A 223,394-nucleotide genomic window follows, 5' to 3' on the forward strand; every position below is an offset into this window, starting at 1 on the left:
GAGACAGAAAAGGTCGCGGCGCTCGACCGGTAGGTGCGCGACCAGGCATCGGCCACCAGTGCTAGCGACACCTCGTCCATGCCCGGCTCGAGGCGGATGCCGAACTCTTCGCGGTTCCAGAAGGCCATCCTGTTGGCAAGTACCGTAGTCGCGAACGGACGCGTAAGCTTGAACGCACTGCTTGCATGCCGCGCATTCCATCCCGCTAGGCCGAGATCACTCGCGACCGCTTCCGCCTTGGCTCGACCGGCGATTGCCTCGATCAGCGTCAGCATCATCGGCATCGACGCCGTGATGCCGGTCGTGGTTGTGACGCTGCCGTCAGATACCATGCGCCGGTCGGGCACATATTCGATCGTCGGGCTGCGCTTGAGCATCTCGCGGAGATAGTACCAATGCGTCGTCGCACGCTTGTCGTCGAGAAGGCCGGCCGCTCCGACGACCTTGGCGCCGGCGCAGATGCCGATGATCCTCGCGCCCTTCTCCGCCTGGCTTTTGAGCCAGGCGAGCGCCGCCGGATCGTCGTCGCGGCTCATGGCGGGGACGATGACGTAGTCGGCTCCATCAGGATGCGCGGCGTCGAACTGTACGATGGTCGCGTCCGGCTCGACGTTGAGCGCGGGATAGAGCTGCACCGGTCCCGGTCCGGTCGCCAGCATCACCACGTCGGCAACGTCGGCTCGCCGCAGGATGCCGGTCGGCATGAGATAATCGGTGGTCTCCGTGGCGTCGTTGATACCGATGATCGCGACGAGCGGACGCTCGCGCACTGCAGGCTTGAGCGCAGTCAGCATGGCCGCAGTCTCCTCCTGCGGAACGGGCGGCGCCTCTACGGCCGCCATCGTCGATGGCAGGCTGAACATCCAGCCGCCAAAACCCGCCAGGGAAAGGACGATGAGGGCCAAACCACCCCAGACGAAGATGGATTTCGACATCACTGCGTTTCTCCAGAAGAACGAACAGAAGCGGCTCCAGGCGACCGGCCGCGTTCCGGCGCTTCCATCTACCGGTCAAACCTAGCAGTGGAGGCCCTTGGCAGAAAGGACAAATATGCGGTAATTTCTGCCAATGCACCACGTCGCCCTCATCGTCTATCCCGGGTTCGAGTTGCTCGACATGTCGGGACCCGCATCGGTTTTCAACGGTGCCAATCGCGCCTTGAGCCAGCAAGGCAAGCCAGCCCTGTACAAGGTCTTGCTCGTATCGACGCAAGGCGGCGCTATCGAGAGCAGCAGCGGCGTCGCGGTGGAGACCCGTCCGATCACCGAGATTCGGCCGGGGGAAGTCCACACCGTGCTGGTTGTGGGGGCGGAGCGGGAGCAACTCCTGTCGGCAGTGGCGGATCCGATGCTGCGGGCAGCAATTCCAGGATTGGCGGTGAAGGCGGAACGTTTTGGTTCAGTCTGCACGGGAGGATTCTTGCTCGCCGCGCTCCGGCTGCTCGATGGTCGTCGCATCGCCACCCACTGGGACTCGTGCAAGCCATTTACCGAGAAATTCCCGTCGGTCACGGTCGATCCGGACGCGCTTTACGTGGTCGACGGACGGCTCTGGACGTCCGCCGGGGTTACCACCGGCATCGACATGGCGCTGGCGATGGTCGCGCATGATCTCGACGCGGCGATCGCTGGCGAGGTCGCGAAACGGCTGATCCTCTATGCTCGTCGCCCCGGCTACCAGTCCCAGTTCAGCCCGCTCCTGCAGGCTCAGGTGAAGGGCGACAGCCCGTTCGCCGACCTGATCGGCTGGATTCAGGCGAACCTCGACGCGCAGCTTGACGTGCCCTCGCTGGCTGCGCGCGCCGGCCTGACCGAACGAACCTTCCATCGCAAGTTTGTGGCGGCGACGGAGGAAACGCCGGCTCGCTTCGTCGAGATCGCCAGGCTCGATGCCGCGCGCATGCTGTTGTCGCGCGGGCTTTCGCTGAAGTCGGTTGCGGTACAGGTCGGCCTGTTCCCGCCTGCTCGCCTTGCGGACGCCTTCGAGCGCCGTTTCGGCGTCGCGCCGAGGCTTTTCCGCGACATGCATGCCGAGCTGTGAGAACTGGTTCCTGCCCGCCGTCACACGCGGGAACGGCTCTCGAAGCCGGCAAGGCGCGCATAGCCGCGTACGACAGCTTCCCGCTCGTCACGAGACGCGATTGCTTCGATGTCGTCAAACCCGTCCGGCGCGCGCGATTCCACCATGTCGATGACGCCCTCGGGACCGCCCCCGCGATTGGCAAGTACGATGGCCGATGTCGCCGGCCTGCGTTCCGCGTCATAAGCCGCAAGTGCGGCCTCGACCGACGTCTCGGCGACCAGATTCTCGGCGAGGCTGCGCGCATCGAGAATCGCCTGGCTCGCTCCGTTGGAACCGACCGGGTACATGGGATGGGCGGCGTCGCCCAGCAGCGTCACGCGTCCGAACGCCCATCGGTCAAGTGGGTTGCGGTCGCAATTGGGGTATTCGTAAAACGTCGGCGTCGACCGGATGATCTCGGCCGGATCGACGAAATCCAACCGGAAGCGCTCGCGCACGAAAGGCAGTACGTCCGCCAGAACCCCCGGCCGGCTCCAGTCCTCCCTGCGGAGCGGCACGGTGCCGGAAATTCCTGTCCGCGCCATCACCGCCCAATTCGTCAGGCGGGCGCCCGGCTGCGAGCCATCGGCGGCGATCGGATAAAACACGAATTTCGCGAAGTTGCCGCCGGCGATCGCCATCGCCCGGCCGTCGCGCCAGGTCGGCCAGCTTGTGCAGCCGCGCCACAGCATGACGCCGTTCCAGATGGGTGGCCCCTCTTGGGGAAAGAGACGGGCCCGTACCGTGGAGTGTATGCCGTCCGCGCCGATCAAGAGGTCGCCGGATGAGTGGGTGCGCTCGCCGTCGCGGCTGGAGAGCTCGACCACAACGCCGCCTCCCGATTGGCGAAAGCCGTCGACTTGCCAGCCGGTGCGGATAATTTCGCGGCCCAACCGTTCAATTACCGCCTTGTGGATCAGCCCGAGCAACTTGCCGCGATGTATGCTGTACTGCGGATGAAGATGCCCTGCACCGATGCCGCGCAGTTCCTGCCAAACCACTTGGCCGAATCGGTTGGCGTATATGAGCTCGCGCGTGCGAATGCCCTGAGCGTCCAGGTCCGCCTGAAGTCCGAGAGCCGCCAGTTCCTTCACGGCATGCGGCAAGATGTTGATGCCCACGCCGAGCTCGCGAATATCGCCGGCCCGCTCGAATATCTCGGCATCGATGCCGATCCTGTGCAGGAACAGGGCCGAGGTCAGCCCGCCGATGCCGCCACCGGCGATCAGCGCCTTCATGATGCCGCCTCTCTTCTTCGTCTGTCCAAGGCAGCCTATCGGCGTGGTGACGTAGCTGAAATGACATAAAGCGCGGGATATCTGCCACCTCCGGTCTTACCCGCCACGGAAGAACGACGCGTCCCCGCCCGCAGCGGGCAATTGCAATGACAGTGCCATTCGTCGTAGCCATTCCGACCGCTTGATTTTGGAGGAGACGCAGCATGAACCGATTCACCGGCGGTTGCCTGTGCGGCAACGTGCGAATTGTGGCGTCGGGACTCCCATACCGGGTCGGCCTTTGTCATTGCCTCGACTGCCGCAAGCATCATGGGGCCCTGTTTTATGCTGCCGCGGTGTTCCCTCAGGATGCGGTGACGATCGACGGCGAAACACGCGACTACGCCGGGCGGTTTTTCTGTCCCCGCTGCGGCTCGTCCGTTTTCGCACGCAACGCAGACGAAATCGAAGTGCACCTGGGGTCCCTGGATGCCCCTGACCAGCTGATGCCAACCTACGAAAGCTGGATCGTCCGTCGCGAGTCCTGGTTGCCGCCGTTTCCGCTCAAGCGGCGATACGAGCGCGATCGTGACGCTACGGGTCGCTTTGAGGAGTAGGTCGCACGTAACGGCGCGAAGGCGCCGTTACGAAGTGACAGCGACGCATGCCACGATCGACATCTCGAACCAGATGCTCGAGGACGGCGCCCTTCGATCACGCCCCCGCGTCACTCCGGAAGACCGGCCTTGCGGAAGCCGTCAATGAAATGCTCAAGCGTCGCAGGGTCGCGGAATGGCTCCGTCGTGGCCCAGTGGCAGGTTGTGAAATGGGGGTTGCCGACGAGGAACAGTTCGACCTCCGCGCGCGCCTCGTCGAGCCGGCCGAGCTGGGCAAGGCTTGCCGCCAGGAAACGGCGTGAGCTTGTCCGATAAGTCTCGTCCCCGCGCAGCGTCTCGACAGCGGCTTCGTAATCGCGCGCCGCATATTGCGCCTGGCCGAGCGTCAGATAGTACCAACTTGCCGGAAACGGGTTCAGCCGGAACGCCTTGCGAATGTGCTCAAGGCCCTCCTCGATCCGCCCGGCCAGGACCGTGATATCGGACAATGCCGCCCAGGCATCGGCCTCGTTCGGGTCGAGTTCGATCGCCTTGGCGAATTCCGCATCCGCCTCGGCGAAGCTGCGCTCATAGGCAAGCAGGTAAGCCAGCACCCAGCGGCAGCCCGCATCGTTGGGATCGATCGCCACGGCCTTGCGCGCCAGTTCCAAGGCAAGGCTACGGGAAGATTCAGTTGGTCCGCCGGAATGCACCCATCCCATCCAATGGTTCATGGCAAGCCACCGATAGGGCTCGGCGTATTCCGGGTCGAGCGAAACGGCGCGCGTGAGCATCAGATGCGCTTCCCGCGCCGTCTGCGGCTGATCATCCATCAGCTTGCGCGCCCGCACGCAGAGATCGTAAGCCTCGAGATTTTTGGGCCGATTGCGCGGCGGCGGCGGTGCGCGCAGCCGGCCGAGCAACGCCTCCACGATCTTGCCGGTGACCTCGTCCTGAACGGCAAAGATATCGTCCAGGCTGCGATCGAAGCGTTCCGCCCACAGATGATCGCCACTCACCGCGTCGACCAGTTGGGCGTTGACGCGCACGCGCCCCGCGGCGCGTCGTGCGCTCCCCTCCAGCAGGTAGCGCACGCCAAGGTCCTCGGCGATCTCGCGCACGTCCATCGCCTTTCCCTTGTAGGCAAAGGCCGAGTTGCGTGCGATGACGAACAGGCCGGAGATCCTGGACAGGTCGGTGATCAGGTCTTCGGCCAACCCATCCGCGAAGGATTCCTGCTCGGGGTCGTTGCTGACATTGACGAAGGGCAGCACGGCTATCGACGGTTTGCCGGGCAGCGGCAAAGGGTTTCGCTTCGCGCCACCGAGCTGTTCGATAGCCCCTGTGAAGCGGTAGCCGACGCGTGGGACCGTGGCGATCCATTGAACACCGTCGGTGGCCGGGCCAAGCAGCTTCCGCAGCAGCGCGATCTGGACGGTGAGGTTGCCTTCCTCGACGGCCGTGCCCGGCCACGCCGCGTCCATCAACTCGGCCTTGCCCAAGATCTCGCCGGGCCGTCCAACGAGCGCCGCAAGCAGCTTCAGCCCGCGGTAGCCAATGGCGACGGGGAGATCGTTCCGAAGGAGCGTTCCCGCACCCGGATCAAGCACGAACGGACCAAAGGCAAAGCGCGACCCCTGCATACGGCACATCTTTAGCCCGTTTGGAAGTTTTGAGAACTATTTGGGAGAGCTTAATTACGACGCTGTTCGCATCCTGCAGAATTCAACCTCTTTCAGGTCGAGGGTCCCCGGACCCTTCAAACCATATGGAGGTTGCCATGAACGATACCCTTACGGCCCCGCATCAGGCGAAGCGGCCGGGAACGCGCATAGGGCCGGCGGAAGTGTCGCGTCGGCACCTGACGACCCTGCCAAGCATTATCGCGACCTGGCGCCGGCGGATACGCTTTCGCTGGGAACTTGAGCAGATGTCGAGGGCCAATCCCCATTTGATCGACGATATCGGTCTGACGAGACGGCAGGTCGAGGAAGAAATCGCCAAGCGCTTCTGGCAACGATAAGGCTGCAATGGCACCGGATCGCGGCGCTCCGCGTCGCCGACTGCGACTGCGACGGCAAGGGAACCTTCGAGAGGGGTCGAAGCGTTATCCCGTACGCGGCACGCCGCATCATTGCTGGAGACGTAACCGATGCACATCGTTGTTGGCGGCACGGGCCATGTTGGCTCCGCCGTGGCGAAGACGCTGCTCGACGAGGGCGAAGCCGTCACTATCGTTACGCGAAGCCCTGAGAAGGCCAGCCCATGGCGACAGCGGGGCGCGGAGGTCGTCCTCGCCGACGTTCAAGACGTGACCTCGATGCACGAGGTGTTCCGGCGCGGGACGCGAGCCTTCCTGTTGAATCCGCCCGCTGACATTTCGAGCGAGACGGACCGGGAGGAACGCCGGACCGTGCGCTGCCTGCTCGAAGCGCTCGAAGGATCCGGGCTGGAGAAAGTGGTGGCGGAATCAACCATGGGCGCGCAGCCGGGCGAAGAATGCGGCGATCTCAACGTCCTTTACGAACTGGAAGTGGGCCTAAGGGACCAGCCGATCCCTGCCAGCATCATCCGCGCAGCCTACTACTACAGCAATTGGGATACGATGGTAGGGCCCGTCACGAAGGATGGGGTTCTGTCGACCATGCTCCCTGCCGACCTCAAGCTCCCCATGGTCGCGCCAGACGACCTGGGACGGGTCGCCGCGCGACTCCTGCGAGAGCCGGTCAGGCAGACAGGCATGCATCCTGTCGAGGGGCCGGAACGGTACTCCCCGAATGATGTGGCCGCGTCCTTCGCCGCCGCCCTTGGCCGGGCCGTTCGCGTCAACGTGATCCCACGCGAAACCTGGGAAGACGCATTCCGCGGTTTAGGCTTCTCCGACGCTGCGGCTCACTCATATGCGAGGATGACGGCGGCGACAATCGATGGCCCCGAATATCCCGAAGACCCAATTCGAGGATCGATCTCGCTCGAGAGCTACATCGCGCAGCGCGTTCGCGGTTCACCCTGACGCTTCCAGCGCCGATCGCCGCCTTACCGCGCTTTCTTGCCCTCGGATTATTTCCCACTTTTCGCTCGGGCGTAGTCCGGCGACAATCTTCGGTGTTGGCGTAACGGACCTGGTAAATTTGGCGCGCCCGAAGAGATTCGAACTCCTGACCCCCAGATTCGTAGTCTGGTGCTCTATCCAGCTGAGCTACGGGCGCGCAACAGGCCATACTTTGCATGGCCAGCGATCCAATCCTTAACGACCGGCCGCGATGTGACGTGTTCCCTAGCGACTGAATTTCCGAAAAGCAAGCCGATCCGCAAAAGTTTTGCTGTTCGTGTCTTGGCGAGGATCAGAAGGGGGCGAGGATCAGAAGGGGACCAAGCCAAGGCGGGCGCGGGCCCATCAGGCCGGGCGGCGCAGGCCGTTGCGAGCCTGGTCGAGCCGGACCGGCTCATCGGGGATGGTGACCGCGAATGTGGTGCGGCCACCTCTGCTTTCGACAAGCTCCACCGTGCCGCCATGGGCGCGGATCAATTCGTAGGCGATCGCCAGGCCAAGGCCGGTGCCGCCGCTGCGGGCCGAGCCGCGGAACGCCGCGAACAGGTTCTCGCGCGCCTTCGGCGGCAGGCCGGGGCCAGTGTCGGTGACTGTGATGCGGCTGACGCTGCCCAAGCGCTCGGCCGACACCGCCAACCGACGCACCACTGCACTCTCCGCGTCCGCCGCCATCGCCTGCACGGCGTTGCGGCAAAGATTGGTGAGCACGCGAAAGAGCTGATCGGAATCGGCATCCACCTCGAAGGCCAGATCGACGGCGTTGACGAATTCGATGCCGCCTTCGGTGTCGAGCAGGCCGTGGACGTCGTCGACCAGTTGGCGCAGCCTGAGCCTGCGGCGCGACGGCGGCGGCTCCTGGGTACGGCCATAGGAGAGCACGCCTTCCGAATAGGACACGGCACGATCGAGTGCGCGCAACAGTTTTGGCGCAAAGGCCTGCACGGTCGGGTCCTGGACCTGACGCAGGCGGTCCGACATCAACTGCGCCGACGCCAGGATGTTGCGCATGTCGTGATTGATCTTCGACACGGCGAGGCCAAGGTTGGCGAGGTGTTTCTGTTCGGCGAGCATCTTTTGCAGCCGCTCCTGCATCTGCGACAGCTCGCGCTCGGCGACGCCGATCTCGTCGGCGCGGGCGGCGGGCCGGATGATCCGCCCCGGGTCGTCCGGTGCCTCTGAGAAGGCCAGCATCGAGCGCGTCATCGTCCGGATCGGACCGATCATGATCAGGTCTATGGCGGCGTAGACCAGCATGGCGGTGAACAGCGAGATCAGCAGCGAGACGAAGGCGACGTTGCGCGAATAGATGAGCATGGCATTGCGCAGGCTGTGATCGGGCATGATCAGCTCGAATTCCTTGTCGCTGTCGCCGACCGGCCCGAAAACGCGCAGCATCCGCTCGCCGCCGAAAAACAGAGTGTCCAAAGCACTGGTCATGCCCTCGACCAGTCCGACATTGGCGATGTCGATATGCTCGTCGACCTGCGGCGGCATTTCAGCCACGACCAGAAGGCGCGAGACGCCGCCGTCGCGCACGGCGATCGCCTTGGCGCCGATCGCCGTCAACACGTCGTTCTGGGCGGCGCGGGAGAGCGAGGTGGGCTCTCCCTGCACCAGCACGATCGAGACGGCCGCGGCGGTGCTCAGCCTCTCCTTCAGCCAGCTCAGCTGGTAGCTGGCGATCCAGGGCAGAAAGATAAGGACCTCGGCCAGCAGCACGAAGACGATGGTGAGCAGCAGGAGCTTTGTCGATAGCCCACGCGACAAAGGCACCGTCCGGGCGTTGGCCGGCGCCCGATCGATCCTTTCTTTGGCGGATGGAACTTCAACCATGCTGTTTTGTCTTCACGATCACTTGATCAGCCAAGATTAGGCCATTGCGGCTTTTTTGCCAATTTCGTCCTTCGTCCCAACTGGGGTAAGGCCGCCAAGAGTTCCGCCATCGGCCCGACGGCCGAATGCCGGCGCCGGATTGACTTCCAAAACCCTTCTTTCTATAAGCCCGCTCACGCTCGGGCCATTCGTCCCGGCGCGGTTTCGATCGCGCCAAAACCGGCCTGGCAAAGCTCCTGTTACAGAGTGACAGAATCAAGAAGGGCCGCACCCCGCGGTATTAAAACAAATGAAGCGTACCTACCAACCGTCCAAACTCGTCCGCAAACGCCGGCACGGTTTCCGTGCCCGCATGGCCACCAAGGGTGGTCGTGGCGTCGTCGCAGCCCGCCGCAACCGCGGCCGCAAGCGGCTCAGCGCCTGAACGGAAGACGAGATCGTTGCCCGCAACCGGCAAGCCAGTGGGAGCACATCCCAAGCGGCTTCTGAAACGCGCGGAATTCCTGGCCGTCCGGCGTGGCGAAAAGCGCCGCGGGCGGCTTTTTCTCGTCGAGGTTCTTGACCGCAGCGACAGCGGCGCGCCTCGCGTCGGCTATACGGTCACCAAGAAGGTCGGCAACGCAGTCGTCCGCAACCGCATCCGGCGGCGGCTGAAGGAAGCCGTGCGCACGCAGGCAGCGGGTGACATGGCGCCTGGCAATGACTATGTCATCGTCGGGCGCGAAGATGTGCTCACCATTCCATTCGGCCAGTTGAAGGCCGAACTCTCCCGCCGACTGCGCGGAATACGATAGGCCAAGGCTTTCGATGGAAAACAACCGGAACTTCTTCATCACCATCGCGCTGTCGGTGCTGATCCTGTCGCTTTGGCAGTATTTCTACGTGCTGCCGCGCAGCGAGGCGCAACGCGAGGCGGCCCGTATCGAAGAGCAGCGGCTAGCGGAGCAGAAGAAGGCGGCCGAAAGCGCCAGTCCGGGCAGCAGTGAAACGCCGGTGCCGCAGCAAGGCGCCATTCCCAATGCACCGGGGGCCAATGCACCGGGAACCGACGGCACGACGCCGGCCAGCCGCGAGCAGGCGCTGGCGTCGACGCAGCGCATCAAGATCGACACGCCGAGCCTGGAAGGCTCGATCAACCTCACCGGCGCCCGTCTCGACGACCTCAAGCTCAAGCACTACACGCTGACGGTCGACAAGAACTCGCCCGAGATCGAACTGCTCAACCCGGCGGCGCTGCCCACTGGCTACTATGCCGAGATCGGTTTTGTCGGCAGCGACAAGATCGGCACGCTGCCAGGGCCGGCAACGGTGTGGACCGTCGAGGGCAATGCGACGCTGACGCCGGCGACCCCGGTCACGCTGACCTTCACCAACGACAAGGGCCTGACCTTCAAGCGCACCTTCTCCGTCGACAGCGACTACATGTTCACGGTCTCGGACACGGTGCAGAATTCGGGTTCGGTCGCCGTCACCCTGTCGAACTACGGCCGTGTCACCCGCTTCGACAAGCCTGCCGTTGCCAGCATCTATGTGCTGCATGAAGGGCTGATCGGCGTCACCGGCACCGAAGGCCTGCAGGAACACAAATACGCGGCCGTCGAGGAGGACAAGCAGTACACGCCGGGCAAGTCGACCGATGGCTGGCTGGGCATTACCGACAAATACTGGGCGGTGACGCTGGTGCCGACCGAGAAGCAGCCGTTCCAGCCGCATTACGCCTATTTCGACAACGGCCGCCCGCGCTACCAGGCCGACTTCCTCACCGACCCGATCACCGTTAATGCCGGCCAGTCGGCGACGGTCGAGACCGAAATCTTCGCCGGCGCCAAGGAAGTCGCCAAGGTCAACGCCTATGCGCAGGACCGCAACATCAGGCTGTTCGACCGTTTGATCGACTGGGGATGGTTCATCTGGATCACCAAGCCGATGTTCTATCTGATCGACACGATGTACAAATTCTTCGGCAATTTCGGCCTTGCCATCCTCGCCACTACCGTCGTCGTCAAGGCCGTCTTCTTTCCGCTCGCCAACAAGTCCTACGCGTCGATGGCGAACATGAAGAAGGTGCAGCCCAAGATGCTGGAGATCCGCGAGAAATACGCGGACGACAAGATGAAGCAGCAACAGGCGATGATGGAGCTCTACAAGACCGAAAAGATCAATCCGCTCGCCGGCTGCTGGCCGGTGGCGCTGCAGATCCCGGTCTTCTTTGCGCTCTACAAGGTGCTCTACATCACCATCGAGATGCGGCATGCACCGTTCTTCGGCTGGATCCAGGATCTCGCGGCGCCCGACCCGACTTCGCTCTTCAACCTGTTCGGCCTCATACCGATCGCTCTGCCGGACATGTTGATGATCGGCGTTTGGCCGTTGATCATGGGCGTGACCATGTTCCTGCAAATGCGCATGAACCCGACGCCGCCAGACCCGACGCAGGCCATGATCTTCACCTGGATGCCGGTGGTCTTCACGTTCATGATGGCGGGCTTTCCGGCCGGCCTCGTCATCTACTGGGCCTGGAACAATCTGCTTTCGATCATCCAGCAAGGCGTCATCATGAAGCGCCAGGGCGCCAAGATCGAGTTGTGGGACAATCTGGTCGCGCTCTTCCGGAAGAAACCGTCGCCGGCGGAATAGCCGGCGCTCCCCTTTTTGCGAATGCAGGAAAGCCCCGGCCCGACCGGGGCTTCTTAGCACAAGCCGAGCCACCAGCGAACGGCGAACCAGCCGACCTGGCGGTAGACGCCGCCGCGACACATCCCTATAAGCTCGCTCTCGTTTCAGGAGCGCTCCGTCGATGAGCAGGTAAGGATGATCCGCTCCGCACGCGGTTGGTGCTGCCGGTGGGATCGCGCTATTTTGACCTTGCCTGTTATTCGCCGATGGAGCCAAGACCATGATCGGACCCAACCCCAACATCAAACACCCGATCCCGATGCATACGCGCGTCGGTTTCCTGAAGGGATTGGTCACGGCGCCCAACATTGAGATCGGCGACTTCACCTATTATGACGATCCGGATGGGCCGGACAAATTCGCCGAGCGATGCGTGCTGCATCATTATCCGTTCATCGGCGACCGGCTGATCATTGGCAAGTTCTGCGCCATCGCCGAGGGCGCGCGCTTCATCATGAACGGCGCCAATCATGCCATGTCCGGCTTTTCGACCTATCCGTTCAACATCTTCGGTCATGGCTGGGAAGAGGGTTTCGACCCGGCGACCTGGTCGAAGGAATTGCGCGGCGACACAGTGGTCGGCAATGATGTATGGATCGGCATGGAAGCGGTGATCCTGCCCGGCGTAACGATCGGCCATGGCGCCATCGTTGCGGCAAAATCGGTGGTGACGCATGACGTGCCACCCTATGCGATCGTCGCCGGCAATGCGGCCAAGGTGGTGAAGATGCGCTTCGACGACAGGACCATCTGGCGGCTTTTGGCGGTGTCGTGGTGGGATTGGCCGGTGGAAAAGATCAGCCGCAGCCTCAATGCCATTCGTGGCGCCGATATTTCTCTTCTGGAGGCAGCGGTTTGAACGCGTTGAACAAGACCGTGATCGGCACCGAGCTGTTCACACGGCCGTGGGTCTTCATCCGCGGTGTGCCGGCGATGAAGTTCCTGCCGCCGGAAGGGCCACCGGAAATCGCCTTTGCCGGCCGCTCGAACGTCGGCAAATCGTCGCTGATCAACGCCCTGGTCAATCAGAAGGGGCTGGCGCGCACGTCCAACACGCCAGGGCGGACGCAGGAACTCAACTATTTCGTTCCGGATGGATTTTCCGGCGAAGGCGCCGATCTGCCGCCGATGGCGCTGGTCGACATGCCGGGGTATGGCTACGCCACCGCGCCCAAGGAAAAGGTCGACGACTGGACGAAACTCGTGTTCGACTATCTCAAGGGCCGCGTCACGCTGAAGCGCGTCTACGTGCTGATCGACGCCCGCCATGGCATCAAGGCCAAGGATGACGAAGTGCTGTCGCTGCTCGACAAGGCGGCGGTCTCCTATCAGATCGTGCTGACCAAGACCGACAAGATCAAGGCGGCCGGTGTGCCGCGGCTGATCGAAGAAACGCTTGCGAAGATCAAGAAGCGGCCGGCCGCGTTTCCGTTCGTTCTCGCCACGTCTTCGGAAAAGACCGAGGGCCTCGAGGAATTGCGCTCGGCGATCGTGCTGGCGGCCAATGGCGGCTAAAGCGCGTCGCGTTTGACCGGCCTCATTGACGCGCTTTAGGTTGTTGCTTTTATGCATGTCGTTATCGCAAAAACCGCTGCACACTTTTGCGCGACATGCATTAGGATTTCGCCTCCAGTGCAATTGTCTGTGTGCCTTCCTCCGTGGCAAGCCTTTCGGTGCCGTAAGCCTTCAGGAACATGCCGACGCCAGACCTGACGATGTGGTCGATTTCATCCTGGCTCGGGGCTTTGGTGCGGTAAGCGAATATGCACTGACGGAAAAGGCCTGCCAGGCACAGTTCGGTAAACTGATAAGCGGCAAGATCGACATCGTCGATCCGCAGCAGGCCGCGCTCGATGGCGGCATTGAGAAAGGCCACCATCCTGTCGTGGCCACGTTTCGGGCCGCGTTCGTAAAAACGCGCGCCCATGTCGGGAATCCTGTCGGACGCGCCGATCACCGTACGCTGCGCCTGGATGACTTTGGCCGACGTGATCTTGAGGGACAGCACCTTGCCGAACTTCACCAGCGTCTCGCGAAGGTCGTCGGCGCGGTCGAGCATATCGTACATGTTCTTGAAAATCGTGCCGCGCTCTTCCTCGATCAGCGCCTCGAACAGCTCTTCCTTGTTGGCGAAGTAGACATAGATCGTACCCTTGGAGACGCCGGCCTCGCGGGTGATGTCATTCATCGATGCCGCTTCGAAGCCCTTGTCGATGAAGACACGTCGCGCGCCGTCGATGATCTGGCTGCGCTTGACCGGATCCTGTCCCGCTGCCGGGCGGCCGCGACGCAGGCTGTCCAGCAAATCGCACGGGTCCTTGCCAGAGTCAGACAGTGGGCCAGAGTCAGGCGATGGGCCAGCGTCAGGGTCGGTCATAAGGTCACACCTTGAAAAATATTCGAACCGATCGGTTCGATCACCCTTGATATGGGCCTCTCTCCGCGCTAAGTCAATGTTCACATCGAACCGAACGGTTCAGTCTGACTGCTCCAGAGATGTTCCCAGAGAGATCCCAATGTCCTCGAACGCGCCTGTCACCGCCGAAGTCCGTCCATTCCCCAATGCCAAGGTTGCGCCAGCTACCGAGGCGCCGAACGCACCGACTGTGCCCGCTATCAGCCCTGCGGCTGAGGCGCCGGCCAAAAAGAAACGTACGGCTCGCTCCTTTCTGTTGCCGATCATCGCGCTTGGCCTGCTGGGCGCAGGCGCCTGGTATGGCTACGACTACTGGACCGACGGGCGCTTCATGATCTCAACGGACGACGCCTATGTCCAGGCCGACATGGCGTTCATTTCGCCGAAAATCTCCGGCTATGTCGATCAGGTCAAGGTGACCGACAACCAGCAGGTGAAAGCCGGCGACCCGTTGCTGGTCGTCGACAACGGCGACTACAAAATAGCGGTTGCGCAGGCAGAGGCGCAGATCGCCACGCTGACCAAGACGCTCGACCGCATCGACGCGCAGACCAAGGCAGCGGAGGCTTCGCTGCAGCAGGCGCAGGCGCAAAAGACCGCCGACGAGGCTGCCGCGAACAATGCCGCGCGCGCCCAGCAGCGCGCCGCGCAACTGCTCAAGACGCATGTCGGCACACAGGCGCAGCTCGACGACGCCCAGACCGCCCTCGATCAGGCCAAGGCAGCGCTTGTCGGCGCGGACGCGCGGATCGCGGCGGCCCAGGCCAATATCGGCGTGCTGCAGGCCCAGCGCGCGGAGACGGCAAGCACGCTGGCGTCGTTGCAGCTCAGCCGCGACAAGGCCGCTCGCGACCTATCCTTCACCGTGCTACGCGCGCCCTATGACGGTGTGGTGGGCAACCGCTCCGTCGAGCAGGGCGACCTGATCAGCCCCGGACAGAAGCTCGCCGTCATCGTGCCGACGGACAAGCTCTATATCGTCGCCAATTTCAAGGAGACCCAGCTTGCCCGGCTGGTGCCTGGCGAAAAGGTCAGGATTTCGGTCGACGCGATCGACGGTGAGGATTTCGAAGGCACCGTCTCGTCGCTGGCGCCGGCCTCCGGCGCGGTGTTCTCGCTGCTGCCGCCGGAAAACGCCACCGGCAATTTCACCAAGGTCGTGCAGCGCGTCCCGGTTCGCATCGATGTGCCGGCAGACGTGTTGAAGACAGGCAAGCTGCGCGCGGGCTTGAGCGTCGTCGTCGCCGTCGACAGCCGCACCGCACCTTCGGCGTCGAAGTAAGCGGCTCGGAGCAGCGTCATGGCGACCGCAACCCTGACCGCGGGATCGGCGCCGGTCAAGCCGGTCAATCACATCGAGCCGCGCCGCGTCATCGCGTTCCTGGCGATGGTGTTCGGCATGTTCATGGCGATCCTGGACATCCAGATCGTTTCGGCCTCCTTGTCCGAGATCCAGGCGGGCTTGAGCGCCAGCTCCGACGAAATCCCCTGGGTGCAGACTGCCTATCTGATTGCCGAAGTCATCATGATCCCGCTGTCCGGTTTTCTCAGCCGGATGCTGTCGACGCGTGTGCTGTTCACCGTCTCCGCGGCCGGCTTTACCGCCGCGAGCGCACTTGCGGCGACCGCCACGAATATCGACCAGATGATCGTCTACCGCGCCATCCAGGGCTTCATCGGCGGCGGCATGATTCCGAGCGTGTTCGCTGCCGCCTTCACCATCTTCCCGCCGTCACGCCGGGCCATGGTGTCGCCGATGATCGGGCTGGTGGCGACGCTGGCGCCGACCATCGGCCCGACCGTCGGCGGCTATATCAGTCATGCGATGTCCTGGCACTGGCTGTTCCTGATCAATGTGGTGCCCGGCATCCTGGTGACCGCCGCGGCGTGGTCGCTGATCGATTTCGACAAGCCCGATCTCAGCCTGTTCCGCAAGTTCGACTGGTGGGGCCTTGCCGGCATGGCGGCCTTCCTCGGTTCGCTGGAATATGTGCTTGAGGAAGGCCCGAACAACGACTGGCTTCAGGACCAGGCGGTCTTTATCTGCGCCATCCTGATGACGGCCGGCGCGGTGCTGTTCTTCTGGCGCGCCTTCACCGCCGAGGAACCGATCGTCGACCTAAAGGCTTTCACCAACGTCAACTTCGCCTTCGGCTCGCTGTTCTCCTTCGTCATCGGCGTCGGTCTCTACGGCCTGACGTATCTCTATCCGGTATACCTCGGGCGAATCCGCGGCTACGATTCCCTGATGATCGGCGAGGCGCTGTTCGTCAGCGGCCTCGCCATGTTCGCCACCGCGCCCATTTCCGGCATCCTGTCGCGCAAGATGGATCCGCGGCTGATGATGATGATCGGCTTTTTCGGCTTCGCTGCCGGCACCTGGCGCATGACCAATCTAACCGCCGACTGGGATTTCTGGGAGCTTTTGGTGCCGCAGATCCTGCGTGGCGCCTCGATGATGCTGTGCATGGTGCCGATCAATAACATCGCGCTGGGAACGCTGCCGCCCGACCGGCTTAAGAATGCATCAGGCCTGTTCAATCTCACCCGCAATCTCGGCGGCGCCGTCGGCCTTGCCGTCATCAACACCGTGCTGATCGACCGCAACGCCTTTCACTACGCAAGGCTGGCCGAGCATGTGCAATGGGGCAGTGCCGAGGCGCAGACCAAACTGCAGAACATGACGCTCGACTTCCAGCAGAATGCCGGCCTGGACGCCTCCAAGGCGGCGATTTCCAAACTGTCCGCCATGGTCCAGCAGCAGGCGTCGCTGCTGTCCTTCATGGACGTGTTCTACCTCTTGACGGCGCTGTTCGCCACGCTGGCGATCTTCGTCTTGTTCATCAGCAAGCCGGCGGAACCGGGCGGCGGAGGCGGCGGACACTGATTGGTGGATTGAATATCATCGCTCGGTGCGGACGTCTGCTGCATGGCGTTGCCGGAAGCCGATAGGCGCCATCCTACCTGGTTTCGGCTAGAGTTTCGGCCTGATTCTCGGCGCGACCGGCTTCATCGGTTCCGCCGTTACAAGAAAACTCGTGGACGAAGACCATCAGGTCACGGGGCTTGGGCGTGATCCCGCGCGTGCCGCGCTGAAGATGCCGCATGTTCGCTGGCTGGCTGCTGATCTTGCCGGCATGACGCAGAGTGACAATTGGAAGCAAGTGTTGGATGGCCAGCACATTGTCGTCAATTGCGCCGGCGCGCTGCAGGATGGGCTTTTCGACGATCTGTATGCCACTCAGGAAAGGGCGATGGGCGCTCTACGAGACAGCGCGGGATCGGGAACTGCTGATCGTCCAGATATCGGCGGAAACAGAAAACCCTGGCCGTGACATCGCCGTCCTTGGCACCAAGCGGCAGGCAGACGCTGCTCTCGCCGCAAGCGGCATACCTTATGTCATCCTTCGTCCGGCGCTTGTCCTCGGCCGCAATGCGCATGGTGGCTCCGCGTTGCTAAGGGCTCTCGCAGCCTTTCCATTGGCGATCCCGCTGGCTTATGCCAACAGCCGCGTCACGACAGTTGCCCTTGACGATGTTGCGAGCGCCGTCAGCGCGGCCATTCAGGGCACCTTGCCACCCGGATCCCGATGTTGCTCTCGGCAGCGATGAAAGCCTCACGCTGAAGGAACTGATCCGCTTGCGCGACATGGCAAGGTACGCAACCGCCGAGGCGACAACCCTGCCGCCCGGCTTCTATTGCATCTGGTTTGTTTTCGGCTTCCAGCCTTTTTCGCGGTAATCGCGATCTTTTGGCTGATGTTGACCAAACCCACCATCACCCTGTTCAGCCTCGACTAGGGCTAAGGTCAGGAGACAGCCTGGATGCGTCAGGCGGCGGCTGGCTTGAAGGTCAGGGCGACGCCGTTGATGCAATGGCGCAAGCCGGTCGGCGGCGGGCCGTCGTCGAAGACATGGCCGAGATGGCCGCCGCAACGGCGGCAGTGGACCTCGGTTCGGGTCATCCCGAGAGACCTGTCCACGGTCTCGCCGACAGCATCGGGAATCTCCTGCCAGAAGCTCGGCCAGCCGGTGCCGGAATCGAACTTGGTCTCGGAGGAGTAGAGCGGCAGGTCGCAGCCGGCGCAGGCGAAGATGCCCTTGCGGTGTTCGTTGAGCAGCGGGCTGGTGCCCGGATATTCGGTGCCTTCCTTGCGCAGCACGTTGAAAGCCGCGTCTGACAGGATGGCGCGCCACTCGGCCTCGGTCTTGGTAACCTCGAAGGTTTCGGCCGCGCGTGCATCCTGCGGTCCGCCCATCCGCCAGAGCGCGGTGCTGCCTGTAACGACACCAATGGCGGCCGCGCCGCATAAAAGGAGATCGCGACGATTCATGACCATTCCTCCTGTTATTTCTATGCCAGTTTCGACCGCCATACGGAAATCAAAAGCCGGTGACGATCAGCATCGCCGAAACACTCCGCGCCGATCCACATTTGGTGTGAACGGCGCGAAGTGTGCGCGGAGAGGCTTGGCCATATCTTCGCTAGCAGCGGGCCCTTCGTTACATCTTCGGCAGGAGAACCTTGTCGATGACGTGGATAACGCCGTTCGACTGCTCGACATCGGCGACCGTCACTTTGGCGACATTGCCGTTCTCGTCGGTCGCGTTGACCTTGCCGCCATCGGCCTTGAGCGTCAGTTCGCAGCCGCCAACCGTCTTGACCTTGTGCGCGCCACCATCGTCCATGGCCATCTTTGCGACATCCGCGGCCATCGCCTTGGCACCGATGACGTGGCAGGTCAGGATCTTGACCAGCTTGTCCTTGTTTTCGGGCCTGAGCAGCATGTCGACGGTGCCGGTCGGAAGTGCTGCAAAGGCTTCGTTGGTCGGCGCGAACACAGTGAAGGGGCCGGCACTCTGCAGCGTCTCGACCAGGCCGCCGGCCTTGACGGCAGCGACCAGCGTCGTGTGGTCCTTCGAGTTGACGGCGTTCTCGACGATGGTCTTGGTGGCATACATGGCGGCGCCGCCGACCATCGGGTTTTCGGCATAGGCGGCGGTGGCGAGCGCGGTGGCCACGACCGGGCCGGCAAGCAAAAGGGTGGCGAGTTTACGCATTATCTCAATCTCCTCAGTTCATCTCTCCCCTTTTTTGGGGGCGCAGGAGATACGCGAGATAAATGCGTGAGTTTCGTCGTTTAGGAAATTTTTTCAGTGTCAAACAGCGTTCTCCCCACCACTCAGTGACTTCACCTGGATACTTCCTGGTTTCGCTCCACTGCGGGAGATCAATTATAGGATCTGCTTGAAAAAGTTTGGGGGCGGTCAGATTCCCTTCAGACCGCCCGCAGCGACCACAGGGCCGGTCGGCTGGCCGGTCGGCGAACCACCGGCCGGCTCGAGGCTGACGGCAAGCATGGCGCCCCGCGCAAGTTTCTCCTGCACGGCTGGCGCGATCGTCATACGCGCGGTCTGACCGGCCGGGATGACGCCCATCGAGACCGGCGCATTCTTGCCTTCGATCATCCACAGTTCGAAATCCTTGCCGGCGGCACGCTCGCCGGAGACATGCGACAAGCCGACCTCGCGATCGGCGGCGTCGTAGATGACAAGGTATCTGACGTCGCTGCCGTCGGCAGCCAGCGAGGCGACGAGCCGCGGTTGCTCGACCGGCGGGCTGAGGTAAGGCAGGGCGACAGTGATCGCCAGCGCCGCAACGGAAGCGGCGGCAAGACCGCGCCAGAAGGCAAGGCTCGACCAGAGGCCAGCGCGAGGCTCCGCCACGAATAGCCGGCTATCTATTGCCTCCTTGACCCTGATCGGAGGCTCTGTCTCCGGACAGGCGACGATCATCGGCGAAAGATGCACCTCCCAGGCATCGACAAGGCGCGCGAAAGCGGCGTCCGCGTCGATGCGGCGTGAGGCGATCTCGCGTTCGTCCGCGTCCAGCACACCGAGAACGTATTCGGCGGCGAACAGGTCGTCGCCCCCAGGTTCCGGTTCGTTATCGTCTGCCGGCGTCATCTTTCCAGACACTCTCTGAGCTTCAACAGGCTGCGCCGCAGCCAGGTTCGCATCGTGTTCAGCGGCACGCCGTGGCGTGCGGCGAGATCGGCATAGCTTTCTCCGTCCAGATAGGCGCCCCGGACGGCCGCCGCCCGGTCCTTTTCCAATTCATCGAGACAACGGTAGACGCGTTCGGATTCGCCGCCTGCCGCCACCGTAGCCTCCGGTCCCGGCGCCGGATCGGCTACGTCGAGCGCGGCATCGATATAGGCAGCGGGCTCGCGCCGCGCCCTTATCCGATCGATCGCATGATTGCGCGCAATGGCCACCAGCCAGGAGATCGGGCTTAGATCCGAGACGGCGAAACGGTCCGCCTTCGTCCATATCTTGACGAAGACCTCTTGCAGCGCCTCTTCTGCCTCTCCCCGGTCCTTCAATACACGGAGGCAGACGCCAAAAAGTTTCGCGCTGGTCTGCCGGTAGAGCAGATCGAACGCAGCTCGGTCCTTCATCGAAGTCCGAACGATCAGGTTGCTGATGTCCCGCGGCGTCATTTCGGCAAATTAGGCAATCGCGATATATTTGCAACGGCGGAAGTCGTTTGCCCCCAAACGCTCTGCGCAGCAGTCACCCAATTCAGACGTCGACTGCCAGCGAAAATCAGCTGCCGCTGGCGGTAATCGTCGCAGGCTGAATGGGCAATGGGCGCCGATTGAAAGCGGTGGCGTTTATAGCTGACCGGCGATCGGGGAACCTGAAATCACCGAAGTCGCCGTCGATGTGCCGGAATGCTCCCGCAACCTCCGAAATCCGCCATTCCGCTTGATTTCCCACCGATCATCACACATTATTGCGCCGCACTATCCGAGTAGGTTGATTGTCTCAGCCGCGACCTTAAGACTGCAGATAGCGGCTGGCACAGGCACGGTGTTCGCGAAAAGTGTCCGGCTTCAGCCGGTTGAAGTTGATCGCGTTTTGACGTCGGATCGACCAAGTCCGATGTTTTGCAAGGATCGCATATGTTTCGCGATATGTCCGCATACAAGAAACTCTTGATGCTTGGCATTGTCGGGCTGGTATTCGTAGGCATCTTCGATGCCCTCAGCAACCTGCCCGTCATTTCGGACTGCGGGTTCTACGGCAATTGTGCGATCGATGGCCCAGCCGAACCGCCGACCGATCTCGGCCTGGACCCGGTGGGGTAATGAAGCCGTCCGGGAAAACGGCGCTCATCGTCTACGACGGCGATTGCATCTTCTGTCAGAACTATGTCCGCTTTGCCCGGCTGCGCGCCGCCGTCGGTCCCGTCGAGTTGCTCGACGCGCGCTCGGGCGACCCGCGCGTCGCCGGGTTCCAGCGCCAGGGCTTCGACTTGAACGAGGGCATGCTCTTTGTCTTCGACGATCGCGTCTACCATGGCGAGGAAGCTATCAATCTCCTGGCGATCCTCAGCTCTTCTTCTTCGCTCTTTGGCTGGCTCAACCGCAAGATCCTCTCAAACAGGATGGCCGCTCGGCTGATCTATCCGGCGCTCAAGCTGGGGCGTCGGGCCACCCTGTGGCTTCGCGGCCGCTCGCTCATCCCTGCCGATCTAGACCGCCGCTAGAGCATTTCCCGGCGAAGTGGATTCGGAAGTCCGGAAATGCCCGAGGACAAACCCTGGTGGGTGAGCATTTGAGCGATTCGACGAGAAAGCAGAAAGAGCCCTGGAACATGCGCCGGGCTTCCTCCAGAATATCGGGCGGGATTGACCAGCGGCCTGGATCGGTCGAACATTCCGGCAGCCCGCGGGGCAGTTGTCAGTGGGTGCAGACCTTCGGTCGCGAGAAATCCACAAGCTTGAAAACCAGGAACTTGCGCTCGAGGACGTTGGGCATGTCGTCCGCAAAGGTCGCCGCCTTCGCGCGGGTGACCGTCTCGCCGTCCTTCACATAGGTTACCCAGGCCTCGGGATTCCAGCGGAGACGTCTCTTCAGGTCGAGCAGGATGTGGTAATTGCCCGCCCGCGACTGCCGGACGAGAGAGGGCTCCGAGGAATCGACGATCTTCACCACCTCGTTCTGATAGCTGAACAGGTATGGCGGCTTGGTGAAGAGCAGATGGTTGGTCTGGCCGCCTTCCGTATGCAGATTGCTGAACATGTTGATCGAGCTCTCTGTCTTTAGCCCGACATAGGGCGATAGACAGGAGAGAAAGAACATGCCCGGCACCAAATAGACCCACAGTGGCCGGCGCGGCGCGGAAACATTCTGGCAAGGCAGGTTCTGCAGGGCCACATAGGCCAGCACGATCATCGCCACGCCGCCCACTGCCGCCCAAATGAGGATCCAGACGGAGTGGACCATCATGTCGAAAGAGCCCCTGGGATAAGCGTAATGGAGGAGCATGACGACGGTGACCGTGAACAGCAAAACCGCTCCGCCCGGCACCAAGATCCCGATCCGCCCGAACGTTACGCGTAACGGATTGGCCGCTCCCAGCAAGATGCGATAGAGCGCCTCGCTGGCGGGCGCGGGGATGCTCAGCACATATAGCGCGAACACCAGGCTGGAAAAGTCCATGTACCAGGAATAGGCCGAGATCGGTATCACGTAGTGGAAGACGAGCGCGAGGATGAACCCGACGGCGAAATAGCGCTTCCAGTAAAGCGAGACGATGGCAATGGCCTCGATGACGAAGGTGACGTAGATCGCCAGATACCGGCCAAAGAGATTGTCCTCGAGCCCGAACGGACGCGCGAGTGGCGTGTAGAGACCGACGGCGCAACTCACGGAAGGGTCGAGGAAGTCTGTGTTGATCTTGTGGAAGATGCCGTAGAAATACATGATTGCGAGCAGCGACCGGGCGACGACGCGGATCTGTTCATAAAGCGCCATGCGGTCTATGGAGCTGCCGCGGCCCGCCCGCAGATAGAGAACCGCTACGCTGAGCAGGATAGCCCCATCCATTACCGCAGCGATCGTCTTGTTGTTGGAGGCGACCGGCATTCGCAGGGCATAGAGCGTAAGCGAAACTAACACGAGCCCGATCAGAAGGTCCGTCCGTCGCGGATGGAGTAAGAGAAGCAGGCTGAACAGGACCACGCCCCAGCTCAGAACGGCATAGAGAAGTCCTTTGTAGCCTATCAGGCCATAGGTATCGCCGGCGATGCTGAAGATGGCCGCCCCCGCCCAGAAGGGAGTGAAGGCAGTCAGACCGTCATATGCGTGGTCGAGATATTTTACGTTCGCGATCTTTCCGCGACCAAAATTCCACAAAGGTATCGCGCTTGTCGTCATCACGAATTCCGCCGCCTTGCCAGAAACACTGGATCGCTACGCGGAAACATTTCCGAGTTGTAAATAACAGTCAACTCGAAGCTAATTGCTATCAGTGTCAGCAGTTCGGGTAACCAAGATGGCGCTACATAACCGCCTTTCAGCGACGCGACCAGGATGTATAGCTCGTCCCAATACTCGAATTGATGATGTCAGCTTAAGCCTGTGAGGACAAAGCCTGGTGGATGCCGGACTTCAGGCAACAACACCGGTGACGGATTCCTGATTCGCCGGATGTGGGTTGCAAGGGCGTCGCATCTGAATCCGAGACGGCACCACGAGATTGAGGACCGCGGAGAAGCTGAGAGGAGCCGTTATAGGTTTCTCGATGTTAGAAATGTTTGCATCACACGCTTCCGTTTTCGCAGCGGCAGATGCGAGTTCTCCGCTCGATTGTTTAATCCTTTGTGAGATCGCCGCGCAAATGGAAGGATTTCGGGTTGGTTTTGCTGCAGGCGCCGCTGCGGAGGCAGGCATAAAGACGCACCGATTTGATCATTGTGACAGCAAAGCTGTTTGCGGCCTGCCGTAATTCCCGCTAAGACGCCGCCGTTCATGCCAAGCTGGGAAACATGCCGATGACGGACCTCGCCGCCACCGCCGAAATGCAGGCCGCGCTGCTTTCGAGGGCGCTGCCCTATATGCAGCGCTACGAGAACAAGACGGTCGTGGTGAAATATGGCGGCCACGCCATGGGCGACAATGCGCTCGGCAAGGCCTTCGCCCGCGACATCGCGCTGCTGAAACAATCCGGCGTCAACCCGATCGTCGTGCATGGCGGCGGGCCGCAGATCGGCGCCATGCTGGCCAAGATGGGCATCGAATCGAAGTTCGAGGGCGGCCTGCGCGTCACCGACCAGAAGACGGTCGAGATCGTCGAGATGGTGCTGGCCGGCTCGATCAACAAGGAGATCGTCGCGCTGATCAATGCCGAGGGCGAATGGGCGATCGGCCTGTGCGGCAAGGACGGTAACATGGTTTTCGCCGAAAAGGCGCGCAAGACCATGATCGATCCGGATTCCAACATTGAGCGCGTGCTCGATCTCGGCTTCGTCGGCGAGCCGATCGAGGTCGACCGCACGCTGCTCGACCTTCTTGCGCGGTCCGAAATGATCCCGGTGCTGGCGCCGGTGGCGCCCGGCCGCGACGGCCACACCTACAACATCAATGCCGACACCTTCGCCGGCGCCATTGCCGGCGCCTGCCAGGCGACGCGCCTGTTGTTCCTGACCGATGTGCCCGGCGTGCTCGACAAGGGCAAGAAGCTCATCGACGAGCTGACCGTGGCCGAGGCAAGGGCCTTGATCAAGGACGGCACGGTGTCGGGCGGCATGATCCCGAAGGTCGAGACCTGCATCGAGGCGATCGAGCGCGGCGTCGAAGGCGTCGTCATCCTGAACGGCAAGACGCCGCATTCGGTGCTGCTCGAGCTGTTTACCGAACACGGCGCCGGCACGCTGATCGTGCCGTGAGCGAAGGCTGACGGGTGTTTCGTAGCCGGAGATCCAGGGCTCAGGCGTCCGGCAGGCTCATCGCCTGAGATGCCCAAGCGGGACGTGGCCCGGCCCCTTGATGTTCTGCAGCACAAGCTGCGTGTGGACGTCACGCACGCCATCGAGCCGCATCAGCCGGTGCATGACGAAGGCATTGAGGTCGTCGACCGACGGCACCATCACATGCAGCAGGAAATCGTGGTCGCCGGTCATCGTCCAGCATGACGAGACCTCGTCCATGCGCTGCACGGCGGCAATGAAGGTTTCGGGCGAGCCGTCGCTGTGGCTCACCAGGCGCACCTGGATGAACACCTCGACCATCAGGCCGACGGCGCGGCGGCTGAGCACGGCGGCAAAACCCTTGATGACGCCGGCGTCCTGAAGGGCCTCGAAGCGGCGCGCGCACGGTGTCGTCGACAGGCCGATCTCCTGCGCCAGTTCGGACACCGGCTTGCGTCCGTCGCGCTGCAGGATATCGAGCATCTTGATCTCGAAATCGTCGAACTGAGGCATTTTCACCTCTCCAATAGCATTACGGTGACGACTTTTACCTCAAATACTGCATTCGGACCATCATCAAAGCTGATTTGCCTCGCCGCATTCGGCTATCTCTTACGAAATTCGCCGGTCATGAGTTGCGAGGAGAAGAGCCATGACGATAAGCGTTGCCGACTACGCAAGGGAATGCGCGGCGCAAGGCCTTCGCGGCGACTATTCGGTCTGCCGTGCCGACTTCACCGTAGCGCAGCACTACAACTACAGCGCTGACGAGCAGGCCGTATGGCGCAGGCTGTGCGACCGCCAGACGAAGCTGACGCAGAAGCTGGCGCATCAGTCCTACCTCGACGGCGTCGCCGCGCTTGGTCTGCTCGACAAGATTCCGGATTTCGGAGAGGTCAGTGAAAAGCTGCGCAATCTCACCGGCTGGGAGATCGTCGCCGTGCCGGGCCTCATCCCCGCCGCGCCGTTCTTCGTCCATCTCGCCAGTCGCCGCTTTCCGGTCACCAACTGGCTGCGGACACGGCAGGAGCTCGACTATATCGTCGAGCCGGACATGTTCCACGATTTTTTCGGCCATGTGCCGGCGCTGACCCAGCCGGTCTTTGCCGACTTCATGCAGATGTATGGTGAGAAGGCCGAGCATCTGATCGCGCTCGGCGGCGACGAGATGATCAGCCGCCTCTACTGGTACACTGTCGAATACGGGCTGATCCAGGAAGCAGGTCAATCGGTGAAGGCTTTCGGCGCCGGACTGATGTCATCGTTTGCGGAACTTCAGTTCGCGATCGAAAGCAAGGACGCGCACCATGTCCCCTTCGATCCGGAAACGGTGATGCGCACCAGCTATGAGATCGACAAGTTCCAGCGCGCCTATTTTGTACTGCCGTCCTTCGACGTCTTGCGCGATGCCTTCCAGGACGTCGCCGGCCTGGCAGCGATCGTCGGACGCCACAAGGCCAAGCCGGCGCTCGACCCTGCGGAACTTTAGAACGACCGACGCTCTACTTTTGAGCATCGGATTGCTCGTTGCCGCTGGCCGGCTATGTGCCGATGACCTTGCGGAGGTGGTGGCCCAGCCGGGATGCCAATGCTGTGATCGTCGTCGTCGGATTGCATTCGCCGGACGTGCAAAATACCGAGGAGCCGCCGACATAGAGATTGTCCATGCCGTGTACCTTTGAGTTGGCGTCCACCACGCTCTTGGTCACATCCGTGCCCATGCGCGTACCGCCCATGTGGTGGTGGCCGGCCAATTCCTCGTTCGTCGGATAATCCCCACCATTGGTGAGCCAGTCGGCGATGCGCACTCGGCCGAGATCCTTCTGGACAAGCGTCGTGCCGAACAGCCTCAGGCCCTTCAGGAGCGTGCGGCGCTCCAAGTCCGACTTCTTCCAGTGCAGTTCGATGCGTGGCACGCCGGCGTGGTCGACATCGGTTTTCGACAATAGGATCCGGTTCGAGGCCAGCGGTGCCTGTTCCCAGGTGACATAGAGCTGGGCGGCGCAGCGCAGGTTCTGGCTGAGCTGATAGGATACCCATTCGGCCATCTCAGGCGCCGTGCAGGCGAGGTCGGCAATGATGCTTTTGATGCCGGGATACGGCGTCTCGATCAGCCTGATGCCGAAATTCATGATCTCAAGGCGCTCCATGGCCGCCAGCGTCGGCGAGAAGAAGGCCTCGTTGGTGGCGTCGACTTCAAACTCGCTATAATCGGCAAGGATGGCATTGCCGCCTTCGAAGGTCGGATGCTCCATCCAGTAGCGGCCGAGTGCCGCTGCATTCGGCACCACACCGCCATTCGAGCGCTGGTTCGACCATAGGAGCAACCGTGAGTTTTCCAAGCCACCGGTGCAGACGACGAAATAATCGGCGTTGAAGGAACCGGCATCCTTGCCGTTCGACCACAGTTTGGCGCCGGTCACTCTCTTGCCGTCACCAGCCAGTTCGGTGGCATAGGTGTTGAGCACCACGGCGACGTTCATCCTCGTGTCGAGTTCGTCGGCAAATTTTTCACCGAAACGCACGGCCGGGCTCTTGATCAGTTGCACCCAGCGAATGTCGTCCGAGACCGGCACATCCGGCCGGAAATCGGGAAGTTCGAGGATTTCGTGGACTTCGGGCAGATAGGGCTCGATGTCGGCGCGGCTGATTGGCCAGCCGGTGTCCGGCGCCCAGGCCTTCGGCTCGAAATCTTGGCTGTCGAGCACGCGGCACCAGCCGGCCCAGTGATTGGAGCTACCGCCCATGAAGCGCAGCCGGGTGATGTCGAGATCGAAATAGGGGTCGCCGACCGTGACGCCACGGTAGAAATCCTGTGAGCCATCGCTGAACTCGCGGGAGCCGGCCTCCAGCACCACAACCGGAATGCCGGCCGCGCCAAGCTTCCTGGCGATCGTGGTGCCGGCCGGCCCGGAACCGAGGATGCAGACCTTGGCGGTGAAATTCACCGCTCGAAATGCCTCGTAGCTGTCGAAGATCACGTGAGATCGCCGCGCTTGAGGATCCAACCATTGACCTCGACGATCGCGTCCGGATCGGCATCAGGCAGCTTGCGAAACAGCGACAGGGCCGGTAGCGCGATCAGCGCCTGCATGATCATGCGGCGCGATATCTTCCTGGTGAAGAAACTCATGACACGTCTCTCGATGGGGCTTCGATCCACGCATGGCGTTTCCTGAACGGCACATGCTCGCCAAGAGAAGCCAGTTCCGTGCCAAGCCTAGCGGCACACCTGCTTAAGCAGTGTAAACGGTCCGGCTGAGTGCAAGCAACGTTAGGATTTTCTTGACGGGCGAGACCGCTCAGGCCGCTTCGGAAACGTCCCGGTCCAGGATGGTCCGATTGCGGCCGCTGCGCTTGGCCTTGTAAAGGCGCTGGTCGGCGGCACGCATCAGATCCGATACGGCGGCATCTTCGCCGCAGGTGACGCCGCCGATGCTGACGGTGAGAGGAATGGTCCGCTCATCGACGGGGCGGAAGCGGATCAGCTCGACTTCACGGCGGATGCGCTCGGCGACGCGTTTGGCTTCCTGTTCGGCGGCGCCGACCAGAAACGCGCCGAATTCCTCGCCGCCAATGCGCCCGATCACGTCGCCGATGCGCACGCCGCGCTCGATCGCGTTTGCGATGAGGAGCAGCGCGTCGTCGCCGGTCAGATGACCGTAGCTGTCGTTGATGATCTTGAAATGGTCGGCATCGATGATCAGCAACGTACCGCGATCGGATTTACGCCGGGAGGCGTCGAGCGCCGCAAAGAAGCTCTCGCGGTTGAGCATGCCGGTCATGTCGTCGCGGCTCGCCTTTTCGGAAAGACGCCGATGCGCGGCGGCGAGTTGCGCATGAGCGCGGGCGAGCTCGCGATGGGCGCTCTTCAGCCTTTCGCCCTGCCAGAACGTGTGGCCGCTGGCGATCCAGGCGAGCGCGAGCGGGCAGACCGTGGATGTCAGCCACATCGTGCGGTTGAACGGAAAGCCCATCGCCGGAACGACGATCAGCGTCAACAGAAGCGAGACCGCGAGGGAGGTGAAAGCGACGGCGGCGGACTTCAGAAATATGCGGCTCATCGCTTGCTCCCCACTGGACTGCCTCTGTGCCAGCAAGCCCTGAATGCCACCTTTCGGCGATGCCTAAAATTTGAATCGTTGCGCCACTTTGCCCCCTCGTAACGCGCATAAGTTGTGGATAAAGCCTCTGCCAAAAGCACCGTTTCGTGCCATAAGGACTGCATGACCACGTTCCCGGACCCCGCCCGCTTTGCCCATGTCACCGACTGGGTGTTCGACCTCGACAACACCCTCTATCCGCACCATTCGAACCTGTTCTCGCAGATCGACTTGAAGATGACCGCCTATATCGGGGAACTGCTGACGCTGCCGCGCGACGATGCCCGCAAGCTGCAGAAGGAACTGTACCGGGAATACGGCACGACGCTGAACGGCCTGATGACGCGCCACGGCATCGATCCCGACGACTTTCTCGAGAAGGTCCATGACATCGACTATTCCTGGCTGGTGCCCGATCCCGTTCTCGGCACCGCCATCCGCCAGCTTCCGGGCCGCAAGTTCATCTTTACCAATGGCGACCGCAGGCACGCCGAACGCACCGCGCGCCAACTCGGCATCCTCGACCATTTCGACGACATCTTCGATATCGTCGCCGCCGGGCTGAATCCCAAGCCGGCACGCCGGACCTACGAGAAGTTTGCGGAACTCCACGCCATCACCGGCCACAATGCGGTGATGTTCGAGGATCTTGCACGCAACCTGTCCGTGCCGAAATCGCTGGGCATGACCACGGTGCTGGTCGTGCCGCGCAACTTCGAGCCCACCTTCTCCGAAATCTGGGAACGTGACCCTGCCAAGGAAGACGACGTGGATTTCGTCACCGACGATCTTGCCGAATTCCTCACCGCGATCGTCGAGATTCCAGCCTGAAGCCGCCTACCGTCTGATCGGCGCATTGTTTCATCGGGAAGCCTGACGACGCCGGGGCAATTGCTTCAAACAAGAAAGCTAGCCCGGTCGGCCACACGACCGGCAGCCCTTAGAGCTCATAAAAGCGGCTGATAATCCCCCAGGCCTCGTCGGCGGTGTCAACCAGATCGATGATGTCCTGGTCGCCGGGGGTGATCGTGCCTTGCTCGGCGAGGAAGTCGAGGTCGATCGCCTTTTTCCAGAAAGCCTTGCCGAACAGGATCACCGGCACGCGTTCCATGCGGCCGGTCTGTATCAGGGTCAGCGTCTCGAAAAACTCGTCCATCGTGCCGAAGCCGCCCGGAAACACCGCGACAGCCTTGGCGCGCATGACGAAATGCATCTTTCGGACCGCGAAATAGTGGAAATTGAAGCAGAGTTCGGGCGTCACATAGGCATTCGGCGCCTGTTCGTGCGGCAAAACAATGTTGAGGCCGATCGACGGTGCGCCGACGTCGTCGGCGCCGCGATTGCCTGCTTCCATGACGCCGGGTCCGCCGCCAGTCACCACGACGAATTCGCGATAATAGGAGGCGGCCGACTGCTGCGAGCAGAGACGGGCGAACCTGCGCGCCTCCTCGTAATATTTGCTGTTTTCCTCGAGGTTCTTCTTCTGCGTCTCGTTCTTGGCCGCCCAGGCTTCACCGCCCGGCTCGGGGATGCGCGCCCCGCCGAACAGGATGACGGTCGAATGGATGCCACGTTCGGCCAGGATCATCTCCGGCTTCAGGAGTTCGAGCTGCAGCCGCACCGCTCGCAATTCGCGCCGTGTCATGAAATCGGGATCGTTCCAGGCTAGCCGATAGGTCTCGGCGCGCGTCTGCGGCGTGTCCGGCACGCTTTTGGACCGCTCCAGATCCTCGTCCGAATGCGGCAGCGGCGTCCACCCCGCCTTTTCCATGGGGTTCATATTACCTACCCGTCCAAATCATTCACTTGCGCCGTCCCGTGACGCAGCCGCGATTGACCCCTACTCGACCTTCACATAGGGTCCGCGCGACTTTCAAACAGGTTAAGGCGCGGCCCCTTAACAGCTTGGTAATGGAGCGAATTCATGTCGAAGCCCGATCTGGCGAGCCTCGAAAACACCATCGAAAAGGCCTTCGAGGAACGCGACGCCATTTCGACGGCAACCCGCGGCGCGACCCGCGACGCCATCCAGTCGGCGCTCGACTTGCTCGACCGCGGCGTCGTTAGGGTCGCCGAGCGCCAGGCCGACGGTGCATGGCATGTCAACCAGTGGCTGAAGAAAGCGGTGCTGTTGTCGTTCCGGCTCAATCCGATGGAGATCATCGGGGGCGGTCCCGGCCAGGCCGTGTGGTGGGACAAGGTGCCGTCGAAATTCGACGGCTGGAGTGCCGTCGATTTCGAGAAGGCAGGCTTCCGCGCCGTGCCATCGTCGATCGTGCGGCGTTCAGCCTATGTCGCGCCGGGCGCCGTGCTGATGCCGTCCTTCGTCAATGTCGGCGCCTATGTCGACAGCGGCACCATGGTCGACACGTGGGCCTCGGTCGGCTCCTGCGCCCAGATCGGCAAGAACGTGCACCTGTCGGGCGGCGTCGGCATCGGCGGCGTGCTGGAGCCGATGCAGGCCGGCCCTACCATCATCGAGGACAATTGTTTCATAGGTGCACGCTCCGAAGTGGTCGAAGGCTGCATCGTGCGGGAGGGCTCGGTGCTCGGCATGGGCGTCTTCATCGGCCAATCGACCAGGATCGTCGACCGCGCCACCGGCGAGGTCTTCTACGGCGAAGTGCCGGCCAATTCGGTCGTCGTCGCCGGCTCGCTGCCCGCCAAGCCATTGCCCAATGGCGAGCCCGGTCCGAGCCTCTACTGCGCCGTCATCGTCAAGCGGGTCGATGCCAGGACCCGTTCCAAAACCTCGATCAATGAACTGCTTCGCGACTGATCCTTGAAGAAACGGACGCACCCAATTGCCCGACAGACCGCGATTTCTATGGCTTTTCTTCAGCCTTTCCGGGCGAGTGAATCCCAGTGCCTATTTTTTGGCTGGTCTTTTGCCCCTTCTCGTTCAACTTTTCCTGCTCTACCAGTTCTCGCGAACGCCCCTCGGCACCGCCGCAAGTCAGTACTGGGCGCTCGCCTGGTGGATCGCCGTGGTTGTCTCAACATGGTCGACCTTTGCCCTGACGGCGAAACGGTTCCATGATTTCGGCAAGCCTACCTACTACGCATTGATCTCTCTCATCGTCGGCGCCATTCTCCTTGTCATCCTGGCCTTTTTCAAAAGCGATCCGGGACCCAATCGCTATGGCAAACGCACCAATGCACCGGCCGAATCCTGAGCCTCGACCGGGTATCCCGCCATGCGCTACCGCACGCTTGATTCGAAACTGATCATCGAGACCGCCGTGCGACTGGAAAAACGCGTCGCCGACCGTTTTCCCGATGCAGGCTTGCGTGGCGTCGCCATCGAGCTTGTGTCGCTGTCGCGCGATCTGGCCAAGGCGGCGAAGGCGCTGGAAGCGCCGATCTGGTGGTTACGCGGCATCATCATCTCCGCCATTGCTGCCGGCGCGCTGATGTTCCTGTTCGTCGGCACCATCCTGCCGCTCGGCCGTATCTCGGGAAGTCACGACGCTATCCAGTCGGTGCAAGGCATCGAATCCTCGATCAACGTGGTCATCCTCGCAGTACTCGGCTTCCTGGCCTTGATCCGAACCGAGGAACGTATCAAGCGCAGGCGGGTATTTCGCAAACTTCACGGCTTGCGATCGCTGATCCACGTCATCGACATGCATCAACTGACCAAGGATCCGGCAGTGCTTTCAGCCGATTTCAAGCCGGCATCGCATTCACCGGCACGCATAACCGACCGTGCCGACCTCGCCCGCTACCTCGACTATTGCTCCGAAATGCTATCGATCACCGGCAAGATCGCCGCGTTGTTCGCCCAGTCGGTCAACGACAATGTGGTCGTCGATGGCGTCAACGATATCGAGACTCTCGCCTCCAACCTGTCGCGGAAGATCTGGCAGAAGATCACGCTGATCGACGGTCCCTCGCGGGCGGCACGTCCCGATACCTAGAGATGCGGACTTTCAAATCGAAGCGTACCGCCGATCTATCCTCTTGTTTGAGCATCGGATTTTCCCAAAACCGGTACCCAGCTCTGGGTCCGATGCTCTAGAGTTGAAGCTGAGTCGAGTAGGGATTCCCAGAGTTCTCCTCACCTGTTCCGATCACACGCTCTACGAAGCCAAGCGCACCGGCAAGGGCCGTTACCGCGCACATGTGCGGGCCGCGAACACGATCCCACCGATCATTGGGAGCCGCCCGCCGCCGTAATCGCCTCGGGTGTCAGGCCGGGCGATCCACGCCCTTCCTGCTCTGCCTTGCGCACCAGCGTCGTGATCCGCTCTATCAGTGGCGCCGGCGTGCCCGCTCTGTCCGCCAGGCGCAGGATGGCGCCTTGCAAATCGTCGATCTCGGTCGGTCGGCCGCGCTGTAGATCATCCCACATCGATGAGCGCGCTTTGGGATCGATCGCGAGCATACGCCGCGCCAGGACCTTGAACAGCCAGTCGGGCAGGCGCAGCACTTTCGGCAACAGCGCCGGACGCAGGCCGGCGATCCGTGCCGGCTCGATGCCTGAGGCCCGCATTGCAGCCAACGCCTCGTCGATCTGACCGGCCAGGATCAACCGCCAGGGGCGGTCGGCCAATTGTGCTGCCAGCGGCAGGCCGCAAAGCGCCACCAGCGCGTTGTTCAGATTGAGCAGCAGCTTGCCCCACAGCACCGCTGTCATGTCGCCACGCGCGCTGACGGCAAATCCATCGACATCGAGGAGACCGACGAGGTCAGGTACCCCGTCTTCGATCATCACCTTGCCTGCGCTGGCGCGATGCACGCCAAGCGGCAATTCGCCGCTCGGCGACTGGACCACGTTGAACGGCACCATGCCGGCGACTACAAGCCGCGGGCCAAGCCCGGCCCGCAGCCTGTCGGCATTGTCGACGCCGTTCTGCAGGCTGAGCACCACCGCGGCGGGGCGGGCATGGGCGGCAATGAGCGCCGCCATCTCTTGCGTCGCGCCGCTCTTGACCGTCACCAGGACGATATCGGCGCCGGACAAGGCAGTCGCCGGGTCGGCGGTGACGTTGAGTGATTCCGGCGCCATGCGACGGTCGCGGCCATCGAGGTCGCTGACCCGCAATCCATCCTTGCGCAACACCTCCTCGATGTGCGGCCTCGCCAGAAGAATCGCCTTGCGCCCGGCGAGCGCGAGACAGCCACCCACATAGCAGCCGATACTGCCGGCGCCGGCAATGGCGATCGTTTTTTCTTCCCTGGCCATGCGATAAGCTCACCTTGGCCTGCGACTATACGACCTGAGAACCATAATGTCGGCGGTATGGCTAGCCTTTATGTCTGACCGTGACAGGCCCTGCTCTTTCGACTATCGCTTTGCCCATGACCTTGCCGACCGACCCCGCCGCAAATCTGGCCGCCCTGATCCGCTGCGCCTCCGTCACGCCTGCCGAAGGTGGAGCCCTGGGCGCGCTGGAGACAATGCTGAAGCCACTCGGCTTTTCCGTCGAGCGCCCGGTGTTTTCCGAAGGAGGCACGCCCGATATCGAAAACCTCTATGCGCGCCGCTCCGGCAACGGGCCGCATTTGATGTTCGCCGGGCACACAGACGTGGTGCCGGTCGGTGACGAGGCCTCGTGGACGCATCCGCCTTTCGCCGCCGAGGTCGCAAAGGGCGAGATGTTCGGTCGCGGCGCCGTCGACATGAAGGGCGGCATCGCCTGTTTCATCGCCGCGGTGGCGCGTCATGTCGAGTCGAAAGGCGGCCCGAAGGGCTCGATCTCGCTGCTGATCACAGGCGACGAAGAAGGACCGGCCATCAACGGCACGATAAAGCTGCTCGAATGGGCGGCTGCCAGGGGCGAGAAATGGGACGCCTCGATTGTCGGCGAGCCAACCAACCCCGACGCGCTCGGCGACATGATCAAGATCGGCCGGCGCGGCTCTTTGTCCGGCAGCATCATCGTCAATGGGCGGCAGGGTCACGCCGCCTATCCGCAGCTTGCCGACAACCCGGTGCGCGGGCTGATGACGCTGGCCGACGCCTTGTTGCATCCCGTCTTCGACAAAGGCACAAAGGATTTTCAGGCGACCAACCTGGAAGTGACCTCGATCGATGTCGGCAATCCGGCCACCAACGTCATTCCGGCGAAGGCGACCGCTACCTTCAACATCCGCTTCAACGACACATGGACCGCCGAGACCATCCAGGCGGAAATCCACAACCGTCTCGACAAGGCGGCGAAGCGCAAGAAATACCGGACCGGCAAAACAACGCCTGTCGACTACGAGCTCGTCTGGCGCGACCGGCCGAGCCACGTCTTCCTCACCCGCGACGACCGGCTGATCGAAGCGCTCAGTGGTTCGGTCAAGGCGGTGACCGGCGGGAAACCGGCGCTTTCCACCTCCGGCGGCACCTCCGATGCGCGCTTCATCAAGGACTATTGTCCGGTGGTCGAGTTCGGGCTGGTCGGTAAGACCATGCACATGGTCGATGAACGCGTCGCGCTTACCGACCTGGAGACGCTGACACAGATCTATCGCCGCTTCATCGAAGACTGGTTCGAGCGAGGCGTATCGTAGTCATGCTTTCGTCAGATGAAACCTATGCTTCGCTGACCGGCGCCTGGCGACTGATGCTCGGCAAGCCGGACGGACTGCGCCTGCTCGATCTTTCGGCCGACGGTTTCTGGAATTCCTTCTTCGCCATCGTCGTCGCAGCACCGGCGCTGATTGTCGGTTGGGTCGGCCTTGCCAACGAGATCGGCGATCCGAATGCGTTCGCGGGGCGCTTCACCATGCTGATCCGTCTGGCGACGGTCGACATCAGCACCTGGGTGTTGCCGCTTGTCGGCCTTGCCCTTGTCGCACCGCGCGCGGGGATCGGCGGGCGCTTCGTCCACTATGTCGTCGCCAGCAACTGGGCGTCGGCGATCATTGCCTGGATGATGCTGCCTGCGGCGTTGATCAGGCTTTTCCTGCCGTCCACCAATGAGTTCGCCGTACTGGCAGCGCTGCTTTTGTTTGCGCTGTCGATGATCCTGACCTGGCGGATGACGAACGTCGCCATCGGCAGGGGCGCCGCCGTCGGCACCGCTGTCTTCGCCGGCATGTTCGTGGCGTCGCTGGCGGTTTGGTTCGGCATGGAGGCGCTGCTCGGTATCGGTGCACCAAATCAACCGACCGTCGGATAGTCCACACCGACAAGAAAAAGTCCATCGGGCGGCGCCACCTGGCCACAGGTTGCGCGGTCGCGCGCATCGAGCGCCGCCTTCAGGTCGGCAATCGTCCAGCCACCTTCGCCGACGCGCTTCAGCGAGCCGACCATGGAGCGCACCTGATTGTGCAGGAACGAGCGCGCCGAGGCTCGCACTTCGATCACGTCACCCAGACGACTGACGTCCAGCCGGTCGAGCGTGCGAACCGGGCTGTCGGCCTGGCATTGGGTCGAGCGGAACGTGGTGAAATCATGCCGCCCCAGCAGCACTTTTGCCGCCTCGTGCATGGCTTCGGCGTCGAGACGCTTCGGCACCCACCAGATCTTGCCCTTGTCGAGCGCCGCCGGCGCGCGCCGGTTGACGATGCGGTAGAGATAGTGGCGGCCAGTCGCCGAGAAACGCGCGTCAAAGCCATCCGGCACGACGGCCGCCTTGAGAATGGCAATGCGCGCCTTGGCCGTTTGCAGATGGGCGTTGACGGCATCGCGCACCTTGTCATCAGGCCACGCCTTGACGAGATCGACATGCGCCACCTGGCCGGTCGCGTGGACGCCGGCATCGGTGCGGCCGGCGCCGCGCAGCGAGACCTGTTCGCCGCAGAATTTCTCGATCGCCTGCTCGATCGCCTGCTGCACCGAAGGCTGGTCTGCCTGACGCTGCCAGCCGGCATAGAGGCTGCCGTCATATTCGATGTCGAGGCGAAACCGCGGCATTCCTGAAGCAGGATGAGGTTAGGCGGCGAGCGCTGAGCCAAAGGCCGAAGCGTAGACCAGCCTGCCGGTCTCTGGCGCTTCGCCCCAGGCCAGCGCCTGAAGCGCTTCGCCCTGGTATTCGCTTTCGAACCTTTCGGCGCGCGCATGGCTGTAGCCAAAACGGCCGTAATAGGCGGGGTCGCCAAGCACCACGGCCAGCATCTCGCCGGCGTCCTTCAGGCGGATATGCGCCTCACGGACCAGCGCGCCGCCGATGCCGGTGCCGTGGAACGACGGCTCGACCGCCAGAGGCGCCAGCGCCACCGCTGTAAAGCTCTTGCCGCCATTCCGCACGAAAAGCCGCGAAAACAGGATGTGACCCACCACCTGCCCGTCTTCGTCCGCCACCAGTTCGACGACGGCATCGCCGCCGGTGACCAGCGCGTCGACCAGTCCGGCCTCCGCCTGCTGGCCGAATGCATGTTCCTCGACGAGGCGGATCGCCTCGCGATCCCGCGGCGTCGCCGCGCGTATCGACATCATGCTCATGAGAATTTCATTCCTTTTTCGAGCTTGGCCCCGCGCAAAAACTCCTGCGAGGTAATGGGCCTTCCGCCCGCACGTTGAACTTCGACCAGCCTGATCGCGCCTGAACCGCAGGCGACCGTCAGCCGGTCGTCGAGAATTCCTCCCGGCTCGCCGGCGCCATCTGAAAGCGTCGAGCGAAGCAGTTTCAGCCGTTCCAAGCGGCCGCCAATTTCGGTTTCGCACCATGCGCCGGGAAAGGGCGACAGGCCGCGAATATGATCGTGGACTTCGCCAGCAGGCCGCGTCCAGTCCACGCGCGTCTCCGCTTTATCGATCTTTTTGGCGTAGGTCACCCCCGCCGTCGCCTGTGTGGTAAATGTCAGGGCATCTCTTTCCAGCCGGGCCAGTGCTTCCACCATGAGCGCGGCATCAACGATCATCAACCGGTCGTGCAGGTCGCCGGCCGTCATATCGGGGCCGATGGCGCATTTTTCAACCATCGCCACCGGGCCGGTGTCCAAACCTTCCTCCATCCGCATCACCATCATGCCGGTCTCGGTGTCACCGGCCATGACGGCGCGCTGGATGGGTGCGGCGCCGCGCCAGCGCGGCAGCAGCGAGGCGTGGCCATTGAGGCAGCCAAACCGCGGCGCCTCGAGAATGGCTTTGGGCAACAGCAATCCATAGGCGACGACGACGGCGACATCGGCCCGCAAGGCGCGGAACGCCTGCTGCTCGGCATCGTTCTTCAGCGACACCGGCGTTCGCACCGTGATGCCCAGCCGCTCCGCCTCGCGCTGCACCGGCGACGGCGTCAGTTCCAGCCCGCGGCGACCGGCGGCGCGCGGCGGCTGGGTGTAGACGGCTTCTATCTCATGCCCGGCTTCGGCGATCGCCCGCAGCGTCGGCGCCGAGAATTTAGGCGTACCCATGAAGATGACGCGCAGGGGCATTTTTTGAGCCTTATCCCACCAGCCTGCCCGGCGCCTTGTTGCCCGACACCTTGTCTCTGGCGAGTTTCTTGAACTTCTTCACCACCATGTCGCGCTTGAGCTTCGAGATATGGTCGATGAACAGCACGCCGTTGAGATGGTCGATTTCGTGCTGCAGGCAGGTCGCCGTCAGCCCTTCGGCCTCGATCTCCCGCAGCTTGCCGTCGCGATCGAGATATTTCACGCGCACGGCGGCGGGGCGCTCGACCTCGGCATAGTAGTCCGGGATCGACAGGCAGCCCTCCTCGTAGACCGAGCGCTGATCGGCGCTCTCGAGGACCTCGGGATTGATGAAGACATGCGGCGCCGGCGTCTCGCCCTCCTTGGCGAGGTCGATGACCAGCATGCGCAGCGGTTCGCCGACCTGGATCGCCGCCAGACCGATGCCGGGCGCATCATACATCGTCTCCAGCATGTCGTCGGCGAGCTTGCGCAAAGCACCGTCGACGCGCTCGACCGGTTTCGAAACCTGGCGCAGGACGGGATCGGGAAGGATGATGAGAGGCTTGATCGACATGGCGTCTCACCTAAGACCTCGCGCGAAAAGCGTCAACCGGGGGTTTGAAAGCGCCGTTCACGTTTTGATCTGTGCCATCGGGACGAATCATCTATGCTGTCCCATATGAACGACCTGACATCAATCCTGTCCGAACCTGTCGCCCGGCTTGGCGCCACGACGATCACGCTCGGCCACGCACTGGCATTCGGCGCGATCCTGTTCCTGGGCCTGTTCATGGCGGTCGTCGGCGCGCTCTGGCGGTCGGCCAGGGCGCGTGCGGTGGCGGCCGCGGAAGCCGCAGACCATGCCCGCGACGCCGAGGCGCGGATGGCCGGCATCCTGGCAAGCCAGGCCGAAATGCAGGGCCGCATGGGCGCCATAGCCGAAGTGTTCGGCGCACGGCAGGCCGAACTCACGCAGTCGATCGGCCAACGCCTCGACGCAATGACTGGCCGTCTCGGCCAGACCATGACCGAGCAGACGAAATCGACGCATGAGAGCCTCGCCAAACTGCAAGAACGGCTGGCGGTCATCGATATGGCGCAAGGCAATATCCAGTCGCTCGCCGGCCAGGTCGTACAGCTTCAGGCGATCCTCTCCAACAAGCAGACGCGCGGAGCCTTCGGCCAGTCGCGCATGGAGGCGATCGTCGCCGACGGCCTGCCGCACGGCGCCTATGAATTCCAGGCGACCTTGTCGAACGGCAGCCGGCCCGATTGCCTGGTGAAGATGCCGAACGGCGCACCGGCGCTTGCCATCGACGCAAAGTTTCCGTTGGAAGCCTGGAACGCCATCCGTGCCGCCGAAGGCGCCGATTCGCAGAAGGTCGCCGCACAGTCGTTTCGGCGCGACATCGAGGTGCATGTCCGCGATATATCCGAAAAATACCTGATTCAGGGCGAGACGCAGGACACCGCCTTCATGTTCGTGCCGTCGGAATCGGTGTTCGCCGAGATCCACGAGAATTTCGAGGCGATTGTCCATAAAGCCCACCGCGCCCGGATCGTCATCGTCTCGCCGTCGCTGCTGATGCTGTCGATCCAGGTCATACAGGCGATTCTCAAGGATGCCCGCATGCGCGAGCAGGCGCATCTGATCCAGGGCGAGGTCATCCGGCTGATGGAGGACGTCTCGCGCCTCGACGATCGGGTGCGCAAGCTGCAGACCCATTTCGGCCAGTCCGCCAAGGACATCGACGATATCCTGGTCTCGACATCGAAAGTGACCAAGCGCGGCCAGAAGATCGAGGCGCTGGAGTTCGGCGTTCAGCCGGCAGAGGGCGGTGCGGGAATTGGCGAGACCACGCATGGGGGCGCAATGGCCGAAGCGGGTGCGCGCATCGCCGACTCCAAAACCGGTCAGCTGCGACTAAGGGTCGTCGAAGGCGACGACTGAGATATTGAGCCGAAGGTTGGGCGCGGAAGCTTGGGGTAGGATCTGGCGCTACTGCTCCTCGACGATCGTCGTGCCTTCGAATTCCGGCAGCCAGTGCAGCGCCGAGCGGTGCCACAGCTGTCGCCTCGGCACCAGTTCATCGCGCTGCCGCGCCGTGCCTACCCTGATGCCGTAGACTTTCGGCCCGTCGCCGACCGACGTGGCATAGAGATGCGAACCGCACTCGCCGCAAAAGGCCTGAGCGCGCCTGGCGCCGCTCGATGCGGTCTTGATGTAGACCTTCGGCGTGCCCTTGGTGATCCGGTAGTGATCCTCCGGGGCCGGCACGGTCACGCGAAAGGCTGTGCCGGTCAGCTGCTGGCAATCGGTGCAGTGACAAATATTGGTCTTTTCCGGATCGACCTCCGCCTCGTAAGTGATGGCGCCGCAATGGCAGCCGCCGTCGATTTTCATCTTCGTTCCTCCCTTCAGCTACGCCTTGATACGCTCGCAGCTTAACGGCGCACACCCCGCCGAAGCTCCACAAGCAATCACAACGCGCGAACCATCCGGTGGTTCAAGACTGCTGCGCCGACGCCTGTTCGACTACCTCCTCGGTCCAGACTCTGAAACCGGCCAGCGTGCCCGGTCCGAAGATATGGGTCAGCGGCACATCGGCTGCGTCGCGGCCGGAGGCGATCAGGATGCGGCCGATGCGCGGCGCATTGTTCCGCGGATCGAAGGCATGCCAGCGTCCGCCGAGATAGACCTCCATCCAGGCGCAGAAATCCATGCTCGCCCACGGCTTCGGCAGGCCGATGTCGCTGATGTAGCCGGTGCAATAGCGCGTCGGGATGTTCAAGGCGCGGCAGAAGGCGACGGCGAGATGGGCGAAGTCGCGGCAGACGCCGCTTTGTTCGCCGTAGGCTTCAGCCGCCGTGCGCGTCGGCCGCGCGTTGCCGTAATTGAAGATGATATGGTTGTGGACGAAATCGCAGACCGCACGCACGCGCGGGATGCCGAGCGGAGTGTGGCCGAACAGCCGCCACGCCTCGTTCGCCAGCACGTCACTCTCGCAATAGCGGCTCGGCAGCAGAAACAGCAGCGTGTCGGGCGGCAGGTCGCGCACTTCATGCTGCCATGCCATCAGGTCGCCCATCTCGAAGGTTCCGACGTCGCGGATCACCGCGTCCGTGCCGAAGCTGAAGCGACCCGGCGGCGCGACGAGACGGTTGCACCAATTGCCGAAACTGTCGCGGTAGCTCTCGATCGGCACCGGCGGGTTCGAGGTCAGGAAATCCGGCCGCTCGAGATCGGACGCGCGGGAATAGTGGACGTTGAGCATCGCAATCAGCGGCGTTTCCTGCGGAAAGTCGAAGCTCATCTCGCAGCCGATATGGATTCGCATTGTCGTCCTGACCGGCCTGCCGGACCGTCGCCCGGCGAAGGCACGGGCCGATGCTGCATTGCAAAAGGGATCATCGCACGGACCGGCGCGATTTACGAGCGAATTAGCAACCGACTGACAGTGGCCGGCTGGCGCCGGCGCCAGATTATGCCACTTGCGGTCGGGCGTTTCTCTTGGTTCATTTCGTTTGCCACAATCGGAGGAACGAATCATGGCTAAAGGTGCGATGAAGGCGGGCAAAGAGGCCCGCAAGCCGAAGAAGGACGCGAAGAAACCCGCCGCTGCCCCGGCCCTGAAGGCACCGCCCGTCAAGGCGATCAAGCTCAAGGACAGGTAAGCTTCGGCGTTTTCGGCGCAAGGTCATGACCGGCGGCATTTCAGGACCAATCGATAGTCAGCGATTGGTCCTGAAGTGCGGCTGGTGCTGCTGTTGATCGGGCGCGCGAAATTTCTACATTCATGCAGCGAAGAAGGCTTCGCGCTCTCTCCGAAATCGGCCGGGACGACCCGCAATCGAATGGAGCGTTCCGATGTCGTGGATTCTTCTCTTCTTCGCCGGTCTGTTCGAGATCGGCTGGGCGATCGGCCTCAAATACACCGACGGCTTTTCGAAGCCGCTGCCGACCGTCCTGACCGCTGCCTCGATGGTCGTCAGTCTCGCCTTGCTCGGGCTGGCGCTGAAGGCGCTGCCGGTCGGCACGGCCTATGCGGTGTGGACCGGCATCGGCACCGTCGGCACGGCGCTGCTTGGCATCTGGCTGCTCGGCGAGCCAGCGACCGCGATCAGGCTTGCCTGCATCGCACTCATCGTCTGCGGCATCATTGGATTGAAGCTTGCGGGCTAAGCAGGCATTCGTGAGCTGGCCCGCGAATGCCTGCTCAGATTCTTTTGTTCGTCGCAGGTTCTTGTCGCAAAACCGTGGGACACTTTTGCGGAACCTGCTTTAGTTTGCTGCAAGGCCGCAGCACAAACGCCTTAAGGGCCGCTGCTAGGCGGCCCTGAGGGCGATTTGCAAATCGCGCTGTAGGAGCGCTAGCGAGCGGAAAAGCCCGGAGGCGTCCGGCCGGTCCGCTGCTTGCGCGCCGCATAACGCGCGTCGCGCTTGGCCTTGCGCTCGGCCTCGTCGGCGAGCAAACGAGCGATGCGCTCGTTCTCTTCGGCTTCCCGGATCTTCGCTTCCGCTTGGGCCGCTTCTTCCGCAGCGATGCGCGCTGCTTCGGCAGCAGCTTCGCGCTCGGCCTTTTCGGCCGCCTCGCGCGCCAGCTTTTCCTGCTTCAGCCTGGCCTTTTCGGCCTCGCGTATCGCGCGTGCTTCGAGGATCGCCTTGCGTTCGGCCTGCCGTGCCAGCACCGCTGGATCGTCTGCTGCCGGTTTTGACTTGAAGCGCTCCAGGAGCGCCTTCCTTGCCTCGTTTGCGGCATTGCGCCGCTCAAAAATGTCTTTTTCCCTGTAGATAGCCAAGTCCACTTCCCTGAAGTCAATTCGCGACGCTTACATACGCGTGAAAACCGAGAGTTCAAGCGCCAAAACGGTATGCCAGGCATGAAATTCTGGTCTGTTGCAGCCGGGAGACGCCATTTCGGCTGAATTCGGTTGAAACCGACATGCACTGTTCACCATCCGCCCCTCTGGCGACGCGACAGACGGATCGCTACCTCTAGCGGGAAAACGCAACGCCAGGATGACACATGATGGAACTCGGTCTCTACACCTTCGCTGACGTCAGCCCGGAACCCGGCCCTGGTGCCATCGGTGCACATCAACGACTGCGCAACCTGATCGATGAGATTGAGCTGGCCGACCAGGTCGGCCTCGACGTGTTTGGGCTGGGCGAGCATCACCGCCCTGATTATGCCGCTTCCGCGCCGGTCGTGGCCCTGGCCGCGGCGGCCGAACGGACCAGGCGCATAAAGCTGACCAGCGCGGTCACCGTGCTGTCCTCCGACGATCCGGTTCGCGTCTTCCAGCAGTTTGCGACGCTTGACCTTCTGTCCGGCGGCCGGGCCGAGATCATGGCCGGGCGCGGCTCATTCATCGAATCCTTTCCGCTGTTCGGCTATGACCTCGAAGACTATGACGAGCTCTTTGCCGAAAAGCTCGATCTACTGCTTGCCATCCGCGATCATGTCAAGGTGACCTGGTCGGGCAGGCTGCGCGCTGCAATCAATGATCGCGGCGTCCATCCCCGTCCCTTCCAGGACAAATTGCCGATCTGGATCGCGATTGGCGGTACGCCGCAATCGGCCGCGCGGGCCGGCGCGCTCGGCCTGCCGCTGGCGCTGGCCATCATCGGCGGCGAGCCGGCGCGGTTCGCGCCGCTGTTCGATATCTACCGGGAGGCAGCCAAACGGGCCGGCAACGATCCGTCTGGTCTGGCCACCAGCCTCAACGTCCACGGCTTCATCGCCGAGACCACCGACCAGGCGGCCGACGATTTTTATGGGCCGCAGGCCGAGGTGATGAACCGCATCGGCCGCGAGCGCGGTTGGGGTCCGACGTCGAGGGTACATTTCGACCAGTCGCGCGCCCCGAACGGCGCGCTGTTCGTCGGCAATCCCGAACAGGTGGCCGAGAAGATCGTTGCCCAGCACAGGATATTCGGCAACGATCGCTTCCTGCTGCAGATGGCGATCGGCATCATGCCGCACGCCAAGATCATGAAGGCGATCGAGCTCTACGGCACCAAGGTTGCGCCGATCGTGCGTAGGGAAACGGCGACGGCCATCCCGGCCGCGGCCGCGCCGGCCGCCTGATTCGTCGGCAAGATCGCAGGAGGGCTAAGGTTATCGTCAACGCCGGCTAACGGAACTTTGAAGCCGCAAAGGCGTTTTCGCCAGCAGCGCACACCAGTCGCGATGTGCCGCCGAGGGCCAGAATGAAAGCCGAACCCGCTGCTTTGGCCGCAGGTGCTGCCGAGAACACAGATTCGCGCGTCGAGGCGCGTAACGACACGCATCTGATGCGTTCGCTGCTTGTCGGCATCTTCATCCTGATGGCGATCTACGCGCTCTACTTCGCCAAAGCCTTCTTCATGCCGGTCATTCTGGCTTTCCTGCTGGCGCTGACGCTGACGCCGATCGTCCGCTTCCTGCGCAAGCACGGCATGCCCGATGTGATATCGGCGACTCTTCTGGTGGTGCTGTCGGTCAGCGTCCTCGCGGTGGCCGGCTATCTGCTCAGCGGCCCGGTCATAGACCTCATCAACAACACTTCCTCGATTGGCCAGCAGCTTACAGAGCGTCTGGCGCAACTGCGCCGTCCTTTCGAAAGGATCGTGGAGATTTCGCGTCAGATAGAGGGCCTGACGCAGACATCCCAGGAGCCGGGTGTTCAGAGGATAGCCATGGCGCAATCCGGCCTTCTCTCGCAAGCCGCCAGCAACTTGCTATCGGCGGGCACCAGCGTGCTCATCGTCTTCGTCCTGTCGCTGTTCCTGCTCGCTTCCGGCACTATGTTCTATGAGAAGATCGTGCAGTCCTTCCCTAGTCTCAGCGAGAAAAAGCGGGCACTGCGCGTCGTCTATGACGTCGAACGCGAAATCTCGCACTACCTGCTTACCGTCGCCGTTATCAATACATGCCTGGGCGTGGTCATCGGGCTCGGCCTCTGGGCGCTCGGCGTGCCCAACCCACAGGTCTGGGGCGCCGCGGCGGCTCTGCTCAATTTCCTGCCCTATATCGGGGCGGCGATTACGATCACGCTTGTCGCGATCATGGCGCTGATCAGCTTCGACAGCATCTCCTACGCGCTGCTGGCGCCGGCCTTCGTGATTCTGTGCGATACCGTCGAAGGTCAGTTCGTGACGCCGACGGTGGTCGGCCGGCGACTGGAGATCAACGCCGTGGCGATCCTCATCGCCATTGCCTTCTGGTCTTGGCTGTGGGGTTTCGTCGGTGCGCTGATGGCGGTGCCGCTGCTGGTCGTCATCAAGGTGTTCTGCGACCACTTCGACGGCCTCAGCTATGTCGGCAATTTCCTGGCGGCGCAGCATACGGGAGTCGAGGACGAAGAGATTTCCGATGCCGAGAAAGCGGCGGACGCATGATCCGGAAACCGGAATAAGTTCCGAGGAATGCTCAAGCCAAAAGAAAATGCCGGAGCGTCCTTCGCGCCTTCCTGGACACGCTGCGTCTGTTCAATTTTTTGAATTTGCGGCCGTGGCGGTCGCTTCCTACATCCTTCCCGTCCGCAGGATCCCCGCCCATGACCGCTCTTTCCGTTCTCGACCTGTCGCCGATCGCCGAAGGCAGCAACGCGTCGCAATCGCTCACCAATTCGCTCGATCTCGCCCGCCATGCCGAGCGGCTGGGATACAAGCGCTACTGGCTGGCCGAGCATCACAATATGCCGGGCATCGCCAGCGCCGCCACCTCCGTCGTCATCGCCCACGTCGCCGGCGGCACCAGGACGATACGCGTCGGCGCCGGCGGCATCATGCTGCCCAACCATTCGCCGCTGGTCATTGCCGAGCAATTCGGCACGCTTAACGCATTGCATCCCGGCCGCATCGACCTCGGCCTCGGCCGGGCGCCGGGCACCGACATGGGCACGGCGCGCGCACTGCGCCGCAACCTCGAGGCCGGCGCCGACAGTTTCCCGCAGGATGTCGTCGAGCTGATGGGCTATTTCCAGCCGGCCGAAGACGGCCAGCGCATCCGCGCCGTGCCGGGCGAGGGCGAAAAGGTGCCGATCTGGATCCTGGGCTCAAGCCTCTATGGCGCGCAGCTCGCCGCCATGCTCGGCCTGCCCTATGCGTTCGCCTCGCATTTCGCGCCGGCCGAACTCGACCACGCGCTGGAGATATATCGCGCGCGATTCCAGCCGTCGGAACAGCTCGACAGGCCCTATGTGATGCTCGGCCTCAACGTGTTCGCCGCGCCCTCCGACGCCGAGGCGCGGCTGCTGTTCACCTCGCTGCAGCAGGCCTTCGTCAATCTGCGCACCGGCCGGCCCGGCCGATTGCCGCCGCCGGTCGAGGGATATGAGTGCGATCTCGATCCGGTGGCAAAAACCATGCTTGGCCAGGCGCTGTCCTGCGCGGTCGTCGGCACCCCGGAGACTGTCCGGCAAGGCATCGAGGCGTTCGTGCGCCGCACCGGCGCCGACGAGTTGATGGTCACCGCACAGATTTTCGACCACGCAGCGCGGGTGCGATCGTTCGAAATCTTGGCAGAAGTCCACAAATCGTTGTCGGAAGCGGCCTGATGGTCTTTTCCGAGACCTGCGAAGGTGCGTTACGCTCTGACGCTTTGTGCGATGCGATCGCATCAGGCGTCCCTTGAGCGCCAGCTTGCCCGGCGGCGCGTCCCCGTTCCCGGCGAGCCGGTCGAGGAGATTGGCCGCCTGCTCGCCGATCGCCTTGACCGGTTGGCAACCGTGGTCAGTTGCGGCTGGACCGACCAAGGCAGCACTCACGTCAGCTTGGCCAAAAGCCTCATGAAGGTGGCAACCTCCTTGGCGGACAGCGGCGCGAGCGTTTCCTCCGTGATGTCGCGGGCGATCGGGATCAGCCGCTCGATGGCATCGCGGCCCTCGGCGGTCAGGTTGACCAGCAGGCGCCTTTTGTCGACCTCATGTTTGGAAAGCTCTACCAGGCCGCGCGCCTTGAGCCGATCGATCACACCTTTCACCGTCGCTGCGTCCATTGCAATCAGGCTGCCAAGCTGGTTCTGCGAGGTCTCGCCGACGTCGTGCAATTTGGCCAGGGCGGCGAATTGCGGCGGCGTCAGATCGGCGATATGCGCCGCGAAGATCGAGACATGACGCTGGTGCGCCTTGCGCAGGATGAAGCCGACCTGCTCCTGCAAGCGGTAGTCGTTTTCGTCAGGCTCCTCGGCCTCGAGCTTGAGCAGATTGTCCTTGCCGCTCACCGCAGCCCGTCCCAAGCCTTGATGTCTTTTGCCGCGAGGCCACCCATGCGGTCATGCACGCGCGGGCCGCAGGACATGGCGAGGCAGAACAGGATCTCGTCGGGACGAGGCCCGTCGCTCATGCCGACCTCCATGGCATCGAAATGGCTGCGCACATAGGCGGCGTTGATGTGGCCGAGCGGCACGTCGAGCCGCGAGCCGAAGGCGCCGACCTTCTTTGCCGACGGCACGATCGCCTTGGCGTCGCCGAGCCGCTCGCGCATGGCATAGCCGCCAGGCACATGCCACAGCGCACCATGCTCCAGCTCGCCCGCTGTGCCGACGATGGCGCCCTTGCCGTAGCCGTCGATCTGCTTCACGTCGCCGCCCAACGCGGCGATGAGCTTGTCGGAGAGCAGCAGGCCCAGCGGCTTCAGATCGTCCATGGCGCCCTGCAGCGCTTCCACATAACGCCCGGCGAACGGGTTCTTCACCACCGCCATGGCGGCAGCGCGGCGACGCGGCACCTTCGCCACCGGCCCGCCCTCGTGAAAGATCTCTTCGGTCAGAACCGCAATCTTGCGGATCGCGAACTCAGGCATGGGCAATTTCCTTCCTTGATTTCTCGTTGGGCGCGGCAAGCGCCATGGGGCCGGCGATCCGTGCCTGACCGGCAAGGAAAAGCGCTGAGGCGGCAATCAGGCCATGTCGCCGAAAATCTTCAGCGACGGCGTGCCCGCTGTCCAGCGCGGTGGCGATTTCGCCAGAGGAAAGCGCGCCGACGCCCCGGACAACCAAGTGATCGCCAAGGTCGCTGTCGGGCGCCAGATCGCGCGCCGGCACGCGCTCGATGGCAGGGTGACCGGGCAGGTCAATGGCGTTGGCGATCAGGGTCGCGGCAGCATCGGCCTTTGCGCCTGTCCGCGCCAGGACGGTGACGGCGTCGGCGATGCCCAGCGAAAAGGAACGGCCGCGCCAGCCGCTTGTCGCGACCCCGCGAATCCCATCCCCAGCGCGGACCGTGATGCGGTCCGCCAGTGTATGACCCGTCCCGGCTATGGCGAGGGTCATGGACTGGCCGGCGCCGAGATGGATTGCGCTGTCGCCGCCATTGTTGACATAGGCGCGATCAAGCCGGCGCCCGGCCAGCATAGCTGCCAGAATTTCGTCGGCTACCGAACCGGCAACGGCCGCCATCGGCGTGATGAATTGTCTCGCCAGGGGAACAACCGCTGCTTCCATGCGGCGCGCCGTCGGCCCAGCGAAAGCACGTGGCCGCAACGAAGCCGGGCGGCGCAGCTCTGGCAGTTCGTCGACGAGTTCCGGCAGGATCGTCTGAAATCGCGCCACCGCCTGGCCGTAGGCGGCGCCACATTCGCTCGCATCGCCGAATGCCTCGATGATCAGGTCGATCGGGCCATGATTGAGATGCAGCCGTCTGCCGTCCTCAAGCCAATGCGCCTGCGGGCCGCTCATCACCCGACCCCATTGCCCGCTGCGCGCCGCAACTGCGCCAGCGGCGGCCACGGGTTGCTGGCTGGCGCGCCCATGCCAAGACGCGGATTGAGGTATTCACCGCCCTTGGCAAGGATGTCCTCAACGCTGCGGATCTCGGCTTCGTAGCCGCCGAGCCTGACATAGTCGTCGCGGCGCAGCGTGAATTCGATCGGCGCCACCAACGCCGGCGTCGGCACATAGCCGAAGGCGTTTTCCGGCACGCGGGTGACGTCGACCATCAGCGTGATGCCGCCGCCCGGCCAGACATAGACCGGCGCGCCGCCGACCGTGACATAAGTCGTCAGGCCCTGTACCGAGCGGGTCAGATTGACCGGGTTCTCGGTGACGCCGGCGCGCAGCGAGCCGCCGGCACCGCCGACGAACAGAACGGTGCACAGCGCCGGCTCGCAATTGTCCTCGATCAGGCCCACGGACTTCTGCAGCCGCTGCGGGAACGGTTTCTGCACCGGCTTCAACTCGTCGTCGAGCTCGTAATAGGCGAACTGCTCGCCGGTGGTCGAGACCATCAGCAGCGACAGGCCCGGCCGCGCGCCTTTCTTCGCATTCCATTCGCCAAGTATCGACAGCGGGTCGGAAATGTTGGTGCCACCCCAGCCGAGGCCGGGCTCCGACACCTTGAAATAGCGGCCCGGCGTCGAACGGCGGCCGATGATCTTGATGCCGGTATCCTGCCAGCCCAGCACCTTGCCTGCCTGATGCTCCGAAACGACGCCGGTGATGTGATCGTCGACCACCACCACCTCGTCGACCAGGCCGCGCCACTGGGTGGCGAACATGCCGATGGTGGCCGAGCCGCAGCCGACGCGCATGCGATGTTCGACCTTGCCATCGATGACCGGCGGCTTGCCGGCTTCGACGATGACCGCAGCACCGCCGTCGATGGTGAGTCCGACCGGTTTGCGGTTGCATAGGTTAAGCAGCGCATCGCAGGTGGCACGACCTTCGGCTTTCGAGCCGCCGGTCAAGTGATGCACGCCACCCAGCGACAGCATCTGCGAGCCATACTCGCCTGTCGTGACATGGCCGATCGCCTCACCCGCGGCGCGGACCGTCGCCGTTTCGGGACCGATATGACGGTCGGTGTCGATCTTTACCTTGACGCCGCAGTAGGAGAAGATGCCCTCGGTGACCACGGTGACGAGGTCGACGCCCTCGACCTCCTGGCTGACGATGAAAGGCGCCGGCTTGTAGTCGGGGTAAGTGGTGCCGGCGCCAATCGCGGTGACGAAGCGGCGGCCGGTGTTGAACAGTTCGCCATCCCAGGCCTCGCCTTCGGCGACAAAGGGGACGACCGCAGCGCCGGTTTCGGCCGCGTGATCGAGGATGGTCAACGGATCCATCCGCACGATCCTGCCGCCGACATTGCCGTAGCGGTCACAGGCGCCGGTGCGGCCATCTGCTATATAGCACATGACCGGACAGGCATCGCAGCGGATCTTTTCCGCTACCTGCTTCTCGCCGGGATCATGCGTCTCGAAGCGTTCGGCAAGCTCGCTCATCGGCGTGCCTCCTTGTCGCGTATCGCAGCGCGGATGCGGGTCGGCGTCGCCGGAATTTTGGTAACCAGGACGCCGGCGGCATGACGGATGGCATTGAGGATCGCGGGCGCCGTCGGGATCAGCACATGCTCGCCCAGACCCTTGGCGCCAAAGGGTCCTTCCGGATCCGGAACTTCGATCAGGATGGTCTCGATCGGCGGCACGTCGCCGATGGTCGGGATGAGGTAATCGTGCAGATTCTCGGTGCGGCCGGGGATGTATTCCTCCATCAGCGCCATGCCGATGCCTTGGGCGATGCCGCCCTCGATCTGGCCTTCGGCGAGCAGCGGATTGATCGCCTTGCCGACATCGTGCGCGGCGGTAATCTTGATCAGCTTCACCGTGCCGAGCTTGAGGTCGACCTCCAGTTCTGCGATCTGCGCGCCGTAGCCATAGACTGCATAGGGCTTGCCCTGGCCCTTGGCGTCGAGCGGCAGCGTCGGCGGATCATAGCTTTCCTCGGCGCGGAAGACGAAACCATCGGCATCGGCCTTCAGCGCAGACAGATCGATGTGCCGTGTCGCTTCGCCCTCGCGGATGATCAGGCTTGTGCCATCCAGAGCTATCGCTGCCTTTCCGGAGACATTGGCGAAGCGCAGCATGGTCTCGCGCAAGGCGCTTCCAGCCTTCTCGGCGGCCTTGCCGGTCACGAAGGTCTGGCGCGAAGCGGATGTCTTGCCGGCGTCCGGCGTGATTGCCGTGTCGGCGCTTTTCAGACGGAATTTTTCGAGCGGCACGCCAAGCGCGTCGGCGCAGATCTGGGCGATGACCGTGTTCGAGCCTTGCCCGATGTCGACGGCGCCCTGATGCAGGACGATATCGCCAGAAGCGGAGATGCCGACCTTGATGGTCGAGGGATTGGGCAGCGAGGTGTTGCCGCAGCCATACCAGCAGGAGGCGACACCGACGCCGCGTTTCCTGTCGTCGTTTGCAGCATTGAATGTCTCCGCATCGGCAAGCGCACGCGCCCAATGCGGTCGCAGCGCTTCAAGACACTGGGCGATGCCGACGCCCGATTCCAGCCTCTGGCCGGTGACCGTTTCGGAACCGTTCCGAAGGCAGTTCTTCAAGCGAAAATCGAGTCGGTCCAGCCCAAGCTTTTCGGCCAACTCGTCGTAAAGCGTTTCCTGCATGATCGTCGCCTGCGGCACGCCGAAACCGCGGAAGGCACCGGAGATCGGCCCATTCGTGTGGATGGCGCGGCCTTCGGCTCGATAGTTCGGCGTCGCATAGGGGCCGGACGCGTGCACCGGCACGCGGTTGGCGACGGTCGGTCCCCAGCTCGCATAAGCGCCGGTGTTGAAATCGCCTGCGAAGACCATGCCAGTGACGCGTCCATCGGCATCGGCGCCGATGGCCGCCTTCATCTCGGCGGGATGACGCTTGGTGGTCGATGTCATCGATTCGTTGCGGGTATAGGCGAGTGCCGCCGGTCGCCCGGTCTTCATCGCGACCAGGCCGATCAGCGGCTGCAACGAAACGTCGAGCTTGGAGCCGAAGCCGCCACCTGTGGCGGTCGGTACGATACGCACCTTGTCGACGGCAAGGCCAAGCACCTTTGCCACGTCGTCGCGGTCCATGTAAGGCGCCTGCGTGCAGGCGACGACGACGAGCGTGTCGCCGTCCATATAGGCATAGCCGGCCTCCGGCTCGACATAGGCATGCTCGACATAGGATGTGTCCACGGCGCCGGAAACGATGAAGGCGGCGCCGGCAAGGGCGGCCTCCGGGTCACCGCGCTCGACAAAGCCTGATGTGAGCAGGTTTTCCGGCCGGTTGTCGTGGATCAGTTGCGCACCGCCGGCTTGCGCCTCGAAAGGCTGCAGGACATGCGGCAACTCTGTCCAACGAACAGGAAAATCCGAAAGGTCGAGATCGAGGATGGCCTCGCGCTCGCCGGCAACCAGCGCCACCGCCTCGCCGCGAAAGCGCGAAAAACCTTCGGCCAGCGCCGGCTGGTCGGCAAAAGGCGCAATGACGCCGAAGCTGTTCTCTCCCGGAATGTCGGCAGCGGTGAAGGCGCCAACGATGCCGGGATGGGTTTTCACCCAAGCGTCGAGATCGCCGAACGCGAAGCGGGCGTGATGATGCGGTGAGCGGACCACCAACACCGCCAGTGCATCGGCCGGGAAGGAATCACCGCCGAATTTTTCGCCGCCGGTGACCTTCGGCAGGCCGTCGAGCCTGATCGGGGACGAACCAACGGCGTGGCCCGAGGTAGGCATTCTGCGATCAAGAGTGCGGTCGAGCTGGTCAGGCTGGCGCTGCCCCTCACCCTTACCCTCTCCCCGTGAAGAACGGGGAGAGGGGGTCGCCAGCGCTGGAGCCTGTCCCTTCCCCCCGTCACTATATGGGGAGAAGGTGCCGGCAGGCGGATGAGGGGCAGCGCTGCCACTCGCGAACCGTCCAGCATCCATCACTGCCGCGACGATCTTCCGGTAGCCGGTGCAGCGGCAGAGGACGCCGCCCAGCGCATCCTGGGTTTCAGCCTCGGTTGGATTGGGTTTGCGGTCCAGCAGCGCGGTTGCCGCGATTAGCAGGCCCGGCGTGCAGATGCCGCATTGCGCCGCGCCGTGGTCGAGGAACGAGGCTTGCAGCGCCGACAGCCTGCCGTTGGCGAGCCCTTCGACGGTGGTCACCATTGTGCCGGCGGCAGAAGCCGCTGACATCAGGCAGGCGCAGACGGGTTCGCCGTCGACAAGCACCGTGCAGGCGCCGCAGTCGCCGGCGTCGCAGCCGACTTTGGTGCCGGTCAGGCGCAATTCGTCGCGCAGCACCGAGGAGAGACGACGAACCGGCGGCACGCAGACGGAAACGGCAGCGCCGTTGACCTCGAAGGCAATGTCGGCGCGTTCCATGCCAGACTGAGCCTTGCTCGTGTCGGGCTGAGCTTTGCTCATGCCGCCGCCACCTTGTCATCCGACGCGTGGCCCGCCGCACCGAACACGGCGCGGGCGACGATCTCGCGCGCGGCGTCCAGCCGGTACTCGGCGCTGCCGCGCACATCGCCGATCGGCGAAAGCTCGTCCATCGGTGCGGACTGGATCGCAGTGGCGAGAGCGTGGCCGACCGGAACGCCGCGCAACGCTGCTTCGACCCCTGAAAGACGCTTGGCGACAACCGAACAGGAGCCGACGGCGACCGCGACCTTGCCGACGATGCCGTCCTCAATGCTCAAGCGGGCGGCCACCATGGCTATGGAAATGACGAGATAGCGACGCGCGCCGAGCTTCACGAAAGCCGACGTGCCGGCGGTTGCGTTTTTCGGCACGCGGATGGCGGTGACCATTTCGCCCGACTGCAGTTCCGTGCGGCGGTTTCCCAGGATGAAATCTTCCAGCGGCAGGCGGCGAGCCATCGCCATCGAGCGCAGTTCGACCTCGGCGTCGAGAACGAGCAGCGCCGGCACGCCATCGGCGGCCGGAGAGGCATTGCAGAGATTGCCCGCGACGGAGGCGACGTTCTGGATCTGCACGGAGCCCACCTCCCGCGCCGCCTGCTTCAGCGCATCGAAGGCCGCCGGCAGCGGATGACGGACAAGATCGGTCCAGGTCGTGCGCGCGCCGATGACCCAATGGTCCTCGGTTTCGGCGATACCGCGCAGCGCTGCCAGACCGTTGATGTCCAAGACATTTTCGCGGAAAGGCTTGGCTCCTTGCGCCGGATAGAAATCGGTGCCGCCGGCAAGGATACGCCACGGGCCCTCGCCCAGCAAAGCGAGCGCCTCGTCGACCGTGGTGGGTTTCGCGTAACGGATCACGCTTTGCCTTCCCGAAAAGGGGTCTTCCGGTGGGATCCTGCCGACGTCCGAACCGGTCAAATTCATTCGTATGCAAATGATATCAAGCCGGCTGGAATTGTCAAAGCCAGAGTTTGCCCCGGCCGTCCGCATCGGCGCGGCGGCACGCATTTGTATGCCGTTGGAGGTTGACGCAGCCGGACATCTGGTCAAGTTTCTGCATCCGTTGTGTCAGCGGCATTTTCCACGTTTCGGCAGACCATCCGTTCCGGTCATGCTTCCGGGACAAACAAGAGGGAGGCTCCATGGCCGACGAAGCGCTTGTAATCATCGACCTGCAGAACGATTTCTGCCCGGGCGGCGCGCTGGCGGTGGCCGGCGGCGACGAGATCGTGCCACTGGTCAACGACCTGATCCGGCGGACCGAACATGTCGTGCTGACGCAGGACTGGCATCCCGCCGGCCATTCGAGCTTTGCCTCCAGCCATCCGGGCAAGCAGCCTTTTGAGTCGATCGATCTGCCTTATGGCCAGCAGACCCTGTGGCCGGACCACTGCATCCAGGGCAGCCTGGGCTCGGATTTCCATTCCGGCCTTGCCTGGACCAAGGCCGAACTGGTGATCCGCAAGGGCTACCACCCCGAGATCGATAGCTATTCGGCTTTCTTCGAGAACGACCGGACGACACCGACCGGCCTTGCCGGCTATCTCCGGGAGCGCGGGATCGACACGCTGACTCTGGTCGGCCTGGCGACCGACTTCTGCGTCGCGTTTTCGGCGCTCGATGCGGTCAAGCACGGCTTTCACACAACAGTGCGGCTCGACGCCTGCCGCGGCATCAACCTCAATGGCTCCCTCGAGACTATGCTGAACCGAATGCGCGATGCCGGCGTGGCGCTGGCTTGAACATTCCCAATCGCATCAGACAGAATTCCAAAGGGGGCTTCATGCGGTTTGCGGCGGCTTTGGCGGCGGGCGCTGTGGTGGCGGTCGCAACCCTGTTTCCCGGAGTAGCCCTCGCAGCCGAGGCCCACGAACTGCCGGGCGAGACAATGTCGCTGTGGTGGGCGCTGCCCTTTGCGGGCCTGCTTCTGTCGATCGCCACCGGACCACTGCTCTTCCACCGTGTCTGGGAGCATCATTACGGCAAGATCACCGCCTTCTGGGCGGCCCTTGTGGTCGTACCGCTGGCGGTTGCGTTCGGCATGCCTTCGGCCGCGGAGGCGGTGCTGCATGCGCTGCTCACCGAATACATGTCGTTCATCATCCTTCTGTTCGCGTTGTTCACCATTTCGGGCGGCATCCTCGTCGCCGGCAACATCCACGGCACGCCGCTGATGAATGCCGGACTGCTGCTGATCGGGGCGTTGCTCGCCTCGGTCATCGGGACGACTGGCGCCTCGATGATCCTGATCCGCCCGATCCTGCGCGCCAACGACAACCGGCCGTTCAACGCCCATGTCGTCATCTTCTTCATTTTCCTGGTGTCCAACATCGGCGGCTCGCTGACGCCGCTCGGCGACCCGCCGCTGTTCGTCGGCTTCCTGCGCGGCGTCGATTTTTTCTGGACCACTGCGAACCTTTATCAGGAGACACTGTTCGTCGGCGGCCTGGTGCTGGCTGTCTTCCTGGCCATGGACATGATCCTGCATCGCCGCGAGGCTGGCGCGCCCAAGATCAAGGATCCGACACCGGACTCCAAGGTACGCATCCGCGGCCTGGCCAACCTCCCGCTGCTGGCCGGGGTGATCGGCGCGATCCTGCTTTCCGCGACCTGGAGGCCTGGCGTGACGTTCTCCGTGCAAGGCGTGGGCCTCGAATTGCAGGACCTCGTGCGCGACGCCATCATCCTGGCGCTTGCCTTCCTTTCGCTCGTCGTCTCGCGCAAGAGCCACAGGCAGGCGAACAACTTCCACTGGGAGCCGATCGCCGAGGTGGCGAAACTGTTCGCCGGCATCTTCATCTGCATCGTGCCGGTCGTCGCCATTCTCAGGGCCGGCCTCGACGGCACGCTGGCGCCGCTGGTCTCGCTGGTCAGCTCGCCCACGGGCGAGCCGAACGACCTTGCCTATTTCTGGCTGACCGGGGCGCTGTCGTCCTTCCTCGACAATGCGCCGACCTATCTGGTGTTCTTCGAACTCGCCGGCGGCGATCCGCAGCACCTGATGACGACCTTCGCATCGACGCTGGCGGCGATCTCGGCCGGGGCGGTGTTCATGGGCGCCAACACCTATATCGGCAATGCGCCGAACTTCATGGTCTATGCCATCGCCAGACATCGCGGCGTCAAGATGCCGGGCTTCTTCGGCTACATGGCATGGTCGGGCGCGGTGCTGATCCCGATATTCCTGATCGCGGGTTTTCTGTTCCTTGGCTGATCAACCCACACCGACATAGCGCCGAACCGCCGACGGATCGGCGCGGAGCGCCTCGACATCGACGGTCTCGCGGTTGCGGCCGTTCTCAATGAACGAGACCCGGTCGGCGACTGACAGCACGGCATCGACCCGCTGCTCGACCAGGATTGTCGAGACGCCAAGGTCGCGCAGCTTCGACACCGTTTCACGGATCCTGGCGATCATCGACGGCATCAGCCCTTCGGTCGGCTCGTCGAGCAAAAGCACCTGCGGTTCGAGACACAGTGCGCGCGCCATGGCCAGCATCTGCTGCTCGCCGCCCGACAGCGTGCCGGAGCGCTGCCTGAGCCGCTGGCGCAACAGCGGGAAGAGGTCGAGCACGTTTTCGCGTGTCGCCTTGCCCTTGCCGCGGGCCATCAGGCCGATCTCGATGTTTTCGGCCACCGTCATCTCGGCGAACAGCCGCCGGCCCTGCGGCACATAGGCGACGCCGGCCTTCGGCACGTCGTGCGCCGGCAGGCCGGTCAGCTCCTTGCCGTCGAGCCTGATCGAGCCGGCGCGTGAGGGAACGAGGCCCATGATCGCCTTCAGCGTCGTCGTCTTGCCGGCGCCGTTGCGGCCGAACAGGCACAGCACCTCGCCCTTGTTCAGCATGAGGTCGAGGCCGTAGAGCACCTGGACCTCGCCGTAGAAGCAGTCGAGCCCGGAGATGGTCAGCGCTTCGGTCTGTGTTTCGGTCATGCGTGTTTCAGTCATGCCGGTCCGCTCCGAGATAAGCGTCCTGCACCTCGGCATTGGCGCGGACCTCCTCGGGCGTGCCTTCGGCCAGGATCTTGCCCGCGTTGAAAACGGTGATGCGGTCGGCCAGATGCATGACCACCGGCATGTTGTGCTCGATCAGAAGCACGGTGGCGCTTTTGGCGATCTCGCGCACCAGCCCGATGAAATTATCGATCTCGCTGTCGGCCAGCCCCTGCGTCGGCTCATCGAGGATCAGCAGGCGCGGCTTCAGCGCTAGCCCCATGGCCACTTCGAGCAGGCGCTGATGGCCATAGGACAATTGCCCGGCCGGCATGTGGGCGCGGTCGGCAAGGCCGGTGCGCTCCAGCGCCGCCATGACGCCGGCATGCACGGCGCCTTTCGAGCGGCCATCGGTCAGCGTGCGCTGCACCGGCAGCGCGACATTGTCGTAGGCCGTGAGATTGGCAAAGACGCTGGTGATCTGGAAGGTGTAGGCGACGCCGAGGCGGACCCTGGCGTAGGCCGGCAGGTTGGTGATGTCGGCGCCGTCGAAGACGATCATGCCCGATGAGGGCTGGATGCGGCCGCTGACCAGGCTGACGAAGGTGGTCTTGCCGGCGCCGTTGGGGCCGATGACGGCGCGGATCTCGCCCGGCATGAGCGTGAAGTCGACGCCGTCGACGGCGCGCAGGCCACCGAAATTGCGGGACAGGCCTTTGGTGGTCAGCAGCGGCGTCATGGCAGCCACCCGAGCCAGCGCTGGCGGATGGTGCCGAGAATGCCCTTGGGGAAGAACAGCACCAGCAGGATGAGGGCGATGCCGACGATCAGCAGATAGGCCGAGGTGTAGCCGCTGGTGATGTCGACGACATAGTACATGAACAGCGTGCCGATCAGCGGACCGAGCGTGGTGGCAGCACCGCCGAGCAGCACCCAGAGCAGAGGCAGGATCGAATATTGCACCGAGGCGAAAGTCGAGCCGACATAGCCGAACAGCAGCGCGTAAGCGGCGCCCGAAGCCGCGCAGATGATGCCGGAGACGACGACCGCGACGAGTTTATTGGAAAGCGTGTCGTAGCCGAGCATTTTGGTCCGCTCCTCGTTCTCACGGATGGCAACCAGCACACGGCCATACCTGGACCGGACGATGACGAGCGTCACCAGCAGCACGATCGAGAACAGGGCGAGTGCGCTCATGTAGCGCACGGTCGGTTCGGTGAGGCCGAGCGACGCGCTGCCAACGACGAGGACACGCGCCGACTGCGGCACCACCAGGCCCTGGTCGCCGCCGGTCCAGGGCGCGAAATAGAGGATTATGAGATAGAAGACCTGCGCGAACATCATGGTAACGATCATGAAGGCGACGCCGGTGGTGCGCAGCGCAAGCAGACCGATCACCAGCGCGAGAAGCGCGCCGCAGGCAAGCCCGGCGACGAAGGCGGACGGCACGCTCCAGCCGAGATGGATGACGGCAAGGCCTGCACCGTAGAGCCCGGCCGAAAAAAACATGGCGTGGCCGAGGCTGAGCAGTCCGACATAGCCGAACAGCATGTTGTAGCCCATGGCGAAGACCGCCAGCACCATGATGCGGGCGAGCAGGCCGTGATGATACTCCGGCAGGACGAAGCTCAGGGCGAAAAGCAGGGCGATGACGCCCAAATGCAACGCATAGGCCTTTGCCGGTGAAGCCTCCTTCATCGCGATGCCGTCCCGAACAGCCCCTGCGGCCGGAACACCAGCACCATGGCAACCAGCAAGGTGGCGATGATCTTGGCCAGCGTCGGCGAGAAGAACACCGATATGATGCCGTCCGATAGGCCGATAAGCACGGCGGCGACGACGGTGCCGCGCAGCGAGCCGAGCCCACCGATGATAACGACGATGAAGGACAGCAGCAGCGGGTCCTGACCCATCAGATAATGCGCCTGGCTGATCGGCACGATCAGCACCGCGGCCACTGCCGCCAGCATGGCGCCGAGCGCGAAGACGCCGGCATAAACCCGGTCGACCGGAATGCCGAAGGCCTGCGCCGTCTCGCTGTCATATTGCGTGGCGCGCATGACGAGGCCGATCCTGGTGCGCGTCAGCACGAACCATGTCGCGACCAGCAGAAGCGCGGACGCGGCGATGATCGACAGCTTGTAGCCGGAGTAGCCGAACCACGGCAGAAGGATGCGGTAGCTGAAGGGCGGCTCCACCGGCCGTGCCTCCGGACCGTAGAAGGTCAGCGCCAGTTGCTGGATGATATAGAGCATGCCGATGGTGGCAACGATGGTGGCTTCCGGATTGTAATTCAGCCGGCGCAGCACCAACCGCTCGGCGACGAGCGCGATCAGGCCGACGATCAGCGGCGCCAGCACCAGGGCAGCCAGAAAGCCGAGCGCTGCATGGCCCGATATCGCCGTGGAGATCGCCCAGGCAAGCACCGCGCCCAGCATGAAGAACTCGCCATGGGCGACATTGACGACGCGCATGACGCCGAACACCAGCGACAGGCCGAGCGCCGTCAGCGCCAGCACGGCGGCGGTGACGAGGCCTTCAAGGGCGGCGAGGAGGAGATGGGGTCCAAAATGCATCGGCTACACACTGGCTGGCGCCAAGTGCACCCCCCTCAGGCCTGCCGGCCATCTCCCCCTCAAGGGGGGAGAATCGCTGTCATGACTGCCTTCGCCAATCGCCAAAGCCAGTGAGTAATCACCGACGCAGAAGATGCCGATCTCCCCCCTTGAGGGGGAGATGTCCGGTTGGACAGAGGGGGGCAGCTTGACGCTCACGGTTGCTGAAATAGCGAAGCTCACAGCGGCTGGGTCGTGTAGTCCCCTTCCGGCTCGTAGAGGCCGTCCTCGATCTTGGTCTTGTGGACGACGTTCAGGCGGCCGCCTTCGACCTTGGAGATGTTCTGGATGCCGAAACACTGGTGGATCTTGCCGTTGAAGGTCTTCGGCCCTTGCGGATGCTCGGGGCCCTCGGCGAACTCGGTCAAGGCCTCGGTCGCCTCGACCAGCTTGGCGCGGTCTTCCGGTCCCTTGTAGCCGGCATCCTCCATCGCCTTCTTGACGACATAGAGCGTTTCCCAGCAGCCGAACATGTGCGCGGCGGTGGAAACGTCCTTCGGATCGCCGACGGCAGCGCCGTTGTCGTCGATGCCGACGGCGGCGCGATAAGCCTTCTGCGCGGCGGAATCATCGGGCTGCGCGTAGCGCGGCGAGCCTTCCCAGAAATGGCTGCCGTCGAGAAATTCGAGGCCGGGGCTGTTGATGTCGGTGGCTTCAAGCGAATCGATGAAGCCGAACAGCTGCGGCCGGTTGGAGCCGTAGAACTCGCCGAGCTCCTTGACGAAGGTGAGCACCGCCGGGCCGACCATGACGTGGTAGATCACCTCGGTCTCGGCCGGGATCTGCGGGAAATATTTGGTAAAGGACGATTCCGTCGGCGGGATAGCGATCTGGGCGATGACCTCGGCGCCCTGCGCCTTCAGCGCCGGCGGCAGGTAGTCGCGATGGTCGTAGCCGAACGCGAAATCAGGAAAAATCTGCGTCACCTTCTTGCCGGCGTTCGCCGCGATCCACGGCGCCATCGCCTGGATCTGGCTCTTCACGTCGGTGATACCGGGTTGGAAGACGTAGCGGTTGAGCTTGGTCGAGGCGACGTGGTGACCTTCGCTGACGACAAAATAGGGCATCTTGGCCTCACCGGCGGCCGGCGCCGAGCCGATGACGACATGCGAAAACAACGTGCCGTAGACGATGTCGGTCTTGTGCTGGGTGGCAAATTTGCCGACCACTTCGGCGCCTCGGCCGGGATCGGTGCCGTCATCCTCGATGATCACCTCGACCGGCCGGCCGTTGATGCCGCCGGCGTCGTTGATCGCCTTGACCGCGGCGGCGGTGGTCCTCTCATACCAGCGGCCATAGGCGGCGCCGATGCCGGTGCGATGCGATTGGAAGCCGATCTTTATCGGCGCCGAGCTTTGCGCCTGACTGTAACGCACGAACCCGGGCGCGACGGCAAGGCCGGCGCCCGCTGCCAATCCCTTGAGCGCCGTGCGGCGGGTGAGACCGGTTTTGGAAAGATCGAAAAACCCATTCTTGTCAGTCACGGCAGTTCCCCTTGTTTTTTGATTTTGACCAATGGCTGTAGGAGCAAAAATTGCATGTGTACAAACTAAATCACCAAAGCCCTGATGTGGCAAGCGGGCTTTCCCCTGAGGCATCGAAACTGACTTTTTCTCATCCGGCCGCCGGCGTGGCAAGCAACCAGAGGCCGAAGATCGTGTAGGCGATCATAAGCATGGCCAGCGGAAATTGGCTGAGCGCGGCGCGAGCGGGAATCGGGTGCAATCGCCAGGCGAGGCTGTGCGCGACGAGCACGGCGAGCATGTGGCCTGCGATGATGACGCCGGCCTGGACATTCCACAGCCACCATGCCGAACCGGCGCCGGCAACGACGCCGGCTTCGATCTGCATGTCGGCGGTGCCGAACAGGTTCCAACCCAGCGCGAACGGGTCGGAAAGCGCAGCCACCGCATATTGGCCGTCGACGAGCAGCGCCGTCAGATAGTGCGCGACATGATAGGCGAGCGCGATCGGCACGATCGACCAGACCAGCAGTCCCGCCGCCTGACCGAGGGACTGCGGACTGCCGACAAGACGCTGGCCGAGGACAGTTGCGAGGATGAACGCGGCTGCGAGCAGGACGAACACCAGCACAAGCCCGAGGCTGCCGATGCCGATCACCGCCGTGCGTCCCGGAAATTCCAGCGGATTGAGGCCGAACAGGCCGAACCAGAAGAAGGTTTTCGACAGACCGTCGAAGGACACCGACGACAGCGCAAGCAACAGGAAAGCGGTGCCGCTGAGCGACAGCGGTGCGGCATCGATGAGCTTGGCGCCTGGCCAGCGGAGATTGAGCCGGCCGTCTTCGTTGCGCTCGATAACGGCGAACCGCGCCACCATGGTGAAGAAGACCGTCAGGAATTCACCGCTGCGGCTCCAGTCGCGATAGCCGAAAACCAGCATGGCGGCGAAACTCAACAGCCAATAGAGGCCGCCAGCCCAGGCGAGTCGCGCCGGATCGTCGGGCGCCGGGTCGATCAGCTCGAACCAGGCGAAGGCGAGGAACAGCACGAAAGCCGGCCAGTAGCCGAGCCATGCGGGCAGGCGCCTTATTTTCCGCAGTCCGAACACCCGGGAAACCAGACGCCAAGGTCCGTACCAGGGGTTCAGCCATGACCAGAGATTGCCGAAGAGCCCCTGCAGCAAAACCAGTCCAACCCAGAGCAGCGTCCAGATCGCCAGGGGCAGCGGGTTGGAAAGCGGGTCGCGGCTGCCGAACAGGCCTGCGGCAATGACCATTGCAAAGCCGGCAAAGGATGTCAGGCTGGCGATCGCCCGTGCGCCGTCGCCGAATGCGAAAAGCGGCAGGCGCCGCCGCCAGAAGCGGTCGAGAAAGCCTGGCGGCAGCAGTGCCAGGACAAGGAAGCTGGCCCCAACCGCAAGCGCGCCGCCGGCGACGTAGTAGCCGGTTGGCAGGAGCAGCACGTGGCCACGATCGGAGGCGTGGGCTAAGGCGGGGGTGGATGGGAGTGTAAGTGCGAGAACCAGAAAGAAACGGGGAAGCAACTGAGCTATCGGGTTACGGTCGCGCTCTACGGCGAAGGAACTCATGCTATCCAAGAATTCCTTCTTGCCGGCATCACCATCACACCTTGACCAGCTGCTCCACACGATCCTTTTCGCCGAATATCCGCAGATAGCGCTCGATCTCTTTCTCATCGCCGGTGGCCTTGGCCGGATTGTCGGAGAGCTTCACCGCTGGCCGGCCATTGGCTTCGGTGACCTTGCAGACCAGCGAGATGGCGTCGAGCCGGTTGGTGTCGGTCGGCGCGCAGCCCTCGAAATCGTTGGTCAGGTTGGTGCCCCAGCCGAAGGACATGCGCACCTTGCCGCGGAAATGGCGGTAGGTTTCCTCGATCGTCTCGACCTCGAGCCCGTCGGAGAAGATGAGCAGCTTCTGCTTCGGGTCCTTGCCCTTTTCCCGCCACCAGGAAAGGATCTTCTCGCCGCCTTCGATCGGCGGCGCGCTGTCGGGGCGAAAACCGGTCCAGTCGGCGACCCAGTCCGGCACGTCACGCAGGAATGCCGCGGTGCCGAAAGTGTCCGGCAGCACGATCAGCAAATTGCCGCCGTAGTAGCGCTGCCAGTCCTGCAGCACCTTGTAGGGCGACTCTCTCAATTCCTTTTCCGAATTGGCCAGTGCTGCAAACACCATCGGCAGTTCATGGGCGTTGGTGCCCAGCGCCTCAAGGTCGTTGTCCATGGCAAGCAGCACGTTTGAGGTACCAGTGAAGGCCTCGCCGATGCCTTCCTTCAGCGCTTCGACGCACCAGCGCTGCCACAGGAACGAATGGCGGCGGCGGGTGCCGAAATCCGAAATGCGGATATCGGGCAGCGCTTTCAGCCGCTCGGTCTTGGCCCACATCTTGGCCTTGGCGCGGGCATAGAGCACGTCGAGCGCGAAGGGTCCGAACGCCCGCATCGCGGCGCGCGAGCGCATTTCGTTGATGATGGCGAGCGCCGGGATCTCCCACAACGTGGTATACATCCACGGGCCGCTGAAGCTCAATTCGTACTGGCCATTGCGCCGGGAAAGCTCGTACTCCGGCAGCTGGAGATTTTCGAGCCAGGCGAGGAATTCCGGTTCGAAAATCTGTTTGCGGCCATAGAAGGTGTTGCCGCCAAGCCAGATCATCTCCTTCTTGGAGAAGCGCAAGGTGCGGGCATGGTCGAGCTGATCACGCAGCTCCGTTTCATCGATCTCCTCGGCAAGGCGAACCGAGGTGGTGCGGTTGATCAGCGTGAAAGTGGCATCGACCTTGGGGTACATGCCCCAGATCATCTGCAGCATCAACAGCTTGTAGAAATCGGTGTCGAGCAGGCTGCGGACGATCGGGTCGAGCTTCCAGGTGTGGTTGTAGACGCGCCGCGCTATATCGGTCTTAGTCATGTTTCGATACCGCCTTCACTGCTCGCTCCCCGCGGAATGCCTCTTAGCATTGAATTCCTGAAAGCGCCCCCGCTTTGCGGGCTGGCCCGACAAAAAGAAAACCCCGCGGCATGCGCGCGATTCCACAGCTCAGGCCGCAGTTCTGGCGCGCTTCCGGCGGAAGTTCTCGGAAGCCGATGACTTTCTCCCGTTAGAAAACACTCTAACAATATCAATTGATTTTTCGATGCGGCTACCCGACACTTTGCCCGAAAACAGCATCTCGACGTCAATCCGCAGACAGCCGGCGACCGGCCGGACGACGGTCGCCGGCATCACTGGCGGCCCTGCTGCTGCAGCCTTGGAGAACCGACATGGATTACGATCGCGGCAAGCTCGAAGCGTTGCGCCGCAAATATGGCGAAAGCCATGGCGGCGAAATGTTCGATCCGAAATTCCGGCGCGTCGCCGAGAATATCTTCTCCAAGAGCGGCACGCGGCTGGCGCCCTATTCCGGCGTCCCGACTTTTCTCGCCGCGCCCTATCGGCAAATTGCCGCCGACAATCCGGATTTCGGTGATCTGCAGGTGGCGATGATAGGCGTGCCAATGGATCTCGGCGTCACCAACCGGCCCGGCGCCCGCTTCGGGCCAAGGGCGCTGCGCGCCATCGAGCGCATCGGCCCCTACAACCATGTGCTGGAATGCGCGCCGACGCATGAACTGAGGGTGGCCGATATCGGCGACGTGCCGTTCCAGAGCCGCTACCGGCTGGAGACTAGCCATGACGACATCGAGCGCCGCACGAACCAGATCGTCGATGCCGGCGTCATTCCGCTTTCGGTTGGCGGCGATCATTCGATAAGTCACCCGATCCTGAAGGCTGTCGGCAAAAAAACGCCTGTCGGCATGATCCATATCGACGCCCACTGCGACACCGGCGGCCTGTTCGACATGACCAAGTTCCACCATGGCGGGCCGTTCCGCAATGCAGTGCTGGACGGCGTGCTCGACCCGTCGCGCACCATTCAGATCGGCATTCGCGGCTCGGCCGAATATTTGTGGGAGTTCACCTACGAATCCGGCATGACCGTCGTGCATGCCGAGGAGGTGACCGGCCTCGGCATCCCTGCCATCATCGAGAAGGCGCGCCAGATCGTCGGGGACGGCCCGACCTATGTGTCCTTCGACATCGACAGCGTCGATCCGGCCTTCGCGCCCGGCACCGGCACGCCGGAAGTCGGCGGGCTGACCACGCGGGAAGTGCTCGAACTTCTGCGCGGCCTGAAGGGCCTCAACATCGTCGGCGGCGACGTCGTCGAGGTGGCACCGCAATATGACGCGACGACCAACACCGCGCATGCCGGCGCTCAGGTGCTGTTCGAGATCCTCAGCCTGATGGTCTTCAGCCCGGCCATCCGAGGCAAACGAGCCTGAGGCATGGCCGCCAGGCAACCGGGCAGCCGCTCGTTTCAATGCCCAAAGGAGAGCGGCGGCGCGATCCGATCCCGCCGCAGCCAGCGCGCCAGAAGCAGCGCCGCCACCACCGCCAGCCCCAACGACAGGCCGATCCAAATGCCGACGCCGTTGAGGCCGGAATAGAAGGCGAGCAGCACGCCGAGCGGCAGGCCGATGCCCCAGTAGCCGATCGCGGCATAGATCATCGGCACCTTGGTGTCGTGCAGTCCGCGCAGCATGCCAGCGGCAACCGCTTGCGCGCCATCGAAAATCTGGAACAGCGCGGCAAAGGCCAGGAACGACACGGCAAGCCCGATCACCGTGGCATTGGCCGGGTCGCCGAGGTCGATGAAGGCGCTGATCAGCAGATGCGGCCACAGGATCATCACCAGCCCCATCAGCGCCATGAAGGACACGCCGATGACGAAAGCGGTCCAGCCGGCGCGGGAAACCCCTTCCGGGTTGCCGGCGCCATGGGCAAGCCCGACACGCACCGTCGCCGCCTGGTTGAGACCGAGCGGCACCATGAAGCTGATCGAGGCGATCTGGATGGCGATGGCATGCGCCGCGAGCGAGGCCGCGTCGATCAGGCCCATGAGAAGGGCCGCGGCGTTGAAGATCGTCACCTCGAAGGCGAGAAGACCGGCGATCGGCAGGCCGAGCCGCAGCAGCCCCTTGAAGCGCGGCCAGTCGGCACGCCAGAAGCGCCCGAACAGATGGTAACGCCGGAATTTCTTCTCCAACATCACCACCGCCGCCATGCCGGCGAACATCAGTGTGCTGGACAGCGTGGTGGCGAGGCCCGAGCCGGCGATGCCCATCGAGGGGGCGCCGAGATTGCCGAACATGAACACCCAGTTGAAGAAGACGTTGCAGGCGACGGCGACGAAGACGATGACCAGCGCCCAGCCCGGCCGTTCCAGCGCCGAAATGAACGACCGCAGCACGATATAGCCGTAGAAGGGCAGTACCGCCCATTCGAGCCAGCGCAGGTAGATGCCGGCCTGACGCGCCAGCGCCGGCTCCTGCCCCATGGCGAGCAAAATTGCCTCGCCGTACCAAAGCACGATCCAGATCGGGATGCAGATGAGGATCGCCAGCCACAGGCCTTGCCGCACGGTGCGGCGCAGATCGCGCACGGAATGGCGACGGCGGCCGAGTTCGGTCGCCATCATCGGCGAGGTCGCCAGCATCAGGCCAAGCCCGAAGATCAGCGGCATGAAATAGAGGTTGGCGCCAAGCGCGCCGCTGGCCAGCGTGTCCGGCCCCAGCCGTCCCATCATCATGACGTCGGTAGCCGTCATCGCGGTCTGGCCGAGATTGGTCAGCACCATCGGCCAGGCGAGCGCCAGCGTCGCCTTGATTTCCTGACGCCAAAGATTTTCCGGCGCGCGAGCGCCGGCTTCGATCGCAGACATTTTTTTCGCCTATCCGATTGCGGCGCGTCGGCAGTACGCCGGAAGCCGCGTCTCAGCGCGGAAAATGGCCGTGATCGGCCCGGATTCCGCATCAACGGCTTGTCTACGAAATGGGCAGCCATGGCAAGAGGCTGACTCAGGGAAGGGTTAAGCCAGCACTGAGCGACGAAACCTCGCCATTTGGCCCTGCTATTTGGAGAGCCTGCAGAAGCCGCTATGATTTGCACCGTTGGACGATCTGGCAAGGCAGCAAGAAGGCATGCGGATGAGCGCGTTTCCCGAAATCTACCTGGTTCGGCACGGAGAGACGGAATGGAGCGCATCCGGAAAGCATACCGGACGGACCGACATACCGTTGACGCCTGCCGGCGAGGAGGCCGCGCGGGGGGTCGCCGAACGGTTGCGGGGCCTTTCATTCCAGGCTGTCTGGTCGAGCCCATCGCAACGCGCCTTCAAGACCTGCGCGCTGGCGGGCTTCGGTTCGGCCGGCCTGAAGACGTCTGACCTGGCGGAGTGGGACTACGGCGCTTACGAGGGACTGACCACGAAGCAGATCCTCGCCGAGCGTCCTGGCTGGCGTCTCTTTCGCGACGGCTGTCCGGGCGGCGAGATGGCGCAGGATGTCGGCGCGAGGGCGGACCGGATCGTCAGCCAGCTGCGTGCCGTCAACGCCAATGTCCTGGTATTTTCAAGCGCTCATTTCCTGCGGGTGCTGGCCGCGCGCTGGCTCGGCCTTCCGCCTCATGACGGCGCCCTGCTCGCCCTGGATACGGCCAGCATAAGCGTGCTCGGCTACGAGCACGATCTTGGCGAACCAATTGTCCGGCGCTGGAATCAGAGATAGCGGCCGCCCATTGGCCGTCTGATACCGTGCAGCACCATGGCCTTGCCGGCGCTTCACGCTCCTTCCGACAGAAGGAACGGCTTTCGCCCACCGAGAATGTAGGCGATGGATTCAAGGATTATGCCGTTGGTATTTACGTCGGTGACCTTGATCAATTTGCCGGTCCGCTCGGAAACGCCGGCCGAAAAGCCCAAGCCGGGCATTTTGGCTTGCTCCCGAACCAGGGCGATGAGCTTCTCCGAATAATCGCCGGGGCGGGCGGCGTACCAGAGATACGCGCCCTTGGTGCTGACCAGACGCAGCTTATCCGCCATCTTGTCCGCTCGGGCTTGCGACGAGGTTTTCAGCGTGTCGACCACGAACTGGCCGCCCTGGTCCGTCAACTGATAGCCTTGGTAGGTGAAGTATGGCGGCCCCGCCATGGCACATTCCGAGGCGCAAGTCAGAGTGCCTGTCTCGCGGTAGCGTTTGATCTGTGCAGCGTAAAGGATGTCGGCCATGAGACGGCCATGCTGCGAACCGCCCAATTCGATTTCCTCGGTCACATGAGGCTCGGTTGCAATCCGCCCCCGCCGCTGGATCTCTGCGAGGGAGGCAATCGCAGCGTCCATGCTGCGACCAGGATCCTCAGCGTCAAAGACCGGCTTGATCGATTCTCCCCAAAGTCTGTAACCGCGCCCTGCGTAGCCTGCATAGCTGTTTGCATGCAGGGACGAGACCCTGCCATTCTTGCTGACCATATGCATTTTGCCGCCGTTGAGGACAGGCTTGAAGGACCAGCCGGAAACGAGGTCGAAAATCGGGAAGGCGCCGGCCGTATGCTGGTCAAGAATTTTGAGCGCAATCAGCAATCGTCCGGTATCGGCGCTATCGAACCCTTCGCGCTGCCCACCTCGCGATTCCAGAGGTCGCTCGGTGTGCGGCAGCTTTCCACCGGCGTATCGGAAATTCGATTCCTTGAGGAACGCAACGATCCGCATAATGATCGTCTCGAACCTGGGCTGATCGATGATTCCCAGACGCTGAGCGGACAGAGTGGCGAGGATCTGCGTGCCGACATCCCACATCGTCGCGAAGGGGTAGCCCGCCTGCGTGCCGGATTCGATCCAGGACGTCGCCGGCACCATGCCGTTGAAATTCTTCGAGCCCCAGTCGAAATAGTGCCAGGCCAATTCGGCATCCGCCTTCAGGATACTGTCATCCAATGGATATTGATCCGGCTTTTTCCAATCGCGAACAGATACGTCTGCCCGCGCGCTTCTGATCCGCTCGACGTTTAGCATGGCTGGACTGACCGCCGCATAATATTCGGCAAAGTTTACCAGTTTGGTTCCTCGCTGGGCGGATAAATCTGCGAGCGTGTCGAGTATCAATGCTTTCTTTTCGGGCGAATTGGCCGTTCGGGGATGGATGCAAAAGACAGCGTCATTGTCCGTCCCAATAAGATCGAACACCTGGTTCTTCGTGCGGTACGGAATGTCGTCGTTCCACGATTTTTCGAACTTGACGGTGTTCGAGACGTGAAGAATACCTCGCTCGTCCATGCCGCCGAACCGGCGCAGGTCATTTTTGTCGGCGCTGAACAGAGGCGTTCCAGTGGCGGTCAGCGCATCCAGCGTGTTTTCGTCGAAGGCATCATTGGGTGGGATGTAGGAGACGGGGAACCTGCCGGTCGACCGATAGACCTCGCTGATGCCGCCTCTGATCAGGTCGAAATCCTTTCGGAGCGAATTTCCCAAAAGCTCCGACGGCGTGTGGTTCCAGCCATGGGCTGCGATATCGTAGCGGCGATCCTCCGACATGGCGCGCAGATATGCCTTGCTCACCTCGTCCCTGGATAGCAGGCCCGCCCGTGGGGCGGGAATGATCCCATCGGTGACCGGGTAGCCGGCTTCGATCAGTTTGTAAACGAACGCGATGTGGCTCGGGTCCCAATCGGGATCAACCCTGAAATCGTCGACGCGAACGACGACCAGCCGATTGCCCGTATCCTTGCTCTGAACATACAACTTTTGCGGAAGGATCGCACGGACGCTGCCAGACGCGACGGCAGCAAGCACGCTCTGCGCGACTTGCGCTCCATAGTCGGCAAGATCGCCGTCACCGAGGCCGGTGAGCGTCCCGAACGGAATGTCGACAATGATCGGATTGTCGGTCGCGCTCAATGTGGCGATGTTCGAGGCAAGCATTGCCGGCGCCATCAGCCCGCCGCCGGCCGTGACCGGCCTCGTCGAACTCAATGGAGACGCAAATGTGTTGACCAGGCCGGTTTCGGTCGTCCAGTAGCCACCCTCGGCCGGCTGTAGCCTGATTGTGTCCTCGATGCCGCCCGAAAGTCGGATGACCGAACGGATGCCGGCTGCACGCAGGGAGGCACCATCCTGATGGGAACGCAGCGGCGAGTTGGTGGTCAGGCTCGAAGCCGTTATCACGGCTTGAGACTGATATCTCTGATACTCGTTGATCAGATGGGAAAACGCGGCCTGGATATCGCTGCCCTGGCGAAGCTGGAGATAGGGGTCTCCGGACATGAGCGTGTCGGCGTGGATGCCAAGTTCGATGCCGTCTGGATTGAGCGCGATTGCCTGGCGAAGCCAGCCGGCCAGTTCGGAATGGTAATCCAGTGCCTGCCCTGCTGCATCGACCGGCGCGACAGTCAGCGTGACGGGCACCTTGCGGGTCAGGAACGAGGCGACAAGCCCTGCGAGCCTGCCCGGTTGTGCGCTGGCCCCTACATTGCTGATCGTGACGATGATCGGGTTGGGCAAGGGTTCGCTGGCCGCAGCCTTCGTGTGGCCCTTGTTTGCGACCGCCAGCAGCGGCATGCTCAGTGCACCAAGAAGAGCGGAGCGTCGCGTCATGTTCATTTTTACCTCCCGATGGAAACGATTCCTGCATAGCGCTCCGGACTGATCCAGCGGCCATCCGACTTGGCCGAAAACGACTTGAACAACGCCCGCAGGAAAAGCGCCGCATCGAGAATCCTAATTATCGGAAACGCGACGCCATAGATGAGCAAACTCGGTCGACATTCGATGATCGCGACGGCAACGGTGAGCGTGTAGTCGACGGCGAGAAACAGGACCAGCAGACCGAGCGGCGACACGGGACGCATCGCGAGTTCACCGAGCGAGACTGCCGGCATCTCGATACCGGTCATCAGATAGAGGACCGCCGCAAACGGCAGGCTCAGAGCGACTATGGAAATGACGAGCAGCTCCGCCAGCAGGCCACCCAGGGACAACCAAAAGCGGCTGGGCCAAAATCCGTGGCGCCATACGGTCTGCCAGAAACCGAGATACCAGCGTTGAACCTGCTTGCGATAGTCGGTCAGGTTGAACGGGTCCTCCGACCAGCATCGCGCCTTGGGCGAATAGGCAACGCGACCCAGCCGCTTATGCTGGACCTCGAACGTCATGTTGAAATCTTCGATGACGAGGCCAGGAGCGGTGATGTCGATCTGGCGCAAGGCGCTGGTCCGATAGATGCTGGCGAAACCGGGCGCGATATAGCTCACGTTTGTCCATTTCCACGATTGTCCGTACTGGAACGCTGTCTGCAGGATCCGGTAGAGACGCGTCCTGTACGCCGCATAGAGCATGTCCATGCCGAGCCTGCGCTGGTCACGCCAGCGCGACAGGACGTGACCTGCGACGACGACCACCTTCGGGTCGTTGAGCAGCGGCAATGCGTGCTCGAAATAGTGCTGGTCGATCTCTGAATCCGCGTCCTGGATCAGCACCGTCTTGTAGCGATCGCAGAGACGATAGTTGCGGATCGCCTTGTCGATCGCCTTGGCCTTGCCTGCATTGGGCTGAATGTCGAGTGCCCTGCAGCCATGTGCGCGTGCGATGGCAACGGTGCGGTCGCGCGATCCGTCGCTGGCGACATAGATCTGTCTTGCCGGAATGACGGCCGTCAGCGCCTTTATGCATTTGGGAAGGGCAATTTCCTCGTTGTGTGCCGGGATGACCACGGCGACATCGGAGATGCCGATTGCCGACCGGCCGCCGATGTTCGGGGGCGAGCCGATTTCGCTGATAAACCTGATCGCGCCGACCATGCACCAGAATACGATGTTGACTCCCAGCGAAGCGCTGAGGAGCACCATCGTGAGGTTCACGGCAACGGTTTCCGTCATGGCGAAACAGGTCGTGTGCGATGGCGATCGGCGGCGAGAGACTGGCGATGTCCAGCAAAGGCAAGGCGATCGAGGGAGCCGCCATTCATCCCGATGTGACAAGCCTCGGTTGCGGCCAGGAAATCCCGGTAGCTCCGGCGGACACCGTCAGCGAGCGAAATCCGCTGACGCCAGCCCAACGCCTGTATCTTGACGGTGTCGGGCCAGCGGCCGTGATGGTCCGCTGTGAAATGCTTCTCGAAAACGGCGCTGCCACTAAGTCCGGTTACCGCCCTCACCAGTTCGAACAGTTCGCAAATTGTGATCTGGTCGGCGCCGCCGATGTTGTAGACCTCGGCGCTCACGCCCCTTTCCATCACCGTCAACAGGCCGTCGACAAGATCGTCGACATGCAGGAACGTGCGGGTTTGGGCGCCGTCCCCATAAATCGGCACCGGCTGCTGGGCGATGAGGTGCGAAAACATCTGCGGGATGACGCGCTGGTCTTCCGGCGACATTCCAGGGCCATAGGTGTTGAAAATGCGCACGATACGAACGTCGAGATCGTACTTGCGACCCCAGAAGCAGGTAAGCGCCTCGCCGAAGCGCTTGCCCTCCTCATAGGGGCTGCGCGGGCCGACCGGATCAACCTTTCCGACATAGGTCTCCGGTTGAGGAAATATCTCCGGGTCGCCATACGCTTCCGCCGTGCTGGCGAAAAGATATCTGGCGTTCGATCGACGCGCCACCTTCAGAAGATTCAGCGATCCAAGGGACGAGGTCATCAACATCTCCTCGCCGAGCAGCGCGATGTTGGGAACGCCCGTCGGGCAGGCCAGATTGTAGATGTGGCTGTAGCGGCGACGCAGCAGCCGGTTGCAGGAACTGGAATCGGCGATGTCGAGCTTCGTGAACCGAAAATTCGGGTATCGGGCAAGGTCCGCGACATTGGTTTTTCGACCGGTCGAGAAATTGTCGACGCAATCTACAGATATGCCCTGTTCCAGAAGGCGGCGCGCAAGATTAGTTCCCAAAAACCCTGCCCCGCCCGCGATCAGACACCTGATCTCTTTGGCTTCATATGTATTCATGCGAATCACCGACCCCAGCATTGAGCACGAAGGAGATCGCACTCAGTCGTTGCGTGCTTTTCGAATGAGAAGAACATTTCCACAGGCAACGCAACTAATCGTTAACGATGTAGTCAACGACCGTGGTTAATTATCGTATTGTAATTATTGCATTTTTTGGACACTCGCCTTTTACATGAGCCATCTTGCAACAAACATGTTCGGAAATGGCACATGTTGAGAGCTTGACAAAGCTGGGGCGTCATCGCAGCCGAAATTGTGATTTTCCACCTCTTGAGCCTTTGCGCCGAGGAAGCTGCGTTCAAGAATTGAATTGGCATAGAGTTTGCGATCTGCCCTGCAGGCACGAAGCGCGATGCCGAACAGCTTGCTGGATTGGCAGATCCTCTGTCGCGACTCGTAAAACGTAAGAATACAGCATCGAAAGACCTTCGACTGTATAGGGTGGGAGACGCAAAAAAATGACCATTCTGGCCGATCACAGTCGGGGGGCGACCCTTCTTTCAAAATTGGAGGCCCGGACGGCCACGATCGGCATCGTCGGGCTTGGCTATGTCGGCCTGCCGCTGGCGGCCGCGACTGCCCGCGCTGGGTTCAGGGTCATCGGTTTCGACGCGGATCATACCAAGGTTGAAAAGCTGAAAACCGGCCGGTCCTACATCGGCGCGGTAACCGACAAAGCACTTCAGGCCATGATGGCAGGTGGAGCCTTCAGGCCGACATTTGATTTCGCGGACTTCGCGCAATGCGACGTCCTGGCGATCTGTGTTCCGACGCCGCTCACCAAGCAGCGTGAGCCTGACCTTTCCTTTGTCGAAAGCACGACGCGCGCCATCGCCGGTCATTTGCGCAAAGATCAGCTGATCGTGCTCGAATCCACGACTTATCCGGGCACGACCGACGAGGTGATGAAGCCGATCCTCGAGGCGAGCGGATACAGGTCCGGTCGCGACTTTTTCCTCGGATACTCGCCCGAGCGGGAAGATCCGGGCAGCACCGGCTTCGAGACCGCCACCATTCCGAAGGTCGTGGCAGGAGACGGCCCGGCCGCGGCCAGGCTGGTGGCGCAATTCTACGGCACGATCATCGACAAGGTTGTGCCGGTTTCAAGCATCAAGGTCGCAGAGGTGGTGAAGCTGACGGAAAACATTTTCCGGGCGGTCAATATCGCTCTGGTCAACGAATTGAAGGTTATCTACGGCGCCATGGGGATCGACATCTGGGAGGTGATCGAGGCCGCGAAGACCAAGCCGTTCGGTTACATGCCCTTCTATCCCGGGCCTGGGCTTGGTGGTCACTGCATACCGATCGATCCATTTTATCTGACCTGGAAATCGCGCGAATTCGAAGTCTCGACAAAGTTCATCGAGCTCGCCGGCGAGATCAACGTGTCGATGCCGCATTATGTCATGTCAAAGCTGACTGAAGCGCTGGATACGCGGCTGGGCCTGCCTCTGAGCCAGGCGGCCATCCTGATCGTCGGTGTCGCCTACAAGAAAAATGTCTCCGACGTTCGTGAAAGCCCGGCATTGAAGCTGATCGAACTGCTGGAATCGCGCACGGCCGACATCGCCTATCACGACCCGCATGTCGCCCGCCTTCCGAAGACGCGCAAACACCCGCGGCTGGCTGGAAAAGACTGCATCCGGCTCAGTCGCGATTCCATCGGCGCCTATGATGCCGTTGTGATCGTCACCGACCATGACGGCATCGATTACGGGCTTCTCGCGAACCATTCGCGGCTGATAATCGACACGCGCAATGCGATGCAACGCAATGGCATCGTCTGCGACCGCGTCGTGAAGGCTTAGGTCGGTGCGAAAGCCGACCGGCGGGGCACGACCTATGTGATCCCGTCCAGCACTTGCCTTTGCCGGTGCATCTCGAGGAACACCCGGTAGTCGCGGTCGAACCGGCCGTTGGCAGCCGGGTTCGACGTCCGCCTCCTGCCGCCCTGCTGCATGGCGACGCAAGCGGCGTTCAAGTCGGGGAAAAGCCCGGCGGCGGTCGCGGCGACCATGCCGGTGCCGAGCAGCACCGCCTCGTCGGCCAGCGGCTCGACCACCGTGCAGCCGGTGGCGTCGGCGTAGAGCTCCATCAACAGCGGGTTCTTGGTGTGGCCGCCGGTGACATGCAGCGTGTCGATCAGATAGCCGTTCTCGTTCAGTGCTTCCAGCACATGGCGCACGCCCAGCGCGATGCTTACCGCGGTCCGCCAGTAAAGCTTGCACAGGCTGTCGAAGGAGGAATCCAGCGTCAATCCGCTGATGACGCCGACGGCATGCGGATCGGCGAGCGGTGAGCGGTTGCCGTGAAAATCCGGTAGCACGTGCAGCCTTCCGGCAAGATTTTCGCCCTCGATGGCGCGAAGTTCGGCGACGCGCCGGGCGATCCTGGCGTGCATGGCGGCGTCCGGCTCACCGCCGGCGCCATGCCAGCGGATGATGTGGTCGAGCAACGCGCCGGTGGCCGACTGACCGCCTTCCGACAGCCAAAGCCTGGGAAGAGCGGCACCATAATACGGGCCCCAGACGCCGGCAAAAGGTTGCGGATCGGGCGACATCGCCATGACGCAGCTCGACGTGCCGGCGATCAGCGCCAGATGCCGGCCGATGTTGGTTTCGTCGCCGGCAAAGCCACCAAGCACGCCGAGCGCGCCGGCATAGGCGTCGATGACACCGGCGCCGACCCGGCATTCTTCCTTGAGGCCGAGCTCAGCCGCGGCTTGCGCGCTCAACCGGCCGATATCGGTGCCGACCGGGCTGGCCTTGCCAGGCAGACTGCCATGCTCGAAAAGGTCGCCGAGGCCGACGGTTTCGAAGAAATCGCGCCGCCAGCCGGTTTCCTCATGCGCCAGATAGGTCCATTTGGCGGTCAGCGTGCATTGCGAACGGGCCAGCGAGCCGGTCGCCTTCCAGGTCAGGAAGTCGGTGAGATCGAATAGATAGCCGGCTTCATTCCATGTCCGCGGCAGATTGCGCCTCAGCCACATCAGCTTCGGCGTCGCCATTTCCGGCGACATCACGCCGCCGATATAGTCGAGCACGGCATGGCCGCTTTCGGTGCATTCATCGGCCTCGGCAATGGCGCGGTGGTCGAGCCAGACGATGGTGTCCCAGCGCCTTTCGCCCAACTCCGATACGCTGAGCTGGCCACCATCCCTGCCCCGCACCACCAGCGAGCAGGTGGCGTCGAAGGAGATGCCGGCAATATCGTCCGCTGCCACGCCTGCCTTTTCGCGGGCGGCGCGCACGGCAACGCAGACCGCCGACCAGATATCCTGCGAATCGTGTTCGGCGTGATCGGCCTTCGGCCGGTTCATGGCGATCGGGTGCTCGGCGCGGCCAAGCAAGGTGCCTCTCGTGTCGAGAATGCCCGCACGGGCGCTCCCGGTGCCGACATCGACCGCGCAAACAAAACTTTTCGTCAAGGTGTTCCTGCTCTCGCTCCCAGGCCTGCAATCAAATCGGGCAATTGCAGCATGTCCGCGAATATAAAGTCCGGTTCACTTGACGCAAGCCGCGCTTTCAATGCCGGGTTGCCGGCATGCGAACCGCCGGTGAAGGCAAGGACGCGCATGCCCGCCGCCCGTGCCGCCGCGACGCCAGCCGGGCTGTCCTCGACGACGAGACAATTTTGCGGGACAGCGCCCATTTTGGCGGCTGCGTGGAGAAAGAGATCCGGCGCCGGCTTGCCCCGTTCGACCATTGCCGCGCTGAACAGATGCGGCTCCAGCAGCCCGAGCAGACCGGTAACGTCGAGCGCATAGCGGATGCGCTCCAGCGTGCCGGAGGAGGCGACGCAGCATGGCATGACCAGCCTCGGCAGAACCTGCCCTATGCCGGGGATCGGTTTCAGCTCCTCGCGAAATTTGCGCATCAGCTCGGCGCGCATCTCTCTCAGATGCTGGTCGGTGATATCAAGCCCGAAGTCGCGGCCGAGGATTTCGCGGACGCTCTTCATGCTCTTCCCGAGGAAATGCTCATAGGCGGTCTCCTCGCTGATCGTGCCGCCGGCGATCGTGATCATGCCGAGCAGCGCCGCGACGGACAGCGCCTCGCTGTCGACCAGCACGCCGTCGCAGTCGAAAATGACCAGGTCAGGCGTCATTGCCGGGCTTCATCGAGTGAAATTCAGAATTGGCCGGCGAGATAGCGCGTCAGCGTCGCACGCGCGCCGTCCGCCCAGAGCGCCTTGAGCGCATGGGCGAAGGCTTCGGCAAACGGAGCCGAGCGGCCGACATCGCCATAGATGTCCTCCATCGCAAGCCAGACGGCAGGCGCTTCCTTCGCCGCTTTTGCCGTCGTCTGCAGCCGGTCCCAGTTCGGATCGTTGGGCTCGATGACGGCGCCGCTGTCGGTCGTGCCGAAGCAGTAGCGGCACCAAAATGCCGATTCCAGCGCCAGGCCGGCGATGCTTTTGCCGGCCTTCAGCCGGTCGGCGATGGTCGGGACGATGAATTTCGGCTGCCGGTTGGAGCCGTCGAGGCAAAGCCTGCGGATCGTGTCGCCGATCTTCGGATTGGAGAAGCGGTGCTCGATGAGCTGGTAATAATCCTCCAGCACGGTGTCCGGCACCGGCGGGACGGTCGGGATGATCTCGTCATGCTCCAGCTTGGCGAGAAAGCCGCGCACCAGCGGTTCCTGCATCGCCTCGTGGACGAAATGGATGTCCATCAGTCCCGCGGGATAGGCGATGGTCGCATGGCCGCCGTTGAGGATGCGGATCTTCATGACCTCGTAGGGCGCGACGTCTTTGACGAACTGCACGCCGACCTTTTCCAGCGGCGGCCGGCCGTCGGTGAAATGATCCTCCAGCACCCATTGCCTGAACGGCTCGCAGAACACCGGCCAATTGTCGTCGAGGCCGAATTCGCTCGACAGAATGCCGCGCTCCCGGTCGGTGGTAGCGGGCGTGATGCGGTCGACCATGCCGTTCGGAAAGGCGACGTTCTCGCTTACCCACGTCGCCAGATCCTCGTCGATCAGCCGGGCGAGACCGATGACGCCGTCCGAGGTGACATGGCCGTTGTGGGGGATGTTGTCGCAGGACATGATCGTGAACGGCACGATGCCGTCTTCGCGTCGGCGCATCAGCCCGGCGAGGATGATGCCGAAGACGGTCTTCGGCGTTGCTCCCGGCTCGGCGTCGGCGACGATGTCGGGATGCGTCGGATTGAACCGTCCCGACGCGGGATCGATGAAGTAGCCCCCCTCGGTGATGGTCAGCGAAACGATCCTTATCGCCGGATCGGCAAGCCGTTCGATGATCGCCGCGGCATCGCCCGGCATCAGGAAATCGATCATGACGCCGGTGACGCGGGCGCTCATATGGCCGGTGTCCTGCTCGACCACGGTGGTCAGCCAGTCCTGTTCCTGCAGCTTGCCGCGGCCGATCTTCTCGCCCTCGAAGACGCCGGCGCCGACAAGTGCCCAGTCGTGGCCGACGCCAGAATTGAACAGATCGTCGAGATAGACCGCCTGGTGCGAGCGGTGGAAATTGCCGACGCCGAAATGCACGATGCCGGCCTTGAGCGCGGCGCGATCGTATTTCGGGCCGGTGACCCTGGGGGGCAGGTTGGCGAGGATTGAAGAAGAGAGTTTCACTGTCATCTGCTTTACCTTTGGCGGGACGGCTCTTCTCCCCGTGGAGGGGACGGGGAGAAGAGCGCCTTCGCCCCCTCAACTCATCCACTGGCCGCCATCGACATTGTAGGTCTGGGCGACGATGTATTCGGCGTCCTCACTGGCCAGGAACACCGCCATGCCGGTGAGGTCTTGCGCCGTGCCCATACGACCATAGGGCACTGCTTCGCCGACCAGTCTCTTCTTCTCGCCCTTCGGCCGGTTCTCATATTTGGCGAACAGCGAATCGACATGGTCCCAATGCTCGCCGTCGACGACGCCCGGCGCGATGGCATTGACGTTGATGCGGTGCTTGATCAGGTCGAGCCCGGCCGACTGGGTGAGCGAGATGACGGCCGCCTTGGTGGCGCAATAGACGCCGACCAGCGCCTCGCCGCGGCGGCCGGCCTGGCTCGCCATGTTGATGATCTTGCCGCCCTTGCCCCGGGCGATCATCGAACGGGCGGCCGCCTGCAGCGTGAACAGCGTGCCGGCGACATTGACGGAGAACAATCTGTCGTAGCTTGCCTTCGATATGTCGACGATCGGCGCCAGGTCGAACAAAGCGGCGTTGTTGATCAGAATGTCCAGTCCGCCGGTCCTTGTCTCGACCGCCTTGACCGCCACCTCGATCGAAGCGAGGTCGGTGACGTCCAGTTTCACGGCGTAAGCTTTGCCACCGATCTCAGAAGCCGTCTTTTCCGCGGCTTCGAGATTGATGTCGCCGATCGCAACCGTGGCGCCCTCGCGCATATAGGCCTCGGCGAACGCCCTGCCGATGCCGCGAGCCGATCCGGTGATCAGCGCCGATTTACCCTTTAGCCTCACTGCACCATCGCCTTCCCGCCGGCATCGAAGCGATGCAGCTTGGCCTTGTCGGGCGTCAGGTAGATCGTGTCGCCGTGATTGACGGCCAGTTCGCCGTCGGCGCGCACCGTCAGCGGCCCGACGCCGTCAGCCTGCACGTGCAAGAACGTGTCGGAGCCGAGATGCTCGGCGACACCGACGGTGGCCTTCCATTCGCCTGAGGTCGTCGAGATGTTCATATGCTCGGGGCGAATGCCGACGGTCCGGGCGCCGTATTTGGCCGCCGGCGCGCCTTCGAACAGGTTCATCTTCGGCGAGCCGATGAAGCCGGCGACGAACAGGTTCTTCGGCGTCTTGTAGAGCTCCATCGGCGAACCGACCTGTTCGACGTTGCCGGCATTGAGCACGACGATCTTGTCGGCCATGGTCATGGCCTCGACCTGGTCGTGGGTGACGTAGATCATGGTCGTCTTGAGCTGATGATGCAGTTCGCTGATCTCGAGCCGCATGGTGCCGCGCAGTGCCGCGTCGAGGTTGGACAGCGGCTCGTCGAACAGGAACGCCGATGGCTGGCGCACGATGGCGCGGCCGATGGCGACGCGCTGGCGCTGGCCGCCGGAGAGCTGGCCGGGACGGCGATCGAGATAGTCGGTGAGATTCAGGACGCGCGCCGCGTCCTTCACCTTCCTGTCGATGGTCGCCTGGTCCTCCCCCGCCATCTTCAGCGGGAAGGCGATGTTCTTGGCCACCGTCATGTGCGGGTAGAGCGCATAGGACTGGAACACCATGGCCAGCTTGCGCTTGGCCGGCGCCTCGCCGGTCACGTCGCGGCCGTCGATGTTGATGGTGCCGGCGCTGGTATCCTCCAGCCCGGCGATCAGCCTGAGCAACGTGGACTTGCCGCAGCCCGACGGGCCGACGAAAACGACGAACTCGCCGTTCTCGATGACCAGATCGATGTTTGGAATGATCGTCGTCGCCCCGAAGGATTTGGAGACGTTCTTGAGCGTGATGTTTCCCATGGTTTCCTCCCCGAGGGGTTATTATCAGTCGTTCGTCGCCTGCGGCGGTATCACTTCACGGCGCCAAAGGTCAGGCCGCGGACCAGCTGCTTCTGGCTGAACCAGCCCATGATCAGGATCGGCGCGATCGCCAGCGTCGAGGCCGCCGACAGCTTGGCCCAGAACAGGCCTTGCGGGCTGGAGAACGAACTGATGAAGGCTGTGAGCGGGGCGGCCTCGGTGGTGGTCAGCCGGATCGTCCAGAATGCCTCGTTCCATGCCAGGATGATGTTGAGCAGCATCGTCGAGGCAATGCCTGGCACAGCCATCGGCGTCAGCACGTAGACGATCTCCTTCCAGAGCGATGCGCCGTCCATGCGCGCCGCTTCCAGGATCTCGCCCGGGATCTCGCGAAAGTAGGTGTAGAGCATCCACACCACGATCGGTAGGTTTATCAGCATCAGCATGATCATCAGGCCGATGCGGCTGTCGAGCAATCCGGTATCGCGGAAGATCAGGTAGATCGGGAACAGCACGGCAACCGCCGGCATCATCTTGGTGGAAAGCATCCACATCAGGATGTCCTTGGTCCACTTGCCCGGCGAGAAAGCCATCGACCATGCCGCCGGAATGGCGACTAGCAAAGCCAGGATGGTGGAACCGACCGCCAGAAACACCGAATTGAGGAAGAACTTGAAGTAGCCGTTCTGCGCCTCGACCTGGGAATAGCTTTCCATAGTCCCCGACGGAAACAAGTTGAAACCCTGAATGGCCTCCTGCTCCGATTTGAACGAGGTGATGACCGTATAGAGGATCGGGAAGAAGACCAGCAGGGCGACGATCCAGGCGGCCGCGGTCGCAATCGTCTTGTGCCGGGTGGTGACTGCACGTGCCATCTTATCCTCCCTATTTATCCAGGTTCTTGCCGACCGCGCGCATGGCGAAGAAGGCGACGATGTTGGCGAGAATTACGGCGATGATGCCGCCGGCGGACGCCTGGCCGATTTTGAACTCCAGCAATGCCTTCTGGTAGACGAGGAAGGGCAGGTTGGTGGAGGCGTAACCCGGGCCGCCATTGGTGGTGACGAGGATCTCGGCATAGACAGACAGAAGGAAGATCGTCTGGATCAGGATGACGACGGTGATGGCGCGCGACATGTGCGGCAGCGTCAAATAGATGAAACGGCTGACGAAGCCGGCCCCGTCCATCTCGGCCGCCTCCTTCTGCTCGCCGTCGAGCGACTGCAGCGAGGTCAACAGGATCAGCGTCGCGAACGGCAGCCACTGCCAGGCGACGATGATGATGATCGCGGTGAGCGGATACTGCCCGAACCAGTCGATCGGCTGTCCGCCGAAGAAGCGCGCGATATCGGCGAAGACGCCGTATTGCGGATGCATGATCATGTTCTTCCAGACCAGTGCGGCCACCGGCGGCATGACGAAGAACGGCGAGATGACGAGGATGCGGACGATGCCCTGTCCCCATATCGGCTGATCGATCAGGAGGGCCAGCGCGATGCCGCCGACCACGGTGATCAAAAGCACGCTGCCGACGATGGCGAGCGTGTTCAGGATCGACTGCAGGAATGCCGGGTTGGAATAGAATAGGGCGTAGTTCGAGAAGCCGATGAACCCGTCGCGGATCGGGTTGAGCGGGTTGTACTGCTGGAAGGAGAACCACAGGGTGAATGCCAGCGGAACAATCATCCAAACCAGCAGCAGCACCACGGATGGCGCCATCATGAAGCGGGCAAGCGAACGGGTCTGCTGAGTAGCCATGACGGTCACCCTTCAAAGGTCAGCCAAAATTCTTGAGGTGTGAAGGCGGCCGCCCGAACTGGGATTCGGGCGGCCCCTGCCAGCCGGCCATGATGGGCAACCGGCGTTCGGGCACCGGGAGGAGCCTTACTGGATATAACCGCCCTCGGTCATCGTCGCGGTGGCAGCGTCCTGGGCCTGTTTCAAGGCGTCGTCGACGCTCGTCTGGCCGGCGAGTGCCGCCGAGAAGAGCTGGCCGACAGTGGTGCCAAGGCCCTGGAACTCGGGAATGGCGACGAACTGGACGCCGACATAGGGAACCGGCTTGACTGTCGGATGCGTCGGATCGGCGGCATTGATCGAGTCCAGCGTCATTTTGGCGAAGGGCGCCGCCTTCTGGTACTCCGGATTGGCGTAGAGCGAAGAGCGTGTTCCGGGCGGAACATTGGCCCAGCCTTCCTTCGAGGCAACGAGTTCGGCGTAAGCCTTGCTGGTCGCCCAGGAAACGAACTTCTGTGCCGAATCCGCTTTTTGCGTGCCCGCGGGAATAGCCAGCGACCAGGCCCACAGCCAGTTGCCGCGCTTGCCCAAGCCATTGTCCGGCGCCAGCGCATAGCCGACCTTGTCGGCGACCGTTGAATTCTTCGGGTCGGAGACGAAGGAGGCCGCGACGGTGGCATCGATCCACATGCCGCACTTGCCCTGCTGGAACAGCGCCAGGTTCTCATTGAAGCCGTTGGAAGACGCGCCCTCGGGGCCGTTGGCCTTCATCAGGTCGACGTAGAACTGCAGCGTGTTCTTCCATTCGGGCTGGTCGAACTGCGGCTTCCAGGCCTCATCGAACCAGCGCGCGCCGAAGGAGTTCGACATGGCGGTCAGGAAGGCCATGTTCTCGCCCCAGCCGGCCTTGCCGCGCAGGCAGACGCCGTTCACGCCGTTGGCGCGATCGGTCATCTTGTCGGCGGCCTGCTTGATGAAGTCCCAGGTCGGTGCGTCGGGCATGGTCAGCCCGGCCTTCTCCATCAGGTCCTTGCGGTACATGACGAAGGAGCTTTCACCGTAGAACGGTGCCGCATAAAGCGTGCCGTCGACCGACAGGCCGCCGGCAATGGCCGGAATGATGTCCTTGACGTCATAGTCGTCGCCGAGCTTGTCGAGCGGCAGCAGCCAGCTCTGCTTGGCCCAGATCGGAACCTCGTAGGTGCCGATGGTCATCACGTCGTACTGGCCGCCCTTGGTGGCGATGTCGGTGGTGACGCGCTCGCGCAGCACGTTTTCCTCGAGCGTGACCCACTGGAGCTGGATGTCGGGGTTCTTGGCGGTGAAGTCGTCGGTCAGCTTCTGCATGCGGACCATATCGCCGTTGTTGACGGTGGCGATGGTGATGGATTCGGCATGCGCGGCGAACGCGAGGGCGCTGGCCGACAACAGAGCCAGGGTGAGCGTGCGAAGTTTCATCAATTCCTCCCATAGACCAAGCTGAGCATTTGCCTTGGCTGTGGGCAATTACTCACTCTGCGTGAATTATGTCAAGGCGGATTCGTTGCTGCAGTGCAGCACGCAGGCTCGCGCCGAATGCCGTTCCAGACGCTTCCCTGGAATATTTGAAAACTGCTGGGACGGGTCTCGGCGCGCGGAATGTCGGATTAGCGACCGGCGATCTCAGCCAGAATCCATTCGCGAAAAGCGCGGATCTTCGGCACGTTGCGCCGTGCCTGGGGATAGACCAGCCAATAGGCTTGACCGTCGTCGCCGACCAGGTCGAAAGGCTGAATCAGGCGGCCGTCGGCAAGTTCGGCACTGAACAGCGCCCTGGTCACGATCGCCACGCCCTGTCCGGCAATCGCGGCATTGGCCTCGTAGGCCTGCGCCCCCATACTGGTGCCGGGTCGCTGGGCCAATTCCTCGACCGGCAGGCCGGCGGCGACAAACCAGTCTCGCCACCAGATGTCGCTGGGATCAAGGATCGGCAAACGCAGCAGGTCGGCCGGCTCCCTGACTCCGCCGATGCTGGCCGCGAGCTGCGGGCTCAGAACCGGTGTGAAATCCGCATTGAAGAGCTTGTGAACCTCGACGCCCGGCCAGGTGCCACCGCCGGAGCGGATGGCGATGTCGATATCCTCGCGGGCGAAATCGACAAGGCGGTTCGAGGTGTCGAGGCGCACTGCCAGCGACGGATGCGCGACCTGGAACGAGCCGAGATGGCGGGCCAGCCAGTTGGAGGCAAACGTCAGCAGCGTCGAAACGCACAGCACGCCGTCGGCGCCGCTGCGCGCGGCGGCATAGGCTCCACTCAGCAAGGCGAAGGCCTCGCTGACCGCGGGAGCCAGACGCTGCCCGGCCTCGGTCAGCACGATCTGCTTGGGACGGCGCAGGAACAGAGGCGCGCCGACGCGCTCCTCCAGAAGCTTGATCTGATAGCTCGCCGCCGCCTGCGTCATGCCGAGCTCGCCGGCGGCCCTGGTGAAGGAAAGATGCCTCGCCACCGCCTCGAACACCCGGATCGCCTGAAGCGGCGGGAGCTGAGAGATCTGCCGTGACTTGAGTTCAGGCATAAGCCCTCCTTATGGGCGGTGATCGACGTTTGATTGGCAGCAACGGCCGATCCTGCCGATATCTGAGCTGGACGATCGCATGCCCTAGACATAGCGGAGGCCGATGATCATGACCACGGTACAGGAAAAGCTGCTCTTGACTCCAGGCCAAAGCTGGCTTTCGTGGCTGGTGCGTGGACTGGCACGGCGCGGGGCCAGGAAACGGGCCTATCTCGACCTGATGGCCTTACCGCCGCATCTGCAGCGCGACATGGGTTTTCTGGACGGCAACGATCCTCGCGGCCGCCGCCAATAGTCTCACCGAACCTAGCCGGAATTTATCGAGATCAACCCGCCGCCAGCAGGGCGGCGGCGGTCCGCTCATCGGTGATGAGGCCGTTGACCAGCCGCCGGTTCACAGCCGCAAGGATGCCTGGCAGCTTCCGCTCGCCCATGGCCGAGGCGATCACCAGCGACTTTTCACGCGACGGCAGCGCAGCCGACGATACGCGGTCGTTGGTTATGCCTTCGATCATGCGGCCTTCGCGATCGAACACCCAGCCAACGATCTCGGCGACGCCGCCCGCCTTTTGCAGCGCTTTCAATTCACTCTCCGAAATGAAGCCGTCCTCGTAAAGCGGCGCCTTGGGGCCGAGATCGCCGATGCCGACGAACGTGACGTCGGCCTCCGCCGCCAGCGCCAATGTCGGCCGGATCATCGGCTGGTTGTGCAGCATCTCGCGCTCCTCCGGCGAGGAGGCGATGACCGGCAGCGGCATCGGGAAGGATCGCGCCTTGACCCTGTCGGCCATGGTGAAGATGACGTTGTAGAAAGCGGCCGAGCCGTCGGGCGAGATGTTGCCGGTCAGCGACACGACCTTGTGCTGCGGACATTCCATCGGCGGCAATTGCTCGATCGCCGCCTTCAGCGTACGGCCGGTGCCAATCGCCATGACGATCGGCGTCGGCGACCGCAACCGCCTCTCGATCTCGGCAGCCGCCGCCTCGGCGACGCCGATGATGGTGGAGGAGGAAGCGGGATCGCTCGGCACCACCTCGACCAGATCGAGCGCGAAGCGCAATTTCAGCCGCGCCGCGAGGTCGAGGCAATTGGCGATCGGATGGTCGACACGCACCTTGATCAGCCCTTCCGACACCGCCAGCGACACCAATCGCTGCGCCGTCTGCCGCGAAATGCCGAGCGTCGAGGCGATCTGGTCCTGCGTATTGCCGGCAACATAATAGAGCCAGCCGGCGCGTGCCGCGTCGTCCAATCTGCTGCTGCCGCTGTCCTGCCGCGATTTCAAGCCTTTCCCTCCAGCCCGCCAACCATTTTAAACCGGGACCATAGTCTTGCAGGGAATGCGCTTGCGCGCAATTGCCGTTCATCAGAGCAATTGCTTGCATGTTTCTGCAAGAACGAACGGGGATTCGGCTAAGTCGGCACCGCTGACGGCGGCTCGAAGGTTTATCTCCTATCACAAACGCTTTAAGGGGGTCGAAGAAGGGATTCTTGCATGACGCCGAAAGCGGTTTTCTGGGATATGGACGGCACACTGGTCGACAGCGAGCCGTTGCACGAGGCCGCGCTGGTGGCGGCGCTGCATAGCGTCGGCATCGCAGCGCCGGCCAACCTGCATGAGCGGGTGCTCGGCATCGCCGCATGGCCGGTCTACGAGATGCTGCGCGACGAGTTCGGTCTCGACCTGCCCTTCGACGACTGGATCGTACGCAAATACGACCACTATCTGCCGATGGCCGAGACGCTGAAGCCACGCCTCGGCGCGATCGAGATTTTCAACGAACTGCGCGCGCTTGGCGTGGCTCAAGCGGTAGTGTCCAATTCCGACCGGCTGATCGTCGATGCCAATCTGCGTGCGGTCGGGCTCGTCTATCCCGGCATGAAGACGGTCAGCCGCAATGACGTGTATGAAGGCAAGCCGCACGCCGAACCCTTCCTGCGCGCTGCCTGGCTGGCCGGTGTCGATCCAGCCGATGCCGTGGCCGTCGACGACAGCGTGACCGGCGTTACGGCCGGGCTGGCGGCGGGGATGAGGACGATCTTCTGGCCGGAAGTGCCCATGAATGGGCCGCCCGGCGCTGTCGTCATCAATAGCGCCGACGAATTGCGGGCTGAGCTGGGGCTTCCAGCTTGAGGAAGGTGGGGGCCGCAACCTAGACGCTCTTCCTGCAACGTCGATGATTTGATTAATGGCGAAACCGGCAATGAGAGCGTCCTTCTCCCCGTCACTATACGGGGAGAAGTGCCCGGCAGGGCGATGAGGGGCGGCACCGAGATTGACAATGAAAGCGCTTTTCCAGGGCGCTTGAGATCACCGTCAGGCCGAGTTTTGAGTTCGTCCACACTTTCGGGCGCTTGCGCCGCCCCTCATCCGCCTGCCGGCACCTTCTCCCCGTATAGTGACAGGGAGAAAGGGGCTCAATTCCGGTAGACCGGCTCCTGCTCGTCGAGGATCGCCTTCAGTTCGGACAAGTGCCGTTCGGCCTGGTCGGGATAATCTTCCTGTTCCCTTGCCGCCTTTTCGGCGATCTCGTCCGACAGGACCCGCAGCGGACGGCCGGTCCACAGCGCCTTGATGTAGGTCTCGGCGGCGCGTTCGAAATAGAACATGCGGTTGAAGGTGTCGGCGACGCTGTCGCCGATGACCAGCACGCCATGGTTGCCCATGACCATCACCTTGACCTTCGGGTCGGTAAGCAGCTGCGAGCAGCGTTCGCCCTCCTCCTCGAAGGCGAGCCCGCCATAATGGCCGTCGACGACGTGGCGGTTGAAGAAGATCGCCGAGTTCTGGTCGATCGGCGGCAAGGTCGAGTCGGCGAGCGAAGCGAGCACCGTGGCGTGGATCGAATGCACATGCATGACGCAGCGCGCATGACGCACGTTGCGATGGATGGCGCCATGCAAGCCCCATGCCGTCGGATCGGGTGCATTCGGGCCGGAGAGCGTGCCGGGGTCGTTGGCGTCGATCAAAAGCAGATCACTCGCCTTGATGCGTGAGAAATGCACCTGGTTGGGGTTCATCAGGAATTGCGAACCGTCATCGTTGACGGCCAGCGAGAAATGATTGGCCACGGCCTCGTGCATGTTGAGCCGCGCCGTCCAGCGGAAGGCGCAAGCCAGATCGACGCGCTCCTCGTGGAAGGGCAGGTTGGTCAGCATTTCCTTCTGCAGGCGGGCGATGCTCATCGAAAACCTCCGTGAAAGACGCAAGGATGCCGCGCGCCGGAGGGGCGCGCAACCGGTTTCGTTTGGCACAGACGAGCGGCGTTGCCTTACGCAGCCGTGCTCGTGGAGGCGCGAACCCTGAGCCCGCCTTGCTCGACGATGAAATCGATCACCTCCTGCAGGCCCTTGCCGCGCGACAGGTCGGTGAAGCCGAAGGGCCGCTTGCCGCGCATGCGGGCGGCATCGCTCTCCATGATTTCGAGATTGACGTTCACATAGGGTGCGAGATCGCTCTTGTTGATGACCAGGAAGTCGGAACGGGTAATCGCCGGGCCGCCCTTGCGCGGGATCTCCTCGCCCTGGCAGACCGAGATGACATAGAGCGTCAGGTCGGCAAGGTCGGGGGAAAAGGTTGCGGCAAGGTTGTCGCCACCCGACTCGATGAAGACGATGTCGAGATCCGGAAATTTTTTGGTCATCTCGGCGATCGCCTGCAGATTGATCGAGGCGTCCTCGCGGATGGCGGTGTGCGGGCAACCACCGGTTTCGACACCCATGATACGGTCCTCGGACAGCGCCTGAAGCCGGGCAAGCATCATGGCGTCTTCCCTGGTGTAGATGTCGTTGGTGACGACGGCGATGGAGAACTCGTCGCGCAGTGCCTTGCAGAGCTTTTCGGTGAGCGTCGTCTTGCCGGAGCCGACGGGGCCGCCGATGCCGATGCGAAGAGGACCGTTGGCTTGTGTCATGCGGAAAACTCCGTGATGGCAAGAATGGCGAAGCCGAGCCCTACAACCAAGCAGAGCGGCGAATAATAGCTGACATCGAACCGCGCGAAAGGCTGTTCCGGCGTCAGCCGGCGCCACCAGGGCGTGAAGCCGGCAATGCCGCGCGCCAGGAAGACCAGCGCGATCAGCAGCGCCGTGGCGACAAGCCCGGCCTTTGGAAAGGGCGTGGCAACGACGCCTTCGAGCGCCATCGGCCACAGTGTCGCCAGGCCGAGGCACGCGGCAACGGCGAAGCTGGCGAAGGGAGCCGGCATTTCGTCGACGCCGCGAAAGCCGACCACCGCGCGGGCGCAGGAGGCAGCGTCCCTGCCCGGCCAGATGCCGCCAATGCCCCAATAGACATGCAGCGTGGTGATCAGCAGCAGGACGAACGAGAGCGTGAAGGCGAGAATGATCATGAGCGGAACAACCGTGAATATTGCGTTTCGTGCTTCATCGCCATGACATCCGAGACGAAGGCGCAGCCGCCGAGATCGTCCAGCGTCGAGCCGGCGGCACGAGCGGCGACGCTGAGCGCCAGCGGCTCGAAACCGGCGAGCAGCGCGGTGGCACCCGTCTGGCCAACGACGCCGAGCCTGATCGCGGCCTGGACGAGGTTGGAGAAGAAGGCCTGAAGGAAGGCGGAGAGCGCGTCTTGCAGCGCAATGCCATTGCCACCGGCCACCGCGCCGACAGCGACGCAATAAGGGCATTCGCGCGGCAGACGTTCCAGCACCTGGCAGGGCCAGGCCGAGGCCGCCTTCAGGAAGGCCGCCCCTTGCAGCATGGTTTCAGTGTGGCGCTCGCGCGAGCCGGCCAAGGCCTCGGCAAGTGCCGCGATCCCGTCGAGATCGCCGCCCTCGCGGGCGCGCCGCCAGCTTTCGGCAAACAGCACCGCGTCGTTCCAGCCCGAGCCCATCTCGATCAGCGTCTCCAGCCATGCGGCGAGGTCTTTGCTGTCGGCAACCAGCCCGGCATGCACGGCTTGTTCGAGGCCGTGGCTGTAGGAAAAGCCGCCGACCGGAAAGGAAGGCGACAGCCACGCCATCAGCCGCAACAGAGCGACGTTGGAAGGCTGGTCAGTCATGGCTATGGCTGTCGTGGTCGTGCGAATGGCTGTGCGAGTGGGAATGTGTGTCGCTCTGGGCATGAGAATGCGCCTCGGCATGGCTGTGCGCATGCGTTTTGGCATGGGCATGACCGTGATCGTGGCCATGGCCGGAATAGGCGCCGCGCACCGGCATGAACGGTTTAGAAACGTCGCTCACGGTTGCACCCAGGCCTTCCAGCATCGCCTTGATGACATGATCGCGCAGGATGAGGATGCGTTGCGCCTCGATGGCGGCCGCAAGATGCCGGTTGCCGATATGCCAGGCGAGCTCGGCCAGGTGAACGGCGCTCTCGGCACGGATGTCATAGAGCGGCTCCTCAGCCGCGACGATCTCGACATGACGGCCATCCTCCAGCACCAGCCGGTCGCGATCGCCCAAGATAATTGGTTCGGGCAGATCGACCAGCACCCTGTCTCCGCCGGCGGTTTCGATGACCCGGCGGCGCAGATGCCGCTCGTCATGGGCAAGCACGGCACGATCATAGGGCGTGACCGCTCCCGCTTCGCCGGCGGTGAGCACCGAGACGGCGCGCGGGAATTTGGTGAAGTCGGTGCGGATGTCGAGCTTCATTGAAACCTGCCTTTCCCGTAACCCTAACCCATCGCGAACATCGGCCCAATGGCGGTGCATGAGCCCGAAATCGTATTCGATTTAGGAAAGGATTCATGCGCCAAATCAAGTTTCTACAACGTCCTTCGCGTGTCCGAAAGGACGCGCGGCGCTGTAGTCAGGCGATCGTGTCGAAGAGCCGCAGGATGAAGGACATCTGGTAGACCAACGTGCCGGCGACGAAGGCGACGTGAAAGCGGCGGTCGCGAACAAGTATCGCGACGACGCAAAGCGCGACGAAAATCGGCGTGCGGATCAAATATTCAACGCCGAAATGGGCGAAATGCTCCGGCCCTTTCAGCAGCGTGTCGATCACATCGAGCAGATAAGTCGTCGCCAGCAGGCCGAAGAACCAGGCACGGCGCGAATAGAAAAAATCCTCGTAGCTGGTGTAGTCGAGCATCGAGTCCGGAAACAGCAACGCGCACAGCATGAACAGGATGACGGCGTAGAAGATGATGAACAGGTACTTGCCGAAGGTCCAGGTCTCGAGGGTGTAGAGGCCGAATTCCCACCACCAGAAATGGACCAGCAACAACAGCATGGAGCCAACCCAGGCCAGATGCACGGGATAGAGCCGGTATTGGCCGGGATGCTGGACGATGCGGGCGAGCCCTGACAGAAGGCGCGTGACGCCGAGGCCAATCACCATGCCCATGACGATGCGGATATGCGGGAAGATGTCATGGGCAGAGACGAACTGCTGTTCCATGGATTTATCGCAGCCTGTTCTGCATCAGGCCTTCTAGCGCTATGGCGCTAGAACAGAAAGTACCTTTGCGTCATCGGCAGCACGGTTGCCGGCTCGCAGGTTAGCAATTCACCGTCGGCACGGACCTCGTAGGTTTCGGGATCGACCTCGACATGCGGGGTGGCGTCGTTGAGCACCATCGAATGCTTGCCGATGCCGCCGCGGGTGTTCTCGACGGCGACCATCTGCTTGTCGACGCCGAGCCTGCCGCGCAGGCCGGCATCGAGCGCGGCCCTGGAGACGAAGGTCACCGACGAGTTGGTCATCGCCTTGCCGTAGGCGCCGAACATCGGCCGGTAATGCATCGGCTGCGGCGTCGGGATCGAGGCGTTGGGATCGCCCATCGGGGCGGCGGCGATCATGCCGCCGATCAGCACCATGTCGGGCTTGACGCCGAAAAAGGCCGGGTTCCACAGCACCAGGTCGGCGCGCTTGCCGACCGCCACCGAGCCGATCTCGTTCGACAGGCCATGCGCGATGGCCGGATTGATCGTGTATTTGGCAATGTAGCGGCGGACGCGGAAATTGTCGTTGTCGCCGGTCTCCTGCGGCAGCGAACCGCGCTGGCGCTTCATCTTGTCGGCGGTCTGCCAGGTGCGGATCGCCACTTCGCCGACGCGGCCCATGGCCTGGCTGTCCGACGAGATGATCGAGAAGGCGCCGATGTCGTGCAGAATGTCCTCGGCGGCGATGGTTTCCTTGCGGATGCGGCTTTCGGCAAAGGCGATGTCTTCGGGGATCGACGGCGACAGATGATGGCAGACCATCAGCATGTCGAGATGCTCGGCCAGCGTGTTGACCGTGTAGGGCCGGGTCGGATTGGTCGAGGATGGGATGACGTTGGGCAGGCCGCAAACCTTGATGATGTCAGGCGCATGGCCGCCGCCGGCGCCCTCGGTATGGAAGGCGTGGATGGTGCGGCCCTTGATCGCGGCGACCGTGTTCTCGACAAAGCCGGACTCGTTCAGCGTGTCGGTGTGGATCATCACCTGCACGTCGTAATCGTCGGCGACCGACAGGCAGCAGTCGATCGCCGCGGGCGTCGTGCCCCAGTCCTCGTGCAGCTTCAGCGAGCAGGCGCCGCCCAGCACCATTTCTTCAAGTGCTGCCGGCAGCGAGGCATTGCCCTTGCCCGACAGGCCTATGTTCATCGGGAAGGCGTCGAAGGACTGGATCATGCGCGCCATATGCCACGGCCCAGGCGTGCAGGTGGTCGCCAGCGTGCCATGCGCCGGTCCGGTGCCGCCGCCGAGCATGGTGGTGATGCCGGACATCAGCGCTTCCTCGATCTGCTGCGGGCAGATGAAATGGATATGCGCGTCGAAGCCGCCGGCGGTGAGTATCTTGCCTTCGCCAGCGATGATCTCGGTACCGGGGCCGATGATGATGGTGACGCCGTTTTGCGTATCCGGATTGCCGGCCTTGCCGATGGCGGCGATGCGTCCGTCCTTGAGGCCGATATCGGCCTTGAAGATGCCGGCTGACGCATCGACGACCAGCGCATTGGTGATGACGGTGTCGACGGCGCCTTGCGCGCGCGACACCTGGCTCTGGCCCATGCCGTCGCGGATGACCTTGCCGCCGCCGAATTTCACCTCTTCGCCATGAAGCGTGAAATCCTTTTCGACCTCGATGAACAATTCGGTATCGGCAAGCCGCACCTTGTCGCCGACGGTCGGGCCGTACATCTGGGCATAGGCGGCGCGGGTGATTCTAGCCATCAGCAATTGCTCCCGAAATACGGCCCAAGATCCAGCCTGTCGAAACCGGTCCCCACATTGTCGCCACCTTATGGTCACGCAATGACCCGCTGGGCGACACTTTCCGATCCCATTTAACGTTTGAGGTGGCAGGGTCACCCCAAAACGACCGTTTGCCAATCGATGGAAAGGAAGATCCATGCGCAAAACGATACGTCTTGCAGCCGCCGCCACCCTCCTGCTCGCGACCGCTGCCAGCGCTCAGCAACAGCCTGCGCCGCAACCCGGCGAACCGCCGGCTTCGCCCGCTCCGGCGGCACCTGGCGCTCAACCGCAAGCGCCGGCGATTCAGACCGTCAACGTCGTCGACATCGAAGAACTGCCCAAGGAAACGCAGACCAAGGTCAACGAAGTGATGGCCAAGCGCGGCGAGGACGGCCTGCAGAAATTGCGCAGCTCGATCGACGCGACGCCCCAGGTCAAGTCCGCGCTCGAAGCCAAGGGACTCACCTCGGCGCAAGTGATCGCCGCCAGCATGGACACGAATGGCGCGCTGACCTTGATCACCAAGAAAGCGAGCTGACGATGCGCTATGGCGGGCCGGCGCAAGGTCGGCCCGCCGCACCGGGGAGGGAACCTTCGCAAGGCAGATTACGTTTCGATTGTTTGGCGTAGCAACGGTTCTCGAAAGGGCCCCTGAGAGCGAGCGATGGCGATCACCACCTTCCCCGATACCAGATGGCTGCATATGATTGCCGCAACTGCGTTTCTCGCGGCGAGCCTTCCCCAGGCCGCGCTGAATGCACAGGGCCTTGAAGGCCCGGACACCGTCAACAAGATCATCGGCTCGGAGGTCGGGCAGGAAGAGACCAACACGGCTGTGGAAGCAGGCAAAGTCACCTCGGCGATCGACCGGACGCGTGAAAATATCGGCACGGTTCGCAAGACATCCAAGCTCGACAAGGTCGACATCGTGTTCCTTACCGACGCCGCGCGCACGGAAGGCGGCCTGCCGCCGGCGATAGAGACCAAGGTCGAGCAGCATCAGGACGACATTGCGGAACTGCGCGAAGAGATCGAGGCGAACGCATTGCTGTTCAACGCCATCGAGTCGCGACGTGTGCTGACCGAAGACGTTCTCGCCGTGGAATTCGACGATCCTGGAAAGGTCGTCATCTACGCGGCGGCCAAGCCACCCAGTTGAGCCGAAATTGCTAGACGCCTTGGATCTCACAGCGCGGGATTTCACAGCGCGCCCATGATCTTCTGCTGAAACCCGTAGACCTCGCGCTTGCCGCCAAGCGGCACCAAGGTGACGTCGCGTTCCTGGCCGGGCTCGAAGCGCATCGCCGTGCCGGCGGCGATGTCGAGGCGCATGCCCCGCGCCTTGTCGCGATCGAATTTCAACCCCTCATTGGTCTCGAAGAAGTGATAGTGGCTGCCGACCTGGATCGGCCGGTCGCCGCTATTGGCCACTTTCATGGTGACGGTCGGCTGGCCCTTGTTCAGTTCGATCTCGTCGCCTGCCGTGATGATTTCACCCGGGATCATCGCCAGCCTCACAAGACGCCGAAGGCAAGGCCGGCGCCGACGGCCGCACAGGCACCGCCAGCGGCGCGGGCGAGGCCGGGGAACCTGACGCCAGAGCCAAGGCCGGCAGCAATGCCGACGGCATGGAGCAGCGCGGTGGCAACGGCAAAGCCGGCCATATAGTCGAGCCCGGCGTTTTCAGGCACCTCGGTGCCGTGGGCGTGACCGTGGAACATCGCGAAAAGGCCGATGATGGCGACGCCGGCCGAGACGGGAAGATCGATCGCGAGCGCGACCAGCAGTCCCAGCACCACGACGGACGCCAATATGCCCGGTTCGACGAACGGCACCGGCACCTGCAGCGTGCCGAGCGTACCGCCCGCCAGCATGACGCCGACGAAGGCGAGCGGCCAGGCGACAACCGCCTTGCCGCCCTTGAGTGCCGCCAACAAACCGACCGCGATCATTACCGTCACGTGGTCGAGGCCAGACAGCGGATGAATTAAGCCGGCTGACAAGGACGAGGTCATGCCGATGCCGACATGGGCATAGGCGGGAATTGCAGCGGCGAGAAGCAGGATCGCCGAAAGCGTGGTGCGTTTCATCGTTGCGGGGATCATCGATATGCCTTCCGTTGTCAGGATCATGTCGGTCAGGCGGCCTTGCGGGGGCCGCAGCCTTCGGCCTTGAAGACGCGCTTTGTCGAGGCGGGATATTTCTCCAGCATCGCCGCCGGTCGGATGGGACGCGGTGCGAAATCACCGCCGCAGTTCGGACAAACGCCACCCAGAACATGTTCCACGCACTCGGTGCAGAAGGTGCACTCGAAGGTGCAGATCAGCGCATCCGTCGCCTCAGGCGGCAGGTCCTTGTCGCAACATTCGCAATTAGGGCGCAGCTCAAGCATTTTCCTCTCCTCACCTTATCGGCCTCACCGTATCGGTTCGTGCACGGTCACCAGCTTGGTGCCGTCGGGAAACGTCGCCTCGACCTGGACGTCGTGGATCATCTCGGCAATGCCCTCCATCACCTGCGCGCGGGTGACGACGTGGGCGCCGGCCTCCATCAGCTCGGCGACCGGGCGGCCGTCGCGGGCGCCCTCGACGACGAAGTCGGTGATCAGCGCGATCGCCTCCGGGTGATTGAGTTTGACGCCGCGTTCGAGCCGCTTGCGCGCCACGTGTGCTGCCATCGCGATGAGCAGCTTGTCCTTTTCCCTTGGCGTCAGGTTCATGCGTTTCCCTAGAATGGCGTAATCAGGTGTGACGTGATCGCAATCAGAGTGACCATAATTTGGGCAGACCCGCCCGTCCGTTGAGCAATTCGACAAGCGGAACCAGCCGCTTGCGGAGCTGGTAGCCGTCCTCGGCAAACAGCCTCGCAAGAAGCTTGCCAGATTTGTTCACGCTCCAGACACTGGCATCGCCCTGGCCGCCGATAATGTCCCGGGCCGGATCGAGCAGAGCTTCCACCCGCGGCGAGATCATCAGCACCGTCGCCATGGCGATGGCGCCGCCGGCCACGGCGGAACGGCTGAGGGTGGCCGCAATGCCGGGCCCGATACGGAAATCCTCGGCATGAGCGAGCGCACCGTTCTGGCTGACGCGCCAACGATCGTGGAAACTGCCATGCGCCGCGCGTTCGCCCATGGCGATGCGGCCGAAGACGGTCGCCTCGAGCACCAGCGCCTCTGCACCGGCGGCAAGCTCCAGATCGAGCCTGCGGACAAAGGCCGACCGATCAAAGACGATGGTTTCCTGCGGCAGCCAGGCAATTCGGCCGCCAGCGCCGACCGTCAGCTTCACCCGCACCTCGGCGCGATCGGATGCTGCACGGTAGACCTTCTCGCAGGCCTGGGTCGTTACGGTGGCGGAGGCGCCGGCGCCGACATCAATCTCCCAGCCAAGGCGGTCGCCGCCGGTCAGCCCGCCGGCGGTGTTGATCAAGACGACTTCGAGCGGGTCGGCCGAGACTCTAGGCATGCGGATCTTGGCGGAACCGTCCTGATAGAGGCGCCGAAGACGCGTGCGGCCGCCCTTCCTTTCGCAGCCGAGTTGCGCCACTCCGGCGACGCGCTGGGCCGGCGGCGCAAAGGTCAGGTCATGTTCGATCGTATCCACGGCGCCAACGTTAAGCACACTCATGCGGCAAATCCGAAATTCCGTATCACTTTGAAGCAGCGTAACGAACGAATTTCGGATTTGCCACTGGAGCGCCGCGCGTCCCCTTGGACGCGCAAAGGACGCTCCAGCACTTTCAGTTGGCGCATGATCCCTTCCGGAGACCGATTCAGTCTCCGGGGTCATGCGCTGGCAAGTTATTGAATCCCGGTGTGGTTTTGGATTTGAGATTCCAAGCGCTGGCCCATCAAAGTGGCAGGACCTCAAATCCACCACGCCGGCGGCTTTGTCGATATATAGCTTGTTGCTTGACAGCGTTTCGGTTTCTATAGAGGAGCCATCTTGGTACTGTCACGCAGCGCCTAGCGGGATAAAGGCGACGATGACGATTCGAAGTCCGGGGAACAAGAGGCGCTGATCAGTTGGCGTCGAGAAACGGCAAGGTTGGGGAAGGAACCGAATGGCAGACCAGCTGGCAGCGGACATTATCGCGAAGATCAAGGCTCATGCCGAACCCGGTGGCGAAGAAATCACCACCAATACCGAACTGACCTCACTTGGCATCCATTCGCTGGAACTGACGGAGATCATTTTCGATCTCGAGGAACAGTACGGCATCGAGATCGAGATGAACACGGTCGACGCCTGGAGCAACCTGAAGAACGTCGGCGACATGGTCGAGGCGGTTCGGGCGCTGATCGCGAAAAAAGCCTGACTGAATGCACAAGCGCGTCGTCATTACCGGCATCGGCGGCATATGCGGACTCGGCACCAATGCGCCCGCGATCTGGGGCGAGATGCGCGCCGGCCGCTCGGCCATCGGCCCAATCGTCAATTCGGAGTTGCATGACCTGAAAAACAGGGTCGGCTGCGAAATCAGGACGCTTCCCGATCACGGCATCGACCGCAAGCAGGTCGTGTCGATGGACCGCTTCAGCCTGCTGGCGACGATCGCCGCGCGGGAAGCCGCGCAACAGGCCGGATTGACCCCACAAGAAGCCAACACCTACCGGATGGGCACCATCGTCGGCGTCGGCGTCTGCGGCTGGGAGGCGATCGAAGAGAGCTATCGCGCCGTCCTGCTCGAAGGAAAGAACCGCGTCGGCATCTTCACCGTACCGAAAGTGATGCCCGGCGCCGCGGCCGGCCATGTCAGCATGAATCTCGGCCTGCGGGGACCGGTCTTCGGCGTCACCTCCGCCTGCTCCTCGTCCAACCACGCCATCGCATCGGCGGTCGACCAGATCAGGCTCGGCCGCGCCGATATCATGGTCGCCGGCGGCACCGACGCGCCGCTGGTCTGGGGCGTCCTGAAAGGCTGGGAGGCGCTCAGGGTGATGGCGCCCGACACCTGCCGGCCGTTTTCGGCCGATCGCCAGGGCCTGGTGCTCGGCGAAGGCGCCGGCATGGCCGTGCTGGAAACCTACGAGCATGCCATGGCGCGCGGCGCCACGATTCTGGCCGAAATTGCCGGCGCCGGCATTTCCGGCGATGCGTCCGATATCGTCGCGCCGACCATCGAAGGGCCGGAGGCAGCGATGCGCTTCTGTCTCGCCGATGCCGGGCTCAACCCGGAAGACATCGACTATGTCAATGCGCACGGCACCGGCACCAAGGCCAACGACCAGATCGAGACGGCGGCGATCAAGCGCGTCTTCGGCGACCATGCCTACAGGCTTTCGATCTCCTCGACCAAATCGATGCACGCCCACTGCCTCGGCGCGTCGGGCGCCCTGGAGCTGATCGCCTGCGTGATGGCGATCCGCGAAGGCATCGTGCCGCCGACGGCCAATTTTCGCGAAACCGACGCCGATTGCGATCTCGACATCACGCCGAACGTGGCGCGCGAGCGCAAGGTGCGCGCCGCGATCAGCAACGGCTTCGCCTTCGGCGGCACCAATGCGGTGCTGGCGTTCAAGGCGGTCTGACCGCGGGTTCATCCACATCCCGATAGGCGGACTTTTCGTGCGCCGCGCGCATCCCCGCAAAATCCTCGACCAGGAGTTTTCGATGACCGACCTGTCCGCCTTTCCGATCGTCACGCGCTGGCCGGCCAAATACCCCGACCGCATCCAGCTCTATTCGGCCCAGACGCCAAACGGGGTGAAGGTGTCGATCGCGCTGGAGGAACTCGGCCTGCCTTACGAGGCGCATGCGGTGAACATCGGCAAGAACGAAAGCTGGACGCCGGAATTCCTGTCGCTGAACCCCAACGGCAAGATACCGGCGATGATCGATCCGAATGGCCCGGGCGGCAAGCCGATCGGGCTGTTCGAATCCGGCGCCATCCTGCTCTATCTCAGTGACAAGACCGGCAGGCTGGTCCCGGCCGACCCAGCGCGGCGCTACGAGACGATCCAGTGGGTGTTCTTCCAGATGGCCTTCATCGGACCGATGTTCGGCCAGGTCGGCTTCTTCCATAAGTTCGCCGGACGCGAGATCGCCGACAAGCGGCCGCTGGAGCGCTATCGCGACGAATCGCGGCGGTTGATCGGCGTGCTCGAGACCAGGCTGAAGGGCCACAGCTGGATCATGGCCGACGACTACACCATCGCCGACATCTCGATGCTGGGCTGGGTGCGCAATTTGATCGGCTTCTACGAGGCACGGGAGCTCGTCGGCTTCGACGACTTTCCCGCTGTCGCGGCATGGCTGGAACGCGGTCTTGCCCGGCCGGCGGTGCAAAGGGGCCTGGACATGCCGGCGTAAGCCTGAAGCCGGCGGAGCCGCAGGGCGGCGCTGCCTATTTTGCCTTGGCCCCGGTTTTTGGGCCGCCCTTGCCCATGACGGAAGCGGCAAGCGACGCGGCGCCCCGCGCGGTGGCGACAACGGCACCGGCCGCGACGTTGGCTGTGGTCCTGACCGTGCGCATGGCACTGCCCGCCATGGAGCTGCCGCCGGTTGCCGGTTTCCTGGGCTTGGCGGGTTTGGCCTTGGCTGCGCCCGGTACCACCTTCTTCGGTGCCGCCTTGCCAAAGGTTGGCTTTGCCGCATCCTTGGAACGCGCGGCGACAGCCGGGCCAGCGCCCGTCTTTGACTGAAGTGTCTTGGATTCAGTTGCCCTTGAACGAGTTGCCTTGCCCTTGGCGGGCGCAGGCTTTCTTGCCTTGGTTGCCATCGGACGGCTCCCTTATGTCAGCATCATTGCCGTAGCTGAGATAACGGCCGGAAAGTCTTAAGGTTCCGGCGGCGCTCTCCGGCAAATCAGGCTCGAGCGCCGATCACCAGATCGGCAGGGCGGCGGCGGGCGAGCACGCGGTCGATGTTGGGCATGTCGTTGGAGGCGATCCAGGCGCGGGCGTCCTCGTCGGAGCGGCCATGCTCGTGCCATCGCTCAAGCAGCCGGCGCTCGAGTTCGGCGCGCGGCACATCGACGAAAATCGAGAAATCGAACAGCGGCGCCAGTCGCGACCAGGGTTCCTCGTTAAGCAGCAGGTAATTGCCTTCGACCAGGATGAACTTGGTCTCGGCGGCGACGATCGAGGCGGCGGCGCGCGACAATTCCATGCTGCGGTCGAACACCGGAATGGCGATGTCGGGTTCGGCCGCGCGGATGCGCTTCAGCAAGGTTTCGAAGCCGGCAAAGTCAAAGGTTTCCGGGGCGCCCTTTCGCGCGCGCAGGCCGCGCGCCTCGAGCACGACATCGTCGTAATGGAAGCCGTCCATCGGAACGATTTCGGCAGCACCTTCCGGCAGCAGCTCATGCAGGCGGGCCGAAAGGGTCGACTTGCCGGCGCCCGGAGGACCGGCGATGGCAACGACAAAGCGCTGCGCCTTGCCGGCGCGCTTGAAGATGGTGGCGGCGAGATGAGCGACCTCGGACATGGTAGCCTTTCTGCGGAGCCTTTCCGGCTTGGCGTTTCCGTTCGCATCTTGGCGATAGTTCGAGGGAATTTCAAATCCGCACTGGTGTTAAAGACCGACCAATTTGTCGAGGTCGGCGCCGCCCCTCATCCGCCTGCCGGGCACTTCCTGAAGCGACCGCCCCAGGACACAGTTCCGCTCAGGCAGGAATCGACCTGCCAAGCCGCAGGAAATCGCTGTCGAAAGCGACGCCCCGCGTCGAACCGTCTGCCGCCAGGAGCCGCATATGCCCCTGCGCGGTGACGATGTCGCGCGGCGGCTCGCGACCGGCTTGTTGGGGCACGGCGCCGATCACGTGGCGGAACGAGACATTGCGGCCTTCGCCAAGGGCAAAGGCGGTCGCCACCCCTTCCCGCTTCAGCCAGTTGTCGCCTAGCGAGGCGGCATGGCCGAGCGCCGTGCGGCCGTCCTCGATGCCGAGCACGCCGCGATGGCGGCCGCTCCACGGCGCGTAGTGGCGTCCGCCGTTGCTGACCCACAGCATGGTGACCGGCAGTTCGGCCGGGTTCTTCAGCGCCAGAACGAGATCGGCTTCCGCCTGGCGCGCCAGCGCGGTCCAGCCCGGCCCGCCATGATCGGCCTCGACTAGCGTGACGAAATCCTCCCGGCTCTGGTCCATGCGATAGTCGGTCAGGTCGAGCGTGCCGCCACCCGCGGCGGGAAAGCGCGTCAGGTCGGCGGACCGCGAGGGATAGGCAAGCAAGAAACGGCCGCGGGCCGGATCAGGCTCCAGCGGATCGTCCGGCGTTGCCGCGACCCGCTTCGGCGAGAAAGCCAGCTTGCCGCCGTCCTTCATCGCCGTCATCGGATGATGGGCAACGGAGATCGCGCCCGAACCGCCGGAAAAGACATGTTCCTGGTAGAGAAAGGGATGGTCGTCGCGCAGGGTGAGGATCTTGTCGACCGTCGCGCCCATGACCTTGTGCTGCAGCCGGAAGACGGCCCGCCAGCCACCGGCCGTCGCCTCGCTGCCGACGACATCCCAGGGGCTGTTGGCCGGCCAGCCATGCAGGGGCGCCGCCTCGACATCGCTGCGCGAAAACGGCGCGCAGAGAAAATCGCCGGACAGGCGCACGGTGCCGGCGGGCAGGTCCTGCGGCAGTGTCTCGCGCGGCTCGTCGATCCAGGGCGCGCGATGCAGCGGTTTTAGCCGGCGCCCGTCGATATCGACCGCCATGTCGGCGAGATGGCCGACGGCGAGATCGACCGTTACCGAAATGCCCTTTGCCTTGATCGTGATCGCGTCCATGGCGCACCTGCTGATTCTGTCGATGCCAGCAAAGACCGTCCTGTGCGAATTGCGCAAGCCGGACAGCCGGCATTTTCCGCGCCAGGACCTGCGCAGCGCCGGCTCGGTCCCAGGATCTGTGGACAGGCGATGCTCCTGCGCTCGGCCAGTGTTAACCAAATGGACGGCGCTATCGGGTTACGCTAGTTTCCCACTCGTTTCAGCAACAGCTTGCGTTCAGTTCCATCTTGTCCAAACTGCGCCTCTTTCCGCTCATCCCAAGATTTGCCGCCGCACTTGCGCTGCTGTTTGTCGCCGGCTGTACGACGACGACGCCGCCGGAGATCATGCTGGCGGTGCCGGCGTCGCCGCAGAAATATGCGGCTGTCGTCATCGACGCCAGCACCGGCAAGACGCTGTACGAAGCCAATTCGACGGCGCCGCGCTATCCGGCGTCGCTGACCAAGATGATGACGCTCCACCTCCTGTTCGAGGCGCTGGAGTCCGGCCGCATCAGCAAGGCAACGCAAATCCCGGTCTCGGCCAACGCCGCCGGGCAGCCGCCGACCAAGCTGCGCTTCAGGCGCGGCGAGACGATCGACGTCGAAACGGCGATCCGGGCGATCGTCGTCAAATCGGCCAATGACGTGGCGGTCGCCGTCGCCGAATATCTCGGCGGCAGCGAAGACGCGTTTGCCGCGACAATGACCGCCAGGGCGCGCCAGCTCGGCATGCGCAGCACCGTCTTCCGCAACGCTTCGGGCCTGCCGGACGGCGTCCAGCAGACGACGGCACGCGACATGGCGGTGCTCGGCATGGCGCTGCGCGCCCGCTTCCCGCAGCATTTCCACTATTTCTCCGAAAGCGACTTCATGTTCCGGGGCAGGCTGGTGCGCGGCCACAACGACCTGCTCGGCCGTGTGCGCGGCGTCAACGGCATCAAGACAGGCTATATCAGAGCCTCCGGCTTCAACATCGTCACCTCCTACGATGCCGACGGCCGCCGGCTCATCCTCGTGGTGATGGGCGCCGACAGCGCGCGCCAGCGCAACGACCATGTCGAGGCGCTGATCCAGCGCAGCCTGGCGACGGCGACGGCTGCCACAACGCGGCTGCTGTATGCGCAGGAGCAGTGACGTTCGGTTGGGGGGCGAGCTCGTGATCGGCGTTCCGTGTCGTTTCAACATGACAGGTGACGGCAGTAATGCTAGGAATTTATTCCTTATGCTGATTTGCGCCCGGCCGCCGAGGCGGGTTTTTTCATTTCAGGCTTCGGCGCCATTCTCCGATAAACCGCAGGTTTGCCGGGCTCGGGCTTGGCTTCCCGCACCTTCGAGAGTCATGGCAGCCCCAGATCGTGGGCCTCCATGGGAATGAGCAATCCGAAAAATGCGTTATTCCGAGTTCGCAGCCCTGCCGCCGGCCACTTGCCCGTTGAAGCCTGCGCCGGCTTCCGCTAAGAAGCCGTGGCTGGCCGGTTTACCGGCTGGTTCGTTTTCCGAATCGCCGATCCTGAAGGCACCCGTAGCTCAGCTGGATAGAGCGCTGCCCTCCGAAGGCAGAGGTCACAGGTTCGAATCCTGTCGGGTGCGCCAAATTTGCAAGTGTACGGCCCGGAGACATTGGTAACAGTTTGTACCTAAGACATGGTGTAGTGCACCCCGATTTTGAGACAGAAAAAATGGTAACAGTTCTCCGTTAGGAGGACTGATGAGGACGGACGATCCTGGGCGGCGGTTCAGTCGCGCGTTCAAGTTGACGGCGGTTCAGCGAATGGCTGCCGGGGCCAATGTCAGCAAGCTGTCACGCGAGTTGGGGATTTCCCGCAAAGGCCTGTATCAGTGGCAAAAGCAGTTCCGCACGGGCGGAGCGGCGGCGCTGCGCGAAGTCGGGCGCCCGAGACGCGGCGCGGCAACAGGCCATGAGCAAAAGGGAGGCGACGCGCTGCAGTCTTCGTCGAGCGACGAGCTTTCGAAGGCCCTGGCGCGGATTGCGGAATTGGAGCGGCTTGTCGGACAGCAAGCGGTCGATCTCGATTTTTTTCAACAAGCCTTGCAGCACGTCGGGAAAGCGCGCCAGCAGAGCGGCGCGCCTGGCGGGACGGCATCTACACGGTCATCGAAGCGATGATGGCGTCCGGGCTGCAAGGCCAGATCAGTGTGGAACGGATGTGCCGGCTGGCTGGGGTGAGCCGCGCGGGCTACTACCGCCATTGGCAGGCGATGGCGCCGCGCAGGGAGGAAGTGGGCCTGCGCGACGCCATCCAGCGCCTGGCGCTCGCCAACCCGCATTACGGCTATCGCAGAATTGGCGTGCTTTTGAGCCGGGAAGGCCGGCTGGCCAATCACAAGCGCGTGCTGCGGCTGATGCGGGAGGACAATCTGCTGTGTCTGCGCAAAGCGCCCTTCGTGCCGATGACAACCGACACCAGGCATGACTGGTGCATCGTGCCCAACCTGGCCCGAGGCCTTCAACTGACCGACATCGACCAGCTCTGGGTGGCCGACATCACCTACGTCCATCTCGCCGAGGAGTTCGCATTCCTGGCGATCGTCCTGGACGCCTTCAGCCGCAAGGTCATCGGCTGGGCGATTGCGACCCACCTGAAAGCGGAACTTGCCATTGCGGCGCTCGACAAGGCGATTGCGGCACGTCGGCCGGCACCGGGAAGTGTCATTCACCATAGCGATCGCGGCGTCCAATACGCCTGCGCTGACTACGCGGCACGACTTGCAAGCCACGACATCCAGCCGAGCATGAGCCGGATCGGCAATCCTTATGACAATGCCAAGGCCGAAAGATTCATGAGGACCCTGAAGGAAGAGGAGGTGGATGGCCAAGCCTATCGCGACATAGACGATGCAACGACAAGGATCGGCGAGTTCATCGAGGTGGTCTACAACAGGCAGCGCCTGCACTCTGCCCTCGACTATCTCTCGCCGGACGCATACGAGACCAGTCTCATGCAACTACGGCAAAAGACACCAAACGCAATCCACAACAAGGAGAACTGTTACTGATTACTGTCTCACCGAAGGGGTGCAGTCCAATGGGTGACAACCTCGTGCCGAACGGGTTGTCGATGGTCTGCAAGGTCCTTTGTTCCAAGTCGATATATCCCAGATCATAGTGCATGAAGCTGACGAGCCAAATGCCGTCGTCGACTTCGGTGATTCCGAGCCTCTGGCCGGCGAGCACGGTCGAGACGTTTATCTTCTTCCTGTGCATGCAGATGCGGCCGCAGGCGGTGACGAGAATGTCCTTGTCATGGAAGGGGTATTCCAGCTCGGGGAGGCCTTGATAGGCTCTTGAAGAAGCTTTGTAGAGCTCGGCTGGCACTTTCATTTGGATCGCCTCGTGGGGCCTCTCGTCGTTGAATTCGCTCATGAAAGCATCGAACCGGGCCTGCTGCTGGAGGGCGTTCATGCCCGGCGGCCGCGTGGTCTGCTGCTTCAGGGTGCGGTGCATGCGCTCATGGCGGCCGTTCTGCTGCGGGTGACCGGGCCTGATGCGCTCGATTTGAATACCGAGCCTGAGCCAAAAGACCGATAGCTTCGAGAGGTTGTAAAGGCCGTTGGGGCTGGCGAAGGGCAGGCCATTGTCGCTTCTGATGGCGACGGGCAGGCCGCGTTCCTTGAAGAGCCGGACGAAAGCCTCGAGGACCGGAACCTCCTTTGTCGATTCAAGGGCTTCGCAGGCAAGCAGGTAACGCGAAGCCTGGTCGGTGACCGTCAGCGGGTAACAGTATTGGCGGTTGCCGAGCTTGAACTCGCCCTTGAAGTCGGCGCACCACAGATCGTTGGGCATAACCGCCTGGGACAGTTGCGTGCCCACGGCCTTGTTCGCCCGGTTCCTCTTGCGGGCTTGGCTCACAAGGCCGTGGCGGTCGAGCACGGCGTGAACGGTGCTCCTGGCTGGGACGCGTACGTCGCCGGCGAGCTTGCGCACCAGCAGCTCGCGTATCTTCCTGGCGCCCCAGTGCGGCTTCTCCCGCTTGCTCTCCACGATCAGCCGCTCGATCTGGTCGGGAAGCTGGTTGGCATAGCGCACCGGCCGCCGCGAACGGTCGGTGAGCGCCTCCAGGCCCTCATCCTTGTAGCGGTTGAAGATCTTGTAGCCGGTCTTGCGCGAAATCCCGAACTCCCGGCACACATCGCTCATACCTTCCCCGTCGAGAAGGCGAGCCACGAAACGAAGACGTTCCTCCATCACCGAACACTCTTTCCACGGCATCAACACCTCCGGCAAAAAGCCAAAAGTGTTACCCATGTGTCCGGTACAAATCGTCACCTATGTCTCGGGCCGCTCAAAGGTCCGTTCCGGATCTGCCGATCCTCCTATTTCAGCCATATCTCGTAAAGCTGGACCTCGAATCCACTCCTGCCCACCCATAACGGTCCCCTCGATCTCGGCGATGCTCTGGAACCCAGCCCGCCTCGAATGACTTGTTCGTGGGTAGATTCTGAAGGAGAACCCATTGTCCGCACCGAAGGAAATGGATGTCGTCCTCGAAAAGCTGCCTTTGAGGATCGGCGCCTACATACCCGACGACTTGCTGGAAGACTGGTTCGCGCCGGGAACGGGCATGAACCCGGTTAGCCCGGAAGCGCTTGCCGCCGCCAAGACTTACGGATGGCGCTTCGAATGCGAGTTCAAGCACTTCCCCGAACGCATGGAGGGCGTGTTCTGGAAGTGGGTGCCGGCGATCTGATTCGCGAGCCTGGATAGAAGCGAACCGGCGGGCGGGAGGGCGAGGCTGAACAACGCATTTTCCGTCACGGCAACCTGCTTCGTCTTGCCGATTCGTCGGCATCTCAACCTCGGGCAGCACCCGTCCCTGAATTCACTCCCTCCAGCAACGCCAGCAGCCCCTTCAGAATTTCCACTGGCGGCGGCGGGCAGCCTGGGATGTGCAGATCGACGGGCAGCACCTCCGACACGCCGCCGATGACGGCGTAGCTGCCGGCGAAACAGCCGCCGTTCCTGGCGCAGTCGCCGAGGGCGACTACCCATTTGGGGTTGGGCGTCGCGTCCCAGGTTCGCTTCAGCGCCTCGCGCATGTTCTTGGTGACTGGGCCGGTGACGAGCAGCACATCGGCATGGCGAGGCGAGGCGACGAAGCGGATGCTGAAGCGCTCGATGTCGTAGAAGGCGTTATTAAGCGCATGCATCTCGAGTTCGCAGCCGTTGCAGGAACCGGCGTCGACCGCCCGGATCGACAGGCTTCGGCCCAGCCGCTTGCGAGCCGCGCCGTCGAGGGCGCGGGCGAGCTCGTCGACCGCGGCATCGCTCGCCTGCGGCGGACGCTCGGTGAGCGGGGGGCGTATCAGGCTTTCGAAGAGAAGCTTGCGCATGACAGTATGTCTTTGCCCTAGAGATCGTGGCCGGAATAGGAGCAGTTGAACGACTTGTTGCAGAGCGGAAAGTCGGCGACGATGTTGCCCTCGATCGCCGCTTCAAGCAGCGGCCATTGAAACCATGACGGGTCGCGCAGGTGACAGCGCTCGACCAGGCCGCCCGCGCCAATGCGCAGCCAGGCCAGGATGTCGCCGCGGAAGCCCTCGACAAGCGCCATACCCTCTAGCGCCATGCCTTCACGCGGCGGATCGGGAATGCCGACGCGGATCGGACCGCCGGGCAGACGTTGCAGGACCTGCTCGACCAGGGACAGGCTCTGCTCGACCTCGCGGATGCGGATCCAGACGCGGGCATTCACGTCGCCCTCCTGGAGGACAGGGACGTCGAAGGCGAGTTCACCATAGGGCGCATAGCCCGGGTTGCGGCGCGCGTCAAAATCCCGGCCGGAGGCGCGGCCGACATAGCCGCCCGCCGCATATTGCCGGGCGAGGTCCGGCTTGAGTCGGCCGGTGGCGACGGTGCGGTCCTGCAGCGACGCGGTGTTGTCGTAGAGTTCGACCAGGTGGGAAAAGCGCTGCCTGATCTCGGTGATCGCGGACAGAATCGCGGTTGTCCCCGCTTCATTCAAATCGCCTTCCACCCCGCCGGGCACGATGCGGTCGCGCATCAGGCGATGGCCGAAGGCGGCATCGCTGGCGCGCAGCACGCGTTCGCGCAACACGCCGCAATGGGCATGCATGAGCGCGAAGGCAGCGTCGTTGCAGATGGCGCCGATGTCGCCCAGATGGTTGGCAAGGCGCTCCAGCTCGGCCATCAGCGCCCGCAGCCAGACCGCGCGCGGCGGAGCCTCGACACCGAACGCGGCTTCGGCCGCGCGGGCAAAAGCAAGCGAATAGGCTACGGTGCTGTCGCCGGACGTCCTGCCCGCCAGTTGGGCGGCGCGCTCGACAGGCGAACCCGCCATCAGGCCTTCGATGCCCTTGTGCACGTAGCCGAGCCGCTCTTCGAGCCGGACGACCGTTTCGCCGCTTGCCGTGAAGCGAAAATGCCCGGGCTCGATGATGCCGGCATGCACGGGTCCAACGGGAATCTGATGCAGGTTGTCGCCTTCCGCGGGCAGGAAGCGGTAGGAGGAAGCCGGGGCCGGCGCCTGAGCCGGCATTCCCAGCGGATTGCTGACACCCCATTGGCCGTGATCGAGCCAGCGGCGGGTATCGGGAAGCCCTTGCGGCGAGAGCCCGAACAGGTCCGCGGCGGCGCGCTCGAGGCGCAGTGCCGGCGGATGAAGCTGGCTGGCCGACGGGTAGCGGCCGCCGGGGCATTTCAGGCTGATGACGCCGATATCGGCCGCGTCGAGAAGCGCCATGTGGACGGTCTCCGGCTCGCCCCAAAGACCGAGCAGGCTCCAGCGGCCCTCGGCTAGCTGCTCTACGGCAAGGTTCCAGGTTTTCGGCGCCACCATGGCGCGGCGCCAGGGGGCGTGGCGCTCGACAGGGCGACCGGCCTCGATGAGGTCGATCAGCGTGGGCATCTTTTTCTTGCGCTTCATCCCAGGATATCCGCGACGTGCTGGAACCAGGTGACCAGAGGCGCCGGCAGGTAGATGCCGGCGCCAGCCACCAGGGCCAGGTGGGAATACATCGGCACGTAGGATGCCTCGACGGGCGCGGTGCTGCCGCGCGGCTCGCCGAAGGCGACGCCGGTCAGCCGCAGCAGCAGCGCGCCGAAGGCGAGCAGAAGCCCGAACACCAGAGGGATCGCCAGCAGCGGCTGTCTCGCAAAAGTCGAGCTCACGACCAGGAATTCGCTCATGAAGATGCCGAGCGGCGGCAGGCCGGCAATGGCAACGACGCCGATGACCAGCGCCCAGCCAAGCCCGGGATGCGTTTCCGTCAGCCCCCTTATGTCGGCGATCTTTTGTGTCCCCTTGACCTGCGCGATGTGTCCGACGGCGAAGAAGATCGCCGACTTGGTCAGGCTGTGCATGACCATGTGCAGCAGGCCGGCGAAGTTCGCGAGCGGACCACCCATGCCGAACGCGAACACGATGATGCCCATGTGCTCGATCGAGGAGTAGGCGAACAGGCGTTTGATGTCGCGGCGGCGGTAGAGCATGAAGGCCGCGAAGATGAGCGAGGTGAGCCCCATCGCCACCATCAGCGGTCCCGGGGCTATCGCCTCCGGGCTTGCGGCGAGCAACATCTTGAAGCGGAGCACGGCATAGAGCGCGACGTTCAAGAGCAGGCCCGACAGCACCGCCGAGATCGGCGTCGGGCCCTCGGCATGCGCATCGGGCAGCCAGGCATGCAAGGGAGCAAGGCCGACCTTGGTGCCGTAGCCGAGCAGCAGGAAGACGAAGGCGACGTTGAGCAAAGCCGGGTCGAAATGCGCTGCCTGTTGGATGAGGACCGTCCAGACCATGGCGTCGGTGCCCTCGCCGACGACCGGCTGGGCGGCCATGTAAACGAGGATGGTGCCGAACAGCGCAAGCGCGATGCCGACGCTTCCCAGAATGAAATATTTCCAGGCGGCCTCCAGCGCCTCATGCGTGCGGTAGATGCCGACCATAAGCACGGTGGTCAGCGTCGCAAGCTCCACCGCCACCCACATCAAACCGATATTGTTCGACACGAAGGCGAGGTTCATGCCGAACATCATGATCTGGTACATCGCGTGGTAGAACCGCAGGTTCGGCGCGGTCAGCCGGCCGGTCTCCAGTTCGTGCGCGATGTAGGAGGCGCTGAACACGCTGGTGGTGAAGCCGACGAATGTGTTGAGCACGATGAAGACGATGTTGAGATCGTCGACGAGCAGGTACTGACCCGGCTGCGGCCGGTCGGTGACGAACAGCGACAACGCGGCGAGCAAGGTCAGCAAGCTCGCCGCGACATTCAGGCCTGCCGACACCCGGTAGTTCGGCAGCGCCGCCAGAAGCGCGGCCGCGCCGACTGGGATCAGCAGGATGGCGGCCACCGCATCGAAGGGAGCGGTCAACGGCGTTCCCCCCTGTAGTCGTCGAGCGCGCCGACATCGACCGAGTCGAACCGCTCGCGGATGCGGAACAGGAAGACGCCGATGACAATGAAGGCGATCAGGATCGAGAAGGCGACGCTGATCTCGACAACCAGCGGCATGCCCTTGGCGCCGGTGGCGGCCAGCACCAGGCCGTTCTCGAGCGACATGAAGCCGACGACCTGGCTGACGGCGTTGCGGCGGGTGACCATCACCAGCAGCCCCAGCAAGATTATCGACAGCGCGAAGGCCAGATCCTCGCGGGCGAGCGGGTCGGCTTCGGGCGTCACCCGCAGCATCAGCACCATCGACAGGGCGACCAGGCCGATGCCGGCCAGCATGGTCGAGCCAATGCCGACAGCGGTCTCGATGTCGCGATGGATGCCGAGCCGCTGGATGATGCGGTGAAGCCCGACGGGAATGACGATCGCCTTGAAGATGAGGGCGATCGCCGCGGTGACATAGAGGTGATGGGCGTCCTGGACGTAGGCCTGCCAGGCCACGGACAAAGCCAGCACGACCGCATGAAGCGCAAAGACGTTGATCAGCGCAAACAGGCGATCCTGATACAGCATCATGAAGGAGACCAGCACCAGGCCGCCGGCGAGCAGATGAGCGATGTCGAAGGTGAGGCTGTTCATCAAAGGCTCCGTGAGACGAACAGCAGGAGCGTGCCGAGCAGCGCCAACATGAGGGCGGCACCGAGGAAATCCGGGACGCGGAAGACGCGCATCTTGGCGATGGCGGTCTCGAACACGGCAAGCAGAATGCCGCTCACGGCAAGCTTGCCGATGTAGGCAACGACGCCCAGAGCATAAGCCTCCGGTCCGGCTCGAGCGGTCACCAGCCCCCAGGGAATGAAGACGCAGGAGATCAGCGACACATAGAGCAGCAGCTTGAGGAAGGCGGCGAACTCGATCATCGCCAAATGGCGGCCGGAATATTCCAGGATCATCGCCTCGTGAACCATGGTGAGTTCCAAATGGGTGGATGGATTGTCCACGGGTATGCGGGCGTTTTCGGCGAGCGCCACCATGACGAGGGCGATCAGCGACATGCCGAGCGATACCCGCAGGCCGACCTCAGGCGAGCCCATGAAGGCGGCGACGGTGGAGAGTTGCGTCGCGCCGGCGAGCAGCGCCAGGCTGAACACGATCAAAAGCATGGCGGGCTCGGCCAATGAAGCGATCATCACCTCGCGGCTGGCGCCGATGCCGCCAAAGCTCGTGCCGACATCCATGCCCGCCAACGCCAGAAAGAACCGCGCGCTGCCAAGCAGCGCGACGATGGCGATGAGATCGGCGGTCCAGCTGAAGGTGAGGCCGGTTGCGAATGTCGGGACGAGCGCGGCGGCGACCCAGGTGGCGGCAAAGATCAGATAGGGTATGACGCGAAACAGCCAGGATGCGTTGTCGGCCAGGACGACCTCCTTGCGCATCAGCCGCAGGAGATCGCGGTAGGGCTGGATCAGCGAAGGCCCCTGGCGGCGCAGCAGTCTCGCCTTCACCTTGCGCACGAAGCCGGTCAGAAGCGGCGCCAGCAAAAGCACCAGCATCATCTGCGCGCCCTGGACGGCCAGTTCAAGGATCAGGGCCATAGCGCGAGCACCAGAAGCAAGGTGACGAGGTAGAGGAAGACCAGGGTCAGATAGCGCCGGATGGTCAAGAACTGCAGACGGTTCAGCTTCTCGGTCGCATAGCCGACCGCGCCGGCGATCGGCTGGTAAAAAGTCTCCCAGACCACATCGTGGATTTCCACGGTGAGACGTGCCGGAGCGGTGGCGCCCGGCGGCGGCATCTCCACCTTTTCCCGGGCGCGGAATGCGAATGTACCGAAGACGCGGCGGATGGGCTGCGCGAAACTGACGGCCGTGTATTGCGCGGCCGGCGTGACATCGGGAAAGCCGCAACCCCAGGCGGGACCGCGGCGCAGCGCCTGGGAGGCGAAGCGGTGGATGACGAATGCGGCAAGCGATGCGGAGACCGCAATGAACACGAACACCAGCAGGCCGTTGTAGGAGCTGCGGCTCTCGGCGATCGGCACGATCGACAGCCAGGGTTGCGCCATCTGCACCGGCATGCGGTTGCCGATCAGCGAAAGCGTCACCGGTGAAAGACCGTCGATGACCAGGCCCGGCAGAATGCCGGCAAGCAGACAAAGGGCGGCGAGAATGAACATTGCCGCCAGCGAGTAGCGGTCGACCTCCCGCGCCTGCTCCACCGCCGCGGAGCGCGGCCGGCCGAGAAACGTGATGCCGAACGCCTTGACGAAACAGGCAGCGGCCAGCGCCGCCGACAATGCCAGCAGGCCGCCGACAGCGGGCACCATCACCTTCAGTCCCCATTGCGGCAGATCGGGGCTCTGCAATATGGCCTGGAAGGCCAGCCATTCGGAGACGAAGCCGTTGAACGGCGGAAGTGCTGAGATCGAGGCGCAGCCGACGAGAAAGACAAAGCTGGTCAGCGGCATGCGATGGATAAGACCGCCCAGCTTCTCCATGTTGCGCTCGCCGGTCACCGTGAGCACGGCGCCCGCGCCGAAAAACAGCAGGCTCTTGAAAAAGGAATGGTTGAGAACGTGGAACAGTGCTGCGGTGAGGGCCAGCGCCGCTGCCGACGGCATCGCGTTGGCCTTGAAGGCGAGCGCAAGGCCAAGGCTAACGAAGATGACGCCGATGTTTTCGATGGTGCTGTAGGCAAGGAGCCGCTTGAGGTCCTTTTCCATCAAGGCGTAGAGGATGCCGAGCACCGCCGTCAGGCCGCCGAGGAAAAGCACGACGACGCCGGACCACCATGCCGGCTCGCCGAGCAGGTCGAAAACGACGCGCAGGAAGCCATAGACGGCGACCTTCGTCATGACGCCGCTCATCAGGGCCGAGACATGGCTTGGCGCCGCCGGATGAGCGAGCGGCAGCCAGACGTGGAGCGGGACAAGGCCGGCCTTGGAGCCGGCGCCGAGCAGCATGAGAACCAGGGTGGCGGCGGCAACGAACCGGCTTGGCTCGGCGGCACGCATCGCATCGAATGTGTAGGTTCCGTCCGGTCCGGCCAGCAGGCCGAAAGCGAGCAGCAGCGCCAATGTGCCGAAGCTCGCCATCACCAGATAGATGTAGCCTGCCCGCGTATTGTCCTGTTCGCGATGGTGCGCCATGACGAGCGCCCATGAGGCGAGCGACATGAACTCCCAGGACAGCAGGAAGGTGAAGGCGTCGTCGGCCATCACGACCATATTCATACCGGCAAGAAAGGCCGGGAAGAACGGCAGCACCCGGTGCGGCGCAGGTTCGTGATGGCCGTAGCCAAGCCCATAGAGGCTGGCCACGGCGCCGCCCAGGTTGACGACGACCAGAAAGAATGCCGACAGCGCGTCGAGGCGGAAATGAGAGCCGATCCACGGCAGCCCGAGCGGCAGCGTAACCGTTGACACGCCGGCAGGATCGCCCGTCAGTGCGGCGGCAGCGATCGCGAACATGACGGCCGAGATGCCAAGGGTTGCGCTATAGACCAGATGCGTCGCCGAGCCGCGTCGGCTGACGGCGACAGCCAATATGGCGGTTCCCAAGAACGCGGCGACACCCCACAAGAGAAGGGCGACGATCGACGTCACGGCAGGCTCCCGCCGACCTCGGCTTCCGCATCGTCGGCACCGGAAGTCCTGGCTGGATTGAGGTTCGCCTTCAGCCGCACGCCCCGTCCGCCGGCCTGGCTGGTCGCGCCTTCCCCGATCAGTTCGATGCCGGCGGCCTCAAGTGCCGCAATCAGTTTCATCAAGGAATCGACATTGCCCCTGATCATCGCCTCGCTGGCTTCCATGCGCTGAATTGTCGGAACCGAAAGGCCGGATAACTCGGCAAGCCTGCGCTGGTCGATACCGAGCAGCGCCCTGGCGGCGCGCAATTGTGGAGCAGTTATCACCGGGGACCCTGCGGCTCAGATTTGAGGTATGATGTCTCAGTGCTTTAGCATACATTGAAATGTTCCAACGTCAATTACTGATGTGTGAAACATCGGTGCAGATGGCGAGCCGCGCGGCAACGGTGGCCGGGATGAGTAACGGGTGAAACATCCGGGCAATCCGGGGATTTCCTACGTACCGACCGGCATCGCTGCGGCGCGATTGTGTTCGATGGCCTATTCCAGAAGGCGTGCCCCGGATTGCTTGCAATATTGCGTCACATCTAAAGGAATAAGTCGCACGATTGAGAGAATATCTTAGCTTGTTAGAAATTTCTAAATTAAAGTTTTTCAATTTGTATGAATCTAAACTTTGCCTTATGTTGCACTTCCGTGCAATCTTCCAGCACGCTATGCCTTTGGTCAGCAACAAAAGCGGATCATGAAGGACTTTACGCGACCGACAGGAGCGGGGACGGTCGCCCGTAGCAGGCCTTCGGATGGAGGGACAGATATGCCGGATCTGGCAGCTATCGCCGTTGGCATTGTCGCCGTCGTGGCGATCCTGTCCGCACTCCTTCTAGGGCTCTGGAACATCACCATGCCGGACGTTTCCGGCCTGAGGACCATCAGGTTCCGGCAGGTAGCAAATCTGCCCCTTATCGCCGGGATCCAGTTCGGATCACCATCGGCTATCGACTATCGATCTGACAGACGAGCGGTCGCCGCCAGCCAGCCAGGGGAATGATCATGAAATTCATAATGCATGCGACCCTGACCACCGCATTGCTGGCTTTCGCCGGCTGCACAACCGATGACGGCTATGATGGCTGTCGCGGTTCCGGTTGCTTGGTGGACAGGCCCTATAAGGCGGATCGAAGGATCGACGACCGGCCGCAGTTCGACCGGAACGGCAATCCCAACTTCGATACGCGGGGCCGCTACATCGGATGCCGTGGCCTCGGGTGCAAGGTCGACGATCCCGACGACGGGGATCAAAGCATCGACGACAGACCGCAGTACGACAGGGAGGGCAATCCCAACTTCGATACGCAAGGCAACTACCAAGGATGCCGCGGCATCGGTTGCGAGGTCGACACACCGGACGACGACAGTTCATTGGACGACGATGACGATTGATGAGCCTGCAGCGAAGCAAGGAGGAGGGTTGCACTCATGTCTGGATTGAACGGTCTCGTCCGTCGGCGTGCCAAAATCGTCATGATCGGCCTTGCGGCGTTGGGAGTGGCACTGCCCCCTGCTTTCGCCGCGGATCACGCCTGCGACGGCGTAAAGGCCGAAGCGACGAAGGCGCGCAAGCAGGAATATGCCCATCTTGTCGTCTCGGCGATGGACAACAAATTCAAGCCCGCGCGGGCGAAGTTCATCACGATCATGGAGAGCGGTGATTGGAGCGCCGCCTACGTCTCCACGCCCGTGAGTGATGACGGCGTGATGTTCTTCCAGACGGTCAACGGAAGGAAGCAGTTTCGCGACGTATGGGGCGGCTATGCCGAGCCGTCGGAAAAACCTCAACTTGTATCTTGGGCGAAGAAGCTCGGAGCGCCGCAAGATCTGGCAAAGTGTTTGCCGAGACGGTTACGGAATGACGGCGATGATCGCTAGAGATTGCTGCCCGGCAGGCAAAAGGCGCGAAGGCTGTAAGGTGCGGAAAAAGCGAATTCTTCGAAAATCCAGACTGACCATGCAGTTTGCCCGTGCCTTGGCAACAACCGTGAAGATGACGGCTGTTGTGAGCACAACCGTTCCGCAAACGATCAACATTGCATACGCCAACAAGTTTGATCTGCCGGCACCCTACGTCTCCCGGGCTCTTGATGCGGTTCTGATACCGATCAATCACGCTTCTCGACACCGCTACCAGATCCCGCCCAAACTTCGCGGGGTTTATGTCCTGGCCGTTTCACCTCGTGGTGTTGCCGCACGAGAAGGCACCCGACCGGGTGACGTGCTTGCCACAGTGCGGCATCGACCGATCTCGACGCCGGCCGACGTCGACAGGCTCGTTTGGGCCGCGCTCGCTGGGAGTGCCACCAATTTTCTGTTTGGCGTGAACCGGGTACCGGAAGTCGTCGAGGTAAACACCAACATCACGGTCAACAACTTCAACACCAACATCTCCATCAACAATATCTCGCAATGGACGAGTGTCGACAACCGTCAGGAGTGGACGCAGGTCGTCGATGAATACGACGACGAGATGGAGACAAATCTTGATGACACAAGTTATCGCGAGGACAACTCGCAACCCGGCGACGACCGTACGGACGCAGACGCGTCTCGTCCCGATGCCGATGACGATAGTTCCGATGATCAGGACGATCCGGGCGATCAGAACGACGATAGCGCATCAACGGGCGGTGATGATGACAGCACCGACACTGACGACAACAGCACGGGTGACGACGATGCGTCGGATGACAGTACTGACAACGATGATTCCGATGATCAGGACGATTCGAACGATCAGAATAGCGATGAAGACCCGACGGACGATGGTGATGGCGAAAACAGCACCGACACTGCCGACAACACGGATGATGGTGCGTCGGATGACAGCACCGGCGAAGCTGACGGATTGGACGAGGACGATGCCAATTAGCGGCCGACCGTGCCGGGGTGACCATTGGCGTAGGGAACCCCGGCCCGTCGAAAAAATGGATTTCCAAACGGAGGACAATCGATGAAAACCGCGATACTGACCGCCGCCATGGTTCTGGCCATGCCGGCTTTCGCATTTGCCCAGGACAAATGCTACGACGCCGCCAAGGATCAGCCCGCCCTGAACGCGTGCGCCGATGCCGCGTTCAAGAAATCCGATAAGAAGCTCAATGAGCTTTATAAGCAGATCGAAGCCCGTCTGAAAGACGATGCGGATAGCAAGAAGCTTCTCATTCAAGCACAGCGGGATTGGGTCAAATTTCGCGACGCGGAGTGCAACTTCCAGACTGCGGGAGCGGCCGGAGGAAGCATGATGCCAATGCTCATCGCGCAGTGCATGGACAGCCGGGCGCAATCCCGCATCAAGGACTTCGAGGGTTACCTGAAATGCGAGGAAGGGGACATGAGCTGCCCTGTTCCAGCCGCGGATTGACACGAGGCTGTCAAAAGGCTGCGCGTCCGGTATTTCGGAAAACTGACCAGACGGTGTCGGGATGAAGAACTTCATTGCAGCTGCAGTGCGCTTGATAGTCGGGCTCTTGATGGCGGCAACTGTTACGGCAGCAGGTGCAGCTGAGATTCGCGAAGGGGACTATTACATCGTCCCGAAGCATTCCTACAAAGCGCTCACCGCCTTTGAGGGCAGGCATGGCGAGATCGTGCTTGGTCAGTCTGCTCGCAAACCCAATGATGGTCCCGCGCAGCTGTGGACCATCACCAGGGCGACCGGAGAAACGAACGACGCAACCTATCAAATCCGGTCTCGAAAATACGGAAAGTATCTTGCCGGGGGCGACGACGACGAAAACGGGGATACCAGCGTCGTTCTCGAGGACGAGCAGTCCGCAGAGCAGGCATGGCGCTTCAAGCCGCATCTGGACAGCTATGGCATCGAGCTGGATGACAGCGGCACGACGCTCAACGTCAGGGCCAATGAACGTGCGGACGATGCTCGGATCATCGTCTATGACGCCAGCCTGGATGATAATGCCCAGTGGTTACTTTATCCGGCCGGCAATGGCGACCGACCGGCAGCGGCGGCGGCAGAGGTGTCGGAATTCGACAATCTGAACAAACGCTATCGCCTTGCTCCAATGCCTGCAGCCACACCGGAGGCCAATAGGCTGAGACGCACGAAGCTGATGGACGATCAGCCAAGCGGTGTGTTCGTGAAAAGGGGAGAGGCAGTATCGGTCATGGCCGAAGGCCTGCCGCCTTCCCCCGACGGTCTGACGATCATGATAGGCCCGATGAACAGCTTCTATGACGAAAGACCCCAGGATGACCCGCAATTGGTCATTGCCAAGGAAGGGCGCACCGATTTCACGGCGAAGCGCAACGGGCTGATCTATTTCCGCTATATCGACAGCGGCTTCAGTGCAGCTCTGCCTTCTATCGACGTGGCAATCGTGCGCGGCGGCAGTTCGATCCCCCTCTACGTCAAGGGAAAAACGAGCTTCGAAGACTGGCAAAAAATGCTCACCGACACGCCCGGTGCGCCATTCGTCGAGATGATAAGCGAGCGTGCTGCCATTACCGCGACCCGCAAAGTCTATATGAGGGCGCCTCAGGACGACCCCGCGGAAATTCTCGACACAATCGAGCAAATTCTAGGCTGGTACGATGCGCTATCCGGCCTCGACGGCTCCTCCAAACTTCATCGGCCGTCCCGTTTGCGCATGCACTATCAGCAGGACACGGTGACGCCGGCGAAGGTCTTCGACGACGGCGTATATATGTACGCTGGCAACTATTTTATGGGTGTGCCCGGCAGCAACATGAGTGATCTGCTGGACGTGAATAAGCTGCGGCAAGCGTGGTCGATCTGGCATGAAACCGGCCATATGTACCAGCAGGAGGATTGGACCTGGGGCGAGATTGTAGAAACCACGGTCAATATCTATTCGCTCAATGCCCAGGCGCATTTCGGCCATCCGTCCCGCTTGAAAGAGCGCGATGACTCTACCGGCAAGGCGCCGCTGGATCTGGCGGCGCGATATCTGGCGCGGAAGACGCGCGATTTCGACAATGAAAAACAGATGCGCGCCAGCGCGGATGACGACGATGAGTTTTGGGTGCGGCTGGTCATGTTCGATCAATTGCGTCGGGGTCTCGGCGAGGACTTCTATCCGAAGCTTCACCGATATTATCGCGAGCATCCACTGGATGATGCCAATGAGCAGGACGCGGTCAAGGTACAAACCTTTATCCTGCGTGCCAGTACGGTCGCAAATCAGGACCTGACCCGATTTTTTTCCGATTGGGGGCTGCACATCGAGCAGGACACCGCCGACAGATTGAAGCGTTTGAATCTGCCTCCAGCAGATCCTCAACTGTCGCGCGTCGGTCTGAATGTTGCTTCACGATGAAGCTGGCGGCCAGCGCGATGTCGCCGCCAGACTTGAAAGGATGCGGGGGCATCATCATTACGTGAGCGACTTGAAGGAGGTGGATTGTGAAACGTTATGGATCGTCGCCCGCGATTACGATTGCGGCATCCGCGCTGCTGGCTTGTGCCGTGCCGGCAACAGCCCAGGGCGACATGAGCTTCGACGTTAACGTCACGCTTTCCAAAAAGGCAGCTGCCAAGCTCGCGGCCGAAAAGGAGGGGATCGTCGTCTTTGTCGACTATTACGGCGATCCGAAGCGAAACGCCGAGAGGCACGCCAACGAGATCGGCCAAATCGATCTTGAGCAGCAGAACGACGAGGTGGCGATACCGGGCGCAGGTGGCCACGCCCATATCAGCGGCGCAAAGGTCGACACCAAGCGTCTTGAGTGGCTCGCTGGCCCTCCCAAGGTCAACGTCAACGTTGCATCGGGAGGAGACGGTTTTCATGCGCGCGCTGTTCGCCATCTGTTTCTGCCTTGCCATGGCCCTTTCCGCGGCCGCCTATGCCGAGCGCCGTTGTGGCTGGTACTCCAGCCCGACACCCGGCAACCTCATCCTGACAGACAGGGACGGGGATTGGTGGATCCAGATGCAGGGACGACCGGATCCTGAAGGCATCGACAATGGGCCGGCCTTTGACGACCGGCAATTCGTCGAGACCAATGTGCCGGGGTCGGGCTACGGCTACGGCTGTGCGTGCATGACCGTGGTGACCAACGCCAGCCAACAAAGGATCACCAGAGTGATCTCGGGCGAAATCCTCCCGCTGGTGCAATGACGTAACGACAAATCGCTGCAAAAACCGGATTGATATAACCGTTGTCCGACTAGCAATTCTTTTACGACAGCCGCTCCGACCTCACCTTCACATCGTCGCTCAGCTGACGCAAGATCCCGGTGGTCTTGCGGATATCCGCTTCGTCGAGAGCGACGCCCATGGTCGAGGCGATCGACATGAGCTGGGCGTTCAACTCGCCGTAGCGCGCGCCACCCATGCACGTCAGCTGCACAAGCTTCGAGCGCCGGTGCTTCGGATTGTCGACGAATTCGACTAACCCCTCGGTAGCAAGCTCATCCGCAAGCCGCTGCATGCGCTGACGGCTGGTGGGTCGCATCTGGGCGATCTGCGGCACGGTGAGCGGGCCAAGCAGTGCGAGGCTTCGCATGAAGCCGAAGGCACCGCCGCCCCAACTGGTGATCAGCCCGGTCTTCTGCCCGAGGGCACGTATTCTGAAGAAGCATTGGGCCACTTCGAGCATCAGCTCTGTGATCGCCTCGGCCTTGCCGTCAACGATCGAGCCCGCCCCCGTCTTTCGGTCAGTCCCGTGCCGCGCCGGCGCCATCGCTTCCGTTCCCCTCGTCCGTGTCAATTTCTGTCTGGGGTCAATTTCCATTATTGACACCCACGTTGTCAATTTCTAGAATGACACCTTGGTTGTCGTTTCTAGGGACTATGGGCTTCGTAGCCCCCAGCATCTGCGGGAGCAGACATGGAAATGGACCCGACTGAGCGACAGGTAACCGACACCGGAACGGCAGGCGTCATCGCGAGACCGCCCCTTCTCTTTCTCGCCGCTCTGCTGGTTGGCTTCGTCCTGGACCGCCTGCTGCGCTTGCCGTTCCCCGTTCGGGGGATCGACCTGGTCCCCTGGATCATCAGCGGTTTGCTGATCCTGGTCGGCTTGGCGCTTTTCGCCGCGGGCATTCGCAACTTCTCCCGCGCTGCGACGCCGGTCCCAACGAACGAGCCGACGCGCGTGCTGGTGACGGCCGGCATTCACGGATGGACGCGCAATCCGATCTACCTTGGCATGTTCCTCATCTATGGCGGCATCGGCTTGGCCGCGCAGAATACGTGGATCCTTGTGCTGACGCTGCCGCTTGCAATTCTGATCCGCTACGGCGTCGTCGCCCGCGAAGAGGCCTATCTCGAGCGGCGCTTCGGCAATGCGTATCTCGACTACAGGCAACGCGTGCGGCGGTGGATCTGAGCGTCGCTAGAAATGCCTGACGTCTGCTGTCTGATCCCAAAATCTTGCCGAGTTGGTACTATCTTGTCGGCCGGCGACAGTCCAGAATCAACGGTACAGGACGTGAACGTGTTTGATGCTTTCACAGAAAGACTGAACGGCGTGCATCGGCGCATATCGGCAGGAATCGCGCCGCGCCTTGGCCCTCGATCGTGACGATGACAGCCGGCCTAACCGTAATCCTTCACACCAACGCGTCGGCCGTGGCGATGAAGGTGTTGCGGGACAGGCATCCGGGGCTGTCGGTTTGTCCCTGTGACAGCTACGCCGGTCTGGCCGCCCTGATAGGAGAGACAAAAGCCGAGATCGTCTACTCGGTGCGCTTCGACGGTACAGCGCGTTTCCCGCGATCCGCGCTCCTCGAAAGCCCGACGGTGAAATGGGTTTCGGTCGGCGGTTCGGGAACGGATCATCTGGGTCACTGGAACCCCGAAAAAGTGACGGTGACGAACGCCGCCGGTGTCGCGGCCGACATGATGGCCGAATACGCGCTGGGGGCTATGCTGTCCTTCTCGCTGTGTCTTCGAAATTTCGCCCGGCATCAGCGCGCGCGGACATGGATCGCTGGCACGGTGGAGCCGATCCAGGGCAAGACCTTGCTGCTGCTCGGCCTCGGCAGGACCGGGCAAGCATTGGCCCGGCGCGCGAAGGCCATGGGGCTCGCGACGCTGGGCGTGCGTGCGCGCCCCAGACCAACCGCCGATGTCGATGAAGTTCACGGCATCGAGGCATTGCCGGAGCTTTGGGGTCGGGCCGACTTCATCGCTTGTTGCGTGCCGTTGCTGGAGGCGACGCGCGGGTTGATCGGCCCTGCGGCGTTTGCCGCGATGAAGCCGTCGGCGGTGCTCATCGACGTCTCGCGTGGCGGCGTCGTCGATGAGGCAGCGCTGCTGTCGGCGCTCGACGGCTGCCGCATCAAAGGCGCCGCGCTCGACGTCTTTTCGACCGAGCCACTGCCAAAGGATCACCCGATCTGGAGCTATGAGAACGTGATCGTCACACCGCATTGTTCGTCGGTTTATGACGGCTGGGAGAAGGAAGCCCTGCGCATGTTTGCCGACAATCTCAGCCGCTTTCTGCGGGGTGAACCGCTCGAAAACGTTGTCGACCCCGTTCGCGGTTACTGACGATGACGTCTCCCGACGGTGCCTCGATACAAGAAGCCGATATCGCGATCATCGGCGGCGGCATTGCCGGAGCGAGCGCGGCCTACGAACTGGCGGCAGTCTCCTCGGTCATCCTGCTCGAGCGCGAAAGCCATTGCGGCTACCACTCCACCGGCCGGTCGGCCGCGAGCTTTACGGAGAATTACGGCAACGCCATCATCCGACGGCTGGCGATCGCCAGCCGGTCTTTTCTCGAAGCGCCGCCAGAGGGTTTTTGCGATCACCCCTTGATGCTTCCGCGTGGCATGCTGACCATCGCGCGCCAGGATCAGCTGAGCCGGCTTGAAGAAGAACTCGAAAGGGCCCGCCAACTTGTTCCGTCGATCCATCGGATCAGCCCCGGCGAGGCGTTGGCCCGCGTGCCCGCGCTGCGATCGGATTATGTCGCCGGTGCGATCGTCGAACCGGACTCTCGCGAGATCGACGTCAACGAGCTTCATCAGGGTTTCCTGCGGAATGCGCGCAAGCGTGGCGGCCGGATCGTCACTGATGCAGGCGTCAATGCGATCGAGCGGCACAAGGATCGCTGGATCTTGCAGACAAGCCAGGGACTGTTCGCCGCGCCCGTCCTCGTCAACGCGGCCGGCGCCTGGGCGGACAGGATCGCCGCTTTGGCCGGAGTTGCTCCGATCGGGCTGGTGCCAAAGCGTCGCACCGCGTTCCATGTCGCAGCACCAGATGGCGTCTCCATTACCGGATGGCCGCTCGTCAACGATGTCGGCGAGGAGTTCTACTTCAAGCCGGACACCGGCCGGATTTTCGTGTCGCCGGCGGATGCGACCCCGAGCGAGCCGATGGACGCCTATCCCGACGATTTCGACGTCGCCGTCGGCGTCGATCGCCTGCAGCGGGCGACGACGATCGATGTGCGCAGGATAGAACATCAATGGGCGGGCCTGCGCAGCTTTGTCAGCGACGCCTCGCCGGTGGTGGGCTTCGACGCCAAGGCCGAAGGTTTTTTCTGGCTGGCAGGCCAGGGCGGCTACGGCATCAAGACGTCGCCGGCCCTGGCCAAGGCATGCCGCGATCTGATCCGCACCGGACGTTTGCCGGATGATCTGTTACGTCAAGGCATCGAGCCGGGCGATCTTGCGCCTGGCCGGATCAGGACGACATCCGCGCCGGCACCAAAAGCACAGTGAATAGGGATAACCATGACAATCGAACGCTTCGAGAGTGGACCACGCTTCTGCCGGGTGCTCAGCCACAATGGAATCGTCTATCTGGCAGGTATGACGGCCGACGATCTGTCGGGCGACACGACGCAGCAGGCGCGCGACGTGCTCGCCAAGATCGACACCTATCTGGCGAAGGCCGGCAGCGACAAGACCAGGATCCTGAGTGCCACGGTGTGGCTGCGCGATATTGCCGACTTCGACAGGATGAACGCCGCATGGGACGCCTGGATCGACAAAAGCGCCATGCCGGTGCGGGCAACGGTCGAGGCCCGGCTCGCCGGCGACGGCTATCGCGTAGAGATCATGGTCACAGCGGCAGCCTGAGGCGACGACGATGGCCCGATACCTGACCGTCGCGGTCTGCCAGACCGGCCCGATACAGAAACGCGCGCAACGCGCCGAAACGGTGAACCGGCTCATCGCGCTTCTGGAGAGAGCGGCCGCCGCCGGCGCTGAAATCGCGGTCTTTCCCGAACTGGCGCTCACGACCTTCTTTCCGCGCTGGCGAATCGACGACGAGGCCGAGATCGAGGCGTTCTTCGAGCCGGCTATGCCTGGCCCACAGGCGCAACGCCTTTACGACGCCGCGGCGCGCCTCAAGATCGGCTTCGCGCTCGGATACGCCGAGCTGACGCGCGTGGACGGGGTAACGCGCCGCTTCAACACGATGGATCTGGTCGGGCAGGACGGCAGATTTATCGGGCGCTACCGCAAAATCCATGTGCCCGGATCGAGCGAGCCGGAACCGGGCACGACCGTGCATCTGGAACGACGTTATTTCGAGCCCGGCAATCTCGGTTTTCCGGTTTTCGCCTATCGCGGCGTACGCGTCGGCATGGCGATCTGCAACGACCGGCGCTGGCCGGAGACCTACCGCATGCTCTGCCTCAACGGCGCGGAGATCGTCCTTATCGGCTACAACACGCCGCTGCAGCTCGATGAGGCGCCGGCGCTGGCGCATCTGCGCATGTTCCACAATCATCTGCCGATGCAGGCCGGCGCGTATCAGAACACGGTCTGGGTCGCGGCAGCGGCCAAGGCCGGCGTCGAGGACGGCCAGGCCCTGATCGGGGGCTCCTGCATCATCGCACCAACCGGCGAGATCGCGGCGCAGGCGATGTCGCTCGACGACGAGGTGATCGTCCATCGCGCCGATCTCGACCTCATCGCCGTCTGCCGCAAGGTAAATTTCGATTTCGCCAGATATCGCCGGCCCGACCAATATCGACTGATCGCGGATCAGGGTTGATGTGACAGCCGTCGCGAGTGTCAGGAAACAGCAACCAGATGACCGTTGCCAAGGTCCTTCAGGGCCAGTTTCGGCGGGTCTTCGCCGATTTTTCGCGTCGGGCTCGGGATCTCCTGATCGAGACGCGCGAAGCGCGGCCGGCGTTTTGCCGGATCGGGCACCGGCACGGCCTCGATCAAGCGTTTTGTGTAGGGGTGGCGCGGGTTTGAAAAGACCTGATCGCGGGAGCCCATTTCGACGATCTGGCCCAGATACATGACGGCGACACGATCGGAAATGTTCTCGACCACCGCCATGTCGTGCGAGATGAACAGATAGGCGATGCCGAACTCGCGCTGCAACTCCTTCAACAGGTCGAGCACGCGCGCCTGCACCGACACGTCGAGCGCCGAAACGCTTTCGTCGGCGATGATGAGTTTGGGCCTGAGCGCGAGTGCACGGGCGATGCAGACGCGCTGGCGCTGGCCACCCGAGAATTCGTGCGGGTAAAGCTCCATCTGGTCGGCCGAGAGGCCGACGCGGTCGAACAGCGCCGCCACGCGCTGGCTGCGCTCTTCCTTCGAGGCGATGCCATGGATCAACAGCGGCTCGGCGACGAGGTCGCCGACGCGCATGCGCGGGTCGAGCGAGGCATAGGGATCCTGGAAGACCATCTGAACGTCGCGGCGAACCGCCTTGCGCTCGTCACGGCCAAGGTTCGCCAGATTGCGCCCGTCGATCACGATATCGCCCTGGTAGGGCACCAGCCCGACCAGCGCCTTGGCGGTGGTCGACTTGCCGCAGCCGGATTCGCCGACCAGCGCCAGCGTCTCGCGCGGCGCGATCGAAAAGCTGACACCTTCGACGGCGTGGACACGGCGGTTCACCCTGCCGAAGAAGCCGCCATGCAGGTCGAAGCGGACATGCAGATCGTTGACTATGGCGACGCTCTCGCGCATTCCCGCTTCGACGGATTTCCGGCGGCCGACGCCCGTCCCGATGCGCGGCACGGCGGCGAGCAGCTCACGCGTATAGTCGGCTTGTGGGCGGGCAAAGAGGTCGGCGGCTGTCCCCTGCTCGACCATGCGGCCGTGCCGCATGATGACGACGCGATCGGCCATTTCGGCGACCACGCCCATGTCGTGGGTAATCAGGATAACGCTGGTGCCGTGCTCGCGCTGGAGATCGCGCAACAGTTCCAGCACCTCGCCTTGCACGGTAACGTCGAGCGCCGTCGTCGGCTCGTCGGCGATCAGCACATCCGGTTTCAGTGCCAACGCCATGGCGATCATCACGCGCTGGCGCATGCCGCCGGACAGCTCGTGCGGAAACTGCTTCAGCCGGCTTTCGGCTTCCGGGATGCGGACGGCCTTCAGCGCGTCGATAGCGCGCCGGCCCGCCTCGGCGCGGGAGAGGCCGGTATGGGCCTCGATAGACTCGATCAGCTGCCGGCCGATCGACAGCACCGGATTGAGCGATGTCATCGGCTCCTGGAAGATCATCGCGATGCGGTCGCCGCGAATGTGGCGCATCCGGCGTTCATCGAGCACGGCCAGATCGATGGCGCCCCGGTCCACATCGCCCCGATCTCTGGCACGAAGCCGGATCGTGCCGGAATCTATCCGGGCGGCCGGCTGCGGCAGCAACTGCATGATCGCCAGCGCGGTCATCGATTTGCCGGAGCCGGATTCACCGGCAATGCACAGCGTCTCGCCGCGCGCAAGCGTCAGCGATAGGTCCGATACCACCGGCCGCTGGCCATCTTCGCCGCGCACGCTTACGGTCAGGCCGGAAATTTCCAGCACCGGCCCGGTCGTGATCGAAACGGCCGGAGCTGCAGCCCCGATGCACCTATTGCCTGCGCCTTTGCTCATTCGAAAACGCAGCGCGGGAAGTAGAACGACACCACCCAGTTCGGCATGTCGACGATCTCGCTGATCCGGAGATCGCCGCAGACCGAGGCCAGCATGTAGGCCTCGACCGGGTCCATTCCGTAACGGCCGGCAAGCAGGTCGACCATCTGGGAAACCGCTTCCTTGGCGCCCGTCATCAGGTCCGGTCCGATGCCGGTCGTCACCTCGTAGCCCTTGGCGTCGAGATGGCGCGTCACCGGGCCAGGTGTGGTGAAGCGCGGCGTCTTCAGCCGCGCATCCTTGACCAGGTCGAGCGTCAGCACGACGTCCATCGGGCTTTCGATCGCCGTGCCGCACACCTCGCCGTCGCCCTGCGCGGCATGCGTGTCGCCGACCGAGAACAGCGCGCCGGCAACCTCCACCGGCAGATAGAGCGTCGTGCCGGCCGCAAGATCGCGGATGTCGAGATTGCCACCGACGCGCCTTGGCGGCACCACCGAGTGGAGGCCCATCTCAGCCGGCGCATTGCCGATGGTGCCGGCAAAGGGTTTCAGCGGCACCCGCGCATGCTTGCCGAACAGCGCCGGCTCAAGCGAGGCGGCGTCGTATGCCCAGATGTTCAGCGCTGGTTCCGCGAAGTCGTCGGCGAGCAGGCCGAACCCGGGTATGTTCGCCGTCCAGCCGAAGCCGGACGGCTTGAACGTCTCGATCGTCACCTTCAGCGCATCGCCCGGCTCCGCACCTTCGACGAAGATCGGCCCGGTCACCGGGTTGATCCTGTTGAAGTCGAGCTTGGCGATATCGGCAACGGTGCTGTCGGCCTGCAGCTGGCCACCGGACGAATCGAGGCACTGGAACTCGATCGTCGAACCGGGCGTCACCCGCTCGGCCGGGACGAAGGAATTGTCCCAGCCGAAATGGTGATGGCGCCCGTGGATGGTGTAGTCGCAATTATTGCACATCGGTCACATACACATTGTCGTAGTTGATCGGGATATGGACGGGGTCGACATAGAGATTGTCGGCGCCGCCCATTCGGGCCGATTTCATGGTGAAGCGCTGCTCGTTGAAGACCGGCGCCCAAGGCGCGTCTTCCATGATCTTGCCGTAGATCGCGCTCCACATCTTGGCACGTTCGCCTGATTTGGCCGGATCGACGATCGAATCGGCCTCCGCCGCCTTGGCGTCGAGATCCTTGTTGCAGTACCACGACCAGTTCCAGCCGCCCGGAACCGCGCCGGCGCATCCGAGGATCGGCCCGTAGAAGTTCGACGGATCGGGGAAATCGGCGATCCAGGCCATGCCGCCGGACCAGATCATCGGCGCGCCGGCCTTGTCGCCGCCGGCTGCGATGACGTTGGCTTGCGCGAGCGACTGGATGCTGGCCTTGATGCCGACCGCCGCCAGATCCTGCTGGATCGCCTGGGCGATGCGTGGGTTTGGGTCGGTGTTCATGGCGAACAGCTGCGTGTCGAAGCCATCGGGGTGACCGGCCTCGGCAAGCAAAGCCTTGGCCTTGGCCACGTCATAGGGATAGCCCTTGAATTCCTTGTCGTAGCCGGGCATCGACGGCGGCAGCGGCTGGTTGGCCGGCACCGCACGATTGTTGATCAGCTGGACGATACGATCCTTGTTGATCGCCATGTTGACCGCTTGCCGCACCTTCACATTGTCGAAGGGCGCCATGGTGGTGTTCATGGTGATGTAGCCGGTGTGCAACTGGCCGCCCTCGACGACGCGAGCCTTCTGCTCGGGATCGGCCATTACCTCCTGGAACTTGGCCGGCGGAATGCCGTCGCCGGGAACGTCGATCTCGCCCTTTTGCAGGCGCAGCAGGGCGACGATCGGCTCCTGGCCGATCTCGAAGCTGACCTTGTCGAGATGCGGCAGGCCCTTGTGCCAGTAGTCGGGGTTGCGCTCGAAGACGACGCGCTGGCCGAGCGTCCATTCGGCGAGCTTGAAAGCCCCGGTGCCGACCGGATGCTTGCCGAAGTCCGCGCCGTGTTTCTCGACTTCTTCCTTCGGCACGACATGCGAAAAGTTGATCCCCATGACATGCAGGAAGGTGGCGTCGGGCCGGGTCAGTTCGAACTTGATCGTGTAAGGATCGACGACGGTGACACCAGCCAGGCCTTCCGCCTTGCCGGCAGCGACGTCGTCATAGCCCTTGATCGAGCCGAAGAAGCCGGCGCCGGGGCTCTGCGTCTTCGGATTGGTGACGCGGTCGAGCGAATATTTCACGTCTTCGGCGGTCATCTCGCGTCCGTTGTGGAACTTCACCCCTTGGCGCAGCTTGAAGGTGAAGGTCTTGCCGTCAGGGGCGATCTCGTAGCTTTCGGCGAGGTCGGGCCGCAGGTTGGTGGTGCCCGGCTCGTAGTCCATCAGCCCGTCGAACAGGCTCTTGATCATCGACCAGTTCTGCCAGTCGTAGCCGATGGCCGGATCGAGCGTGGCGACGTCGTCCTTGTAGGTGATGGTGATCGCGCCGCCCTGCTTGGCGTTCGGATCGACGGCGTCCTCGGCGCGTACGCTTGTCATGCCGAGCATCAGCGCGAGCGCCGACACCGCTACGGTGGAGGTCAAGGATCTCTTCATCTCATGTTCCCTTTCTCTGTTTGTTATCGGTCTTTTTTGGTTTCATCTGAGCTTGATGCGCGGATCGATGAACGGTGCGACGGTGTCGGCCAGGAGATTGCCGAGCACGATGGCGAAGGCCGAAACCAGGGTGACACCCATGATGATCGGAATGTCGACGCGTTGGATGGCCTGCCACGCAAGCTGGCCGATGCCGGGCCAGCCGAACACGCTTTCGACCACCACGATGCCGCCCATGAAGATGCCGATGTCGATGCCGATCATGGCGATGACCGGCAGGATGGCGTTGGGCAGTGCGTGGCGGAAGATGATGGCGCCGCGCGCAAGGCCCTTGGCGCGGGCGGTCCGCATATAGTCCTGGCGCAGCACATCGATCATCGACGAGCGCATCATGCGGGCATACCAGCCGGCGCCGAGGATCCCCATGGTCAGCGAGGGCAGCACCAGATGGCGCCAGGTGCCGTAGCCGCCGATCGGAAACCAGCCGAGCCGCACGGCGAATACATAGAGGAGCAGCAGGCCGACGACGAATTGCGGCGCCGAGACGCCGACAAAGGATGCGACCATCAGCGTCTGGTCGGTGGCGGTGCCGCGCCTGACGGCGGCGATGAGGCCCATCGTCAGGCCGATCGCCAGCTCGCAAAGGATGGCGCCGACCATCAAAAGCAGGCTTGCCGGCAGCCGCGAGACGATGAGCTCCGAGACCTCGGAGCGCTGGATGTAGGAGCGCCCGAGATCGCCGCTGAGCAGGCTCACCAGATAGTGCCAGTACTGGATGATGAAGGGCTGATCGAGGCCGAGCTGCCGGCGGATGTTCTCGACCGTCTCTGGCGTGGCGCTGCGGCCGGCGATCTGGCGGACGGGATCGGCGGGCAGCAGGTAGAGCAGCGCAAAGGTGATCAGCGAAACGCCGAGCAGGATGAGCACGGACTGGACGACCCGGCGGCCGAGATAGGCGATCATGCCCGTCCCCTTTGCGTCGGATCGAGGATGTCGCGCAGCGCATCGCCGACGAGGTTGAAGGCCAGCGCCAGCGCCAGGATCGCCGCACCCGGAAAGAAGACCAGCCAGGGCGCCGCCTGGAAATAGGTCTGGTTCTCGAAAATAATGTTGCCCCAGGATGCGGTCGGCGGCTGCACGCCGATGCCGAGATAGCTGAGCGTTGCTTCGAGCAGCACCGTGGTCGAGATGCCGAGCGTGCCCCAGACGATGATCGTCGGCAGCAAATGCGGCAGGATATGGCGAAACAGGATGCGTGGCGCGCTTGCGCCGATGGTGCGCTCGGCGTCGATGAACTCGCGCTCGGCGAGCGAGCTGGTCTCGGTGTAGATGACCCGCGCGGTCTGCACCCAGTTGACCAATGCGATCACCATGGCGACGATCCACAGGCTCGGCTGGAGCACCGCCGCCATGCAGATGGCGAGCAGCAGCGCCGGAAAGGCCATCATCAGATCGGTGAAGCGCATCAGCGCGCTGCCGATCCAGCCGCGGAAATAGCCGGCGGTGACGCCAACCAGCGTGCCGATCAAAAGCGCCACGCCGTTGGCGACGATGCCGATGATCAGCGAAGTGCGCGCGCCAAAAAGGATCCGGGTCAGGAGATCGCGGCCGAGCAGATCCGTGCCCAACCAGAAGCTGGCATTCGGCGGCAAGGGCGCGCCTTCAAGCGTCAGCCCGTCGAACATCTGCTCGTTCGGATCGTAGCCCGTCAGCCACGGCGCCAGGATGGCGCCGACCACGACGACGGCAACGATCACCAGGCCGAGCAGAGCCAGAGGCCGCTTTACCAGGCGCCGCCAGACACCGGCGCGTGGCTTGATCGGCATGCGCCCCGTTGCCGGAAGGTCAGGCGCGATGGGATTGGTCATCGCCGCCTTCTTCCGTCATCGCCACGATCCGGCGCGCGGCCTCCTCGACGCTGATCTGCCAGCTCATCGCCAGCGACCGGAGCTGCGCATAGGCGCGGCCGTCCCCGGCGCCTTTCGACAAGGCCTCCACCGCGCGCACGATGGTCTGGCGCTCCGCGACGCGCAGGCGAAGCGACGATATCTCGCTTGCCAGAAGCTTGCGCGCCTCGAAACTCTGCCGCGCGATCAACAGGGCGCTGTAGACGCCGGCATTGCCGACCGGCTTCAGCAACTGAGCGTCGGCCTTGTGCGACAGCGCCCATTCGATGCGGCCCGGCGCTTCGGAGCCGATCAGCGCGACCAGCGGCATCGGCGCTTCGCCTGCCGTCCAGGGGAATTGTTCGTCGAAGCCGAGATCGGCATCGAAGAAGACGAAGTCCGCCGCCAGCGCCTCGGCCGGCAGCTCTGGCCAGCAGCCGACCGTCTCGAGGCCGATGGCCGACAATTGCCGCGTGATCGCCTGCACCGTCGGATGCGGACGATGCAGGACAAAGGCCCTGGCGCCGCCGAGATTCGGGATGCGCGGAACCTTGCTCACGACACCACTCTCAGGCGCGGGCGGCCGAACGTCTCGGTTCGGTCGTAGCGGGACAGATAGGGATCGGGCGCGACCCCCTTGGTCAGCGTGACGGTCTTGAACGCGGTGCCCTCGATGCGCCCGATCTGCACCGGCAAGGTGGCGTGCTGGGTTTGCGGATCGATTGAGATGTCGCCGAGCGGGTTTCGAAACGAGGTTCCGGCAAAGGCTTGGGGAAGGTCCGGCCATTGTGCGCCGGGATTGCGGGCGAGGATATCGGCAAGCGTCCGCACCGAGGCGTAGGCGGCCGCCTCGAAGGACGAGGCAGGCATGACGGAGGGCGCCGAACCGCCCTGGCGATCCGCTGCCGCGATATCGTGAAAGTACGGCCCAACGGATAGGTGGCCATTGCCCGCATCATTGAGCGCCGGCAACTCGCATTCGGTGAGATTGCAGGACAGGATCGGGCAGCGCTCCGCTTTGAAATGCGGGTCGCGTTCGGCGAGCTCGGCATAGGCCGCGATAAAGGCGTAGGACGAAGGGCCGATCAAGTTGTTCAAAACGAAATCCGGCCGCGTCGCCTGGATCTCGGCGATCAGCCTGGAGACATCGACCTCTCCGAGCGGCAGATAGCGCTCGCCCAAAACCTTGCCGCCGGCGTCGGCGATGAGATCGCGGGCGACACGGTTGGTCTCCCAGCCCCAGATGTAGTTCGAGCCGAGCAGGAAGCCGTCGGCGCCGAAGCGCGGCACGACATAGGCCAGCAGCGGCACGAGATGCTGGTTTGGGCAAGCGTGCATGTAGACGACATGCTCGTTCGCTTCGAAACCCTCATAGGGACAGGCATACCAGAGCGTGCCGCCGGCGCGCTCGAGGATCGGAATGACCTCCTTGCGGCTCCACGACGTGATGCAGCCGATGATGTGGCGCGCGCCGCTGTTGGCGAGAATGTCGGCGCAGCCCGTCGCGTAGCCGTCGATGTTGCCTTGCGGGTCGCGCTCCACCGGAACGAATTCGATCGGGATGGCGGGATCGGCGTTGACATCGGCGATGGCCGTCATTGCACCCGAACGGCAGGATTCGGACAGCAGGCGGTAGTTGCCCGACCGCGAGTAAAGGATGCCGATTTCGATAAGTCGTCCCAAGCAAATCCCCAAAAATAAAAATGCCCCGCAGCCGCCGCCGCGGAAGGCGAGGCATACGAGGCATTTTTGCCGCCCGGCGGTCGGAGCCGGTATTTCCCTATTAGGGTATTCGGTACGGCGGGTCAGTCAAGCGGGAAAGTGGGGGCCGGGGAAGTGATCGCATTGCATCTGGTTGCGCGAAGGGGGCTCGTAGAGAATTCGTCCTATCTCAGCGGTGTCCGGCGCGCTTCTCGTCCGTCGCCGCCCGGTCGATCACCAGCCCATCCGCCGACAGATTGACGCCGAACTTTTCGCCGGCCTCCTCGGGCGTGTAATAACCCAAAGCAATATCCCTCAGCACCAGTTCCGGATCGCGCTGCAACGGATCGCCATAGCCGCCGCCGCCCGGCGTGCCGACGCGCACGCGGTCACCGGCCTTCAGGGCGATATCCTGCTCCTTGGAGAGGTGGGGCGGCACATGGGCCTCGCCGTTACGGAACACGGTCACCGTGTTGACCGCGCCGTCCTTGCCGCCGAGCGCGCCCTGTGGGCCGAACCGGCCGTGGTCCATGACGAAGGACGCGCGGGCGTCGCCGCGCAGGATTTCGACCTCATAGGCGAGCCCAAAACCGCCGCGATGCTTGCCGGCGCCGCCTGAGCCTTCGCGCAGGGCGTAGTGGCGATAGAGCACCGGGAAGGCCTGTTCCATGATCTCGACCGGCGGCGATTTGGAGATGCCGATGGTCGAGCAGCCATTGGTGAGGCCGTCGTGACCGGCATTGCCGCCATAGCCGCCGCCTGAGATCTGGTACATAACATAATCGCGGCCGCGCGCCGGATCGTTGCCGCCGAGCGCGAAATTTCCGCTGGAACCGGCGGGGGCCGCCGTCACCTTGTCCGGCAGCGCCTGCACCATCGCCGCAAACACCGCCTCGGCGATGCGCTGCGACACCTCGGCGGCGCAGCCCGACACCGGGCGCGGATATTTTGCGTCGAGGAAAGTGCCTTCCGGCCGCTTCACGATCAGCGGCTCGAAGGCGCCGGCGCTGATCGGCACGTCCGGGAAAATGTGGCGCATGGCGAGATAGACCGAGGACAAGGTCGTTGCCAGCACGCTGTTCATCGGCCCGGCGCAAGGTTTTGACGAGCCGGCGAAATCGAAGCTGAGCGTGTCGCCTTGTTTCTCGACCGCAAGCGCTATGGTCAGCGGCTCGTTCACCACTCCGTCAGAATCGACGAAGGCCTGCGAGCGATAGATGCCGTCGGGAATGGCTGATATGTTGGCGCGCATCTGTTCGGCGGCGCGGCGGCGCAATTCGGCGATCGCCTCGACAACTGTTTCGTCTCCGTAACGATCGAGGATTCGGTTCAGGCGATCTTGGCCAATCAGCAGTGCCGCCGCTTGCGCCCGGATGTCGCCGATGCGCTGGTCGGCGACGCGGATATTCGAGCAGATGATGGCGTAGATCTCGGAATCGAGCACGCCCTTCTTGAACAGTTTGACGGGCGGCAGCCGCAGGCCTTCCTGCTCAACCGCGGTTGCCGAGGCGGAAAAGCCGCCCGGCACCGAGCCGCCAATGTCGGGCCAATGGCCGGTGTTGGACAGCCAGCAGAAGATCTTTTCTCCCCGATACACCGGCATGACGAAGCGCACATCCATGAGATGGGTGCCGCCGAGATAGGGGTCGTTGACGATGTAGATGTCACCGGGCTCCGGCGGCAGGCAGCAGCCGTCGGCGATCATCTCGATCACCGTCCTAGTCGAATATTGCATGACGCCGACGAACACCGGCAGACCCTGGCTGCCTTGCGCGATCAGCGAACCGTCGACCGCCGAATAGATGCCGTCGGAGCGGTCGTTGGCCTCGGCGATGACCGGAGAGAAGGCGGCGCGGGAGAAGGTCAGGTCCATCTCGTCGCAAACCTGCTGCAGGGCCGCCTGAAGCACCGAAAGCGTAATGGCGTCGAGCTTTGCCATCTCAGGCCTCGCCAATGTCGATGATGATGTTGCCGTCGGCGTCCGAACGCGCCCGGTCGCCGGGCTCGAGCACGGTGGTGGCGTCCATCTGTTCGAGGATCGCCGGGCCTTCAATGATCGCATCGAGCGGCAGCTTTTCCCTGCTGTAGACCGGCGTGTCATGCCACGTGCCGGCATACCAGACCGGGCGGATCTCGCGTCGTGCCTCATCGAGCGTCTTGGCGCGTCCCGCCGGGTCGATCAGGCGCGACAGATCGATCGCCGGCCGCACACCCGTTACCGAGGTGTTGAGATTGACCAGATTGGCGCGGATTTCCGGCAGCTCGACCTTGAAGCGGGCGAAATATGCCTTTTCGAAAAGCTGCTGCAATTCGTGCCGGGTCACCGAGGACGACGGCAGCGGCACATTGATGATGTGGGTCTGGCCGACGAACTGCATGTCGGCGGAGTGGGTGACGCGGATCGTCTCCGGCTTCACCGCTTCCTTGCCGATCAGCTCTTCGCCTTCGTTTCGGTGCCGTTCCAATACAGAATGAAGCTGGGTTTCATCGAGCCCAGCCACAGGCTGATTTACGGTGTTGACGAAGTCGTGCCTCAGATCGGCAACGACACAGCCAAGCGCATTGGTGATGCCGGGCCGCGCCGGCACCAGCACCTTCGGCAGGCCGAGCTCGCGCGCCAATGCGGTCGCATGCAGCGGCCCCGCGCCGCCGAAGGCGAATAGCGCGAAATCGCGCGGGTCGTGGCCGCGCGACACCGAAACCATGCGGATGGCGCCGGCCATCTTCATATTGCCCAGCCGCAGCACCGCTCCCGCCGCCTCGACGCCGGACAGGCCGGTGGGGCAGCCAATCCTGACTTCGAATATGCCGGCGACATGCTCGATGGTGACCGGGTTCTCGACTGCGAGCAGCTTCTTCGGCGCCAGTCGGCCGAGCACCAGATTGGCGTCGGTGATGGTCGGCTCGCTGCCGCCGCGCCCGTAACAGATTGGGCCCGGATTGGCGCCGGCACTTTCCGGGCCGATCTGGATCAGGCCTGCGGCATCGACGCGGGCGATCGAGCCGCCGCCGGCGCCGACCGTGTGCACCGCCACCATCGGCACATGGATCGGCATGGCATATTCGATCTCGATCTCGTTCGACACCGCCGGCTCGGCATCGCGGATCAGCGCCACGTCGGTCGAGGTACCGCCCATGTCGTAGGTGACCAGGTTTTCGAAGCCGGCGCGCTTGCCGGTATAGGCTGCCGCAATGACGCCGGACGCCGGGCCGGACATCACGGTCTTGGCCGATTCACGTGTGACAAAGCGGGCCGAGATCATCCCGCCATTGCCGTTCATGATCAGGAAGTCGCGGGCATAGCCCTGAGATCCCAATTCCCTGCGCAGCCGTTCGACGTAGCGCTCGAGGATTGGCTGCACCGAGGCGTTGACCGAAGCGGTAACCCCGCGTTCGAATTCGCGCGCCTCCGACAGCAGTGCATGGCCCGACGTAATGTAGCCGTTCGGCCAAAGTTCAGTGGCGATCTCGGCGGCGCGCCGCTCATGCGCGGGATTGGCGTAGGAATGCAGGAAATGGATGACGAGGGATTCGCAACCGGCCTCGATCAGTTGCGAAATCGCCGCCCGCATCTCCGCCTCGTCGAGCGGGATGCGCACCGCACCCGAGGCTTCGACGCGCTCCGACACTTCGAGCCGCAAATTGCGCGGAATGATCGGGACGAAGGTGCCCGTCATGCCATAGGGCTGCGGCCGTGTCCGCCGGCCGAGCTCGATCACGTCTCGAAAGCCGCGCGTAGTGATCATGCCGGTTTTCGCCAGCCGGCGTTCCAGCACGGCGTTGGTGGTGGTGGTCGTGCCGTGGACGATGAGGTCGATGCCGTGGATGGGAAAGCCGGTGGCACTGAGCGCCGAGACGACGCCGAAGGCCTGGTTGTCGACCGTGGTCGGGGTCTTGGCGATATGCACCCGGCCACCATCACGGCCGTCGATCAGAAGCAGGTCGGTAAAGGTTCCGCCGACATCGATGCCGGCGACGACGCTGCCCAGGGAATCCAGCGTCTGCGCCGATAATTTCTCTTTCATTGTCGAAACTCGAAATTCCCGGACTACGGATGTGTCCCAGTTTGGAAAGGCGTTTTACAAGGGCATCTTGACGCAGGTATCTTGACGCAAATATCATTTGTATACTAATAAATTCCGGACACAAGAGCTTAGCGTCTCGGACTATGCAAACGGCACGCTGGAACCTGATTGGTTCGGGCGCGCAAGAGAGGGTTTGGCGTCAGCACCTCGGGGTTGGGCCAGAAGGTTAGGTTTGATGAACACCACATCCGCGCTCAACACCGTCGGCGCCCGGCCGTTGCAATTCCCCATACCGGCCAATGTCTATGCCGAAACCGTCGTCTCGGTGAAGCACTATACCGATCGGCTGTTTTCGTTCCGCATCACCCGGCCGCAGTCGCTGCGCTTCCGCTCCGGCGAGTTCGTCATGATTGGCCTGCCCAATGCCGAGAAGCCGGTGTTCCGCGCCTATTCGATCGCCAGCCCGTCGTGGGACGACGAACTGGAATTCTTCTCGATCAAGGTGCCGGACGGTCCGCTGACCTCGGAATTGCAGAAGATCGAGGTCGGCGACACCATCATCATGCGACAGAAGTCGACCGGCACGCTGGTGCTCGACGCGCTGACCCCGGCCAAGCGGCTATTCATGATCTCGACCGGCACCGGCATCGCACCGTTCGCCAGCCTGCTGCGCGACCCCGATACATACGAGAAGTTCGAGCAGGTGATCCTGACGCACACCTGCCGCGACAATGCCGAACTCACCTACGGCCAGGAGCTGGTCGCTGCACTGGAGAGCGATCCGCTGATCGGTGAGCTGACCGGCGGCCGCGTCACGCTCTACAACTCGACGACGCGCGAGACGTCCGAGCGCATGGGCCGCATCACCGCGCTGATCGGCTCGGGCAAGTTCTACAGCGATCTCGGCATCGACAAGCTCAATCCCGAGACCGACCGCATCATGATCTGCGGTTCGATGCACATGCTGAAGGACGTCAAGGAACTGGCCGAGAGTCTCGGCTTCCAGGAGGGCTCACTGAGCCATCCGGCCAGCTTCGTCGTCGAGCGCGCCTTCGTCGGCTGAGGGGCAGACGCTTCGTTCCAGATCAGGTTTTGACCTTTCGGTCAAAGATTGACTGCTTTATCATCCTTTTTCCGTTATGACCGCCCGAAGGACTCGTGAAGTACGACTTCACGGGCTATCTTCGGCGCAAGTCGCTGAACAAAGGGGCTGGAGATGAGCAGCACAATCCGCGAAGCCGGCCTTGGTGGCGGCGCATCCAAGGTCACGCCGCTGCCGGCGCGCACCGCCGCCAACACCCCTCTGCCACAAGACCACGGCATTGCCCGCAATCCCGGTATGAGGCTCGATCTCGGCTTCATGGAATCGATGCGCAGCGTCAACCGCTCGGCACTGGAACGCCGCGTCGCCAGCCTGACCAAGCGGCGCTCGATCAAGGCCGACAACCAGGCGGCCTGGCTGCTGCGCGCCGTCACCTGCATGGACCTGACGACGCTGAACTCGAACGATACCGACGAGCGCGTGCGCCGGCTCTGCGCCAAGGCGATCAATCCGTTCCGCCGCGACATCGTTGAAGGTCTTGGCATTTCAGGCGAGAAGATCCGCCCGGCAGCGGTCTGCGTTTATCACCCCTTCGTAGCCACCGCCGTCGATGCGCTGCGGGGCACCGGAATCCACGTCGCCGCCGTGTCCACCGCTTTCCCGCATGGCCTCACCCCGCTTTCGACGCGTCTGCAGGAGATCGAAGCATCGGTGAGCGACGGCGCCGACGAGATCGACGTCGTCATTCCGCGCGGGCTGGTTTTCGCTGCGAAATGGCAGGAGCTCTATAACGAGATCGTCTCGATGCGCGCCGCCTGCGGCGAGGCGCATCTGAAGGTCATCCTCGGTACCGGCGATCTCGCTACGCTGCGCAACGTCATGCTGGCGTCGATGGTGGCGATGATGGCGGGCGCGGACTTCATCAAGACCTCGACCGGCAAGGAGAGCGTCAACGCGACCCTGCCTGTCGGCCTCGTCATGGTGCGCGCCATCCGCGCCTATTTCGAGGAGACCGGCTACCTCATCGGCTTCAAGCCCGCCGGCGGCATTTCGACCGCCAAGGCTTCGCTGGAGTGGCTGGTGCTGATGAAGGAGGAGCTGGGACGGCCATGGCTGGAGCCCGAGCTGTTCCGCTTCGGTGCGTCGAGTCTTTTGACTGACATCGAGCGCCAACTCGAGCACCATCTGACGGGCCATTATTCGGCCAATCACCGCCACGCTATGGCGTGATTTTCGGGAGCGCTCCATGAACATTCTCGAACGCTATCACGCCATGGAGTACGGCCCGGCGCCGGAGGCCCGCAACGAGGCTGACGCGTGGCTTGCCGCGCGCGACTTCTCGAAAGCCCTGTTCATCGGCGGCGAGTGGAAGGCAGCTGGCGGCAGCAAGACCTTCGACGCCAGCGATCCATCATCCGGCGAATTGCTGGCCAAGGTCTCGGACGCCGGTGCCGCCGATATCGACGCGGCGGTTTCGGCGGCCGCCAAGGCGCTGCCGAAATGGAGCGCCAGTTCCGGCTACAGCCGAGCCAAAGTGCTCTACGCCGTCGGCCGCGCCATGCAGCGCCACCAGCGGCTGTTTGCCGTGCTGGAATCGATCGACAACGGCAAGCCGATCCGCGAAAGCCGCGACATCGACGTGCCGCTGGCCATCCGCCATTTCATTCACCATGCCGGCTGGGCGCAGGCGCTGGACAGGGATTTTCCTGATCAAAAGGGCGTCGGCGTCGTCGGCCAGATCATCCCGTGGAATTTCCCGCTCTTGATGCTGGCCTGGAAAATCGCGCCGGCGCTCGCCGCGGGCTGTACCGTGGTGCTCAAACCGGCCGAGTTCACACCGCTCACCGCCATCCTGTTCGCCGAGATCTGCGAACGCGCCGGCGTGCCGAAGGGCGCCGTCAACATCGTCCAGGGTGGGCCGGAGGCGGGTGGGGCAATCGTCAATCATCCCGGCATCCAGAAGATCGCCTTCACCGGGTCGTCCGACGTCGGCAAGATCATCCGCAAGGCCACCGCCGGGTTGGGTAAGAAACTGTCGCTGGAGCTCGGCGGCAAGTCGGCCTTCGTCGTCTTCGAGGACGCCGATCTCGACAGCGCCGTCGAAGGACTGGTCGATGGTATCTGGTTCAATCAGGGCCAGGTCTGCTGTGCCGGCTCGCGCCTGCTGGTCCAGGAAGGCATCGCCGAAGCCTTCATCGCCAAGGTCAAGACTCGAATGAGCCGGCTGCGCGTCGGCAGCCCGCTCGACAAGAACACCGATATCGGACCGCTGGTCGATTCGACCCAGCTTGATCGCGTCAAGGGTTTGGTCGCCGAAGGCGCCAAACAAGGCGCCGTCTGCTGGCAGCCGGACGTGGCGCTGCCTTCCTCCGGCTATTACCATCTGCCGACGCTTGCCACAGGCGTTTCGCCGGCTAACATCCTGGCGCAGGAGGAGGTGTTCGGGCCGGTGCTGGCGACCATGACATTCCGCAACACCGAGGAAGCGGTCGAGCTCGCCAACAACACGCGCTACGGGCTGGCCGCCTCGGTGTGGAGCGAGAACGTCAACCTCGCGCTGCACGTCGCGCCGCAATTGAAGGCCGGCGTCGTCTGGGTCAACGGCACCAACATGTTCGACGCCGCCTGCGGCTTCGGCGGCTATCGCGAGAGCGGCTTCGGCCGCGAAGGCGGGCGCGAGGGCATGTTCGAATACCTCTCGGCAAAACTGCCGCTCGGCCCCGTCATCAAGCCGGCAACGGCTACGGCCCAGCCTGTCGAGCAGTCGGAAGGCAACGCCATCGATCGCACGGCAAAGCTGTTCGTCGGCGGCAAGCAGGTGCGGCCGGACAGTAATTATTCGATTGCCGTCGCCACCGCCAAGGGCAAGCTCGCCGGCGAGGTCGGTCTCGGCAACCGCAAGGATATTCGCGACGCCGTCGCCGCTGCCCGTGCCTGCAAGGGCTGGCCGGCGGCGACCGCCTTCAACCGTGCCCAAGTGCTCTACTATCTGGCCGAAAACCTCTCCGGCCGTGCCGATGAATTTGCGGCGCGACTCACCCAGCTTACCGGCGCCACCGCCAAGGCGGCGCGCGAAGAGGTCGAGCTGTCGATCGAGCGGCTGTTCCTCTATGCCGGGCTGGCCGACAAATTCGAGGGCCGCGTCCACCAGCCGCCGGCCCGCGCGGTCACGCTGGCGCTGCATGAGCCGGTCGGTGTCGTCGGCATCGTGGCATCAGACAATGCGCCGTTGCTCGGGCTGATCTCGCTGGTGGCGCCGGCGCTCGCCATGGGCAACACCGTGGTCGCGGTGCCTTCGGAAAAATATCCGCTGCTTGCCACCGACCTCTACCAAGTCATCGAATATTCCGACGTTCCGGCAGGCGCCATCAACATCGTCACCGGCCGCACCGCCGAACTGACCGGCGTCTTGGCCAAGCATGACGATGTCGACGGGCTCTGGGTGTTCGCCGATGCCGAGACCTGCGCCAAGGCCGAGGCCGAGTCGATCGGCAACCTCAAGCGCGTCTGGACCGGCAATGGCCGCAGCCTCGACTGGGCGTCAGCCGAGGCCGCCGGCGATGCCTTCCTGCGCCATGCCGTCGAGGTCAAGAACGTCTGGGTGCCTTACGGCGACTGAGCTTCAGTCGGGCGCCCGCAGAGGACGTCCGGGCTTGACGGCAGGAAAGATGCTCTTTACCGAGAAAAAACATTTGCCCCAAAGCGAACGGCGACGCAGGCGGCACAAGAGTGCCTGTCTGGCACATTGCGCCTTGGCCGCGTGCCGGTAAAACCGGGCGGCCACAGAGGAGGAAAGAATGGCGGATCTGACAGGCAAGGTCGTTGTCGTCACGGCGGCGGCGCAAGGCATAGGCCGGGCAAGCGCGCTGGCTTTCGCCAAGGCGGGCGCCATCGTCAATGCCACTGATATCAACGAGGTGATGCTCGCCGAACTCGGCAAAACGTCTGGGATCAAGACGCGCAAGCTCGACGTGCTGAACGACGAGGCCGTAACGTCGGCCTTCGCCGAGATCGGTCCCGTCGACGTGCTGTTCAACTGCGCCGGCTTCGTCCATTCGGGCTCGATCCTCGAGATGAAGGACGGCGATCTCGACTTCGCCTACGATCTCAATGTCCGCTCGATGATCCGCACTATCCGCGCCGTGCTGCCCGGGATGCTGGAGCGCGGCGACGGCTCGATCATCAACATGTCGTCGCTAGCCGGCTCGACTAAGGGCGTGCCGAATCGCTTCGTCTATGGGCTGACCAAGGCGGCCGTCATCGGCCTGACCAAGTCGATCGCCGCCGACTATGTTGGCAAGGGCATACGCTGCAACGCCATCTGCCCGGGCACGGTCGAGAGCCCGTCGCTGGAGGACCGCATGCATGCGCAGGGCGACTACGAGGCGGCCCGCGCCGCCTTCATCGCTCGCCAGCCCATGGGCCGGCTTGGCACGCCGGAGGAAATCGCCGATCTCGCCGTCTATCTGGCCGGCGCCACCTATACGTCGGGGCAGGCCTATAATATCGACGGTGGCTGGTCGATCTAAGAGGCCTCTGGTCGCAACTGGGAGAAAAATTCTATGAAACTGCTGCGCTATGGCGAGGCGGGGAGCGAACGCCCCGGCCTGCTCGATGCGGATGGGACGATCCGCGACCTCTCCGCCCATGTCACCGACATTGCCGGCAAGGCGCTCGACCCGGCATCCCTCGAGACATTATCGAAGCTCGATCCGAAATCGCTGCCGGCGGTTGCCGGCAAGCCCCGCATCGGCGCCTGCGTCGCCGGCACCGGCAAATTCATCTGCATCGGCCTGAACTATTCCGACCATGCCGCCGAGACCGGCGCCACCGTGCCGCCAGAGCCGATCATCTTCATGAAGGCGAGCTCGGCCATCGTCGGGCCCGATGACGACGTGCTGATCCCGCGCGGCTCGGTCAAGACCGACTGGGAAGTCGAACTTGGCGTGGTCATCGGCAGGACCGCCAAATACGTCACAGAGGCCGAGGCGCTGGATTATGTCGCCGGCTACTGCGTCGCGCATGACGTTTCCGAGCGCGCCTTCCAGGCCGAGCGTCAGGGCCAATGGACCAAAGGCAAGTCCTGCGACACGTTCGGGCCGATCGGCCCCTGGCTGGTGACCAAGGACGAGGTGAAGGACCCGCAGAACATTCCGATGTGGCTGAGGGTCAACGGCAAGACCATGCAGAACGGCTCGACCAAAACCATGGTCTATGGCGTCGCCTACCTCGTGTCCTATCTCAGCCAGTTCATGTCGCTGCATCCGGGCGACATTATTTCGACCGGCACACCGCCCGGCGTCGGCCTCGGCATGAAGCCGCCGGTGTTCCTGAAGCCCGGCGACGTCGTCGAGCTCGGCATCGAAGGCCTCGGACAGCAGAAGCAGACATTCAAGGCGGATTTGTAGAGGTTCTTCCTTCCCCCTTGTGGGAGAAGGTGAGGCGCTACTTCAGCACCTTCCCATCCGCCCCGAACCGATAGGTCTTCGCCGGATCCGGTGTCGCGTAGAGCGTGGTGCCCGGTTCGGCGTTGTAGACGCCGAAGATGCGCACGGTGATCAGCCCGGCCTTCTCACAATCGAGATAGAGGTTGGTGTCGGCGCCGAGATGCTCGGCATGGACGACCGTGCCTTTCCAGGCCCCGGATTTTGCATTGACGGTCAGGTGCTCGGGGCGGACGCCGATGGTCTTGGCCGTCTCGCCAAGCCTGGCGCCATCGACGAAGTTCATCTTCGGTGAGCCGATGAAGCCTGCGACAAACTCATTAGCCGGCAAATTGTAAAGCTCCATCGGGCCGCCGATCTGCTCGATCTTTCCTGCGTTGAGCACGACGATCTTGTCGGCCAGCGTCATCGCCTCGACCTGGTCGTGGGTGACATAGATCATCGTCGCCTTCAGCCGGCGATGCAGCTGCGCGATCTCCAGCCTGGTGTTGACGCGCAGTGCGGCGTCTAGATTTGACAGCGGCTCGTCGAAGAGAAAAAGCTTGGGTTCGCGCACCACGGCGCGGCCGATGGCGACACGTTGGCGCTGGCCGCCGGAGAGCTCGGCCGGCCGCCTTTCGAGATAAGGCCCCAACGACAGCATCGACGAGGCGATGCCGATGCGGCGGTCGATCTCGGCCGCCGGCGTGCCCGCCTGCTTGAGGCCAAGGCCCATATTGTTCTTCACCGTCAGATGCGGGTAGAGCGCGTAGGTCTGGAACACCATGGCGATGCCGCGTTTGGCCGGCGGCGTTGCGGAGACATCCGCGCCGTCGATCACCACGCGGCCCGAGGTCGAATCCTCCAGTCCGGCAATGACCCTGAGCAAGGTCGACTTGCCGCAGCCGGAGGGGCCGACGAAGACGACGAACTCGCCATCCATCACTTCGAGGTTGATGCCCTTCAGCACCTCGACCGGCCCGAAGGCCTTCTTCACATTCTCGATGTTCAGCGAACCCACGGCTTCGTCCCTGTTCTAGAGTTTGACGGCGACGCCGCTGCGTACGCTCTCGTCGGCGGCAAGGCAGACGGCCAGCGACTTCACCGCGTCGTCCATGTGGCGGGAGAGGTCCAGACCCTCGCGAATCGCCTTCAGCAGAAAGGCCTGTTCGAGGTCGCAGAGATCCTGATGACCGGGCTCGCCTTCCATCGACAGCATCTCGTCCGCCCTGGCGAACTTACCGTCCGGGCCGGTTGCGGCACTGTGCAGGCGGATGGTCGACGTCTTGGTGTGGGTGTCGATGTCGTCGGACCTGACGCCCTCCTTCATGACGATCGATACGCAGCCATTGGGCGAGATCACGTCCTTCACAAAGAAGGCCGTCTCCGAGATCATCGGCCCCCAGCCGGCCTCGTACCAGCCGACCGAGCCATCGTCGAACAGCACCTGCATGTGGCCGTAATTGTACATCGTCGGCGCGACCTCCTCGGTTAGCCTGAGCCCCATGCCGCGCACCTCGACCGGCCTGGCGTCGGTGATCTGCAGCATCACGTCGAGATAGTGCACGCCGCAATCGACAATCGGCGACGTCGTCTGCATCAATTGCTTGTGCGTCTCCCAGCTATGGCCAGAGGATTGCTGGTTGAGATTCATGCGGAACACGTAAGGGGCGCCGAGCTTGCGTGCCTCGGCGATCAGCCTGATCCAGGACGGGTGATGGCGCAGGATGTAGCCGATCACCAGCTTTTTGCCGTTGGCCTTGGCGGCGGCGACGACACGTTCCGCATCCGCCACCGTCGTCGCCAGCGGCTTTTCGACGAAGACATCGCAGCCGGCCTCGAACGCTTTCAGCGCATAGTCGGCATGGCTGTCGGAATAGGTGGCGATGCAGGCGACATCGGGCCTCTCGTCGCGCAACGCCTCTTCGAAGGAACGCCTGATGCCATAGCCGGAAAGCCTGTCCGCCAACGGCACATCCGAACGGTTGACCAGCGCCGCTATCTCGAAGCCCGGATTGGTGTGGTAGGCCAACGCATGGCTGCGGCCCATATTGCCAAGCCCGGCGACGACGACGCGAAGAGGTTTTTGCGAACTCACTTGACCGCTCCCGAGGTGATGCCGCGGATCAGCTGCCTCGAGAAGATGACGTAGAGGGTCAGCACCGGCATGATCGCCAGCGACAGCGCCGCCAGGATCGCGTTCCAGTTGGTGACGAACTGGCCGATGAACAGCTGGGCGCCGAGCGTCACCGTCTTGGTCTCTTCCGACGGCGCCAGGATCAGCGGAAACCACAGATCGTTCCAGATCGGGATCATGGTGAAGACGGCGACGGTCGCCATCGATGGCCTAACCAGCGGCAGCACCAGCCGGAAGAAAATGGTGTATTCGGACAGGCCGTCGATCCGTCCGGCGTTCTTCAGGTCGTCGGACACCTGCTTCATGAATTCCGACAGGATGAAGACGGCGAGCGGCAGGCCTTGCGCCGTATAGACCAGGATCAGCGCAGTCAGCGTGTTGACCAGCCCGCTTGCCACCATCAGCTGCAGGATGGCGACGGTGCCGAGGCGGATCGGGATCATGATGCCGAGTGCCAAATAGAGTCCCATCAGCGAGTTGCCGCGGAAGCGGTATTCCGACAGCGCGAAGGCAGCCATGGCGCCGAACAGCAGCACGAAGAACAGCGAGGCGACGGTGACGACGAGGCTGTTCTGGAAATAGTGGATGAAATCGCCCTGCCCGATGACGGTGGTATAGCCGATCAGGTCGAAGGTCTTCGGCGTCGGCGGCGTCAGCGGCGCGCCGAAAATACCCGCGCGGGATTTAAACGAATTCATCACCACGAGGATCACCGGAAACAACGCTATCGCCGTGTAGGTCAAAAGAATCGCGTGGGCGCCGATGGTGCGGGGCAGGGATCGTGTCGCGGTGCTCATCTTTCGCTCCTCAGAACTGATAGCGACGCAGGCGCGTCTGCACGAAGAACAAGTAGACGCAGACGCCGCCAAGGATGATCAGGAACATCATCGTGGCGATCGCCGCGCCCATGTTGGGATCGCCGACCTGCAGCTGAAAGCCGAAGAAGGCGCGGTAGAGAAAGGTGCCGAGTATGTCGGTCGAATAGTTCGGGCCGGCCAGCGCGCCTTGCGCGGTGTAGATCAGGTCGAAGGCGTTGAAATTGCCGACGAAGGTGAGGATCGAGATGATGCCTATCGACGGCAGGATCAGCGGCAGCTTGATCTTCCAGAATTGCGACATGCCGCTGATGCCGTCGCATTCGGCCGCTTCGATCACCTCGTCGGGGATCGACAGCAGCGCAGCATAGATCAGCATCATCGGGATGCCGACGAACTGCCACACCGAGATCAGGCTGAGCGCGGTCAGCGCATATTGCTCCTTGCCCAACCAAGGCGTGAACAGGCTTTTCAGACCGACGATATCCATCAGATTCGGCGCGACGCCCCACAGCGGCGACAGGATCAGCTTCCAGGCGAAACCGACGATGACAAAGGACAGGATCGTCGGCACGAAGATCGCGGTGCGATAGAAGGCCGAGAATCGCAGCCGCGGACTGGACAGAAGTGCGGCCAGCAGGACGCCGATCGGATTCTGCACCAGCATGTGGACGATGAAGAACCAGACGTTGTTCCTGAGCGCGTTCCAGAAATTGACCGACCAGTTGGGATCGCCGAACAGCCTGCGGAAATTTTCCAGCCCGACGAAGACCTGGGCCTGGTCGATGTTGCGAAACAGGGAGAGCTGCAGCGTGCCGGCCAGCGGCAGGATCATGATCGCCGTATAGACCAGCACCGCCGGCGCCAGGAAGACGACGATGTGCCAGCGGAATGGTCGTTTCGGTGCTGCGGCCATGCGTTCGGTCTCCGCCGATCAGGTCTTGCAATTGCCGCCAAAGGGTGCGGCGCCTCCCTCCCCCTCGAGGGGAGGGTGCCTCGCGAAGCGAGGCGGTGGGGTCGGCCGAGGCAGCGCGCCATCATGGTTTCGACCGTGCTTTCCAGCAACGATCAAGTCGCAGCCTGCCTCCACCGACCCTCTCTGTCGCCTTCGGCGACATCTCCCCCGGAGGGGGAGACCAGTAGCGCTCCGCCAGGCTCCTACTTCGCCGGCTTGTACCAGCTGTCGAGGCCTTCCTGCAGCTTCTTGGCGGCAGCTTCCGGCGTATCGGTGCCGTTGATGACGTTGGCCGATTCAACCCACGTCTCGTTCTCGAGGTTCGGCGTGCCGCGCGACAGGATCTGGTAGGTCGAGCGGATCGTCGACTTGCACTTGTCGCGCCAGGAGACGAATTCCTGGGCCAGCGGGTCTTCCATCTTCACCGGGGTGTTGTTCAGGCTGAAGAAGCCCGGTAGCGCGTTGGCGTAGATGGTGGCGAAATCCGGCGAGGCTACCCAGGACAGGAAGGTTTTGGCCGCATCGGGGTTCTTCGAGGTGGCATTGAGGCCCATGCCGATGTCGGTGTGGTCGGAGATGTAGCAGGTGTCGCCTGCCTTCTGCACCGGTGGCGGGAACGCGCCCATCTTGAACTGCGCCTGGGTGTTGAACAGGCCGATCTCCCACGAGCCGGCCGGGTAGATGGCGGCACGGCCGAGGGTGAACAGGTTCTGGCTGTCTGGATAGGTTTGTGCCTCGAAGCCGTCGCCGAGATAGTCCTTCCACTTGGCAAGTTCGGCATAGGGCGCGACCCACTGGGGATCGGTCAGCTTCTGCTCGCCCTTGATCAGGGCGGCGCGGCCTTCCTCGCCCTTCCAGTAGTTCGGGCCGATGTTCTGGTAGCCCATGGTGGCGGCTTCCCAGAGATCCTTGGTGCCCATCGCCATCGGGATGTAGGTGCCGTCGGCCTTGATCTTGTCGAGCGCGGCGTAGAACTCCTCATTGGTCGTCGGCACCTTGATGCCGAGCTGGTCGAAGGCATCCTTGTTGTAGATGAAGCCGTGGATGACGGAGGCCATCGGCACACAGAAGCTCGCCTTGCCGTCGTCGGTCTGCCAGGCGGCCTTGGCGACGTCGGAGAAGTTCTCCATGCCGGGCAGCGTCGAGATATCGGCGAGGTTGCCCTTCTTGAACAGTTCCAGCGACTTGTCGAACGGGCGGCAGGTGATCAGGTCGCCCGCCGAGCCGGCGGCGAGCTTGGCGCCGAGTGCGGCGTCATATTCGGTCGGCGCCGACGGCGCGAACACCACCTTGATGCCCGGGTTCTTGGCCTCAAAAGCCGGGATCAGCTTGTCCTTCCAAATGGCAAGGTCGTCGCCGCGCCAGCTTTCGATGTTGAGCGTTACGTCCTGGGCATAGGCCACTCCGGCTGAGCCGAGAATGCTGGTGCCGAGAAGAAGTGCCGTCAGTAGTTTCGTTGTCATGCTCAGTCTCCCTGTTGACCTTTTTCAGGTTCGGTTTTGAGAACACAGGCTTTCCGCCCCATGCTCCCCTCGATCGCGGAAAGCGCTGGCCTAAGCTTCTGCCCGGCGCCTTCCAGTATCTTCTCGGCCGCATCGGCACTGGCGGCGCCGGCGGCGAGCAGAATGGCGGTCTTGACGGCGCCCCCGCTTTTTTCGAGCAGGCGCGCCGCATCGTCCCTGCCGCGCCCGCTGATGGCGGCGACGATGCGCGCCGCGCGGTCGCGCAGCTTGATGTTGTCGGCCATGAGGTTGACCATATAGCCGTCATGAACATGGCCGAGATGGATGGCGGTCAGCGTCGAAAGCATGTTGAGCGCGATCTTCTGGGCAGTGCCGGCCCCCATACGCGTCGAGCCGGCGATCAGCTCCGGCGGCGTCTCGAGCAGGATGGCGATGTCGGCCAGCCGCAGCAGCGGCGCATCCTTGTTGTTGGCGATGGCGATGGTCGCCGCACCCCGGCGCCTGGCGTCCTCGATCGCCCTGACAGCATAGGGTGTCGAGCCGCTGGCCGAGATCGCGATCAGGCAGTCGCCCTCGCCGATCCCGGCAGCGGCAACCGATGCCGAGGCTTCGTCGGTGTCGTCCTCCGGCCCTCCGGCCAGCGTCTTGAAGGCCTCATCGCCGCCGGCGATCAGGATGGCGATGCGGTCGCATTGAATGCCGAAGGTGCCCGGCAGTTCCAGCGCATCGGCCAGTGCCATCAGGCCCGAGCTGCCGGCAGCGGCATAGGCGAGCTTGCCCCCGCTCTTCAGTCGGCTGGCGATGATTTCGGCTGCTTTGGCGATTGCAGGAATGGCGCCGCGCACGGCCTGAGCGGCCTCGATCTGGGCATTAGCCAAAAAGGAAAGGATGGCGTCGGGGGCCTGGATGTCCAGCCCCTCGGCATTCTGGTGAAGCGCTTCGGTGCGCGTTTCGGCCATCCGCTTTCCTCCAATCCAGAAACAATACCAAAAAAATACCACTTGTCCACACGCATTAACGATTTCGTTGCGTCGGAAGCGATCCTTTAGCAAAATTCGCGGGTTTTTCAATTACATACCGCTTAATCTTTTTGAAACTGAAATTAACCCTTGGCTATTGGTATTTTATTGGTATTATCCGCCTGGAGGAGAATTCGCGTGAATTTCGTGCTTGGCATCGATGGCGGCGGCACCAGTTGCAGGGCAGCCCTTGCAACGGCGGACGGCACCATTATCGGCCGCGCCAAGAGCGGCGCCGCCAATATCCGCACCGATCTCACCGGCGCCAGGGCCAACATCGTCGATGCAGCGCGACAGGCTTTTTTCGCCGCCGGACAGGACCCTGAACTGATCCCGCAAACCCCGGCCATACTCGGGCTTGCCGGCGCCAATGTCGGCACCTACAGACAGCAGCTCGAAGCCATTCTGCCGTTCAGTGCAAGCCGTGTCGAGACCGACGCCGAGATCGCGCTGGAAGGCGCGGTCGGCTCCGGCGACGGCGCCATGGCCATTCTCGGCACCGGCACCGCCTATATGGCGCGCAGAAACGGCAAGTCGCGCGCCATCGGCGGCTGGGGTTTCCAGGTCGGCGACCAGGGCAGCGGCGCCCGCATCGGCCGCGACCTGCTCGAACAGACGCTGCTCGCCTATGACGGCATCCGCGAGGGATCGCCCCTGACGCAGGCCATGCTCGCCATCTTCCGCAACAATCCCGAGGATTTGGTCGAGTTCACCACCAATGCCAAACCCGGCGATTTCGGCGGCTTCGCGCCCAAGGTCTTCGACCATGCCGCCAAGGGCGACATCGTCGCCAACTGGATCCTCGACAAGGCGGTAGCCGACGTCGAGGCGGCACTCGGGGTGCTCGATCTCGGCGGCAACGATCCTTTATGCCTGCTTGGCGGGCTGGCGCCGCTCTATGCGCCGCGCCTCTCGGCGCGCTACCGGGCGCTGCTGAAGCCGCCGCTCGACGATGCGCTGGGCGGCGCGGTGCAGATGGCGGCTCGTGTTTTCGCTGGAACGGCGGAGGCGGCGCGATGAACGACGCCGCCGACCAGATCTTCGCCACGCTGAAACAATCGTCGCAAAGCGGCGCGCCGCTTTATCTGCAGCTCAGGAAGAGCATCGAGGACGCGGTCAATCGCGGCCTGATCGGACCGGGCGATGCACTGCCTTCCGAGCGCGACATCGCTACCAAGGCCGACATTTCGCGCGTCACCGTGCGCAAAGCGGTGCAGGATCTGGTCAAGGGCGGCATCCTCGTCCAGCGCCACGGCTCCGGCACGTTCGTCGCGCCGCGCATGGAGCGCGTCGAGCAGTCGCTGTCGCGGCTCACATCCTTCACCGAGGATATGGCCCGGCGCGGCATGGCTGTCCGTTCGGCCTGGCTCGACCGCGGCCTCTATGCGCCCTCGCCGGACGAGATGATGGTGCTCGGCCTGTCATCGAACGAGCTGGTGGCGCGAGTGGCACGCCTGCGCATCGCCAACGACACGCCGCTGGCGATCGAGCGCGCGGCACTGTCGGCAAGCGTGCTGCCCGACCCGGCCGGAATAGGGTCCTCGCTGTACGCTGCGCTGGAAACCACTGGCCTGCGGCCGGTGCGGGCGGTGCAACGCATTTCCGCCGCCAATCTCGGCGACGACGACGCGCGCCTGCTCGAAGTGCCGCCAGGCATTGCCGGACTTCACATCGAGCGTATCTCCTATCTGGCGAGCGGCAAGGTGATCGAGTTCACCCGCTCCATCTACAGGGGCGACGCCTATGATTTCGTCGCCGAACTCCGGCTGAGCGGGCCGGGCGAAGAGGGCCGGCCATGAGCGCGACCAAAACCCATATGCGGCGCGAGATCGAGGAGATCCCGGAGGCGACCGCCCGCCTGCTCGACGGCTCGGCAGCGGTGCTGACCGAAGCCGGGCGCGGCATCCGCGAACGCGATCCGCATTTCATCGTTACTGTCGCCCGCGGCTCGTCCGACCATGCCGCCACCCTCATGAAATATGCGGTCGAGCTGACCGCCGGCCTTGCCGTCGCATCGGTCGGTCCTTCGATCGCCTCGATCTACGGCGCCAAGCTCAGGCTCGGCGGCTCCGCCTGTCTGGCAATCTCGCAATCGGGCAAGAGCCCGGACATCGTCGCCATGGCGCAAGCGGCGAGAGCCGGTGGTTCGCTGACCGTCGCCATCACCAACACAGCCGATTCGCCGCTGGCGCGCGTTTCGGACTATGCGATCGACATTCTGGCTGGACCGGAGCGCAGCGTCGCGGCGACGAAGACCTTCGTCAATTCTGCGGTCGCCGGTCTCGCCTTAATGGCGCATTGCACCGGTGACGATAAGCTTCTGGCAGCGCTTGCCCGCTTGCCCGAGCATTTTCGCAAGGCGATCGGCTGCGACTGGATGGCGCTGGCCGGCGTACTGGAAACGCCGAAATCGCTGTTCATCCTCGGCCGCGGCCCGTCCGCGGCTATCGCCAATGAGGCGGCGCTGAAATTCAAGGAAACCTGCGCCATGCATGCCGAGGCCTACAGCGCCGCCGAAGTCATGCATGGCCCGCTGGCGCTGGTCGGGCCTGATTTCCCGGTGCTGGCGCTGGCCGCCCGCGATGCTTCCGAGCCGTCGGTTGCCGAGGCCGCCGACAGCCTGGCGGCCAAGGGCGCGGCCGTTTTTGTGAGCTCGGACAAGGCAAAAAGGGCTGCGCGCCTGCCGCATGTCGCCACCGGCCATCCGCTGACCGATCCGCTGGCGCTGATCGTGTCCTTCTATGGCTTCGTCGAGGCCTTTGCCCGCCATCGCGGCCTCGATCCGGACACGCCGCCCAATCTTCGCAAGGTGACCGAAACCACATGAGCGACCGTTTTGCCCTGACCGGGACCCGGATATTCGATGGCGACGACTGGCACGACAACGCCGCCCTTATCCTGCGAGATGGCCTGGTCGAGGCTGTCATTGCCGCCGGTGCCATTCCGTCCGGTATTGCGCGTATCGAGACCGGCGGCGGCATGCTCGTGCCGGGCTTTGTCGACCTGCAGGTCAATGGCGGTGGTGGTGTCATGCTCAACGACCATCCCGATGTCGCCTCGATCGAAACCATCTGCCGGGCGCACGCGCCCTTTGGCACGACGGCACTGCTGCCGACGCTGATCACCGACACGCCCGAGATCACCGCAGCGGCGGTTGCGGCGGGGGCTGAGGCCGCACAGCGGAAAGTGCCTGGCTTTTTGGGCCTGCATCTCGAAGGTCCGCATCTGTCGATCGCCCGCAAGGGTGCGCACGATCCGGCATTGATCCGGCCGATGCTGGATACCGACCAGGCGATGCTGATTGCGACACGGAAAACCCTGCCGGTGCTGCTGACCACCATCGCGCCTGAATCCGTCGACCGCGCGCGCGTTTCGGCGCTGGTCGAGGCCGGCATCGTCGTCAGCCTCGGTCATTCCGACACCGGTTATGCCAAGGCGCGCGCCTTCGCCGATGCGGGTGCTACGGTGGTCACCCATCTGTTCAACGCGATGAGCCAGATCGGCAATCGTGAGCCGGGGCTGGCGGGTGCGGCCATCGACACCGGCAGATTGTTTGCCGGCATGATCGCCGACGGCATCCATGTCGATCCCGCCACCATGGGCATCGCTTTGCGCGCCAAGCAGGGACCGGGAAAAATCGTCCTGATCACCGACGCGATGGCGACGATCGGCACCGATATGACCTCGTTCACGCTGAACGGCCGCACCATCCACCGCAAGGACGGCAGCCTGCGGCTGGCCGACGGCACGCTGGCGGGCGCCGATCTCGACATGATCTCCGCCGTGCGCTTCGTGCACCGCATTGTCGGGCTGGACCTGTCGGAGGCGCTGCGCATGGCTTCGCTCTACCCGGCGCAAGCCATCGGCCAATCACGCCGGCTCGGGCGCTTCGCCAGCGGCACGGCGGCGGATATCGTCGCGCTGTCGAACGAATTGGAGATCAAGGGCGTCTGGATAGCCGGCAAGAGGGTTTTCGGGGCCGGTGGCGCAAAGGGCGCCTAAAGGTGCCAGCCGCTCGACCCACAGCCTGAAGTGGGTGGCTGTTTATATGTCCCTCTTGTCCTCGTCCCCCTGAGATTGAACCGGTAGCCGCGGCGCGGCCGGTTTCGCCGCTTTCGGCAGCAGGCGGCGCACGCTGGGCGCGGCCGCCACATCGTTCCTGGCGGCGAAAAGCTCGTGGTCCTTCTCGATATCGTCGAGCTTGTAACGATAATTGACCATCAGGCCATGCGCCTGACGCAAGGCGCGGGGCGACATGTCGCCGAGATGGTCGATGCGCTCCAGCCGCGCGCCATTGCCGAGATGGAACCGGGCGACGGGGTCGATCACCTTGCCGGACGCGGTGCGGGCCTCCAGGAAATACTGCGCTGCCAGGGGAAGCAGGGCCCGGCCCGCGCGGTCGCGCAGGGCGGCGTCCGCATGCCAGCCCTCGTTGGCGACGAGATCCAGCAGTTCGGCGGCGGAGGGGACGGCTTCGGCCTGCTCGGCCAGCCAGCGGGCAAAGCCCGGCACCGGAGACAGCGTGACGAAATCGGTCAGGCCGGGAAGGTCGCGGCGCAAATCTTCGACCACCTGCTTGATCAGAAAATTGCCGAACGAGATGCCGCGCAAGCCCTCCTGGCAATTGGAGATGGAATAGAATACCGCCGTCGTGGCCTGCCGTGGTGGCACCCGCGGCCGCTCGTCGGCAAGCAGCTCGGCGATCGTCGTCGGCATCGCGCGGGTGAGCGCGACCTCGACGAAGATCAGCGGCTCGTCGCCGAGCTGCGGATGAAAGAACGCATAGCAAAGCCGGTCGTCGGGCTCGATCCGGCGGCGCAGATCGTCCCAGGTGTGGATGGCGTGCACCGCCTCGTAGCGGATGATTTTTTCCAGAATGTTGGCTGGCGTCGACCAGTCGATCCGCCGCAGCACCAGGAAACCGCGGTTGAACCACGACGAAAGCAAATGGGTGAAGTCGGCATCGACGATGGCAAGATCGGGCGATGACGTCAGTCGGCTAAGCAGATCCTCGCGCATGCGCACCAGGGTCTCGATGCCGCCGGGTGCCAGGTTCAGGCGGCGCAAGAGTTCCTGCCTGGCCGGCTCGGCGGCGTCGTGCAGGGCAAGCGCCGTGCGATCGTCGGGCGCGGCGCGATAGGCATCCACCGCTGTGGCAAGCCTGCCGTGATCGGTGCCGAAACGATCGCGCAGCACATGCAGGAACGCCAGCCTTCCGTCGGCGTCGAGGGTGCGCCAGCGATCGAGTATTTCCCCTGCATAGGCGACGCCCGATGCCTCACCCTGGCTGGAAGCAGACGGGCGCACAGGCGCGCCAGGCTGTCGACTGAAACCTGCTCGTCACCGCGAACGAGATTCAGCATCATCCGACCGCGATCGGCGATGGTGTTGAGCAGGTCGGCGAAGAAAGGGCTGCGGTTCATCGATCCCGACCGTCGAGGAGGAGCCTGCGGGAGAGGCCCGGAAAGGCAGACAGACAATATGGGGCCACATCTCATGAGCACAAGCGCACCGGCGTCGGCCAACGAATTCGTGACCGGAGGCAGCGTGTGCTGGCGACGGCGGACCGGCAGCCGCGGCGCGTCAGCCGGCCGCCCGATCGGCCGCTGTCCTGATCGCCTCGATGTTCGCCCGATAGGCTTCAACGCTGCCGCCCTTGAAGATGGCCGCACCGGCGACAAGCACGCTGGCGCCGGCCGTGGTGACCAACGGTGCCGTTTCCGGCGAGATGCCACCGTCGATCTCGATCCGGATCGGCCGGCTGCCGATCAGCGCCTTCACACGCTTCACCTTGTCGACGACCCCCGGAATGAAGGCCTGGCCGCCGAAGCCCGGATTGACGGTCATAATCAGGATCAGATCGAGCCGGTCGAGCACATATTCGATTGCAGCTTCCGGCGTTGCCGGATTGAGCGACACGCCGGCCTTCTTGCCTAGATTCCTGATCGTCTGCAGCGAACGGTCGAGATGCGGCCCGGCCTCGGCATGCACCGTCATGCCGTCGCAGCCGGCATCGGCGAAGGCCGCCAGATAGGGATCGGCCGGCGCGATCATCAGATGGCAGTCGAAGAAAGCCCCGGTGCGGTTTCGGATCGCCTTGATCACCGGCGGGCCGAAGGTGATGTTGGGCACGAAATGCCCGTCCATGACATCGAGATGGATCCAGTCGGCGCCGGCCGCCGCCACCGCCTCGACCTCGTCGCCGAGCTTCGAGAAATCCGACGCCAGCACCGATGGCGCGATCAGGGTCTTTTGAGCCATGTCCGCTTCCCGTTCCTGAGCCCGCTCCCGCCGTAATCGCCTCAGCGCCGCTTGTCGACAGGAATCCGCTGTCGGTGTCTCGCCTGCGCGAAAGGAGAGAAGCGGTGTTAGCCGCTTCTCTCCGGTGCAAGCGTCGGGTTTCAGTTTACCGGATGCCGCAGCCTGGCCGGTCGTGGCAGAAGGACCTTGCCTCGCTTCAATTTCTGCACATTGAGCTTCACAGATGGCTTGGGTACGCAGTGTCCGCGCACCAGTTTTTCGGTTGCCCGACAGGCGGTGATGATCACCGGGTCCTTCACGCATGCCTTGCCGACCAGATGGTAGCCGCGCTTGCAGTCGATAATGATGGTAGGCTTGCGCACACATCTCCCGTTGATGCGCTGTTCGTTGCGCTTGCACCTGTCGGCGATCACCGCATTGCGCACGCATTTCAGGCCCACTTGATGGTAGCCTGGCAGGCAGTGGATACTGACGCCGATGCACCTGCCGTTGACGCGTTTTTCGGTGCTGCGGCAGGCAGCCACCAACGGCCTGTCGACGCATTTGCCACGGATCAGCCTCTGGCTCGGCAGGCATGTGCGGCCGGCATCGATGACAACCGGTGGAAGTTGCGGTTTACCGGGATGGGGTCGCGTATCGACCGCCAGATCGTCGGCTTTCGGGTTGAAATTGCGCTTGATGCAGGTGAAATCCTCGCCGTCGTTGTCAACGGTGGCGATCGAACCATTCTGCTTGATCTCCTGCAGCGTGCACTGGATCGAGCGGGTTCTGACGATGCTGAGCTCGTGTGCCGCACTCGCCTTGAACACCCCGCCATTGTTGAAGGCGGCCGTGGCTCCCGTGAAGAATGCACCGTTCGAGCAGCTTATGCGGTAGTGAAACGCACCCGGCGCATCGCGGGCGACCGCGAACGCCACCTGGCCCTTGCGCGGGCAGAGTTTTTTGAACCCAGCGCTGTCGGACACAGTGACCTCACCCTGCCAGTCCGAATGCGCCGGGGGGGTGTCTGGGTCGCCCTGAGGTGCGTCGGTGAAGCCGCCCCCGCCTGCACCGGTGCAGTGGACGGTGATGTCCTTCCAGCCGTCAAAGGGCTCGAACGGACCGTTGCCGACAACCTCGGTCTTGTACTGGAAGTAGGCTGTGGCGCCGACATCCTCCCATTTCTCGTAGGTGGCGAAATAGCCGTTCTTGGTCGCGTCGTATGACGCCCACGCCTGCTGCACCTCGGACGTGATCGGCCCAGCATTCTTCTGCCGCCAGATGCGCATCGAAACCGGCCCGGCCTGATTGGCTTGCGCCCGGCTCGTGACCTTCAACGAAGGGCAGACCGTGCCGGGCGTCGAGCCGGGCTGGTTCGACTGGTAGGTGGTCAGGAACAGCTTGACTTTCTCCACGTCGAATTCGCCGAAGTCGTTGGCGATGTCCTGAACCTTCGGCTTGATCACCGGGTCGCAGACGACCTGGACGTCGAACGAACCGTGTTCGGCATAGTGCGAGTCGTAAAGCGGATGGGGCCAGCTGCCGCCCTGTGCCTCGCTGACAGCATTGTCCATGTCAAGCGCTGTGTCGGTAAGAGCCGAGAAGCTCGCATGGAAGGTATGCGTGAACGAATAAGACTTCGTCGGTCCATCGGCCTGGAGGTGCTCGTTGCACTTGCTGATGATCTGATCGCCATAGGGCACGACGGCGATGCCGGTGTCCGACGACTGCGGTATGATGGAGGGATCGAAAGAGAAATTCTGCTGGTGATCGTAGTCACGGCTGACAGGTGACGCGCTCCAGATCGGCGGGAACACGCCGCACTGGCCTGGCCCGCAAACGCCGAGCGCCACGCCGACGTCTTGAACATAGCCTGGCCACCGCGTGTTGAGCTTCATGTGGCCCCAGAACTGGACATTGCCGCTCTTCAGCGTGTCCCATTTTTGCTTGTCGCTCGAGCCGACATGGATCGTCGTGTTGGCGCTTTCGGTGTGGAACGACATTGACTTGATGTTCGCCTGCTTGGCGAAGGCCGGCGTGGTGGCGAGCGCGGCTGCGATCAGGGCCACGGTCGCCGCCGTGTTGTGGAAAACATGCTTGGCTGAAGACATTTTCTCTCTCCTGAAATGTTCCTTCAGGAGTTTGTCGCCGCTCGCCGCTGTAAGGTTCACGCAGCCGCTGAAACACGTTCCGGCCAATGAAGGGCCCGCCGGATTGCTCCGGCGGGGTCCTGGGCGTTGCGGTGCAGAGGATCACGGTTTGGTTTCGCGCCGGATCTTCCTACTGAGGAGCTGGAGGCCTGCGCTTCGGCATAGGCCTCTGCAGGATGTCCGGGTTCAGCAGCAGATTTGGATTGATCTGCAGCGTCGGCGTCCTGCGGATCGGGGTGCAGTTCGGATACTGTCCGACTGTCCCGACGGGGCAGCGCCGCTTGATGATCGGCAGACACTGTCCGTTGATCAGCCGTGAGCCGGGCGCGCATGCCACCGGCGGCCGGCGGCATGCGCCTCTGATCACCTCGGTCCCGCGCGGGCAGACACAGGCGCCGCGCTTGTTGTGGACCTGGCCGCGAATGGTGCACTGTTCCACCGTCGGCTTCTTGACGATCGGCACGCAGGCCCTGCCCTTCAGTTCAGTCCCTCTCGGGCAGACGCAGTCGCCGTTCTTGGTGCGGATCTGGCCACGCAGCAGCTTGCACTGCTCCACCACGGGCGGCTTTTTCCGGATCGGCCGGCAGGCGTCGGCCCTCAGTTCCGTTCCTCTCGGGCAGATGCAATCGCCATCCTGGGTACGGATCTGGCCGGGCAGCAGCTGGCACAGGCGTTCCGGCGGTTCGTCGGTCGACACGCACCTGCCGTTCTCCAACTCGGTTCCGCGCGGGCAGATACAACGCCCGTCGGAGGTCCGAATCTGGCCCTTGAGCAGCACGCAGCGCTGCGGGTCCTTCGGTTTCGGTATGATGACGGTGCCGCCACCGGACGAGCACTGGCCGTTTCGGAAAATTGTGCCTGCCGGGCAGACGCAGTTGCCGGCGTCATTCATGACAAAGCCCCGCGAGCACTCCCTCTTCACCTCACGCTTGATGGTGAAGGGATGGCAGGCATAGGCCTTGCCGCGATCTCCCTGCACATCGGTCAGGTCTCGGGAGAGCACGTCGCCCGCGCGTCGCACCGGCGTGTCGGGAGACAGCACGCCGACGCAGTTCTGGCCACTGACGGTGTCCTGCAGATTGGCCAGGCGGCCGCCGTCGGGAATGATCACGGTCACACGGTGAACGTGGCTTTCCCTCGCGGCGAGCGTCAGGTCTGCGATGCAGGATGCAGGCAGGGTCGCAGGCTCCGGCGCGCAGCCGAAGGGCGGCTCGATCGAGGTGATCGCAACGCCCTCCAGCCGGCCAAGTCCGTCCAAGCCAATCGCATCCCCGATGCGAACCGGACCGGAGAAAGGGCTTTCCCCCTCGTTCGCGATGGTGATCTCGAACGAGCAGGGTTGGCCGATCCGGCACTCTGCATCGCCGGTCTTCTCGACGCGGATGGTCGAGGCGCCGCCGCCCTTGGCGCAAGCCCGGCCGATCGGATAGACGATATCGTCCCCAGGCGCCGGGCCGTAAGAGCCGCGGGCGCAGTTCTCGAACGGGCCATTGCCGGCAACCGTCACGTCGAAGTGGCGGCTGGTTCCGGGCGTCATGACGGCGCCGGGAATCTGGCACGACAGCACATTGGCCGGAACCGGTCCGCAAGCCCATTCCGCGCCGTCAGGGGTGACGGTCTGGACCTGAACGGGTGCTCCGCCGGCCACCAGTGTAGCGGAGTCGTTGACCCTCACGGGACCGGTGGGAGCAGTGGTGCCGGTGCTGATGACGGTGATGCGGCAGGTAACGGCCGCAGCACCGGCCAGCGAACCGCTGCACACTTTGGTGATGCGCATGGCCGGCTTGCCGCCATCGGGATGACGGATGCGTTGCTTGGCGCAGGCCCGATTGTTGGTGAGGTCGCCCTCACCGGGAACGGCCTTCACCTCGGCGCAGTTCTCGACCGTGCCCGGCCGGTAGCCGGTAGGTATCACCGCCTTGACGAAGATCGGCGTGGAGGCGCCCGGCAACAGCACGATACCGGCATTGTCGCAGCGGAACTGGCCGGGGCCGTTCGGTCCACATGTCCAGGGCGGCGTCGGGCCGAAGGTCGAGGACGCCGGCGCGCCGCCCGGATAGGTGTCGATGATCGTCAACGGCCCGTCATGAGGGACGCTGCCGTTGTTGATGATGTCGATCACGAAGGTGCAGACACCATCGGCCGTGCAAGCCTCGGTGCGGGCACGCTTCTTCAGGATCAGATCGACCTTCCTTTCCACCTGCGGCCGACAGTCGCGATCGCCACGCCGGCAGATCGGGATCGAGGCGCAGCCGCGGTCGTTCTGCTGGCTACCGAACAGCGGCTTGCCACTGGCTCCATAATTATAGGCAGCGCAGTTGCGCAAGACGCGGCCTTGCCAGCCTACGGCCGGCTTGAAGCCGAGCTCGAGGTCGACGGAAGCACCCGGGTTGAGCGTGGTCACCGGATGCGTGCAAATCATCGGGGTTGCCGCCGGCGCACAGGCCCAGGGCGCATTCGGTCCTGAATCGAGGGTGGAGCCGGCCGGCAAGGTCACTTCGTCGAGAACGATCTTGCCGTGATACGGCCCGCCGCCGACATTGGTGACCCTGATGGTGAAGTCGCAGCCGCCGCCCATCGTGCAACGCCGAACCTCGGCGCGTTTTTCGACTTTCAGATCCGGCTCCCTGTCCTTGGGCGGGCATCTCTGGTCACGCGGAATGACGATTTCGATCGTCTGTGTGCAGCACAGGCCCCAGCCCTCCTCCGGGCCGGCATAGGTGTCGATGCCGGTGACGACGAGGCGGATGACGTCTCCGGTTGAGGCACCGACGACCTTCCAGTCGAGCACACCGCCGCCCTCCGGCACCAACTGCGTGTCGGGGATGATGGTGATGCCGGGTGTCGTCGTCGAAAGTTGCACCCACTTGCCGGCCATCTCGGCGCTGACCGGCATGTGGTAGATGAAGGCACCGCCGCCGGGAACGCAGTCGACCGTGCCGCGTTGCACCTTGAAGCATTCCTTGCCGGGAGGTGGGGGCGGCGGGTCGCATTTGGTGACGTCGATCTTGATCGAGGTCTTTTCGCCGGTGAGGACATTGCCGTCGTCCGGCTTACCCGGATCCTGCGACGGGATGATGGTCCCGGTGCCGGGTCCGGCCGTCACCTTGATCAAACCCTGATTGTCGACGATCGCCGGCGAGGGAAATGCCGCATGGTCGATCTTGGCTGTGATCTGGAAGGCGATGACGCGCTCGTTGGGAGCGCCGACGCCGTCGAGATCACTGGCGGAAATCCGGAAATCGGAAACATCAGCCGTATCGTTCGGATTTGCCGACGTGCTGATCGAGCCCCCGGGCAGCGGCCCGCCGGATGCATCCGTGCCGTCGCCGGACACATGCACGCCGACGATCCGCAGGCCATGCGGAAGCTGGTCCTTGAAATCGATCCTGGCCCTTTCCAGCGCGGCCGCGAAGCCCGGGTTGGCAAAAGCTTGCGGGCTGCCGCGCAGGCCGAAGCTCAGAGAATATACGACATAGTCGCAGCCTCGTTGTCTGCCTTTCTTGGTGAAGAAAGGCACGACCCGGCCCGGCCGCGGACTGATGATACGGGGGTTGTCGAGGTCGAGCCTGAAATCCGGGCTGGCGGTTTCGAGCGAACCGGAATCGACGGGCTTGTCGAGGTCGGTCTGGCTGGCCTGAGCCGGAACAAGATCCTGGGCGAAGCCCGGCACCGGGCTCAGCATGGCGACCGCGATACTGGCCGCCATCAGCCAGCGTGTGCCGCGCCTGGCGAGTGACAGGGGTTTCAGGATCGTATTCCGGACCGTTGCCTGAATGCAGGCCCTTTTCTGAACGTTGACGGTTGACCGATCGCCGATTGTTTGGCTGCCGATTGTTTGGTTGCTGGTTGATTGATTGCTCGGGGCGAGCGGTGAACGTGCTGAAATGCTCATCTTCCCGCTCCTCAACGTTCGCAGCTGATGGCTGGGGTTCTGAGCGGCACGGTCATCTTGCAGCAAGGGAAATAGCCGCCCTTGTCGCGGTCGGACTGCCTGTAGAAGCAGAGCCCGACGTCGACCGTCTCGCCAGGATGATGGCCGGTGATGCCGATCGTGTGGGGAGCGCCGGGAACGTGCGACAGTGGTGACGTCACCGCGACGCCCGGCGTCCTGGACAGAGCCTTGACCGAATCGCCGCCGAAGCCGGCAGGGTCGTGGAGAAAGAGTTCCGCCTCGAGGCCGGAAGGCGTGCAGAAATACCTGACATCCTCGATATCGAGGCAAGGAGGCACGCCACCGGGGGGCGGAAAGTAGGGCGGATAGAAAGGTGGCAGGTAACCGCCGCCCGGTATCTGCTCGTAGTAGCCGGCACGGCCCTCGCAGGGGCGCCAGACCTCGACGTCGCCGACATGACCTCGAACGTCGGGACCTTCAACCTCGGGGTCTTCGAAATAGCCGTCGAAGTCGATGAACCACGAGCCGAAGGGCGACACGTTGGTCGGCTTAACCAGCGCCGTCGGCGTGATCTGCACGCCGTGCACGGCCAGCGGCCCGCCACCGGCGAGCTGTTCGGCGAGTGCTGGATTGTCACGCAATTTGTCGCCTGACTTGACCAGCGTGTCGGTGCAGACGCTCGTGTCGAGATTACCCTCGGTGTCATAGCCATATTGCAGGTCGAGGCCGCCGGCCGACTGCCGGTTGTCCTTGGGGAAGCCGACGGCATATTCCTGCGGCATTTCCACCCAGACCGATTCCGTCGCCGGATCGTCCGGGTTTTCGCGCCAGTAGCGGATGACCTCGCCTTTGCCGGAATCGGCGAACCAGCTGTAGTCGTAGTGGTTTTCCACCGGGCCGCGCTGGGCCAGGTACATGAAGCCGCTGATATCGAAAGCGATGTCGGTGACAGCGTGGTCCTTGTCGGCCTTGACCGTCAGCTCCCAGCGCGGCTCGCTGGCAAAGCTGCCGTCGCGGGCAACGCCAACCGACCAGATCTCGGCCTTTTCGCCGACCGAATAGTAGAGGCGGCCACCATGGTAGGCGACGGACCAGACGCGGCGCTCGTCCTGCGTGGAGCCCCAACTATCAGGGTCTTCGCTGTCGAAGACCTCGCCCTCTATGTCCATCACCGAGCCATCGTCGGCAAGCGGGGCGAGCCCGTGCGCCGGGCGCCCGGCAACGCCGTGGTCGAACGTGTCGACCGGCGCGCCATTGGCATCGATGCGGTGGATGAGACCGGTGTCGAGGTCACTGGCGAAGAACTGGCGGTGAATATTGTCGAACGAGATGTCGCCTACGCCGGGACCGCTGTTGGTGTCGATGTCGGCGAACTTGCTCACCTGGCCGGTGATGCCGTCGATCTTCCAGATCGTGCCCGGTCCGCCACCGTTCTCAGTGCCGAACTGACCATCCATGAAGGTGGCGCCGGCAGCACCGCGACGCTGGCGCTCTGGGCGACCGTCCGCATCTTCGTCCGATGTGACGATACGGATGCCGTGCAGCGAGGTGGCGCCGGCGTAGAGGTTCGGAATGCCTGAGGGAACGCCGTCGCGGACGCCGTCGTCATAGGTGATGCCGAACACCTGGCCGATCTGCCCGGCCGTCACTTCGAAGGGCGGCGGCGTGAAGACGAGCTGGCCGGAGGCCGGCCCGCCGAGCCTTGAAACGTCGAAAACGCGCAAGGTTGCGCGCGTCGTGTCGATAAAGGTTTCGTCGACCGGATCGATGCCGGGCGGCAGGCCTTCTTCAAAATTGGAGCCTTCTTCAAAATTGGGAATGACGGTGCCGGAAAATCCGGTCACCGCCATCGAGCCTGGATAGATGATCTGAGTTTCCTGCGCGCGGGCGGCATCACCCAGCCACAGGCTGGTGGCGAGCGCCAGGAATCCACTGGTTACTTGGATCGTGCGGCGCAAGCGGCCAGCACGAGAGCGCACGAACGAGCCGTGGTCGCAAGACATGGAATTCCCCCCGCGGGCGACGGGAGAAACATCCGGTCTTGCCGCGCAAATCAGGGCAAGGCGCGACGTTCCGGCACGTTTTTCCCTGATCGAATTGTATGCTTTCCTCATAGTGACGATACGCCGGCTCTTGAGCAGGGTCAACGGAAGCAGCGGGAAGCCTAGCGCGTCGACCCCGTCCCGAAATCGGTGGTCGCGCTGTGCTCGCGTTGCTCCCGGAGACCGCGGAGCCTCTGGGTTTCCAGGCATGGGGCTTTCCTTTCCGAGGCCGCGCCACGCGGCACCTGAGCATCAGTCGCGGACGGGGGCGGAAAGGTTCATGGGGGGCGCTGGACGGCCTGGGCTCTTCGAGCCACGGCCAGAGGACGTCCCCGGCCGGGCCGCCTCCGTTCCCCCACGGGGGCGGTTGCGGCAAAGGATGTTGGCCGCGTTGCGCAGAATGCTTGCGCCCGATGCTGCCTGTTCTTATATACGCGCCAAGCCGTTCGGCGCCGGAATGCCGGTTGCCGGAACGGGATTTCTTGTGAACAGGGGCTTTCGTCGGAACGCCTGTACGGGTCCTGAGAGCCTGCTTAGCGGAGAGACTAGAAAAATGGCAAAAGTAATCGGTATCGATCTGGGAACCACGAACTCCTGCGTCGCCATCATGGACGGCAAGGAGTCGAAAGTCATCGAGAATGCGGAAGGCGCGCGCACGACCCCTTCCATCGTCGCCATCAACAGCGATGGCGAGCGCCTCGTCGGCCAGCCGGCCAAGCGCCAAGCGGTCACCAATCCTGAAAATACCATCTTCGCGGTCAAGCGCCTGATCGGCCGCCGCTACGACGACCCGGTGACGGACAAGGACAAGAAGCTTGTCCCCTACAAGATCGTCAAGGGCGACAATGGCGACGCCTGGGTCGAGGCCGGCGGCAAGAAGCAGTCGCCCAGCCAGATCTCGGCGATGATCCTGCAGAAGATGAAGGAAACGGCGGAAGCCTATCTCGGCGAGAAGGTCGAGAAGGCGGTCATCACCGTTCCGGCCTATTTCAACGACGCCCAACGCCAGGCCACCAAGGATGCCGGCAAGATCGCCGGCCTCGAAGTGCTGCGCATCATCAACGAGCCGACCGCGGCCGCACTTGCCTACGGCCTCGACAAGAAGGAAGGCAAGACCATTGCCGTCTATGACCTTGGCGGCGGCACGTTCGACATTTCGGTGCTCGAAATCGGCGACGGTGTCTTCGAGGTGAAGTCGACCAATGGCGACACATTCCTCGGCGGCGAGGATTTCGACATGCGCCTGGTCGAATATCTGGCGGCCGAGTTCAAGAAGGAACAGGGCATCGACCTGCGAAACGACAAGCTCGCCCTTCAGCGCCTCAAGGAAGCGGCCGAAAAAGCCAAGATCGAGCTGTCGTCCACCACGCAGACCGAAATCAACCTGCCCTTCATCACCGCCGATGCCACCGGCCCCAAGCACCTGACGCTGAAGCTGACGCGGGCGAAGTTCGAGAGCCTGGTCGAGGATCTCGTCCAGCGCACCATCGAACCCTGCAAGGCGGCGCTCAAGGATGCCAGCCTGAAGGCTGGCGAAATCGACGAGGTCGTCCTGGTCGGCGGCATGACCCGCATGCCCAAGATCCAGGAGATCGTGAAGCAGTTCTTCGGCAAGGAGCCGCACAAGGGCGTCAATCCGGATGAAGTCGTCGCATTGGGCGCCGCCATCCAGGCCGGCGTGCTGCAGGGAGACGTCAAGGACGTGCTCCTGCTCGACGTGACGCCGCTGTCGCTCGGCATCGAGACGCTGGGTGGCGTGTTCACGCGCCTGATCGAGCGCAACACGACGATCCCGACCAAGAAGAGCCAGGTGTTCTCGACGGCCGAGGACTCGCAGTCAGCCGTGACCATCCGCGTCTTCCAGGGCGAACGTGAGATGGCCGCCGACAACAAGGCGCTCGGCCAGTTCGACCTGGTCGGCATTCCACCGGCGCCACGTGGCGTGCCGCAGATCGAGGTCACTTTCGACATCGACGCCAACGGCATCGTTAACGTCTCGGCCAAGGACAAGGGCACCGGCAAGGAGCACCAGATCCGCATCCAGGCGTCCGGCGGCCTTTCGGACGCCGACATCGAAAAGATGGTGAAGGACGCCGAGGCCAATGCCGAGACCGACAAGAAGCGGCGCGCGCTGGTCGAGGCCCGCAACCAGGCCGAGGCGCTGGTCCATTCCTCGGAGAAGTCGCTGAAGGAATATGGCGAGAAGGTTTCCGAGGCCGACCGCACGGCGATCGCCGATGCGATCGCGGCGCTGAAGACCGCTGCCGAAGGCGACGACGCGACCGAGATCGAGGCCAAGACGCAGGCGCTCGCCGAAACTTCGATGAAGCTCGGCCAGGCCATGTACGAGGCTTCGCAGAAGGAAGCCGCGGAGGCTGACGCCAAGGCGGACGCCGCCAAGGACAGCGACGTGGTCGATGCCGACTTCGAGGAAATCGACGAGGACGACGACAAGAAGAAGTCGGCCTGAACCGCCTGAGGGCAGATAAAGCGGAAAAAGCCCGGCGCAAAGCCGGGCTTTTTTGCAACTCTGGACGAAAAAGTGCGGCCTTAACGGAAAAAATGCGGGCAACCCCGCGCCGACACTGGCATCCCGAGCCCATCGCACCTAAATCGGAACTGCGTGCCGGCGAACGACGCAACAGGGCTTCAAGACGTTGAATATCCGGACTGCAGGAAAAGATGAAAGCTGATTTCTACGAAACGCTGGGCGTGCAAAAGGGGGCCGACGAGAAGGAGCTCAAGAGCGCGTTCCGCAAGCTCGCCATGCAGTTCCATCCCGACCGCAATCCCGGCGACCATTCCTGCGAGCACAAGTTCAAGGAAATCAACGAAGCCTACGAGACGCTGAAGGACCCGCAGAAGCGTGCGGCCTACGATCGCTTCGGCCACGCCGCCTTCGAACAGGGCGGCATGAATGGCGGGGCGCAAGGCTTTGGCGCCGGCGGTTTCGCCGACATCTTCGAGGATATTTTCGGCGACATGATGGGCGGACGCCAGCGCCGTTCGTCCAGCGGACGCGAGCGCGGCGCCGATCTGCGCTACAATATGGAAATCACGCTGGAGGAGGCATTCACCGGTAAGACGGCGCAGATCCACGTGCCGGCCTCGATCTCCTGCACGGAGTGCTCCGGCAGCGGCGCCAAGCCCGGCACCCAGCCCGTCACCTGCTCGATGTGCAACGGCCACGGCAAGGTGCGCGCCACGCAAGGATTCTTTTCGATAGAGCGCACCTGCCCGCAATGCCAGGGGCGTGGCCAGACCATCAAGGAGCCGTGCCCGAAATGCGCCGGCCAAGGCCGCGTCACCGAGGAGCGCTCGCTGTCGGTCAACATCCCGGCCGGCATCGAGGACGGCACCCGCATCCGCCTTGCCAATGAGGGCGAGGCCGGCCTGCGCGGCGGCCCGTCGGGCGATCTCTATATTTTCCTGGCGGTCAAGCCGCACGAATTCTTCCAGCGCGACGGCGCAGATCTCTACTGCAAGGTGCCGATCTCGATGACGACCGCCGCCCTTGGCGGCTCCTTCGAGGTGGCGACACTGGACGGCACCCAGACGAAAGTGAAGGTGCCGGAAGGCACCCAGAACGGCCGCCAGTTCCGCCTCAAGGGCAAGGGCATGCCGGTGCTGCGCCAGCACAACGTCGGCGACCTCTATATCCAGACCGCGGTCGAGACGCCGCAAAACCTTTCCCGCCGCCAGCGCGAGCTGCTGGAGGAGTTCGAGCAGCTTTCCTCGAAGGATAATTCGCCCCAGTCGAGCGGGTTTTTCGCCCGCATGAAGGACTTTTTCGAAACCTTCGGCGAGCGCTGATGCCTATTCTTGCCAATCGGGTATAGAGTACACTAGCGGAAGCTTCCCAAGCGTCATCAACATCTTATACCGGCATCCGCCTTGCCTTGGACCCCGTAGCTGCTAAGTAGCGTCTCGGGGGAGCGTTCAGGAGAACTTGCATGGCACATGGTCCCGGATTGCGAAAGGCGCTGGCGGAAAAGTTCGACGACGAACTGAAGTTCTTCAAGGGCTGGATCGACAAGCCGAAGGCGGTCGGTTCGATCGTGCCGACCAGTTCCATTACCGCCCGCAAGATGGCCTCCGTCGTCAACCCGAAATCGGGCCTGCCGGTGCTCGAAGTCGGACCCGGCACCGGCGTCATCACCCGAGCCATCCTCGCCCAGGGCGTTAAACCTGAAAATCTCTATGCGGTCGAATATTCCACCGATTTCGTGCGCCATCTGCGCCAGCTCTATCCCGGGGTTAACGTCATCGAGGGCGATGCCTTCAATCTCGATGCGACGCTCGGCAACAAGAGCGGCCTGAAGTTCGATTCAGTCATCTCCGGCGTGCCATTGCTCAATTTCCCGGTCACCCAGCGCATCGCCTATATCGAAAGCCTTCTCGACCGCATCCCGACAGGCCGCCCGGTCGTGCAGCTGACCTACGGCCCGCTGTCGCCGATCCCGCCCGGCCGCGGTGACTACACGGTCGAGCATTTCCATTTCGTCATTCGTAACATCCCGCCGACGCAGCTTTGGATTTACCGGCGCGGGGCGCATTGATCAGTATTTGGGATTTGAGGCGTGCTTGGCCTATACCTGTCCGCTGACAAAGGTGGCCAATGGCAGTGATCCCGAAAATTCTCGTCTTCGCGGGCTCGATTCGCATGGGCGCCTACAGCGGCAGGACCGCCGATTTGGCGCAGAAGGAACTTGCCATGCAGGGTGCCGAGGTGACCCGCATCTCGCTTGCCGACTATCCGCTGCCGATCCTGGACGAGGATCTGGAAAACGAAAAAGGCGTTCCCGAAAACGCCATCAACCTTGCCCGGCAGATCGCCGCCCATGACGGGCTGCTGATTGCGACGCCCGAATATAACGGCTCAATCCCGCCGCTGCTCAAAAACAGCATCGACTGGGTGAGCCGGGTTCGCAAGGATGGCGGGCGGGCGCTCAGGCCTTTCGCCGGCAAGCCCGCCGGTCTTTGTTCGTCTTCCAAGGGACACTTCGCCGGAGTACGCTGCATCAACCATCTGCGCGCCGTGCTGGTGCGCTGCCAGATGGAGGTTGTGACGCCGGAGTGCTCGGTGCCGGAGGGCGGCAGCGCCTTCGACGAGGACGGGAATTTCAGGGACGAGAGACTGCACAGATCGATGGAGCACCTATGCCGCACGCTGATCGAAACCTCGCGCATGCTGTCCACGCGGATCGAGACTTGATCCACGCCGAAGACACCATGCGAGACAGGCTGATCGTCGGCCTCGACGTGCCGACGCTGAAGGAAGCCGAGAAGGCGGTGCGCGAGCTCGACGGTGTCGTCTCCTTCTACAAGATCGGCTATCAGCTCGCCTTCGCCGGCGGCCTGGATTTCGCCCGCGAGCTCGCCAGCGGCGGCACCAGGATCTTCCTCGACATGAAGCTGCTCGACATCGACAACACGGTCGCCAAGGGTGTCGAGGCCATTGTCAGGATGGGCATGACCATGCTGACGCTGCACGCCTATCCGAAGACGATGAAGGCCGCGGTCGAGGCGGCCAGGGGCAGCGACCTCTGCCTGCTTGGCGTCACCGTGCTGACCTCGATGGACGAACAGGACGTGATCGACGCCGGCTATGAATATGACCCGCATACGCTGGTGCTGAGGCGCTCCGAGCAGGCCCTGCATGCCGGCATGGGCGGCATCGTCTGCTCGGCCGAGGAGGCGGAAGCGGTGCGCCGGATCGTCGGACCCAACATGGCCGTCGTCACGCCTGGAATACGGCCCAAGGGCAGCGACCATGGCGACCAGAAACGCGTGGTGACGCCTGCGCAGGCGATCCGCAACGGCTCCAGCCATCTCGTCGTTGGCCGGCCGATCGTCGGTGCCGCCGACAGGCGGACGGTCGCGGAAGCGATCCTTGACGAAATGCGCTCGGCCTAACGCCCAGGGAGCTTCGGAGAACAAAAATGCCCAAGGGATATTGGATCGCCCGCGTCGATGTGCGCGATGCGGAAGGCTACAAGGACTACGTCGCCGCCGCCAAACTGGCCTTCGACCGTTTCGATGTGAAATTCCTGGCCCGTGGCGGCGCGCATGAAAAGGCTGAGGGGCCGGGCCGCGACCGCAACGTGATCATCGAGTTTCCGTCATTGGCTGCGGCGCACGATTGTTACCACTCGCCCGAATACCAGCGCGCCGCCGCGATTCGACAGAAGGTGGCCGACGGCGAGATCGTGCTGGTCGAGGGGTTTTAATTAATTCCAGCGCAACCGCCGCGGCGTGCATGGTTCTATCGCAAACGCCAGCGAGGCATTCACTTGCGGCGATCAGACCGAATGCAGGATGTAAAGCTTGCGCGTTTTCTCGTGGATGGTCCATTCGCCCTCCCAGCCAAGCGGCAGGACAAGCAATTCGCCGGGTCCGACATCCTTGGCCGCGCCGTCGCGATCATGCAGCGTCACCCGACCGGAGACGATGTGGCAAATCTCGGAATTCGTGTCTCGGCGCGCGGTGAACCGGCCCTGCGAACATTCCCAGACCCCGACTTCGATCTTGCCGTCATCCGAAGCCCAGAGGGTGTTGACTGCTTCCAGTTGATCGCCCTCCACCGACGTGGGTTTCGGCTGGGGATCGCCGAGGTCGATATGCGCAAGGTGCGCGAAGGTCTTGAAGTCGATCATGCCTGGGTCCTTGAGGTGATGCGGTTCAATGCCCAGTGATGCGATCGGCCAGGGCCGCCAGCCGCGATGTGCGCGGCAGCCCCTTTGCTTCCCGCTCGTCGGCAATTCGATAGAGCTGATACATGGAATGGACGCCGAGCCAGCGCAACGGCTCCGGCTCCCATTTGCGCACGGTTCGATTGACCCAGGGAAGTCGTGTCAGATCGGTGTCGTTGCCCAGTAGCAGATCCCGCAATGTACGTCCCGAGAGGTTCGAGGTGGAAACGCCCAGGCCCACATAGCCGCCTGCCCACCCTATTCCGGTCTGCCTGTCAAAGCCCACCGTCGTGCACCAGTCGCGCGGCACGCCCAGCGTTCCACACCACGCATGGTCGAGCTTGAGCCCTTTGGTCTGCGGCAGAAGAGTCGTCAGGATCTTGTGCAGCTTGTCGATCGTCGCCTGCTGGGTGACGCCGCGAACGTCGGTCTTCGAGCCGAAGCGATATGGCACCCCGCGCCCGCCCATGGCAATGCGTCCTTCCCGGGTGCGCTGAGCGTAGCAGTATGCGTGCGCGGCGTCGCCGAGAACCTCGTAGCCATCCCAGCCGATTTCGCTCCACAGCTTTTCGGACAACGGCTCGGTCACCACGATGGCGCTGTTGAGCGCCAGCCAGAGTCTTTCGTGGCCGGCAATTCCCGCGGTGAAGCCCTCAGTCGCCCGCACGATCTTCTCGGCGCGCACCACGCCCCGGCTGGTTGCGACCTTGCCCTTCTCGATCGACAGCACGGTCGTCTGTTCGTAGATCGGAACCCCGAGGCGCTCCACTGCCCTCGCGAGCCCCCGCACCAGCTTTGCGGGCTGAACCCGCGCAACTTTCTTGATGACGAAGGCGCCGTGCGCATTGTGTACCGCTATGCGCCGGCGGGTCTCCGCAGCATCGATATACCCCACGCGTTCGTCGGTCAGCTCCCAGGATATGGCGTCGGCATACATCGCCTTGGCGCGCTGCTCCTGCGCCTCGTTGGTCGCGACCAGCAGTTCGTCGGTACGGCGAATGTCGGCGTCGATGCCTTCGGCTTCAGCGACCGATATGACCTCGTTCACCGTACCCGTCATCGCCGCCTGCATGGCGACGACTCCAGCGCGCGACGATGCCTGTTCATATTTTTCGCGCGACCATGAGAACCCGCCGGACAACCAGCCGCCATTGCGCCCCGAAGCACCGAACCCGGCGAACTCCTTCTCGACGATGACAATGTTGAGGTGCGGGGCTGCCTGCTTCAGGTAATAAGCGGTCCAAAGGCCGGTATAGCCGGCCCCGACGATGCAAACGTCGGCCACGATATCGCCCTGCAGCGGCGGCCGATAGCCGGGCACGCCGCCGATGTCGGCATACCAGAATGAAACGTCGCCGTTCTTCTTCACGTCCATTGTTGCGATTTCCAGAAAAGCATTCAGGTCAGGGTGAAATCGGCGTTTTCGTCGTCCGCCAGCAGCTTCACGTCGCTACCCGCGAATACGAGGTCGACCTCGTCGCCTATGGCGAAGGTTTCGGCGTCCAGCGTCGAGCGCACGATCGCCTTTGAGGCGTCGGCCAGCACGACTTCGTATTTGGAGCCCGAGCCGAGATAGATGGCCTCGCCGATGCGCCCGGGCAGAGTGTTTAGATCCTGTCCGCCCTTCCCCTGTCTGGCGAGGCTCAGCTTCTCCGGTCGCAGCAGCATCACGGGTTTGGCGCCATTGGGAAGGCGTTTCGCGGCGGCCACTTTCCGTCCGGCTATGTCGATGGCGGTTTCGTCGCCGGAGGTGCAGGCGGGGCCACGCAATATCGTCGAATCACCGACGAACTTTCCGACGAAAAGGGTCTCGGGCTCGTCGTAGAGTTGGCGACCGGTGCCGATCTGCTCGACACGCCCCTGGTTGAAGACAGCGATGCGGTCCGAGAGGACCAGGGCCTCCTCCTGGTCGTGCGTGACGTAAACGAAGGTGGTGCCCAATTCCCGGTGGATCCGTTTGATTTCGAGCTGCAGCCATTCACGCAATTTCTTGTCGAGCGCGCCGAGCGGCTCGTCCATCAAGAGCAGCGGCGGGTCGAAGACAATGGCGCGGGCCAGCGCGACGCGCTGCTGCTGCCCGCCGGAGAGCTCGCTGGGGAAGCGGTGGCCGAAATCCGCCATCTTCACCATGTCCAGAGCCTTGAGCACCTGGGCCTCGCGATCGGGATTGGCGATTCCGCGCAAGGTCAGCGGATATGCGACGTTCCTGCTCACTGTCATGTGCGGAAACAGCGCGTAATGCTGAAAGACGACGCCGATGTTGCGTTTGTGGGCCGGCACGCCGATGACGCTCTTGCCGCCGACATCAAGCGAACCCGAGCTGACCTCGGTGAAGCCGGCGATGACGTTGAGCGTGGTCGTCTTGCCCGAACCGCTAGGCCCGAGCAGCGTCATGAACTCCCCCGGCTCGATGTGCAGAGAGACTTTGTCGAGAGCGACGAAGCTGCCATAGTGTTTGCTGACGGATTTGAGATCGATGGCTGCCCCGCGGGCTGATGGTGAGGCCATGTCAACGTTTTCCCTGTCTCGAACCGATCAGCAGCCCCGCCCCGATCACCAGCGACGTCGTGATGAAGAGCAGCGTGCCCACCGCCGCAACGGTCGGGTCGGCGTCCCGGGTGATGCTGGAGAAGATCTGGACCGGCAGTGTCTTCAGGTAAGGGCTGGTGATGAACAGCGCGACGATGATCTCGTCGAATGAGGTTACGAACGCAAACAGCAGGCCCGACAGGATACCCGGCGCGATCAGCGGCAACGTCACCGTCCTGAACGCCGTCAGGCGGGTCGCGCCGAGGCTCGCCGCGGCAGTCTCCAGCCGTTTGTCGAAGACTTCGAGGCTGGCGGAGACAGCGATGATGACGAAAGGGACGGCGAGCATCGTGTGGGCCAGCACGAAGCCGGTCATGGTGCCGACCAGCTGCGTATCGAGATAGACGGCGTAGATTCCGACGGCCAGCACCACTCCCGGCACCACCATTGGCGTGATCAGCAGTGCGCGAAGCACGCCGCTGACGCGGCTTTTCATGCGATCGAGGCCGAATGCCGCCAGCGTGCCGATGACGGTGGCGAACACCGCCGTGACGACGGCTACCTTGAGCGAGCCGACCAGGCTCGCCGACCATTCGGGGTTGGTGAAAAAGTTCTGGTACCACTGCCAGGAAAAGCCGGATGGCGGAAAGGCCAGCGACTTCTTGTCGTTGAAAGACATCGGCACGACGACGATTGTCGGTGCGACAAGCCAGACCGCGACGAGCAGGCAGAACAGACCGAGCAGGATTCGACCGGGCTGTTTCATCAGCGCCTCGAGCCCGTCTTGTGCGGTTGGCGCGTCAGCGGTGCTGCGAGCGCGAGCAGGACGAAGGTCGCTATCAACAACACCACGCCCATCGCACCGCCGCGCCCCCAGTTGAGTAGGCTGAGCACCTGGTTCTGAATCAGGGTCGAAAGCATGGTCGAACGCGGACCGCCGAGCAGTGCCGGGGTGATGTAGAAACCGAGCGCAAGAATGAACACGATGATGGCGCCCGCGTAGACGCCCGGAAGCGAGAGCGGCAGATAGACCTGGGCAAAGGCGCGCGCCGGGTTCGCGCCGAGGCTTCGTGCCGCCTGCATGAGCCGCAGGTCGATCGTCTTCATCACCGAATAGAGCGGCAGGATCATGAACGGCAACAGCACCTGCGCCATGCCGATCACCACGCCCGTTTGCGTGCGGATCAGCTTGACCGGACCGAGGCCGGCGGCCCGGATGACGGAGTTGATCACACCGGAATCCTGCAAAAGGATGACCCATGCCAGAGTGCGCACCACGCCGCTCACCCAGAACGGCACCAGCACGCAGAGGATGAGGATGAGCCGCATCTTGGGTCCCACCGCAGTCATCAGGTAGGCATAGGGATAGCCGGCAATGAGACACACCAGCGTCACCCAGGCGGAGATCGCGAAGGTCCGTTGAAGTACGGTCAGGTTGACCGGCGTGCCGAAAAACCACGCATAGTTCTGTAATCCCCATTGCGGCTCGGAAAAGCTGCGCAAGGTCACGATGGCGAGCGGCAGGCCCAGGCAGACGACGAGCAGCAGCAGCGCCGGCGCGACAAGCCAGAAGGCCTGTCCCCGAAACCAGCGCCGCCGGTCGTCTGCCGCGACAGCCGGAACAGCGGTCCGGCTGTCGGTAGCTCCCGCCGTCACGGCGGCGAACCTAGTTGCCTGCCATCAACGCGTTCCATTTTTCGTTCGCCACCTCAAAATTCTCCACCCAGAACTTGATGTTCTGCTGATAGCCAAGCTTCAGCTTGTCCGGCGTGTTGGTCATGAACGCCGCGGTGACCTCGTCCACTTCTGGCTTCGCGTCCTTGTGGATCGGGGTATACGAGGTGGTTTTTGCAAGCGTCTCCTGCGCGCTCTTGCCGACATAGGCGTTGATCAGCGCGTGCGCCGCGTCGGGGTCCTTGACGCCCATCGGAATGGTCATCTGGTCCATCACGACCAGCCAGTCCTGCCACGCCGGCGTGTACGCCGCGCCGTTCTTCACCGCGGTCATGGCCCGACCGGTCCACATCGCGATCATGTCGGCTTCGCCGGATTCGGCGAGTTGCTGGGAATCGGCGCCGGTCTTCCAGAAGATCGTGTCCGGACCGAGCGACTTCACCTTCTCGATAGCCTTGTCGATATCGGCCACCGTCATGTTTTCCACTGACCCGCCGGCCGCGAGCAGCGCCTGCTCGACCATACCACCGGACAGATCGCCGCTGCCCTCCAGGGCGCGCGAGCCCGGGAACTTCTCGATGTCGAAAAAATCCTTCCAGCTCTTGGGCGGGTTATCCTTGTACTTTTCGGTGTTGTACATCAGCACGACGCCATAGTTCATGGCCGGCACGCTGCATTCGCTGGTCTGGCCCTCCGGAATGTTGGACGTATCGATCTTCGAGAAGTCCAGCTTCTGGAACAGCTTGCCGCAATAGACGTAGGGCGGGAAATCGCCGGTATCGACAACGTCCCAGGTCACATTCCCGGATTCCACCTGCGCCTGCAATTTCGAGATTTCGGTCGGCCCGTCGCTGAGCAGCGTCACACCGGACTTGTCGACGAATTCTTTTAGCGCGGCGATCTGACCATCCTGATAGATACCTCCATACGAGACGAAGGTAAGCGTCTTGTCCTTCAGCGAGCCCTCGGCCACCTCGCCCGCCACGGGCTTGCTCTGTGCAAGCGCTGCGGTCGTGATCATCAGCAACCCGAGCGCGGTCACGATCTTCTTCATGTTTTATCTCCCATTTACGTGTACCCGCATTACTTCGGTCCGCCCGGCTGCGAGCCTTGTCCGGGCGTGTATTGATTGAGTTCCGCCGCGCCGCTGGTCGGGGGCGCGATGATCCAGAGCACCTGCGCCGGCGTCTTGCCGATGTTCACCGTGCGATGCGGCGTCGAGGTTGCATACTCGATGCTGTCGCCCTCGTTCATGACGAAGCGCTCGTCCGCCAGCGTCAGCTCGACTGTCCCCTTCAGAACGACGAACATCTCGTGCTTGCCGCCATGCGTGTAAGCGTCGTTACCGGTCGAGCCACCGATGTCGAAATCCCCCGAATAGACCTCGAATTGATGGATCGGCCGCCGCGACAGCAACGTCTTTCGACAACCATGGCTGATCGGCAGCAGGGGGCGGTCAGCTCTCGTGAGCACCTTGTGGAACCCACCTTCGGTCTGCTCGAACAAGTCGTTGATGCCGAGATCCAACGCAGCCGCGATCCGCATCAGGGTGCTGGCGCTGGCTCCGCTCAGATTGCGCTCGAGCTGGCTGATGAAGCTCGCCGTCGTGCCGATCATGTCGGCCAGCTGGCGAAGCGAAATGCGCCGGGCCGTGCGTATGGCCTTGATCCGCGCGCCGACGTGCTTCGCCCTGTCTGCATCCGTCGCCGCCAGCGCGGCCACCTCCGGGAATGTCGCAGGGTCGGCTTTCACCAAGTTCTCCTTCACTTAACACCCTATTAAGTGAAATGCGGGAACGCAAGCTATTTGTAGAGACAAGGTCCCCGGCGCAGTTGCGCATGCGGGCGCAGCTCATTTCGTTCGCGAGGCAAGAAGACGGCTAGCGGCGGTCTCGGCCATCGCATCGGCGAGGCCCATCTCCCATTGCGTGCGGCAATAGGTGCGGAAATCGAAGCAGGGCAGGCCGGGGCAGACCTCGAACTCGATGAGATGGACGCTGTCGTCGGCTTCGACCCGGAAATCGATGGAAAACACATCCCGCAGGCCAAGCCCGGCCGTCAGGCTTTCCGCGATCCGTCGGATTTTTGCATCGGCTCGCGGCTGGCTGGCGACGACCGGCAGTAGTCCGGGCTCGGCATATGTTCCCGCCGCCTTGGCAGCCGCGCCGGTGCCGCCGTAGAGCGCCAAGCTGTCCTCCATAGTCTGGAAGTCACCGCCCGAATCGACAAAGGCGATGCCGAGCGCCTCGACGCCGGTATCCGGCTTCAGGCCCAGAAAACTGGCGCGCACATTGCGCCCGGCGACATAGGGTTGCACGACGACATCGTCGCGAAAGGCGGCGAAGACACGCCGGCTGAGTTCCAGCGCGTGGCCAAGATCACTGCTGCGCGAATCCGACCAGATGCCGATCTTGGCACCGAGTCGGTTCGGCTTGACGAACCAGCCGATTGGCGAAGGCGGCGGCTCGACCAGCCAGCGGCCGTCGCGGGCCAGTCCAGCGTGCGGCACCGGCAGGCCGAGCGCGCCGAGCACCGCGCCGCAGCGGAACTTGTCCTGGCAGACCGCAAACAGCGCATCATCGGCGCCGAGCACCTTCAGCCCGTTCAGCCTTGCCAGAGCCGGTGCTGCACCACCGCGGAAATACGCAACGCCGTCGGTCAGCGTCCAGACAAGCGTGGTCAGCGGGTCTTCGCCGTCAAGCGCGCCTGCGGCATCGTCGAGCGCCACCGGCGCGAAGGACAGGCCGCGCGCCTGGCAGGCTGCGGCCAGCGCGTTGAACTCGGGGGCAATGTCGGTCGACTGCGCCAGATAGGACGCGATTTCGGCGGCGCGCGCCGGCACGTGGCCGTCGGCGACCAGCCGCTCGAAGCAGGCCTTTTCCGGCTCGTAGACAAGGATCAGCTTCGGCTTGCGGCTTGACATGCGATGAACGGTTCCTGGGGATGATCGTATCCTGGCAGCGCGATCGCCTACCATCGCACGGCGAATGTATCAGGCTTTCGTGGAACCGACGTCAGCCGGACGCCTGCACGACAGTGCAGGCGCGGTCTTCTTGTTTGATCATGATCTTTTCGGGATGATGGTCTAGGCGATCAGCACGCGCGGCTCGAAGCGGCCGTTGACCGGAATGTCGAGCAGAAACGTCATGCCGGCTTGCGGGTCCAGCAGGCGCTGTTTCTCGTCCTTGCCCGACCAGGCGGAAGTGACCGCCAGCCGGTCGGCATTCCTGCCGACAAAGGCCGGACAGGACGGTTGCGTCACCGGCATCGCGACCGAACGGACGAGCCTACCGTCGGGTCCGTAGGCTTCGATCACGCCGCCGCCCCAGCAGGCGTTCCAAAGAATACCGTCGCGGTCGAGCACCGAACCGTCGATATAGCCCTTGGCCCTGCGGTGATCGACGAATATCTGCGGCTCGCCGGCCGGCAGACCGGTCGCCGGATCGCAGCCGACGCGCATCAGCAGCCCGGCGCTGGTATCGGTGTAATGGGCGACCGTTCCATCTTCGGAAAAGCAGATCGAGTTCGACACGGTGATGTCCGAATAGAGCTGGCGCAGTTCACCCCTGAAGAACCAGTAGATCGAGCCGGCGGCCTTTTCCTCGCCTTTGCCCATCGTGCCGACCCAGAAGGCGCCGCAGGGATGGACGCGTGAATCGTTCGAGCGCGTCACCGGATTGTCGGCCTCGATCGCTGTGTGCAGCGTCATCTTGCCGGTCGCTACGTCGCGGACATGCAAGCCGGTCTCGGTAGCGATCAACTGCCGGTTGTCGTCAATGACGGCTATCGCGCTGGCCATTTGGCCAACCTCGTGGATTTTGACCGTACCGCCGGAAAGGCGCTTTTCCAGGAGCTGGCCGTTGACGATGTCGAACCAGTAGAGCGTATCGGTGACGGGATCATAGCTCGGCCCCTCGCCAAGCTGGCAGACATGATCGGAAAAGGCGGAAACGATGGCCTCGTTCATCATGCGCTTCCGAACGCCGCATCCCACGCTACTGCGGCAGCACGAGCCCGCGCGGCCACCTCGTCGACGCTCAGGTCAGGTTTGAACAGGCTGGAGCCGAGACCGAAGACGCTGACCCCGGCTGCCTTGTAGCCGGCAAAGTCCTTTTCCGAAACGCCGCCGACCGCGCCGACCAGCGTCTCGGCGGGCAAAACGGCGCGCATCGCCGCGATGCCAGCCGCGCCAAGCACGCTGGCCGGGAAGAATTTCAACGCCGAGGCGCCGAGCCGGATGGCCTGGAACGCCTCGGTGGGCGTGAAGACACCAGGCATCGTCACCATGCCGTATGTCATGGCGCGGACCATCACCTCGGCATCGATGTTGGGGCTGACCAGCAGCCGCCCGCCGGCCTTGTGCAGGCGATCGACGTCGGCTGATGTCAGCACAGTCCCGGCGCCGACCAGTGCTGTCGCTGGAAGCGCCTCGACGATGCTGGCGATCGACGCAAACGGGTCCGGCGAATTGAGCGGCACTTCGATCGCTTCGATGCCGGCTTCGAAGATCGCCCGGCCGACGGCCGACGCCTCGTCCGGCCTGAGGCCGCGCAGGATGGCGACAAGCCCGCGCCCGAGCTTGGGAAAAGGTGCGGTCTCGGTCATGCGGCAACTCCGCTGTTGTCGATCATGTCTGGGCAATCATGCCATTTTCGCGCGCCGCCTCGACCAAGCCGGCACGCACTGCCTCATCGGCATCGACTGCCCGAACCGCAAGCCTGGCAAGGCCAAGCGCTTCAGCGTACAGCGCGCCGAGCGCGCCGGAAGCGACCAGCACGACGGACGACGCGCCTTTCCCATGGCGTCGGCTGGCGGAGGCGACCTCGCCGCCGATCAGCAGGCCGGACAGGCAAGCAGCTGCATCGTCGGATTTCAGATCCTGCAGCAGGCCCGCGGCACGGATCGAGAACAGTCTCGACGTGACATCGCCTCCCTCGGCCAGCGCTTGCTCGCACCAGCGCCGGAAAAACGGATTTCCTGATGCAACCGGCTTGGGCTGCTCGCCCAGCGAGTGCCGCAGGATCGAATGCGCCGCCAGCACCGAAAACAGCTCGCCGGTTGGCCAGGTGCCAAAGCCGGCAACAGTGCCGTCCTCGACCAGAACCCATTTGGAATGAGTGCCGGGCATGCAGACGAGATGGCGGCCCTTTGCCGGCAAACCAGCGCCGGCAAGCTGCGTTTCCTCGCCGCGCATGACGTCGGGTGCGTCGGCCTGGCGCTGGGCAAGGCCCGGCACGATGCGGATGTCACGGCGCTGGCCGGGAATGCGCGCAGCATCCGCCAGGATGGCGCCAATCGGCGCCGGCACGGTAACATAGGGCGCCTCCAGCCAGCCCTGGCGGGAGCCGGCCATGCCGCAGATGATGACGGGCATCGCTTCCGGCGCACCCATCGCCGTCAGATGTCCTTCGAGGATGGTCGAAAAGCCTGCAGCATGCGCGGTGATCAGCCCATCGTCCCCGCGGCGTTCGGCAAGGACGTTTCCAGCCTCATCGATCAGCCAGACCCTGAGACGGGTGGTGCCCCAATCGACGGCCGCGACTGCCGGCGCCTTGCCCGGAAATCCCAAGCTCACAGAAAGCCCCCATCGACGATCAGCATCTGAGCCGTCAGCATGCGCGAAGCGTCCGACGCCAGGAACAGCACCGTGCCGACAATGTCTTCCGGCTGCATCACCTGCTTGATGCATTGCTTGGCAACGTGGGCGGCGAGCGCCTGTTCGGAAACCCAGAGCTCCTTCTGCCGCTCTGTGATCACCCAGCCGGGCGCGATCGCATTGACGCGAATGCCGTCGGCGCCAAGCTTGCCGGCAAGCCCCTTGGTCAGGCCGACGATGCCGGCCTTGGCCGCGGTATAGGCCGGCATGTCGGGGTGGTTGATCAGAAACGACGTCGACGTGAAGTTGATGATCGAGCCGCCGCCGGCCCGTTTCATGCCCGGCGCCACCGCCTGTGCGGAGAAGAAATGCGGACGCAGATTGATCGCCTGGTTGTTGTCCCAGAATTCCACCGTGACGTCTTCCACCGCGTGGCGGTCGTCGAGTGCTGCATTGTTGACCAGCACGGTGATGTCGCCATGCGCCTCGGCGGCGGCGGCGACTGATGCCCGCAGCGCCTCGATGTCGCGTATGTCTGTCCTGAGATAGAGGGGTCGCCGGCCGAGATCCTTCTCGATGCGGTCGGCAAGCGCTAGGCTTGGGCGGTCGGCGATGTCGATGAAGGCGACCTTCGCCCCTTGGCGGGAAAAACCCTCGGTCAGCGCAGCGCCGATGCCGGAGCCGCCGCCGGTGATCAGCACCGAAGCGCCTTCAAGGTCGGCAAAGCGCGCCGATGGCATCATGTTTCTTCTCCGCAAGATAGAAAAGACTGCAGCGTCCTTTGCGGGTCCCAAACGGACGCGGCGCTGTGGTTTGGTCGGCGCGCATCCTATCCAGCCATGTCTGGGTAGCAAGCGTGAAATGCAAATTTTTTGGGCTTATGTCTGACAAAAGGGCACGTTGCGGCGGCAGCGCAACTGGCCGTCAGATCGCCTTGGTGCGCAAGGCGCCGCGAACCGAATTTCGCAAATAGGCGAGTGTGGCATCGGCATCGACCGGTCTGCCGAACAGGAATCCCTGCCCGCCGGCGCAGCCGAACTGAACAAGGCGCTCGGCCTGCGCTTCCTGCTCTATGCCTTCGGCGACCACGTCCATGCCGAGCCCCTCGCACATGGCCAGGATCGCCCGGATGATGTGTTCCGACGGGCGGTCGTCGAGAATGGAGGAGACGAAGGCGCGATCGATCTTGAGCTTGTCGAAATGGAATTCGCGCAGGCGCCCGAGCGAGGACTGGCCGGTGCCGAAATCGTCGAGCGAGACCCGGATACCGACGCGACGGAGATCCTCGACGATCTTCTCGGCCGAGGCCGGATCGTTCATCAGGCCGGTCTCAGTGATCTCGATCTCCAGCCGGCGCGGGTCGAAGCCGGTGCGGTCGAGGATCGCCAATATGTGCAGGCCGGTGTTCTGGTCGACGAGTTGCGATGGCGACAGGTTGAAGGCCAGGAACAGATCTTTCGGCCAGCTCCTGGCCGCCTCGGCCGCCTTGCGCAGCACAAGCTGCGACAGCGGGCCGATGATGCCGCGCTCCTCGGCGATGGGAATGAAGACCGTCGGCGGGACCGAACCGAGGTCGCGATCGGCCCAGCGCGCCAGCGTCTCGAAGCCGATGATGCGGCGAGTCCTAAGATTGACGATGGGCTGGAAATGCGGCTCGACCTCGCCGGCCGAGACGGCGCGTCGCAAGGCCTGCTCGATGCGGGTGACGCGTTTGGCCGCCTCCTCCATCTCTCTGCTATAGACGACGACCCGTCCGCGCCCCGAACGCTTGGCATGGTACAGCGCCGTCTCGGCCTTGCTGACCAAGATTTCGGTGGTCTCGTCGCCCGAATAGAACATCGAACAGCCAACCGAGGCCGAAAGCCTGGCGGTGCGTTCGCCGACATCGTAGGGCGCCGAAAGGATCTCGATCAGCATGCGTGACCTTTCGGCCGCGGCCTCCTCGCTGAACACCATCGGATAGAGGAAGGCGTACTCGTCGGCACCGATGCGGCAGACGATGGAGTGACCGTCCATCGAGGCGCGCAGCCGCATCGCCACCTGGATCAGGATGTCGTCGCCGGCCTTGTGTCCGAACAGGTCGTTGATCGGCTTGAAGCCATCGAGGTCAAGGATGCCGACGGTGAACGGCGCCGGATCGTCGGCGCGGTCGCTGATCAGGCGATCGACCTTGTCGAAGAAGCGGCGATGATTGCCAAGCCCGGTCAACGGATCGGTAAAGGCCAGATCCGTGCTTTCCCGGCTTGCCTGGCCGGTGCCAAACGTCGTTTGCATCGGTGTCCCTGTCTTGACGTCGGAGCCGTTCCGAGACTGGCAGCAAACCGTTTAGGAAACGTATCCCAAATCGATTTCTTTCACAGGTGAAGAGTTGCTTCAGTGGTCGAGCCGGACGCGGTACAATTCGAGGGAACCGCCGCCGATTTGCGTGACCGGTTCGAGCCAGTCCGGCACGCTGCCGCGCATCAGCCCGGCAAGAAAACCCTCCGGCGCCTTGGCGGCGAGAAGCTTGCTTTCCACACTGCCCCGACAAAGGGCGACGAGGCCGACGTGATGCGTTTCCACGATCGTCCTGGCATCGACGCCCGACCCCAGGAAGGCGTCGAGCGCAAGCAGATCTCCGGCGATGTTGCGATGATAGGGCCCGGCGAAGACGCGATGGCCGGAATAGGCGAGGATCGGCGATCCGAGATTGGAAATTGCCAGCACCGTGGTGTCCGGCAAATGGCCAAGCGCTGCAACGGAGGCCTGGCCCTGGCAGCCCATGTCGGCACCACCGTCATGGACCACCGTGTTGTCGGCTCCGAACGCCCCCGAGGTCGCCGCCGCTGCGCCCGTCCAGACGGCATTCACCGAGACGAGCCAGACAGCGGCCATGCGCAGCGCCACGCTGCGCGAAGGGCTGGCCTCGGCCCGCTGACGCCAGCTGGCGATCCAGGCGGAAAGCGGGATGACCGCCAACGCCACCGAGAATGTCGAGCCGCGCACCTGCCAGGCACTGACGACGAACGCCACGACAAGCAGCGCACAGACTAGGCTGTCCTGCCGCCGCCAGCGGCCACGGCCAAGGCGAAGCGCCATCAGGACGAGCGCGACCGCCGGCGTGGCATAGCGCCCCACCACGCTGGCCGGATCGTGGACGACAAGCTCGAACAGCGACTGGGCTTCGTCGATATGATCGAGCCACAGCTCCTTGAGGCGCGGATCGAGGTCCGCGTAGGGAGCCGCCAGGCATTGCGGGAACAGCACCACGACGACTGTGCCCAACGCGAGCGCAAGGACGCCAAGCGACACCAGCCGGCGCGTGCGCCCGGCGACCTCGATCGAGGCTATCGCGGCAAGGCCGGTTCCGGCCAGTACCGCGACGACGAACTGCATGGTCGAGAAGGCGTCGCATCGTGCCTGGCCCCAGGCGGAGACGGGAACAGTGGCGACGAAGACGAGGGCGGAAACGCCGGCAAAACCAAGGCCGAAATCCCTGGCAATCCGTCTTTCGCCCTTTGCGTCGAAGGCGAACAGGATCGCGACGCAGGCACCGATGGTGGCGACATAAGGGGCGGTTTCCATGCCGACAGCCAGCATCAGCGCGGCGCACACGCCGGAGAACAGCGCCGCCGGCCCGCGCGTAGGGGCTTCAAGCAGCAGGCTGAGGCTGGCCATGGTCAGCATGAGCTGGACATTGTGATGATCGAGCGCGCCTGGCGAGAAGATGCCGATGAAATGCAGCGCCGCGGCGCCGACGACAGCAGCGGGCAGCACGGCGCTCTCGCCGGCGAAACTGCGCGCCGCGCGAGTGATGAAAAACACCGCCAGGCAGAAGAGCAGCGCCGGCCACAGCACTCGGGCGACGTTCTCGGCTAGACCCATGTCGCCGGTCAGGGCCGACGCGGCAAGGATGATGGCGGCGATCGGCGCGTCGACCAGCCGCGACCAATGCATGACGAAGCCGCCTTCGAGCCCCATTCTGTACTGGTGCAGATCGAACCAACCTTGGCCTGCCAGCAAGTCGCGCACTTCGACCAGACGCAGCAGACTGTCGTTGTCGCCGTGGGCGTTGGTCAGTTCCGGAAACCCGACCGAGGCATTGATGGCGAGCCCCACCAGCGTGGCAAGCAGCGCCAGCATGAGGTCCGTTCGCCAGGAAATACGAGCAGTCCCTTTGGAAGGCATTACAGCATCGGGCATGAGATGGCTTTCAGCCTGTGTTCAACGGCGTAGGCTAGCGCCGGTCAGTTCAACAAAGCGTAAAACCGGACGCAAAACGTGCCAAAGCGCGTCGCGTCTGAAAGGATTCGTGCAACACGCTTTAAGCCCTTGTTCTTTATGCATGTCGTTTTCCCGAAATCACCGCGCCCTCGGGTCAAGTCCGCGGACTTTCGGGCGACATGCATTAGCCACGCGCCGGAAACACCCATAGGGAGGACAGGACGAAGCTTACAGCGCTAGCTGCGATCGTCATCAAGGCGGACATGGAAAGAGGCGACATGCCGAAACGTGTTACCGCCACATGCGACACAAGGCCCGAAAACCCCGCGCATCCAACCTGCAGCGCAAAATAACGCGGCATGGCGCGGGCATGGTCGTGCTTTCCACCAAATGTCCAGCCGCGCTGCGCCGAATACGCAACAAGGACCGTGATCGCATAGGCGATGACACTGCCGATGAAGGGCGAAAGGCCGAGTGAAACCAGGAGCCACGAAAGAACGAACAGCAGCAGGGCGGCGCCGAGGCCGACCGTCAGGAAGCGGAACATGCGCGTCTGGACGAAAACTGGCAGCGCTTGGCTCATGCGTCTTCGCGCGACGACGGATTGTCGGAGTGGCCGGCGGAGCCAGCTTTCAGCCGCGTAACCGGTATTTCGAGGACCCCGAGCAGAAATGCCGAGAAGAATGCCTGGAACGAAATGACTATCAGGCTCAATCCCAACACGACGATGCGGGGGATTTCGGAATCGTCCAGGGGGCCGAAACCAAGATGTGCCCAGCGCAGAACGGCATAGCCGAAGAACAGGACGCCGCCGGCAAAGCAGATGCCGGCGTTGGCGGCGAGACGGTCGGTGCTCATGGTTCTGGTCAGCCATTCGGAACGCCGACTGCGCGGCAGGATGCCGGTTATCTCGGCATAGTAGCGCGAAATGGCGCCGAAAGTGATGAGCTGGACGCCGGTCACCACCATGAAGCAGGCGGCGACGAAGGTGTTCAGGTCGAGCGACAGATTGTCGATCACTCTAAGCGGCCCGAACACAAGCAGCGCCGCAAACAGCGTGCCGAGACCACACAGAACCGTGCCAGGAATGAAGAACATCCAGCGTGGATTGTATACCAGCAGAAACTTCAGGTGCCGCCAGCCGTCGCGCCAGGTTCTGAGATGCGGCGGCCGGCTGCGGCCGTCAGGCTTGAGCGTGGTCGGCACTTCCTCGATGCGCAGGCCGGCAAGAGCGCCGCGCACCACCATCTCGCTCGCGAATTCCATGCCAGTCGTCTGCAGGTCGAGCTTCCTGATGCTCTCGGTGTTGAACCCACGCAGGCCACAGTGGAAATCACCTGTCCTGATGCGGAAGAACAGGCGGCCGACAAAACTGAGCACCGGATTGCCGAGATAGCGATGCAGCGGCGGCATGGCGCCGGTCTCGATGCCACCCTGGAAACGGTTGCCCATGACCAGATCGGCGCCGTCACGCAGGCGCGAGACGAACGCTTCCAGCGCGCCAAAATCATAGCTGTCGTCGGCATCGCCCATGATGATGAAGCGGCCTCTGGCGGCGGCGATACCGCCCAGGAGCGCGGCGCCATAACCCTTTCGCGCCACCTGCACGACGCGGGCGCCCCTTGCCGCTGCGATCTGCTGCGAGCCGTCGGTGCTGCCGTTGTCGGCGATCAGCACCTCGCCTGAGATTTGCGTCTTGTCGAGAAAGGCCTTGGCCTTGCCGATGCAGACGGCAAGCGTCTCGGCCTCATTGAGGCATGGCATGAGGATGGTGAGCTCGAGCGGTTTGGTCGAGGCGGCGCGGATGGTGGTGACGGCGTTCATCGTTGTTCCATCGGAGCTCCCGGTATGGCGTCTGTCCGGCCGGAGAGCATTTGGCGCCTATCCTTGCCCGACAAGGCTTAAGAAAACGATGACGCACAGCCTCGTTTTGTCTCCAACCGACCAACCGGCGCCTGACCTGCAGCCGGCAATCCTCAAAATGTCGCGATTGGCAGATGACCGGGGAGCCTGTACAGGCAAGCACAGCTGCCCATCCGATCCGCCGGAGATCCACCATGCCTCTGAAAATCGCCGTCCAGATGGACCACATCTCCACCGTCTCGATTGCCGGCGACACGTCGTTTGCGCTGTCGCTGGAAGCGCAACGTCGTGGGCATCGGCTCTTCCACTACACGCCCGACCGGCTGTCGCTGCGCGACGGCAAGGTGTTTGCCCGCATCGAGGAAATGCAAATCCGCGACGAGAAGGGCAATCACTACTCGCTGGGCGAACAAGTGCGCACCGACCTGTCGGAGATGGATGTCATCCTGCTCAGGCAGGATCCGCCGTTCGACATGAACTACATCACCACCACGCATATCCTCGAGCGCATCCATCCCAGGACACTGGTGGTCAACGACCCGGCCTGGGTGCGCAACAGCCCGGAAAAGATCTTCGTCACCGAGTTTTCCGACCTGATGCCGGAAACGCTGATCACCAAGGACAGCCAAGAGGTCACGGCCTTCCGCAAGGAGTTCGGCGACATCATCGTCAAGCCGCTCTACGGCAATGGCGGCGCCGGCATTTTCCATCTGCACGAGGCCGACCGCAACCTCGCCGCGCTGCTCGAAATGTTCGGCCAGATGTTCCGCGAGCCCTACATCGTGCAGCGCTACCTGAAGGAGGTGCGCAAGGGCGACAAGCGTATCATCCTGATCGACGGCGAGCCGGTCGGTGCCATCAATCGGGTGCCGGCCGAGCATGATTCCCGCTCCAACATGCATGTCGGCGGCCGCGCCGAAAAAACCGAACTGACGAAACGCGAGCGCGAGATCTGCGCCCGCATCGGCCCGTCGCTGAAAGAGCGCGGTTTTATCCTCGTCGGCATCGACGTGATCGGCGACTACATGACCGAGATCAACGTGACGTCGCCGACCGGCGTGCGCGAGGTGCAGCGTTTTGGGGGCGCCAATATTGCGAGCCTGTTCTGGGACGCGGTCGAGAACAAACGCAAGTAGCGCTCATTGCTTCCGAAGGCGGCCGCGTTCCGTGAGCGGAAGCAAACTTCTGTTGGTCACTGCTCGCCCTTCGGGGTGCCGCCTGCGGACCCAAACGTCAGGCATCGGCAGTTTTTTGCATCGTGCCGGCGATGTCAATCTCGTGCGGATTTTCTATCGCCGTGACCAGAGTTCGACCGGTCTACTGTGACCGTGACCACCATCGGCCAAGGTTTCGATCACCCGACATTCACACACGCGTCCGCGCCCACATTCATCTACCGTGCGCTGCAATTCCGCCCGTAGCGTAGTGAGGTGCGCAATGCGGCGATCGATCTCGGCAATGTGCCGCCGCGCCATTTCGTCAACCTCCACGCAGGACTGGTCCGGCTTCGCGTTCATTGCCAGCAACTCGCGTATGGCGCCTATCTCGAAGCCTAGCTCGCGGGCGTGCCGGATGAAGTTGAGCCGAGCGGCACGGCTTGCATCGTAGCGCCGTTGTTGGCCTTCCGAGCGCGGCGGTGATGGCAGCAGCCCTATCTGTTCGTAGTAGCGAATGGTGGGCACCTTGACCCTGGTGCGCCGTGCCAGTTCGCCAATCGAAAAATCCATCTCAAAGCCCCTTGAACCTCTAGTCACTATAGGGACTACCGTGCCTTTCGAAAAGGAGACACCGCATGGGCGACGACTGCTGCAATCGCGAAACGGACATCTGTTGCGCCCCGCCGCCACTGGTGTTTCCGGCAAAGAAGGACCCGGCTGCGCAGGTCGTAGACCCTTGCTGTTCAGGCGGCGTGCCGGTCTTCGACGGCATGGACCCGCGTTACAAGCGTGTGCTCTGGTCCGTCATCGGCATCAACGGGGCGATGTTTTTGACCGAGATGGTCGCGGGTCAGATCGCCGGATCGCAGGCTCTGCAAGCCGACGCGCTGGATTTCTTGGGCGATACCGTCACTTACGGTCTTAGCCTTGCGGTCATTGGAGCGTCATTGCGAACAAGGGCAAGCGCTGCCTTGTTCAAGGGTCTCTCGCTGAGCCTGTTGGGCCTCTGGGTTTCCGGCTCCACCGTTTATCAGACGCTTGTGCTTGGCGTGCCGAGCGCCGAAGTGATGGGGGTCATCGGCTTCCTGGCCCTTGCCGCCAACCTCACATCTGTCGGCCTGCTGATGCCGTACAAGGACGGAGATGCGAACGTGCGATCGGTTTGGCTATGCTCCCGTAACGACGCCATCGGCAACGCGGCGGTGATGCTTGCTGCGCTAGGGGTTTGGGGAACCGCAACGGCGTGGCCCGATTTGATTGTTGCTGCGATCATGGCGGGAACCTTTTTGACCTCATCGGTGCAAATCCTGCGGCAAGCCTGGAGCGAATACCAGCAGGGACAGACACCTCATTCCGCTGCAGCAGAGTAAGCGAAAGAGGCAGTCGCGCTGCGCATGACCGCGCTCTTATCTCCGGTTTTAACGCCGAAGCCGCCCGTGCGCATGCAATGTGGGATTTCGTCGGAAAGCGCCACAGCGATAGGCTGCCTGCGTTCATGGGCTAGCGATCTGCGGCGCCGCTTCCTTGCAGCCGCGCCGTTCAGATGTTCTCGTAATTTTCTTGCCCTAGGGATCAATCTGTGGTTGTCTGCGGTGACGTCGTTCGCGGCAAGATCGCAAGGGCTTGGGCGAGCCCATATCCAGGGGCTAAAAGATGGTTGCGCGGGTCCGTACGGTCGCTTTCCAGGGCATCGAGGCCGTGCCGGTCGACGTGCAGGTGATGATCGCGCCGGGCAAGGTCAACATGCATTCGTCGGCTGGCAGACAAGGCGGTGGCCGAAAGCCGCGAGCGGGTTCAGGCGGCGCTGCATGCGTCGGGCCTGTCGATGCCGTCGAAGAAGGTCACCGTCAATCTGGCGCCGGCCGACCTGCCCAAGGAAGGCAGCCACTAAACCTGCCGATCGCGCTCGGCCTGATGACGGCATTGGCGCTATTTCGGGCGACCTGCTGGCCGGCTAGTCGAACTTGGCGAGTTGTCGCTCGACGGCACCATCGCCGCGGTGGCCGGCGCGCTGCCGGCGGCGATCGGCGCCAATGCCGATGGAAAAGGCCTGATCTTGCCTTTCGCCTGCGGACCGGAAGCGGCTTGGGCCGGCAAGGATTTCGACATATCGGCGCCGCGCAGCCTGATTGCCAACGCCAATCATTTTCGCGGCTCGCAGGTCCTGTCGCGACCGGAAGCGGGCATCCATGCCTCAGCGCGCGACCTGCCTGATCTCGCCGACATCAAGGGCCCGGAGACCGCCAAGCGGGCGCTCGAAGTGGCGGCGGCTGGCGGCCATAATCTGCTGATGATCGGACCGCCAGGATCGGGAAAGTCGATGCTGGCGCAGCGGCTGCCGTCGATCCTGCCGCCGCTGGCGCCGAAGGAATTGCTCGAAGTCTCGATGATCGCGTCGGTGGCCGGCGAACTGGGCGAAGGAAAACTCACCGACCGGCGGCCATTCCGCGCCCCGCACCATTCGGCTTCGATGGCGGCGATGGTCGGCGGCGGTCTGCGCGTGCGACCGGGCGAGGCCTCGCTTGCCCATCACGGCGTGCTGTTCCTCGACGAATTCCCCGAATTTTCCGGAATTATGTAGCAGTCAGGTGAGACTGCTACATAATTCCGGAATTCTCGCCGCAGGCGCTCGATGCGCTACGCCAGCCGCTGGAGACCGGCGACTGCATGATCGCCCGCGCCAATCACCGCGTCACCTATCCGGCGCGCATCCAGCTGGTCGCGGCGATGAACCCGAGCCGCTGCGGCATGGCCGGCGAGCCTGGCTATCGCTGCCTGCGCGGCGAGCGTTGCCGCACCGACTATCAGGCGCGGATATCCGGCCCGCTGCTCGATCGAATCGATCTCAGGATCGAGGTGCCGGCGGTCTCGGCCAGCGATCTGATCCGGCCGAACCGGGCGGAGAAGAGTGCAGATGTGGCGCTGCGCGTGGCGCGCGCACGGACGATCCAGCGCGAACGTTTCGAGCGGCTCGGCGCCACCTCCGCCACCACGAACGCGCATTGCTCGCCCTCCCTCATCGAGGAGATCGCGATTCCGGATGCATCAGACCTGTCGCTGCTCAAGGATGCCGTACCACCGGGTGCTGAAGGTGGCGCGTACGCTGGCCGACCTCGAAGCCAGCGAGACGGTCGGGCGCATCCATCTGGCCGAGGCAAATCTCCTACCGGATGAACTCGGAGCGGATGGCGCAGGCGGCGTGATGTAAGGGAGAGGCGCGAAGCGACCCGGAAGATGACATGGATCACTCGACGGACCGGATAGGCAACATGCCAGTAGATAGGCCAAGTCGACCCCCAGCCGTGGCTCTCGCCGTGGGTGCACTTGTCGCCGGTGCTGTCAGCCTTCTCGTCTTATTGCTTATTTGTGTAACCGGCTATGACGCCTGGCGGGTCCGTTCTGCGTGCGTTGGAACGGGCATTTTCTTTGGAGGTAGGGCTACCCACCGCCTGCTGAAGGAGAGGGCGTAGGCGCACTGCACGCAGGGCCCCACCCGGCCCTTCGGGCCACCCTCCCCTCAAGGGGGAGGGGAACGTCAGCCCGCCTGCTCTTTCGCCTTCAGCTCCAGCCGCCGCGCGTGCAGCACCGGCTCGGTGTAGCCGTTGGGCTGGACCCGGCCCTTGAAGACCAGGTCGCAGGCGGCGAGGAAGGCGATGGACTTGTCGAAGTCGGGCGCCATCGGCCGGTAGAGCGGATCGCCTGCGTTCTGGCGGTCGACGATCGCCGCCATGCGCTTCATCGTCTCCATCACCTGGTCTGAGGTGCAGACGCCATGATGCAGCCAGTTGGCGATGTGCTGCGAGGAAATGCGCAGCGTGGCGCGGTCCTCCATCAGGCCGACGTCATTGATGTCAGGCACTTTCGAACAGCCGACGCCCTGGTCGATCCAGCGCACGACATAACCCAGAATGCCTTGCGCGTTGTTGTCGAGCTCCTTCTGGACATCCGCCTGGGACCAGTTCGGCCGCACCGCGACGGGCACCGACAGGATGTCGTCGAGCCTTGCCTTGGGCCGGCTCTTCAGCGCCGCCTGGACGGCGTGCACATCGACCTTGTGATAATGCGTGGCGTGCAGCGTCGCCGCCGTCGGCGACGGGACCCAGGCGGTGTTGGCGCCGGCCTTGGGATGGGCGATCTTCTCGTTGAGCATCGCCGCCATCAAGTCTGGCATCGCCCACATGCCCTTGCCGATCTGGGCGTGACCGGCCAGCCCGCATTCCAGCCCGGTGTCGACGTTCCAGGCCTCATAGGCGGCAATCCAGGCAGCCTGCTTCATATCGCCCTTGCGGATCATCGGGCCGGCTTCCATCGAGGTGTGGATCTCGTCGCCGGTGCGGTCGAGGAAGCCGGTGTTGATGAAGACGACGCGGTCCCTGGCGGCGCGGATCGCTTCCTTGAGGTTGACGGTGGTGCGACGCTCCTCGTCCATGATGCCCATCTTGATTGTATTCGCCGGCATCCCCAGCAGCGCTTCGACACGATCGAATATCTCGACGGCGAAGGCCACCTCCTCCGGCCCATGCATCTTGGGTTTTACGACATACATGGAGCCCGCGCGGGAGTTTTGCCTGCGTCCGTTCGGCCCGACATCGTGCAGCGCGATCAGCGCCGTCATCGCGGCATCCATCATGCCTTCCGGCACCTCGTTGCCGTCGCGGTCAAGGATCGCCGGATTGGTCATGAGGTGACCGACATTCCTGATCAGCATCAGCGAGCGGCCGGGCAGCGTCAGCGTGCCGCCATCGGGCGCGGTGTAGGCGCGGTCTGGATTGAGCTTGCGGGTAAAAGTCTTGCCGCCCTTGGTGATCTCCTCGGCAAGGTCTCCCTTCATCAGGCCGAGCCAGTTGCGGTAGACCACGACCTTGTCCTGCGCATCGACCGCCGCGACCGAATCCTCGCAGTCCTGGATGGTGGTCAGCGCCGATTCCAGGATGACATCGGCGATGCCGGCGGGATCGGTCTTGCCGATCTGGTTGCTGCGGTCGATTGATATTTCGATGTGCAGGCCGTTCCTGGTGAGCAGGACGGCTTCGGGATTGGCGGCATCGCCGCGATAGCCGGCAAACTGTCTGGGGTCGGCAAGCGTGGTCGCGCCGGCGCCCTCGCCCAGCCGCAACATGTCGTTGGCAACCGAAAGCCCGTTCACCCCGGCCCATTTGCCCGAGGTGAGCGGGACCGACTCGTCGAGAAAAGCCTTCGCCCAGGCGATCACCCTGGCACCGCGCGCGGGATTGAACCTCCCGCCCTTCTCGGCGCCGTCGGTCTCGGGAATGGCGTCGGTGCCGTAGAGCGCGTCGTAGAGCGAGCCCCAGCGCGCATTGGCGGCGTTCAGCGCATAGCGCGCATTCATCACCGGCACCACCAGCTGTGGTCCGGCCACCACCGAGATCTCCGGGTCGACATTTTCGGTCGCGACCGAGAAGGCGGGCCCTTCCGGCACGAGATAGCCGATCTCCTTCAGGAAGGACTTGTAAGCCTGCATGTCGACTGGCGCGCCGTTGTCGCGGTACCAGCGGTCAAGCTTGTCCTGCATGGCGTCGCGCTTTTCCAGCAGTGCCAGGTTCTTCGGCGCAAGATCGCTGACGATGACCGAGAAGCCGGTCCAGAACGCATCGGCCGCAATGCCCGTGTCCGGCAACGCCTCGTTCACAATGAAATCATGAAGCTCGCGGGCAATCCGCAATCCTGCGATTTCGACGCGATCGGTCATCAGGGCTTCTCCAAGATGAAAGGCTTTGGCCGGGCCTTTGGCATGTCAGGGTGGCAGGGTCAATTCGGCTTAGGGTTTAGGTAGGGCAAATCGCTGTTGGAACGAGCTGCCGATCTTCCCCCTCGACAAGGGGGAGATTAGCTAAACCTAAACCGCAATCCTTGGCCTTCCCGAGGCCACCGCCACGACATGCGCTTCGATGAACATGCGCTGGCCTTCTACGGTGGAGACGCGGAATTCGCTGGCGACTTCGATTTCGGCGCTGTCGGTGCCGGCATCCCTCGCCCGCCCGGCTGCGATTGCCCGCACGTCGGTTTCCGCCGCCTCGATCGCCGCCGCCTCGCTCAGGAAATCGCGCACATTCTCGCCCGAGGCGACGCGAAACAGTCCTTCCTTGGGTTGGCTGACCCGCGCCTCCGCCGAGACCCTGACCTGACCGACGACGGCGCCGAGCGCGTTGGCGACATCGGTATCCTCCGGCACCACGCAGCCATTGCCGACCAGCGGCGGCAGCCCGGCATAGTGCAGCGGCGCCGAGGCGCCGAGGCCGATGACCGGGCGGTCGAGCGCGACGCTGAGGCGCGCGATGCCGGGATGCGCGTCGACGGCGCGCTGAACCAGCGCATGGGCGACAGTCGCCGCGCCATCGAGCCCGTCTTCGGCAAAGGCGGTTTCCAGGATGACTTCCGCCGACAGGCGGGTCAGCGTCAGCAGCACCCGCTCGGAGATCGCCTCCGGCGAGGCGGCAATCGCCTGCCCGCGCCCGTCGCGCCTGCGGGCGAACAGTTCGGCGCCGAGACGGGCCGAAGCGGCATCCCAATTCGCCTGATTGCCCAGCACATGAGCAGCGTCCGACGGCGTGAAGCCAGCGACATGCACCAGCCCGCGCGACACCAGCCGGTTCAAGGTGGCGTTCTGGGAGTTCGAGGTCAAAAGCCGGTCGAGGGCGAGCGGCACAGCACCAATCAACTCGTAGAGCTTGGCCTCGGCGCCGGTCAGCCCGGCGGCGAGCCGCTCCGGCACGCCGGTGCGGACGGCGAAGCGGCCGTCCATGCGGCCGGTATTTGGCGCGCGCAGTTGGCGCTCCAGTTCGATAGTTACGGCCTCGCCATGCACCATGCCGGCCAGCGCCAGCGGCACCAGGCGGCGCGGCCCGAGCAGGATTTTCGGGTTGAGCGCGCCATCCTCCAGCGCCACTTCGGAATCGCCGCCAAGCCCGAAAGTGCGCATGGCGACGGCCTCGACCATGGTGCGGAAGCCGCCGACGGTAGCGCCTTCCGGATCGAGCCTGGGACGGCCCCCGTCGAGCACCGCGACGTCGGTGGTGGTGCCGCCGATATCGGAGACAACCGCATTGTCGAGTCCGGTCATATGGCGGGCCCCGACGAGGCTGGCGGCCGGGCCTGAAAGAATCGTCTCGATCGGCCGCTGGAGGGCAAAGGCCGCCGAGACCAGGGCGCCGTCGCCGCGCACCACCATCAGCGGTGCGACGATGCCGCGCGCGGCAAGAAAGCCTTCGGTCGCCGCCACCAGCCGGTCGATCATCGAGATCAGCCGGGCGTTGAGCAGCGTCGTCAGCGCCCGGCGCGGGCCGCCGAGCTTGGCCGACAATTCATGGCTGGCGGTGACCGGCAGGCCGGTCCTTTCACGGATCAGATCGCGGGCCGCGAGCTCATGCGCCGGGTTGCGGGTGGCGAAATAGGCGCAGATGGCAAAGCCGGACACCGAGGTGCCGAGTTCCGGCAACGCCGCCTCCAGCCCTGACAGGTCGAGCGCGGCGGCATTGCCGTGGACATCATGGCCGCCGGGGCAGAACACGACAGGGTCTGTGCCGAGCGCGGCCTTCAGACCGTCGCGGGCGAGATCGCCTTCGGAAAAGCCGATCATCACCAGCGCCACGCGGCCGCCCTGGCCCTCGACCAGCGCGTTGGTGGCAAGCGTCGTCGACATCGACACCAGTTTTATCGCTGCAGGATCGGTGCCGACTTTTTGCAGCACCGCATCGACCGCGCCCGAAATGCCGACCGCCAGATCGTGGCGGGTGGTGAGCGCCTTGGCCTTGGCCAGGACTTTGCCCTGGGCACCACCAGCCTCCGACCACAGCACGGCGTCGGTGTAGGTGCCGCCGGTGTCGATGCCGAGGAACAGGGGGGAGGGTTTGGGCTTGGCGGTCATACTTGGCAGCGGTCCGGAGAGTCTGTTCCCCGCCCTTAGCCGATACGGAACGGCGGATAAAGCCACGAGCGCTGGGCCAAGGGCGCTGATCGCGGTGACGGCCAGTCTCCCCCCTCGTGGGGGAGATGTCCGGCAGGACAGAGGGGGCGCTGTCCCGCCGGCCTTGCCGTGGTTCAGGACGCGCTTCCAAGCCCCGCCGCAATCACAATATGCTGGCAGACATTGTCGATGTCGCGGATGATGTCGTCGTTCCAGAAGCGCAGGACGGTTCCAGCCATCCTGCTCCAGCCGCAATGTCCTGGCCGCGTCGCCCACAACAGCATCGCCTCGCGCATGCTGGGAGCCGTCGACCTCGACAACCAGCTTCTTCTCCGGACAAGCGAAGTCGACGATATAGCCGGCAATCGGAAATTGTCGGCGAAAGCCAAGCCCCATCAACCGGTGCGCGCGAAGCTCGTTCCAGAGCTTCAGCTCGGCTGGTGTCATGACCTTGCGCATCGATCTGGCGTGTGGGCGATGTTTTGGAGGCACCGGTGGAGGCATTGTGCTGCTGAAATCAGCGCTCTACGGCGCCCCCCTCTGTCCTGCCGGACATCTCCCCCACGAGGGGGGAGATTGGCAGCTTGACCGCCTACCCCACAAACCCCACGCGCTTGTGGCTGCCATCGCAGAACGGCTTGTTGGCTGAGTGGCCGCAGCGGCAGAGGAAGGTGCGTTGCGTCCGGTCGACCGTATGCCCGGTGCCGGTGACGATCTCGACATTGCCCTCGAGCTTGAGCGGACCATTGGTCGTCGGACTTACCTGCAACGGCCCGTCCCTCGTCTCCAGCGCCGACGTGTCCTTCAGCGGCGGCTCGCCGGTGGCGGCAAAGGCTGACTTGCTGTGACTGCCGTCGCAGAACGGCTTGTTCTCCGAAGTGCCGCAACGGCAGAGCGTGGCGCGGAAAAACGTCTCGCCGTCCAGCACGATTTCAGCATGCAGCGCCAGCGGGCCGTTTTCGCGGATGCGCACTGTGTTGACCACCGGCGGCTGTTCCTGCGGCCCGCCATCCTTCCTGATGTAGGTGATGGCGCCCGACGGGCAGCTTTCGGCGATCGCCACGATCTTCTCGACGCTGGCCGCCTCAGGGTGGATCCACTGGCCCTTCGCGTTGGGCACGAAGACATGCGGATCGCCAAGCACGCAATTGCGGGAATGGATGCAGCGCCGGCCGGAAAAGCCGACGTCGATGTTTTCGCCTTCGACCATGCCTGCCATGCTGTGCTCCTTGCTCAAGCCTTACGCTATGGCGATGGCCCGGACGGCGTCAAGCCGGCGTCCGCGATACCCTTCTCCCCTTGTTTGTGGGAAAAGGCAGGGGCCGCTCAGCCATCGACCGCCACATGCGGCGCGAGCCGCCGGATCGTCGCGATCATGTCGGCGCCAGTCGCGTCGAGCGAGGAGATTTCCATGCGGACGGTGTTCTTGCCAAAGGGCAGCAAGAGGCCGAGCGCGTTGGCCGCGCATATCTGATGGCATCGGGAGGCGGCTCGGTCAGCTCGAAGTTGATCATTGCCGAGTCCTCGTCGGAGACGAGGCTCACGCTGCGCACCTTCTCCCAGGGCACCAGCACGCCGCCGCCGCGCCTGTCGCGAAAGCCCACGGTGTCGAGCACCACCTGGACGCCGGTGTCGAACGCATCGCGCGCCAGGAACAGACCAAGCGCCAGGCAACCAAGCGCCAGCACGGCCACCAGGAACAGCCGTTGGCCCGGAGCACCTGATGCAAGCCCCTTCAGCGCGAAGAAGCCGAAGATCGCCGCGAGCAGGAACGGCCCGAGCGCGGAAAAGATTTTTCCCGTGGGGCTTGCGGATTTCGACGCGCGAAGACATGGGCCACTCATCGGCCTGATTTCAGGATGGTCCGGATCCAGCCGATGAAGGTGAGGACCAGAAACGGATATCCGGCAGCGGGCAAAGGCGACGAGGTCGGCAGCAGAGGGGGGCGCCCCAGGGGATCAGGCCTGCCGTCACGACAACAGCACGGCGGCCACGACAGCAGTCAGGCGCATCCACAGGGCGAAGTTTTCGGCGCGCTGACCATGACAAGCGCAGCCGCCCAGAGCGAGATGCCGCCGACATAGGAGGGAACGCTGGCCTGAAGGCCCGCGGCATTGCCAGCCAGGAGCAGGCTCTCGCCGGCGAGGAAGGTCAGAATCCGGCCGCCACGCAGTCGTTGCCCAGCCGCTGATACTTCATCGTCAGCAGGGCGGTTGCCACCACGAGCGCCACGCCGTCGATCGTCCAGAGTGTTTCGCGAAGCGGGACCTGTTGATGTTCAGCCGTGGCGGCGCGTCGTCTGGCCCGGGGCGAAGAGCCCCTTGGAGAAGTTTTGCCTCGACACCAATCGATGCCGACGATCTTCGTGTCGACGAAGTCCTGAGGCGCTTTCGTAAATTTGTTATTTCGTTTCGCTCTCATAGCAAGGGAAGCTTAGCTCGATATAAAAATAAACTTGAACATTCCCAAAGCACAGGCCGAGCTGTTTTGGATCGGCTCATCGAAGAGGGCATAATATCCCTAAAGGATTCGATGTACTATCTCGATCCAAATGAACTAGGGGCTAAGACAAGAGCTTCCTACGCGGATTGTGCGTCGTGGAAGTTTAATGCCGCTACAGTATCATTTGCGAATAGAGTGCTGAGCGGCCTATAGAAGACGAAAAGCTCGACCCATCTTGCGTAGAATAATAGGGGCGCCCCTCAATCCCCCATCTTAAGCGCCTGGATAAACGCCTCCTGCGGGATATCCACCTTGCCGAACTGCCTCATCCGCTTCTTGCCTTCTTTCTGCTTGTCGAGCAGCTTGCGCTTGCGCGAGACGTCGCCGCCATAGCATTTGGCGGTGACGTCCTTGCGCAGCGCCGAGATCGTCTCGCGGGCGATGACCTTGCCGCCTATTGCCGCCTGGATCGGGATCTTGAACAGATGGTGCGGGATCAGCTCCTTCAGCTTTTCGCACATCTGGCGGCCGCGCTTTTCCGCCGCCGTGCGGTGGACCAGCATCGACAGCGCGTCGACCGGCTCCTCGTTGACCAGAATCGACATTTTCACCAGGTCGCCCTCGCGATAATCGGTCAGATGATAGTCGAACGAGGCGTAGCCCTTGGAGATCGATTTTAGGCGATCATAAAAATCGAAGACGACCTCGTTGAGCGGCAGGTCGTAGGTCAGCATGGCGCGTTTGCCGACATAGGACAGATCGGCCTGAATGCCGCGCCGGTCCTGGCAGAGCTTTAGAATACCGCCGAGATAGTCGTCGGGGGTGAGGATGGTGGCGCGGATCCACGGCTCCTCGATCGCCTGGATTTTGACCACGTCGGGCATGTCGGCCGGGTTGTGCAATTCCTTGACCGTGCCGTCGGTCAGAGCCAGGCGGTAGACGACGCTCGGCGCGGTGGCGATGAGGTCGAGGTTGAACTCGCGCTCCAGCCGCTCCTGGATGATTTCGAGATGCAGCAGGCCAAGGAAGCCGCAGCGATAGCCGAAGCCGAGCGCGGCACTGGTTTCCATTTCGTATGAGAAAGAAGCGTCGTTGAGGCGAAGCTTGCCGACCGCGGTGCGCAGATCCTCGAAATCGGCGGCGTCGACTGGAAACAGGCCGCAAAACACCACCGGCTGCGCCGGCTTGAAGCCGGGCAGGGCCTGCGCGGTGGCGCGCTTGTCCTCGGTGATGGTGTCGCCGACGCGGGTGTCGGCCACTTCCTTAATCGAGCCGGTGAAGAAGCCGAACTCGCCGGGGCCGAGCTCGTCGACATTGATGCGGGCTGGCGTGAAGACGCCGGTGCGCTCGACCAGATATTTGGCGCCGGTGCCCATCATGCGGATGGTCTGGCCCTTCTTCAGCACGCCGTCGATGATGCGGACCAGCACGATGACGCCGAGATAGGCGTCGTACCAGCTGTCGACCAGCATCGCCTTCAGCGGTGCCGTGATGTCGCCCTCGCGCGGCGGCGGCAGGTCGTTGACGATGGCCTCCAGCACGTCGGGAATGCCGAGCCCGGTCTTGGCCGAGATCAGCACGGCGTTGGATGCGTCAATGCCGATCACCTCCTCGACCTGCTCGCGGATGCGCTCGGGCTCGGCAGCGGGCAGGTCGACCTTGTTCAGCACCACGACGATCTCGTGGTTGTTGTCGATGGCCTGGTAGACATTGGCCAGCGTCTGCGCCTCGACGCCTTGGCTCGCGTCGACGACCAGCAACGAGCCCTCGCAGGCGGCCAGCGAACGCGACACCTCATAGGCGAAGTCGACATGGCCGGGCGTGTCGATCAGGTTGAGGATGTAGTCCTCGCCATTTTTGGCGCGGTATTTCAGCCTGACGGTCTGCGCCTTGATGGTGATGCCGCGCTCGCGCTCGATATCCATCGAGTCCAGCACTTGCTCCTTCATGTCGCGCAGCTCCAGCCCGCCGGTCAGCTGGATCAGCCGATCGGCAAGCGTGGATTTGCCATGGTCGATATGGGCGACGATGGAGAAATTGCGGATGTTCTTGATCGGCGTGGTCATGCCGCGCGCTTTAGCAGGGGCCGCTTGCCCGGGCAAGCGGCGGGCGGCGGTCGGGCAAATCGCTTCGGGTTCCGCTGCGCCTCAACGCGCTGCCTTCCTACACTGGCAATTAGCGAAAGCCGTAGCGACATCCAATCTCCCCCGCAAGGGGGGAGATCGGCAGCTTCGCCGGCGGCTCTAGCCTGAAGCGGTTGCCCTGCCTGCTGGGCGCGCAAAGCCATTAAACTTTAATCCAACAGATTAGAGCATAATTGGCGCCCTGCGTGATAGGCCGCCCCTGTCACCGTTTGGGGGTTTCAAGAATGTCACTGTCTGGAGGCCATTTCCTCAGTTCCGAGGGCGGCTCGCTTGCGCCGATACTCGCCATCATGCTTATCCCGATGTGTGCCGCCCTGGGCATTTCGGTCGACTATAACGCGGCTGTCGAGACCAGGGCATCGATGCAGAATGCGCTCGATGCCGCGACCCTGTCGATCACGACCCTGCCAACCAGCACGTCGTTGGCGGACCGTCAGGTGAAGCTGCAGGAGTCGTTCGCGGCCAACAGCGGGCAAGGCACCGCCAAACTCGACGGCTTCGTCGTCGCCGCCGACGGCACCGCCAGCATCGATGCCTCGGCCAGCTTTGCCATGCCGACGAACTTCATGCAGATCGCCCGCGTCGACACGGTGCAGATCGGCGTGAAGTCGGCGGCGCGCAAGAGGCCGGCGCTGGTGCAGACCACGTTCAAGATCGACAAGGTGTCGGGCCATTGGGACAAGACGATGACGCTCTACGGAACAAAGTTCGGCGAGACGGCGGTCAACCCGTTGATGAAGATCACCTATGCGTACAACGGCTTCGGTGACCCGAAAGGCTACGGCACGTCGACAGTGTATACGGTCAATGGATCGACGAACACGAAGGTCCAGGAACAAAAATGCACAACCAGGACGGTGAAGAATTTTAACAGCCTGCCCACTGGCGCGATCACCCAAACGAGCGGTAACAAGAAATACCTGACCACCTGCACGAACACCATGTACCCCGCGAACGGCACCGGCGCGGTGGTCGACGTCAGCCTGATGGATGCGCTGTATCTGCAGATGGATGTGCCATCGGCTCAGCTGACCAAGCTCAAGTCGAATGACACGAACACATCGAACCGGCTGTACATCGACGGCGTTGAAATCGCGAATGGCGAAAAGGTGGACATCTTCACCGCGGTGCCGTGCGGCCAACCCAGCCAGCAGGCCTGGGAAGACGGCGGCAATCCCGTGCCGGCTCCAGTGTCCAACGCCGACTTCTTCTACACCGTGACCGGCAAGTGCGACTTCAATCAGCGGCCTTCGCAAACGGTGCTTACACAGTAGGAGGCAGGTGCCTGAGCTGCCAATCTCCCCCTGGTGGGGAGATAGCCGGCAGGCCAGAGGGGGGCGCTGTCCTGCCGGCTTTGCCAGGATCCATGATCTCCGCACCCGGAGGCCCTGATTATCTGAGCATCATTCCAGCGTGGTACGACGAAGCTCGTGGAACCGGGGCTCTGTTGGCGCTCTGCGGCGCCCCCCTCTGTCCTGCCGGACATCCCACATGGGGGGAGATCGGCTGTCGTGACGGCCTTCGCCAATCTCCAACGTCGCAAAGATAGCCAGCCTTCCGATCACGAAGCGGTGATGGCTGTAACGAACCCGTGGCGGCGGCGAATTGTGGACATGGCCGGCAACCGGCCCCCGCCGCAACGGAGACCCTAGATGACCGGATCGAAAGCAAAACCCGGCAAGGCGTGGCTGGCCGGCGCCGGCGCTGCCCTGATCACTCTCGCCGCGACCGGTGCTGCCTTGGCCCAGCCGCTCACCGTGGTCGAGCTGTTCACCAGCCAGGGCTGCTCGTCGTGCCCGCCGGCCAACGCCAACCTGATCAAGGTCAAGGACCGGCCTGATGTACTAGCGCTCTCCTTCAACGTCACCTACTGGGATTATCTCGGCTGGAAGGACACTTTCGGCAGGGAGGAATTCACCCAGCGCCAGGTCCGCTACGAGCCGTCGCTCGGCCGTTCGGGTCCGTTCACGCCGCAAGTGGTGGTCAATGGCAACGCCGACGCGGTCGGCGCCCAACCCGGTGAGATCGAGCAGCTGATTTCGCGCAGCAGCCGCGCGAAAGGGCCGTCGCTGTCGATCGATGGCGGCAAGATCGCCATCGGCGCCGGCGCGGTGCCGGGCGGCAAGGCCGATATCTGGCTGGTGGGCTACCGGCAGGGCGTCATCGACGTGCCGGTGGCGCGCGGCGAAAACACCGGCCGCACGCTGCCGCACGCCAATGTCGTGCATTCCCTCTCCAGGCTCGGCGCCTGGACCGGCGACGCCATCGCGCTGCCGCTGCCGACCGGCGCGAGCGGGCTCAGCACCGCGGTGCTGGTGCAGATGCCGGATGGCGGGCCGATCCTGGCCGCCGCCACCAACTAGACTCTCGAGATTTGCGCAACGCCGCATGAGCGGCGCCGCACATGCCGGCCGCACCAGCGCGCCATCAACCCCAGAGGAGACCACCATGACGAACCGCCTGACGCTGCCGGCGCTTGCCTTCGCGCTTTGTTCAACGGCGCTTTTTGCCGGCGGCATCGCCCGCGCCGAGGATGCGATGAAGCCTGCGGACCCGATGGCCACGGATGCAATGAAGCCCGCCGATGCGATGGCCACAGACGCGATGAAGCCGGCCGACCCGATGGCCACTGAAAAGATGAAAGAATGCATGGACAAGGCAGCCATGGAGACCGACGCGATGAAGAAGGACGAGGCAACGAAAGCCTGCGACGCGATGGGCATGGCCAAGTAGGTCTGGCCCAGGCCCCGGCAATCCCTGGGGCCGTTCCCGGTCCAGGCCGGGGATGGCCCTTGCTGAAACCGAGGCCGCCGAACGCTACGCAATGTGCCGGCGCACGGCAATGTGAGGCGCCGGCGGACCGTTCTGTCGTATAGTTGTTAAACTCATGCATGGAGATCAGACATGACCTGCATTGAAAAACCCGCCGCGAAACGATCGACGAGCTTCGCCAGGAGCGCGCTTGCGGCGCTGATCCTCGCGGCGGCCGGCGCGTCATTGTGGCAGACGCCGGCAATCTCGGCCGAGGAGGCGGTGGTGATCCCGCCGCCGGCGATGGACGAGAAAGTCGCCGCCGGCACCGCGAAGGCGGTCTTCGCCGGCGGCTGCTTCTGGGGCGTGCAAGGCGTGTTCCAGCACGTCAAGGGCGTGACCAGCGCCGTCTCCGGCTATGCCGGCGGGACCGAGGACACCGCCGTCTACGAGACGGTCGGCACTGGCCGGACCGGGCACGCCGAAGCCGTCGAGATCACCTATAACCCGTCAGAGGTGACCTACGGCCAGCTGCTGCAGGTGTATTTCTCGGTCACGCACAACCCGACGCAGCTGAACTACCAGGGTCCGGACCGCGGCCCGCAGTACCGTTCGACGATCTTTGCCGAAAGCGACGCGCAGAAGAAGATCGCCGAGAGCTACATCGCCCAGCTCGACAAGGCCAAGGTCTTTCCAGAGCCGATCGTGACCACGCTGGAGACCGGGAAACCCTTCTATCGGGCCGAGGACTATCACCAGGATTTCCTGACGCTGAACCCGACCTATCCCTACATCGTCTACAACGACCTGCCCAAGGTCGAGAATCTGAAGACGCTATTCCCCAGCCTTTACAGCGACAAGCCGGTGCTGGTGCTGGCCGCTAACAAGAGCTGATTTTTTGTGATGTGCTTTGGGCAGCGATCAGGGCAACACTACCTGCTTACTGCACGCCCAGAAACTGCCTGAGCTCCGGCGTCCTGGGGTTGGCGAAGACGTCCTCGGGAGCGCCGATCTCGTGGACGCGGCCCTGATGCATGAAGACGACTCGCGAGCAGACGTCGCGGGCGAAGCGCATCTCGTGGGTGACCATCACCAGCGTCATGCCTTCCGCGGCCAATTCCTTGACGACGGCCAGCACTTCGGCAACGAGCTCGGGATCGAGCGCCGAGGTGATCTCGTCGCATAGCAGCGCGATGGGCTGCATGGCGAGCGCCCGGGCGATCGCCACGCGCTGCTGCTGGCCGCCGGACAGTTCGTCCGGCAAAGCGTCGAACTTGTGGGCGAGACCGACGCGGTCGAGCATTTTTCGCGCCACCGCTTCGGCGTCCTTTTTCGGCGTCTTCTTCACCACCATCTGCGACAGCATGACATTGCCGCCGGCCGTGAGATGCGGGAACAGGTTGAATTGCTGGAAGATCATGCCGACCTTCAGGCGCAAGGCCTTGAGATGCGTCTCGTCGGGCAGGAACCGGGCGCCGGCGACGACGATCGAGCCTTCATCGATGGTCTCCAGCCCGTTAATGCAGCGCAGCAGAGTCGACTTGCCCGAACCGCTCTTGCCGATGATGGCGACGACCTCGCCCGGCGCGATGTCGATGGAAATCCCCTTCAGCACCTCGTTGTCGCCGAAGCGCTTCTTCACCTCAGTGATTGCGATGAGCGACATTGAGCTTCCTTTCCAGGAGCTGGCTCGATTTCGACAGCGGCCAGCACAAAGCGAAGTAGATGAGCGCGACCAGGCCGTAGACCGTGAACGGCTGGAACGTGGCGTTGGTGACGATCGAACCGGCCTTCGACAGTTCGACGAAGCCGATGATGGAGGTGAGCGCGGTGCCCTTCACCACCTGCACCGAGAAGCCGACCGTCGGCGGCACCGCCACTTTCAGGGCCTGCGGCAGGATGACGTAACGCATCTGCTGGAGGTAACCCATCCCGAGGCTGGCGGACGCCTCCCATTGACCCTTGGCGACGCTTTCGACGCAGCCGCGCCAGATTTCGGCGAGGAAGGCGGCGGTCCACAGGATGAGAGCGACACAAGCGGCAAGCCAGGCGGGAACGTCGATGCCGAACAGGCCAAGGCCGAAGAAAGCGAGGAAAAGCTGCATCAGGAGCGGCGTGCCCTGGAACAGTTGGATGTAGCCGCGCGACAGAAGCCGCATCCAGCGCCGGCCGCCGATGCGCAGGAAAAGCAGGGCCGCACCGGCGATGCCGCCGCCGATGAAGGAGACCAGCGAGAGCAGAACGGTCCAGCGCGCGGCCAAAAGCAGGTTGCGCAGGATGTCCCAGAAGCTGAACTCGGTCATGGCGCATGTCTCATCGCGACGCCTTCCTCGGAAACAGCATCCAGCCCAGGCCGGCCAGCAGTTGGCGCAGCAGAATGGCGAGGGCCAGGTAGATCAAGGTGGAGACGATGTAGGTTTCGAAGGCCCTGAAATTGCGCGACTGGATAAAGTTGGCAGCGAAGGTCAGGTCCTCGGCGGCAATCTGCGAAACGACCGCCGAACCCAGCATGACGATGACGATCTGCGACGACAGCGCGGGCCAGATGCGCTGGAGCGCCGGGACCAGGACCACATGCCAGAAGACTTGGAACGGGGTCATGGCGAGGCTGGCGCCGGCTTCGAACTGGCCGCGTGGCGTGGCCTGGATGCCGGCGCGGATGATCTCGCAGCTGTAGGCGCCGAGGTTGACGATCATGGCGAGGTTGGCGGCGGTTAGTTCCGTCATCCTGATGCCAAGCGACGGCAGGCCGAAGAAGATGAAGAACAGCTGGATGAGGAAGGGCGTGTTGCGGATCAGCTCGACATAGGTCGCGACGACAGGCCTCAGCCACTTCGGCCCGAGCGCGCGTACCCAGGCGCAGGCAATGCCCAACGCCACGCCGAACACCGCGCCGATCAGGATGAGCTGCACGGTGATCCGAATGCCCTTGAGCAGCACCGGCAGAGAGTCGATCAGCCAGCCGAAATCGAAGTGATAGGTCATGGCTTGCTATCTGACCTGAACCACACGCGGGCGACGGCGATCACAGCTCCGCCGGCAGGTCCACCTTCAGCCACTTTTGCGAAATCGCGTTGAGGGCGCCGTCGGACCTCGCGGCGGCGATGATCCCGTTGATCTTGGCCATCAATGCCGGCTCGTCCTTGTTCAGGCCGATGTAGCAAGGCGAGTTCTTGATCAGGAATTTGAGTTCGGGCCGCTTGGGCGGGTTCTTTTCGAGGATGGCGGCGGCGACGACATTTCCGGTCGCGATCACCTCGACCTGGCCCGAAAGGAAAGCGGAAATAGTGCCGTTATTGTCCTCGTAGCGCTTGATCTCGACGCTCGCGGGCGCGACCTTGGTCAGCTCGAGGTCTTCGATCGCGCCGCGGGTGACGCCAACGGTCTTGCCGGCGAGATCTTCCGCCTTGGCGACCGCGACATCCGCCGGAGCGAACACGCCATTGTAGAAGGGCGCGTAGGCTTCGGAAAAGTCGATGACCTTCTCGCGATCGGGATTCTTGCCGAGGCTGGATATGACCAGGTCGACCTTATTGGTCTGAAGGTAGGGAATGCGGTTGGCGCTGGTGACCGGGACGATCTCGACCTTGGCGCCAAGCTTTTCGCCAATCAGATTGGCGATGTCGATGTCGTAGCCCTGCGGCGTCATGTCGGCGCCAACGCTGCCGAAGGGCGGGAAATCCTGCGGGACGGCGACGCGGACGGTGCCCCGCGCCCCGATGTCGCTCAGGGCGTCGGCCCGCGCCTGCGGAGACGGAGCGATGGCCATTCCGACCACGGCGGCGAAGGCCAGCATGCACGCATTGCGACGGTTCATTATTTTCCCCTTTGACTGGACAAAACCAATTGGTCGTCTGGGCAAAGCAACAGACGTGCCAAACCGTCGAAATCGCCGCGAAAAAGGGGCTTTGCAACAGGTTGCGAAATTTCCATCACGATCCAATGCCAACTGACTGGCAGACAGCCTAAATATTGTGCAGATGATTGGTGTGGCGGATTTGTCGTCGGGTGGAGCGCTCGTCGCACCGATGTCAGCTCCGCTATTTGCGCCAGGGCAAGCTCCGGCCCAGCTTTTCCTGCATTGCGATGGTCTCAGCCGATGTCGAAGCAGGCTCCATCTCGGGGTACCACGCCGAGCCCTGAAATCGGGGAAAGGCAGGTTTTCCGTCTCGCGCCAGTCGCTGGCCGTTTCCCCGCGGCGACCCGCTTTTCCTCGCCGGACTCTGTCCAAGAAGGTTTATTGCCCCGGAAGGTGAATATCCCGTTCCCGCGAGACCGCGGTCTCATCGGGAATCCATCGCGTTGCTGTCGGTCAGTCGTAGGTCAGATCCGTCGCCTTGCCGCCGAAGACGCGGTAGGCGTAGAACGAATAGAAGATGATGATCGGTAGCACGACCACCGTGCCGGCCAGGATGATGGCGAGGCTTTCAGGCGCGGAGGCCGCCTGCCAGATGGTCAGCCGGTCGGGCACCACGAAGGGATAGAACGACCAGGCGAGGCCGGCGAAGCCCAACGTGAAGATTGCGGCCAGCGTCAGGAATGGCCTCAGCGCATGACGGTCGTCCGCCTTGGGCAGATGAAATGTCTGCCGCCACAGCCACAGGAACAGCACCGCCGACAGGATCGGCAGCGGCGACAGGTAGAGGATATCGGGCCAGACGAACCATTTGTCGAAGATGCGCGGACTGGCGAGCGGCGTGGCCAGCGAGACGGCGATCATGCCGATCGCGGTCAGCACCAGCGTCCGGCGCAGCCAGAGCACTGCCTTCTTCTGCAATTCGCCTTCCGTCTTGTAGATGACCCAGGCTGCGCCCATCGCCGCATAGGCGGCGGCAAGGCAGAGCGCCACCAGTGCGCCGAAGGCGATACCGCCGAGGCCGACATCCAGGCCGAGCACATAGATCCCCAGCATGTAGCCCTGCGCCAGAGATGCTATGACCGAGCCCAGGAAGAAGATCCGGTTCCAGCGATGCTTCCTGCCGGCCGGCACCTTGGCACGGAAATCGAAGGCGACGCCGCGCAGGATCAGGCCGACAAGGAGCAGAAAAACCGGAATGTAAAGCGCGGTGAGGATGGTGCCGTGCGCCAGCGGGAAGGCGACCAGCAGCAGGCCGACGGCCAGCACCAGCCAGGTCTCGTTGGCGTCCCAGAACGGGCCTATTGCCGCGATCATCGTGTCCTGCTCGGCGTCTTCGGCGGCCGCGAACAGGATGCCGATGCCAAGGTCGAAGCCGTCGAGGATGACGTAGATCAGGATGGCAAGGCCCATCAGGCCGGCGAAGATGAGGGGCAGCAGGGTCGGCCAGGGAAGCGTCATCACCGTTTTCCTATTTCGCCGCCGGCTGCGACAGCGGCGCGTCGAGGACGCCCGGCAGCGGCGAGGCATCGCCGTCCTTCGCCGCCTTCAGCGCCAGATGCACCAGCACGCCGAGATAGGCGATCAAGAGCAGCGCGTAGAGGATGAGATAGACCGCAAGCGACAGCGCGACCTGGCTGCCGGCCACCGGGCCGACAGCGTCTACAGTCTTGAGCACGCCGGTGACCAGCCAGGGTTGGCGGCCGATCTCGGTGGTGTACCAGCCGGCCAGCGTCGCCAGCCAGCCGGACAGCGCCATCGGCACCATCACCAGCGCCAGCGGTTTCGGCAGGTTGTGGCGGCGTTTCAGGAAAAAGGCGGCCGACCAGGAGACGACGAGCATAAGAACCCCGACGCCGACCATGATGCGAAAAGCCCAGAACACAGGGAAGACCGGCGGGTGGTTGCCGGGATAGTCGTTCAGCCCCGGCACGACGCCGCTGGCGCTGTGCCTGAGGATGAGGCTGGCCCCTTCGGGTATGGTGACTTCGAATCTGTTCTCCCTTGCCGCTTCGTCTGGAAGCGCGAAAAGGATCAGCGGCACATGGGGACCGGTATTCCAGTTGGCCTCCATGGCGGCGATCTTCTGCGGCTGATGCTCCAGCGTGTTGAGGCCATGCTGGTCGCCGGCGAATATCTGGATGGGGATCAGGATCGCCGCGGTGAAGACACCGGTGCGTAATGCCTTCCACATCGATTCAGAGCGGTCGCCATAGAGATAGCGCAGCGCCGACAGACCGGCGATCATGAACGAAACCGTCAAGCCCGAGGCAAGCAGCATATGGACGAGCCGGTAGGGCATCGACGGGTTGAAGACGATCGCCCACCAGTCGGTGGCGTGCGCTACGCCATCGCGCATCTCGAAGCCGACCGGCGTCTGCATCCACGAATTGAGCGCGATGATCCAGAAGGCGGACAAAGTGGTGCCGCCCGCCACAAGCACGGTTGCCAGCGTGTGGATGCGGTTGGAGACGCGGCGAAAGCCGAACAGCATGATGCCGAGGAACGCTGCCTCGAGGAAGAAGGCGGTGAGGACCTCATAGGCGAGCAGCGGGCCGGCGATGTTGCCGACGGTCTCCATGTAACCCGGCCAGTTGGTGCCGAACTGGAAGCTCATGGTGACACCCGAAACCACGCCCATGGCAAACGACAGCGCGAACACTTTCACCCAGGTGAAATAGGCGCGCATCCAGGCGGAATCGCCGGTGGCGTTGTAGCGAAGCTTGAAGAACAGCAGCACCCAGCCAAGCGCGATGGTGATAGCCGGAAACAGTATGTGGAACGAGATGTTTGCGCCGAACTGGATGCGCGACAACATGAGCGGGTCCATGGCGGGCTCCGGCTGCGGTTATACCAAAAGAAGATATGCCGGATACGTCAAACGTCAAAGCGGCGTGGCGTCACGCGAGGCGGAACGCCGCAGGGTCACCTGGAGGTCAAAGGACGTGGAAATGCAATTTACATTTTTCGACCGGTCTCTGGCACCGCCAATGTCCAGAACTGTCAGGAGCGGCATTGACTTCCGGCTGCGCGCACCGACATTCAGCGGATTAAATTCAACAGTCCTCCTTTCAAGCAGCCGTTTTTCAGCCATGCCGTCCATCATTTCGATTTCCGGGGTCACCAAGACCTACGCCACCGGTTTCAAGGCGCTGAAGGAGATCAACCTCGACATCGAGCGCGGCGAGATCTTTGCGCTGCTCGGGCCGAACGGTGCCGGCAAGACGACACTGATCTCGATCGTCTGCGGTATCGTCAACCGCTCGTCGGGCACGGTCACCGTGGACGGCCACGACATCAGCCGGGATTACCGTACCGCGCGCAGCCTGATCGGGCTGGTGCCGCAGGAACTGACCATCGACGCGTTCGAGAGCGTGTGGGCCACGGTCAACTACAGCCGCGGCCTGTTCGGCAAGCCGGCCAACCACGCCTTCGTCGAGAAAGTGCTGCGCGACCTGTCATTGTGGGACAAGAGGGACGCGAAGGCGATCACGCTGTCCGGCGGCATGAAGCGGCGGCTGATGATCGCCAAGGCGCTGTCGCACGAACCGAGGGTCCTGTTCCTCGACGAGCCGACGGCCGGCGTCGACGTCGAGCTGCGCCAGGACATGTGGGTGATGGTGCGCCGGCTGCGCGAGGATGGCGTCACCATCATCCTGACCACGCACTATATCGAGGAGGCCGAGGCGATGGCCGACCGCGTCGGCGTCATCAACCGCGGCGAGATCGTGCTGGTCGAGGACAAGGCCGAATTGATGCGCACGCTAGGCCGCAAACGGCTGTTGCTGGAACTGCGCAGCCCGCTCGCTACCATACCCGAGACGTTTTCGCGCTATGCGCTCGAGCTTTCGCCGGACGGTGACCAACTGACGTACACCTATGACAACCAGAGCGAACGGCCGGGCGTCGCCTCGCTGCTCCGCGACCTCGAAGTGGCCGGCATCCAGTTCCGCGATATCGACACGCAAAACAGCTCGCTCGAGGAGATCTTCGTCAACCTGGTGAGGAAGGACGCATGAACCTGCGAGCAGTCTGGGCGATCTACAAGATGGAGATGGCGCGCGCCTTTCGGACCGTGCTGCAGAGCATCGTCTCGCCGGTGATCTCGACATCCCTTTATTTCGTCGTCTTCGGCTCGGCCATCGGCTCGCGTATCACCGAGATCGACGGCGTCAGCTACGGCGCCTTCATCGTGCCGGGGCTGATCATGCTGTCGCTGCTGACGCAGTCGATCTCCAACGCGTCCTTCGCCATATATTTCCCAAAATTCGTCGGCTCGATCTACGAATTGCTGTCGGCGCCGGTGTCCTATCTGGAGATCATCATTGCCTATGTCGGTGGTGCGGCGACCAAGTCGATCATACTCGGCCTAATCATCCTGGCGACCGCAGGGTTGTTCGTGCCGCTGACCATCGAGCATCCGGTCTGGATGCTTGCCTTCCTGGTGCTGACGGCGGTGACCTTCAGCCTGTTCGGTTTCATCATCGGCATCTGGGCGAAGAGCTTCGAACAATTGCAGCTGGTGCCGCTGCTGATCATCACGCCGCTTACCTTCCTTGGCGGCAGCTTCTATTCGATCGACATGCTGCCTGGCGTCTGGCGCACGGTGACGCTGTTCAACCCCGTCCTCTATCTGGTCAGCGGCTTTCGCTGGAGTTTCTACGGCAAGTCCGACGTCTCGATCGGCATCAGCCTCGGCATGACCGTCGTTTTCCTGCTTGTCTGCATAGCGATCGTCGCGTGGATCTTCAGGACCGGCTACCGGCTGCGGAACTGACGAATCCAACTTCGCCATGGAGGCCAGCCCACGGCCTCGAATCCGTCGCCTTGGCGCGATTGACTACCGATCATATCGCGCAAGCGCCATATAGGATGCAATCAGCGCCGACTAAAGGGAAATCTCCAAATGGCGGCGGCTCCATCCTGGAGTCATCAGCGGATCGGATTGCATTACGACCACGTCCTTTGACTTTCTATGCATTGTTATATATCATGTTATTGATCAGCATAGGACGCGTTGATTATGGAAGATGTCATACGGTCTCTTGGCTTCCTGTGCCTGGGCAGCAGGCTGAAGCGTATAGGCGAGCAATTGCAGTCGGATACGCAGCGAGTGCTCGATCGCCTGGATGTCCCGGTTCAGTCGAGCCAGTATCCGCTCCTAGCCGCTCTCGACAGGCTGGGGGCCCTGCCAGTTGGTGAACTGGCACAGGCTCTTGGGATTGCGCAGCCGGGCGTCACACGAAGCGTGGCGCTTCTGGCCGAACTGGGATTGGTCGAAGTCAGCCAGTCGAACAATGACCAGCGGCGCAGGATTGTCTCGCTCACTCGGAACGGTCGACGGCTTGTCGATGCCGCGAAGCGCGACGTCTGGCCACGCATCGAGAAAGCCGTCGCGGATTTATGCGCAGGCCTTTCGGGGCCGCTCCTCGATCAACTGGCCGCAATCGAGGACGGCATCGCTGCGGCTCCCATCGACCGTCGTGTGGGAAAGGCCGTGGGTGCCGTGCAATGAAACATGTCCTCGACCGTCCTGTCTGGAGCGCGCTCGGGACACGACACAAGGCCTTCGCGCAAGGTGACAACCTCGCCAGGCGATATCCGTCGTCGATCGTTCCGTTCGCTGCCACCGCCGCGAACGACACCGAAAGCCTCCGGGCGTTCGATAGGCTTGTTCCAGCAAACGATAGCGTGATCATGCTGCAGGCGGATCCCATTGCCCTGCCTGATGGGCTATCCGCGATCTCGGCGGCCTCCGGCGTCCAGATAGTTGCCGAACGGTCATTGCAGATCGTGTCCGACGAGCGTGTGCAGCGTCTGACGCAGGACGATGCAGCCGAGATGCTCGCCTTGGCGTCTCTCACCAAGCCTGGCCCATTCACGCTCGGGGCTTTGAGCCTGGGCGACTTCTGGGGTGTAAAAATCGAAGGCAGACTTGTGGCGATGGCCGGCAAGCGCATGAAGCAACCTGGCTATACCGAACTCAGCGGGGTGTGCTCACATCCGGACTTTCGCGGCGGCGGCTTGGGCAGGTTGCTGTCCCTGTTCGTGGCAAATCAGATCATGGCGCGCGGCGAAGCTCCCTATCTGCACGCCTACGCCACAAACACAGCGGCTATAAGATTGTACGAGTCCATTGGCTTCAGGTTGAGAAGCAGCATGAATGTGGCCGTGGTTCAGCGCACCAACTAACGATCAGGCGCATTAAGGTGGATGCGTCCGCGCAAGGGGAAAGGAAGGATTTCGTATTGCCGAAATCCTTCCTTGCGGTGCAAGCAAAAGCCGCGCCGCGCGTCAGACCGCGATCTTGCCACCGCCCTGTTTGGTGATTGCGACGACCGATGGCCGCACCGGCATGTCGGGCTTGAAGTCGGGCCAGCGGGTCGACAGGTCCTCATAGTAAGAGGGTCGGCCGAATGGCTCCCAGTCTTCGCCGCCATCGGCCGGATGCTGGACCGCGACGAAAGCGGTCTGGTCGTCCGGCGTGAATATCGGGCCACACAGTTCAGCACCGATCGGCACGCGGAAGAACAGCTTTGATGTCGCCCGCGCCTCGCCCTCGGTGTCGACCGCCCACAGGCCGTCGGTGCGGCCGGTCGCCTTCGGACCCTGGCCGTCGGTCGAGACCCAGAGCCGGCCTGCCGTATCGACGGCGCAATTGTCCGGCATGCCGAACCAGCCATTGGCGGTGGTCGCGGTCGAGAAGGAGGCGCCGACTTCGGCCACCGAGGGATCGCCGCATTTCAACAGGATTTCCCACTTGCCCTTCGTAGCAGTGAAATCGCCACCGTCCTCGGCGATCTCGATGATGTGGCCGAAGGCGTTTTCGGCGCGCGGGTTGGCGGCGTCGATCTGGTCCGCCTTGCGCTTGGTATTATTAGTCAGCATGACATAGACCTTGCCGGTCGTCGGGTTGGGCTGGATGTCCTCGGGGCGGTCCATCTTGGTGGCACCGAGACGGTCGGCGGCAAGCCTTGTCCCGATCAGCACGTCGGCCTGGCTGGCAAAGCCGTTTTCAGCGATCAACGGACCCTGACCGTAAACCAATGGCAGCCATTCAAGAGTACCGTCCTCGGCGAATTTGGCGACGTAGAGCGTGCCGTCGTCGAGAAGATCCATGTTGGCGGCGCGGTCCTCGGCGTTGAACTTGCCGGCCGTGACGAATTTGTAGACATAGTCGAAACGCTCGTCGTCACCTTGGTAGAGCACCACACGGCCATCCTTGGCGACGGCCGACTCGGCGCCTTCATGCTTGAGGCGGCCAAGCGCGGTGCGCTTTTTCGGGACGGAGTTGGGGTCGGTCGGATCAATCTCGACCATCCAGCCGAAACGGTTCGGCTCGTTCGGCTCCTTGGAGACGTCAAAGCGCTCGTAGAAATTCGCCCATTCATAGGCGCCGTCAGGAATGCCGTATCGCTTGTAACTTGCCGCTTCCGGATGATCGGCTGGAAGCTCACCAGCGAAATAGCCGTGGAAGTTTTCCTCGCCCGACATGACCGTCCCCCAAGGCGTCATTCCACCAGCACAGTTGTTGACGGTACCCAGCACCTTCGTGCCGGACGGATCGGCATTGGTCTTGAGCCGATTGTGCCCGGCAGCCGGGCCGGTCAAAACCATCTCCGTCGCAGCGGTGATCCGGCGATTCTGCTTGCCGTCGCGCACGACCTGCCATTTGCCGTCAACCTTGCGGATTTCGACAACGGTCATGCCATGCGCGGCCATCTCGACATCGACCTGTTCCTTACTCAGCGGCGCCTGCTTTGCCTCGCCATCGACGATGGTGACGATGCCCGGGAACATCAGATGCGGGTTGGTGTATTCGTGGTTGACCACCAGCAGGCCATGCTCGGCCGAGCCGTCGAGCGGGATGTAGCCGACATAGTCGTTGTTATAGCCGAATTGTCTGGCCTGGGCCTGCGCCGACTGTTTTGTCGGATCGAATTCCGGCGAATCGGCAAACAGCGGATCGCCCCAGCGCAACAGCACGTCGGCGTCGTAACCGGCGGCGACATGGTGCTTGTCATCGACGCCAGCCTCGACCTCGTCGAAAGTAAAAGCCGAGCCGCCGCCCGCGCGGGCTTCGTCGGCGAGTATCAGCGCAAGCGGGCTGACGGTGACGGCGATGGCGGTCGCCGCGAGTGATCCCTGCAGAAAACCACGGCGCGAGAAACGCGCGGCGATGATCTCGCCCATCGTCCGGTTGTCGGTGGGATTTGTTCCTGGCCCATCGTTTTCCTCGAGCAGGCTAGTGCGGAAATGGGCCTCTGGGGAGCGATGTTCGGTCGAGCGATGTACGGTCATGGGCTTGCCTCTGGCTTCTTTGGGATGGCTGGAGCGTGCTGCTTGACTGACCGCTATCGCCAGCAGATCACAGTTTGATGACGTTGCCGACCAATTTCCACCCCACGGTTTCGTGTCCTTGATCAGCCCGCTTGACCGCGACCCGAGCTTCGGAAACAAGATCTGCAGCAGGCGCGGCAAAGGCCGCAGCAGGAGGGGTGAAAGTGAGTTTCTGGGGACTGGTACAGCTTGTCGTTTCGACTGTTATCTTCCTGCTCGCGGCGATGGCGGCGAAGCAATGGGGGCTGGCGCCCAGCCTCGGCAAGATCGTGCTGACACTCGCGCTCTATTCGCTAGGCAATCTGGTCATGCTGAGATTGATCCGCGAATTCGGCATGTCGGTGTCGTTCAGCCTGTCGGCGGTGATCCAGCTGGTGTCGGTGAACGTGGTGGCACTGGCTTTCTTCGGCGAGCGCGTCAATGCCTTGCAGACGACCGGCATCGTGCTCGCCGTTGCCGCAGTGGCGCTGATCACGCTCGGTCCCTATCTGCAAAGACTGTAGTTGCGCATGATCCCAAGATCGAAATCGATTTTCTTGGGGTCATGGCACAGGAATCAAAGTGCTACAGCGTGCACGTCCAAAAGGACGCGCGGCGCTAGGGGACGACCGGCTCGATGAAGAACCCGCTGCTCAACTGGATCGAATTCCCGATGCTGCTGGCCGGGCTGGTCATTGCCGGCGGGCTGTGGGGATTCGAGGAGCTGATGGAGGCCGCGCTAGCCACCACGCCGCACGCCTTCGATACCGAAATCCTGCTCGCTTTCCGCGAAGCCGGCCAGCCCGACAATCCGGTCGGCCCGGCGTGGCTGGAAGGGGCAATGCGCGACATCACCAGTCTCGGCAGCGTCAGCGTGCTCGGGCTGATCACAGTGGCAGTGACCGTCTATCTGCTTCTGATCCGCAGGCCGGGAACAGCGCTTCTCGTCTTCGTGGCGGTGGCGGGTGGTCAGGCTCTGTCAAGCCTGCTGAAAGCCGGTATCGACCGGCCGCGCCCGGAGCTCGTCTCACATCTCGCCGACGTGGCGTCGCTCTCCTTCCCGAGCGGCCATGCCATGCTGTCGGCGGTGACCTATCTCACGCTGGGCAGCATGGCGGCGCGCTTCCTGCCTGGGCGGACGACGAAGATCTATGTGCTGGCACTCGCCGTGCTGACGACAGTGCTGGTCGGCATCAGCCGCATCTATCTCGGCGTTCATTGGCCGTCCGACGTGCTGGCCGGGTGGTGCGCCGGCTTCGCCTGGGCAATGCTGTGCTGGCTCGCCGCACGGACGCTACAGCGACGGGGCGGGCAGGGCGACGACGCCTGAACCGGCCTGTCGGAACAGCACACTGGCGTGGCAACTCGCGATTAGATCGGCGTGTGGACCGCCCCTATGCCCAAGGTGAATTTTGGGGAAATCCGACGCTCGACCAAAAGGATCGAGCTGCTATTTGGTGACCTTGGTCTCCGCACCGGCAGCCTTGTCGCCCCAAATCATCTGCCGGTAGTCGAACCCGTATTCCAGTGTCGGCTTGACGATGCGGAAGTAGGGCGACAGGTCGAAATCGCGCGGCGTGTAGAGCGAGTGGTGGCGGATGTGCAGGATTTCCTTTCGCGAATAGTTTGACTGCGCCGAGGCGCGGCCGGGCGCATGGGTGATCTCAGGCAGGATAGGATAGCGGATCTGGCCATAGGCCTCGGCAATCAGTGACGAGCAGATGGCCCGTGTCGGATCGCCGGAGCCGAAAGCCAGCATGCGGCGGCGCCAGCGCACCGGGACCGGCGGCGTCGGTAAGAAATAACGCAGCATGTCGAAGATGTTCTTGAGGTCGTATCTGAGACCAAGCTTGCCGATCATGAAGGCAACGACCTTGTTGCGATCTTCCGGCGCCAGCCCGCTCGCCCGGCAGATGCGCGTATTGTAGGTGCGGTAGCGCGATAGCGGCACGGCGATGCAGCCCTCGCCAAGCGTGACCTCGATCAGGCGCCGTCGTTCCGATCCGTCCGACGGTTCGGGTAAGGCATCGCCGACATAGAAGGCCGCATGCGACCAGGTCGACTGGGTCAGATATTTGATCGCCGCCGAGATCTTCTGGTTGCCCTCGATGAGCAGGATGTCGCCGGGCTCGAGCGTTCGGCGCAGCGTTTCGGCATCGGACGGCGTGTAAGGCTCGTAGCCGGACGATTCCTCCTGCAGCCGGCCGGCAAGCCAGCGGCCAATTCGGTCCAGAAGTGTGTCGCCCGTCTCGATCATGCCAGACGGCGATTACCACAGGCCGGCGGCCTAGTGGTACCCACCTGACATATGAATCCGGCTCGGAATTCGCCTCGGCTGCAAGCGAAGGAGCGGCATTTTGTTTGGGCCAACTCAGTCAATCACCGTCGTGAAAAGTTCGAGTACCAATTCCATTCCCACGTTCTGCCTGCATCAGCACAGAACGCACGGCTGTAAATCGGAGTTTTCGGGTTGCGCTTATCCCAGTGGAATTTCACGATAACGTCCTTGCCGGCCACAACCTCACTGCCGAAGAATTCGCCTTCGTCGCCATTGAACGAGCCCACCTTTCCGTCGTCGAGTTTGCCCGCGTTGCTGTCGGCCCAGTAGATCGTCCAGAGACGCGTCTTTGGATCGAACAATCGCACGGTGAGGCCCTCGAACGGCTTTCCTCCCAACTCCGTATGAAAAATGTCGAAGTTGCCCAAACCCACCAGGATTTGGCGGAACTCCTGGGTCGCGCCGAATTCCTCCCACTCGTCGCTTCCGGCCAGCGGTTCCTTCAACGTACGATTCCTGATGTTCCAGTTGCCCACCAAATAGTCGAAATCATTTTTGGACGACGTCTCGCTCGCCGTTATCGCAAGTTTCCCGTCCGATGAAAGAGAGAACGTACTCATCTACTTTCCTTTGGATCGACGTCGAATGTATGGGCGTTTCTTTCGATGCCTGCGGCGCGCTTCGCATGTCCGATCGCGGCAACAATTGGTTGAGACCCAACTGCGCGTCGTGATGCGCACTCGCCGTCACATCCATGTTGCAACGCGTAAGCCGAAGACCCATTCCCGGCACGATCCGCTTCGGTTAGCTTCGCCACTCCGTCGCGAAGTCGCGTTGCCCCGCGCCCCACTCAGGATTCGCTAATCGCCCGGACCCCCTGAACCGATCTCCCAACCGGGTACCAAGTGTCATCAGAATCTGACCACTGGACCATGATTCCGAACCGAGGGAACCGCGTCAGCCAGCGGCGCCGGAGGCGCCAGCGTCTTGGCGCGGCGCGGCGGCCAGATCGTCGCGCACCTTGCGCGCAAGTTTCCTTGTCGAGCGTCTGGGGCCGTCGCCGAACAGATCGGCCGCGGCGGCGAGACAGGTCTTTTTCAGGCATTTCTCCGAACGCTTCAAAAGCTTGCCCAGGAGCCGCGTTTCTTGAGGAAAGCCGAGCGGCCGGTCGTCGGCATCGAGAAGTGCACGCATGACGAACACATCATGCAGTTCGCCCAGCCTTTCGCCCAGTTCGTCGACCGCCTTGCGCCGAACCTTGATCGGCGTAGGCCATAGCCTTCCGAGCAGCGACAGGTGCATCCCGTGGGTCTTTGCCGCCTTGCGCAGATCGTGAAAATCGTCGGCCTCGCCGCGAGAGCCCGCCTTGTCCAGCGCCTTTCTGGCGCGACGCAGAGTGATGCGGGCGCCTTCGGCAAGCACATCGGCGGCCTGTTCGGGCTGGTCGGGCAAGGTCAGTCTATCTGTCCGGCCGATGCCCTCCTTGCAGGCCGCAATCGCGGCGTTTATCGCAGCTTCGAGGCCAACACCGCCATGCAATTCGTGCTGGCGCGCCACAAGCGTCTCGCGAACAGCATCGAGACCACCTGCGGCGCTTTGTTCGGGAAAGCCTGCCGCCAGCCGGTCGATTGTTTCAACCAGCGCGGTCGCCTCGCGCGGACCGGCAAGCAGAGCCGCCACCTGTCGGTAGCACTGGTTTTCGGTCTGGCAGAATGTTTCGTCTCCGGAACGGACCAGGCGCAACAAGGCACGCACGTTCTTCAGCCGCTTGCGGCATTTGTGCAGTCCCTGTTCCGGCCTGTAGCGTGCCGCGTCCAGATGGACGAGCGCCTTGCCGATCTCCTCGGCGAGGATGCGCCTGACCTCGCCGGTCAACGGCAGGCGCGGATCGATGCGATAGCTCATGCGGCGATCTCCGGAATCTCCCCAAGGGCGAGCGACGCGTTATAGAATCTCTGCTCGCCGGTGACTTCGCGGCTGAGCCAATCTGGCAGCATTCCGTCCGGCACGTCCTCGGGCGTCTCGAGCTCCGCGACCACCAGCCCCGAAAGCATCCCGCCGAAGACATCGACTTCATAGAGATAGCCGCGATGCCTAACATGGTGGCGTGTCTTCTCGATGACATGTCCGATCGCGAATGCCAGCATCTCTTCCGCCTCCGCCAAGGGGATCGGATATTCGAATTCGTCACGTTCGCGGGCCTTGCTGCCGAATTTAAGCGTCAGCTTTGCGGAGCCGCCGTCGCTGATGCGCACGCGCACCGAGCGGCCGGGCGCGGCTGCGAGATAGAACTGGCGAATGCGGATGTCCGCCTCGACCAAATCCCGCCACTCATTGCCGGAGACCAGGAACTTGCGCTCGATTTCCTTGACCATGTTTCGCACTAAAGCGTGTGCGGCTGGAGATGGCAAGTTGGAGGCGGTGCGGGTTGACTTTAATCATTCGATTGATTAATTTCTTACCATGAGTAAGTCGACGAACGCCAAGATTCCGCGTCGCGAGGCATCTCCCGCCGACATGACGCGCGCGGCACTTGTCCGCGCGGCGCTGAAACTGTTCGGACGGCAAGGCTTCGACGGCACCTCGACGCGCGAGATCGCGGCTGAGGCCAAGGCCAATATCGGCTCGATCGCCTATCACTTCGGCGGCAAGGAAGGACTTCGCGCGGCAGCGGCCGATTATATCGTCGACACCATCCAGACCATTGCCGGTCAGGCGATCGGCAATCTGCGGGCGCCAAGCGATTCAGAAGCGGGCGACCCCGAAGCGGCGCGGGCACAACTCTTCACCGCGCTGGAGCGGATGGTGATGTTTGTCGTGGCAAGGCCGGAGGCCGGCGAGATCGTACAATTCGTCCTGCGCGAGCTTTCGCATCCGACGGCGGCACTCGATCGCATCTATGACGGCGTGTTCGAGCCGACGCATCGCCGGCTCTGTCTGGTCTGGGAACAGGCGACGGGCGAGGCCGCCGAAAGCGAGGCTACCCGGCTCACCGTGTTCACGCTGATCGGTCAGGTCATCTATTTCCGCATCGGCCGCGAGGCGGTGATGCGCCGCATGGGCTGGGACGGGATCGGCGACGCCGAGGCTATCAAGATTGCCACGGCGGTAACGGACAACCTTGGGGCCATATTGGCCGCCCGGAAGGATCGTAGGTCATGAGTTTTCTTTGCTCCCTGCCGCTCGCCGCCCTGCTTTTCAGCGCCTGCGCACCGGCGGCGCCGCTCGCCGTCGGTTATGTCGAGGGCGACTATGTGCTGCTCGCGCCGATCGAGGTGGCGCAGGTCGAAACGGTCGCGGTCAAGCGCGGCGACCGCGTCGAACCAGGCGCGCCGGTGGTGACGCTGGAAAGCGCCGACGCAAGAATAGCTGTCGCGCAAGCCGAGGCGGCCCTTGCCCAGGCGCAGGCTCAACTCGCCGATCTGCAGGTCGGCAAGCGGCCGGAAGAGATCGAGGTGCTCAAGGCGCAAGTCGACATGGCCAAGGCGCAGGCCGCGGATGCCAAACGCAGATACAGCCGCGCCAGCGACCTGTTCAGGCGCGGCACCGGCACGCAGGCCGATTACGATACGGCTTCCGCCACGCTGGAAACCGCCAACGCGCAGGTCGGCCAAGCGGAGGCAAATCTCGCCGTCGGCGGCCTGCCGGCGCGGCCGGAGACGATCAGGGCCGCCGAGAATCAGGTCAATCAAGCGCAATCGGCGCTGGAACAAGCGCGATGGCGGCTGTCGAAGCGCGTACTGGCAGCGCCGTCGCCCGGCCGCGTCAACGACGTGATCCGCAATCCGGGCGACACGGCCGGCCCGACCGCGCCGGTCGTTTCGATGCTGCCGGACGGCGCCATGAAGCTCAGCGTCTATGTGCCGGAAAATGCGTTCTCGTCGATAAAGGTCGGAGCGCTGCTCAATGTCCGTTGCGACGGCTGCGGGCCTGACGTGAAGGCACGGGTCAGCTACGTGTCGCCGGACCCGGAATTCACACCGCCAGTGATTTACTCGCTCGAGACCCGGCAGAAGCTGGTCTATCTCGTCGAGGCACGGCCGGAGGGTGACGCGGGTCCGCTGCAGCCGGGGCAGATCGTCGACGTCGATCTGGCGGATATCGAAAAATGAACGTCATCGACGTCCATGGCCTGGTCAAGCGCTTCGGCAACAAGACCGTCGTCGACCATGTGACGATGACGGTGGCCGAAGGCGAGATCGTCGGCTTCCTCGGCCCAAATGGCTCGGGCAAGACGACGACCATCCGCATCATGTGCGGCCTGCTGACGCCGGACGAGGGCGAAGGCACGGTGCTCGGTTTCAACATCCGCACCGACAGTTTGAGCATCAAGCGCGAAGTCGGCTACATGACCCAGAAATTCTCGTTCTACGAGGATCTCACCATCGCCGAGAATCTCGAATTCGTGGCACGGCTCTACCAGTTGAAGCCGCTCGGCGAATATGTCGGCAGGACACTGGAGGAGCTCGGACTCACCTCGCGCAAGGACCAGCTGGCCGGCACGCTGTCCGGCGGCTGGAAGCAGCGGCTGGCGCTTGCCGCCTGCATCATGCACCAGCCGAAACTGCTGCTGCTCGACGAGCCGACGGCGGGCGTCGATCCGAAGGCGCGGCGCGAATTCTGGGATGAGATCCATCGGCTGGCCAGCGGCGGTCTGACCGTGCTGGTCTCCACCCATTACATGGACGAAGCCGAGCGTTGCCACCGCATCAGCTACATCTCCTATGGCAAGCTGCTGGCCACCGGCACGGTCGACGAGGTGGTGCGGAATGCCGGGCTGACGACCTTCGTCCTACAGGGCCCTCGGCTTGATCAGGTTGCCGTCATACTCAGCGGCCGTCCCGGCGTCGACCAGGTAGCACCGTTCGGTGCGACGCTGCATGTCGTCGGTTCCGACAAAAAGAAATTGGAAGCAGCACTTGTCGATGTCGAGAAAGAGCACAAGAGCGTGACCGTGACGCCAGGCGAGACCAGCCTGGAGGATGTCTTCATCCAGTTCATGTCCGGCTCGAAGGACAACATGGGATGAAAAATGGGATAAACAGCGTCTTTTCCTTTGCCAGGCTCGGCGCGCTGCTGATCAAGGAGTTTATCCAGATGCGGCGCGATCGCATAACCTTCGCCATGATGCTGGGTGTGCCGCTGATGCAGCTGGTGCTGTTCGGCTTCGCCATAAACAACGATCCCAAGAGCCTGCCGACAGCGCTCGTGGCGATGAGCAACGACCAGTATACACGCGCCATGGTCTCCGTCCTGCAGATGACGGGCTACTACCGCTTCGACCATGTGGCGCAGAGCGCCGCCGAGGCCGAAGCCCTGATGGCCAAGGGCGCCGTCTCTTTCGTCGTCACCATCCCCGCCGACTTTGCCCGACGGGTCGAGCGCGGCGACAGCCCGCAAATCCTGATCGAGGCCGATGCAACCGATCCATCGGCGGCGAGCGGCGCCGTTTCGACACTGAGCAAGGTAGCGAGCCAGGCACTGCTGCGTGCCCAAGGCATGCAAGCGACCGCCGCTGAAACCGCCAAAGAGCAGCTGCAGGTGGTGGTGCACCAGCGTTACAATCCGGAAGGCATCTCGCAGTACAACATCGTGCCCGGCCTGCTCGGCGTCATCCTGCAGATGACCATGGTGATGATGACAGCAATGGCGCTTACCCGTGAAACCGAACGCGGCACGATGGAGAACCTTTTGGCGATGCCGTCCAGCCCGGCCGAAATCATGCTGGGCAAGGTGCTGCCTTTCCTTGTCGTTGGTGCGGTGCAGGTCGCGGTGGTGCTGGTGGCGGCCAAGCTGTTGTTCAGCATTCCGTTCGTGGGCTCCCTTACGCTTCTTCTTTCGACGGTGCTTGCCTTCGTGCTTTCGCTGGTGCTACTCGGCTATACGATCTCGACAATGGCGCGTTCGCAAATGCAGGCGATGCAGCTTACGTTTTTCTTCTTCCTGCCATCGTTGCTGCTGTCCGGCTTCATGTTTCCTTATCGCGGCATGCCGGGCTGGGCACAGGTGCTGGGCGAAATCTTCCCGCTGACACACTTCCTGCGCATCACTCGTGCAGTGATGCTGAAAGGCGCTGATTTCAATGCAATAGCGGCTGAGGTCGGCTGGCTGATGTTGTTCGTGGCGCTGTTCGCCGGCACGGCGCTGGTGCGCTTCCGCCGGACGTTGGATTAGCAACAAAACTCAATCAGCTT

The 223,394-nt window shown here is 63.2% G+C and carries 216 protein-coding genes, 2 tRNA genes and 7 pseudogenes (2 of these 225 only partly in view); 92 read left to right on the top strand and 133 right to left on the bottom strand.

Annotated elements, in window-relative coordinates:
• Positions 1–935, bottom strand: the 5' portion of a protein-coding gene (locus tag AC0NID_RS04680; protein WP_473451262.1) for a DJ-1/PfpI family protein. Its footprint begins 217 nt before the window's first position; only the first 935 of its 1,152 coding nucleotides appear in the window; it begins with the start codon at positions 933–935; its stop codon lies off the left edge, out of view.
• 133 nt (positions 936–1,068) lie between these two features.
• Between AC0NID_RS04680 and AC0NID_RS04685 the strand changes: the two genes are divergently transcribed.
• Complete coding sequence (locus AC0NID_RS04685) at positions 1,069–2,040, top strand: GlxA family transcriptional regulator (RefSeq protein WP_473451264.1); 972 nt, start codon at positions 1,069–1,071, stop codon at positions 2,038–2,040.
• 20 nt (positions 2,041–2,060) lie between these two features.
• Here the strand turns inward: AC0NID_RS04685 and AC0NID_RS04690 are convergent, their stop codons facing one another.
• Complete coding sequence (locus AC0NID_RS04690) at positions 2,061–3,299, bottom strand: flavin-dependent oxidoreductase (protein ID WP_473451266.1); 1,239 nt, start codon at positions 3,297–3,299, stop codon at positions 2,061–2,063.
• Positions 3,300–3,502: 203 nt separating this feature from the next.
• Between AC0NID_RS04690 and AC0NID_RS04695 the strand changes: the two genes are divergently transcribed.
• Positions 3,503–3,895 (top strand): GFA family protein, encoded by a 393-nt coding sequence (locus AC0NID_RS04695; protein ID WP_473451268.1) that lies wholly within the window; start codon positions 3,503–3,505, stop codon positions 3,893–3,895.
• Positions 3,896–4,005: 110 nt separating this feature from the next.
• On the opposite strand, the gene AC0NID_RS04700 is transcribed toward AC0NID_RS04695, so the two are convergent.
• Positions 4,006–5,517, bottom strand: coding sequence for a winged helix-turn-helix domain-containing tetratricopeptide repeat protein (locus tag AC0NID_RS04700; RefSeq protein ID WP_473451270.1), 1,512 nt, complete (start codon positions 5,515–5,517; stop codon positions 4,006–4,008).
• 137 nt (positions 5,518–5,654) lie between these two features.
• On the opposite strand from AC0NID_RS04700, the gene AC0NID_RS04705 reads away from it, so the two are divergent.
• Positions 5,655–5,897, top strand: coding sequence for a DUF1127 domain-containing protein (locus AC0NID_RS04705; RefSeq protein WP_473451272.1), 243 nt, complete (start codon positions 5,655–5,657; stop codon positions 5,895–5,897).
• A gap of 129 nt (positions 5,898–6,026) precedes the next feature.
• Entirely contained in the window at positions 6,027–6,887 is an 861-nt protein-coding gene (locus tag AC0NID_RS04710; protein WP_473451274.1) for an NmrA family NAD(P)-binding protein, read from the top strand.
• A 119-nt stretch (positions 6,888–7,006) separates the two neighbouring features.
• On the opposite strand, the gene AC0NID_RS04715 is transcribed toward AC0NID_RS04710, so the two are convergent.
• Positions 7,007–7,083 (bottom strand) — tRNA-Arg (locus tag AC0NID_RS04715).
• Positions 7,084–7,271: 188 nt separating this feature from the next.
• On the bottom strand, positions 7,272–8,759 hold the full coding sequence (locus tag AC0NID_RS04720; RefSeq protein WP_473451276.1) for an ATP-binding protein: 1,488 nt from the start codon (positions 8,757–8,759) through the stop codon (positions 7,272–7,274).
• A gap of 289 nt (positions 8,760–9,048) precedes the next feature.
• Between AC0NID_RS04720 and rpmH the strand changes: the two genes are divergently transcribed.
• The 5 genes from rpmH to yihA all read left to right on the top strand — a co-directional run bounded on the left by rpmH (position 9,049) and on the right by yihA (position 12,950).
• Complete coding sequence (rpmH, locus tag AC0NID_RS04725; RefSeq protein ID WP_008833937.1) at positions 9,049–9,183, top strand: 50S ribosomal protein L34; 135 nt, start codon at positions 9,049–9,051, stop codon at positions 9,181–9,183.
• A 16-nt stretch (positions 9,184–9,199) separates the two neighbouring features.
• Positions 9,200–9,553: a ribonuclease P protein component gene (gene rnpA, locus AC0NID_RS04730; RefSeq protein ID WP_473451295.1), complete on the top strand. Its 354-nt coding sequence runs from the start codon at positions 9,200–9,202 to the stop codon at positions 9,551–9,553.
• Positions 9,554–9,566: 13 nt separating this feature from the next.
• A complete protein-coding gene (gene yidC / locus AC0NID_RS04735) occupies positions 9,567–11,396 on the top strand; it encodes a membrane protein insertase YidC (RefSeq protein WP_473451297.1) in 1,830 nt (609 codons plus the stop codon).
• 259 nt (positions 11,397–11,655) lie between these two features.
• On the top strand, positions 11,656–12,294 hold the full coding sequence (locus tag AC0NID_RS04740; protein ID WP_473451299.1) for a CatB-related O-acetyltransferase: 639 nt from the start codon (positions 11,656–11,658) through the stop codon (positions 12,292–12,294).
• Positions 12,291–12,950: a ribosome biogenesis GTP-binding protein YihA/YsxC gene (gene yihA / locus AC0NID_RS04745; RefSeq protein ID WP_473451301.1), complete on the top strand. Its 660-nt coding sequence runs from the start codon at positions 12,291–12,293 to the stop codon at positions 12,948–12,950. Before AC0NID_RS04740 ends, yihA begins: the two co-directional genes overlap by 4 nt.
• 100 nt (positions 12,951–13,050) lie before the next feature.
• On the opposite strand, the gene AC0NID_RS04750 is transcribed toward yihA, so the two are convergent.
• The gene (locus AC0NID_RS04750) at positions 13,051–13,812 is read right to left on the bottom strand and encodes a TetR/AcrR family transcriptional regulator (RefSeq protein WP_473451303.1); all 762 of its coding nucleotides are present in this window, start codon (positions 13,810–13,812) and stop codon (positions 13,051–13,053) included.
• 139 nt (positions 13,813–13,951) lie between these two features.
• On the opposite strand from AC0NID_RS04750, the gene AC0NID_RS04755 reads away from it, so the two are divergent.
• The 3 genes and pseudogenes from AC0NID_RS04755 to AC0NID_RS04765 all read left to right on the top strand — a co-directional run.
• Positions 13,952–15,133: an HlyD family secretion protein gene (locus AC0NID_RS04755; RefSeq protein WP_473451305.1), complete on the top strand. Its 1,182-nt coding sequence runs from the start codon at positions 13,952–13,954 to the stop codon at positions 15,131–15,133.
• A gap of 18 nt (positions 15,134–15,151) precedes the next feature.
• Positions 15,152–16,738, top strand: coding sequence for a DHA2 family efflux MFS transporter permease subunit (locus AC0NID_RS04760; protein WP_473451307.1), 1,587 nt, complete (start codon positions 15,152–15,154; stop codon positions 16,736–16,738).
• Positions 16,739–16,838: 100 nt separating this feature from the next.
• A pseudogene (locus AC0NID_RS04765) lies at positions 16,839–17,539 on the top strand (SDR family oxidoreductase); the annotation flags it as partial.
• Between the two features lie 142 nt (positions 17,540–17,681).
• Here AC0NID_RS04765 and msrB read toward each other — a convergent pair.
• The 4 genes from msrB to AC0NID_RS04785 form a co-directional block, all read right to left on the bottom strand.
• A complete protein-coding gene (gene msrB / locus AC0NID_RS04770) occupies positions 17,682–18,185 on the bottom strand; it encodes a peptide-methionine (R)-S-oxide reductase MsrB (protein WP_473451309.1) in 504 nt (167 codons plus the stop codon).
• Between the two features lie 169 nt (positions 18,186–18,354).
• Complete coding sequence (locus AC0NID_RS04775; RefSeq protein WP_473451311.1) at positions 18,355–18,912, bottom strand: fasciclin domain-containing protein; 558 nt, start codon at positions 18,910–18,912, stop codon at positions 18,355–18,357.
• 207 nt (positions 18,913–19,119) lie between these two features.
• Positions 19,120–19,818: an anti-sigma factor gene (locus AC0NID_RS04780; RefSeq protein ID WP_473451313.1), complete on the bottom strand. Its 699-nt coding sequence runs from the start codon at positions 19,816–19,818 to the stop codon at positions 19,120–19,122.
• The gene (locus AC0NID_RS04785) at positions 19,815–20,354 is read right to left on the bottom strand and encodes a sigma-70 family RNA polymerase sigma factor (RefSeq protein ID WP_473451315.1); all 540 of its coding nucleotides are present in this window, start codon (positions 20,352–20,354) and stop codon (positions 19,815–19,817) included. Before AC0NID_RS04785 ends, AC0NID_RS04780 begins: the two co-directional genes overlap by 4 nt.
• Positions 20,355–20,819: 465 nt before the next feature.
• Here AC0NID_RS04785 and AC0NID_RS04790 point away from each other — a divergent pair, with 465 nt between their 5' ends.
• Positions 20,820–21,005, top strand: a complete 186-nt coding sequence (locus tag AC0NID_RS04790; RefSeq protein ID WP_473451317.1) for a hypothetical protein — start codon at positions 20,820–20,822, stop codon at positions 21,003–21,005.
• Positions 21,005–21,406: a DCC1-like thiol-disulfide oxidoreductase family protein gene (locus tag AC0NID_RS04795; RefSeq protein WP_473451319.1), complete on the top strand. Its 402-nt coding sequence runs from the start codon at positions 21,005–21,007 to the stop codon at positions 21,404–21,406. Before AC0NID_RS04790 ends, AC0NID_RS04795 begins: the two co-directional genes overlap by 1 nt.
• 193 nt (positions 21,407–21,599) lie before the next feature.
• Here AC0NID_RS04795 and AC0NID_RS04800 read toward each other — a convergent pair whose 3' ends face one another.
• On the bottom strand, positions 21,600–23,078 hold the full coding sequence (locus AC0NID_RS04800; RefSeq protein WP_473451321.1) for a thiol-disulfide oxidoreductase: 1,479 nt from the start codon (positions 23,076–23,078) through the stop codon (positions 21,600–21,602).
• Positions 23,079–23,269: 191 nt separating this feature from the next.
• Positions 23,270–23,539, bottom strand: a pseudogene (locus tag AC0NID_RS04805) (hypothetical protein); the annotation flags it as partial.
• Between the two features lie 156 nt (positions 23,540–23,695).
• Here AC0NID_RS04805 and argB point away from each other — a divergent pair.
• Positions 23,696–24,589, top strand: coding sequence for an acetylglutamate kinase (gene argB / locus AC0NID_RS04810; protein ID WP_473451323.1), 894 nt, complete (start codon positions 23,696–23,698; stop codon positions 24,587–24,589).
• Positions 24,590–24,646: 57 nt separating this feature from the next.
• Here argB and AC0NID_RS04815 read toward each other — a convergent pair whose 3' ends face one another.
• Positions 24,647–25,123, bottom strand: coding sequence for an Lrp/AsnC family transcriptional regulator (locus AC0NID_RS04815; protein WP_473451325.1), 477 nt, complete (start codon positions 25,121–25,123; stop codon positions 24,647–24,649).
• 139 nt (positions 25,124–25,262) lie between these two features.
• On the opposite strand from AC0NID_RS04815, the gene phhA reads away from it, so the two are divergent.
• The gene (gene phhA, locus AC0NID_RS04820; protein WP_473451327.1) at positions 25,263–26,099 is read left to right on the top strand and encodes a phenylalanine 4-monooxygenase; all 837 of its coding nucleotides are present in this window, start codon (positions 25,263–25,265) and stop codon (positions 26,097–26,099) included.
• A gap of 52 nt (positions 26,100–26,151) precedes the next feature.
• Here phhA and AC0NID_RS04825 read toward each other — a convergent pair whose 3' ends face one another.
• The 3 genes from AC0NID_RS04825 to AC0NID_RS04835 all read right to left on the bottom strand — a co-directional run bounded on the left by AC0NID_RS04825 (position 26,152) and on the right by AC0NID_RS04835 (position 28,674).
• Positions 26,152–27,591: a GMC oxidoreductase gene (locus AC0NID_RS04825; RefSeq protein WP_473451329.1), complete on the bottom strand. Its 1,440-nt coding sequence runs from the start codon at positions 27,589–27,591 to the stop codon at positions 26,152–26,154.
• The gene (locus AC0NID_RS04830; protein ID WP_473451331.1) at positions 27,588–27,743 is read right to left on the bottom strand and encodes a hypothetical protein; all 156 of its coding nucleotides are present in this window, start codon (positions 27,741–27,743) and stop codon (positions 27,588–27,590) included. Before AC0NID_RS04830 ends, AC0NID_RS04825 begins: the two co-directional genes overlap by 4 nt.
• Before the next feature lie 169 nt (positions 27,744–27,912).
• Positions 27,913–28,674: a GGDEF domain-containing protein gene (locus tag AC0NID_RS04835; RefSeq protein WP_473451333.1), complete on the bottom strand. Its 762-nt coding sequence runs from the start codon at positions 28,672–28,674 to the stop codon at positions 27,913–27,915.
• Between the two features lie 162 nt (positions 28,675–28,836).
• On the opposite strand from AC0NID_RS04835, the gene AC0NID_RS04840 reads away from it, so the two are divergent.
• Positions 28,837–29,544, top strand: a complete 708-nt coding sequence (locus tag AC0NID_RS04840) for a pyrimidine 5'-nucleotidase (protein ID WP_473451335.1) — start codon at positions 28,837–28,839, stop codon at positions 29,542–29,544.
• Positions 29,545–29,653: 109 nt separating this feature from the next.
• Here the strand turns inward: AC0NID_RS04840 and AC0NID_RS04845 are convergent, their stop codons facing one another.
• Positions 29,654–30,493: an LOG family protein gene (locus tag AC0NID_RS04845; RefSeq protein WP_473451337.1), complete on the bottom strand. Its 840-nt coding sequence runs from the start codon at positions 30,491–30,493 to the stop codon at positions 29,654–29,656.
• A gap of 144 nt (positions 30,494–30,637) precedes the next feature.
• Between AC0NID_RS04845 and dapD the strand changes: the two genes are divergently transcribed.
• The 3 genes from dapD to AC0NID_RS04860 are packed head-to-tail and all read left to right on the top strand — an operon-like array spanning position 30,638 to position 32,633.
• Positions 30,638–31,492: a 2,3,4,5-tetrahydropyridine-2,6-dicarboxylate N-succinyltransferase gene (dapD, locus tag AC0NID_RS04850; RefSeq protein ID WP_473451339.1), complete on the top strand. Its 855-nt coding sequence runs from the start codon at positions 30,638–30,640 to the stop codon at positions 31,490–31,492.
• A gap of 25 nt (positions 31,493–31,517) precedes the next feature.
• The gene (locus AC0NID_RS04855; protein ID WP_473451341.1) at positions 31,518–31,889 is read left to right on the top strand and encodes a DUF805 domain-containing protein; all 372 of its coding nucleotides are present in this window, start codon (positions 31,518–31,520) and stop codon (positions 31,887–31,889) included.
• A gap of 21 nt (positions 31,890–31,910) precedes the next feature.
• Positions 31,911–32,633 (top strand): hypothetical protein, encoded by a 723-nt coding sequence (locus tag AC0NID_RS04860; RefSeq protein WP_473451343.1) that lies wholly within the window; start codon positions 31,911–31,913, stop codon positions 32,631–32,633.
• Positions 32,634–32,866: 233 nt separating this feature from the next.
• Here the strand turns inward: AC0NID_RS04860 and AC0NID_RS04865 are convergent, their stop codons facing one another.
• On the bottom strand, positions 32,867–33,901 hold the full coding sequence (locus AC0NID_RS04865) for a 2-dehydropantoate 2-reductase (protein ID WP_473451345.1): 1,035 nt from the start codon (positions 33,899–33,901) through the stop codon (positions 32,867–32,869).
• Between the two features lie 116 nt (positions 33,902–34,017).
• Here AC0NID_RS04865 and dapE point away from each other — a divergent pair, with 116 nt between their 5' ends.
• Positions 34,018–35,217 (top strand): succinyl-diaminopimelate desuccinylase, encoded by a 1,200-nt coding sequence (gene dapE / locus AC0NID_RS04870; RefSeq protein WP_473451347.1) that lies wholly within the window; start codon positions 34,018–34,020, stop codon positions 35,215–35,217.
• Between the two features lie 2 nt (positions 35,218–35,219).
• Positions 35,220–35,828 carry a transporter gene (locus AC0NID_RS04875; RefSeq protein WP_473451349.1) on the top strand — a complete coding sequence of 203 codons (609 nt, stop codon included), beginning with the start codon at positions 35,220–35,222 and terminating at the stop codon, positions 35,826–35,828.
• On the opposite strand, the gene truA is transcribed toward AC0NID_RS04875, so the two are convergent.
• From truA to def, 4 genes are read right to left on the bottom strand one after another with little or no spacing between them, the layout of a single operon-like run.
• Positions 35,810–36,565 (bottom strand): tRNA pseudouridine(38-40) synthase TruA, encoded by a 756-nt coding sequence (gene truA / locus AC0NID_RS04880; protein WP_473451351.1) that lies wholly within the window; start codon positions 36,563–36,565, stop codon positions 35,810–35,812. The genes AC0NID_RS04875 and truA overlap by 19 nt on opposite strands.
• 18 nt (positions 36,566–36,583) lie before the next feature.
• A complete protein-coding gene (locus AC0NID_RS04885) occupies positions 36,584–37,093 on the bottom strand; it encodes a GNAT family N-acetyltransferase (protein WP_473451353.1) in 510 nt (169 codons plus the stop codon).
• Complete coding sequence (gene fmt / locus AC0NID_RS04890) at positions 37,090–38,025, bottom strand: methionyl-tRNA formyltransferase (protein WP_473451355.1); 936 nt, start codon at positions 38,023–38,025, stop codon at positions 37,090–37,092. The genes AC0NID_RS04885 and fmt overlap by 4 nt, the downstream gene beginning before the upstream one ends.
• Positions 38,026–38,035: 10 nt before the next feature.
• A complete protein-coding gene (def, locus tag AC0NID_RS04895) occupies positions 38,036–38,581 on the bottom strand; it encodes a peptide deformylase (protein WP_473451357.1) in 546 nt (181 codons plus the stop codon).
• 105 nt (positions 38,582–38,686) lie between these two features.
• Between def and AC0NID_RS04900 the strand changes: the two genes are divergently transcribed.
• Positions 38,687–39,958 (top strand): DNA recombination protein RmuC, encoded by a 1,272-nt coding sequence (locus tag AC0NID_RS04900; protein WP_473451517.1) that lies wholly within the window; start codon positions 38,687–38,689, stop codon positions 39,956–39,958.
• Positions 39,959–40,006: 48 nt separating this feature from the next.
• On the opposite strand, the gene AC0NID_RS04905 is transcribed toward AC0NID_RS04900, so the two are convergent.
• Together AC0NID_RS04905 and AC0NID_RS04910 are read right to left on the bottom strand one after the other, a co-directional pair.
• Positions 40,007–40,411 carry a GFA family protein gene (locus tag AC0NID_RS04905; RefSeq protein WP_473451359.1) on the bottom strand — a complete coding sequence of 135 codons (405 nt, stop codon included), beginning with the start codon at positions 40,409–40,411 and terminating at the stop codon, positions 40,007–40,009.
• Positions 40,412–40,514: 103 nt separating this feature from the next.
• Positions 40,515–41,345: a transglutaminase-like domain-containing protein gene (locus AC0NID_RS04910; protein WP_473451361.1), complete on the bottom strand. Its 831-nt coding sequence runs from the start codon at positions 41,343–41,345 to the stop codon at positions 40,515–40,517.
• A 211-nt stretch (positions 41,346–41,556) separates the two neighbouring features.
• Here AC0NID_RS04910 and AC0NID_RS04915 point away from each other — a divergent pair, with 211 nt between their 5' ends.
• Positions 41,557–41,682 carry a hypothetical protein gene (locus AC0NID_RS04915; RefSeq protein ID WP_126036705.1) on the top strand — a complete coding sequence of 42 codons (126 nt, stop codon included), beginning with the start codon at positions 41,557–41,559 and terminating at the stop codon, positions 41,680–41,682.
• A 193-nt stretch (positions 41,683–41,875) separates the two neighbouring features.
• Positions 41,876–42,190 carry a quaternary ammonium compound efflux SMR transporter SugE gene (gene sugE, locus AC0NID_RS04920; RefSeq protein WP_473451363.1) on the top strand — a complete coding sequence of 105 codons (315 nt, stop codon included), beginning with the start codon at positions 41,876–41,878 and terminating at the stop codon, positions 42,188–42,190.
• 188 nt (positions 42,191–42,378) lie between these two features.
• Here the strand turns inward: sugE and AC0NID_RS04925 are convergent, their stop codons facing one another.
• The gene (locus tag AC0NID_RS04925; RefSeq protein WP_473451365.1) at positions 42,379–42,807 is read right to left on the bottom strand and encodes a DUF6481 family protein; all 429 of its coding nucleotides are present in this window, start codon (positions 42,805–42,807) and stop codon (positions 42,379–42,381) included.
• Between the two features lie 230 nt (positions 42,808–43,037).
• On the opposite strand from AC0NID_RS04925, the gene AC0NID_RS04930 reads away from it, so the two are divergent.
• From AC0NID_RS04930 to AC0NID_RS04940, 3 genes are all read left to right on the top strand, one after another.
• Positions 43,038–44,099 (top strand): LLM class flavin-dependent oxidoreductase, encoded by a 1,062-nt coding sequence (locus tag AC0NID_RS04930; RefSeq protein ID WP_473451519.1) that lies wholly within the window; start codon positions 43,038–43,040, stop codon positions 44,097–44,099.
• Positions 44,100–44,221: 122 nt separating this feature from the next.
• Positions 44,222–45,391 (top strand): AI-2E family transporter, encoded by a 1,170-nt coding sequence (locus tag AC0NID_RS04935; protein WP_473451367.1) that lies wholly within the window; start codon positions 44,222–44,224, stop codon positions 45,389–45,391.
• Between the two features lie 158 nt (positions 45,392–45,549).
• Positions 45,550–46,551, top strand: coding sequence for an LLM class flavin-dependent oxidoreductase (locus AC0NID_RS04940; protein WP_473451368.1), 1,002 nt, complete (start codon positions 45,550–45,552; stop codon positions 46,549–46,551).
• Positions 46,552–46,757: 206 nt separating this feature from the next.
• Here AC0NID_RS04940 and AC0NID_RS04945 read toward each other — a convergent pair whose 3' ends face one another.
• Genes AC0NID_RS04945 through AC0NID_RS04970 form a run of 6 tightly spaced genes read right to left on the bottom strand, consistent with a single transcriptional unit; the run spans position 46,758 to position 54,011 of the window.
• Positions 46,758–47,216 carry a MarR family winged helix-turn-helix transcriptional regulator gene (locus tag AC0NID_RS04945; RefSeq protein ID WP_473451370.1) on the bottom strand — a complete coding sequence of 153 codons (459 nt, stop codon included), beginning with the start codon at positions 47,214–47,216 and terminating at the stop codon, positions 46,758–46,760.
• Positions 47,213–47,797: an amino acid synthesis family protein gene (locus AC0NID_RS04950; protein WP_473451372.1), complete on the bottom strand. Its 585-nt coding sequence runs from the start codon at positions 47,795–47,797 to the stop codon at positions 47,213–47,215. Before AC0NID_RS04950 ends, AC0NID_RS04945 begins: the two co-directional genes overlap by 4 nt.
• On the bottom strand, positions 47,790–48,671 hold the full coding sequence (locus AC0NID_RS04955; protein WP_473451374.1) for a UPF0280 family protein: 882 nt from the start codon (positions 48,669–48,671) through the stop codon (positions 47,790–47,792). Before AC0NID_RS04955 ends, AC0NID_RS04950 begins: the two co-directional genes overlap by 8 nt.
• A complete protein-coding gene (locus AC0NID_RS04960) occupies positions 48,671–50,212 on the bottom strand; it encodes a 6-hydroxynicotinate reductase (RefSeq protein ID WP_473451376.1) in 1,542 nt (513 codons plus the stop codon). Before AC0NID_RS04960 ends, AC0NID_RS04955 begins: the two co-directional genes overlap by 1 nt.
• Positions 50,209–53,151, bottom strand: a complete 2,943-nt coding sequence (locus AC0NID_RS04965; protein ID WP_473451378.1) for a molybdopterin-dependent oxidoreductase — start codon at positions 53,149–53,151, stop codon at positions 50,209–50,211. The genes AC0NID_RS04960 and AC0NID_RS04965 overlap by 4 nt, the downstream gene beginning before the upstream one ends.
• On the bottom strand, positions 53,148–54,011 hold the full coding sequence (locus tag AC0NID_RS04970) for an FAD binding domain-containing protein (protein ID WP_473451379.1): 864 nt from the start codon (positions 54,009–54,011) through the stop codon (positions 53,148–53,150). The genes AC0NID_RS04965 and AC0NID_RS04970 overlap by 4 nt, the downstream gene beginning before the upstream one ends.
• 284 nt (positions 54,012–54,295) lie before the next feature.
• On the opposite strand from AC0NID_RS04970, the gene pncA reads away from it, so the two are divergent.
• Positions 54,296–54,895 (top strand): bifunctional nicotinamidase/pyrazinamidase, encoded by a 600-nt coding sequence (gene pncA / locus AC0NID_RS04975; RefSeq protein WP_473451381.1) that lies wholly within the window; start codon positions 54,296–54,298, stop codon positions 54,893–54,895.
• 41 nt (positions 54,896–54,936) lie between these two features.
• Positions 54,937–56,367 (top strand): sodium:proton antiporter, encoded by a 1,431-nt coding sequence (locus tag AC0NID_RS04980; RefSeq protein WP_473451383.1) that lies wholly within the window; start codon positions 54,937–54,939, stop codon positions 56,365–56,367.
• On the opposite strand, the gene AC0NID_RS04985 is transcribed toward AC0NID_RS04980, so the two are convergent.
• From AC0NID_RS04985 to pncB, 7 genes are all read right to left on the bottom strand, one after another.
• Positions 56,368–57,087: an ABC transporter ATP-binding protein gene (locus tag AC0NID_RS04985; RefSeq protein ID WP_473451521.1), complete on the bottom strand. Its 720-nt coding sequence runs from the start codon at positions 57,085–57,087 to the stop codon at positions 56,368–56,370.
• A 7-nt stretch (positions 57,088–57,094) separates the two neighbouring features.
• Positions 57,095–57,826: an ABC transporter ATP-binding protein gene (locus tag AC0NID_RS04990; RefSeq protein WP_473451385.1), complete on the bottom strand. Its 732-nt coding sequence runs from the start codon at positions 57,824–57,826 to the stop codon at positions 57,095–57,097.
• On the bottom strand, positions 57,823–58,785 hold the full coding sequence (locus tag AC0NID_RS04995; RefSeq protein WP_473451387.1) for a branched-chain amino acid ABC transporter permease: 963 nt from the start codon (positions 58,783–58,785) through the stop codon (positions 57,823–57,825). The genes AC0NID_RS04990 and AC0NID_RS04995 overlap by 4 nt, the downstream gene beginning before the upstream one ends.
• Positions 58,782–59,663 carry a branched-chain amino acid ABC transporter permease gene (locus AC0NID_RS05000; protein WP_473451389.1) on the bottom strand — a complete coding sequence of 294 codons (882 nt, stop codon included), beginning with the start codon at positions 59,661–59,663 and terminating at the stop codon, positions 58,782–58,784. The genes AC0NID_RS04995 and AC0NID_RS05000 overlap by 4 nt, the downstream gene beginning before the upstream one ends.
• A gap of 218 nt (positions 59,664–59,881) precedes the next feature.
• A complete protein-coding gene (locus AC0NID_RS05005; RefSeq protein ID WP_473451391.1) occupies positions 59,882–61,186 on the bottom strand; it encodes an ABC transporter substrate-binding protein in 1,305 nt (434 codons plus the stop codon).
• Positions 61,187–61,316: 130 nt separating this feature from the next.
• On the bottom strand, positions 61,317–62,753 hold the full coding sequence (locus tag AC0NID_RS05010) for a hypothetical protein (RefSeq protein ID WP_473451393.1): 1,437 nt from the start codon (positions 62,751–62,753) through the stop codon (positions 61,317–61,319).
• Between the two features lie 34 nt (positions 62,754–62,787).
• The gene (pncB, locus tag AC0NID_RS05015; protein WP_473451395.1) at positions 62,788–64,092 is read right to left on the bottom strand and encodes a nicotinate phosphoribosyltransferase; all 1,305 of its coding nucleotides are present in this window, start codon (positions 64,090–64,092) and stop codon (positions 62,788–62,790) included.
• A 353-nt stretch (positions 64,093–64,445) separates the two neighbouring features.
• On the opposite strand from pncB, the gene speB reads away from it, so the two are divergent.
• Positions 64,446–65,507: an agmatinase gene (speB, locus tag AC0NID_RS05020; protein ID WP_473451397.1), complete on the top strand. Its 1,062-nt coding sequence runs from the start codon at positions 64,446–64,448 to the stop codon at positions 65,505–65,507.
• Between the two features lie 35 nt (positions 65,508–65,542).
• On the opposite strand, the gene AC0NID_RS05025 is transcribed toward speB, so the two are convergent.
• Positions 65,543–66,946: an MATE family efflux transporter gene (locus AC0NID_RS05025; protein ID WP_473451399.1), complete on the bottom strand. Its 1,404-nt coding sequence runs from the start codon at positions 66,944–66,946 to the stop codon at positions 65,543–65,545.
• Between the two features lie 265 nt (positions 66,947–67,211).
• Here AC0NID_RS05025 and AC0NID_RS05030 point away from each other — a divergent pair, with 265 nt between their 5' ends.
• Positions 67,212–67,790: a histidine phosphatase family protein gene (locus AC0NID_RS05030; RefSeq protein ID WP_473451401.1), complete on the top strand. Its 579-nt coding sequence runs from the start codon at positions 67,212–67,214 to the stop codon at positions 67,788–67,790.
• A 53-nt stretch (positions 67,791–67,843) separates the two neighbouring features.
• Here AC0NID_RS05030 and AC0NID_RS05035 read toward each other — a convergent pair whose 3' ends face one another.
• Genes AC0NID_RS05035 through AC0NID_RS05045 form a run of 3 tightly spaced genes read right to left on the bottom strand, consistent with a single transcriptional unit; the run spans position 67,844 to position 73,001 of the window.
• On the bottom strand, positions 67,844–70,657 hold the full coding sequence (locus tag AC0NID_RS05035; RefSeq protein WP_473451403.1) for a DUF3131 domain-containing protein: 2,814 nt from the start codon (positions 70,655–70,657) through the stop codon (positions 67,844–67,846).
• Between the two features lie 2 nt (positions 70,658–70,659).
• Complete coding sequence (locus AC0NID_RS05040) at positions 70,660–71,931, bottom strand: glycosyltransferase family 2 protein (protein ID WP_473451405.1); 1,272 nt, start codon at positions 71,929–71,931, stop codon at positions 70,660–70,662.
• Positions 71,928–73,001, bottom strand: coding sequence for an NAD-dependent epimerase/dehydratase family protein (locus AC0NID_RS05045; protein ID WP_473451407.1), 1,074 nt, complete (start codon positions 72,999–73,001; stop codon positions 71,928–71,930). Before AC0NID_RS05045 ends, AC0NID_RS05040 begins: the two co-directional genes overlap by 4 nt.
• 461 nt (positions 73,002–73,462) lie before the next feature.
• On the opposite strand from AC0NID_RS05045, the gene AC0NID_RS05050 reads away from it, so the two are divergent.
• The gene (locus tag AC0NID_RS05050; protein WP_473451409.1) at positions 73,463–74,812 is read left to right on the top strand and encodes a nucleotide sugar dehydrogenase; all 1,350 of its coding nucleotides are present in this window, start codon (positions 73,463–73,465) and stop codon (positions 74,810–74,812) included.
• Positions 74,813–74,844: 32 nt separating this feature from the next.
• Here the strand turns inward: AC0NID_RS05050 and AC0NID_RS05055 are convergent, their stop codons facing one another.
• From AC0NID_RS05055 to gcvA, 9 genes are all read right to left on the bottom strand, one after another.
• Entirely contained in the window at positions 74,845–76,431 is a 1,587-nt protein-coding gene (locus AC0NID_RS05055; protein WP_473451411.1) for an FGGY-family carbohydrate kinase, read from the bottom strand.
• Positions 76,428–77,111, bottom strand: coding sequence for an HAD family hydrolase (locus AC0NID_RS05060; RefSeq protein ID WP_473451413.1), 684 nt, complete (start codon positions 77,109–77,111; stop codon positions 76,428–76,430). The genes AC0NID_RS05055 and AC0NID_RS05060 overlap by 4 nt, the downstream gene beginning before the upstream one ends.
• Positions 77,112–77,134: 23 nt before the next feature.
• Complete coding sequence (locus tag AC0NID_RS05065) at positions 77,135–78,613, bottom strand: mannitol dehydrogenase family protein (RefSeq protein WP_473451415.1); 1,479 nt, start codon at positions 78,611–78,613, stop codon at positions 77,135–77,137.
• Positions 78,614–78,682: 69 nt separating this feature from the next.
• Positions 78,683–79,453: an L-iditol 2-dehydrogenase gene (locus tag AC0NID_RS05070; RefSeq protein ID WP_473451417.1), complete on the bottom strand. Its 771-nt coding sequence runs from the start codon at positions 79,451–79,453 to the stop codon at positions 78,683–78,685.
• A complete protein-coding gene (locus AC0NID_RS05075; protein WP_473451419.1) occupies positions 79,450–80,454 on the bottom strand; it encodes an ABC transporter ATP-binding protein in 1,005 nt (334 codons plus the stop codon). Before AC0NID_RS05075 ends, AC0NID_RS05070 begins: the two co-directional genes overlap by 4 nt.
• A 50-nt stretch (positions 80,455–80,504) precedes the next feature.
• Positions 80,505–81,329: a carbohydrate ABC transporter permease gene (locus tag AC0NID_RS05080; protein WP_473451421.1), complete on the bottom strand. Its 825-nt coding sequence runs from the start codon at positions 81,327–81,329 to the stop codon at positions 80,505–80,507.
• 10 nt (positions 81,330–81,339) lie between these two features.
• Positions 81,340–82,212: a carbohydrate ABC transporter permease gene (locus AC0NID_RS05085; RefSeq protein ID WP_473451423.1), complete on the bottom strand. Its 873-nt coding sequence runs from the start codon at positions 82,210–82,212 to the stop codon at positions 81,340–81,342.
• A gap of 126 nt (positions 82,213–82,338) precedes the next feature.
• Complete coding sequence (locus AC0NID_RS05090; RefSeq protein ID WP_473451425.1) at positions 82,339–83,649, bottom strand: ABC transporter substrate-binding protein; 1,311 nt, start codon at positions 83,647–83,649, stop codon at positions 82,339–82,341.
• 188 nt (positions 83,650–83,837) lie between these two features.
• Positions 83,838–84,746, bottom strand: coding sequence for a transcriptional regulator GcvA (gene gcvA, locus AC0NID_RS05095; protein ID WP_473451427.1), 909 nt, complete (start codon positions 84,744–84,746; stop codon positions 83,838–83,840).
• Positions 84,747–84,855: 109 nt separating this feature from the next.
• Here gcvA and AC0NID_RS05100 point away from each other — a divergent pair, with 109 nt between their 5' ends.
• Positions 84,856–85,041: a hypothetical protein gene (locus AC0NID_RS05100; RefSeq protein WP_292167224.1), complete on the top strand. Its 186-nt coding sequence runs from the start codon at positions 84,856–84,858 to the stop codon at positions 85,039–85,041.
• A gap of 31 nt (positions 85,042–85,072) precedes the next feature.
• Here AC0NID_RS05100 and AC0NID_RS05105 read toward each other — a convergent pair whose 3' ends face one another.
• Positions 85,073–86,032 (bottom strand): sugar-binding transcriptional regulator, encoded by a 960-nt coding sequence (locus AC0NID_RS05105; RefSeq protein WP_473451429.1) that lies wholly within the window; start codon positions 86,030–86,032, stop codon positions 85,073–85,075.
• A gap of 210 nt (positions 86,033–86,242) precedes the next feature.
• Here AC0NID_RS05105 and AC0NID_RS05110 point away from each other — a divergent pair, with 210 nt between their 5' ends.
• The gene (locus tag AC0NID_RS05110; protein WP_473451430.1) at positions 86,243–86,881 is read left to right on the top strand and encodes an HAD family hydrolase; all 639 of its coding nucleotides are present in this window, start codon (positions 86,243–86,245) and stop codon (positions 86,879–86,881) included.
• 284 nt (positions 86,882–87,165) lie between these two features.
• Here AC0NID_RS05110 and AC0NID_RS05115 read toward each other — a convergent pair whose 3' ends face one another.
• The 7 genes from AC0NID_RS05115 to ureC form a co-directional block, all read right to left on the bottom strand.
• On the bottom strand, positions 87,166–87,933 hold the full coding sequence (locus tag AC0NID_RS05115; protein ID WP_473451432.1) for a class II aldolase and adducin N-terminal domain-containing protein: 768 nt from the start codon (positions 87,931–87,933) through the stop codon (positions 87,166–87,168).
• Positions 87,934–88,019: 86 nt separating this feature from the next.
• The gene (gene ureG / locus AC0NID_RS05120) at positions 88,020–88,661 is read right to left on the bottom strand and encodes an urease accessory protein UreG (RefSeq protein ID WP_473451434.1); all 642 of its coding nucleotides are present in this window, start codon (positions 88,659–88,661) and stop codon (positions 88,020–88,022) included.
• The gene (locus AC0NID_RS05125; RefSeq protein ID WP_473451436.1) at positions 88,658–89,098 is read right to left on the bottom strand and encodes a DUF3995 domain-containing protein; all 441 of its coding nucleotides are present in this window, start codon (positions 89,096–89,098) and stop codon (positions 88,658–88,660) included. Before AC0NID_RS05125 ends, ureG begins: the two co-directional genes overlap by 4 nt.
• The gene (locus tag AC0NID_RS05130) at positions 89,095–89,766 is read right to left on the bottom strand and encodes an urease accessory protein UreF (RefSeq protein ID WP_473451437.1); all 672 of its coding nucleotides are present in this window, start codon (positions 89,764–89,766) and stop codon (positions 89,095–89,097) included. Before AC0NID_RS05130 ends, AC0NID_RS05125 begins: the two co-directional genes overlap by 4 nt.
• Positions 89,759–90,361: an urease accessory protein UreE gene (locus tag AC0NID_RS05135; RefSeq protein ID WP_473451439.1), complete on the bottom strand. Its 603-nt coding sequence runs from the start codon at positions 90,359–90,361 to the stop codon at positions 89,759–89,761. Before AC0NID_RS05135 ends, AC0NID_RS05130 begins: the two co-directional genes overlap by 8 nt.
• Before the next feature lie 157 nt (positions 90,362–90,518).
• A complete protein-coding gene (locus AC0NID_RS05140) occupies positions 90,519–91,112 on the bottom strand; it encodes a hypothetical protein (RefSeq protein ID WP_473451441.1) in 594 nt (197 codons plus the stop codon).
• Between the two features lie 47 nt (positions 91,113–91,159).
• A complete protein-coding gene (ureC, locus tag AC0NID_RS05145; RefSeq protein ID WP_473451443.1) occupies positions 91,160–92,872 on the bottom strand; it encodes an urease subunit alpha in 1,713 nt (570 codons plus the stop codon).
• A 178-nt stretch (positions 92,873–93,050) separates the two neighbouring features.
• On the opposite strand from ureC, the gene AC0NID_RS05150 reads away from it, so the two are divergent.
• Together AC0NID_RS05150 and AC0NID_RS05155 are read left to right on the top strand one after the other, a co-directional pair.
• Positions 93,051–93,434 (top strand): hypothetical protein, encoded by a 384-nt coding sequence (locus tag AC0NID_RS05150; protein WP_473451445.1) that lies wholly within the window; start codon positions 93,051–93,053, stop codon positions 93,432–93,434.
• Positions 93,435–93,560: 126 nt separating this feature from the next.
• Positions 93,561–94,055 (top strand): hypothetical protein, encoded by a 495-nt coding sequence (locus AC0NID_RS05155; protein ID WP_473451446.1) that lies wholly within the window; start codon positions 93,561–93,563, stop codon positions 94,053–94,055.
• A 41-nt stretch (positions 94,056–94,096) separates the two neighbouring features.
• Here AC0NID_RS05155 and AC0NID_RS05160 read toward each other — a convergent pair whose 3' ends face one another.
• Genes AC0NID_RS05160 through AC0NID_RS05180 form a run of 5 tightly spaced genes read right to left on the bottom strand, consistent with a single transcriptional unit; the run spans position 94,097 to position 96,501 of the window.
• Positions 94,097–94,402 (bottom strand): urease subunit beta, encoded by a 306-nt coding sequence (locus AC0NID_RS05160; RefSeq protein WP_473451448.1) that lies wholly within the window; start codon positions 94,400–94,402, stop codon positions 94,097–94,099.
• 8 nt (positions 94,403–94,410) lie between these two features.
• Entirely contained in the window at positions 94,411–95,001 is a 591-nt protein-coding gene (locus AC0NID_RS05165) for a HupE/UreJ family protein (RefSeq protein ID WP_473451450.1), read from the bottom strand.
• Positions 95,002–95,033: 32 nt separating this feature from the next.
• On the bottom strand, positions 95,034–95,288 hold the full coding sequence (locus AC0NID_RS05170) for a DUF1272 domain-containing protein (protein ID WP_473451452.1): 255 nt from the start codon (positions 95,286–95,288) through the stop codon (positions 95,034–95,036).
• Between the two features lie 24 nt (positions 95,289–95,312).
• Positions 95,313–95,615, bottom strand: coding sequence for an urease subunit gamma (locus AC0NID_RS05175; protein ID WP_126036601.1), 303 nt, complete (start codon positions 95,613–95,615; stop codon positions 95,313–95,315).
• A gap of 43 nt (positions 95,616–95,658) precedes the next feature.
• Entirely contained in the window at positions 95,659–96,501 is an 843-nt protein-coding gene (locus tag AC0NID_RS05180) for an urease accessory protein UreD (protein ID WP_473451522.1), read from the bottom strand.
• Positions 96,502–96,961: 460 nt separating this feature from the next.
• Here AC0NID_RS05180 and AC0NID_RS05185 point away from each other — a divergent pair, with 460 nt between their 5' ends.
• The 3 genes from AC0NID_RS05185 to AC0NID_RS05195 all read left to right on the top strand — a co-directional run bounded on the left by AC0NID_RS05185 (position 96,962) and on the right by AC0NID_RS05195 (position 99,210).
• Positions 96,962–97,216, top strand: coding sequence for an acyl carrier protein (locus AC0NID_RS05185; protein ID WP_473451454.1), 255 nt, complete (start codon positions 96,962–96,964; stop codon positions 97,214–97,216).
• A 4-nt stretch (positions 97,217–97,220) separates the two neighbouring features.
• Positions 97,221–98,429 (top strand): beta-ketoacyl-[acyl-carrier-protein] synthase family protein, encoded by a 1,209-nt coding sequence (locus AC0NID_RS05190; protein WP_473451456.1) that lies wholly within the window; start codon positions 97,221–97,223, stop codon positions 98,427–98,429.
• Between the two features lie 82 nt (positions 98,430–98,511).
• Positions 98,512–99,210 (top strand): glutathione S-transferase family protein, encoded by a 699-nt coding sequence (locus AC0NID_RS05195; protein ID WP_473451458.1) that lies wholly within the window; start codon positions 98,512–98,514, stop codon positions 99,208–99,210.
• Between the two features lie 34 nt (positions 99,211–99,244).
• Here AC0NID_RS05195 and AC0NID_RS05200 read toward each other — a convergent pair whose 3' ends face one another.
• From AC0NID_RS05200 to AC0NID_RS05210, 3 genes are all read right to left on the bottom strand, one after another.
• On the bottom strand, positions 99,245–99,619 hold the full coding sequence (locus tag AC0NID_RS05200) for a hypothetical protein (protein WP_473451460.1): 375 nt from the start codon (positions 99,617–99,619) through the stop codon (positions 99,245–99,247).
• 86 nt (positions 99,620–99,705) lie between these two features.
• A complete protein-coding gene (locus tag AC0NID_RS05205) occupies positions 99,706–100,326 on the bottom strand; it encodes a nucleoside triphosphate hydrolase (RefSeq protein ID WP_473451462.1) in 621 nt (206 codons plus the stop codon).
• 178 nt (positions 100,327–100,504) lie between these two features.
• Positions 100,505–101,614: a hypothetical protein gene (locus tag AC0NID_RS05210; protein WP_473451464.1), complete on the bottom strand. Its 1,110-nt coding sequence runs from the start codon at positions 101,612–101,614 to the stop codon at positions 100,505–100,507.
• Positions 101,615–101,841: 227 nt separating this feature from the next.
• Here AC0NID_RS05210 and AC0NID_RS05215 point away from each other — a divergent pair, with 227 nt between their 5' ends.
• The 4 genes from AC0NID_RS05215 (at position 101,842) to AC0NID_RS05230 (ending at position 104,613) form a co-directional block, all read left to right on the top strand.
• Positions 101,842–102,729 carry a D-alanyl-D-alanine carboxypeptidase family protein gene (locus AC0NID_RS05215; protein ID WP_473451466.1) on the top strand — a complete coding sequence of 296 codons (888 nt, stop codon included), beginning with the start codon at positions 101,842–101,844 and terminating at the stop codon, positions 102,727–102,729.
• A gap of 382 nt (positions 102,730–103,111) precedes the next feature.
• Positions 103,112–103,188, top strand: a tRNA-Arg gene (locus AC0NID_RS05220).
• A gap of 178 nt (positions 103,189–103,366) precedes the next feature.
• A complete protein-coding gene (locus AC0NID_RS05225; protein ID WP_474033315.1) occupies positions 103,367–103,723 on the top strand; it encodes a helix-turn-helix domain-containing protein in 357 nt (118 codons plus the stop codon).
• On the top strand, positions 103,723–104,613 hold the full coding sequence (locus AC0NID_RS05230) for an IS3 family transposase (protein WP_474033314.1): 891 nt from the start codon (positions 103,723–103,725) through the stop codon (positions 104,611–104,613). Before AC0NID_RS05225 ends, AC0NID_RS05230 begins: the two co-directional genes overlap by 1 nt.
• Positions 104,614–104,641: 28 nt before the next feature.
• Here AC0NID_RS05230 and AC0NID_RS05235 read toward each other — a convergent pair.
• Positions 104,642–105,826 (bottom strand): annotated as a pseudogene (locus AC0NID_RS05235) (IS481 family transposase); the annotation flags it as partial.
• Between the two features lie 244 nt (positions 105,827–106,070).
• On the opposite strand from AC0NID_RS05235, the gene AC0NID_RS05240 reads away from it, so the two are divergent.
• A complete protein-coding gene (locus AC0NID_RS05240) occupies positions 106,071–106,304 on the top strand; it encodes a hypothetical protein (protein ID WP_473451529.1) in 234 nt (77 codons plus the stop codon).
• A 103-nt stretch (positions 106,305–106,407) separates the two neighbouring features.
• Here AC0NID_RS05240 and AC0NID_RS05245 read toward each other — a convergent pair whose 3' ends face one another.
• From AC0NID_RS05245 to AC0NID_RS05275, 7 genes are read right to left on the bottom strand one after another with little or no spacing between them, the layout of a single operon-like run.
• On the bottom strand, positions 106,408–106,947 hold the full coding sequence (locus AC0NID_RS05245; protein WP_473451531.1) for an NADH-quinone oxidoreductase subunit B family protein: 540 nt from the start codon (positions 106,945–106,947) through the stop codon (positions 106,408–106,410).
• 17 nt (positions 106,948–106,964) lie between these two features.
• A complete protein-coding gene (locus AC0NID_RS05250) occupies positions 106,965–108,482 on the bottom strand; it encodes a hydrogenase large subunit (protein ID WP_473452623.1) in 1,518 nt (505 codons plus the stop codon).
• Between the two features lie 14 nt (positions 108,483–108,496).
• Positions 108,497–109,945 (bottom strand): hydrogenase 4 subunit F, encoded by a 1,449-nt coding sequence (locus AC0NID_RS05255; protein ID WP_473451533.1) that lies wholly within the window; start codon positions 109,943–109,945, stop codon positions 108,497–108,499.
• Positions 109,942–110,604: a hydrogenase-4 component E gene (locus AC0NID_RS05260; RefSeq protein WP_473451535.1), complete on the bottom strand. Its 663-nt coding sequence runs from the start codon at positions 110,602–110,604 to the stop codon at positions 109,942–109,944. The genes AC0NID_RS05255 and AC0NID_RS05260 overlap by 4 nt, the downstream gene beginning before the upstream one ends.
• Positions 110,604–111,560, bottom strand: coding sequence for a respiratory chain complex I subunit 1 family protein (locus AC0NID_RS05265; protein ID WP_473522239.1), 957 nt, complete (start codon positions 111,558–111,560; stop codon positions 110,604–110,606). Before AC0NID_RS05265 ends, AC0NID_RS05260 begins: the two co-directional genes overlap by 1 nt.
• Positions 111,551–113,569 carry a hydrogenase 4 subunit B gene (gene hyfB / locus AC0NID_RS05270; RefSeq protein WP_473451540.1) on the bottom strand — a complete coding sequence of 673 codons (2,019 nt, stop codon included), beginning with the start codon at positions 113,567–113,569 and terminating at the stop codon, positions 111,551–111,553. The genes AC0NID_RS05265 and hyfB overlap by 10 nt, the downstream gene beginning before the upstream one ends.
• Positions 113,566–113,877, bottom strand: coding sequence for a helix-turn-helix domain-containing protein (locus AC0NID_RS05275; RefSeq protein WP_473451542.1), 312 nt, complete (start codon positions 113,875–113,877; stop codon positions 113,566–113,568). The genes hyfB and AC0NID_RS05275 overlap by 4 nt, the downstream gene beginning before the upstream one ends.
• A gap of 493 nt (positions 113,878–114,370) precedes the next feature.
• Here AC0NID_RS05275 and AC0NID_RS05280 point away from each other — a divergent pair, with 493 nt between their 5' ends.
• From AC0NID_RS05280 to AC0NID_RS05315, 8 genes are all read left to right on the top strand, one after another.
• Positions 114,371–114,604, top strand: coding sequence for a hypothetical protein (locus tag AC0NID_RS05280; RefSeq protein WP_473451544.1), 234 nt, complete (start codon positions 114,371–114,373; stop codon positions 114,602–114,604).
• Between the two features lie 2 nt (positions 114,605–114,606).
• Positions 114,607–114,996, top strand: a complete 390-nt coding sequence (locus AC0NID_RS05285; RefSeq protein WP_473451546.1) for a hypothetical protein — start codon at positions 114,607–114,609, stop codon at positions 114,994–114,996.
• A gap of 81 nt (positions 114,997–115,077) precedes the next feature.
• Positions 115,078–115,482 carry a hypothetical protein gene (locus AC0NID_RS05290; RefSeq protein ID WP_473451548.1) on the top strand — a complete coding sequence of 135 codons (405 nt, stop codon included), beginning with the start codon at positions 115,078–115,080 and terminating at the stop codon, positions 115,480–115,482.
• Positions 115,463–116,479: a hypothetical protein gene (locus AC0NID_RS05295; protein WP_473451550.1), complete on the top strand. Its 1,017-nt coding sequence runs from the start codon at positions 115,463–115,465 to the stop codon at positions 116,477–116,479. Before AC0NID_RS05290 ends, AC0NID_RS05295 begins: the two co-directional genes overlap by 20 nt.
• A gap of 81 nt (positions 116,480–116,560) precedes the next feature.
• Positions 116,561–116,971, top strand: coding sequence for a lysozyme inhibitor LprI family protein (locus AC0NID_RS05300; RefSeq protein ID WP_473451552.1), 411 nt, complete (start codon positions 116,561–116,563; stop codon positions 116,969–116,971).
• 61 nt (positions 116,972–117,032) lie between these two features.
• The gene (locus AC0NID_RS05305) at positions 117,033–118,907 is read left to right on the top strand and encodes a M60 family metallopeptidase (RefSeq protein ID WP_473451554.1); all 1,875 of its coding nucleotides are present in this window, start codon (positions 117,033–117,035) and stop codon (positions 118,905–118,907) included.
• A 149-nt stretch (positions 118,908–119,056) separates the two neighbouring features.
• The gene (locus AC0NID_RS05310) at positions 119,057–119,542 is read left to right on the top strand and encodes a hypothetical protein (RefSeq protein ID WP_474033490.1); all 486 of its coding nucleotides are present in this window, start codon (positions 119,057–119,059) and stop codon (positions 119,540–119,542) included.
• Positions 119,487–119,708 carry a DUF4087 domain-containing protein gene (locus AC0NID_RS05315; protein ID WP_474033466.1) on the top strand — a complete coding sequence of 74 codons (222 nt, stop codon included), beginning with the start codon at positions 119,487–119,489 and terminating at the stop codon, positions 119,706–119,708. The genes AC0NID_RS05310 and AC0NID_RS05315 overlap by 56 nt, the downstream gene beginning before the upstream one ends.
• Before the next feature lie 61 nt (positions 119,709–119,769).
• Here the strand turns inward: AC0NID_RS05315 and AC0NID_RS05320 are convergent, their stop codons facing one another.
• Positions 119,770–120,273, bottom strand: a complete 504-nt coding sequence (locus tag AC0NID_RS05320) for a MarR family winged helix-turn-helix transcriptional regulator (protein WP_473451558.1) — start codon at positions 120,271–120,273, stop codon at positions 119,770–119,772.
• A gap of 153 nt (positions 120,274–120,426) precedes the next feature.
• Here AC0NID_RS05320 and AC0NID_RS05325 point away from each other — a divergent pair, with 153 nt between their 5' ends.
• The 5 genes from AC0NID_RS05325 (at position 120,427) to AC0NID_RS05345 (ending at position 124,553) form a co-directional block, all read left to right on the top strand.
• Positions 120,427–120,921: a methyltransferase family protein gene (locus AC0NID_RS05325; RefSeq protein ID WP_473451560.1), complete on the top strand. Its 495-nt coding sequence runs from the start codon at positions 120,427–120,429 to the stop codon at positions 120,919–120,921.
• A gap of 197 nt (positions 120,922–121,118) precedes the next feature.
• Entirely contained in the window at positions 121,119–122,087 is a 969-nt protein-coding gene (locus AC0NID_RS05330) for a D-2-hydroxyacid dehydrogenase (protein ID WP_473451562.1), read from the top strand.
• A 2-nt stretch (positions 122,088–122,089) separates the two neighbouring features.
• Positions 122,090–123,268 (top strand): NAD(P)/FAD-dependent oxidoreductase, encoded by a 1,179-nt coding sequence (locus tag AC0NID_RS05335; protein WP_473451563.1) that lies wholly within the window; start codon positions 122,090–122,092, stop codon positions 123,266–123,268.
• Between the two features lie 12 nt (positions 123,269–123,280).
• Positions 123,281–123,628, top strand: a complete 348-nt coding sequence (locus AC0NID_RS05340; RefSeq protein ID WP_473451565.1) for a RidA family protein — start codon at positions 123,281–123,283, stop codon at positions 123,626–123,628.
• Positions 123,629–123,638: 10 nt separating this feature from the next.
• Positions 123,639–124,553 (top strand): nitrilase-related carbon-nitrogen hydrolase, encoded by a 915-nt coding sequence (locus tag AC0NID_RS05345; protein ID WP_473451567.1) that lies wholly within the window; start codon positions 123,639–123,641, stop codon positions 124,551–124,553.
• 20 nt (positions 124,554–124,573) lie between these two features.
• Here AC0NID_RS05345 and AC0NID_RS05350 read toward each other — a convergent pair whose 3' ends face one another.
• The 9 genes from AC0NID_RS05350 to AC0NID_RS05390 form a co-directional block, all read right to left on the bottom strand.
• On the bottom strand, positions 124,574–126,406 hold the full coding sequence (locus tag AC0NID_RS05350) for an ABC transporter ATP-binding protein (protein WP_473451568.1): 1,833 nt from the start codon (positions 126,404–126,406) through the stop codon (positions 124,574–124,576).
• A complete protein-coding gene (locus AC0NID_RS05355; RefSeq protein ID WP_473451570.1) occupies positions 126,403–127,347 on the bottom strand; it encodes an acetamidase/formamidase family protein in 945 nt (314 codons plus the stop codon). Before AC0NID_RS05355 ends, AC0NID_RS05350 begins: the two co-directional genes overlap by 4 nt.
• Entirely contained in the window at positions 127,337–128,932 is a 1,596-nt protein-coding gene (locus AC0NID_RS05360; protein WP_473452625.1) for an ABC transporter substrate-binding protein, read from the bottom strand. Before AC0NID_RS05360 ends, AC0NID_RS05355 begins: the two co-directional genes overlap by 11 nt.
• A gap of 90 nt (positions 128,933–129,022) precedes the next feature.
• Entirely contained in the window at positions 129,023–129,943 is a 921-nt protein-coding gene (locus AC0NID_RS05365; protein ID WP_473451572.1) for an ABC transporter permease, read from the bottom strand.
• Positions 129,940–130,848, bottom strand: coding sequence for an ABC transporter permease (locus AC0NID_RS05370; protein ID WP_473451574.1), 909 nt, complete (start codon positions 130,846–130,848; stop codon positions 129,940–129,942). Before AC0NID_RS05370 ends, AC0NID_RS05365 begins: the two co-directional genes overlap by 4 nt.
• Positions 130,826–131,425: an ANTAR domain-containing response regulator gene (locus AC0NID_RS05375; protein WP_473451576.1), complete on the bottom strand. Its 600-nt coding sequence runs from the start codon at positions 131,423–131,425 to the stop codon at positions 130,826–130,828. Before AC0NID_RS05375 ends, AC0NID_RS05370 begins: the two co-directional genes overlap by 23 nt.
• Positions 131,422–132,549 carry a transporter substrate-binding protein gene (locus AC0NID_RS05380; protein ID WP_473451578.1) on the bottom strand — a complete coding sequence of 376 codons (1,128 nt, stop codon included), beginning with the start codon at positions 132,547–132,549 and terminating at the stop codon, positions 131,422–131,424. Before AC0NID_RS05380 ends, AC0NID_RS05375 begins: the two co-directional genes overlap by 4 nt.
• 208 nt (positions 132,550–132,757) lie before the next feature.
• Positions 132,758–134,506: a hydantoinase B/oxoprolinase family protein gene (locus AC0NID_RS05385; RefSeq protein WP_473451581.1), complete on the bottom strand. Its 1,749-nt coding sequence runs from the start codon at positions 134,504–134,506 to the stop codon at positions 132,758–132,760.
• A gap of 1 nt (position 134,507) precedes the next feature.
• Positions 134,508–136,592 (bottom strand): hydantoinase/oxoprolinase family protein, encoded by a 2,085-nt coding sequence (locus AC0NID_RS05390; protein ID WP_473451583.1) that lies wholly within the window; start codon positions 136,590–136,592, stop codon positions 134,508–134,510.
• Positions 136,593–136,827: 235 nt separating this feature from the next.
• Between AC0NID_RS05390 and AC0NID_RS05395 the strand changes: the two genes are divergently transcribed.
• The 5 genes from AC0NID_RS05395 (at position 136,828) to AC0NID_RS05415 (ending at position 143,042) form a co-directional block, all read left to right on the top strand.
• The gene (locus tag AC0NID_RS05395) at positions 136,828–137,655 is read left to right on the top strand and encodes a ferredoxin--NADP reductase (RefSeq protein ID WP_473451585.1); all 828 of its coding nucleotides are present in this window, start codon (positions 136,828–136,830) and stop codon (positions 137,653–137,655) included.
• 153 nt (positions 137,656–137,808) lie between these two features.
• Positions 137,809–138,864 carry a deoxyribose-phosphate aldolase gene (gene deoC / locus AC0NID_RS05400; protein WP_473451587.1) on the top strand — a complete coding sequence of 352 codons (1,056 nt, stop codon included), beginning with the start codon at positions 137,809–137,811 and terminating at the stop codon, positions 138,862–138,864.
• A 16-nt stretch (positions 138,865–138,880) separates the two neighbouring features.
• On the top strand, positions 138,881–141,253 hold the full coding sequence (locus AC0NID_RS05405; protein ID WP_473451589.1) for an aldehyde dehydrogenase family protein: 2,373 nt from the start codon (positions 138,881–138,883) through the stop codon (positions 141,251–141,253).
• 178 nt (positions 141,254–141,431) lie between these two features.
• Complete coding sequence (locus AC0NID_RS05410; RefSeq protein ID WP_473451591.1) at positions 141,432–142,163, top strand: SDR family oxidoreductase; 732 nt, start codon at positions 141,432–141,434, stop codon at positions 142,161–142,163.
• Between the two features lie 33 nt (positions 142,164–142,196).
• A complete protein-coding gene (locus AC0NID_RS05415; RefSeq protein WP_473451593.1) occupies positions 142,197–143,042 on the top strand; it encodes a fumarylacetoacetate hydrolase family protein in 846 nt (281 codons plus the stop codon).
• A 37-nt stretch (positions 143,043–143,079) separates the two neighbouring features.
• Here AC0NID_RS05415 and AC0NID_RS05420 read toward each other — a convergent pair whose 3' ends face one another.
• The 6 genes from AC0NID_RS05420 to AC0NID_RS05445 form a co-directional block, all read right to left on the bottom strand.
• Entirely contained in the window at positions 143,080–144,078 is a 999-nt protein-coding gene (locus tag AC0NID_RS05420; protein WP_473451595.1) for an ABC transporter ATP-binding protein, read from the bottom strand.
• A gap of 15 nt (positions 144,079–144,093) precedes the next feature.
• Positions 144,094–145,155 carry a Gfo/Idh/MocA family protein gene (locus tag AC0NID_RS05425; protein WP_473451597.1) on the bottom strand — a complete coding sequence of 354 codons (1,062 nt, stop codon included), beginning with the start codon at positions 145,153–145,155 and terminating at the stop codon, positions 144,094–144,096.
• A complete protein-coding gene (locus AC0NID_RS05430; RefSeq protein WP_473451599.1) occupies positions 145,152–145,991 on the bottom strand; it encodes a carbohydrate ABC transporter permease in 840 nt (279 codons plus the stop codon). The genes AC0NID_RS05425 and AC0NID_RS05430 overlap by 4 nt, the downstream gene beginning before the upstream one ends.
• A 10-nt stretch (positions 145,992–146,001) precedes the next feature.
• Positions 146,002–146,925, bottom strand: coding sequence for a carbohydrate ABC transporter permease (locus AC0NID_RS05435; RefSeq protein ID WP_473451601.1), 924 nt, complete (start codon positions 146,923–146,925; stop codon positions 146,002–146,004).
• Between the two features lie 242 nt (positions 146,926–147,167).
• Complete coding sequence (locus AC0NID_RS05440; RefSeq protein WP_473451603.1) at positions 147,168–148,427, bottom strand: ABC transporter substrate-binding protein; 1,260 nt, start codon at positions 148,425–148,427, stop codon at positions 147,168–147,170.
• Between the two features lie 2 nt (positions 148,428–148,429).
• Positions 148,430–149,386 carry an N-acetylmuramic acid 6-phosphate etherase gene (locus tag AC0NID_RS05445; RefSeq protein ID WP_473451605.1) on the bottom strand — a complete coding sequence of 319 codons (957 nt, stop codon included), beginning with the start codon at positions 149,384–149,386 and terminating at the stop codon, positions 148,430–148,432.
• 198 nt (positions 149,387–149,584) lie between these two features.
• Here AC0NID_RS05445 and AC0NID_RS05450 point away from each other — a divergent pair, with 198 nt between their 5' ends.
• Genes AC0NID_RS05450 through nagA form a run of 4 tightly spaced genes read left to right on the top strand, consistent with a single transcriptional unit; the run spans position 149,585 to position 153,448 of the window.
• A complete protein-coding gene (locus tag AC0NID_RS05450) occupies positions 149,585–150,466 on the top strand; it encodes a glucosamine kinase nucleotide-binding domain-containing protein (RefSeq protein ID WP_473451607.1) in 882 nt (293 codons plus the stop codon).
• Entirely contained in the window at positions 150,463–151,245 is a 783-nt protein-coding gene (locus AC0NID_RS05455) for a GntR family transcriptional regulator (RefSeq protein WP_473451609.1), read from the top strand. The genes AC0NID_RS05450 and AC0NID_RS05455 overlap by 4 nt, the downstream gene beginning before the upstream one ends.
• Positions 151,242–152,273: an SIS domain-containing protein gene (locus tag AC0NID_RS05460; RefSeq protein ID WP_473451611.1), complete on the top strand. Its 1,032-nt coding sequence runs from the start codon at positions 151,242–151,244 to the stop codon at positions 152,271–152,273. Before AC0NID_RS05455 ends, AC0NID_RS05460 begins: the two co-directional genes overlap by 4 nt.
• Positions 152,270–153,448, top strand: a complete 1,179-nt coding sequence (gene nagA, locus AC0NID_RS05465; RefSeq protein ID WP_473451613.1) for an N-acetylglucosamine-6-phosphate deacetylase — start codon at positions 152,270–152,272, stop codon at positions 153,446–153,448. The genes AC0NID_RS05460 and nagA overlap by 4 nt, the downstream gene beginning before the upstream one ends.
• A gap of 42 nt (positions 153,449–153,490) precedes the next feature.
• Here nagA and AC0NID_RS05470 read toward each other — a convergent pair.
• The 5 genes and pseudogenes from AC0NID_RS05470 to AC0NID_RS05490 all read right to left on the bottom strand — a co-directional run bounded on the left by AC0NID_RS05470 (position 153,491) and on the right by AC0NID_RS05490 (position 163,734).
• A pseudogene (locus AC0NID_RS05470) lies at positions 153,491–154,869 on the bottom strand (malonyl-CoA decarboxylase).
• A 160-nt stretch (positions 154,870–155,029) separates the two neighbouring features.
• Positions 155,030–155,707 carry a ribulose-phosphate 3-epimerase gene (rpe, locus tag AC0NID_RS05475; RefSeq protein ID WP_473451615.1) on the bottom strand — a complete coding sequence of 226 codons (678 nt, stop codon included), beginning with the start codon at positions 155,705–155,707 and terminating at the stop codon, positions 155,030–155,032.
• Between the two features lie 140 nt (positions 155,708–155,847).
• Positions 155,848–157,797 carry an EB domain-containing protein gene (locus AC0NID_RS05480; protein ID WP_473451617.1) on the bottom strand — a complete coding sequence of 650 codons (1,950 nt, stop codon included), beginning with the start codon at positions 157,795–157,797 and terminating at the stop codon, positions 155,848–155,850.
• A 286-nt stretch (positions 157,798–158,083) separates the two neighbouring features.
• Positions 158,084–161,614: pseudogene (locus tag AC0NID_RS05485) on the bottom strand (DUF7929 domain-containing protein); the annotation flags it as partial.
• A gap of 128 nt (positions 161,615–161,742) precedes the next feature.
• Positions 161,743–163,734, bottom strand: coding sequence for a hypothetical protein (locus tag AC0NID_RS05490; RefSeq protein ID WP_473451619.1), 1,992 nt, complete (start codon positions 163,732–163,734; stop codon positions 161,743–161,745).
• Positions 163,735–164,326: 592 nt separating this feature from the next.
• On the opposite strand from AC0NID_RS05490, the gene dnaK reads away from it, so the two are divergent.
• The 6 genes from dnaK (at position 164,327) to AC0NID_RS05520 (ending at position 170,003) form a co-directional block, all read left to right on the top strand.
• A complete protein-coding gene (gene dnaK / locus AC0NID_RS05495) occupies positions 164,327–166,243 on the top strand; it encodes a molecular chaperone DnaK (RefSeq protein WP_473451621.1) in 1,917 nt (638 codons plus the stop codon).
• 212 nt (positions 166,244–166,455) lie between these two features.
• A complete protein-coding gene (gene dnaJ / locus AC0NID_RS05500; RefSeq protein ID WP_473451623.1) occupies positions 166,456–167,586 on the top strand; it encodes a molecular chaperone DnaJ in 1,131 nt (376 codons plus the stop codon).
• Between the two features lie 140 nt (positions 167,587–167,726).
• Positions 167,727–168,332 (top strand): phospholipid N-methyltransferase PmtA, encoded by a 606-nt coding sequence (gene pmtA, locus AC0NID_RS05505; protein WP_473451625.1) that lies wholly within the window; start codon positions 167,727–167,729, stop codon positions 168,330–168,332.
• 59 nt (positions 168,333–168,391) lie between these two features.
• A complete protein-coding gene (locus AC0NID_RS05510) occupies positions 168,392–168,988 on the top strand; it encodes an NADPH-dependent FMN reductase (protein WP_473451627.1) in 597 nt (198 codons plus the stop codon).
• Positions 168,989–169,005: 17 nt separating this feature from the next.
• Positions 169,006–169,689 (top strand): orotidine-5'-phosphate decarboxylase, encoded by a 684-nt coding sequence (gene pyrF, locus AC0NID_RS05515; protein ID WP_473452627.1) that lies wholly within the window; start codon positions 169,006–169,008, stop codon positions 169,687–169,689.
• A gap of 26 nt (positions 169,690–169,715) precedes the next feature.
• Complete coding sequence (locus AC0NID_RS05520; RefSeq protein ID WP_126036476.1) at positions 169,716–170,003, top strand: DUF1330 domain-containing protein; 288 nt, start codon at positions 169,716–169,718, stop codon at positions 170,001–170,003.
• Positions 170,004–170,075: 72 nt separating this feature from the next.
• Here AC0NID_RS05520 and AC0NID_RS05525 read toward each other — a convergent pair whose 3' ends face one another.
• The 16 genes from AC0NID_RS05525 to AC0NID_RS05600 all read right to left on the bottom strand — a co-directional run bounded on the left by AC0NID_RS05525 (position 170,076) and on the right by AC0NID_RS05600 (position 186,290).
• On the bottom strand, positions 170,076–170,429 hold the full coding sequence (locus AC0NID_RS05525) for a cupin domain-containing protein (RefSeq protein WP_473451629.1): 354 nt from the start codon (positions 170,427–170,429) through the stop codon (positions 170,076–170,078).
• A 25-nt stretch (positions 170,430–170,454) separates the two neighbouring features.
• On the bottom strand, positions 170,455–171,840 hold the full coding sequence (locus AC0NID_RS05530) for an NAD(P)/FAD-dependent oxidoreductase (RefSeq protein WP_473451631.1): 1,386 nt from the start codon (positions 171,838–171,840) through the stop codon (positions 170,455–170,457).
• 23 nt (positions 171,841–171,863) lie between these two features.
• Positions 171,864–172,973: an ABC transporter ATP-binding protein gene (locus tag AC0NID_RS05535; protein WP_473451633.1), complete on the bottom strand. Its 1,110-nt coding sequence runs from the start codon at positions 172,971–172,973 to the stop codon at positions 171,864–171,866.
• Position 172,974: 1 nt separating this feature from the next.
• Complete coding sequence (locus tag AC0NID_RS05540; RefSeq protein WP_473451635.1) at positions 172,975–173,760, bottom strand: ABC transporter permease; 786 nt, start codon at positions 173,758–173,760, stop codon at positions 172,975–172,977.
• Positions 173,760–174,650 carry an ABC transporter permease gene (locus tag AC0NID_RS05545; protein ID WP_473451637.1) on the bottom strand — a complete coding sequence of 297 codons (891 nt, stop codon included), beginning with the start codon at positions 174,648–174,650 and terminating at the stop codon, positions 173,760–173,762. Before AC0NID_RS05545 ends, AC0NID_RS05540 begins: the two co-directional genes overlap by 1 nt.
• Before the next feature lie 10 nt (positions 174,651–174,660).
• Positions 174,661–175,722: an extracellular solute-binding protein gene (locus AC0NID_RS05550; protein ID WP_473451639.1), complete on the bottom strand. Its 1,062-nt coding sequence runs from the start codon at positions 175,720–175,722 to the stop codon at positions 174,661–174,663.
• Between the two features lie 29 nt (positions 175,723–175,751).
• On the bottom strand, positions 175,752–176,420 hold the full coding sequence (locus tag AC0NID_RS05555) for a helix-turn-helix domain-containing protein (RefSeq protein WP_473451641.1): 669 nt from the start codon (positions 176,418–176,420) through the stop codon (positions 175,752–175,754).
• 99 nt (positions 176,421–176,519) lie between these two features.
• Complete coding sequence (locus AC0NID_RS05560) at positions 176,520–177,590, bottom strand: D-alanine--D-alanine ligase family protein (RefSeq protein ID WP_473451643.1); 1,071 nt, start codon at positions 177,588–177,590, stop codon at positions 176,520–176,522.
• 162 nt (positions 177,591–177,752) lie between these two features.
• Positions 177,753–178,634, bottom strand: coding sequence for an SMP-30/gluconolactonase/LRE family protein (locus AC0NID_RS05565; RefSeq protein ID WP_473451645.1), 882 nt, complete (start codon positions 178,632–178,634; stop codon positions 177,753–177,755).
• Positions 178,634–179,272 (bottom strand): 2-dehydro-3-deoxy-6-phosphogalactonate aldolase, encoded by a 639-nt coding sequence (locus AC0NID_RS05570; protein WP_473451647.1) that lies wholly within the window; start codon positions 179,270–179,272, stop codon positions 178,634–178,636. Before AC0NID_RS05570 ends, AC0NID_RS05565 begins: the two co-directional genes overlap by 1 nt.
• 22 nt (positions 179,273–179,294) lie before the next feature.
• Entirely contained in the window at positions 179,295–180,242 is a 948-nt protein-coding gene (locus AC0NID_RS05575; RefSeq protein WP_473451649.1) for a 2-dehydro-3-deoxygalactonokinase, read from the bottom strand.
• Entirely contained in the window at positions 180,239–181,006 is a 768-nt protein-coding gene (locus AC0NID_RS05580; protein ID WP_473451651.1) for an SDR family NAD(P)-dependent oxidoreductase, read from the bottom strand. Before AC0NID_RS05580 ends, AC0NID_RS05575 begins: the two co-directional genes overlap by 4 nt.
• Before the next feature lie 181 nt (positions 181,007–181,187).
• Positions 181,188–182,537 carry a putative bifunctional diguanylate cyclase/phosphodiesterase gene (locus tag AC0NID_RS05585; RefSeq protein WP_473451653.1) on the bottom strand — a complete coding sequence of 450 codons (1,350 nt, stop codon included), beginning with the start codon at positions 182,535–182,537 and terminating at the stop codon, positions 181,188–181,190.
• 99 nt (positions 182,538–182,636) lie between these two features.
• On the bottom strand, positions 182,637–184,385 hold the full coding sequence (locus AC0NID_RS05590; RefSeq protein ID WP_473451655.1) for a GtrA family protein: 1,749 nt from the start codon (positions 184,383–184,385) through the stop codon (positions 182,637–182,639).
• Between the two features lie 265 nt (positions 184,386–184,650).
• On the bottom strand, positions 184,651–185,049 hold the full coding sequence (locus AC0NID_RS05595; RefSeq protein WP_473451657.1) for a GtrA family protein: 399 nt from the start codon (positions 185,047–185,049) through the stop codon (positions 184,651–184,653).
• Positions 185,046–186,290, bottom strand: coding sequence for a glycosyltransferase family 2 protein (locus tag AC0NID_RS05600; RefSeq protein ID WP_473451659.1), 1,245 nt, complete (start codon positions 186,288–186,290; stop codon positions 185,046–185,048). Before AC0NID_RS05600 ends, AC0NID_RS05595 begins: the two co-directional genes overlap by 4 nt.
• A gap of 233 nt (positions 186,291–186,523) precedes the next feature.
• Between AC0NID_RS05600 and gshB the strand changes: the two genes are divergently transcribed.
• Positions 186,524–187,465: a glutathione synthase gene (gene gshB / locus AC0NID_RS05605; RefSeq protein WP_473451661.1), complete on the top strand. Its 942-nt coding sequence runs from the start codon at positions 186,524–186,526 to the stop codon at positions 187,463–187,465.
• Between the two features lie 153 nt (positions 187,466–187,618).
• Here gshB and AC0NID_RS05610 read toward each other — a convergent pair whose 3' ends face one another.
• The gene (locus AC0NID_RS05610; protein ID WP_473451663.1) at positions 187,619–188,056 is read right to left on the bottom strand and encodes a MerR family transcriptional regulator; all 438 of its coding nucleotides are present in this window, start codon (positions 188,054–188,056) and stop codon (positions 187,619–187,621) included.
• A 65-nt stretch (positions 188,057–188,121) separates the two neighbouring features.
• Between AC0NID_RS05610 and AC0NID_RS05615 the strand changes: the two genes are divergently transcribed.
• The 4 genes and pseudogenes from AC0NID_RS05615 to AC0NID_RS05630 all read left to right on the top strand — a co-directional run bounded on the left by AC0NID_RS05615 (position 188,122) and on the right by AC0NID_RS05630 (position 190,694).
• Positions 188,122–188,856, top strand: coding sequence for a cation efflux transmembrane domain-containing protein (locus tag AC0NID_RS05615; protein WP_473451665.1), 735 nt, complete (start codon positions 188,122–188,124; stop codon positions 188,854–188,856).
• Positions 188,857–189,257: 401 nt separating this feature from the next.
• Complete coding sequence (locus AC0NID_RS05620) at positions 189,258–189,377, top strand: magnesium chelatase domain-containing protein (protein WP_473451667.1); 120 nt, start codon at positions 189,258–189,260, stop codon at positions 189,375–189,377.
• A gap of 81 nt (positions 189,378–189,458) precedes the next feature.
• Positions 189,459–190,067: an ATP-binding protein gene (locus AC0NID_RS05625; RefSeq protein ID WP_473451669.1), complete on the top strand. Its 609-nt coding sequence runs from the start codon at positions 189,459–189,461 to the stop codon at positions 190,065–190,067.
• Between the two features lie 68 nt (positions 190,068–190,135).
• Positions 190,136–190,694 (top strand): annotated as a pseudogene (locus AC0NID_RS05630) (ATP-binding protein).
• Between the two features lie 327 nt (positions 190,695–191,021).
• On the opposite strand, the gene AC0NID_RS05635 reads toward AC0NID_RS05630, so the two are convergent.
• The 7 genes and pseudogenes from AC0NID_RS05635 to lepA all read right to left on the bottom strand — a co-directional run bounded on the left by AC0NID_RS05635 (position 191,022) and on the right by lepA (position 199,918).
• Positions 191,022–193,196 (bottom strand): malate synthase G, encoded by a 2,175-nt coding sequence (locus AC0NID_RS05635; protein ID WP_473451671.1) that lies wholly within the window; start codon positions 193,194–193,196, stop codon positions 191,022–191,024.
• A gap of 147 nt (positions 193,197–193,343) precedes the next feature.
• The gene (locus AC0NID_RS05640; RefSeq protein ID WP_473451673.1) at positions 193,344–195,371 is read right to left on the bottom strand and encodes a hydantoinase/oxoprolinase N-terminal domain-containing protein; all 2,028 of its coding nucleotides are present in this window, start codon (positions 195,369–195,371) and stop codon (positions 193,344–193,346) included.
• 173 nt (positions 195,372–195,544) lie between these two features.
• Positions 195,545–195,869, bottom strand: a pseudogene (locus tag AC0NID_RS05645) (endonuclease domain-containing protein).
• Between the two features lie 133 nt (positions 195,870–196,002).
• Positions 196,003–196,629: a CDGSH iron-sulfur domain-containing protein gene (locus AC0NID_RS05650; RefSeq protein WP_473451675.1), complete on the bottom strand. Its 627-nt coding sequence runs from the start codon at positions 196,627–196,629 to the stop codon at positions 196,003–196,005.
• Positions 196,630–196,783: 154 nt separating this feature from the next.
• The gene (locus AC0NID_RS05655) at positions 196,784–197,254 is read right to left on the bottom strand and encodes a hypothetical protein (protein WP_473451677.1); all 471 of its coding nucleotides are present in this window, start codon (positions 197,252–197,254) and stop codon (positions 196,784–196,786) included.
• 307 nt (positions 197,255–197,561) lie between these two features.
• Entirely contained in the window at positions 197,562–197,831 is a 270-nt protein-coding gene (locus AC0NID_RS05660; RefSeq protein ID WP_473451679.1) for a hypothetical protein, read from the bottom strand.
• A gap of 281 nt (positions 197,832–198,112) precedes the next feature.
• Positions 198,113–199,918, bottom strand: coding sequence for a translation elongation factor 4 (lepA, locus tag AC0NID_RS05665; protein WP_473451681.1), 1,806 nt, complete (start codon positions 199,916–199,918; stop codon positions 198,113–198,115).
• A 302-nt stretch (positions 199,919–200,220) separates the two neighbouring features.
• Between lepA and AC0NID_RS05670 the strand changes: the two genes are divergently transcribed.
• The 4 genes from AC0NID_RS05670 (at position 200,221) to msrA (ending at position 203,641) form a co-directional block, all read left to right on the top strand.
• Positions 200,221–201,270, top strand: a complete 1,050-nt coding sequence (locus tag AC0NID_RS05670; protein ID WP_473451683.1) for a TadE/TadG family type IV pilus assembly protein — start codon at positions 200,221–200,223, stop codon at positions 201,268–201,270.
• A 378-nt stretch (positions 201,271–201,648) separates the two neighbouring features.
• Positions 201,649–202,359 (top strand): DUF1223 domain-containing protein, encoded by a 711-nt coding sequence (locus tag AC0NID_RS05675; RefSeq protein ID WP_473451685.1) that lies wholly within the window; start codon positions 201,649–201,651, stop codon positions 202,357–202,359.
• 85 nt (positions 202,360–202,444) lie between these two features.
• The gene (locus AC0NID_RS05680) at positions 202,445–202,729 is read left to right on the top strand and encodes a pentapeptide MXKDX repeat protein (RefSeq protein ID WP_473451687.1); all 285 of its coding nucleotides are present in this window, start codon (positions 202,445–202,447) and stop codon (positions 202,727–202,729) included.
• A 171-nt stretch (positions 202,730–202,900) separates the two neighbouring features.
• The gene (msrA, locus tag AC0NID_RS05685) at positions 202,901–203,641 is read left to right on the top strand and encodes a peptide-methionine (S)-S-oxide reductase MsrA (RefSeq protein WP_473451690.1); all 741 of its coding nucleotides are present in this window, start codon (positions 202,901–202,903) and stop codon (positions 203,639–203,641) included.
• 46 nt (positions 203,642–203,687) lie between these two features.
• Here msrA and AC0NID_RS05690 read toward each other — a convergent pair whose 3' ends face one another.
• From AC0NID_RS05690 to AC0NID_RS05720, 7 genes are all read right to left on the bottom strand, one after another.
• Positions 203,688–204,413, bottom strand: a complete 726-nt coding sequence (locus tag AC0NID_RS05690) for an amino acid ABC transporter ATP-binding protein (RefSeq protein WP_473451693.1) — start codon at positions 204,411–204,413, stop codon at positions 203,688–203,690.
• Complete coding sequence (locus AC0NID_RS05695; protein WP_473451695.1) at positions 204,391–205,050, bottom strand: amino acid ABC transporter permease; 660 nt, start codon at positions 205,048–205,050, stop codon at positions 204,391–204,393. The genes AC0NID_RS05690 and AC0NID_RS05695 overlap by 23 nt, the downstream gene beginning before the upstream one ends.
• Before the next feature lie 10 nt (positions 205,051–205,060).
• Positions 205,061–205,732 carry an amino acid ABC transporter permease gene (locus AC0NID_RS05700; protein WP_473451697.1) on the bottom strand — a complete coding sequence of 224 codons (672 nt, stop codon included), beginning with the start codon at positions 205,730–205,732 and terminating at the stop codon, positions 205,061–205,063.
• 40 nt (positions 205,733–205,772) lie between these two features.
• Positions 205,773–206,543 (bottom strand): transporter substrate-binding domain-containing protein, encoded by a 771-nt coding sequence (locus AC0NID_RS05705; RefSeq protein ID WP_473452629.1) that lies wholly within the window; start codon positions 206,541–206,543, stop codon positions 205,773–205,775.
• 516 nt (positions 206,544–207,059) lie between these two features.
• Positions 207,060–208,064 carry a cytochrome d ubiquinol oxidase subunit II gene (locus AC0NID_RS05710; RefSeq protein ID WP_473451699.1) on the bottom strand — a complete coding sequence of 335 codons (1,005 nt, stop codon included), beginning with the start codon at positions 208,062–208,064 and terminating at the stop codon, positions 207,060–207,062.
• Between the two features lie 10 nt (positions 208,065–208,074).
• Positions 208,075–209,433 carry a cytochrome ubiquinol oxidase subunit I gene (locus AC0NID_RS05715; RefSeq protein ID WP_473451701.1) on the bottom strand — a complete coding sequence of 453 codons (1,359 nt, stop codon included), beginning with the start codon at positions 209,431–209,433 and terminating at the stop codon, positions 208,075–208,077.
• Positions 209,434–209,487: 54 nt separating this feature from the next.
• On the bottom strand, positions 209,488–209,709 hold the full coding sequence (locus AC0NID_RS05720; protein ID WP_473451703.1) for a hypothetical protein: 222 nt from the start codon (positions 209,707–209,709) through the stop codon (positions 209,488–209,490).
• On the opposite strand from AC0NID_RS05720, the gene AC0NID_RS05725 reads away from it, so the two are divergent.
• From AC0NID_RS05725 to AC0NID_RS05740, 4 genes are all read left to right on the top strand, one after another.
• A complete protein-coding gene (locus AC0NID_RS05725; RefSeq protein WP_473451705.1) occupies positions 209,696–210,622 on the top strand; it encodes an ABC transporter ATP-binding protein in 927 nt (308 codons plus the stop codon). The genes AC0NID_RS05720 and AC0NID_RS05725 overlap by 14 nt on opposite strands.
• Positions 210,619–211,380, top strand: a complete 762-nt coding sequence (locus AC0NID_RS05730) for an ABC transporter permease (RefSeq protein WP_145723265.1) — start codon at positions 210,619–210,621, stop codon at positions 211,378–211,380. Before AC0NID_RS05725 ends, AC0NID_RS05730 begins: the two co-directional genes overlap by 4 nt.
• Positions 211,381–211,626: 246 nt before the next feature.
• Positions 211,627–212,118, top strand: a complete 492-nt coding sequence (locus AC0NID_RS05735) for a MarR family winged helix-turn-helix transcriptional regulator (protein WP_473451707.1) — start codon at positions 211,627–211,629, stop codon at positions 212,116–212,118.
• On the top strand, positions 212,115–212,795 hold the full coding sequence (locus tag AC0NID_RS05740; protein WP_473451709.1) for a GNAT family N-acetyltransferase: 681 nt from the start codon (positions 212,115–212,117) through the stop codon (positions 212,793–212,795). The genes AC0NID_RS05735 and AC0NID_RS05740 overlap by 4 nt, the downstream gene beginning before the upstream one ends.
• 102 nt (positions 212,796–212,897) lie before the next feature.
• Here AC0NID_RS05740 and AC0NID_RS05745 read toward each other — a convergent pair whose 3' ends face one another.
• Positions 212,898–214,904 (bottom strand): PhoX family protein, encoded by a 2,007-nt coding sequence (locus AC0NID_RS05745; protein WP_473451711.1) that lies wholly within the window; start codon positions 214,902–214,904, stop codon positions 212,898–212,900.
• A 203-nt stretch (positions 214,905–215,107) separates the two neighbouring features.
• On the opposite strand from AC0NID_RS05745, the gene AC0NID_RS05750 reads away from it, so the two are divergent.
• Together AC0NID_RS05750 and AC0NID_RS05755 are read left to right on the top strand one after the other, a co-directional pair.
• Positions 215,108–215,446 carry a hypothetical protein gene (locus AC0NID_RS05750; RefSeq protein ID WP_292167675.1) on the top strand — a complete coding sequence of 113 codons (339 nt, stop codon included), beginning with the start codon at positions 215,108–215,110 and terminating at the stop codon, positions 215,444–215,446.
• A 113-nt stretch (positions 215,447–215,559) separates the two neighbouring features.
• Positions 215,560–216,252, top strand: coding sequence for a phosphatase PAP2 family protein (locus tag AC0NID_RS05755; RefSeq protein ID WP_473451713.1), 693 nt, complete (start codon positions 215,560–215,562; stop codon positions 216,250–216,252).
• A 120-nt stretch (positions 216,253–216,372) separates the two neighbouring features.
• Here the strand turns inward: AC0NID_RS05755 and AC0NID_RS05760 are convergent, their stop codons facing one another.
• The 4 genes from AC0NID_RS05760 to AC0NID_RS05775 all read right to left on the bottom strand — a co-directional run bounded on the left by AC0NID_RS05760 (position 216,373) and on the right by AC0NID_RS05775 (position 219,575).
• Positions 216,373–217,179 (bottom strand): C40 family peptidase, encoded by an 807-nt coding sequence (locus AC0NID_RS05760; protein WP_473451715.1) that lies wholly within the window; start codon positions 217,177–217,179, stop codon positions 216,373–216,375.
• Positions 217,180–217,301: 122 nt separating this feature from the next.
• Complete coding sequence (locus tag AC0NID_RS05765; protein ID WP_473451717.1) at positions 217,302–217,820, bottom strand: hypothetical protein; 519 nt, start codon at positions 217,818–217,820, stop codon at positions 217,302–217,304.
• Between the two features lie 337 nt (positions 217,821–218,157).
• Positions 218,158–219,105 carry a CHAD domain-containing protein gene (locus tag AC0NID_RS05770; RefSeq protein ID WP_473451719.1) on the bottom strand — a complete coding sequence of 316 codons (948 nt, stop codon included), beginning with the start codon at positions 219,103–219,105 and terminating at the stop codon, positions 218,158–218,160.
• Entirely contained in the window at positions 219,102–219,575 is a 474-nt protein-coding gene (locus AC0NID_RS05775) for a CYTH domain-containing protein (RefSeq protein ID WP_473451720.1), read from the bottom strand. The genes AC0NID_RS05770 and AC0NID_RS05775 overlap by 4 nt, the downstream gene beginning before the upstream one ends.
• A gap of 88 nt (positions 219,576–219,663) precedes the next feature.
• Here AC0NID_RS05775 and AC0NID_RS05780 point away from each other — a divergent pair, with 88 nt between their 5' ends.
• From AC0NID_RS05780 to AC0NID_RS05795, 4 genes are read left to right on the top strand one after another with little or no spacing between them, the layout of a single operon-like run.
• Entirely contained in the window at positions 219,664–220,362 is a 699-nt protein-coding gene (locus AC0NID_RS05780) for a CerR family C-terminal domain-containing protein (RefSeq protein ID WP_473451722.1), read from the top strand.
• Positions 220,359–221,312 carry an HlyD family secretion protein gene (locus tag AC0NID_RS05785; RefSeq protein WP_473451724.1) on the top strand — a complete coding sequence of 318 codons (954 nt, stop codon included), beginning with the start codon at positions 220,359–220,361 and terminating at the stop codon, positions 221,310–221,312. Before AC0NID_RS05780 ends, AC0NID_RS05785 begins: the two co-directional genes overlap by 4 nt.
• Positions 221,309–222,229, top strand: coding sequence for an ABC transporter ATP-binding protein (locus AC0NID_RS05790; protein ID WP_473451726.1), 921 nt, complete (start codon positions 221,309–221,311; stop codon positions 222,227–222,229). Before AC0NID_RS05785 ends, AC0NID_RS05790 begins: the two co-directional genes overlap by 4 nt.
• Entirely contained in the window at positions 222,226–223,374 is a 1,149-nt protein-coding gene (locus tag AC0NID_RS05795) for an ABC transporter permease (RefSeq protein ID WP_473451728.1), read from the top strand. The genes AC0NID_RS05790 and AC0NID_RS05795 overlap by 4 nt, the downstream gene beginning before the upstream one ends.
• Before the next feature lie 18 nt (positions 223,375–223,392).
• Here AC0NID_RS05795 and AC0NID_RS05800 read toward each other — a convergent pair whose 3' ends face one another.
• Positions 223,393–223,394, bottom strand: partial view of a glutathione S-transferase family protein gene (locus AC0NID_RS05800; protein WP_473451730.1) — a 2-nt sliver only. 652 nt of this gene lie beyond the right edge of the window; a 2-nt sliver of its 654-nt coding sequence is all that appears in the window; its start codon lies off the right edge, out of view; its stop codon straddles the right edge of the window (only 2 of its three bases are visible, at positions 223,393–223,394).

Source organism: Mesorhizobium sp. WSM4821 (assembly GCF_055901555.1).

What these genes read in the sequence shown, in the direction of transcription:
- AC0NID_RS04740 (WP_473451299.1), top strand. Translation starts at nt 11,656, where the DNA reads ATGATCGGACCCAACCCCAACATCAAACACCCGATCCCGATGCATACG.
- AC0NID_RS04755 (WP_473451305.1), top strand. Translation starts at nt 13,952, where the DNA reads ATGTCCTCGAACGCGCCTGTCACCGCCGAAGTCCGTCCATTCCCCAAT.
- AC0NID_RS05150 (WP_473451445.1), top strand. Translation starts at nt 93,051, where the DNA reads ATGCGCAAAACGATACGTCTTGCAGCCGCCGCCACCCTCCTGCTCGCG.
- AC0NID_RS05650 (WP_473451675.1), bottom strand. Translation starts at nt 196,629, where the DNA reads ATGGCAGGCATGGTCGAAGGCGAAAACATCGACGTCGGCTTTTCCGGC.
- yidC (WP_473451297.1), top strand. Translation starts at nt 9,567, where the DNA reads ATGGAAAACAACCGGAACTTCTTCATCACCATCGCGCTGTCGGTGCTG.
- AC0NID_RS05300 (WP_473451552.1), top strand. Translation starts at nt 116,561, where the DNA reads ATGAAAACCGCGATACTGACCGCCGCCATGGTTCTGGCCATGCCGGCT.
- AC0NID_RS05490 (WP_473451619.1), bottom strand. Translation starts at nt 163,734, where the DNA reads ATGTCTTGCGACCACGGCTCGTTCGTGCGCTCTCGTGCTGGCCGCTTG.
- AC0NID_RS05065 (WP_473451415.1), bottom strand. Translation starts at nt 78,613, where the DNA reads ATGACAGTGAAACTCTCTTCTTCAATCCTCGCCAACCTGCCCCCCAGG.
- AC0NID_RS04690 (WP_473451266.1), bottom strand. Translation starts at nt 3,299, where the DNA reads ATGAAGGCGCTGATCGCCGGTGGCGGCATCGGCGGGCTGACCTCGGCC.
- AC0NID_RS05045 (WP_473451407.1), bottom strand. Translation starts at nt 73,001, where the DNA reads ATGAATACATATGAAGCCAAAGAGATCAGGTGTCTGATCGCGGGCGGG.
- AC0NID_RS05210 (WP_473451464.1), bottom strand. Translation starts at nt 101,614, where the DNA reads ATGGACGCGATCACGATCAAGGCAAAGGGCATTTCGGTAACGGTCGAT.
- AC0NID_RS04815 (WP_473451325.1), bottom strand. Translation starts at nt 25,123, where the DNA reads ATGCCTCAGTTCGACGATTTCGAGATCAAGATGCTCGATATCCTGCAG.
- AC0NID_RS05160 (WP_473451448.1), bottom strand. Translation starts at nt 94,402, where the DNA reads ATGATCCCGGGTGAAATCATCACGGCAGGCGACGAGATCGAACTGAAC.
- AC0NID_RS05100 (WP_292167224.1), top strand. Translation starts at nt 84,856, where the DNA reads ATGACCACGGTACAGGAAAAGCTGCTCTTGACTCCAGGCCAAAGCTGG.
- AC0NID_RS05185 (WP_473451454.1), top strand. Translation starts at nt 96,962, where the DNA reads ATGGCAGACCAGCTGGCAGCGGACATTATCGCGAAGATCAAGGCTCAT.
- AC0NID_RS05480 (WP_473451617.1), bottom strand. Translation starts at nt 157,797, where the DNA reads ATGTCTTCAGCCAAGCATGTTTTCCACAACACGGCGGCGACCGTGGCC.
- AC0NID_RS05360 (WP_473452625.1), bottom strand. Translation starts at nt 128,932, where the DNA reads ATGCTCGGCATGACAAGCGTACGCGCCGAGGACGCCGTCGATCCGAAC.
- AC0NID_RS05570 (WP_473451647.1), bottom strand. Translation starts at nt 179,272, where the DNA reads ATGACCGAGACCGCACCTTTTCCCAAGCTCGGGCGCGGGCTTGTCGCC.
- AC0NID_RS04800 (WP_473451321.1), bottom strand. Translation starts at nt 23,078, where the DNA reads ATGACGACAAGCGCGATACCTTTGTGGAATTTTGGTCGCGGAAAGATC.
- AC0NID_RS05085 (WP_473451423.1), bottom strand. Translation starts at nt 82,212, where the DNA reads ATGGCTACTCAGCAGACCCGTTCGCTTGCCCGCTTCATGATGGCGCCA.
- dnaK (WP_473451621.1), top strand. Translation starts at nt 164,327, where the DNA reads ATGGCAAAAGTAATCGGTATCGATCTGGGAACCACGAACTCCTGCGTC.
- AC0NID_RS05770 (WP_473451719.1), bottom strand. Translation starts at nt 219,105, where the DNA reads ATGAGCTATCGCATCGATCCGCGCCTGCCGTTGACCGGCGAGGTCAGG.
- AC0NID_RS04775 (WP_473451311.1), bottom strand. Translation starts at nt 18,912, where the DNA reads ATGCGTAAACTCGCCACCCTTTTGCTTGCCGGCCCGGTCGTGGCCACC.
- AC0NID_RS05655 (WP_473451677.1), bottom strand. Translation starts at nt 197,254, where the DNA reads ATGAGTGGCCCATGTCTTCGCGCGTCGAAATCCGCAAGCCCCACGGGA.
- gshB (WP_473451661.1), top strand. Translation starts at nt 186,524, where the DNA reads ATGCCTCTGAAAATCGCCGTCCAGATGGACCACATCTCCACCGTCTCG.
- AC0NID_RS05050 (WP_473451409.1), top strand. Translation starts at nt 73,463, where the DNA reads ATGACCATTCTGGCCGATCACAGTCGGGGGGCGACCCTTCTTTCAAAA.
- AC0NID_RS05250 (WP_473452623.1), bottom strand. Translation starts at nt 108,482, where the DNA reads ATGCCCACGCTGATCGACCTCATCGAGGCCGGTCGCCCTGTCGAGCGC.
- AC0NID_RS04840 (WP_473451335.1), top strand. Translation starts at nt 28,837, where the DNA reads ATGACCACGTTCCCGGACCCCGCCCGCTTTGCCCATGTCACCGACTGG.
- AC0NID_RS05365 (WP_473451572.1), bottom strand. Translation starts at nt 129,943, where the DNA reads ATGATCGCCTATCTCGGCCGCCGGGTCGTCCAGTCCGTGCTCATCCTG.
- AC0NID_RS04960 (WP_473451376.1), bottom strand. Translation starts at nt 50,212, where the DNA reads ATGAGCGAGCTTGCCGAACGCTTCGAGACGCATGATCCCGGCGAGAAG.
- AC0NID_RS05415 (WP_473451593.1), top strand. Translation starts at nt 142,197, where the DNA reads ATGAAACTGCTGCGCTATGGCGAGGCGGGGAGCGAACGCCCCGGCCTG.
- AC0NID_RS04845 (WP_473451337.1), bottom strand. Translation starts at nt 30,493, where the DNA reads ATGAACCCCATGGAAAAGGCGGGGTGGACGCCGCTGCCGCATTCGGAC.
- AC0NID_RS04950 (WP_473451372.1), bottom strand. Translation starts at nt 47,797, where the DNA reads ATGCCTGAGTTCGCGATCCGCAAGATTGCGGTTCTGACCGAAGAGATC.
- AC0NID_RS05390 (WP_473451583.1), bottom strand. Translation starts at nt 136,592, where the DNA reads ATGAAAGAGAAATTATCGGCGCAGACGCTGGATTCCCTGGGCAGCGTC.
- AC0NID_RS04780 (WP_473451313.1), bottom strand. Translation starts at nt 19,818, where the DNA reads ATGACGCCGGCAGACGATAACGAACCGGAACCTGGGGGCGACGACCTG.
- AC0NID_RS04965 (WP_473451378.1), bottom strand. Translation starts at nt 53,151, where the DNA reads ATGAGCAAAGCTCAGCCCGACACGAGCAAGGCTCAGTCTGGCATGGAA.
- AC0NID_RS05720 (WP_473451703.1), bottom strand. Translation starts at nt 209,709, where the DNA reads ATGATGGACGGCATGGCTGAAAAACGGCTGCTTGAAAGGAGGACTGTT.
- AC0NID_RS04955 (WP_473451374.1), bottom strand. Translation starts at nt 48,671, where the DNA reads ATGAGCGGCCCGCAGGCGCATTGGCTTGAGGACGGCAGACGGCTGCAT.
- AC0NID_RS05445 (WP_473451605.1), bottom strand. Translation starts at nt 149,386, where the DNA reads ATGGCCGAAACGCGCACCGAAGCGCTTCACCAGAATGCCGAGGGGCTG.
- AC0NID_RS05460 (WP_473451611.1), top strand. Translation starts at nt 151,242, where the DNA reads ATGAGCGCGACCAAAACCCATATGCGGCGCGAGATCGAGGAGATCCCG.
- AC0NID_RS05080 (WP_473451421.1), bottom strand. Translation starts at nt 81,329, where the DNA reads ATGGCACGTGCAGTCACCACCCGGCACAAGACGATTGCGACCGCGGCC.
- AC0NID_RS04835 (WP_473451333.1), bottom strand. Translation starts at nt 28,674, where the DNA reads ATGAGCCGCATATTTCTGAAGTCCGCCGCCGTCGCTTTCACCTCCCTC.
- AC0NID_RS05355 (WP_473451570.1), bottom strand. Translation starts at nt 127,347, where the DNA reads ATGTGCAATAATTGCGACTACACCATCCACGGGCGCCATCACCATTTC.
- AC0NID_RS05590 (WP_473451655.1), bottom strand. Translation starts at nt 184,385, where the DNA reads ATGCTGGCGCTGCTTGCCACGCTGGTGGGGCTCGCCATCAATGCCTCG.
- rpe (WP_473451615.1), bottom strand. Translation starts at nt 155,707, where the DNA reads ATGGCTCAAAAGACCCTGATCGCGCCATCGGTGCTGGCGTCGGATTTC.
- AC0NID_RS05345 (WP_473451567.1), top strand. Translation starts at nt 123,639, where the DNA reads ATGGCCCGATACCTGACCGTCGCGGTCTGCCAGACCGGCCCGATACAG.
- AC0NID_RS04720 (WP_473451276.1), bottom strand. Translation starts at nt 8,759, where the DNA reads ATGGTTGAAGTTCCATCCGCCAAAGAAAGGATCGATCGGGCGCCGGCC.
- pncA (WP_473451381.1), top strand. Translation starts at nt 54,296, where the DNA reads ATGGCCGACGAAGCGCTTGTAATCATCGACCTGCAGAACGATTTCTGC.
- AC0NID_RS05595 (WP_473451657.1), bottom strand. Translation starts at nt 185,049, where the DNA reads ATGAGCCAAGCGCTGCCAGTTTTCGTCCAGACGCGCATGTTCCGCTTC.
- AC0NID_RS05695 (WP_473451695.1), bottom strand. Translation starts at nt 205,050, where the DNA reads ATGACCGAGTTCAGCTTCTGGGACATCCTGCGCAACCTGCTTTTGGCC.
- AC0NID_RS05075 (WP_473451419.1), bottom strand. Translation starts at nt 80,454, where the DNA reads ATGGGAAACATCACGCTCAAGAACGTCTCCAAATCCTTCGGGGCGACG.
- AC0NID_RS05395 (WP_473451585.1), top strand. Translation starts at nt 136,828, where the DNA reads ATGAACACCACATCCGCGCTCAACACCGTCGGCGCCCGGCCGTTGCAA.
- AC0NID_RS05230 (WP_474033314.1), top strand. Translation starts at nt 103,723, where the DNA reads ATGGCGTCCGGGCTGCAAGGCCAGATCAGTGTGGAACGGATGTGCCGG.
- AC0NID_RS05000 (WP_473451389.1), bottom strand. Translation starts at nt 59,663, where the DNA reads ATGCATTTTGGACCCCATCTCCTCCTCGCCGCCCTTGAAGGCCTCGTC.
- AC0NID_RS05675 (WP_473451685.1), top strand. Translation starts at nt 201,649, where the DNA reads ATGACCGGATCGAAAGCAAAACCCGGCAAGGCGTGGCTGGCCGGCGCC.
- AC0NID_RS04865 (WP_473451345.1), bottom strand. Translation starts at nt 33,901, where the DNA reads ATGGCCAGGGAAGAAAAAACGATCGCCATTGCCGGCGCCGGCAGTATC.
- AC0NID_RS05195 (WP_473451458.1), top strand. Translation starts at nt 98,512, where the DNA reads ATGACCGACCTGTCCGCCTTTCCGATCGTCACGCGCTGGCCGGCCAAA.
- AC0NID_RS05175 (WP_126036601.1), bottom strand. Translation starts at nt 95,615, where the DNA reads ATGAACCTGACGCCAAGGGAAAAGGACAAGCTGCTCATCGCGATGGCA.
- AC0NID_RS05335 (WP_473451563.1), top strand. Translation starts at nt 122,090, where the DNA reads ATGACGTCTCCCGACGGTGCCTCGATACAAGAAGCCGATATCGCGATC.
- AC0NID_RS04790 (WP_473451317.1), top strand. Translation starts at nt 20,820, where the DNA reads ATGTTTCGCGATATGTCCGCATACAAGAAACTCTTGATGCTTGGCATT.
- AC0NID_RS05615 (WP_473451665.1), top strand. Translation starts at nt 188,122, where the DNA reads ATGGGCGACGACTGCTGCAATCGCGAAACGGACATCTGTTGCGCCCCG.
- AC0NID_RS05710 (WP_473451699.1), bottom strand. Translation starts at nt 208,064, where the DNA reads ATGACGCTTCCCTGGCCGACCCTGCTGCCCCTCATCTTCGCCGGCCTG.
- AC0NID_RS05610 (WP_473451663.1), bottom strand. Translation starts at nt 188,056, where the DNA reads ATGGATTTTTCGATTGGCGAACTGGCACGGCGCACCAGGGTCAAGGTG.
- AC0NID_RS05550 (WP_473451639.1), bottom strand. Translation starts at nt 175,722, where the DNA reads ATGAAGAAGATCGTGACCGCGCTCGGGTTGCTGATGATCACGACCGCA.
- AC0NID_RS04685 (WP_473451264.1), top strand. Translation starts at nt 1,069, where the DNA reads ATGCACCACGTCGCCCTCATCGTCTATCCCGGGTTCGAGTTGCTCGAC.
- AC0NID_RS05660 (WP_473451679.1), bottom strand. Translation starts at nt 197,831, where the DNA reads ATGAGAGCGAAACGAAATAACAAATTTACGAAAGCGCCTCAGGACTTC.
- AC0NID_RS05155 (WP_473451446.1), top strand. Translation starts at nt 93,561, where the DNA reads ATGGCGATCACCACCTTCCCCGATACCAGATGGCTGCATATGATTGCC.
- AC0NID_RS05030 (WP_473451401.1), top strand. Translation starts at nt 67,212, where the DNA reads ATGAGCGCGTTTCCCGAAATCTACCTGGTTCGGCACGGAGAGACGGAA.
- AC0NID_RS05190 (WP_473451456.1), top strand. Translation starts at nt 97,221, where the DNA reads ATGCACAAGCGCGTCGTCATTACCGGCATCGGCGGCATATGCGGACTC.
- AC0NID_RS05540 (WP_473451635.1), bottom strand. Translation starts at nt 173,760, where the DNA reads ATGAAACAGCCCGGTCGAATCCTGCTCGGTCTGTTCTGCCTGCTCGTC.
- speB (WP_473451397.1), top strand. Translation starts at nt 64,446, where the DNA reads ATGGATTACGATCGCGGCAAGCTCGAAGCGTTGCGCCGCAAATATGGC.
- dapD (WP_473451339.1), top strand. Translation starts at nt 30,638, where the DNA reads ATGTCGAAGCCCGATCTGGCGAGCCTCGAAAACACCATCGAAAAGGCC.
- AC0NID_RS05405 (WP_473451589.1), top strand. Translation starts at nt 138,881, where the DNA reads ATGAACATTCTCGAACGCTATCACGCCATGGAGTACGGCCCGGCGCCG.
- AC0NID_RS05165 (WP_473451450.1), bottom strand. Translation starts at nt 95,001, where the DNA reads ATGATCCCCGCAACGATGAAACGCACCACGCTTTCGGCGATCCTGCTT.
- AC0NID_RS05725 (WP_473451705.1), top strand. Translation starts at nt 209,696, where the DNA reads ATGCCGTCCATCATTTCGATTTCCGGGGTCACCAAGACCTACGCCACC.
- AC0NID_RS04750 (WP_473451303.1), bottom strand. Translation starts at nt 13,812, where the DNA reads ATGACCGACCCTGACGCTGGCCCATCGCCTGACTCTGGCCCACTGTCT.
- AC0NID_RS05440 (WP_473451603.1), bottom strand. Translation starts at nt 148,427, where the DNA reads ATGACAACGAAACTACTGACGGCACTTCTTCTCGGCACCAGCATTCTC.
- AC0NID_RS05640 (WP_473451673.1), bottom strand. Translation starts at nt 195,371, where the DNA reads ATGACCGCCAAGCCCAAACCCTCCCCCCTGTTCCTCGGCATCGACACC.
- pmtA (WP_473451625.1), top strand. Translation starts at nt 167,727, where the DNA reads ATGGCACATGGTCCCGGATTGCGAAAGGCGCTGGCGGAAAAGTTCGAC.
- AC0NID_RS05090 (WP_473451425.1), bottom strand. Translation starts at nt 83,649, where the DNA reads ATGAAACTTCGCACGCTCACCCTGGCTCTGTTGTCGGCCAGCGCCCTC.
- AC0NID_RS04900 (WP_473451517.1), top strand. Translation starts at nt 38,687, where the DNA reads ATGAACGACCTGACATCAATCCTGTCCGAACCTGTCGCCCGGCTTGGC.
- AC0NID_RS04795 (WP_473451319.1), top strand. Translation starts at nt 21,005, where the DNA reads ATGAAGCCGTCCGGGAAAACGGCGCTCATCGTCTACGACGGCGATTGC.
- AC0NID_RS05430 (WP_473451599.1), bottom strand. Translation starts at nt 145,991, where the DNA reads ATGAGCACCGCGACACGATCCCTGCCCCGCACCATCGGCGCCCACGCG.
- AC0NID_RS05690 (WP_473451693.1), bottom strand. Translation starts at nt 204,413, where the DNA reads ATGTCGCTCATCGCAATCACTGAGGTGAAGAAGCGCTTCGGCGACAAC.
- AC0NID_RS04785 (WP_473451315.1), bottom strand. Translation starts at nt 20,354, where the DNA reads ATGACGCCGCGGGACATCAGCAACCTGATCGTTCGGACTTCGATGAAG.
- AC0NID_RS05140 (WP_473451441.1), bottom strand. Translation starts at nt 91,112, where the DNA reads ATGGAACAGCAGTTCGTCTCTGCCCATGACATCTTCCCGCATATCCGC.
- AC0NID_RS05265 (WP_473522239.1), bottom strand. Translation starts at nt 111,560, where the DNA reads ATGGCCCTGATCCTTGAACTGGCCGTCCAGGGCGCGCAGATGATGCTG.
- argB (WP_473451323.1), top strand. Translation starts at nt 23,696, where the DNA reads ATGACGGACCTCGCCGCCACCGCCGAAATGCAGGCCGCGCTGCTTTCG.
- AC0NID_RS05535 (WP_473451633.1), bottom strand. Translation starts at nt 172,973, where the DNA reads ATGGCCTCACCATCAGCCCGCGGGGCAGCCATCGATCTCAAATCCGTC.
- AC0NID_RS05705 (WP_473452629.1), bottom strand. Translation starts at nt 206,543, where the DNA reads ATGCTGGCCTTCGCCGCCGTGGTCGGAATGGCCATCGCTCCGTCTCCG.
- AC0NID_RS05435 (WP_473451601.1), bottom strand. Translation starts at nt 146,925, where the DNA reads ATGGCCGCAGCACCGAAACGACCATTCCGCTGGCACATCGTCGTCTTC.
- AC0NID_RS04705 (WP_473451272.1), top strand. Translation starts at nt 5,655, where the DNA reads ATGAACGATACCCTTACGGCCCCGCATCAGGCGAAGCGGCCGGGAACG.
- AC0NID_RS05245 (WP_473451531.1), bottom strand. Translation starts at nt 106,947, where the DNA reads ATGCGCAAGCTTCTCTTCGAAAGCCTGATACGCCCCCCGCTCACCGAG.
- AC0NID_RS04700 (WP_473451270.1), bottom strand. Translation starts at nt 5,517, where the DNA reads ATGCAGGGGTCGCGCTTTGCCTTTGGTCCGTTCGTGCTTGATCCGGGT.
- AC0NID_RS05285 (WP_473451546.1), top strand. Translation starts at nt 114,607, where the DNA reads ATGAAATTCATAATGCATGCGACCCTGACCACCGCATTGCTGGCTTTC.
- AC0NID_RS04760 (WP_473451307.1), top strand. Translation starts at nt 15,152, where the DNA reads ATGGCGACCGCAACCCTGACCGCGGGATCGGCGCCGGTCAAGCCGGTC.
- def (WP_473451357.1), bottom strand. Translation starts at nt 38,581, where the DNA reads ATGTCGATCAAGCCTCTCATCATCCTTCCCGATCCCGTCCTGCGCCAG.
- AC0NID_RS05290 (WP_473451548.1), top strand. Translation starts at nt 115,078, where the DNA reads ATGATCGGCCTTGCGGCGTTGGGAGTGGCACTGCCCCCTGCTTTCGCC.
- AC0NID_RS05060 (WP_473451413.1), bottom strand. Translation starts at nt 77,111, where the DNA reads ATGACGCCTGACCTGGTCATTTTCGACTGCGACGGCGTGCTGGTCGAC.
- AC0NID_RS05715 (WP_473451701.1), bottom strand. Translation starts at nt 209,433, where the DNA reads ATGGACCCGCTCATGTTGTCGCGCATCCAGTTCGGCGCAAACATCTCG.
- sugE (WP_473451363.1), top strand. Translation starts at nt 41,876, where the DNA reads ATGTCGTGGATTCTTCTCTTCTTCGCCGGTCTGTTCGAGATCGGCTGG.
- AC0NID_RS05330 (WP_473451562.1), top strand. Translation starts at nt 121,119, where the DNA reads ATGACAGCCGGCCTAACCGTAATCCTTCACACCAACGCGTCGGCCGTG.
- lepA (WP_473451681.1), bottom strand. Translation starts at nt 199,918, where the DNA reads ATGACCACGCCGATCAAGAACATCCGCAATTTCTCCATCGTCGCCCAT.
- AC0NID_RS04885 (WP_473451353.1), bottom strand. Translation starts at nt 37,093, where the DNA reads ATGAGCATGATGTCGATACGCGCGGCGACGCCGCGGGATCGCGAGGCG.
- AC0NID_RS05115 (WP_473451432.1), bottom strand. Translation starts at nt 87,933, where the DNA reads ATGAGCATCGCCCGCCTGCAGAAGGAAATGCTGACCAACCTGCCCTTC.
- AC0NID_RS05205 (WP_473451462.1), bottom strand. Translation starts at nt 100,326, where the DNA reads ATGTCCGAGGTCGCTCATCTCGCCGCCACCATCTTCAAGCGCGCCGGC.
- AC0NID_RS05325 (WP_473451560.1), top strand. Translation starts at nt 120,427, where the DNA reads ATGGACCCGACTGAGCGACAGGTAACCGACACCGGAACGGCAGGCGTC.
- AC0NID_RS05225 (WP_474033315.1), top strand. Translation starts at nt 103,367, where the DNA reads ATGGCTGCCGGGGCCAATGTCAGCAAGCTGTCACGCGAGTTGGGGATT.
- dnaJ (WP_473451623.1), top strand. Translation starts at nt 166,456, where the DNA reads ATGAAAGCTGATTTCTACGAAACGCTGGGCGTGCAAAAGGGGGCCGAC.
- AC0NID_RS05035 (WP_473451403.1), bottom strand. Translation starts at nt 70,657, where the DNA reads ATGAACATGACGCGACGCTCCGCTCTTCTTGGTGCACTGAGCATGCCG.
- gcvA (WP_473451427.1), bottom strand. Translation starts at nt 84,746, where the DNA reads ATGCCTGAACTCAAGTCACGGCAGATCTCTCAGCTCCCGCCGCTTCAG.
- AC0NID_RS05125 (WP_473451436.1), bottom strand. Translation starts at nt 89,098, where the DNA reads ATGATCATTCTCGCCTTCACGCTCTCGTTCGTCCTGCTGCTGATCACC.
- fmt (WP_473451355.1), bottom strand. Translation starts at nt 38,025, where the DNA reads ATGCCCCTGCGCGTCATCTTCATGGGTACGCCTAAATTCTCGGCGCCG.
- pyrF (WP_473452627.1), top strand. Translation starts at nt 169,006, where the DNA reads ATGCGAGACAGGCTGATCGTCGGCCTCGACGTGCCGACGCTGAAGGAA.
- deoC (WP_473451587.1), top strand. Translation starts at nt 137,809, where the DNA reads ATGAGCAGCACAATCCGCGAAGCCGGCCTTGGTGGCGGCGCATCCAAG.
- AC0NID_RS05780 (WP_473451722.1), top strand. Translation starts at nt 219,664, where the DNA reads ATGAGTAAGTCGACGAACGCCAAGATTCCGCGTCGCGAGGCATCTCCC.
- msrA (WP_473451690.1), top strand. Translation starts at nt 202,901, where the DNA reads ATGACCTGCATTGAAAAACCCGCCGCGAAACGATCGACGAGCTTCGCC.
- AC0NID_RS05510 (WP_473451627.1), top strand. Translation starts at nt 168,392, where the DNA reads ATGGCAGTGATCCCGAAAATTCTCGTCTTCGCGGGCTCGATTCGCATG.
- AC0NID_RS05730 (WP_145723265.1), top strand. Translation starts at nt 210,619, where the DNA reads ATGAACCTGCGAGCAGTCTGGGCGATCTACAAGATGGAGATGGCGCGC.
- pncB (WP_473451395.1), bottom strand. Translation starts at nt 64,092, where the DNA reads ATGACTAAGACCGATATAGCGCGGCGCGTCTACAACCACACCTGGAAG.
- AC0NID_RS05585 (WP_473451653.1), bottom strand. Translation starts at nt 182,537, where the DNA reads ATGCAAACGACGTTTGGCACCGGCCAGGCAAGCCGGGAAAGCACGGAT.
- AC0NID_RS05635 (WP_473451671.1), bottom strand. Translation starts at nt 193,196, where the DNA reads ATGACCGATCGCGTCGAAATCGCAGGATTGCGGATTGCCCGCGAGCTT.
- AC0NID_RS05340 (WP_473451565.1), top strand. Translation starts at nt 123,281, where the DNA reads ATGACAATCGAACGCTTCGAGAGTGGACCACGCTTCTGCCGGGTGCTC.
- AC0NID_RS05025 (WP_473451399.1), bottom strand. Translation starts at nt 66,946, where the DNA reads ATGTCTGCGATCGAAGCCGGCGCTCGCGCGCCGGAAAATCTTTGGCGT.
- AC0NID_RS05320 (WP_473451558.1), bottom strand. Translation starts at nt 120,273, where the DNA reads ATGGCGCCGGCGCGGCACGGGACTGACCGAAAGACGGGGGCGGGCTCG.
- AC0NID_RS05295 (WP_473451550.1), top strand. Translation starts at nt 115,463, where the DNA reads ATGACGGCGATGATCGCTAGAGATTGCTGCCCGGCAGGCAAAAGGCGC.
- AC0NID_RS05170 (WP_473451452.1), bottom strand. Translation starts at nt 95,288, where the DNA reads ATGCTTGAGCTGCGCCCTAATTGCGAATGTTGCGACAAGGACCTGCCG.
- AC0NID_RS04830 (WP_473451331.1), bottom strand. Translation starts at nt 27,743, where the DNA reads ATGAGTTTCTTCACCAGGAAGATATCGCGCCGCATGATCATGCAGGCG.
- AC0NID_RS05580 (WP_473451651.1), bottom strand. Translation starts at nt 181,006, where the DNA reads ATGATGCCATCGGCGCGCTTTGCCGACCTTGAAGGCGCTTCGGTGCTG.
- AC0NID_RS04930 (WP_473451519.1), top strand. Translation starts at nt 43,038, where the DNA reads ATGGAACTCGGTCTCTACACCTTCGCTGACGTCAGCCCGGAACCCGGC.
- AC0NID_RS05700 (WP_473451697.1), bottom strand. Translation starts at nt 205,732, where the DNA reads ATGACCTATCACTTCGATTTCGGCTGGCTGATCGACTCTCTGCCGGTG.
- AC0NID_RS05755 (WP_473451713.1), top strand. Translation starts at nt 215,560, where the DNA reads ATGAAGAACCCGCTGCTCAACTGGATCGAATTCCCGATGCTGCTGGCC.
- phhA (WP_473451327.1), top strand. Translation starts at nt 25,263, where the DNA reads ATGACGATAAGCGTTGCCGACTACGCAAGGGAATGCGCGGCGCAAGGC.
- AC0NID_RS05760 (WP_473451715.1), bottom strand. Translation starts at nt 217,179, where the DNA reads ATGATCGAGACGGGCGACACACTTCTGGACCGAATTGGCCGCTGGCTT.
- AC0NID_RS05560 (WP_473451643.1), bottom strand. Translation starts at nt 177,590, where the DNA reads ATGTCAAGCCGCAAGCCGAAGCTGATCCTTGTCTACGAGCCGGAAAAG.
- AC0NID_RS04710 (WP_473451274.1), top strand. Translation starts at nt 6,027, where the DNA reads ATGCACATCGTTGTTGGCGGCACGGGCCATGTTGGCTCCGCCGTGGCG.
- AC0NID_RS05260 (WP_473451535.1), bottom strand. Translation starts at nt 110,604, where the DNA reads ATGAACAGCCTCACCTTCGACATCGCTCATCTGCTCGCCGGCGGCCTG.
- AC0NID_RS05765 (WP_473451717.1), bottom strand. Translation starts at nt 217,820, where the DNA reads ATGAGTACGTTCTCTCTTTCATCGGACGGGAAACTTGCGATAACGGCG.
- msrB (WP_473451309.1), bottom strand. Translation starts at nt 18,185, where the DNA reads ATGAATCGTCGCGATCTCCTTTTATGCGGCGCGGCCGCCATTGGTGTC.
- AC0NID_RS05600 (WP_473451659.1), bottom strand. Translation starts at nt 186,290, where the DNA reads ATGAACGCCGTCACCACCATCCGCGCCGCCTCGACCAAACCGCTCGAG.
- AC0NID_RS05110 (WP_473451430.1), top strand. Translation starts at nt 86,243, where the DNA reads ATGACGCCGAAAGCGGTTTTCTGGGATATGGACGGCACACTGGTCGAC.
- AC0NID_RS05130 (WP_473451437.1), bottom strand. Translation starts at nt 89,766, where the DNA reads ATGACTGACCAGCCTTCCAACGTCGCTCTGTTGCGGCTGATGGCGTGG.
- AC0NID_RS05455 (WP_473451609.1), top strand. Translation starts at nt 150,463, where the DNA reads ATGAACGACGCCGCCGACCAGATCTTCGCCACGCTGAAACAATCGTCG.
- AC0NID_RS04980 (WP_473451383.1), top strand. Translation starts at nt 54,937, where the DNA reads ATGCGGTTTGCGGCGGCTTTGGCGGCGGGCGCTGTGGTGGCGGTCGCA.
- AC0NID_RS05135 (WP_473451439.1), bottom strand. Translation starts at nt 90,361, where the DNA reads ATGAAGCTCGACATCCGCACCGACTTCACCAAATTCCCGCGCGCCGTC.
- AC0NID_RS05525 (WP_473451629.1), bottom strand. Translation starts at nt 170,429, where the DNA reads ATGATCGACTTCAAGACCTTCGCGCACCTTGCGCATATCGACCTCGGC.
- AC0NID_RS04905 (WP_473451359.1), bottom strand. Translation starts at nt 40,411, where the DNA reads ATGAAAATCGACGGCGGCTGCCATTGCGGCGCCATCACTTACGAGGCG.
- AC0NID_RS04875 (WP_473451349.1), top strand. Translation starts at nt 35,220, where the DNA reads ATGCTTTCGTCAGATGAAACCTATGCTTCGCTGACCGGCGCCTGGCGA.
- AC0NID_RS05010 (WP_473451393.1), bottom strand. Translation starts at nt 62,753, where the DNA reads ATGAGTTCCTTCGCCGTAGAGCGCGACCGTAACCCGATAGCTCAGTTG.
- AC0NID_RS04860 (WP_473451343.1), top strand. Translation starts at nt 31,911, where the DNA reads ATGCGCTACCGCACGCTTGATTCGAAACTGATCATCGAGACCGCCGTG.
- AC0NID_RS04915 (WP_126036705.1), top strand. Translation starts at nt 41,557, where the DNA reads ATGGCTAAAGGTGCGATGAAGGCGGGCAAAGAGGCCCGCAAGCCGAAG.
- AC0NID_RS05790 (WP_473451726.1), top strand. Translation starts at nt 221,309, where the DNA reads ATGAACGTCATCGACGTCCATGGCCTGGTCAAGCGCTTCGGCAACAAG.
- AC0NID_RS05795 (WP_473451728.1), top strand. Translation starts at nt 222,226, where the DNA reads ATGAAAAATGGGATAAACAGCGTCTTTTCCTTTGCCAGGCTCGGCGCG.
- AC0NID_RS04940 (WP_473451368.1), top strand. Translation starts at nt 45,550, where the DNA reads ATGACCGCTCTTTCCGTTCTCGACCTGTCGCCGATCGCCGAAGGCAGC.
- ureC (WP_473451443.1), bottom strand. Translation starts at nt 92,872, where the DNA reads ATGGCTAGAATCACCCGCGCCGCCTATGCCCAGATGTACGGCCCGACC.
- AC0NID_RS05565 (WP_473451645.1), bottom strand. Translation starts at nt 178,634, where the DNA reads ATGAACGAGGCCATCGTTTCCGCCTTTTCCGATCATGTCTGCCAGCTT.
- AC0NID_RS05775 (WP_473451720.1), bottom strand. Translation starts at nt 219,575, where the DNA reads ATGGTCAAGGAAATCGAGCGCAAGTTCCTGGTCTCCGGCAATGAGTGG.
- AC0NID_RS05785 (WP_473451724.1), top strand. Translation starts at nt 220,359, where the DNA reads ATGAGTTTTCTTTGCTCCCTGCCGCTCGCCGCCCTGCTTTTCAGCGCC.
- AC0NID_RS05280 (WP_473451544.1), top strand. Translation starts at nt 114,371, where the DNA reads ATGCCGGATCTGGCAGCTATCGCCGTTGGCATTGTCGCCGTCGTGGCG.
- AC0NID_RS05680 (WP_473451687.1), top strand. Translation starts at nt 202,445, where the DNA reads ATGACGAACCGCCTGACGCTGCCGGCGCTTGCCTTCGCGCTTTGTTCA.
- AC0NID_RS05740 (WP_473451709.1), top strand. Translation starts at nt 212,115, where the DNA reads ATGAAACATGTCCTCGACCGTCCTGTCTGGAGCGCGCTCGGGACACGA.
- nagA (WP_473451613.1), top strand. Translation starts at nt 152,270, where the DNA reads ATGAGCGACCGTTTTGCCCTGACCGGGACCCGGATATTCGATGGCGAC.
- AC0NID_RS05530 (WP_473451631.1), bottom strand. Translation starts at nt 171,840, where the DNA reads ATGGACGTGAAGAAGAACGGCGACGTTTCATTCTGGTATGCCGACATC.
- AC0NID_RS05385 (WP_473451581.1), bottom strand. Translation starts at nt 134,506, where the DNA reads ATGGCAAAGCTCGACGCCATTACGCTTTCGGTGCTTCAGGCGGCCCTG.
- AC0NID_RS05670 (WP_473451683.1), top strand. Translation starts at nt 200,221, where the DNA reads ATGTCACTGTCTGGAGGCCATTTCCTCAGTTCCGAGGGCGGCTCGCTT.
- AC0NID_RS05370 (WP_473451574.1), bottom strand. Translation starts at nt 130,848, where the DNA reads ATGACCAATCCCATCGCGCCTGACCTTCCGGCAACGGGGCGCATGCCG.
- AC0NID_RS04990 (WP_473451385.1), bottom strand. Translation starts at nt 57,826, where the DNA reads ATGACGCCGCTGCTGACCACCAAAGGCCTGTCCCGCAATTTCGGTGGC.
- AC0NID_RS04985 (WP_473451521.1), bottom strand. Translation starts at nt 57,087, where the DNA reads ATGACCGAAACACAGACCGAAGCGCTGACCATCTCCGGGCTCGACTGC.
- AC0NID_RS04910 (WP_473451361.1), bottom strand. Translation starts at nt 41,345, where the DNA reads ATGCGAATCCATATCGGCTGCGAGATGAGCTTCGACTTTCCGCAGGAA.
- AC0NID_RS04695 (WP_473451268.1), top strand. Translation starts at nt 3,503, where the DNA reads ATGAACCGATTCACCGGCGGTTGCCTGTGCGGCAACGTGCGAATTGTG.
- AC0NID_RS04935 (WP_473451367.1), top strand. Translation starts at nt 44,222, where the DNA reads ATGAAAGCCGAACCCGCTGCTTTGGCCGCAGGTGCTGCCGAGAACACA.
- dapE (WP_473451347.1), top strand. Translation starts at nt 34,018, where the DNA reads ATGACCTTGCCGACCGACCCCGCCGCAAATCTGGCCGCCCTGATCCGC.
- ureG (WP_473451434.1), bottom strand. Translation starts at nt 88,661, where the DNA reads ATGACACAAGCCAACGGTCCTCTTCGCATCGGCATCGGCGGCCCCGTC.
- AC0NID_RS04995 (WP_473451387.1), bottom strand. Translation starts at nt 58,785, where the DNA reads ATGAAGGAGGCTTCACCGGCAAAGGCCTATGCGTTGCATTTGGGCGTC.
- AC0NID_RS05745 (WP_473451711.1), bottom strand. Translation starts at nt 214,904, where the DNA reads ATGACCGTACATCGCTCGACCGAACATCGCTCCCCAGAGGCCCATTTC.
- truA (WP_473451351.1), bottom strand. Translation starts at nt 36,565, where the DNA reads ATGCCGCGGTTTCGCCTCGACATCGAATATGACGGCAGCCTCTATGCC.
- rpmH (WP_008833937.1), top strand. Translation starts at nt 9,049, where the DNA reads ATGAAGCGTACCTACCAACCGTCCAAACTCGTCCGCAAACGCCGGCAC.
- AC0NID_RS05305 (WP_473451554.1), top strand. Translation starts at nt 117,033, where the DNA reads ATGAAGAACTTCATTGCAGCTGCAGTGCGCTTGATAGTCGGGCTCTTG.
- AC0NID_RS05735 (WP_473451707.1), top strand. Translation starts at nt 211,627, where the DNA reads ATGGAAGATGTCATACGGTCTCTTGGCTTCCTGTGCCTGGGCAGCAGG.
- AC0NID_RS05200 (WP_473451460.1), bottom strand. Translation starts at nt 99,619, where the DNA reads ATGGCAACCAAGGCAAGAAAGCCTGCGCCCGCCAAGGGCAAGGCAACT.
- AC0NID_RS05040 (WP_473451405.1), bottom strand. Translation starts at nt 71,931, where the DNA reads ATGACGGAAACCGTTGCCGTGAACCTCACGATGGTGCTCCTCAGCGCT.
- AC0NID_RS05520 (WP_126036476.1), top strand. Translation starts at nt 169,716, where the DNA reads ATGCCCAAGGGATATTGGATCGCCCGCGTCGATGTGCGCGATGCGGAA.
- AC0NID_RS05350 (WP_473451568.1), bottom strand. Translation starts at nt 126,406, where the DNA reads ATGAGCAAAGGCGCAGGCAATAGGTGCATCGGGGCTGCAGCTCCGGCC.
- AC0NID_RS05410 (WP_473451591.1), top strand. Translation starts at nt 141,432, where the DNA reads ATGGCGGATCTGACAGGCAAGGTCGTTGTCGTCACGGCGGCGGCGCAA.